A 186754-nucleotide genomic window follows, 5' to 3' on the forward strand; every position below is an offset into this window, starting at 1 on the left:
CGCCCCGCCGGTGCCGACCACGTACCCCGGCACGCCAAACTGCACCGTCGCCACCTGTGCCTCGAGGCCGGCCTTGCAGAGGAGAGTGCGCGTAACCTGACTGGTGATGGCGCCCTTGGCCACGACCGCGTTTGTTCGCTGCCGAAAGCGAGTCAAGTCCACACCCTGCACCACCGCTCCCAACTCGTAGTTGTAATCGCCGATGGGTGGACCTGCCGCGTCGTAGCGCGTGTCGTAGACGTCTTCATAGACGTGGTCACGGTAGTCGAAGTAGTTCTGCCGGAGGCTGAGGTTGTAGAAGGTGTTGCCCGAGAGGGTATGGGTCCAATCGATCCCATGGACCAAAGAGAATGTGCGCTGCGCAGTCATGCCGTCCGGGTTCAGACGAAACGCAAAGTTGTACCGCTTGCTGTGAATCGCATTGTAGATTGCCTGATAGTCCAACTGCACGTCCTTCAGCGAACGGTTGGTCAGCTTCACAACCCCGGACAACTCCTTGCTGTACGCCAACGGCAGCTCCTTGCCGTCGCCTGTGGGCGTAAAGACCTTCTTTTCAAAGTCCGCACGGTCAGTGGGCGCAAAGCGGCGCTCGCCGAAGATGTAGCCATTGTCGATGAAGCGACGCGTGCTGAGCAGAAAGAAGGTCTTTGGCAATCCGGTGGGGCCACTCAGGGAGAACTGGTAGTTCTGGATAGCTAAGGGGCGGAAGCGGTCATCCACGCCGCGCCGCGGGCCAGTGGTGAACATATAGTCGGCCAGGTAAACCTCGCCATTCCAGGAGAAGCGTTCGCTGCCGGACTTGAGCACGACGTTGACCACGCCACTCATGGCCTGGCCGTACTCCGCGTCGAACGTGCCGCTGATCACCTGCACCTCCTGGAGGATCGACCGGTCCAACTGGAGGGAGGAGCTATTGTCGTAGCTATTGTTGACGGTCACTCCATTGATTTGGTACTGCACCTCTCCCAGCCGTCCGCCGCGGAAGTGGCCGTCCACGACCCCGGCCTGCAGGTCCACGATCTCCTGCAGGTTCCGCACCGGCATGATCTGGATATCGGCGCTGCTCAAGGCCGCCATGGAGCTGGTCAGGTTCAGCTCCACTACCGGCTTTTCGGCCACCACCACCACCGTTTCGCCCTCGATAGTGCTCTCCTCCACTGCGACATCGAGCAACGTGGTGCGGTCTGCGGTGATAGCCACATCTTCCACTACTCGGGTCTTGTAGCCGATGTAGGAGATTCTAACCTGATACCGCCCTGGCGGCACGTTGAGCACGTGGTAGTAGCCTTGTGCGTCTGTGGCCGCCCCGAACAGGGTGCCCACGAGGACTACGTTGGCACCTGGGAGTGGCTGGTTGCTGGCATCAAGCACGCGCCCGGCGAGCTTGCCGGTGGTACCTGCCATAGCCCCGTTCCGCCAGGCCGCCACGCCCCACAACAGCGCCAGCATCACCCTGCAAACGGCTGCAACACGACTCACGCGAATGACTGAGCCCATGGTCGCCCTCATCTTCAGGTGGTCAGCGGCAAAGCCGCACCCACCGTCCCGTGTCCACGCCCTACAAGACGAGGAAAGGCACCCTCTCCTTGCGCCCGTCGTGCACAGGGCAAGGTAGAGGGTGCCTTTCGCGCCAGTGTCACTTGACAGCTAACATCTTGCCCGTACGGGTAACGGAGACGTGTCCGCTCCGCGAGGCGAGCTGCAGCTGGTACAGGTACATCCCAGAGCTCAACCCGGTTGCATCAAACGAGACTTCTTTGATGCCCGCCGTCTGCAGACCCAACGGCATTGTCGCCACATTGCGGCCGAGGACGTCAAAGACCTTTAGGGTCACCACGCCGTCCTCCGGCAAGGCGTAACGAATCACCGTTGAGGGGTTGAACGGGTTCGGGTAGTTGCCGATGATGGCAAAGTACCTTGGCACGTTCTCTTCCGGGCGTTGGGCCACACCCACGCGCAGAGGCACGTAGGCATTGGGGTCCATGTAGGCCCAGGCGGGGGCAGCGGGCCAGGTGCTCTCGCGCATCCACCAGGTGCGCGTGCCATAGTTGTCCGCCGGGTTGGCAAAGGCATCCCCGTCAAACAACGTCGCACTGATGAACAAATCCCCATCACCACGACCCACCGGGTACCCCAGCGCCTTCAGGTCAATGGCCAACTCAAAACTGTACCCCTCGTCAATGTCCTGGGGATTGTTCACCGTCGTGTTCGGCTTCAACGCCATCGCCGCCTGCGCCATGTGCAGCGAATCAATCATGTGCGCCAAATAGTCCATCACCTGCAACGACCCCAACGAATCCACCCGCACCGTCAACTGCCGCCGCTCCAGGTTGTGATCATCAGGATTCATCACCGCACGATCGTTGATGATAAAACGAATCCCATCCCACATGTCGTACAAATTCATCCCCGTCACCGCCTGATCCCGCACATCCACCCCAAGGTACAACATGTCCCCCTTGAAAAACCACTTCACCGTCGCATCCCCAGGATCTAACACCGGCGCCCGCACCCCCGCTATCTCCGGCTGAAACTGACCACTCCGCCACGGCCCTATCCCCGGATACGACGCCCGCAATTGCTCATCCCCATAGCGAATCTCCAAACCCGGCGCTTTCGCCCACACCGCCTCCTCCAACCGCCCGTCAATCACCGGATCCGGATAATTTACCCCATTGGGAATCACGACCTCCGGCCCCACCAACGGCACCGGCCCCGAATCCACCGTCACATCCGGCCGCGCATATATCCGCGCCACATCATAGGCCGACGCATTCCCCCACGGCCCACACCACCACGTCCGATTCCCGCTAAACTTGTCCGCATTGTGCGGCCAGTGCCAATCCGCATCGTAAATCGACACGTTGAACTCCACAATGTCCCCCTCCGGCCGCGTCACATCGTACCCCCGCGGCGTCAAGTTAAACTTAAACTCCACCACGTACCCCCTATCCGGCGTCGAATCATCGTTGCTCACCCCATCCACCACCGTCACCGCATCCCATACCCCTCGATCGCCCGACGCCCACCCGAAAAACCCAGGCGACGCCCCCACATTGCCCGTGTTCGGATCCGCCCAACCCTCCGTCACCCACCCGTAAAAATACTCAAACGGCGGCGCCGGACGATCCACCTCCGAATGATCCCGCATGTTCATCAAAAAACCGTCAAACTGATTGAACAACCCTCCCCCCACCGAACTGTCCTTCACCACCGCCGCCATGTACAAGTAATTCCCCGAGACCAAAAACTTCAACGTCGCATCCAACGGATCGCTCGGCTTCACCCCACTCTCATCCTTCCACCCACTGCCAGGTATCAACCCCGAACTCTTCCCATACTGCAACCGCACCGACTCCGCCTTCTGCCACGATACCTCATCCAACCGCCCATCCAACACAATCGGCTCGCTGGTCGCCCGCGCCCAAATCACATTCGGCCGCTCCAGAGCACTGGCAATCTCGCCATCGGGCACGTAGGCATTAGGGTCCATGTAGGCCCAGGCGGGGGCAGCGGGCCAGGTGCTCTCGCGCATCCACCAGGTGCGCGTGCCATAGTTGTCCGCCGGGTTGGCAAAGGCATCCCCGTCAAACAACGTCGCACTGATGAACAAATCCCCATCACCACGACCCACCGGGTACCCCAGCGCCTTCAGGTCAATGGCCAACTCAAAACTGTACCCCTCGTCAATGTCCTGGGGATTGTTCACCGTCGTGTTCGGCTTCAACGCCATCGCCGCCTGCGCCATGTGCAGCGAATCAATCATGTGCGCCAAATAGTCCATCACCTGCAACGACCCCAACGAATCCACCCGCACCGTCAACTGCCGCCGCTCCAGGTTGTGATCATCAGGATTCATCACCGCACGATCGTTGATGATAAAACGAATCCCATCCCACATGTCGTACAAATTCATCCCCGTCACCGCCTGATCCCGCACATCCACCCCAAGGTACAACATGTCCCCCTTGAAAAACCACTTCACCGTCGCATCCCCAGGATCTAACACCGGCGCCCGCACCCCCGCTATCTCCGGCTGAAACTGACCACTCCGCCACGGCCCTATCCCCGGATACGACGCCCGCAATTGCTCATCCCCATAGCGAATCTCCAAACCCGGCGCTTTCGCCCACACCGCCTCCTCCAACCGCCCGTCAATCACCGGATCCGGATAATTTACCCCATTGGGAATCACGACCTCCGGCCCCACCAACGGCACCGGCCCCGAATCCACCGTCACATCCGGCCGCGCATATATCCGCGCCACATCATAGGCCGACGCATTCCCCCACGGCCCACACCACCACGTCCGATTCCCGCTAAACTTGTCCGCATTGTGCGGCCAGTGCCAATCCGCATCGTAAATCGACACGTTGAACTCCACAATGTCCCCCTCCGGCCGCGTCACATCGTACCCCCGCGGCGTCAAGTTAAACTTAAACTCCACCACGTACCCCCTATCCGGCGTCGAATCATCGTTGCTCACCCCATCCACCACCGTCACCGCATCCCATACCCCTCGATCGCCCGACGCCCACCCGAAAAACCCAGGCGACGCCCCCACATTGCCCGTGTTCGGATCCGCCCAACCCTCCGTCACCCACCCGTAAAAATACTCAAACGGCGGCGCCGGACGATCCACCTCCGAATGATCCCGCATGTTCATCAAAAAACCGTCAAACTGATTGAACAACCCTCCCCCCACCGAACTGTCCTTCACCACCGCCGCCATGTACAAGTAATTCCCCGAGACCAAAAACTTCAACGTCGCATCCAACGGATCGCTCGGCTTCACCCCACTCTCATCCTTCCACCCACTGCCAGGTATCAACCCCGAACTCTTCCCATACTGCAACCGCACCGACTCCGCCTTCTGCCACGATACCTCATCCAACCGCCCATCCAACACAATCGGCTCGCTGGTCGCCCGCGCCCAAATCACATTCGGCCGCTCCAGAGCCTGCGCGTAGGCCAAGGTAAAGGACAACACCACCAGACCTACGACTGCCAGTTGCACACGTCCCTTGCTCATGACGCTTCCTCCCATTGATTGTGGGACCCTCGCCTGCACCCAGGAGGGTGCAGCCATACCAACACCCCACGACTCACGCTCCAACAGCCCCCAGCTCTCACCTCCTTTCAGCTCTGTTCACTGCGGTGCCCAATGCAACCGCAAGATTCGCGAATCACCAAACCGGTGGGGAGAACCGTGTTCTGAGTCGGTTGCGTTTCATCCTTGCTCTCGATTGCACGAATCAGGTGGTCGGCTGCTTTGGAACCGAGTTCGGTGATCGGCACGTGGACAGTGGTCAGTGGTGGACGGATGCAGGAGGCCACATCGATGTCGTCGAATCCTGCGATGGCCACATCATCGGGAACGCTCAGCCCGTGGTCACGGATGGCACCATAGGCGCCGATGGCCATCTCGTCATTGGCGGCAAAGACCGCGCGCGGCCGCTTGGCCAAACCCAACAACATGCTCATCGCCAAATAGCCAGAACGACGGTCGAAATCGCCCCGGACCAGATACGCGCCACCCTCCGCCTCGGGGTCCATGCCACGTTCCCGCAAGGCGTCCCGGTACCCCTGCTCGCGCTTTTCTGCGTCGAAGTTGCCGGCCGGGCCACGAATCATGGCCAAGGGCTGGTAGCCATGGTCCAGCAGGTGTTTGGTCGCCAAGTAAGCCCCGCGCTGGTTATCAACCAGGATGCTTTGCACCATGCCGCCATTCCACGGGAAGTTGAGCACCACCACTGGCATGCGAAAGCGCGCAAGCGACGACAGCGCCTTGGTGCCCAGCAGCGGTTCCATGACGATAAGGCCATCAACCCGCCCTTCGCTCATCAACTTGGCCAAGGTGTGGATCTCATTGCGGTGGCTGTGGGAACAGGAGACGAGGATATGGTAGCCCTTGCCATAGGCGACCTCATCGATGCCCCGCAAAAGTTGAGTGAAGAATTCACCAGATAGGTCGGGGAGGATAACACCCAGAAGGAAGGTCTTCTTTACGGTGAGGGCACGCGCGATGAGGTTCGGGGTAAAGTCCAGCTCACGGGCAGCCCTAAGCACTCGCTCGCGGGTCTCGTCGCTCACCGGCGCGCTGTCATTGAGTACCCGTGAGACGGTGGCAGGAGAAACCCCGGCTCGTGCGGCAACAGTCCTGATGGTTGGCCGGTTGCTCATCGTGCCATCTTCCGGCTAATGGACAAACGCTGCATGTAACCGGTTTCTCGACATGCGGCGACCTGGCCTCAGGCAGGCTCCGCGAAGCCATGAAACCGATTTCATGCCGCAATATAACCACCTTTCCCCAAATTGTCAAGCGAAAAATTCTGCCACACGCAAATTTTTTGCCTCCAGCGCGCCCTGTCGCTAAGGGTGCGAACTCCTCCTCTACCAACTCTGAGCTTGATCTGCATAGGTTTGCCTACAGGGGTGGCTCGGACGAAGAGCGGGGACGAAGACTGCCCCGGCAGGGCATTCTGACTAACAGATGCAGATCAAGCGTCACCGCCTGACTGCCTCGTGTGGGGAAGCGACCGCCCTGGACCCGTAACACAGCAACTCGACGAGCCACTGGACGCTCACATGGGGCATTCTGACGGCAGAAGGACCTTCCATGGGCTCAGTGCCCGGCGGATCAAGGGCTGCCCAGAGGCGCGAAAACCGGTAGGCCTTTGCCGTAGGCCAGAATAATGACAAGCCGGGAAATGGGGTTGCGGTGAATCGGCGGGATGCGTCGCAGGGGCAGTTTGGGTCTACTGTCCGAACGGCAGCCAGAAGCAATGGTTCAAAGACCCCATGCACGATATGCTGAGTGTGTAGCAGACCTCCGGCATGTCAGCTCGCAACCTTCGCTTGGTCAGCGGCGCCTCTGCGAGGCCCCAGACGTCCTTCCGGAGGTTGCCACCTCCTGTCCCTACATCTAGGCGCCAGCGGGAAGTACAACGCCCGGAGCCTCCGCCAAGGGAGAAGCACATGCAACGCGTAATCTCCAGGAGGCTTCCTGACAGTATTTGCCTGGCCACGTGCCTCCTTGACAGGCCTGCGACACCCCACAGCGGTTAGCCCGTACCCCACTTTGCCCCTATCGACGAAGGCAAATGGGAAGGAGGTCCACTACCTCCTCCGGGCCTGCAGCGACCGGGCGTGTGCCTCAAGACCTTCGGCTTGCGCCAGCCGCACCCCGTCCTCCAGGGGGCGAGCTGGCGGAGAGCCTTCCACCCTGAGCACGGTCTGCACCTTGAGAAAATCGCGCACGCCGAGTCCCCCAGTGTACCGAGCCGCACCGTTGGAAGGCAAGACGTGGTTGAGACCACTGCTGTAGTCGCCCAAGGCTTCGGCGGCCCCGGCGCCAATGAACAGCGAGCCAAAGTTGCGCAGGCCGGCCAAGTAAGGCTCCACATCTCTCACCTGCAGTTCCAAATGCTCGGGGGCCCAGCGGTTGGCCACGGCAATCGCCTCCTCTGAGGAACGCGCAAGCACAATGAGCCCATTACGTTCCAAGGAGGCTCTTGCCACGGGAGCAGTAGCCAGACTCGCCACTTGGCGCGCCACCGCTGCGCGCACGCGTTCCGCCAAGCGTGCGCTGGTGGTCACCAGCAGTGGGGATGCGTCGGGATCGTGTTCGGCCTGGGCCAAGAGGTCCGCCGCCACGACTTCCGCGTCGGCCTGCTCATCGGCAATGATCAGCACTTCGCTCGGCCCGGCGACAAAGTCGATCCCCACCTGGCCGTATACCTCGCGCTTGGCAGCCGTGACAAAGGCGTTGCCCGGACCCACGATCTTGTGCACAGCGCGCACGCTCTCTGTGCCGTAAGCGAGCGCGGCTATTGCCTGCACGCCGCCAATCCGATACACCTCATCAGCCCCGGCCAAGTCGGCAGCCACCAGCAAGGCCGGATGCACCGAACCCTGGAAGGTCGGCGGCGAGCAGACGACCACCTGTCTGACGCCAGCCACCCGCGCCGGCACAACGCCCATGTACACCGACGAGATCAGTGGGAAGCGTCCACCCGGCGCATAGACCCCCACCCTTTCGACAGGCACCACGCGCTGCCCCACAAACAGCCCCGTTTCGATTTCCATGTCAAAGTCTTTGTAGTCAGCCAGCTGCCGCTCGCAGAACAGGCGCAACCGCTCTATGCACCGCCTTATGGCTTCCACCAGCCCTTCCGGCACTCGCGCAAAAGCTCCCTGGATCTCCTCTTTCTCCACCCAAAAGCTCTCAAGCCGAACGCCGTCGTAGCGCAGCGTCAGGGCACGCACGGCAGCGTCGCCATGGCGCCTCACCTCCTCGAGCAGGGGCCGCACATCTTGGGCCAGCCCCCAGGGGCGCTGATAGAAGCTCTCGCCAAGTTGCTCTGCATGCACGATACGCATCAATTCTCCTTGCTCGTGTTTGCCTGAGGCCGGCTGGAGAGACGCCGCCGGCGGAGCTCGCCGAACACCTCTTCCAGCGGAACCTTTTCCCTGGCCAAGAGCACCGTCAGGAAGTAGAGCACATCTGCTGCTTCCCAGACTATCTCGTCACGGGTTTTTGCGTCGACAACTTCCCCGGCCTCCTCGAGCAGCTTCGCCCGCACCTCGGCGTCAGAGAGACCAGCCGTGTACGAGCCGGGCGTGGGATTCGTCAATCTGCTCAGAATCACCTCCTGGAGCTCCTCCAATGAGAAGTGCCGCCCGCCAAAGCAGCTATAGTTTCCGGTATGACAGGCCGCGCCCTGCTGAGACACGGTGAAGAGTAACGCGTCGCGGTCGCAGTCCATCCGCGCACGCAGCAAGCGCTGCACGTTGCCGGAGCTCTCCCCTTTCATCCAGACCTTCTGCCGGGAACGGGAATAGTAGCAGGCGTTGCCGGTCGCAAAGGTGCGCTCCAGGGATTCGCGAGTGCTGTACGCCGGCATCAGCACCTGCCCGGAGGGGTCGCAGGCAATAGTGGGCACCAGGCCAGAGTCCCAATTCACCGCCGCGCTGAACGCCTCAGGCAGGCTCATGGCACCTGTGTAAATGGCCATGCCCAGTTGCACATGTGCGTTCAAGGCCGAGATGCGGGCCACTTCATCGGACGAGGCGATGCCACCGGCGACGGTAACCGGCATGTGCGCCCTCGCCACGACCTGGCGCACAAGTTCAAGATCAGTGCCCCGCATCAGGCCCTCGCGCTCCACGCAGGTGAACAGGAGCTCCCCTGCGTGGGGTCCCAACAGCTCGACGACCTCTGTCACCCTCAGCCCGGTGCGGTGGCCCCAACCCTTGGTGACCACCTCGCCGTCGTAGGCGTCCACGGCGACGATGACCTTCTCCCTGCCTACCGCCTGGCCAAGCTCCCCCAAGAAGGCCTCATCTACTCCTGTGGAGGTGAAGGCCCTGGTGCCCACGATGACCTTCCGCGCCCCGGCGCCGATGGCCTGGAGCGCCTTCTCCACGGAGCGCACGCCGCCGCCCACGCGACAGTCGGCCACCGCGCAAAGTTGCCGCACCAACGATTCGTTGTCGCCGGTCCCAAAAGCAGCGTCCAGATCGATGACCGCCACCTCCCCGTAGCGGTCAAACTCCCTGGCCAGGGCAATTGGATCATCGCGTTCCAACTCTTTGTCTCGCCCCTGACGGAGCTGCACGGCCTTTCCCTTGCTGAGGTCGATAGAGGGGATGATCATCGGATGGGCACACCTCGTGCTTTCAGATACTGCTTGATATCCGCAACGGTAAACTCCTGATAGTGGAGGAGGGAGGCAACCAGCACGGCGTCCGCATGTCCTTCCGCCACCGCCTGGTAGACTTGCTCCAACGCGCCCGCCCCTCCTGAGGCGATGACAGGTATTGACACCGCATCAGCCACTTGCCGCGTCAGTTCCACATCGTACCCGAGGCGCGTGCCATCCCTGTCGATGGAGTTCAGCAAAATCTCCCCGGCGCCGCGTCTTTCTGCCTCCTGCGCCCAGGCCAGGGCATCGATGCCGGTGTCGATCCTCCCCCCTTTGGCAAAAGCGTGCCAGCCTTGCCCCACCCGCTTGGCGTCGATGGACACAACGATGCACTGGGAGCCGAAGCGCGCCGCGCCCTCAATGATGAGCTCGGGCCTCTCCAAGGCTGCAGTGCAGATGGCTACCTTGTCGCCCCCGGCGTTCAGAATGTCCCGCATGTCTGCAATGGTTCGAATGCCCCCGCCGACGGTGAGCGGCACAAACACCGAGTCGGAGACGCGTTCCACCACCTCGACCATGGTGCGCCGACTCCGGTAGCTGGCGGCGACGTCCAGCAGGACGATTTCGTCGGCGCCCTGTTCGTTGTACATCATTGCCAGCGCCACCGGGTCGCCGGCGCGGCGCAGCTGCGTGAACCTGACTCCCTTCACCACCTGCCCATCTTCCACGTCCAGGCAGGGGATGATGCGCACGGTCAGCATCGTGGTTCTTTCACAGGAACTTGCAGATTCCACATTAGTGAAAAACAGCCAAAGGGCCTCTTGTCCCTCGGAACGCTCTTGCTTTGCCGGTACTGGGAAGCGGCCTGCTTGAGAGCAAAGATAGCAAAGTGCACGGTGGAAAACAAGAATCATTTTGGTGCGGGATCACCGGTCACGCGCCCCCGCCTCGCGCAGGGCTGGGTGCCTGGGCCAAGTGAGAATGCCTTTGCGGGCACGGGGGCATACTGGCAACTTTGGCGGCGCTTCTCCGGGCGCGAGCCGGCCGTTGGTTGGGTGGCTGGAGTCGCGCGCCACCAGGGGTGGAACAAGGCAAAAAATTTTGGCTTTTGCAAAAAAACCTCTTGACAGACAGGGGTTGGTTTTGTATATTAACTTCGCTCGAGACGAAAGGCTTGGAGCTTGTTCTTTGGCAACAGCGTGCATGGCCCTGTCGTTCGTGGGTCTTCAATCATGCGACGAAAAAGGAAAGAACTCTACAACGGAGAGTTTGATCCTGGCTCAGGACGAACGCTGGCGGCGTGCCTAACACATGCAAGTCAAGGGGAAAGGGAATCTTCGGAATCCCGAGTACACTGGCGGACGGGTGAGTAACACGTAGGTAACCTGCCCCGAGGACTGGGATAACCCCTCCAACGGGGGGCTAATACCGGATAATGTCCCTGCGGCGCATGTCGCAGGGAGCAAAGCAGTCTCGATTCGTCGGGATAGCGCCGCGGGATGGACCTGCGCCCCATTAGCTAGTTGGTGAGGTAACGGCTCACCAAGGCGACGATGGGTAGCCGGCCTGAGAGGGTGTCCGGCCACACTGGGACTGAGATACGGCCCAGACTCCTACGGGAGGCAGCAGTGAGGAATATTGCGCAATGGGCGAAAGCCTGACGCAGCAACGCCGCGTGGGTGATGAAGCTCTTCGGAGTGTAAAGCCCTGTTAGGAGGGACGAACAAGCCTGACGCGAACAGTGTCGGGTGCTGACGGTACCTCCAGAGAAAGCCCCGGCCAACTCCGTGCCAGCAGCCGCGGTAATACGGGGGGGGCAAGCGTTGTCCGGAATCATTGGGCGTAAAGGGCGCGTAGGCGGGGTGGCAAGTCGGGGGTGAAAACCAACGGCTCAACTGTTGGCCTGCCTCCGAAACTGCCATTCTTGAGTGCGGAAGAGGGAAGTGGAATTCCTGGTGTAGCGGTGAAATGCGTAGATATCAGGAAGAACACCGGTAGCGAAGGCGGCTTCCTGGTCCGTAACTGACGCTGAGGCGCGAAAGCGTGGGGAGCAAACAGGATTAGATACCCTGGTAGTCCACGCCGTAAACGATGGGCACTAGGTGTTGGTTCGTAATGAATCAGTGCCGCAGCTAACGCATTAAGTGCCCCGCCTGGGGAGTATGGCCGCAAGGTTGAAACTCAAAGGAATTGACGGGGGCCCGCACAAGCGGTGGAGCATGTGGTTTAATTCGATGCAACGCGAAGAACCTTACCTGGGCTTGAACTGCAGACGAAATCCCGAGAAATCGGGCCCTCCCTTCGGGGACGGCTGCAGAGGTGCTGCATGGCTGTCGTCAGCTCGTGCCGTGAGGTGTTGGGTTAAGTCCCGCAACGAGCGCAACCCCTGCCCTTAGTTGCCATCAGGTCATGCTGGGAACTCTAAGGGGACTGCCCCGGATAACGGGGAGGAAGGTGGGGATGACGTCAAGTCCTCATGGCCCTTACGTCCAGGGCTACACACGTGCTACAATGGCCGGTACAACGGGAGGCAATACCGCGAGGTGGAGCAAATCCCTGAAAACCGGTCTCAGTTCAGATTGCAGTCTGCAACTCGACTGCATGAAGGCGGAATCGCTAGTAATCGCGGATCAGCATGCCGCGGTGAATACGTTCCCGGGCCTTGTACACACCGCCCGTCACGCCATGGGAGTCGAGAGCACCCGAAGCCAGTGGCCCAACCCGCCTTCGGCGGGAGGGAGCTGTCCACGGTGAGATCGATGACTGGGGCGAAGTCGTAACAAGGTAGCCGTACCGGAAGGTGCGGCTGGATCACCTCCTTTCTAGGGAGCCATGGGGGTGGCCCTCACGCCACTACCCACTCCGAGGCCTGCGAAGGCAGGCCATGCACGCCTGTTGACCATAGAAGATATCGGGCATCGATGCTCTTCGTTGTCCGATCTTTTTGTGCATCGGGCCTATAGCTCAGTCGGTTAGAGCGCACGCCTGATAAGCGTGAGGTCAGTGGTTCAACTCCACTTAGGCCCACGCTGGAGGGTGGCGACTGACAGACCGGCTCTTCCAGAGACGGGGCTGTAGCTCAGTTGGGAGAGCGCCGCTCTTGCAAGGCGGAGGTCGTCGGTTCGACTCCGATCAGCTCCACACCGTCCCTTCAGGGCACCCTGAAGGCTGTTCTTTGACAATTTGCGATTTGGGTAGCTTCACAAGGCACAACCAAGGGTTCTCTGGCTTCGTCAGACGGAGTCAGTAACCATCTGCTGCAAACCTTAGGCGTTTGGTTAAGCTACTAAGGGCACACGGTGGATGCCTTGGCACGAGAAGGCGATGAAGGACGTGGTAAGCTGCGATAAGCCTCGGATAGGTGCAAACAACCTGAGACCCGGGGATCTCCGAATGGGGCAACCCGTTCCGGGCAATGCCGGAACACTCCCCGCTGAATCCATAGGCGGGTGAGGGCCAACGAGGGGAACTGAAACATCTCAGTACCCTCAGGAAAAGAAAGCAAACGCGATTCCCTCAGTAGCGGCGAGCGAACGGGGAAGAGCCTAAACCTGTCCTATGCCAAGCCTGCGTGCGTTGTAGGACAGGGGTTGGGGGACTCAGGAGGGTTCACGGCGCAGCGTGGCCGGGAAGTGACAAACTCAGCGGTTAGCCGAAGAGCCATGGAAAGGGCTCACCAGAGAAGGTGATAGTCCTGTAGGCGAAAACCAATGAGCTTCCTGTCCTGAGCTCCCAAGTACTGCGGGGCACGTGGAACCCCGTGGGAATCTGGCCCGACCACGGGCCAAGGCTAAATACTCTCTCGTGACCGATAGCGAACTAGTACCGTGAGGGAAAGGTGAAAAGTACCGGGGAACCGGAGTGAAATAGGACCTGAAACCGTGTGCTTACAAGCAGTCGGAGCCCCGCTTCGGCGGGGTGACGGCGTGCCTTTTGCATAATGAGCTGGCGAGTTACTGTACGTTGCAAGGTTAACCCATTCAGTGGGGTAGCCGTAGCGAAAGCGAGTCCGAAATGGGCGCCTCAGTAGCGTGCAGTAGACGCGAAGCCGGGCGATCTATCCATGGCCAGGATGAAGTCTCGGTAACACGAGATGGAGGTCCGAACCAGTGTCGGTTGAAAACGGCTTGGATGAGCTGTGGATAGGAGTGAAAGGCTAATCAAGCTCGGAGATAGCTCGTTTTCCCCGAAATAGCTTTAGGGCTAGCCTCGTATTAGAGTACCGGAGGTAGAGCACTGATTGGGCTAGGGCCCTCACAAGGGTACCAAACCCAGACAAACTCCGAATGCCGGTACCTCGATGTACGGGAGTCAGGCAGCGGGGGATAAGCTTCGTTGCCGAGAGGGAAACAACCCAGACCGCCAGCTAAGGCCCTTAAGTGTAGGCTAAGTGGCAAAGGATGTGGAATTGCACAGACAACCAGGATGTTGGCTTAGAAGCAGCCATCATTTAAAGAGTGCGTAATTGCTCACTGGTCAAGTGACTCCGCGCCGATAATTCACGGGACTCAAGCCTACCGCCGAAGCTACGGTCCCGTCACCGCAAGGTGATGGGAGGTAGGGGAACGTTCCAGTTGCCTGCGAAGGTGCTTCGTGAGAAGCGCTGGAGGTCCTGGAAATGACTATGCCAGCATAAGTAGCGAGAATTCCGGTGAGAAACCGGAACACCGTAAGTCTAAGGTTTCCTGAGTAAAGTTAATCTGCTCAGGGTTAGTCGGACCCTAAGCCGAGGCCGAAAGGCGTAGGCGATGGAAAACAGGTGAATATTCCTGTACCACCAGTGGGTCGACAAAGACACCATGGGGTGACGCAGAAGTGAAAGGTCAGCCGGTCTCTGGATTGCCGGTCTAAGTGCGTAGGAGGACCGGGTAGGCAAATCCGCCTGGTCATAACTCCGAGACACCAACGGGAGGGCTCTGCCCACAAACTGACCCTAAGCATGCTGCCGAGAAAAACCTCTAAGTGAGGCCCACAGGTGACCGTACCGCAAACCGACACAGGTAGACGGGGAGAGAATCCTAAGGTGCTCGAGTGAGCCCTGGTTTAGGAACTAGGCAATCTGACCCCGTAACTTCGGAAGAAGGGGTGCCTCAAGTAGGTGAATCCATCCCACTTCGGTGGGACTGGAAGAGCCCAACGAGGTCGCAGAGAAATGGCCTGGGCGACTGTTTACTAAAAACACAGGTCTCTGCCAAGCCGTAAGGCGCCGTATAGGGACTGACACCTGCCCGGTGCTGGAAGGTTAAGGGGACGTGTCACCCCGACTTGTCGGGGGAAGCACCGAACCGAAGCCCCAGTAAACGGCGGCCGTAACTATAACGGTCCTAAGGTAGCGAAATTCCTTGTCGGGTAAGTTCCGACCTGCACGAATGGTGTAACGACTTGGGCGCTGTCTCAACCAGGGGCTCGGCGAAATTGTAGTGCCGGTGAAGATGCCGGCTACCCGCGACGGGACGGAAAGACCCCGTGAACCTTTACTACAGCTTAGCATTGGATTTTGGTATTGTATGTGTAGGATAGGTGGGAGGCTATGAGCCCCGAACGCCAGTTCGGGGGGAGCCGCCGTTGAAATACCACCCTTACTTTACTGGAATTCTAACCCAGGGCCGTGAAGCCGGTCCGGGGACAATGCTAGGTGGGTAGTTTGACTGGGGCGGTCGCCTCCTAAAGCGTAACGGAGGCTCCCAAAGGTTCCCTCAGCACGGTCGGTAATCGTGCGTAGAGTGCAAAGGCATAAGGGAGCTTGACTGCGAGACACACAGGTCGAGCAGATGCGAAAGCAGGGCTTAGTGATCCGGCGGTTGAAGGTGGAATTACCGTCGCTCAAAGGATAAAAGGTACTCCGGGGATAACAGGCTTATCGGGCCCAAGAGTTCACATCGACGGCCCGGTTTGGCACCTCGATGTCGGCTCATCGCATCCTGGGGCTGGACAAGGTCCCAAGGGTTAGGCTGTTCGCCTATTAAAGCGGTACGTGAGCTGGGTTTAGAACGTCGTGAGACAGTTCGGTCCCTATCTGTCGCGGGCGTAGGATATTTGCGGGAAGCTGCTCCTAGTACGAGAGGACCGGAGTGGACGAACCTCTAGTGTGCCTGTTGTCACTCCAGTGGCAGCGCAGGGTAGCTACGTTCGGTCGGGATAAGCGCTGAAAGCATCTAAGTGCGAAACCCATCCCAAGATCAGATATCCCCTCCGCCGCAAGGCGGGCTAAAGGCCCCTCGTAGACGACGAGGTCGATAGGTCACAGGTGTAAGTACGGCAACGTACTCAGCCGAGTGATACTAATAGGCCGTGCGGCTTAACCAAACATCGTATGTTTGCAGCAGATGGTTAGTGACTTGTCTGCAAGCGAGAGGACAAACCTCACACCTAAATCGCAAATTGGAAAAATTCCGGCGGCTATAGCGGCGGGGAAGCACCTCTTCCCATTCCGAACAGAGAAGTTAAGCCCGCCAGCGCCGATGGTACTGCTCGGGCGACCGTGTGGGAGAGTAGGTCGCCGCCGGGAACTGATAGCGAAAAGGGAAGGACACGCGTCCTTCCCTTTTCGTTTTCCGTCCAGCCTCCATGCCGGACAAGCAACTCTTGCTCACCTCTGGCAACCTGGACAGAAATAGGTGCTCCGCCCGGCGAGCCGCACCCGCACGATGTTCGCCCCACACCGTGGGCAAGGCAGCCCCTCCCGCCCGTACACATCAAGCCGTACCTGAAAATAACCTTTTTCCCCCTCAGGATTGCGAAACCGCTCATCGCCCAGAGTGGTGCCGCCTCGCTTGATGGCAGCGCGCAGCACCTCGCGCACGGTACGGCGCAGGCGCCGCCACTCCAGCGCCGACAGCGAGCCAGCCGCCCGTAACGGATTGATGCCGGCGCGAAATAGCGCCTCGTTTGCGTAAATGTTGCCTACGCCTGCCACAACCCGGCAGTCCATGAGGAAGCTTTTGACCGCGACGCTCCGCCCCTGGGCGCGCCCTCGCAGGTAGGCCGCCGTGAAGGCGCCGCTCAGCGGCTCGGGGCCCAGGTTCGCGAAAGCGCCCCGCTGCTCAATTTCCGCATTCTTCACCACTTGCACGGTGCCAAAGCGGCGTGGGTCATTGTAGCGCAACTGCCAGTCTGCCCCCAACGTGAACAGCACGTGATCGTGCCTCTCAAGCGGTGAGCCAGGGGCGCACAAGCGCAGGTGCCCGCTCATCCCCAGGTGGATGACCACCATCCGCCCGTCGTCAAGCGTCATCAGCAAGTACTTGCCCCGTCTGCCGAGGGCCACGATCCTGCGCCCTACCACACTGCACACTGCCGCCTTGTCCACTGGATGACGCAAGCGTCCGTCCCGCACCTCTACCCCGGTGATCGGACGACCGCAAATCTTTGCCTCGAGAGAGCGGCGAATGGTTTCTACTTCTGGCAGCTCCGGCATTGGTCACCGAATCCGCTTCTCAAAACGCCTCGCGCTCACCAAGAGGATAGCGAGGCCGAACACCGCAAGGATCACTCCTTGCTCCCACAACTCGCTGACGCCAGAGCCCTTGATGAAGATCGCGCGCACCACCAACATGAAGTAGCGCAACGGGTTCAGGTAGCTCAGCGCTTGTATCCACACCGGCATGTTCTCGATGGGAAAGAGAAAACCAGAAGTAATCAGGGCGAATATGAGAATGAACCAGGTCAAGAACATGGCCTGCTGCTGAGTGGTCGAACTGGACGACACAAAGAGGCCAATACCCAGGGTTGTAAAAAGAAATAGCACCACAAACAGGGCCAGGAGCCCGATGTTTCCCAGCAGGGGTATCCGGTACCACAAGCGGGCGACGGCGATGGCCAAGGCGACCTCGCCAAAACCCAGTATCGCAAACGGGATGGTCTTGCCCAAAAGCAATTGGTAGGGCTTGATGGGCGTGACGTTCAGCTGTTCCAGGGTGCCCACTTCCTTTTCCCGGACAAGCCCCATCCCGCTGAGCAGCGCGGTGGTGAGCGTGAGCAGAAAAGCGACAATACCCGGGATCATGTAGTTGCGATCCCTGAGGTCCGGATTGAACCAGACTTGCACGCGGGGCTCTACAACCCGTGGCCTGCGCCCGAGAACACACGCCTGGTGTTGCAGCTGCTCGCTGAGATAGTCCTGCATCAGGCCGCTTGCATAGCCAAGGGCCACATTGGAACTATTCGCGTCCTGTCCGTCCAGCACGACTTGGAGCGCTGGCGTGCGACCGGCTACCACATCGCGGGAAAAGCCCGTGGGTATGACCAGCGCCACAGCGGCACGGCCACGCTCAAAATAGTCTCCCAGCCGCTTAATATCCTTCTCAACCAAGAGCACATCGAAGTACTTCGAACTCTGCAGACGCGCGACGAGCTCGCGGCTGTGCAGGGAGCGATCGCCGTCGCAGACTACCGTCGCCAGATGTCTGACCTCGCTGGAGACCACATACCCCAACACCACGAGCTGCACAATTGGCGCCATGAAAATCAGAAACACCATTGCCCGGTCGCGAAACACTTGCAAGAACTCTTTGCGAATGACACAGAGCACGCGCCGCATCGCGCCTAACCCTCCAGCCTCGTGCGGAACCTCCCCACGCTGATGAGGAGCAGGACTGTACCGAACAGGAAAAGCGCCAACGCGTCGTGCCACAAATGAAGGAAACCAACACCTTTGAGCATGATGCCTCTGATGATCCGCAGGTAGTATCGTGCCGGCACGACATAGGTGATTATCTGGAGCGCCCTTGGCATCGACCCGATCGGGAAAATGAAGCCGGACAGGAGTATTGACGGCAGCAACGTTGCCATCACGGCACCCATGAGCGCGGCGCGTTGCGTCGTCGCCCGAGAGGAGATGAGCACGCCAAGGCTGAGTGAAGCATAGACAAACACCACTGAAAGAAGGAGCAAGAGGGCTGCGCTCCCCCGGAAGGGAATGCCAAACACCAGCACCGAAAAGACCACCACCGAGCTGGCATCCAACAGCGCGACGATCACATAAGGGCCGAGCTTGCCGAGGATGAGTTCCAGCGGATGGATTGGAGAGACAAGGATCTGCTCCACGGTGTTGGTCTCTCGCTCGCGCGCGACGGCTATGGAGGTGAGCAGGGCGCAAATCATCATAATGAGCACGGCCACCAGCCCCGGCACGATGAAGACCATGCTGCGCTGTTCCGGGTTGTACAGGACCACCTGGCGCACCTCAAAGGGGACGGGCATCCCTGGCAGGCGCTCCACGGCCATCTTCGCCATGAGCATGCGCGCGTAGCTGAGGACGATGGTCGCCGTGTTCGCGTTGGCACCGTCGATGAGCAGTTCCACAGCAGCGGTCGGCTTGGTGTACAGCTCCCGCTGGTAGCCGCGGGGAATAATCAGGGCAGCATGCACCTTGCCCCTGCGCATCAGTCCCTCGACCTGACTCATCTCGTTCGGTTGAGCAACCACGCGAAACAAGCCACCCGCCGTGAAGGAACGCGACAACGCCCGCGACGCCGGCGTGTTGTCTCGGTCGATCAGCCCCATTCTGATTTCTTTGATGTCGAAAGTGATGGCGTAGCCGTAGAGCACCATCATGATGAGCGGGAGGAGGAAGATGACGATCAGGCTCCGCTGGTCCCGGAGGATGTGCAGGAACTCCTTGCGGGCTATGGCGAGCAGGCGGCTACGCATCTTGGTGACCCGGCTCGCTGGGCGCATGTGCTGGGTGAGCACCGCCCTCCACAATCTGCACGAAGACCTCTTCCATAGGGCCTGCCCTGAACCGCGCGCGGAGCGCCGCCGGCGAACCGCAGGCGACCAGCCGGCCCTCGTGCATGATGCCCAGCCGGTTGCAGTACTCTGCCTCGTCCATGTAGTGCGTGGTCACAAAGACAGCGCTCCCCTGTTCGGCCACGCCGTAGACGAGCTGCCAAAATGCCCTGCGGGAAAGCGGGTCCACCCCTGCTGTCGGTTCATCCAGAAAGAGCACTCTCGGCTCATGGAGGGTAGCACAGCACAAGGCGAGTCGCTGTTTCCAGCCCAAGGGAAGCGTCCGCGCAAGCTTGCGGCGGTGGGGAGCAAGCTCCAACGACTCCATCATGGCCTCTTTGCGGCTGTGCAGCCTCTGTCCGTGTAGGCCGTAAATGCCGCCGTAAAAGTCGAGGTTTTCTTCGACGGTGAGATCTTCATAGAGGGAGAAACGCTGGGACATGTAGCCGATGGATGCCTTGACGCGTTCGCTGGCGCGCACCACGTCAAAACCCGCCACCCATGCCTGGCCGGAAGTGGGAGCCAAAAGGCCGCACAGCATGCGGATGGTAGTAGTCTTGCCCGCACCATTTGCACCTAAGAAGCCAAACACCTCGCCATAGCGCACATCGATGGAGACGTGGTCCACCGCTACGAAGGAGCCAAAGGTGCGGCAAAGACCCTCCGCGTGAATTGCCACAGCGTTGTCTGCCCATGTCGTCACTTGCCCATCAGCTCCACAAACGCGTCCTCGATGGTGGGAGAAACTTCGGCGAGCGAGTGGACGGGAACACCACTTCCCCGTAGCCTCTTGCCTATCGCTTGCCTGGCCTGCTTGGGTTCTTTTGTGCCCACGCGCAGGTGATCGCCAAAAGCATGCACGCTAAGAACCGAGGGGAGGTCACTCAAGAGCCGCGCCGCTTGCAAAGGACGCGAACAGCGCACCTCGAGCAGGCTCGTTCGCGCCAACTTGGCGAGCTCACTGGGTGGCCCTTGAGCGGTGATGCGCCCCTGATGCACGAAGGCCACTTCGTCGCAGCGGGCAGCCTCGTCCATGTAGGGCGTGGTTACCAAAATCGTGACCCCCTGCCCGGGGAGACGGCCCAGAATGCGCCAAAACTCCCGCCTGGACACGGGGTCGACGCCAGTAGTCGGCTCGTCTAGCAGCAACACTGCCGGCGTGTGGATGAGCGTGCAGCACAGGGCGAGCTTCTGCTTCATGCCGCCCGAGAGGTTCCCTGCGCGCCACTGCCGAAAGGACGCCAGTCGACTGAAGGCCAGAAGTTCCTGCACCTTTGTTTCGCGCTCGGCGCGCGGCACTTCAAAAAGGTCGGCGAAAAAGCGCAGGTTTTCGGAGACCGTGAGGTCGGGGTAGAGGGAGAAACGTTGCGGCATGTAGCCCAGGAGCCTCTTCACCCGCCTGGGATGGACGGCCACGTTGTGCCCTTTGACTAAGCACTCCCCCTTGTCGGCGCGGAGAAGACCACAGAGGATGCGCAGCGTGGTCGTCTTGCCGGCGCCGTCCGGGCCGATCAGGCCGAAGAGGCGGCCCTGGCGCACGGCGAAGGAAAGGCCCTTGACGGCTTCGACTTGCCCGTAGGCCTTCCAGAGGTCACCGACGACAATGTCAGCGGCGCATGCTTCCACTTGGCCTTAGTGCACCAGAGACACTTCCACGGGCATCCCCAAGAGCAACCGCCCTTGCGGATTGGGCACGACCACCTTGACTGCATAGACCAATTCGGCGCGGGCTGCCCTTGTCTGCACATTCTTGGGAGTGAATTCCGCCTTTGGCGACACCCAGCTCACCGTCCCGGCGAACACCTCCGCAGGCAGTGCATCCGCACGCACCGCCACCCTGGTTCCGAGCGAGACCTTGTCCAGGTCCGGCTCCGGCAGGTAGATCTTGACCCACATCTCGCTGAGGTCGGCTATGGTCACCAGCGGTGAGCCGGGCGCCACCATCTCGCCCTGCTCCACGTACTTGGCCACGATGACCCCAGCGAGCGGCGCAGAAACTGCGGCGTCGCGAATCTGGCTCTCCAGCAGTTCTCTTTGGGCTTGGAGCTGCTTGCCGCGCTCTTCGAGAGCAGCCAGGCTGTTTCTGGCGGCTTCCAGTTGTGTGCGGGCAGTTGACAAGGCTACCTGGGCATTGTCCAACTGTTGTTGCGGGGCACTGCCCCGCTCCGCCAGGCTGCGGACGCGCTCGTACTGTTTGCGCGCGTTGCCGTACTGCTCCCCGGCCAGCTCCACCGCTTGCTTGGCGTTAGCGATGTTGTGCCTCAACTCCCGCTGTGCCGCGCTCACCTGTGTCCTCTGCAGCACCAGCTTGCTGGAATCAACCGCGGCCAGGAGCGCCCCGGCACGCACCGTGTCGCCCTCGTCGACATAGAGGGCAACAAGCTGTCCGGCGAGTTTCGCCCCGACCGTCACCTGGCGCGCCTCCAGAGTGCCCGAGCCGAGCCAGTGGTCCTCGCGCGCACGGGAACACCCGAAAAGGAACAGGGCAGTTACCCACAGCAAGCAGCCGTATTTCCAAGTCTGGATCATTTTCTCTCCGCCATGGGCTGGGGTGCACATCACCTGCAGACCCTCAAGCGAGCCGCAACGCGCCATCCGAAACTGACCTCCTGGTGCGGGGGAGCGGACCTTTCTGCCACCTGCATCCCCATCTCAGAGCACCTGCATGCGGCTGAACTCAAGAATAATCTTCTTCTGGCCATAGTCGTCAAAGTCGACGGTGACCTTGGTGCCGCTGGATGCCCGCGCAATGCTCAGCACTGTACCCAGACCGAACTGGGGATGGCGCACCCTGCACCCCGGCATCAGGTAGGTGGGGAGCTGCGACTCTTCCTCGTAGGCCTTGAGACGACGCGTGACGCGCTGGCGCTCCCCTCCTGCCCTGCTCGCCGGCTGGGCCATGCGCTGCGCCCTCTTCCCTACCCTGCCGGCTGTCTCATACTCCACGTGCTCCTGGTCAATTTCGCCCAAGAAGCGCGACGGCATGCAGCTGTAAGTCTGCCCCTGGCGCAAGCGGGTTGTGGCCCAGCATAGGTAGAGCTTCTCCTTAGCGCGGGTGCTGCCGACGTAAAAAAGGCGACGTTCCTCTTCCAGGTCCTCGTTGCTGTCGAACGAGCGGGCGATGGGGAAAAGCCCCTCCTCAAGCCCGGTGATGAACACCACAGGGAACTCCAAACCCTTGGCGCTGTGCACGGTCATCAGGCTTACCGCGTTGGAACGGTCATTCCACGTATCGATGTCGGTCAGCAGCGAAATCTCCTGCAAGTAGTCCTCAAGCGTGGTGCCCGGGTTGTTACGGCAAAAGTCCGCAATGCCGTTCAACAGCTCGCGTACGTTTTCCGCACGGCTGAGGGACTCTTCTGTTCCCTCTTCCTTGTACATGCGCAGGATGCCCAGGTCATCCAAGAGCGCCCCCGCCAGCTCGGCGGCCGGCACTTCGGAGCGAAGGTCGATGTACTTACGAATGAGCCGATGGAAACGCAGCACCCGCTCCTGCATGGCTGGCGACAACCCCTCTACCTGGTCTGCCCTGCCCAGGCCCTCGAACAACGGAATGCCGAGCATGGTGGCAAAGGCGCGCAGCCGCACGATGGTTGCCTCCCCGATGCCACGCGGCGGAGAATTGATGATGCGCAGCAAACTCATCGTGTCGTGAGGATTGCAGATGACGCGCAGATATGCCAGCACATCCTTGATCTCCTTGCGTTCATAGAAGCGCACTCCCCCTACCACGTTGTACGGGATGCCGCTCCTGCGCAGCGCCTCCTCCAACACGCGCGACTGGGCGTTAGTGCGATAAAGCACGACAAAGTCGCGAAAGTTGCGAGGACGACTTTGGAACTCCCGCTCCATCCTGGCAATGATCGCCAACGCCTCGTCAGTGTCCGACTGCGCCTCGAGGATGGTCACCTTCTCGCCCGTTGCCCCGTCGGTCCACAGCTCTTTCGGCTTGCGCGCCCGGTTGTGCGCAATCACCGAGGAGGCAGCGGCCAGGATGCACTTAGTGGAACGGTAGTTCTGTTCCAGCCAATGGACCTTGCAGTCCGGGAAGTCGCGCTCAAAGTCTAAGATGTTGCGGATATCCGCTCCCCGCCAGCGGTAGATGGACTGGTCATCATCCCCCACTACGCACAAGTTGCGGTAGCGAGAGGAAAGCAGCTTAAGTAGCTCATATTGCGCGCGGTTGGTGTCCTGATACTCGTCCACCAAAATGTAGCGGAAACGTTCCTGGTAAGCATTGAGCACCAGCGGGTGACTACGGAAGAGCATAATGGGCAGCAGCAACAGGTCGTCAAAGTCTGCGGCGTTGGCCCCGCGCAGGCGTTGCTGGTAGCGCTGGTAAAGGCGCGCCACGTTCGCCTCGAACTCGTTTTCTGCGGCACTGGCAAAGTCACCTGGGAGCACCACCGCTGACTTGGCGCGGCTGATGAGCGCCGCGACCACTCCGGGGTTGTAGCGCCCATCTGGCAGGCCCAACTCTTCGATGCACTCCTTGATCAGCCGCTTCTGGTCCTCTTCATCGTAGATGGAAAAGTTTCTCGGCAGGCCAATGCGCCCGCCCTCTCGTCGCAGAATGCGCGCAAAGGCGGAGTGGAAGGTGCTCACCCAGATATCCGCCGCAATTCCGGGAACCACCTGGTCGACGCGCTCGCGCATTTCGCCGGCGGCCTTGTTGGTGAAAGTGACGGCCAGAATCTGCTCCGGCTTGGCCCTTCCGGTGGCAATCAGGTAGGCGATGCGATAGGTGAGGACTCTGGTCTTGCCGCTTCCGGCCCCGGCAAGGATCAGGACCGGGCCCTCCACGTCAACGACGGCCGCGCGCTGCACCTCGTTCAACGCCGCAAGAAGTTCTTTGCCCTTTGCCGACCCTGTACGCGCCATGAGTTCTCACCTTTGTCGCTGCGCTGCTTGTACCTGCCGCCGCACCTGGTCAAAGCGCTCCTTGGCACGCAGATGCTCGCGGAGCGTGCGGCTGAACACATGCCCGCCATCCCCGCGGGCCACCAAGTAGAGATAGTCCACCGGCGCCGGATGCAGCGCCGCCACGATGGAGGCCATGCCGGGGTTATTCACCGGACCCGGCGGCAAGCCAGGGTACAAGTACGTGTTGTACGGCGAATCGACCGCCAAGTCCCTCTTGAGCAGACGGCGCCCTCGGCCCGGGACGAGATATTGTATGGTCGGATCGGCCTGCAACGGCATGCGCAGCCGCAAGCGATTATGGTAGACAGCGGAAATGAGCGGACGCTCTGCATCAAGCATTACCTCACCCTCAATGATCGAGGCCAGGGTCACCACCTGGTGGAGCGTCATGCCCATCGCCTGCGCGCCCGCCTGCACACTGTCGCCCATCTGCCGCCAGAACTCCCTCACCATCGTGCGGATTACCACCTCCGGTGCCGCGCCCCAATAGAACTGATACGTGCTTGGATAAAGGTATCCCTCAAGCGACGAGGCGTCTACCGCAAGCTCTCTCAACAGGCTCGTGTCGCGCGTCAATGCAATGAAGGCTGCCGAATCCACCTCCAGCGTACGCGCCAGAATAGAGGCGACTGTCCATGACTCCGCCCCCTCGGGGATACTCACCCACTCTGCGGTGACCCGCCCTTTCCTGAGCAGGTCGACAATGCGAAAATGCGACAGCCGGGGCGAGAGCCGATATCTGCCGGCCTTCAAACGCGCCTCGGCGCGCAGCAGCTTGGTGGCAAGGAGAAAGACTCGGCTGTCGGTGACGATGCCCTCTTCCTTGAGGAGGCGAGCGATTTGGGCAAGGTTCATCCCGCGCGCGATGGTCACCTGCCGCGCCTCCGCCTGCGCGTGCCAGAACTGGGGCACAAAGAGCAGGATGACCGCAGCCGCTACTGCCAGGACTATGCAAGCGCCTGCTACTGAGCCCGCCCAGATGAGGAATCTGCGTCTGTTGGGAAGCCACTGGCTCATGGACGTGCACCGGATTTGGACTGCCCACCTCGCCACCGCGCCAAGTAGTCGGCGACAATGCGACCATGGTCAAAGGCAAGGTCCGAAGGGAGCCTATCCAAGGGAAAGACGGCGGCGCTCGCCGCATCGTCCTGTCCCTCAGGGGAGCCTTCCGCTTCCGCCACGAACACGATGGAGATGGTATGGCCCCGTGGGTCACGGTCCGGGGCGGAATAGACCCCCAGCAACCCTTTCAGGCGGATGCTTAGACCTGTTTCCTCCTTTGCCTCGCGCACTACCGCCTGCTCGACCGTCTCGCCATAGTCCACAAAACCGCCGGGCAGCGCCCAACCCAACGGCGGATTCTTGCGCCGGATGAGCACGATACCCTCTCCCCCTTGCGGGAGGGGGACTTCAATCACCGCGTCCACCGTTGGTACTGGGTTCCGATGGCGTGGAATTGGCTGGCCACAGTGTGGGCACTTCTCAGTTTGCTGCACGTTACCTCACGTGAACAGGACGAACAGATCGTACATGGTGTGCGCATAAGCCGCTACCCCGAACCCCCGCAGGCAGTAAATGATGCCGAAAACGACCCCAGCGAGCTGGCGCAAGATGAACACGTGGCGGTCGAAGGGCGCCCTCCCCATGGAAAAGTAGTGCGCCACGGCGAAAGCAATGGAGGAAATCACCAGCGCCAGCATGTAGGCAGCCCACGGCGGAAATCTCCGCCCTCTGGAAAAGAGGACCACCAAGCCCCCCAGCAGCACGACACGGAAGACAAATTCTTCGTACACGCCAGCGCCGATGGCCGTCGCAAGCTTGGTGGTCACGTTGAAGAGGCCTTCAGGCGGAACAACCATCAGCCGTGGCACCGCGTTCAGCGCCAGAGCCAACAGAATCGCCAGGACCCCTCCTTCAGCGAGCATCACAGGAAGGTAAAGCGGCTGCAGCTTCTGACCGCTCCACCTTATCCCCAACACGCCCACCAGGGCAAACACCCCGATCATGAGGGCATTGAGCAGGAGCACACTCACCCCGCCAGCGCTCTGCAGTCCGTTGCGGAGAAGCTCTTCGACCAGATACCAGACTACCGAGCGGTGCGAATGTGCCCTCCCCAAGGACAGTAATTCATAGACCACAAGCAGAGGGACCACGCCCAGGAAGCCGTAACCAGGGGATCTGCTCAGGCGGAGATAGGCGCGGACCGCGGCACCCCGCCTCCTGGTAGACTTGTGCCTGTGAGCTCTTCTGGCCAATCCGCCTCCGCACTGCGCTCCCCTTCTCTGCCAAGCCCAGGCGCCACCCGCCCCGGCAGGACTCCTACCGTGGCGCGATACGTGACTTGCGCATCATCACGGGCTTCCACCCTTCCTCGGTGAGGATGTACAGCCCTGACGGCAGCATCTCCTCCTCGTGGCCATTGATGTCGATGACCTTTTCTCCCCCGAGTATCGCCCCGTCCGCACGAGGGAGCTTTGCCTCGGGCGGGGGTTCTGGTGCCCCTTCCTTTCTCTTCAGCTTGAGTTCCTTCGCCTTTCTTTGAAGAGCGGCAATCGAGACCCCCAACTCCCCAGCTAACTCATCAGCGGCAACGGTTCCGTATTTCTGTTTGAGCAGTTTGAGTCGTCCCTCAGTCCATACCTTCGCCATACGGAAGCCCTTCGTGTTAGGCCATCCACTCTGAACCGACCCAATCCTTCATGCTCAGCGCGTAACCCACCTGGCCGGGCTGCGTTCCCTCCGCCAAGGCAGTGTGGAGCCGTGAAGCTCCCGACACGGGTCTGCAGCCTCACTTCAGGCGCATCAGTTTCTCCAGGGCGGAATTCTTTCCCACCACGACAAGTATATCGCTATCCTTCACCACATGGTCCGCACCGGGCACGACTTTGACGTTCTCGGGAACCACTTCCTTGACCATGATGACCTGCACGCCGTACTTGTTGGTGAGGTCCAACTCGCGCAGCGTCTTGTGCAGGAAGCTGCTCGGCGGCGCAAGCTCGATGATGCTGTAGCCGGGCGCAAGGGTGAGGTAGTCCAGGATGTTGGGATTGTCCAGGCTCTGCGCGACCTTGTAGGCCACTTCGCGCTCGGGGAGGATGACATCGGTAGCGCCAATAAGGTCCAGAATCCGCTGGTGGTCCTCGGTGATCGCCTTGACGATAATGCGCTTGGTGCCCAGGTCCTTCAGGTACAGGGTGATGAGTATGCTGGCATCGATCTCGTCGCCAACGTTCACCACCACCGCATCCATCTGGTCCAGGCCCAGGCTGCGCAACATCTCTTTGTTGGTCGCATCGCCGACAATCGCCTTGGCCACGAACGGGCGCACCCTGTCCACTTCCTCTTCGTCCTTGTCGATCGCCATAACTTGGAAGCCCCGCTCGCTCAGGAAGCGGGCCACGTACGAGCCAAAGTTGCCCAAGCCAATGACTGCAAAACTCGGCATAGGTCACCTTTCGCAACGTTTCTCAATCAGCCGACAAGCACGCTCTCTTCAACGTAGCGGTACCCGGCTGGCCGTCTCTCGCCTCTTCCCAGCGCAATTGCTAAGGTCAACGGTCCCACCCGCCCGACGAGCATGAGCACGATGAGCAGTATCCTGCCGACGTTCGACAGCTGCGGAGTGATTCCGGTGCTCAGACCTACTGTGCCGAAGGCAGACACCGTCTCAAAGAGCACCGCCAGTACCTGCCCGCGACTGTCAGCGAACGGCACCACACCAAGCTCCGTAATGGACAAAGCCAGGCCGAACACTCCCACGACCACTACCCCGAACACCGCCAGGGCAAAGGCCTTGGCCACGATACCTGCAGGCACGCGACGCTGGCAGCAGTTCACGTCTTCGCTGCCCCGCAGGCGCGCCACCAGCAAAGCGACAAGCAAGGCGAACGTGCTGGTCTTGATGCCGCCCCCAGTTGAGCCTGGGCTGGCCCCGATGAACATCAGTCCCATCAGCACGAGCAAGGTCGCGTGCGCCAATGAGCCGGTATCTACGGTGGAGAAGCCTGCGGTTCGGGCCGTGATCGACTGGAACAGACTCACCGGCACGCGACTCGACCAGGGCATCCCGCGCAAGGAGTTGAAACTTTCGATGGCGAAAAAGGCTACGAAGCCAGTGGCGATAAGTGCCGCGGTGGCAATCAAGACCAGGCGCGTGTGCAGCGAGACTGCCTGCCGCCGCTTGCCCTGACGGAAGCGAAAACCGTTGGCTATGTCGAACAGCACGATGAAGCCCAAACCGCCCAACACGATCAGCGTCATGACCGTGAGGTTCACCAGAGGATCGTCGCCGTAGCGACGAAGGCTGTCCGAGAAGAGGCCAAAGCCCGCATTGCAGAAGGCGGACACCGCATGGAACACGCCTAAGTAGACAGCACGCGGCCCTGGGTAACGTTCCCAGAAACGGAACGTGAGCAAAGCCGCGCCAATCGCCTCCAGCGTGAACGTCCACAGGAAAACGTGTTTGAGCAGGGAGCTCATCTGCTGCAGTGGACGTTGGGAAAAGGTCTCTTCCAACAGCTCGCGCCCTCGGATGGAGAAGCGCCTGGTCAGCAGATACATGAACAGCACCGAGAAGGTCATGATGCCCAATCCACCGAGCTGGATCAAGACCAGCACGATCAGCTGACCGAAGAGCGTGAGGCGCGTGCTGATGTCCACCACCGTCAGCCCCGTCACGCACACTGCCGAAGTAGAAGTGAAGAAGGCGTCCAGAGTCCGCAGCGGCCGCCCTACCGAGGCAGCGGGCAGGCTGAGAAGCACCCCTCCGATGCAGGCGGCGAGGGCAAAGCTGAGTGCGACCAGGCGCGACGGGCGCAGCTTGACCACCAGGAAGCGCTCGGTACTCTCCCGGAGGCTGGTCACGCTTTCTCCTTCTTCGGCCCACGCTTCTCGCTGGCAGCGGCTGAACTTGCCAGACCGGGCGATTTTGCCCCAACAGACCCACTGTACACCTGCACCGGAATACCGGTCTCCTTGCCTGCCCTGGCAGCGATCTCCTGCAGCAAGGAGACCGGCACTCTGGCCAACGTTCCATCCGCAGGGGGGCGGTCCACGGTGTAGATCTGTGCCGCCGCCGGTCGCAGCTCACCAAGGCGACGAATCCACTGCTCAAGCTCTTCGGGCTCGACGTTGGAAATGCTTCCTTGGAAAAGGACTGCCTGCAGCACCCAATCACGAACTGCCTGCAGGCCGGTCAAGAGCCGGGCGAATTGGAGCCCTGTGGCCGGCCTGTTCACGACCCTCCAAGCCTGCTCTGTGCCCACGTCGAGCTTCAAGACGCGCAAGTCCAGCATCTGCAGAGCAGCCACCACGGCAGGCCGGTCGAGGCCAGTGGCATTGGACAGCACACAGGTCTTCGCCTGTGGCGCAAGCCTGTCCCGCAGTCGATCCACCACCTCCACTATCTCGGCAAAGTCTGGGTGCAGAGTCGGTTCGCCGTTGCCGGAAAAGGTGATGTACTCAGGATCAACACCGCTGGCCAAGGCTGTAGCCAGCGCGGCCTCCACCTGTTCCACCGACGGAAGATCCTCGACCAAGCCCTCCATGCGATCGGTCTTCACCTTGGTCGAGCCGTAGTGGCAGTAGACGCAGTTGTAGCTGCATGCTTTGTAGCCAGTGGGCATCAAGTTGATACCCAGAGAGCGGCCCAGTCGCCGCGATGCAACCGGGCCGTAGATGATCCCCTTCTGCAAGGGCAGAACTGTGCTGGGGGGACTCAGTGGACCTCCATTTTGCTCAGAAATTCCCGCAGCCGGCGCGCGTCGTCAAACATGGCCATGTTGTTGAACATGCAGTAGGCCTCTCCCACTTGCTGGAGTGTCTGCGCCAGCTGCGCAAAGTCGGCATGGGAGTAGCGATACCCGGCGCCTGTGATCCCATGCAACCGGAAGTACGCGGGCCGGCCATGCACGGAGCTTGTCCGGAACGGGTCGACCACGTGAATCAGGTCCAGCTCCCTGCACAGCTGGCCGATGAGCTCGGCCGGCCACCCACCGCGCGGTTCCCAGGCGAACACAAAGTCGTGCCGGTCCACCTCACGCATGAAGGCGCGCAAATTGGCCACGTTGGCCTGGCTGCATGTAAAGCTGGCCGGGCACTGGAAAAGCACGACTTTCGCGCCCAAGGCCTTTGCGATCTCCGCCGTCCGCGTCCAGGCAGCCTTCACCTCTGGCGTCAACTGGAACCTGCCGTACGCCGCGTGCCTCTCCGGTGGAACTGCTTCCCTGAGGCGACGGTAGGTGGGGCTGGACGGCTGATGAGTGATCAGCTGCCAGGCCTTCACCACGAACTCGAAGCCTTCCGGCGCTTCTGCCCGCCACTTGGCCGCGGTTGCCACCTGGGGCGGCTGGTAGAAGGTCTGCTGTACCTCAACCACCGCAAAGGTGCGGTAGTAGAGCGCACGCGCCACAGGGAAACCACAACACCCTATCTTTGTCCGCGCCAGGAGTTCTGCCATCTCAATGTACCCGGCTCAGCGGCACGCGCCTGGGCGAGGACAATTCTCGCTGCCCTCCTTGACCTCTCTCTTGCCTCGCTCTGTCCACGGCTACGCCACTGATTCATGTGGCCTCGGCTATGCCCTTGCTTTGCAGCAGGGCGATGGCGCCCTGGATCTCAGTCACAGTGGTCGTTGGGTGCACCTCTATCACTCGCACGGTGTCCGCGCGCAGATATTTCGCCACCAAGTCGAAATCGATCTCGCCAGTTCCAGGGGCCTGGTGGTCCTCGAGTCCACGAGCATCGTGGAGGTGGACGCCCAGCAGATGTGCTCCCTCACGCTCCAGCCAGGCCTCATGGGGCGTCACACGCAAGCACGCCTGGACGTGAGCATGCCCACAGTCGTGCCAGTAGCCGATGTTCCCGCCCCGGAACTCATTGAGAATGATGCCCACCTCCTCCAAATCCGGAATCTGATGAAGGTAGAAACGATTCTCCACGCCCAGGTACACGCCTAAACGAACCGCCTCGGCGTGGATACGATCGAGACTCAGCAAAACTGCGTCCAGATAGGGCTGCCGTTTGGCGAGCCGTTCCGCCTTCTTCTGGGCGCGATATGCCTCCGCCTCCTCAGAGTCCACCAACTTCTCCTCGTAGAACTGGCGCAGCCTCATGTCGTTGTCCGGGTTATCGATAACCACCTCGCCAAGGTGGAACACCACCGCACGCGCTTCCAGGTCGGCGGCCAGGTGCACCGATTTCAGCGACAGCTTCACCGCCTGGGCACGCTCTTCAGCGTCGGTGCTGGAAAGGCGAAACAGATCCCCGCAGGCCTGATGCTGAGGCACGCCCTCTGGCAAGGGACAGTAGTTGTGCACGCTCAGCACCCTGAACTCGTGCGACCGTAGGCGGCGGCGCATTTGCTGCAGCATAGTAGCCGTCACGCGGTAGTCCAGCTCCAACGCAGACAGGCCAGTCTCGCGCAGTGCATCGAGCAGGCGGTCCCCATTGTCAACCTTCGTGGCTATCCAGGCTGTCGATAATCCGAGCATTCCGTTCCGGCGTTGCGTAAGCCCACTTCCTCCCACACCCCCATCTCTTCACAAAGACAAGCGCCTTTGATTATACAAAAGCGCCGCAATAATTTCAAGGGAAAGTTGTCGCGCGTCAGGCTCTTAGAAAATCTCCACCTTGAGATAGCGTCCCGGGTTGAGCTTCAGGTCGGTGACCAGCGAGTCAAGGCTGGCGGCAAGGGTGTTCAGCCGCCGATAGAGGAGGTCGTTGTTCATCATGAGGCCGAGACTGCCCTCTCCCTTCTCCAGTCTTCCCGCAATTGCATTGAGATTCTTCGCGAGCGTCATCAGCTCCTGGTAAAGCGCCGGATCCTGGACGAAGCGCGCCGCCGTGCCCTGCCCGTGCCGCATGCTGTCCACCAACGCCTCACCCGAGGCAAGGAAGGAAGTGATCCGCGTGTAAAGTTGCGGATCTGCCAGCAGGCGGGCGGCAGTGCCCTCGCCAGAGCGGATATAGGCCAGTATGGCACTGGAGACCCTCACCAGCGCCTTGACGTCCACGTACATGCTGGGGTCATTCACCAAGAGCCCTAAGGTACCTTTGCCCGTGTTGATCTTGGTGACGACATCGTCCACCGTGGACAACGACTTTTTCAGCAAGTTGAAGGCAGCCACGCCTTCATCGATGAGCTTCTCCACGTCCAAGGGCTCGGCTGCCAGCAAGTAGTCGCCATCCTCCAAGCGCGGTTGGTCAAGAGAACCCATGGTGATCCCCACGTACTTGTCGCCCAATAAGCCCAAAGTGCCGATGTGGGCGATGGAGTCCTTGCGGATGCGATCTTTGACTTTGGCATCGATCTCCAACTCGATGACGATGCGGTTTTCCGTGACATCCGGCGAGAACTTGACAGAGGTCACCGTGCCCACACGCACACCAGCCACGCGCACCGGCGCGCCAGTCTGCAGCCCCTCGACGCGCGTCATGAGCACGCGCAGGCGGTAGCGGTCGGCAAAGAAGCCCTGCTGACCCCCGACAGTCATAATGGCCACCACGATGATGAGCACGCCGATGAACACGGCAAGCCCCACGCGCACTTCATGACTGAAAAGTGGTTCTCTACTGTTCTTCATCTTGGCCCCGCCAGAAACGTCTGTACAAACTCATCACCGGAGGCTTTGACCTCCTCCTTAGTGCCCACGGCCACAATGACGCCCTCGTTGATGACCGCGAGGCGATGCGCCACGCTGAAGGCGCTCTCCAACTCGTGGGTGACCACAATGGACGTGACGCCCAGCTCCTGCTGCGTCTTGCGGATGAGCGCGTTGATGGTCGTCGCGGTGATGGGGTCAAGTCCCGTGGTCGGCTCGTCGTAGAGCATGACGCGCGGTTCAGAAATCATGGCCCGCGCCAGCGCCACGCGCTTCCGCATCCCACCGGAGAGCTGGGAGGGCATCAATTCCTCTGTCCCTTCCATATCGACGAAGCGCAGACATTGCGCAACCCGGGCAGCAATTTCCTCGTCAGACAGACGCGTGTGTTCACGCAGCCAGTAAGCGACGTTCTCGCCCACCGTCAACGAATCAAAAAGGGCGGAACCCTGGAAGAGCATCCCGATCTGCTTGCGGATGGGAAGCAGCTCCGGCTCCCTGAGGCCGCTAATCTCACTGCCGTCGATCCACACCTCGCCGCTGTCCGGGCGGATAAGACCGAGCAGGATCTTGAGGAGCACGCTCTTGCCACATCCGGAACGCCCGAGGATGACGGTCGTCTCCCCCGGTTTCACCTGAAGCGACAGCCCCCGCAAGACCCAGTTGTCGCCAAAAGACTTGTGGATGGCGCGGAATTCTATGGAAGCGCCCTTGGTTTGATTGGCCTCTGTCGCCATTCAGTGCACCACTGCAAGGAAGAGCTTGGTGAAGAGAAAATCCACCGCGAAGATGAGCACCGAAGTAAGCACCACAGACTTGGTGGTCGCCTCGCCCACGCCCCGCGTGCCGCCGGTTGCCGACATGCCCATGTAGCACCCCACGGTGGCCATGAGCACCCCGAACAGGATCGGCTTGATGATGCCCATGGTCAAGTCATCAAATGTCAAGGCGCGCACCACGGTGACCCAGTAGAAGGAACTGCTGATGCCCAACGCGCTCACCGCAACAATCAATCCGCCGAGGATGCCGACCGCATCCGCAATGGCCGTCAGAATGGGCAGCATCACCGTCGCCGCCACCAGACGGGTGGTCACCAATTTCTTGATAGGGTCAGTTCCCAGGGCGCGCATGGCGTCGATCTGCTCGGTGACGGCCATGGAACCTATCTCGGCGGCCATGGCCGATCCCACGCGGCCAGTGACAATAAGCGCAGTCAGCACCGGCCCCAACTCGCGCACCAGTGAGACGCTCAATAGCGTGCCCACGTACATCTTGGCCCCATAGATGGCCATTTCGTACCCCGATTGCAGTGCGAGGACAAGGCCGGTAAACATCGCCGTCAACACCACGATCACCGTGGAGCGCACGCCAATCACGTCCATCTGCTCAATAATGGCCCGCCCGTAGAACGGCGGCCGGAAAAGGCCCCCCCAGCCCTGGAGAAAGGTCTCGAACAGGCCGTGCAAGTGCACGAAGAAAGACAAGACCGCGCTCAGCACAGGAGCATCCTCACGGGAAAGTTCTGACCGGCGGCTAACCGAACGCCCGTTTGAAGGCTTCGAAGTCTTTGACCACTACGCGGTGGCCTTCACGCTCGAGGTAGCCCATCTCCTCGAACTGTCCCATCGCCCTGGAGATGGTCTCCCGCGCGGTGCCCGCCATGTTCGCCAAGTCCTGCTGGATGGGCAGCTTGGGGATGACCATCTCGCGCCCGCGCGGCCGGCCAGTCTTTTCGGCCACGTGCACAAGCGCCATGGCCACGCGCCCCATGGCGTCTTTGAGGCTGAGGGTGGAGATGTGCGAGTCGCTGCGGCGGATGCGCCCGGCCAACTCCCGCAGCAGGGCGATAGAAATCTGCGGATAGTCCTCAAGCAGGCCGAGAAAGTCGCCGCGCCGCAAGACCAGGAGTTCCGTCTCCACCAGGGCCGTGACGTTTGCCGAGCGCCCCCTCCCATCCAGCAAGGCCATCTCGCCGAAAAAGTCCCCGGCGTTGAGGATGGACAGGATGACCTCCCTGCCCTCGTCGCTGACATGCGACACCTTCACGCTGCCGCGCTTGATGATGAACAGCGACTGCCCGCTCTCTTCTTCCACGAGGATCAGCTGGTTGGCGGCACAGGTCTTGTGGACGCAGAGCTGGGCGATGCGCTCCAGGTCCTGCGCGTCCAGACCAGAAAAGATGGGGATGCTTCGCAAGAGCCTGAGGTCCATGGTCACTCCCTGCGAATCGCTTCTCTGAGACCTCCCGTCCTCTCAAGAGCAAAACCCGCAATCACAGCACCGGGCCGCACCTCCATGGCATGGGCACCTTCGCCAAGGGCCCTGTGCCAAGGCGCCACCCCGCCGGTTGCTCAGCCGGTCCCCCGGCCCCTCGACTGGCAGACAATGCGCCAGGAAAGCTCCACTACGCGCTGCACCATGCGTTCGGCGGTGAAAAGCTCCTCCACCCTGCGACGCGCAGCCGCAGCAACGGAGCGGCGCAGCCTCGGGTCACGCAACAAGCGCAGCACAGCAGAGGCCAAGGCCGCTACGTCCTGTGGGGGCACCAGCAGGCCACTCTCACTATCCACGACGATATCCAACACCCCATCACTGGCGGTGGACACCACCGGCAACCCTGCGGCCATCGCCTCAATCACCACCAGGCCAAATGCTTCCGCGCGTGAGGGGAAGGCAAAGACATCCATTGCCGAAAGCACCGCGGGGATATCCTCGCGAAAGCCAGCGAACACCAGGCGCGGGCCCAAATTGAGCTCCTGCGCCAGTCGGAGGATCGGCTCAGCGCGGAACTCCTCGCCGCGCGTGGCGGCACCGACCACAAGGAAAACGCTTTGCGGCACCTGACTGGCTACCTGCCCTGCCATGCGCAGAAATTCCAGGTGCCCCTTGCTCGGTTCCAATCTACCGACCGTGCCCACCACCAAGGCATCTTCAGCAAAGCCCAATTCGCGGCGTAGGCGTCTTCTCGTCTCCTGCGGCACCCGGAACCTGCTAAGGTCCAGCCCGTGGTGCACCACCTCCACCTTTCCAGGCGGCAGCGGGTGCGTGGCTATCAGATTGTCGCGAATCACGCGCGAGATCGCCCACGCCTGCGCCACATTGCGGTACAGCCAGCGGTGGACAGGGTCGCGCTTGGCGCGCATTGTGCCCACGTGCTTGATGAGCACCACCGGGACGCGTCCCGCCATGCGCGCTGCGGGCACCACTGCCCACAAGTCCCGCGAAAAGTGGCAGTGGATGATATCCACCGACTGCCGCCGGAGCCAGCCTGCCAAACGGGCGATGGCGACCGAATCCACGTAGCCGCGGGGACGAAAGGGGTAAGGGACAAACCCCTTCTTCACCAAGTCGTCATAAAGCGGCGTCTGCGATGCGCAAGCAACCCACACCTGGTGGGTATGGCCACGCAGCAGCGCTGACAGGAAGCCGACGTGCATCTCCATCCCTCCCCACGAGGGCGAGGAGCACACCTGAAACACCCGCAACGACCTGCCAGCAGAGCTATCCACGGCTCTTCCCGCGCATGCGCAACTCCAGCTCATGCAGCATGTCGTACACCTTGTGCATGACCATGTCGGCCTGGCGCTGCAGCGCCTCCTTGCGCCCTTCCCCCGAGGGAAGAGGCGGCAGGATGACCGGCTCCCCCACCATCACCGCCACTGGCACCGACCTGGGGAAACGAGCTCTTGGCGGCAGAGCGCACCCCGTGCCGGAAACCGCCACCGGCACCACGGGACAGCCGGCCAGGTGCGCCAGCAGCACAAAACCGCTTCGCGCCTTGGCAGGCTCCCTCTGCCTAGGCCGCAAACGCGTACCCTCAGGCGCCATGAACAGCGCCTCGCCAGAGCGCAGGAGGTTAAGCGCATGCCTGAAGGCACGATGATCGCTGGTCTCTCTGCGCACCGGGAACATATGTACTGCGCGCAGCCACCATTTGACCAGCGGGATGGAGAAAAGCGAATGCTTGGCCATGGTGTGAAACCGCCGGTTCACAACCATGGTCAGTGCCACCACGTCCATGTGACTCTGGTGGTTTATGATGCCGATGTAGGCGCCTCTCTTAGGCGGTCGCGCCCGGCCAAACACTCGGCCTCGAAAGTAGATGCGCGCGATGACGCGCAGGAGAAACACGGAGATCCAGTAAATCATCCCCTCGTCCGTCAGCGACCGTTTATCCTCCATCCGCCGCACGCCAGCCATGGGCATCTACAGCTTGGCTGCCTACGGCCTGTCTGTGCCACCTGCCACACGATACAAGCCATGTTCTACGATGAACCGCTCCACCCCGGCCGGCACCAGGTAGCGAATGCTTTTGCCTGCTCGCACGCGCTCGCGGATCTGCGAAGAGGAGATCTCAACCAGCGGCGCCTTGCTCAACTTTGCCTTTGCCGCAAACTGAGGAGGAGCCTCAGCCGGGTCAAATCCCGGCCTTCGGACTACCACAACCCGACATTCGGCGAAGATTCTTTCCGGTTCTCGCCAGCTATCCATCTCATGCAGGCTGTCGCTCCCCGCAATCAAGAAGAGCTGGTCGCTGCCGAGCCCGTACAGCTCGCGCACCGCCAGCACCGTGTCGATCGTGTACGAGACCCCGCCGCGACGTATTTCCAGGTCGGGGACTTCGAAGAAGGGGCAGTCGGCCGTAGCCAGGCGCACCATGGCCAGCCTCTGCCAAGGAGGAGAAAGCGTGCGGTGCACCTTGTGGGGCGGAGTGTCTGCAGGTACGAAGAGAACGCGGTCCAGCTTCTCCTCTTCTCGCACCCAGTCGGCAAGAATGAGGTGCGCGAGGTGAATGGGGTCGAAGGTACCTCCGAAGAGTCCTAATCGCATGTCGTAGGCTGATCCTGTCGTTGTGCTCGTCTCTGCCCAGATGCTCCAGCCGGCGCAACGTCACCTGCTGTCGACTCTTGCCGTGCCCTACTTTGGGGCTCGACCAGGGTTAGCGGCCGGCAGACCCTCCTGCCCCAAACGTGAAGATAGCTCCTTGAGGCGCCTGTGCACGCGCCCGACTTGTGCTCCCTTCGGATAGCGCTGGGCATAACTGCTGAACGCCTCCTGCGCCTCCTGGTGCCGCCCCAGCTTCATCAGACACTCCCCCTTCCAGAACAGTGCCTTTTCCCCGTACTGCGTGTCGTAGTAGGTCGCCAGAACGCTGTCGAAATAGATGAGCGCAGAGTCGTAGTAGCCCATCTTGCGATAGAGGGTGCCGGTGTCGTATTCCTTCTTGGCAAGCTTGTTCCGGCACTGCTGGAGGCTGGCCTCAACCTCCTTTTTCAATGGGCTATCCGGATAGTCCTCCAAGAACCGTTGGAAATGCTCCATGGCCTTGCGCGCGTTCTCCTGGTCCAGACCCGCGCTCGGCGAAAGCTTGAAGTGGCTCATGCCAATCTTGAACTCGGCATCATCCACATACTGCGAATTTGGGTAGGACACGAGCAGGCGTTCGTACTCACTGATGGCCAGCACGTACTCCTTGAGCTGATAATGACACTCTGCGAGGTAGAATTGCGCTTCGTCGGCAACGGCGCTACCTTGGAAGCTCAGGGTCAGCACCAACAGCTGCTGCTTGGCATCCAAGTAGTCGCCTTTGGCGAACATCTGTTTGGCCAAGGCCAGGCGCTCTTCGGCGGTAAGGTTAGGCCGGATCTTGCTCTTGCTGCACGAGCTTGCCAGAACCATTGCTGCCACACACGACAAATACACGGCGGTTCGCACGAGTCGCATCTATACTCCGGGTTAGACCGTGTCTACTTGCTTCGATAGGCGTAAAACAGATACGTCACCGTTCCCGTCACCAATAAGATCAACGCCGGCTCCACCAATCCAGCAAAACCTTGCGTGCGGGGGAGCTCCGCATGGGTAAATGCCAGCCTAGGGTCTTCCAGGCGAGCAACCCGCTGCGCCGCGACGCTATCATTAGCCGCGCGTTCGAGGTCGCTGCTCCACAGCACGCGCCCGTCCTGCGTACTGGCCACGAAGTGGGCGCGCAGAAACACCGCCCGGTGAACCAACGCCCTGCGGAACAGCCGACTCTTGCCGGGCTCGTACTTGACACCTGCCGCCAGCACCCTGTAGCCCAGGATAGTGGTGCCCTGGTCCGAACTGCCCAGAGCTGCCGAGGCCGTGTCTGCCGGCAGATAGATGGTCAGCTGCCTTTCCTGCGCCACGCGCACCAGCTCCTGTTCCAGCAGCCAGTCAGCCGCGTGCGCGGGAGGAAGACGCCGCACTCCCAGCTGGGAAGCTCCCACGCCGCCAAGAGCCTCCGCCGCAAGCTCTGCCGCCAGCGTGCGCGCCAGCTCCAAGTTGGAGCGCACTTCCTGGCCCCATGCCCTGCCTTGCATGGCCACGAGACCCGCAAGAAGCACTCCCATGGTGACAATGGAGCCCGACGCCCTGTTGTGGTGCATGCCTATGATACTTGGGGCCTCCGGCAAAGTTCCTCATAGCCGGAACAAGGCCGACAGCAGATGCCAGCGGTCCGGCCCTGTGGCCGTCGCGCGGTAGACAAGCGCATAGTTCACGGCGAAGGTGGCATGCGCAAACTGCTGCTCCGCCGGCACAAACACATTCAGATCCAGGAGCCCAAGGCCGGCGGAGTAAGTGAATCTCTTGCTGTCTTTCTCTCGGTACATACCACTGCGCAGGGCAAAGTGCCTGAGCACCACCTGCTCGGCACCTACATGAAGTTCTCGCGTCAACGGGTCCCCTTCTTCGCCAATGTTGCGCAAGTCGGCGCTCAGCAAAGTCCCGGCAAAGGGCCTCCAGCACAGACCCAAGTTGAGCGACTCGTCACGGATGCGCTCCAACAGCTGCCGCGCATAGACGAAGGAATCAGGAAGCTCCACATAGACCAGCCCCACGCTCACCCGTGGGTCGGGCTGCACCAGGACCCCGTATGAGAAGCCGACCTGCCACAAGCGTCCTCCTCCCGTACGCAACTGCCAGAGGTCGACTCCGGCGCCCAAGGCCACTTGCGGAGCCAGGCGCACGCGTGCAGCCAGCGAGTTGCTGAACGCCTCAAAATAGTCGCGCATCTGAAAAGCTTCTGGCCCGTGCTGGCGAGGTCCGAAGCCCGGTGTTTCTTCGCCCCAACTTAGGAGCACGTCCAGAGCAGAAATTGTCACTCCCACCCCTTTGAGGAGGGTGGCGGCAAAGGCTGCCGGAGCCACATCCGTGTTCCCGGAGGCGTCCTTCAGGTCTTGCCTGCGGCTCAAGCTCACTACCGGAGCAACCGGGTTGACAAAAAAGCTCATGCGAAAGCTCTTCGCCACCGCGTACAGCTGCACGGCGGCGGGGTTCATGGCGAGCGCCCCCAGATCGTCGCGCACCGCGGCGCTCGCCCCTCCCATGGCCAAGGTGCGGCATCTGAGGGTGCTGATGGTGACGAAATGGTTTTGCTGCGCGACCAGCTCCGGGGAGGCTGCCCCCACCAGCGCTATGGCGATTGCCAGCCGCGCCCATGTTCCTCCCGGGGCCGTCACGAAGCCACCTCTTCACTGTGCAGGGAAGTCAACGCCGCAGAGGCTGCCTCCTGGCGCCTGTCCAGGATGCCCCGCACCAAAGGGCTTGCGGCCACCGTAGCTGCGCCGATTGCCGAAACAACCACGGTGAAGATGTTCCCGTGCCGGGAATAGAAGGTCTCTTGCTGCCGCAATGGCACAGACCCTGCTACCACCGCTTCCGTGAAAATGTCCGTGGCGCTGCTCATCCGCCCGTAGGGGTCGATGAACGCGGAGATGCCGGTGTTTGCGCAGCGGGCAATGGCGATACGGTTCTCGATGGCCCGAAACACCGCAATGCGCGCGTGCTGGTACATGCCGCCACAAAGCCAGCGTGGCAAGCTCGGGCGCCCGAACCACGCGTCGTTGGTGATAACCACCAGCAGCTCGGCCCCGCCGACCACGAAGCGACGGACCAGGTCAGGGAAGACCGACTCGTAGCAGATCGGGACCGAGAAGCGCACCTGGCGCGTGTTCTCCAGCGACGCACGGCCTGCGACCGGCATGACGAAAACCAGTGGCTCGCGCCCCCGCGACCAGTTGCCTTCCCCCAGCTCCAACGCATCAAGCAACTTCTTCACCAGAGAAAAGGGGAAGGCATCTTCGTACGGGACCCGTTCACCAAAGGGGACCAACTGCATCTTGGCGTAGTGTTGCATCTCCTCCCTTTGAGGCAGAAACAGAAAGGCTGAGTTGTAGGTAGAAAACCCAGCAGCCGGATCGTAGACATAGTCCGGCGTACCGGTGAGCAGAGGGACCTGCAGGGAGTCGACCAGCCGGCGCACCCGCTGCAAGTCCTCGGGCTCGTGCCTCAGGTAACAGGGCGTGGCCGTCTCTGGCCAGATGATGACATCAGGGCTGTCCGCCATCGCCTGGGCGGTGAGGCGCTCGTAGGTCGCGAAATTCAGCTCCTTGAGCTCGCGGTCCCACTTGAGCGTCGGGTCGATGTTGCCCTGCACCAGCACCACCCGCAGCGAGCGCTCAGGCGCCCTCTCCTTGGACAACACGCGATTGCCGTACCACCACGGAACCACGAACAGCAGAACAACAATGGCCGCATAAGCTGCCACCGCCTTCACATTGTGCCGGCTGAGAATCAGGCGGTAGAGCATCACGTTGATCAACACAACCCAGAAAGATACCCCGTAGACGCTGGTGATACTGGCGAATTGGATGAGCTTCAGGTAATGCGTCTGCGTGTAGGCAAGGACAGTCCAGGGGAAGCCTATCTCGCCTAAGGAGCGCAGGAACTCAACGCCCGTCCACAAGAAGGGGATGGTGACAAAAGCAACCTCGCCCAGGTGGCGATGGACGAGATTGTGGAGCAGGGCATAGATGCACAGATACAGAGGCAGCACCAAGATGGCGGCGATTCCGCCTGGCAGCGTCACCCAGTTGATCCAATAGAGGGTGCCGATGCTGAGGATGAGGCCACACAGGTAACTCCAGCGGAAGGTCTCGGCGACGTTCTTCCCCCTGAGCAAGAAAAAGAAGGGGATGAGCGCCACATAGGCGAGAAACCCCCACTGGAAAGGGGGAAAGGCCAGTGTCAGGCCAAGCCCGGTAAGGAGGCAGAGAATCAGGCTCATCCTCATAGAAACTTCGTCCGTCCTGTTTGGTACTCTTCGGGAAGTGTCAGCACGTCACCGCGCAAGCCCGGCGCGATCTGGTGTGGTAGCGCCGCTGCGCCTCAGCGCCTGCCGCTGTCCAGATAGCCTTGCAGGAGCAAGACCGCAGCCACCTGGTCCACCTTCCCTCGGTTTCGGCTCGGGGAACTGCCCATCTCGTGCATGGCCCTCTCGGCCGCGACACTGGTTAGCCGCTCGTCCCAAGGAACTACCGGCACGGAGACTAAGGTGGCTAGTTTCTGGATGAACTTTTCCACCTGCTTGGTGGCCTCTGTCTTCCTACCGTGCATGCCGAGGGGCAAGCCGACCACAACGGTCTTGGCACCGTATTTGCGAACCAAGTCAGCCACGAGGCTGGCGGCGTGGGCGAGGCCGCCATGGCTGAGCGTGGGCAACCCCTGAGCGATCTGCCCGGTGGGGTCGCTCACCGCCACACCCACGCGGCGCGTGCCATAGTCAATGGCCAAGATGCGGATCTCTTCGCTCACCGTGGGGGCCGCCAGCTCACCGACAAATCACTTGCTGGCCTTCGCCTCGGCCATGAGCTCCGACAAGGGTCTCTTCAACTCCTCTTTGAGTAACTTGCCCGCCTTAAAGTGGGTCTTGCGGCGGGCTGGCACATAGATGATCTCGCCGGTCTTGGGGTTGCGCGCCTTGGGCTTCGGCTTGGTGGTCTTGACCTCAAAGACGCCAAAATCGCGGATTTCGATGCGCACCTCTGGGTCCGCCTCGCGCATGAACTCACGGAGCGCCGTGAACACGCCGTCAACCACTTTCTCGGTCAGATAGATCTTCTCACCCACGATCTTGGCCGTTCTCTTTGCCACATCCTTCTTGGTGATGGTCCTCTTCATCTACAGATCTCCTTGTTGGTGAACTGTCCTACGACCACGCGCCTTGCGAAATTGGTGTCGGTCATCTTAACTGCCCGCATCCACCTTCTGCTGCGAGGAAGGCTCCATGCGGCTGACGCTTAGCACTCCTGGCACCTTGCTGATGCGGCTGATGATGCGGTTCAGATGGTGGAGATTGCGCACCTGGACGATGATGCACCCGTTCGCCAACGCATCCTCCTTTTTCATGTTCACACTCACAATCTCCGTGTCCGAATCGGTGATGGCCTTCGACACGTCGGCCAACAGGCCCTTGCGGTCCTCACTGAGCACATACAGGCTCACCAAGAACATCTTGTCCCGGTCTACGTCCCACTCGACCTGCACATGCCGCTCTGGCTCTTCCATGAGCTTGACCACGTTGTTGCAGTCGGTGCGATGAATGACGATGCCCCTCCCCTTGGTGACAAAGCCCCAGATGTGGTCGCCGGGCACCGGTTGGCAGCATTTTGCAAATTCGACGAGCACATTGTCCACCCCCTGCACGCGCACGCCCTTTGCCGAGCCGCGCGCCCGCTGCAGGAACCTCTGCAGGAGCGACTTGTCCTCTTGGTCCTCCGGCCTGGCTTCGGCAGGGAGCAGCTTGCGCAGAATCCTTTCCACCTGGATCTCGCCGCGCCCGATGGCCGCATAGAGCTTCTGCTCGGTGGAAAAGCCGAAGCTCTGCGCCAGGCCTGGCAGGTCAAGGTGCTCGCGGCTGAGGTGGTGTTTGCTCAGCGCCTCGCGCAGCAAGTCCTCGCCGATGCGCACGCTGCTCTCGAAGAGCGACTCCCTGACCCAGCGCTTGATGCGCTGGCGCGCTTTGGTGGTGCGCACAAACTTGATCCAGTCCGGATTCGGCCGCTGCGTGGGAGAGGTGATAATCTCCACCGTGTCGCCACTGCGCAGCTGGTAGTCCAGGGGCACGATCTTGCCGTTCACCTTGGCGGCGATGCAGTGCAGCCCGATATCGGTGTGCACGTCGAAGGCGAAATCCACGGGCGTCGAGCCAGCAGGCAGCTTGTGCAAGTCGCCCTTAGGCGTGAACACGAACACCTCATCGCGGTAGAGGTCGATCTGCAGGTTCTCGAGGAACTCCGCCGGCTCGTGCGCCTCTCCCTCCCAGTCTAAGAACTGGCGGAGGAACGTGAGGTACTTGTCGAGCTCGTCTTCCTTGGCCTTGCCCTCTTTGTACTTCCAGTGCGCGGCGATCCCCTCCTCGGCGATGCGGTGCATCTCGCGCGTGCGAATCTGAATCTCCACCATGCGCCCGTCCGGGCCGACGACAGTGGTGTGCAGCGACTGGTAGCGATTGCTCTTCGGGGTGGCGATGTAGTCCTTGAAACGCTCGTGCACCGGCGTGAACACGTGGTGCACTATGCCTAAGGCCGCGTAGCATTCTTCGACTTTGTCCACGATAATGCGGATGGCGAAGAGGTCGTAGATCTGCTCGAATGGCACTCCCCGCTTGTGGATCTTGTTGTAGATGCTGTAAAAGTGCTTGGGCCTGCCGGTGATGGTGGCGCGGATGTTGGCATCCTTGAGCGCCTTGCGGATGGGGCGCACCACCCTCTGGATGTACCGTTCCCTTTCGCTCCGTCCTTCACGGACGAGCCTGCTCAGCTCTTCGTAGGCCTGCGGGTCAAGGTACTTGAGGGCCAGGTCTTCAAGCTCCCAGCGAACCTTGGCTAAGCCCAGGCGGTGCGCCAGCGGTGCGTAGATGTCGCGCGTCTCGCGCGCCACACGCTCTTGCGTCCTTTCCGGCAAATACTGCAAGGTGCGCATATTGTGCAAGCGGTCGGCAAACTTGATCAAGATGACCCTCACGTCTTTGATCATCGAGAAGATCATCTTGCGAAAATCTTCCGCCTGCCTCTCCTCAAAAGTGTCGAAGCCCAAGCCGCTCAGCTTGGTCACCCCGTCCACCAGGCCTGCGATGGTGGGACCGAACTCCTGTGCAACTTCTTCAAGGGTCGTGCCCGTGTCTTCGGCCACGTCGTGCAGAAAGCCGGCGGCGATGCTATCCGGGTCAAGCCTCAGGGCGGCCAGAATCTCCGCCGCCGCCAAGGCGTGCTCAAAGTACGGCCGCCCAGACTTGCGCAGCTGATCCTTGTGCGCTTGGTAGCTGAACTGCGCCGCTCGCTCGATGAGCGCCGTGTCGGCCTTGGGGTTATAGCGGCGCACCCGGCGAATGAGCGCATCACAAGCTTTTCGGTACTTCTCTTCCACGACGGGATGAACCTCTTCCCACAAGACGGTTGTCAAAATGCCCCCACCTCCGGTGGCATCAGACCGACCTCGGCTGCGGGATTGGCAAACATCACGTACTCTTTCACGAAGGTAAGATGCACAGTGCCTGTGGGACCGCTGCGCTGTTTCCCGATGATGACCTCGGCAGTTCCCTCCTGCTCACCTGTGCCGTACACCTCCGGGCGATAGATGAAGAGGACCACGTCCGCATCCTGTTCGATGGCGCCCGACTCGCGCAAGTCCGACAGGATGGGGCGACGGTCGCCGCCGCGCGTTTCCACCGCGCGCGACAACTGCGACAGGGCCACGACCGGAATATCCAGTTCCTTGGCCAACGCCTTCAGCGACTGGGTAATCATGGAGATCTCGTGTTGGCGGCTCTCGGCCTGGCCCGGGCCGCGCACCAGCTGCAGATAGTCCACAATGAGCAAGGCCAGGCCGTGCTCAGCCTGGAGGCGCCGCGCCTTGGCCCGAATCTCGAGCACGTTGATGGCCGGCGTATCGTCGATGAAAATCGGCGCCTCTGCCAGATGGCCCACGGCGAGGCTGAGGCGGGGCCAGTCCTCCTCAGCCAGGCGCCCGGTGCGCACCAAGTGCTGGTCCACGCGCGCGGCCGTGCACAACATGCGCAGCGCCAACTGATGCGCGGCCATCTCCAAGCTGAAAATGCCCACAGGCAAGCCTTCGTTGAGGGCCGCATGGTAAGCAATGTTCAGCGCAAAAGCAGTCTTGCCCATGGAAGGCCTGCCGGCGATCACGATCAGTTCCGATTTCTGCAGCCCAGCGGTCAACTCGTCCAGGCGCGTAAAGCCGGTGGCAATGCCGGTGACACCACCTCGGCGCTGGTGGAACTGGTCGATGACCTCGAAGGTCTGATGCATGATCGGGTTGATGCTAACGAAACCCCGGCGCAGACGGCGGTCGGCAAGGCGAAATATCTTCTGCTCTGCCCTGTCGATGAGGTGGTAGACCTCCTCCTCACCCTCATATGCCTCGACGCTGATCTCATTGGCCACCTCGATGAGCTTCCGGCGCAGCGCCTTTTCCAGCACGATCTTGGCGTGGTACTCGACATTGGCAGCCGAAGGAATGCGCTCCACCAGCTCAGTGAGATAATAGGAGCCACCGACCTCCTCGAGCTCCTTCTGTCGCTCCAGCTCATCGCTCAGGGTGACAATGTCCACCGGCTCGTTGCGTTCGTGCAGCGCCAGCGCAGCGCGGAAAATCTTCCGATGAGCAGGCTTGTGGAAGGATTGCTCATCCAGCATCTCGATGGCCTTCAGCACCGCTTCTTCCTGCAGAAGCATGGCGCCGAGCACCGCCATCTCTGCCTCGAGCGACTGTGGGGGCACACGGTCCACGTTGCTCGGCGGTGGCGGAGGAGGAGCTGCTCTTCGTTCACGAGCCATATGCCATCACCTTGCCGAATGCACGGTCATCATTGCACTGCTGCATACTTCTCATCGTACAGCGTCCGCAGGAGCCGCAGATCCTGGCGCGTCGGCTCCTCAAACTGCGGATAGCGGAGAATCGCCGCCGGATGGTAGGTGACGATGAGCCGCGCGCCAGCACAACCATGCGCCACGCCGCGCAACTTGTTCAGTGCCGCAGTAGTGTTGAGCAAGGTGTGCGCGGCGCTGCGCCCCAGGGCCACGATGAAATCCGGCTTGATCAGTTCGATCTGCCTCTGCAAATAGGGCACGCAGAGCGCGATCTCGGTCGGCAGAGGGTCACGGTTGTTGGGCGGCCGACACTTGAGAATGTTGGCAATGTAGACCTCTTCTCGCTCGAATCCGGCCTCTCTGAGCAGACGATTGAGAAGCTGGCCCGCGCGGCCGACGAACGGCTCGCCCAGCCGGTCTTCATCTGCGCCCGGTGCCTCGCCCACCAGTATCACGCGGGCGTGGGGATTGCCCACGCCAAAGACAAAACGCGTCCTGCTGCGGCCTAAGGAGCATTTCACACAGCCGCGGATCTCCTCGCAGTAAGCCTGGAGCGGATCAGGCGCAACCGCCTTTGCGGCCGCGGGCAAGACAATCTCCGCGCCGTACAATTCCGCGTGTTGCCGCAGGAAGCGCCTCACTAACTCCAGGTCGTTGTCAGCGGGATGCGCCATGGTCTGCCCTATGCACCTTCCTTTGCTTGCCCAGTGGGGCGAGCCGCCAGCAGCTCTGCCACCTGCAGCAGAACAAGGCGCGCCACCTCCCGCTTGCTCATCAGGGGGAGCTTCTGCACCGTGCCATCCCTCTTGATCAGCGTGACCTTGTTCGTGTCCGTGCCGAAGCCCGCTCCCGGCTCGGTGGGGTTGTTCAGCACAATCATGTCCAAGTTCTTGGCGGTCAACTTGGCCTTGGCGTTGTCGATCTCGTTCTCAGTCTCCACGGCAAAGCCCACCAGCACGCGCTGACCTTTGTGCCTGCCTGCCGTGGCCAGGATATCCTCTGTGCGCTCCAACTCCAGGGCAACGTTTTCCAGCCCCTTCTTGAGCTTGTGCGGGCTGACGTGTCTCGGGCGAAAGTCGGCCACAGCCGCGGCCATGATGAGCGCGTCCACGTCCAGCAACGCGGAGCGGACCGCCTCGGCCATTTCTGCCGAGGTGCGCACGCGCTGGCAGGTCACTCCGCCAAAAGGTCGCTCGGCACTCGGCCCGGTAATGAGTTGCACTTCTGCACCCATGAGCGCCGCTACCTCGGCCAGGGCAAAACCCATCTTGCCTGAGGAGCGGTTGGTGACAAAGCGAACAGGATCAATGTCCTCCTCGGTGCGCCCGGCCGTGACCAACACGCGACGCCCAGCCAGCTCCTTGGAGCCAAGCAGCACCGTCTTCAGGGCGTCGAGGATGCGCTCCTTTTCCGCCAGGCGCCCCCACCCCTCCTCGCCACAGGCCAGCTCGCCAGCTTCGGCGTCGACGAAAGTGTAGCCCAAGCGCTGCAGTTGTGCCACATTCTCGCGGAAGACCGGCTTGGCATACATCTCCTTGTTCATCGCTGGGCAAAAGATGACCGGCGCGGTGGTGGCGGCGATGAGCGTGGTCAACAGGTCGTCTGCGATACCGGCGGCCACCTTGGCTACGCAGTTGGCGGTCGCCGGGGCGACCACCACCGCGTGCGGCCAGCGGGCAAGCTCGATGTGCACCGTGCCCCCCTTGCCGACGCCAGGAAAGAGCTCGGTCAGCACAGGGTTCTGGCTCAGGGTTTCGAAAGTCAACGGGGTGACGAATTGCCCTGCTGCCCTGGTCATGACCACTCTCACCTCGGCGCCCTCGCTCTTGAGGGCTCGCACCAGCTCACAGCTCTTGTACGCAGCAATGCCGCCGGTCACGCCGAGGACAATTCTCTTGCCCTGGAAAACCATGCGCTGCCTACTCTTCTTCCTTTACAGGAGCGGACTCCTCTGCAGGGGCAGCATCCTCGCGCTCCACATAGGTGTAGCGCAACTTCCCCTCCAAGAACTCCTGGAGGGCCTGGCTGGTCGGCTTTGGCAGCCGCATGTACGGCTTATGAATCGGCTCGCGGGGCTGGTCATCGTCAAGCGGCTCATCCTTGATCTCGGCCAGGGCCTCCCGCATCTCCATCTCGACTAACTGCTTCTGCTCGTCATTGATCTGCCTCGCCCGTTTGGCGATGACCACCACTGCTTCGTACACACTCTCCGCATGCTTCTCGATCTCTTCCCGCGAAATGTTGTACAGCATCAGTCCTCAACCCTCCTTGACATCACGTTAGCTTCTGGCAATTTGCCGTGTCTGTGCACGCCTGGCTGCGGCAATGAGCTTCGCCGCTCTCTCCACCGTTCCATCAAGCTCTCTATTGACAACCACGTGGTCGTAGGTTCGCGCCGCCGACATCTCCATGGCCACGCGCTGCAGGCGTTTGGCGATCTCCTCGGCGCCCTCGGTGCTCCGCTTCATCAACCGCTCCCGCAGCACGCGCAGGGAGGGCGGTTTGATGAACACAAGCAGCGAGCACTCCGGGTAAAGCCTGCGCACCGCCTGTCCCCCTTGCACGTCGATGGCCATGAGCACCACCTTGCCCTGGCGCAACGGCCCTTCGATGGAAGAGCGCGGCGTGCCGTACCAGTAGCCATGTACCTCTGCCCACTCCACCAACTCCCCATCGTCGCGCATGCGCGCGAACTCCTCCGGGCTCACAAAGTAGTAGTCAACTCCCTCGCGTTCGCCTGGCCGAGGAGGTCGGGTGGTGGCGGTCACCGAGTAGACGAAGGTATTTGGATCGCGGCTGAGCAGCCCCTGTACCACCGCCGTCTTGCCGCCGCCCGAGGGGGAGGAGATCACCACCAACATTCCCCGAGGCTCAGGCGAGGCTTGCTTCATCGGCCTGCTGCTCCAGCGCCGGGAGCGGTTGCGTCAGGCGCTGCAGAATGGTGCGCGCCAAGTTCGCTGACAGCACCACCTGGTTACTGGACATGACCAACACCGAGCGCGTCCGCTTGCCTGCAGTGGCGTCAACCAAGCGCCCTTCCTGGCGCGCCTCGCGGATCATCTGCCGAATTGGCTTTGATCCGGCTGCCACTACTGCCACAATCTTGTCGGCCGCCACATAGTTTCCATGGCCAACACCTACCATGACCATCGGGGAGGCTCTCCTCACTCGATATTCTGAACCTGCTCGCGCATCTTCTCCACCTCGTCCTTCACCTCCACCACCAGGTGAGAGATATCGGCGTCGGCGGCCTTGGCGCCGATGGTATTGGCCTCGCGCTGCATCTCCTGCAGCAGAAAGTTGAGGCGGCGCCCCGAGGGCTCCTCTTCATCCATCGATGCCAAAAAGAGCTTATTGTGGCTGTGAAAGCGCACACACTCCTCGGTCACATCCATGCGGTCGGCCAGGATGGCCACCTCTTGCGCCAGCCGCGCCTCGTCCACCGGCACCTCAGCAAGCAGCGCCTGTACCCGCGCCTGCAGGCGACGCATTGTCTCCGGCACGCGTTGCTGCGAGAGCGTTTCGATCCGGTTCACCTTCTCTTCCAGAAGAGCGATCCGCTTCTCCAGGTCTTTGCGCAGCTCTGCCCCCTCCTGGAGCCGCATCTGCACCATCTGCTGCAGCGCCTCGGCCAGGGCGCGTTCCACCACTCCCCAAGCAGCCTCGGCATACTCCTGATCGCCTTCCGGACTGAACAGGTCAGGCAATCCCACAAAGTGGTCGAGCCGCACCTGGTCCTGAAGAGCAAGCTCCTCGTTCAGCCGTTGCAGCAGCTGCTTGTAGGCACGCGCCATCTCCAAATCGACCTTCAGGGCGAAGCAGGAGCTGTTCTCCATCTTGACGCTGATGGAGACGTTCACCCGCCCGCGCGCCACCCGTCTCCGCACAATCTCCTTCACCTGTTGATCGCGGCTCGAAAGGAACCGCGGCAGGTGGACCGAGACTTCCAAGAAGCGATTGTTGAATGATCTGACCTCAGCAGTGGCCTCGATGCCGTTGTCGCGGCAGACGCCGGCGCCAAAGCCGGTCATGCTTGCAATCATCGCGCTCCTTGTCTCGCCAGAATGCTCCTCTGCTCCCGCTGATCACCTCACAACTTCAGGCCGCCTGGCAGAAGTGATTATAGCAATTTTTCGGCTCTTTGTCAACCAGAATCTTCTTTAGTTGCCAATGTTTTCAAGAAATTAAGCATGTCCCCTTTGCCCCTCCCGGTTGTGTGGGCATCCTCGTGGCATCCCCCTGAGCCACCTCTTGGCCTATCGCCGCCCGAGCTTCTCTTTCTGGATGGTCAGCTGAAGGGATATGCGGTGAGTGGTACCGAGTTGATCGTGACTCAAGCAAGCATAGTCGACGTCCAGCTGGGGCAACCGCACTCCCACGCCAAAGGCGAGATGACCCACATCACTGCCGACGCGCAGGGCAACCACTTGGCGAAAGGCGTACTCCAGGCCAAAGTGAAAGTCGGCGCTTGCCCGCCCGGCATGAAGCTGTGCTGCGCTCTTCCGCCCCTCAAACTTGACATCCACGTCGAATGCCGGCACAATCTCACCCCGCAGCCAGCGCAAGGGGAGAGGATAGGCGACTCCCAACCGGAGGGTTGGCAACAACAGCTCGCGGGTGCCTGTGGAGTCCCACACGAGCACCGTCGTGGTGACATCTTGCAGCACTCCGCCCACAAGCAGGCGCTCCACGGCATTCCAGCGCACCCCCGCGTCGAAGCCCACTCCCCACGCGTCAAAATCGCCGATGCTCTTGTGCACGATCTTGGCGCTGACCCCGTACCAGAGGGACTGGCTGCGCGCCCGCGCAACCGAGAGCAGCCACACCCACTCGGCGTCGTTCACATACTTATCTATCAAGGGGGTATTCCGCACGAGCACGCCGTTTTCGCTGTACAACTCCCCCAGCGCCCGCTCGGGGTTCCGTAGCCTGGTGGTGATGGGGATGTCATCCACTGCCGTACGGGTGACGGTGAGCGCCACCGCCAACTTGCGCCCCAGGGGCGCGGCAGCACCGAAGTAGTCATAGTTGACCACGCCCGCAAAGCGCTCCGCGTGCATGGCGGCAAGCTGGGGATTGGCCAAGCCCATAAGCCCGGCGGGATTCCAATAGCCGGCAGTGACGTCACTGGCAACTGCCACGTGAGCACCCCCCATGCCTAAGGCGCGCGCCCCAACCCCAATGCCCATGGACTCGCCCGCGTATTTGGCCCCCCGCCATTGGCCGGCATAGCCCACGCCTGCCCCACCGAGGGCCATCACTAAGGCTATGACTGTGCATCGTCTCACTGCTTTCACCTCGCGCTCACTGGGCTCCGTCTACCCCTGCTGCCGGTCAATCTACAAAAACAGAGGGGCAAAATCAAGGCCTTTTCCGCCGGCGCATGAGAAGAAACAAGACCTTACAAATTCTCCCCGTCCAATTTCTTCTTGAGCTCCGATAGCTTGTTGAGGGCCTGGAGCGGAGTAAGGTTATCCAGGTCAATGCTCCGCAGCTCCTCGGCCAAATACCTTTCTTGGGCAGCGAAGATATCCAGCTGCAGCTGACGCGCCGCATCGTCGCCGGAACTGCTGCGCCTGGCCGCCAATTTGGGCTGCTCCGAGGGGGTGAGCGCCTCCGCCTCCAGGTTGGCGAGTATCTCCTTGGCCCGCTCGATGACCTCCCTTGGCAGCCCTGCTAATTGTGCCACATAGATGCCGTAACTGTGGTCACAGCCCCCTTCGACGATCTTGCGCAGGAACACCACGCGGTCGCCCCACTCCTTCACCGCAACGTTGTAGTTCTTCACCCGCGGCAGGATCAGCGCGAGCTCGGTCAACTCGTGGTAGTGGGTGGCAAACATGGTCTTGGCCGCCAGGCGCGGCGTGTTGTGGAGGAACTCTGCCACCGCCCAGGCGATGGACAGGCCATCGAAGGTGCTGGTGCCGCGGCCGATCTCATCCAGCAGGATCAAACTGCGCGGCGTGGCGTTGTTCAAGATATTGGCCGTCTCGTTCATCTCGGTCAGGAAGGTGCTCTCCCCGCCCGCAAGGTTGTCCGAGGCCCCCACCCTCGTGAAGATTCTGTCGACCAAGCCGATGCGCGCCTCTTTGGCGGGGACGAAGCTCCCCATCTGCGCCATGATGACGATCAGCCCCACCTGGCGCAGGTAGGTGGATTTGCCGGCCATATTCGGCCCGGTGATAATCAGAATCTGGTCGCTGGCGCTATCGATGAACAGGTCGTTGGGGACAAAGGGCTGTCCAGCCGGCAAGAGGCGTTCGATGACCGGGTGGCGACTCTCTTTCAAAACGATCGCGGTCGACTCGTTGATTTTTGGACGCACATAGCGATTGCTCACCGCTACGTCCGCCAAGCTCGCTAAGCAGTCCAGCTGCGCCAGCAGCCGCGCGTTCTTCTGCACGGCCTCCGTCTCCAGCGCCACCCGCTTGCGGAGCTGGTCGAAGAGTTCATACTCCAGCAGCGCCATCTTCTCCTCTGCCCCCAAGACCTTTTCTTCATACTCCTTGAGCTCGGGGGTGATGAAGCGCTCCGCACCCACGGTGGTCTGTTTGCGCACGTAATCGGCTGGCACCTTCGACAGGTGGGGTTTAGTGACCTCGATGTAGTAGCCGAAGACCTTGTTGTAGTTGACCTTGAGAGAGGGGATGCCGGTGCGCTCGCGCTCGCGTGTCTGCAGCTTGGCGATCCAATCCTTGCCAGAGAAAGCGATGGCCCGCAGTTCATCAAGCTCGGCATTGTAGCCGGAGCGGATGATGCCGCCTTCAGTGACCAGCACGGGCGGTTCGTCGACCAGGGCGCGCCTGAGCTCGTCGACCAGGGGGCGGAGCTCCGCCAGCTGCTCGTGAATCTCCCGGAGCAAAGCACTCTCCAGTGACGCGCACGATGCCTTCAGTTCCGGGATGAGCGCCAAGGTGCGCATGAGTGCGTGCAAATCACGGGCATTGGCTCGCCCGGTGTTCACCTTGGCCATAAGTCGCTCCAGGTCGCCAACGCGCCGCAGCTGGTCGCGAATCCTCTGGCGGAACTCCCCTTGGGCGACCAGTTCCTCCACGGCATCGAGACGCCGGTCAATAGCAACCTTGCTGGTCAAAGGGCGAAGCAGCCACTGCACCAGCATTCTCCCGCCCATGGGGGTGAGGGTCCTATCGATGACGGACAACAAGGTGGCGTGTGTGGCGCCCGGATTGAGCGGTGTTACCAGCTCCAGATTGCGCCTTGTCGAGGCGTCCAGGCCGAGATATTCGGCCTCGTTGAGGCGCGACAGGCGATTGAGGTGGCGGAGTTCGTTCTTCTGGTTTTCCTTCAGGTAGTGGACCACCGCGCCCGCTGCCGAAACGCCCACGTCCAGGTCCTCGCAGCCAAACCCGCGCAGCGAGGTGGTGCCAAAGTGTTGGGTCAGGAGCTCGTAGGCGTAGTCGCGATGAAAGACCCACTCCTCGCACTTGGAGACCATAGCCGGTTGCGCCGGGCCGAGCTGTTCCGTGACGTAGGGCAATTGCTCCTCGCTGACCAGCAGTTCGGCGGGTTCGGCGCGCACCACCTGTTCCTTGAGCTGAGCCAGCGGAAACTCGCCCGCGACAAAGTCCCCGGTGGAGACATCCGCGGCCGCCAAGCCGCACTTTTCTCCCTTGAGGTACAGTGCCACCAGAAAGTTGTTGCGCTTCGTGTCCAGCAGGCTATCGCTGAGCACCGTGCCCGGTGTGACCACCTCAAGCACGTCCCGCTTGACCACCACCTTCGCCTTCTTGGGGTCCTCGACCTGCTCGCAGATGGCCACCTTGTAGCCGGCTTTGACCATCTTGGTGAGATAGGCATCCAAGGCATGATGGGGGAAGCCAGCCAAGGGCACATTGGCCGCCTTGCCGTGCGCCCGACTGGTCAGCGCGATGCCGAGCACCTGCGATGCTATCTTGGCGTCGTCGTAGAACATCTCGTAAAAGTCGCCCATGCGGAAGAACAAGATAGCGTCCTTGTACTTCGCCTTGAAGCGCAGGTACTGCCTCATCAAGGGAGTCTGTGCATCCAAGGTGGGCAGCGTTGTCCCAGTCGGCTTGCCAGTGTCACTCATGGGAGAGGTCTTGTTGCAAAAAGGGAACCGGCGACTTCACACCGAGCGCAGGTCTTCCCCCCAGTGGAGTTTCAGCCGCAACACCTCGTAGAAGCGCCGGCGGCGCGTTGCCACCCAGCGCACCGCATAGTCGGCGGCGCGGATCTCCACCTCCTGCCCCTTGCCGAGCACACAGCCGATCTGCCCGTCCGCCGTCAGGTTTGCCTGTTGGTCCTCGGTGGCTACCGTCACCCTCACCACGCTCTCGGGCGGAATGACCACCGGCCGCGCACTCAGAGAGTGTGGGCACAAGGGGGTGATTACCAGCACGCGCATGGTCGGAATGACGATGGGCCCGCCAGCCGCCAAGGAATAGGCGGTGGAACCAGTTGGTGTGGCAACGATGAGCCCATCAGCGATGTAGGTGTTGAAGTAAACATCGTCCACGTGGGTGGTGATCTCGATGATCCGCGGCGAGCCCCCGCGGTCGATGACCACATCATTGAGGGCGTAAAACACCCGGTCCGGCTCCTCGACCACTGCAGCCCGCAGGAGCATCCGCTCGATGACGTCGTATTGCCCGGTCAACAGATCCTCCAGGCAGGGATAAAGCTCTTCGATGCGCACGTCGGCCAAGAACCCCAACCCGCCGAGGTTCACGCCCAGGATCGGTACGCCGAGGTGGCCGACGGCCCGCGCCACAGCCAGAAAGGTGCCGTCGCCGCCAAAGGCGATCACCACGTCGCTGCGTCGCCCCAGCTCCTCGACGTCCACCCAGCAGGAAGGGGCGACTCCAGGGTCCACCACCTCCCGGATGTCCTGGGCCAACACGAAGGCGGTGTGGCGCTTGCCGAGCCACCGCACCAGGCGGGGGATCACCTCCTTGACCATGGGCTTGGTAATGTTGGCAACAATGCCCAACGTCATCGCTTCACCGCACTTTCAGCTCGCCGCTCGCACGGCCCGCCCCTCGGCCGCCTGCATCACCTCTTGCCAGGTGGCCAAGACCGTGCGCGTGATGCCGTCAGTGTCCAGTCCAAGGCGCGCGTAAAGTTCCTCGCGGGTGCCATGGGGCACGAACTGGTCGGGCAGGCCGAGGCGCACCAAGCGCACGTCGCGGAAACCGTGGTCAGCCAGCCACTCGGCCACCGCACTGCCAAAACCGCCGACCACCGTGTTGTCCTCCACCGTGACCACCACGGGGTGATGGCTGGCCACCTGGCGGAGCATCCTCTCGTCCATCGGCTTAATGAAGCGCACGTTGACCACCGTGCAGGAGACCCCCTGCTCGGCCAAGCGCTCGGCTGCTTCCCGGCAGCGATAGACCAGGGGACCGACCCCCAACAGGGCGACATCATGACCGCTGCGCAGCCGCTCACTGCTGCCAATGGGGATGCTCTTGTGCCCTTTGCTCAGCGGCACACCCTCTCCCTCGCCGCGCGGGTAACGCAACGCGAAGGGCCCGTGGTGGTCCACGGCCGTCCAGAGCAGGTCCTTAAGCTCATTTTCGTCCTTTGGCGCTGCCACCACAAGGTTGGGCACGCTGCGCAGGTACGTCAGGTCGAAGGAACCGTGGTGGGTGGGGCCGTCGTCGCCAACCAGGCCACCGCGATCCAAAGCGAAAACGACCGGCAGGTTTTGCAGGGCAATGTCGTGAATGATCTGGTCATAGGCGCGCTGCAGGAAGGTAGAATAAATGGCCACCACCGGCTTCAGTCCCTGCACCGCCAGCCCCCCGGCGAAGGTAACGGCGTGCGCCTCGGCAATACCCACATCGAAGAAGCGCTCAGGAAAGGTCTGGCGGAGGTAACAGAGTCCTGTCCCCAGCTCCATTGCCGCCGTGATCCCCACTACTTCCGGGCGCTTGGCTGCTATTTCCGCCAGAGTTCTGCCGAAAACTTCCGTGTAGGTGGGATTCTTCCCCGGCTTGGCAGCATCGCCAGTGACCTTGTTGAAGGCCCCAAGTCCGTGGAAACGGGAAGCGTCCTTCTCTGCAGGCAGGTAGCCCTTCCCTTTGGTGGTGAGCACGTGCAGAAAGATGGGCCCTTTCAGCTGCCGTACTTCCCGCAGCACCCTCACCAACAGGGCGATGTTGTGCCCATCGATTGGGCCGAAGTAGCGGAATCCCAGCCGTTCGAAGAGCAAGCCGGGCACGATCAGGGCCTTGAGTCCCTCTTCCATGCGCCTGACCGCCGTGCGGATATGTCCGCCCAAGTGGGAAAGCTTGCCGGTGAGCTCCCAAATATCCCGCTTGAGCACATTGTAGGCCGGCGCGGTGATCAGTTGCGTCAGGTACTCGGCCAGTGCGCCGACGTTGCGAGAGATGGACATACGGTTATCGTTGAGGATGACGATGAGGTCGCGCTTCAGGGCACCGGCGTTGTTCAGGCCTTCAAAGGCCAGGCCCCCGCTCATGGAGCCGTCACCGATGACGGCCACCACCGCGTAGTCGTCGCCGGCAAAATCGCGGGCGCAGGCAATCCCCAAGGCGGCGGAGATGGAGGTGCTGGCGTGGCCGGTGCCGAACACATCGTAGGGGCTCTCCTCCCGCCGGGGGAAGCCACTGATGCCACCCCATTGGCGCAAAGTAGCGAACTGGTCCCTCCTGCCGGTGATGACCTTGTGCGGGTAGGCCTGGTGGCCCACGTCCCAGATAATCTTGTCGCGCGGCGTGTCGAAAGCATAGTGGAGGGCGAGCGTCAGCTCGACGACCCCTAAGCTGGGGGCCAAATGGCCGCCGGTGCAGCTCACCGTGGAGACGATGAACTCGCGCAACTCCTTGGCCAGCTGTGACAGCTCCGGGATGTCGAGTTGGCGAAAATCGGCGGGTGAGTTGATCTTGGGCAGGATGCGGTACGCCCCTCTCTCGTCCTGCATGGTCGTGTCGTCTCCCTGGTTAGACAAGCTCGAGTTGGAAGCCGTCGTCCTTCTTGACGAGCATCTTCAGTTTGCTCTCGGCCTCCGCCAGCCGTGCTTCGCAGAACTTGGCCAGCTCGGTCCCCTCCTCGAAAAGCCGGAGCGACTCTTCCAAGGAAGTGTCACCGCGCTCCAAGATCTGGACAATCTCCTCCAGGCGCTGCATCGCGCTTTCGAATGTCTTCTTGCTGGTCATACCCTCCTCAGCGCCGTTCATCTGTGCCCGCCTTGGCGGGGAAAAGGCCTTTAAGCTCTGCCTCTTGCTCCACCTTGGTCACTTGGGCCGCAATCCTCCCGCGGAAGAGCTGCACGCCCACTGCTTCGCCTTCGGCCACCTGCGCGCCAGTGCGCACCACCTCGCCGTTCTCCAGCCGAAAACAGATGGAGTAGCCCCGTGCCAGCACCGCCTGCGGCCCCAAGGACTGCAGCCGCATGGCCAGACTCTGCTGGCGCTGCCTGGACAGAGTCAGCAGGTGAGACATGGTGGTCGAAAGCATGCGGGTCACGTCGTCGAGCCGCTGCTGGTGCTGGTGGACGATGTCCTCAGGCCGGCGGAAGCCGTAGCTGGAGCGGACGGCATTGAGCCGTTCCCGGCCACGACCGAGCTGGCCGGAAAGGGCCTGGTAGGCCCACGCGATGTGGCTGCGCAGGTTCTGCGCCAGCTGCTGCCGGTCTGGGACCACCAGTTCCGCCGCCGCCGATGGCGTAGGGGCGCGGAGGTCGGCCACAAAGTCGGCGATGGTAAAATCCACCTCGTGCCCCACCGCCGAGACCACCGGAATGCGCGAGGCGTAAATGGCCCGGGCGACAATCTCCTCGTTGAAAGCCCAGAGGTCTTCCAGGGAGCCACCCCCCCTGCCGACGATGATCACGTCCACCTGGCCGTACTCGTTGAACTCGGCAATGGCGCGCGCAATGTCCTCGGCAGCGCCCTCCCCCTGCACCAACACCGGGCGCAGAATCAACTCGACACCAGGCAGCCGCCTCCTGCTGATGTTGAGAATATCCTGGAGCGCTGCGCCAGTGGAACTGGTCACTATACCCACCCGCTCGGGAAAACGCGGAATGGGTTTTTTCTGCTCCTCGGCAAACAGCCCCTCCTGCCGGAGACGGTTCTTCAACTGCTCGAAGGCAAGCTGCAGCTCTCCCACCCCGGCGGGCTGCAGCCGCAGCACGTCGAGCTGGTAGTTGCCCCTTTTCTCATATACGGTTACCCGCCCCTGGACGAGCACCTTCATGCCGTCTTCGGGGATGAAGCGCAGCCCCGCGTTGCGGCCACGCCACATGACCGCGGCAATCTGCGCATTCTCATCCTTCAGGGAGAAGTACATGTGCCCGGAGGTGTGCAGCTTGAAGTTGGAGACCTCGCCCTGCACCCACACTACGGGAATTGTGGTCTCCAGCAGCACCTTGATCTCCCGCGTCAGCTCGGATACCGTGTAGATGTACGCCTCGCCGACGCCGATCTCAGGGCTCACTTCCGGGAATTGTTCTTCTTGCACCGCCATTCTCCCCACGCTCCCTCAGGCAACCAGAGACCGGGAACAGCCACTCCCGAGGCCACGACGCCAGCCACAGGCAAATAAGGGCCAAGCGTCTGCCTCAGCCCTTATGCCGAGCGTTGCCAGCGGCCAACGGTGCCGTTCGTACGGCAGCTGCCGCAGCCTGCCTCGTGTGTGGACCACCGCACTCATTCTCTGGGGAGCCCCACGCGGGGCGCTCCTACCGGAGTTTCTTCTTGTGCCTGTTCTTCCGCAGCCGTTTCTTGCGTTTGTGGGTTGCGATCTTGTGTCGTTTCCTCTTCTTGCCGCAGGGCAAACGCGCTCACCTCCTTTGCTTCAGTGCCTGAACTTGTGCTTCGGCTATATGTCGGTTCTCTCGTTCGGCAAAGCCGGTGTGGGGCCATCCGTCCCCGTTGCTGGTGCCTCTTGCTCCGCTTTGGGCCCTTTCGCCACCGACTCGCGCAACTCTTCAGCCGGGCGAAAATAGGGTGCCTTTCGCGGCGGAATCTCCACCAACTTCTTCGTCACCGGATTGCGGGCCCTGCGCGCCTTGCGATCGGCTACCAGAAAGGTGCCAAACCCGCGCAGCGTCACGCTCTGCCCGTGCTGCAAGGCCCAAGCCACCGTGGCGATGAAACCATCTATGACGGCCAGGGTGTCAACCTTGGTCAACCCCGTCCCCTCGGCGACTATGTCCACAATCTCCTGCTTGGTCATCTGCAACCTCACATTCCCCGCTCATCCCCGGTTCTTCTTCGCGCAAGCACCGCACAGACTGGGGCAGGCGCCGCTGTTCCACTTCAGAGGGCGCTCATTTGCACGTGGCGCAGTGCTTTGAGCTGCACCCGCTGCAGGAGGCCGTGCTCGCAGAAGTGACGGGGCGACTGGTCCCGGCAAAGCCAAACACCGAGAAGATCCGCGCCGTGTGTGCACTGCCGCACTGGGGACAGGCCGGCGGCGAGTGGCTGTCGCTGCTCCGGACCAGCTCTTCAAAGGTCACGCCACAGTCGGCGCATTTGTATTCGAAAATCGGCACTGCTTCGCTCCAGGCTCAGAAAGCAACCTTGTAGCTCAGGCGTGGCCAGCGCTCCAAGGCTTCGATGAAGAGACGCGCGTTCTGGAAAAGGAGGTCAACCAGACGAAGGCGTCTCTCCTGCCGCACGATGCGCGGCTCGCCCTTGATGCCCGCCAGGTCAGCGGCCAGGCGCAGCGCGTCCTCAAGAGTGCCCAGGGTGTCCACCAGACCGCTGCGCACCGCCTGCATGCCGGTGAACACCCGCCCGTCGGCCAGATCCCGCACCTGTGCGCGCTCCATTTTGCGGCCCTCGGCCACGGCATCCACGAACTGGGCGAACGCATCATCCACCCACTGTTGCAGGTAGGCGCGCTCGGCGTCAGTGAGCTCGCGGTAGGGAGAACCGGTGTCCTTGAACTTGCCACTCTTGATCACGGTAAAGCCGATGCCCAGCTTGTCCAGCAGGCGTCGGATGTTGGGGATCTCGGCGATCACGCCAATGCTTCCGGTGGTGGTGCCCGGATTGGCCATGATGCGCGTTGCCCCTACCGCCACGTAGTAGCCGCCCGACGCCGCTACCGAGCCCATGGAGGCCACGATGACCTTGCCCGCCTCCCTGGTCTTTTTCACCTCCTGGTAAATTTCCTGCGTGGCGGCAACCCCTCCGCCTGGGCTCTCGATGCGCAGGACGATGGCTTTGATGGAGCCGTCCCGGCGGTACTGCTTGAGCTGGCGCACCACCGGCCGGGGGTCGACAATGGTGCCGGTGAGCTCCACAACGGCAATCTTGGCCCCAAACGAGGGGAGCCCCATGGCCTCGCCGCCAGCGCTGCGCAGGCTGAGCAGCGAAAGACCCAGCACCGACAACCCGCCCAGCACTACCACCGCTACGACGATCAGCCACACAGTTCGCTTTGACATGCCACCCTCACACAAACTGCCGCCTTGCTGGCAGCAGTCGTCGCTCGTCCACCTGCCGATAACGCCTTGCAAAACCGCTGCTAAGTATACGAAAAACGGCGCTAAATGTCAATCGAAAAATGGCCCAAACGAGCCACGCGTCACTTTATCTTCCGCAGCGCCTGGGACAGGTCGTTGATCAAGTCCTCCACTGCCTCAATTCCCACCGAAAGGCGCACCAGACCAGGCGTAATGCCGCAGGCAAGGAGGTCTTCCTCCTTGTAGGTCGAATGGGTCATGCTGGCCGGGTGCTCGATCAAGGTATCGCAATCACCAAGGCTGACCGCCAAGGTCATGAGCTTGACCGAATCCATGAGCTTCTCGCCGGCGGCACGCCCTCCCTTCAGCTCAAAGGACACCATGCCGCCGAAGCCGGTCATCTGCTTGCGCGCTAACTCGTGTTGGGGATGGATGCGCAGACCCGGGTACCAAACGCGAGCTACCTTGGGATGAAAGCTCAAGTACTGCGCAATCCGCATGGCGTTGAACTGGTGGCGCTCCATGCGCACCGGCAAGGTCTTGAGGCCGCGCACAAAGAGCCAGGCGTTGAATGGGCTGAGGCATCCTCCCAGGTCGCGCAGCACTTCGCCCTTGGCTCGTTTTATGAAATCCTTCGGCCCGACAATCACCCCGCCGATGGTGTCGCCATGTCCCCCGATGTACTTGGTGGCGCTGTGGATGACGATATCGGCTCCTAAGGAAAGCGGCCGCTGGAAATAGGGCGTGGCAAAGGTATTGTCCACCATGAGGAGAGCCCCGTGGCGGTGGGCAATCTTCGCTGCGCCGGCGATGTCGATGAGCTTCAGCGTGGGGTTAGAGGGCGTTTCGATAAAGACCACGCGTGTCTTGTCGTCCATGGCGGCCTCGATATTGGCCAGCTGGCTCGCCTCCACCTCGCGCACCTCGATGCCCAGGCGCTTCATCGTCTCGCGAAAGAGCTGGTGGGTGCCGCCGTACAGCGTGTCGGAGGCGACGATGTTTTCCCCGGTGCGCACGACGGTGAGCACCGCCGTGGTGGTCGCAGCCATGCCCGAGGCAGTGGCGCACGCAGCCTCGCCGCCTTCCAAGAAGGCCATCTCCCGCTCGAAGGCATCCACCGTGGGGTTGCCGATGCGCGTGTAGATGTAGCCCTCCCGCTGCCCGGCAAAGATCTCAGCCCCCGCCTTAGCGCTGGGGAAGGCAAAGGTCGAGCTCTGGTAGATGGGGATGGAAACCGCGCCGGTGAGCCGGTCCACGCCTCCTGACCCATGGACACACAGCGTCGCAAAACTCAGCTTGCGCATCTCCTCGGGCTTCATACGTCCTCTCCCTGGTTTGACCTTGCCGGCTTATCTTCTCGGATGCCGTGGCAAATATACGCGAGTGGCCGCAAAAAGTCAACCTCTTTCGGGAGCCGGCGCACTGAGCCAACCAGCCCGCCCGCAACCACGGTGCGTGGGGAAGAGCCATTACGAGGTGATGCCAGTGCCAACCTCGAGCCCGCCGGATGCCGACGAGGCCGCCCGGGCGGGCATGGGGAGCGGGGCGTGCAAAACAGCGCGCGAGGGAAGCAGGGCGTGGCTTGTGCAGCCGGTGTACGCCCTGCGGGAGGCGAAGCGTGAGCCTGGTGGGCGACTCCCTCTTGCTCAGCCAGAAGCGGTGCGGCCAGAACGCCCCACCTCTGAAAAAGCAGAAAGGCCAATGGCGCGCATCGCGCTCTCCATTGGCCCTTCGTGCCCGCCGATTAGGGGACGTCAGCAGGCCAAAATCTTCTCCACCTCTTCCTTGTCCACGTCGGTGATGTAGGTGATGCCGCTGATGCGTGCCGCCTCTGGGGTGAGAGCGGCAATGTCGTCGCGGCTGATGTGCGCCAAGGTGAACTTGCGACTGCCGCACATGAGCTGGCGCAGCCCTTGTGCAAGGCACTCGTAGCAGGTGTACAGGCCCAGCGCATCTGTGGGCACCTTTTCGAACATCTCTTTGCCCGGCTCTTTACGCAGCGAGCTGGCGGTGACAAAGATTTCGTCGATGGTGGTGCCGAAGCGCTCCACGTACACCGGCAACTGTCCTTCACTGATAGCTCTGCCGATGGTCTTGCCCACCGTGGCGGCGGCGATGGGCGCCCTGGCCATGCCAACCAGCTTGAAGTAAGGAGCTCGCAGCGCCAGGGCCTTGAAGATTTGGTCCTCGAAGGTAAAGCCGCCGGCCACGGCCAGCGCCGGCACGTACTTGCCCTGCTCGGCCAGCCGCTTGGTGTAGAAGTACAAGAGCGAATGCAGCTCTACGGGCGGAACGCCCCATTCGTTCATCATGCGCCAGGGGCTCATGCCGGTGCCGCCGCCGGCCGCATCCACTGTGAGCAGGTCGATGCGATACTTGGATGAATAGGCCACGGCACGCGCTAAGTCGGCCGGCCGATAGGCGCCCGTCTTCAGAAAGATGTATTTGGCCCCGGCCTTGCGCAGCTCTTCCACGCGCTGGGCAAAGGCCTCCTCGTCGACCATGCCGATGCGGGAGTGACGCTCGAATTCCTTGAACGCACCGCGCTCGAAGGCACGGATCACGTCCGGGTCGTGGGGATCCGGAAGCACCACCTAGCCCCGGTCACGCAGCGTCTGGGCCTTCTTGAGCTCGCGAATCTTGACCTCGCCCCCGATGTCCTTCGCACCTTGGCCCCACTTCATCCCCACACATTCCACGCCCAGCTTTTCCACGGCGTGTTCGTGCACGCCCAGGCGGGTGTGTTCGACGTTGGCCTGCACGATGATGGCCCCGTAGCCGTCGCGCTGAAACTCCTTGTACAGCTGCACGCGCCTCTTGAGGTCGACCGTGTCCACGACCCGCCCACCTTTGAACGTGGCCTCCATGTCCATGCCCACGACGTTCTCGCCGATGGTCAAGCCGGTGCCCGCCAACGCCGAGCCGATAGCAAGCCCCTCCCAGTTGTTCTTCGCCACGTTGGTGGAGCCGATGCCGGGAATGATCCATGGGTAGCGGAACTTGATGCCTTGGTCGTGGCCGATGGCCACCTCGAGGCTGACGTTGGGAAAGATGGCCTTGTCGCTATCTGCCTCGATGCCGTGGGCGCCCACGGCAGTGCCCATGATGTTGAAGTGGCCATAGTCCACTGGGTAGGTCTTTTCCGCTGCCGTGGTGATCACGCCAAAAGGCTGCGGGTAGATGACCTCGTGACCGCGATAGGCGGACTTGCCGATTTCGCACATGCCGATGCACCCGTCCACACCGGTGACGCACATCCCCGATGAGGGGGTGATGGAATCCTCGGTGCGATTCTTGGTGAGCGTCGCTGCCGATGAGTTTATGCGGGAAAGAGTGGTTGCCATGCCTGCTGCTCCTTGTGTTTTGACCGCCCCAATGCAGAAGTCTACTCGGCCGTCCGGCTACTTGACAATCTCACATGCCACGCACGGGTCCATGTAGCACATCATGTCGTCGAACTGCTCCTTTTCGATACACGGCGGGCTCAGGTTCGCGCAGGCGCCACAGATGGCCTTCTCCGGCTCGGTGTAGGTGCAGCGCAACTGACACGCGGGGCACACGTAGATGCACCCACCGCAGAGCCGGCACTCCTCCGAGCGAATATCGAACGGAGTGCCAATGCTCCGGCGCTCGCCGCGGCCCCGGAAGCCAATGGCCTTGCCCACCATCTGCTCGGCACACATGCGCACACACAGGCCACAGAGGATGCAATCTTCGTACTCCTGCCGGAAGCGCTGCTGGCGCACTTCGAACTTGGAGGCAAGGTCCTGGATGACCTTCGACTGAGGGCATGAGGCCAGCAGGAGCTCGATGATCATCTTGCGCGCACGTACCACGCGCGACGAGGCGGTGCGCACTTTCAGCCCCTCCTGGACCGGATAGGTGCAAGAGGTCACCAACTTTGCTTGCGGCCCTTCGCCAATCTCCACCACACACAGCCGACAGGCGCCATAGGGAGAAAGCCCTTCCACGTGACAGAGCGTGGGGATGGGAAAGCCCATGAACTTGGCCGCTTCCAGCAGCGTGGTGCCCTCTTCAAACTGCACCGGCACCCCATTCATAGTGAAGTTGACCATGTTGCTCTTCCTTCAGCTTCAGGCGCGTGCTTCTGGCCGCTGCACGAACTCGAGGTCGCAGCGCAGGCAGCGGCTCGCCTCGCGCGTTGCCTCTTCTACGGTCAGCGACATCTCCACCTCCGCAAACCCTCGTTTGCGCCACTCTACCGAGGCCCGCGGAGTTTCGACCCGGCGTGCCGAGGCAAGCTCCTCGCTCACCTGCACTGGCGGCACGGAGACGCGCGGCAACCGCACCTCAGGCGGCTGGCGGAGTTCGCCCCGGATGTAGCGGTCGATCATCACCGCGGCCCGCTTGCCATCAGCGATTGCCTCCACCACGGTGCTCGCTCCCCTGACCACGTCGCCACCGGCAAAGACGCCAGGCAGATTGGTGCACAGGGTGTCCGGGTCGACCTTGACCGTCTCTTCCCGAGTGGTTTCGACTCTCTGCTGGCTCGCCACGGCCACCGAGTCGACGTCGGAGCCTTCGCTGATGGCCACAATGACGGAATCTAGTTCGCAGTCGTACTCGGAGCCAGGAACCGGCACCGGGCGCCGCCTGCCGGAGGCGTCAATATCGCCTAGCACATTGCGCACCAGGCGCAGCCCGGTGACCCTCCCTTGCCTGGTGAGGATCTTCACCGGCGAGACCAGCGTCTCCAAGCGGACGCCCTCTTGCAATGCCGCCTCCACCTCCTCGGCAAAAGCCGGCATCTCTTCCCGGGTGCGGCGGTAGAAGATGGCGACGCTGCGGACATCTCTTTGCCGCAGAGCCACGCGCGCCGCATCGACCGCCGAGTTGCCGCCGCCGATGACGCCCACGTGCCTGCTGCCGTTCCTCGAGGTTGAAGGAGCGCAAGTATTGAATCGAGGGGAAAAACCCGGCGGCATCCTCTCCTTCGATCCCGAGACGGCGGCTCTTGTGCGCACCAAGAGCAAGGAAGATGGCCTTGAATCCCTGCTGGAACAGGCCATCGATGGTGATGTCCTGCCCGAGGGACACGCCATAGTTGACGCTGATGTATTTGTCCAGGAGCGAGTCGATCTCCTTCTCCAGCACCTCTCTGGGCAAGCGATAGGCGGGGATGGCGCTCAACATCATGCCGCCAGGGCGCTGTTCGGCTTCGAAGATGCTCACCCGGTATCCCATGAGGGACAGATAGTGGGCAGCAGTCAGACCGGCCGGCCCGGCCCCGACGATGGCCACCGCCGGGCTGGTCTTCAGGACTTTCTTGGTGCGCTTCGGCCTGTAGGCCATGGGGTCCATGCGGTCGGTGATGAAGCGTTTGAGGGCGCGAATGGCGATGGCCTGGCCGCTAATCGCCCCGGCCCGGCAGCGCTCCTCGCATGGATGATGACAGACGCGCGCTCAGACGGAGGGAAATGGATTAGCCTCGCGGATGGCGCGGTAGGCTTCCTCGTACTCGCCACGGGCGATGTGCGCCACGTAACGCCAGGCCTCCGTCCCAAGCGGACAGGCCGACTGACACGGCGCACCCACCAGCTCCTTGCACACGCCTGCCTGGCAGAGGTGTTTCTGGATGTGCTCCTCATATTCGTGGCGGAAGTACCGCAGCGTGGAGAGCACCGGGTTGGAGGCCGTCTGCCCCAGACCGCACATGGTGGTGTCCTTGACCACCTCGGCCAGCTCCTGCAGCAGCGCAAGCTGTCCATCGCTTCCCTTTCCGCGCGAGATGTCGTCGACTATCTCCCACATGCGCTGCGTCCCCTTCCGGCAGGTGAAGCACTTGCCGCAGGACTCGTCGCGCAGGAAGTTCATGAAGTACTTGGCCACATCCACCATGCAGGTGTTCTCGTCCATGACGATGATCCCGCCGGAACCCATGATGGAGCCGGCCTGGGCCAGGCTGTCGTAGTCGATGGGCAGGTCAAAGAGGCTGGCCGGGACGCAGCCGCCCGAGGGCCCCCAGTTTGCACCGCCTTGATCTTTGCCTTGCCAGACGGCCCACCGCCGATGTCGTAGACAATCTCCTTGATGGTGATCCCCATCGGCACCTCCACCAAGCCGGTGTTGCGGATTTTGCCCACCAGGCCGAAAATCTTGGTTCCGGAATTGCCCTTGGTGCCGATGCTGGCAAACTTCTCCGCCCCCATCTCAAAGATCACCGGAATGTTGGCCCAGGTCTCCACGTTGTTGATGGCCGTGGGCCGGCCGTTGATCCCTTTTTGTACGGGGAAAGGCGGCCGCTGCCGGGGCTCGCCCACCTTGCCCTCTATGGAGTGCATGAGGGCGGTCTCTTCGCCGCAGACGAACGCGCCGGCGCCGCGCACTAAGCGGATGTCGAAGGATAAGCCAGTGCGCAGGATGTTCTCGCCCAACAGGCCCAAAACTCGCGTGCCTGGCGCAGGGCAATGATTAGATGCTTGACGGCAAGGGGGTACTCGTCACGCACGTAGATGACGCCTTCCGTGGCGCCCGTGCCGTAGGCCCCGATGAGCATCCCCTCGATGATGCTGTGCGGGTTGCCCTCCAGCACGCTGCGATCCATGTAGGCGCCGGGGTCGCCCTCGTCGGCATTGCACACCAGATACTTGCCGCGACCGTCCGGCTGGGTGGCCAACAATTCCCATTTCTTGCCGGTGGGAAAACCAGCGCCGCCGCGACCACGCAAGCCCGACGCCTTCACCTCCTCGATGACCCAACTCGGACTGCGGCGGGCAAGGACTTTCACAAACCAACTGTACCCTCCGTGCACGATGTAGTTGTAGATCCGGATGGGGTCCAGGCGCTCATTGCGACTGAGGATGGTGCGCACCTGCTTGCGGAAGAAAGGCAAATCGTCCTGCTTGGCGAAGCGCTCGCCTGTCACCGGGTCGACGTACAGCAACTCCTCGATGACCTCGCCTTTGGCCACGGCCTCCACAATCCGCACCATGTCCGGCATGGTCACCTTGGGGTAGAACGTCCGGGCCGCCTCCACCAGCACCGAGGGCTCCATCTCGCAGAAGCCGTGGCAGCCGGTAATGAGCAAGCGGATTTTGTCGGTGAGGCCCTTGTTGAGCAGCTCGCGCTTGGCAATGCGGATGAGGTCATTGGCGCCGCTGGCCTGCCCACACGTGCCTGCGGAGATAACGATGGTCGGCATGGTGGGGTCGTGGTCGGCGAGGAGGATCTGCTGCAGGTGGTAGAACTCGTCAATGAAGTTGAGTCGTCTCATAATCTCGCTTTACTGTTGGCGTTCCGATCCTTTGGCCCCAGGGGTCGACAGTAGCCGGTCAGAAGTTCACCCCGTACAGGTCGAGCATGTGGCTCTTGCAGCCGCGCCGCGAGCAGATCTGCACCATGCCACCTCCGCGCACGACCATGGGGAACATCGGCGCCCCGCACTCGGTGCAATTGGACGCCCCCACTAACTCGGCGTGACAGTGCGGACAGAAGTTGTCGATGATCGTGTCCATGGGGATTTCGTGCTCTGAGGCAATGGTGTAGCTGCCGTAGAGCGACGACAGACGAATCCAACCGTGCTTCTGCCCGAAGGAAATGGTTAGCCAGATGGACGGGTGGCCGTCGATGAGGTAGTCCGGATCCATGAGGCTATGGTTGCAGCGCGGGCAATTGACCTGCACCGAAAAGACACGCTCGTCAGTGGCAACGTCCACCTTGTCGAGTCCTTCCTGCGTACGGTCAAGCACGTGCCGCACCTTGGTCTTGGCCAAGTGGGGGGAAGTAGTGGCCGTCCACAACGACCATTGGGCCTAAGGCGCACGCGCCCAGGCAGTTCACCGTCTCCAGCGTGTATTGCCTGTCGGAAGTGGTCTATCCGGCCGCGATGCCCAGCTGGCGCTGGAACTCCTGCACCACCAGCGGCGAGCCGCGCACATGGCAGGCTGTGCCCATACACACGGAAATCAGGTGCTTGCCGCGCGGCTTGAGGCGAAAAGACCGATAAAACGTCGCCACGCCGTACACATCCACCAGCGGACGGTGCAACTGCTCCGCCACTATGCGCAATGCCTGCTCAGGAAGGAACCCGTACTTGTTCTGAAGGTCGTGCAGAATCGCTATGGTGTCGCCACCGGCGGCACAGTGCTTGTCGACGATTTCGAGGATCTCTTCGGTTCTGATTTGCTCCATTCCGGAATTCTCCAACCAAAAAGCACCTCGCCTGGCCTTCATGGGCCAGGGTGCAAGGTCCGGTCCCTGCGCGCCAGGGTCTGCACCACCAAGGTAAGAATCTCCTCGCGCTTGATAGGCTTATCCAAGAAGGCGAAGGCTCCTGCCTCGCGGGCGCGCTGCCGCACAGAATCGTCGCCGTAGGCGGTCACCAGGATCACCGCCGAATGGGGACTGCGCCGTCTGATCTCCGGCAGCAAGTCGATCCCCAGCACACCTGGAAGGCGATGGTCGGTAATGACCAGGTCAAAGTTGCCTCTCTCCACGGCGCGCAAGGCCTCGACGCCATCGGCGGCCAGCTCCACCTGGTACCCCTGCTTGGCGAGCGCCTTCCCTAACGACACGCGGAATTCATAGTCGTCATCCACGATGAGCACGCGGAATTGCGGCGTCTGCGTGGCCATGGCACGGTCCTGATGTTGCTTTCTGCTCCTAATCCAGACCTCAACAATGGTGAGCGTGTCGGTGATCGGAAGCTTTTCAAGAACTGTGCCATGCGCTCAATGCCGCTGCGCAGCGCAACTTCCCCTTTGTTCACGCACTTAACGGTGGCGGCGCTTCCTTCGCCATGCTCCCCTGTGCGTTGGTTCCCGCAATTGGGAAAGGCATCTGAGGGCCTTCCCAAAACTAAGAATGGGCCGACGTGGTCGGAATCCCCAACTCCGCCATCTTGCGATAGAGAGAAGACTGGCTCACCCCAAGAATCTCCGCAGCACGCTCTTTGTCGTGGCCGGTGTGCCGGAGCACGGCCATGATGTGCTGCCGCTCAAAGTCCTTGACCGCGTCTTTGAGGCGCCGCGATCGTCCAGGTCGCTCGAAAAGATTGGGCTGGAGGTTCACCGGAAGGTGCGCCACGCCGATGAGAGGCCGGTCGCACAGAATCATCGCCCGCTCGATGACATTGTCCAGCTCCCGCACGTTTCCTTTCCAGTCATAAGCCATCAGGGCGGCCATGGCTTCGTCGTCGATCCCCTCCACCTTGGAGTTGAGCTCGGCCGCGTGCAGGGCGATAAAATACTGCACCAGCTCCGGGATGTCCTCCTTGCGCTCGCGTAACGGTGGGATCTCGATGCCCACCACATTCAGGCGATAGTAGAGGTCTTCGCGGAAAGTGCCCCTTTCCACCTCCTTGGCCAAGTCGCGGTTGGAGGCAGCGATAATGCGCACGTCCACAGGGATTGGCGTCGTGCTCCCGACGGGGAGGATCTCCTTTTCTTCTATGGCCCGCAGGAGCTTGATCTGCAACGCCAAGGGGACGCTTCCGATCTCGTCCAGGAACAGGGTGCCACCGGCGGCAACCTTGAACAGGCCGTCTTTGTCGCGAATGGCCCCGGTGAATGCGCCCCGAGTGTGGCCAAAGAGCTCGCTTTCCATGAGGCTTTCCGGGATGGCACCACAGTTGATGGCCACGAAGCGCTTTTCGGCCCGGGGACTGCGCGCGTGAATGGCGCGGGCCACCAGCTCCTTGCCTGTGCCACTCTCGCCGGTAATAAGCACGGTGGAAGAGATGGCGCTCAGGCGCTCCACCCATTCCATGACCCGCCGCATCGCCCCGCTGCGGCCGACCACCAGCTGGTAGCCACGGCGACCCTCCAGTTCCTGGCGAAGGTAGCGGTTCTCCATGGCCAGACTCTGGCGCTCGGCGGCCCGTCGGATGGCCTGGACCAACTCGGCGCGCTTCAGCGGCTTGGTGACAAAGTCATAGGCACCGGCGCGCATCGCCTCCACGGCCCCCTCGATCGTGCCGTAGGCGGTCAGCACCAGAACCTCGATGTCTGGCCACTGCTGTTTAATGCGGCGCAGCAGGTCCATGCCGCTCATCTGCGGCATGCGCAAGTCGGTGAGCACCAAGTCTACGTGCTTGCTGGCCAAAAGTTCCAAGGCGCGCTCGCCGCCTTCGGCCAGGAGCACGACATAGCCCTCCTTGCGCAGCACCTTTCCCAAGGAGTCGCGCAGATCGCTCTCGTCATCAACGACCAGTATTGTCTTTTCCGCAGAATTCACAGCAACTCTTCCCTTTTCACCCCCTGCACCGGGAGCGCGATGACGAACTCGCTCCCCTCGCCCACCCTGCTGCGGCACGTGACCGCGCCCCCGTGCTCTTCCACCAGGTGGCGGGTGATGGTCAACCCCAAGCCGGTGCCAAACTCCTTGGTACTGTGAAAGGGCTCGAAGATTTTGGGCAACTCGCTCTCCTCGATCCCCATGCCTGTATCGGCCACCTTCATCAGCACGCAGTCGCCATTTCGCTCGGTGGCCAACGTCAGGGTGCCGCCGTTGGGCATTGCCTCGACCGCATTGCGCAGCAGGTTCTGCAGCGCGCGGTACATCTGCGCCCGGTCTACCCGCACGGGGGGAAGGTCGTCGCCGAAGCGGGTGGCGACCGCAATCTTCTTGGCCGCCAGTTCTGCCAACGAACGCTTGAGCAGCTCGCCGAACAGCTGGTTTGCGTCGGTGAGTTGAAGTTTCAACTTGGGAATGCGCGCGAATTCCAAGTACTCCTGGCTCATCTGCGCCAGGCGGTCCACTTCCGAGGCAATGGCACTGAGCAGGTCGCGAATCTCCTCGTTGGAGGCTTGGCTGAGGTTGGCAACTTCGTCGCCCAGAAGTTCGACGTTGAGGCTGATGGAGGAAAGGGGATTGCGAATGTCGTGGGCGACCTTGGCAGCCATGCGCCCCACCGTTGCCAAACGTTCCGATTGCAGCACCTTCTCCTCGAGGCGCTTGCGCTCGCTAATGTCACGGATGACCGAAGAAAAGCCGATTATCGTCCCTTCCCTGTCGCGGATGGTGCTGAGCGTGACATCCACCGGCACGTCGCGGCCGCTCTTGGTGGTGAGCATGGTCTCTATGTTGCGAATGTAGCGGTCGCGGCGCACCTGCGCAAGGAGGTGGCGAAGTCGCTTTCGGCGCTCAGAACCTGCGGGGGTCAGCACCGTGATCCGCTTGTTGATGATCTCCACAGCCGGGTATTCGAAGATTGCTTCCGCGCCTTTGTTCCAGAAGATGATGCGACTGTAGGGATCCAGGCCGATAATGGCGTCGGCCGAGTCATTGCTCACCGCCTCCAAGAACTCCTGTTGCCTGCCCACGCGGCGTTCCAGCTCGCGGATGTCGGTCACCTCGCGCACCAGTTCCAGGACTTGGGGGATAGAGCCGTCGGCGCCGTGCAGCGGTGTGGCGACGATCTGGAAGTGGCGGGTCTGACCGTTACCGTTGCGCACCTCCACATTGCTCTGCTCCACCTGGCCACTGCGGAAAGCCCGCTGCGTGGCACAGTCCTGATGTCGCCGCTGCGTGTGCCAGCACAGCACATTGCACTTGGTGCCGAGTTTGATCTCCTCTTGGCTCTCGCCGCGCCACAGGTAGCGGTTGTGCCATACCACGCGCATGTCGCGGCCGATGATGGCGATGTCGGCACCGATTGCCGCCACCAGGCGGTCGAGCTTCTCCCTCTCCGCCTGCACTTGTTCCAAGAGCCGCCGCTCTTCCTCGGCCTTCAGGGCCTCCCGGCTGCGCTTTTCCACCTCCCTGAGCTGCAACTCCTGGTAGATGTCCGAGTATTCCAGCACCGTCTGGTTGAACGGCTCCTCTACCGCACGCAACGCAGTAGGCAAGCTGCCCTGGTCTTCCGCATAGGCCTCTTCAATCAAGTCACAGATGACCCGCTTGCCCACCAAGAACGCCCGCTGAATGTCGGAGAGGCGGAACCCCTGCTGGATGCGCATAGGGGCAATCTCATTCAAGAACCCCCGCAGTTTGTCGTCGCACCCGGTTTCGATGAACTGGATCGTGGCTTCGAGGTGCTTGGCAGTGGTCTGGTACAATTCCGAGAGCGGCCGCGAGCGATAGCTGGGGATGGAGCGCTGGATCTCCATCGCCCACAGGCGGATGATGCGGTTCCAATTGCTTCTGAGGAAAGCAACCAGACGAGAGCTCATGCCTTCTGCTCCCTTGCACCTCTCATTGCGCCCAGGCTGGCAGCACACCCATGTTGATGCCGAATGCGGGCACTGCCACCACGTATACCACCAGTGTAACGAGAATGACCCCTAAGAAGTTCAACAGCACTCCGGCCCGGGCCATCTGCGGGATGGACACATGACCGGAGGCGAACACAATCGCATTGGGCGGGGTCGCCACCGGCAGCATGAACGCGCAGGAAGCCGAAATGGCGCTGGGAATCATCAACAGCAGGGGGTTCATCCCCACGGCCACTGCCGCGGCCGCCAACACCGGCGTGAAGATCGACGCAACAGCCGTGTTGGAGGTCACTTCCGTGAGGAAGGTCGTCACCAGACAGACGAGAACGACCAGCACCAGAGGCGGCAGTGAGCGAAGCAGCGACAGTCTGTGCCCCACCCACGCGGCAAGGCCTGAGCTCTCGAAGGCCCCGGCCAGGGCCATGCCCCCGCCGAACAGAATCAGCACCCCCAGGGAATGCCGCGCGCCGTCTCCCAATCAAGGAAAAACTCCCGTCTCCGGAAATTCACAGGCAGGATAAAGAGGAGCACGGCCGCCACCATGGCCACGCTTGCGTCGTTGACCTTCGCGCCAAGTCCTAAGAGGCTTGCCCACCCCGGGATGCGCACCGCGCCCACCTCCACATCAGAGCGCCACACCCAAGCCAAAGCCGTGATCACAAAAACCAGCCCCACCAGCCATTCCCCGCGCGAAGGTCGGCCCAGCTGTGCTATCTCTTGCCTGATTGCCTGGCGCCCTCCCCCCAGGCTTCCTCTTCCCAAAGGAAGGACCACACGCGTGAGGAGCAGCCCGCTCAGGGGCAGAAAGAGCACCACAAAGGGCAATCCCACCTTCAACCAATCCAGAAAGCCAATGGTGGGGGCCTTCGGGAAAAGGCGCGTCAGCTGGGCAACGAGGATGATGTTGGGCGGGGTGCCAATCAGCGTGCCAATGCCACCGATGCTGGCTGCATAAGCAACTCCCAGCATCAGCGCGGTCTTCAAACGGGCGCGCGCGGGCGCCTCCTCTGCAGCCGAGCCTTCGTCCAGGTGCAGCACCAAGGCCAGGGCGATGGGGTACATCATGAGGGTGGTCGCGGTGTTGGAGATCCACATGGAGAGCGCCGCCGTCGCCACCATGAAGCCGAGCACGAGGGTGCGGGGATTCGAGCCAATCAGACGAATCACGTGCAGGGCCAGGCGCCGGTGCAGTCCCCACCGCTGCATGGTCACCGCCAAGAAGAATCCGCCCATGAAGAGGAAGACGTTGCTGTCGCCATAGGAGGCCGCCACCTCGCGCGCCGGCTGCACGCCGAGCACCGGCAGCAAGGCAAGCGGTAACAGAGCGGTGGCCGGGACAGGTACCGCCTCGGTAATCCACCACCAGGCCATGAGTGCCGCCAGCGCTAAGACCCGGTGTCCGGCCGCGGAGAGATCGGCACCTGCCTCCACGCCCCAGAGAACCCCAAGAAAAAGCAAGGGGCCGGCTGCCAACGCACCCCACCTCAAAGTGGAGCCTTCTACCTGAGAGCTCTTGCTATCCTCTGCACGTTCAGGCACGCGACCCATACAAGAGTGTTCGCCAGTCGTTTCACCTCTGCTCACTTTGCATAGCCGTCGCGCCACGAAGGCTGCGGACTGCCTGGTTGATCAGCAGCCCGGCTAAGCAAAGGAGCACAATGCCGACGGCCACCAGAAGGTAGTTGCCCCGCAAAACGTTCTTGTACACCAAGGAGGCTAACGCCGTCAGCGTCACCAGAAACATGAAGAACATCGGGTAGCGCACAAAAGCGTTGCGCCGGCCCGCTTTCGCTAACCAGACCGAGACCGCTAACAGGGCCAACGCGGCGAGCAACTGGTTGGCCGAACCGAACACCGGCCAAATGGCATCCGAGCCGCCGCTCGTTAAGAACACCCAGGCGGCCACCACGGTGACGGCGGTGCCTATGTAGCGATTCGTGACCCAGGGCAAAGCACGCCCCTGTTTGCGACTTTCGAAGAGTTCTTGGAAGACAAAACGGGCAAGCCTGGTGCTCGTGTCAAGCGAGGTCAAGACGAACGCAGAAACTCCGAGCGCCGCGAAGGTAGTTGCTGCATCAGCCTTCAAGCCAAGCAGAGGGATGCGGGCCATGAAATTGCCCACCCCCTCGGCAAAAATCTGCACAAAGCTCTTGGCCCCGTACAGCTGCTGAAGACGGCCCGAAGCCATGGTGGCCGCGGTGAGCAGCGCGACAATCGCCAGGAAGGACTCGATGAGCATCGCGCCATAGCCTATCAACTTGGCGTCGGTCTCCCTTGCCACCTGTTTGGCAGTCGTGCCCGAGGCCACCAGGGAATGGAAACCCGAGATGGCGCCACAGGCCACCGTCACAAACAGCACGGGGAAGAGGTATCCCAGCTCCGTGTGAAAATGGGTAAGCGCGCTCATGTTGACGTGCGGCCTGGCAAAGAAGATGCCCGCCGCACCGCCGACCAGAAGGGCATAAAGGAGATACGTGTTCAGATAATCACGGGGCTGCAGCAGGAACCACACAGGCAGGACGGCAGCGGCAAAGCAATAGGCCAGAAGCATGTAGCGCCACACCCCAGCCGGCAGTGCAAGCGGCCACTTCTGCCCCAGGTAGACGCAAAGGAACAGGAGCACAACCCCGACAACAGTACCAGCCAACAGCGGCACCCGTGCCCGGTAGATGGCCAAGCCAAAGCCAATGGCGAGCAGCATAAAGAGCAGGGAAGCCGTGGCCACCGACGGCACCTGCTCAAAAGTCTTGGCCACAAGCTGGGTAAAAACCGCGATGACCAGCAGGAGGGTCGACCACGAGAAAAGCAGGAACAGCAGCTTGCCATTTCTGCCGATGTGCTCCTCGATGACTTCGCCGATGGACTTGCCGCGATGGCGCAGGGAGGCCACGACCGCGCTAAAGTCGTGCACCGCACCCACAAAGATGCCACCGACCACAATCCACAGATACACCGGCAGCCACCCGAAGATGGACGCCATCACAGGGCCCACGATGGGGCCCGCACCGGCGATGGAGGCAAAGTGGTGTCCCAGCACCACGGGCGCGGGCGTGGGCACATAGTCGATCCCGTCGTTCATGGTCTGCGCTGGCGTCGCCCGCCCGGCGTCGATCCCCAACCTCTTGGCGACAAAGCCCCCATAGCCAAGGTAAGCAAGCACAAGCAGCACAACCCCGATCAACACGAGCCACAGGGCGCTCATTCTTCTTCCCTCGCGGTTCTCTTGGCAGGCACTGGCCCTCCCGCGCACACGCGACACCCGGGAGGGGAAAACGGCAATGTGGCGGCGAGCTACCGGCCGCCTCTGCCAAAGTCGACGCGAGGGGCTTCTCGCGCTGGGCTTACCGCCTCGAAGGTCTCCCGCACCTTAAAGTTGAACAGCCCGGCGATGATATTGGTGGGGAATCGCCTCACCATCGTGTTGAACTTTTGCACTACCTCGGTGTAGCGTCGCCGTTCCACGGCAATGCGGTTCTCGGTGCCCGCAAGTTCATCCTGCAACCGGATAAAGTTCTCGTTGGCCTTCAACTCCGGATAGCGCTCAACCACCACCAACAGGCGTGCCAAGGCCGAAGACAACTGGTCGTTGGCCTCGATGACCTCTTGCGGCCTTCGTGCCTGGCCGACTTTTGCCCGCGCCTCGGTCACCGCAATCAGTGTCTCCCGCTCATGGGCAGCGTATCCTTTGACGGTCTCCACCAGATTGGGGATGAGGTCATAACGCCTTTGGTACTGATTCTCCACCTGCGCCCACACAGCCTTGACCTCCTCGTCTGTGCTCACGAGCGCATTGTAGGTGGAGCAGCCGCGTAATCCCAGAAAAAGGATAACGACGATGATGACGATCAGGACTAGAGAGCCAGTCTTACGCATTGTCTCCTCCTCTTGCATGGCTACATTGCGTCGACGGTGAGTGCCAGTCTTCTCACTTCCCAGGCAAACTGCTGCGCCAGACGGTCGAGTGTCTGGCGGCTGAGCTTTTCGCCGCTCCAGACGCGCAAGAGCTGGGAAAACACCGCGGCGTCCAGCCCGAATGCTTCCACCCCTTTGGCAATCACCTCCGTTCTGCTCCTCGGCACTTCCATGTCTTTGAGCACCAGCAGCGCCTCGAACAGCGGCACAAATGCGGTCAATGACCGGCGGATGAGCCCGGCCAGGAGATCACGTCGCCCCGCCGTGGCCAAATAGGCCTCGCGCAGATGGAGCAGTTTCCCCTTCACCTCACGCTCGCACTGCAGGCGGAGGAGCTTTCTGTCTATCTCCACCTGCTGCAGCGGATCCTCTCCGAACACGACTCTATGATGTTGCTTCAGCGAGAGAAACTCCATGGGAAAGCTGTCCAGCGAAGAGGCTATATACTCGGGAGTCATGAACAGAGGGGGGCTCACGTTTCTCTTCCGCCACTTGGTGACAACTGGTAGGGCCTTGCCAATCTCTTTCATGCCCTCCTCGCTGAGGACGACGAGGAAGTTGATGTCCGAGCGCTTGCGCACATACTCGCCGCGCGCCCCGCTGCCGTAAAGAACGATAGAGATGAGCTGTTCGCCAAAGAGGGCACGATAATCCGCAACAAAGGCCTCGAATATTTCCTCTGGTGTGTGCGGTACTTTACCCATTCCAAACCTCCACAAAGGTCGGCTTCGCCTGAGGGGTAATGCGGCGCTCGTGCATCGGCGTGCCCGTCATCCTAATAGCCACCTCCTGCTCCTCCCCCGCCGCTTGCGCCACCGCCAAAGCCACCGAAGCCCCCACCAAAGCCACCCCCGAAACCACCGCCGAACCCGCCTCCCCAACCCCCTCCACGCCTGGGCGAACCGAAGAGGGAGCTAAAGACCAGGAAGGGGAACAGACCGCCGCCCATTCTGCTGAACAGCAGCACCATGAACACAACGAAAAGAATGGTGCACAGGGGAATTCCCGTGCGGGCAGCTGGACGCGATCCACCTGCGGTGTTCACCGCCTCATCGAGGTTTAGGGTCACCCCGTATTCCTGAGCAATGAGCTGGGCTGCGGCAACGGTGCCAGCCAGCAGCCCTTTGCCGTACTCCCCGCGCTGCAAGAAGGGCCTAATCTGTTGGCGATAGATGTCGCCGGCACGCGCGTCGTTGATCGCCCCCTCTAAGCCATAGCCGACCTCGATCCAGATCTTGCGCTCGGCCACTGTGTTGAAGATGAGCAGACCGTGGTCCTGCTCCTTGCCGCCGATGCCCCATGCCTCAAACAGGCGATTGGCATAGTCCTGGTAGTTGTAGTCGCCGACGCTGGGCATGGTCACTACGGCAATTTCGGCGCCGGTCTTGCGTTTCACCTCCTCGCACACAGCGGTGATGCGCGCCTCATACTCCGGCTCGATGACATTGGCAAAGTCGTTCACATAACCTCGGGGCTGTGGGAACTGCTGTGCCCCCACACGCTCAGTGCCCGCGCAGAAGAAGAGCGCAAGGAGACCTACGACACCGCCTCGTTTCAACCTCTGGTACAGTTCCACTCACCGCTCCGTGTCGATGCGCACCTTCTTCCAGCGCCAGCCGAACAGCCAGGTGCCCAGTCGCCGTGTCACCCGTGTCTTGCTCATCAGTCGCTTGAGCCCCACCGCCCTCCGTCCTTTGACCACATGTGGGCTTTCTGCCGTGGGCGTGTCGCCCCAGGCAAGGTTTCTGCTTTCCTCATCCAGAAGTTCCTCCACCGTCACCACTCCCTTGCGCAGCAGCAGATTCACCACCGTGCGCAGGGAGATAGTGTCGGCCAGGGGGAAATCGACCTCCTGGCTGGCGGGTCGCCGAGCTTCTGGGTCTACTTCGTGGCTCATGTTTGTCTCTCGCAGGCTCGTAGGCAGGGTTGCCTTAACGGAGGAGCTTCGCCAGGATAATGCCGAGGATCAACCACAGGGGGATGCTGACAATAAGTGCCCAGTTGAGCCCGCGCAACATGGGGATGGCCTTGAGCTGGCTCTTGCGCTCCAGGCCGCGCTCGATTCTGAGTTTGAGCTCTTCCAGGTTCACTGGCTTGACGAGATAGTCGTACGCCCCCTCGCGCATGGCGCGAATTGCCGAGTCCAGAGAAGGGTAGGCCGTCAGCAGGATGACCACCGCGTGCCGGTCGAGACTCATGATCTCCTTGAGCAACTGCAGGCCGTCCATCTCCGGCATCTTCATGTCGGTGACTACCGCGTCGATCGGGTACTCCTGGTACTTCTGCAGCCCTTCGCGCCCGTCCCGTGCCACGATCGGATTGTAGCCCCACCTCTTCATGACCTGGGGCAGAACGTCCAAGATGTCCTGTTCGTCATCAACGATGAGGATGTTGCTCATTGCCGTCGTACCTTTCGCTCTGCTCCACTGGTCCGCTCATGCGGGAGCGTCCGGTAGCTGCCTCCTACTTCTCCTGCCAAAGAGGCACCAATAATTCAGGTCGCTTGCAATATAGCCCTTTTTTGCCAGTTATGCAAGTCAAAAAACGCGGTATATGGCACGAAAAAAGGCGAGCACCCGTTTGCTCGCCTTTACAAATTCCGCATGTGTGCCGGACTATCTGTTCTCCACCCCGAACGTGTAGCGTTGCCGATAGGTGTGCGGTCCTTCGCCGGGGGCACAACGCCCAAAGTCCGTCCAGCGCAGCAGGCAATTGACCAGAGAGCACCCAAGCTCTGGGTCCCCGAGCGTCGACTCCACCACCTCCACGCTCGTCACGTGCCCCTCCGGCGATACCACGAAGCGCAGGTCGATAGACCCCTCGAGGCTCGGGTTGATCTTGACCCGCTGCCGGTAGCAGTCCTGGATTTCCTGATTGTGGCGTGCCAAGACCTCTGCGATGCGCGCCGGAGATCGCACATCCACCGGCACGGACGCGTCGTCGCCCTGTGCACGTCGCATCGGGAACCGCTCAGGGCGCGCCAGGCTTCCGTTGCGTACCTCCGCGATCCAACTGCCATCGCCTTCCTGGGGACCCTCCGTTTTCCCGGTGCCCCCCGTCACCTTTCGCGGTGGTGCCTCCTGGGAAGAAGCAACACCCTCAGCCTCGCGCCCCTTCTGGGGCTGTGCCTCTACAGAGCCGCTGACGGGCTCGGGGTTCCTGTGCGTCGTCGCGACCTCACTGCTGGCGGGGATGGCCGGTTCATCGTACTGCTGGGCCGCAGCCACCTCCGGACCGGGCACTTGCGGAGTCAGTCGCCTTTCATCGCCTTCCCGGCCGCGTCGTGTCTGCCCTGCCAGCAGGACGGCGGCACACCCTATTGCCAGGCACCACTTTGCCACCTTTCGTACCACAGTCCCGACACCTCCCTTCACCTTCCCACCGTGACAGGTTTGTGGCCTTCAGGGACCGCCCCGCGCAGTCCCTCCTGCTTCTGCCCCGAGTTCCACGAAACCGCCCCCCGATATACCCCTGTTCTTTCTCCAAGGTGCATCGGCTTTTCCCTTTCTTGGTGGCGGCTACCTTCCTTCTTCCGGAGCGCTCGCAGGACCGAGCGCATCTCCCCATGGCCAAGCAGGAATTGTGCAAATATTCGACTTGTTCTCAGAACGAGACACACCGCCTCCGCCTTGGGCGTGAGACGGCCTCGCACCCATTTTGGTTGTGCCAATTTACAACAATTCTCGAAGAAGTCAAGGGGAATTTTCGGCAGATTGTGCCGGACTCTCAGGCTGGCTGCTGTTCGCGCTTGCTGTTGTTCACTTCCTGAACAAACGGGTGCCACCGCGCAGCAGGGCCACAGCCGGGCGCATGCCGCTGCGCGGTGGCGAATTGTCTACTTGGCCAGCAGAAGCTTGACCTTCTGCACTTGTCCAGCGTGCGAGAGCGCGGCGACGTAAACGCCGCTTCCCAGCGGCTCTCCACGACCGTCTCGGCCGTCCCACACCACCTTGTGGCGACCGGCCGTCTGCATCTGGTCGCAGAGCTCGGCAATGAGCTGGCCCCTCACGTTGTAAATCGCCAGCCTCACCCAGCCAGCCGCGGGCAGCAGGTACTCCAACACCGTCTCCGGATTGAACGGGTTCGGATAGTTCTGCAGAAGCTCAAGCCGCTGCGGGATGGCGGTGTCGGCTACCTGCACGGCACTCTTCTTGCGTGCCGCGAGGGTGAGATAACACAGCTGTTTTGTTCTGACATACAGCTTGTACTCGCTTGCCGCCACCACGGGCATCCGTGACCACACCCCCTGTCGGCTGGAGTAGCGGTAGCAGGGGATGTCGATGGCCCTTGCTACGCCCGCCTCACTGAGCTGGTAGGCGGAGAACTCGATGGCCACGGTGATCGAATCGGTAAACTCCAGACCTTCCGGGCCGAGGTAGTGGTACAGGTCGATCACCTTGAGGCTCTCCGGCAATGCCGGCGGATGCCAGATGAAGCCCACCTCGATGGGCACCGGCGCGGCCAAGGCACCGGACGGGATATGCAATTCAGTTCCGGTCTGTTCCGAGACGACCTCGCCGCCAAGCTGAGTGACCGTCTTTCTGACCATCACAAAGGCAGTATCCTCGCATGCCAAAAAGCTGAGGGTGGTGTCCAGCCGACCCAGGTGATACCCGAGGTCGGAGCACCTGACGTGGACGGTGACCGGCGCATTTCTGGCGTACGGGACACGCGGGCGGTAGTCCACCGTGTATCTGTCCCCGACCATGAGGGCCGAAACCCTGCCATTGGTCTGGTCAACCCCAGCGCGCAGCACCGCAAGGCCATCCACCTCTACGTCCAAGGAGCTCGCATCAATGCCACCGGTCCGCCCTTGGAGGGCCAAGTACACGGAGGCGTTTCTCGGCACGCCGACGGCCCCCGTCGCGGGGTAGGAGCACACCAGAAGGGGTGGTGCGTACTGGCCGACACCGAAGTTGGCGGTCACCGCCATCGGCCCATCCATGAAGACTATCGCCGGGTTTTGTGCGCCTTGCAAGTCATCCGTCCATCCCCAGAACGCATAGCCTCCTCCCTGGTTCGGCGAAGCGGCGACGGAAACTTGGCTCCCAGCGCCAAACCACTCTCCCGGAGGTGCCGGGGTAACGCTGCCACCCTCAGGCGGATTGCTCCGCGTAGTCAAGTAGTGCTGCAGCAGGAAAGTGGCCACATAGGCAGAGACATCGTTGACCACTACCTCATGACTCTGTTCGCCCCCGTCGCTCCACGATTGGAAAACGTACCGCGTGCCGGAGGCTACGCTCTGCGGCGAGGGCGCGGCGATTGTGTGCCGGCTTCCGGTCGGCCAGGAGAAGCTCTGCGGCGCAACGTACGAGGCACCGTCGACCACAATCTCTCGACCTTCCGGCACGGTGCTGAGGAGAATCTGCCTCAGCACGGCAAAGTTCGCGGTGATATTCAGTGGGCGGTTCACCACCACGGTGGCTGGATTCGTGAGGCCCACGAGGTCACCCGACCAGCCGCCCCAGACGTACCCCTGGTTTGGCGTCGCGGCAAGCACCACGGTGGTACCTTGCGCATACCACCCGCCTGGTGGCGCAGGCACCAGCGTCCCGCCGGCCTCCGGCGATCTGGCCAGGCTCAGGTAGTACTCCGTGGCAAAGCGGGCAGTGTAGAGCGCTTCTCCCGCCACGACCACGTTATGGCTCTGCGCACCACCATCACTCCAACTGGAGAACAGGTAGCGTACACCAGGGGCTCCTGCCTGCGGTGACTGCACCGCAATCGTATGGGTTGAACCGACCGCCCACGCAAAATCCGCGGGCGCGGCGTAAGAGACGCCATCTACCACGACGGTCAGCCCGGTTGGGTCGGTGGTTATCCGCACGTGACCAGGAGGTGTAAAGTTTGCGGTGACGCTCTTGGGAGCGTTCATGGTCAGCGAAGTCGGATTGGCACTGCCAGAGAGCGCACCCGACCAGCTCGCAAAGGTGTAACCGCCGCCGCCGTTGGGTGTGGCACTCACCGTGACCACCGCCATGCTGTCGCACCAGAGGCCCGGTGGCTCAGGCACCATGCTCCCGCCGCCAGCCGGACTGACCGCAGTGGTCAGGCGGTATTGGGTCTTCCACAGGGCGGTCTCGGTGATGGGATTGTTCACCGCCACACTCGCCAGCGTGTCCGTGCCGGTGTAAGAGCCTGCCCCGGTGCCCGTCCACCGCACAAATGCCCGGCGCACGCCGCCGTTAACGATAACCACACCCGGCGCTACTCCGAACTGCGCCGTGCTGCCCTGGGGATACCAGCCCTGGCCGGAAGGCGTGCCATAAGGCGAGGTCACACTCAGATAGTGCTCCGTGGCCCAGGAAGCGACCACGCTCTTTGGCGCGTCCATGCGCAAGGAGTCGGCAGCATTGGCGCCACTGTAGTCTCCTGACCAGCCGGTGAACACATGGCGAGTGGCGCCATGCACCTCAGGCGTGGTGACGCCAAAACGCGCCATCGAGCCTGCATCGTACCACCCCTGCCCTGCGGGCGAACCATGAGGTGAGGCAACCGCCAGGTAGTACTGAGTACGCCAGTTTGCCTGTTCCTGAATGGGGTTGTTCATGACCACGGTGGCGACCGCGTTCGGCCCAGTGTAGGAACCGGCGCCACTCCCCGTCCAACCAAGCAAGAGGCGCCTGGTGCCCGGAGCGCTGGTGTCTGGCGTAGTCACGCCGAATGTAGCTGAACTCCCGGCAGCATACCATCCGGCGCCAAACGGAGCACCGTAGGAGGACACGATGGTCAGCTCATGCTCCGTCACAAACTGGGCAGTCAGCGTCTGGTTCGAAGCGGGCACAGTTATCGCATGAGCCTGCGCCCCTCCGTCGCTCCAGGCGTTGAATACATGCCGTGTACCAACTCCCGCTTGCTGCGGAGACGGGGCCGACAGCGTGTGAGAGGAGCCGCGAATCCAGGTAAACATCTGCGGCGCAACGTACGGCTGGCCGTCCACCACCACTTCCAGCCCTGGCGGCGTAGTGGCCACCGTAATCTGCTGGGTGAAAACCGAAATGACCAGATTCAACGAGTCCACCGCCGCTGTGGAGAAAACCATCGAGCCTCTCCCATAGCCGGCGCCACCATCTCGCACCTCCACGAGAAGGGTCTCACCAGGCGCCCACGTATGCGGAAAGTTCTCGCACTGAATCCAATAGGTCCCTCCGCTATAGCCGCAGCCGGCCGAACTCTGGGTGAGCACCTCACTGGGGTAGTTCGTCTTGAACGCAGCGAACGTGGCGGTCGGCGGAATGCTGCCGTCCGGGTAGCGCACTTTGCCTGCAACCCTGTGCGGCGTGATCGTCGCGGTAAACTCGACGGCAGCCCCTGGCACCGCAGCACAGGTGGCGCGCACCGTTTGCGTCAGGCCCACGCTCCCCATGACGAAGTGAGCCGAGGCAATACCCTCGCGGTCAGTGGAAACGGGCTGCCACTCGAGAAAACGTCCGTTGCCGGTGAGCACCGTGAAGGTAACCTCTGCCCCAGCCACCTTCTTGCCATATTGGTCAGTGACCTTAACTCGGAAAGGCGCAGGCAGCAGGATGTTCCCTGGCCCTTGCTGGCCATTACCATCTACCAACTGGAGCTGCGCCGGCTTGGTGAAGTACAACTTAGTGTTTGCGGGAATACTGCGCGCCCGCAGCGTTGTGCTATCCAGCATCACAATTTTGACATCGACCGTGTCGCGTTGCGCCAGGCCAAAGTGCAGAACGTAGTCGTCCTGGCAGAGGTAGCCGTAGGCGCTGATCATCTGTCGATAGCCGACCAGGTGGCCCATGTCGTCGCAATAGCCCTTGTCAAACACCCACACTTTCGTGCCGATGCCCCCCTTGTCCCCCTTCGGGCCGCGGCCATACACCTTGAGCCAGCGGTTGGTGGTCTGGGTGTCGTTGCGCAGCAGACGATTGGAGTAGTTCGCGTTGGCACCCTTGTTGGCGTCAGCAAAGTAGATGTCAAGGTCGCCGTCGCCATCCACGTCACAGACCGCCCCGCCACGGGGGTCGTAGGCGTAAAGCTCGGCACCGGTGTTTGATAGGGAGACGAAACTACCGCCGTCATTGCGGTAGAAGAGACAGCGATTCGGTGAACTCTCGCTGCCATAGTGCTGCGGGATGTAAAGGTCAAGGTCGCCGTCATTGTCGGCGTCGAAGGCCAAGACGCTGTAGCCCCTCCCAGCGATGTTCAGCGTGTTGGTGACGTCATCAAAATAGCCGTCGCCGCGATTGCGGTACACGAACACCTTACCTAAGTACCGGTTCTGGCCTATGACAAAGAGGTCCAGATCGCCATCGTTGTCATAGTCGACGAAGGTGGCGCCGTCGTTCCAGAAGGAGCCACGCACCCCCCGCTCCCCGGCTTGCTCGGTGAAAGTGTTATCGCCATTGTTGATGAAGAGGAGGTTGCACGCCGCGCCCCAGCGACCACCGTGAGTATCATCGCGCCTGCAGATGTAGACATCGATGTCGCCGTCATTGTCCACGTCGGCTGCCGTCACCCCTTGCTGGCCGAAGCCATCCTGGGTCACATTCTTGAGGCCCCAGTCCACCAGTTGGAAGGTGCCATTCTTCTGATTAGTGTAGAATTCATTGGGTTCGGCCTGGTTATCCGGCAGTCCGGCCCCCACGCAATACAAATCAAGGTAGCCGTCCTTGTTGGCGTCAAAAGCCACCACGCCCCGCGTGCTATAGGGCCAGTCCTTCAAACCTGCCGAAACGGTGATGTCGTCGAAGTAGGCGTTGCCCCTGTTGCGGTAGAGCCGATTCCGGGCGGTCGTGTTGCCGTTGTACACGTCCCAATCGTCATCGTTGTCCAAATCGAAGAAGACGATTCCATGGCTGCCGATGCCGTAGGAGTCATAGAGCCCACGTCGCGAGGCTTCCTCCGTGTAGGCCGACCCGGATTTGCTGATGTACAGCACCTCCGGGTAAGAGGAGCTACCCTCGTCCGCCTGGGAGACATAGATCTCCGGCAGACCATCGCCGTTAATGTCGGCCATGGCCACCCCGTGCCCGTACACGGACACGCCATTGACCAGGTAGCCCTTGACCGCTTTGGCCGCGGTAATGTCGGTAAAGCGGATCTGCTGCGCGCCGGCCCCAGCTACCCAGGCACAGAGCAGAATTGCCCCCGCCTTCAGCAAACGGCTCTTGGAGTCCATCCCTTCCTGCCTTCCGAACCTCATCCAGAAACGTACTTCGCCACGCTCTCGCGGGCGCGCGACAGGGATAGAATCGGGGGAAGCCTGTCAGCTTCCCCTGCCTGCTGTGTTTATACCCGCAGCCGTGGCCGCTGCGGAAACTGTCGCTGGTAGGCAGAGGTGCGATGTACTATGGACGTGGCGGACAAGTCGGGCGTGCCGCTCCGCAGAACGGCACGCCCTCGTGGAATGGCTCAGAGTTCCTGGGCGTTAGCCTTGATCTTCGCGATGGCCTCGACGATATCGTCCATGTCCTGCTGCGTGCCCAACAACATGTTCTGCGTGAACCACACGGCTTCTTCATAGCAGGCGCGATCGGTGACCGGTGTTTTCACCTTGCTGTAGTCGACGGGCAGGGGGATGCTCTTGCCGCGCGGGCCGAATGATTTCCTCAGGAAGACTGGTTGGGCATTGAGCGGCAGCGAATAGCCAGGGCTGCAGGGGATCCCTTCCTTGCGCAGTGCCTCGATGAACCGCCCCTTGGGCGCTCCGCCGAACTCCTCCTTGCGGTAGCGGAAGATGTAGAGATGATGGGACTGGCGCGTTGCCTTGGGCGGGTTGGCCAACGGCTCCACGCCGGGAATCTTGCTCAGCTGCTCGTCAAGGTAGGAAGCGTTCTCGTGGCGAATTGCCTGCAGCTGGTCGAAGCGCCCCAACTGCGCCAAGAGGACGGCGGCCTGGAATTCCGTCATCCGCGAGTTGCCACCGTAGTAGAAATGTTCGTACCACTGGCCGTCGGCGCTGCGCCCGCAGTTGGAGTGGGCGCGGGCCATCTTGTCCACCTCGGGGTCGTTGGTGGTAATCATCCCCCCTTCACCGGCATTGATGTTCTTTGACGATTGGAAGCTAAGGGCCCCGGCATCACCGATGGCACCAACGCGGTGGCCGTCCCACTCCGTGCCCCACGCCTGACAGGCGTCTTCCACCACCTTCAGGCCATGCGTGCGCGCAAAAGCCATGATGCGGTCCATGTCTGCCGGTCGACCGGCAAAGTGCACAGGCATGAGGGCCGCCGTGCGAGGCGTGAGGTGTTCGGCAAGCACCTCCGGGTCCATGTTGTACGTGTCGGGCTCCACGTCGACGAACACCGGCACAGCCCCCGCCTCCAGCACTGCAGTAGCCGAGGCGATGAAAGTGTAGTTGGGCACCAGGACCTCCTGCCCACTTTCCACGCCCACCGCCATCAAGGCCAGACGCAGCGCTGTGGTGCCGCTGTTCACGCAGGTGCCGAAACGCGCCTGCTGGTAGGCGGCAAACTTCTGCTCAAACTCCTTGACCTTGGTACCAGCCAGCGAGCCCCACTTGCCACTCTTGACGACCTCCGTGAGGTTGGCAATCTCTTCGTCCCCCCAAACTGGCCATTTCGGAAAAGGCTTTTCCCGCACCGGGGTCCCACCGTGCAACGCAAGTCTTGCCATAGCCATACTCCTCAGTGTCTTGATGAAACCGCAAGCGTCTCTCGGCAGAAACGTTTGCGCGAAATATAGGGAAAATCGTCCACACCGGCAAGCACTATTTGCTCCCTCCGGTCGCGCCGGAATCGGCTTGCTTTTCAGGCGCCCTTTGGCTACATTTTCAGCAAAGCGATGGCCGGGTGAGTCAAGAGAGCGGGTGCGTGCTCCTCAGTGACCGGCTTATCCGCAGGGCGACCAGTTGGCTGGCGGAGGGAACGATCTGCGGCTGCGGTACACCCCCGGCAAAGGGGGTGGGCGCACAGTGTCCGCACCAAACATGTCGAGTCTGTCCAGCATCGGCGGCGGAATGCCGCCAGCCGCGTGCCTGTGGTGTGGCGGCCAGACGCAGGCCGGACAAACCCATCCCTGCGAAAATCTTTGCAAACCTTTTGCCGCTGGCTGTGTCTAAGAATGCAGAAAGCGAAGGAACTCCATGGACAGCGAAGAGAGCGCACTCATCCGCAAGGCGCAACAGGGCGAGCGCCAGGCGTTCGACCAGATAGTGCGACGCTATGACCAGCGCGTGCTGCGACTGGCGTACGACATATGCGGAAACTTGGAGGACGCCAAAGACATCTACCAGGAGGTCTTCTTGCGGGTGTTCCGCCAGATCGCCGGCTTTCGCTTTCAGAGTGAGTTCACCACCTGGCTCTACCGGGTTACCCTCAACTGCGCCATTAGCTACCGCAGGCGCCGACGGCCGCCCGCTCCTTCGCTTGAGACCTGGGAAGGGGCCAAGTCCCTGGTGCACCGGGGATCGGACCCCCAGCAAGAGGCAGAGGGGGTGGACTTCAGGATGCAACTGGAACATGCCCTCGGCTCTCTTTCACCCAAAGAAAGGTCGGTGTTTGTGCTTCGCCACTATCACGGTCACAAACTGACGGAAATTGCCGAGATTCTGGACACGAAAATAGGGACGGTGAAGAACTACCTGTTTCGTGCGACGCAGAAGATCCGGCAACAGCTGGTCAGTTACCCTCGCGACTGAGGAGAAAAGGACGCGCTGAGCCATGAAACCATGCCGAAAATACCGCCGACTGCTTGCTCTCCATGCCTCAGGCGATCTGTCCCCCAAGGAAGAAAAGCTCCTGCGTCTTCACGTGCAGGCATGTCCGGCGTGTGCAGCCGAAATGGAGGAGTTGCGAGTCCTTGTTGGCCGCTTCCAGGAACGCAATGGCCTGCAAGTCGAGCAAACCTTGCTGGACGAGTGCCGCGCAGAGCTAGGGGATCGACTTCGCATGCAGCGCCTCATGGAGACTCGCCGCCTGGCATGGGGAGCGCCTTGGCGTGGCTGGCGGCCCGCCATGAGAGTGGCAGCTGCCGTTTGCCTCCTGCTGGCAGGCGTATTCGTAGGGCGCTATCTCCTCCCCTCGCAACCGCGCTCCTTGGCCGAGGCGCCCCTGTTGGAGCGAAGTGAGTTAGATGTTCGCGGCTTCTCGTACGATCCCGAATCTGGGCAGGTTGAGGTACAGCTCGGCGACCGGGTGCTGCGGGGAGCCCCTTCTGATCCGCGCATTCGGGCACTCCTGGTGCACACGCTCACGGAGGCGGGGAACCCTGGCCTGCGGCTGCGCACAGTGAAAGCACTCGCCTCGCCCCCTCTTGGCGACGAAGAGGTGGAGGCCGCCTTGATTGTTGCTCTGGAAAAGGACCCAAACACCGGAGTGCGGCTCCAGGCGATCAGGGTGCTCAGAGACTTTCCTTTGAGCAGGCCCATCAAACAGGCGCTTATCCGGGTACTGCTCACCGACCGCAATCCCAGCCTTCGTAAGGAGGCGATTGACGCGTTGAGCAGGCGTGCCTTTGACCCCGACATTGCCCCAACCCTGAGCGGGTTGGCAAAGAGCGATACGAGCGCCTACGTGCGCCGCAAGGCCGGCAAGGCCTTGGAGCGACGGGAGACGTCGCCCACCAGTCGTTAGAACCAGAAAGCACAGGAGAATCGACCATGAAACCACATCCGCAGCGCTTTGTCGTGGCTGCCCTTCTGCTCTGCCTGGCCTTGACGGTCATACCCCGTGCTTCCATGGGCCAGAAGCTGAGTAAGCAAGGGCGACGTTGGGTGGCCGAAATCGAGACTACGTTTGCTGTCCAGCCTGGCGGGCAGCTGAGAATGCACGACATCAGCGGTGACGTCGGCGTCCGCACCTGGGACAAGCCGGAGGTCTACATCCTTGAGCGCCGGCGGATGGACGTCTTCACCAAGGAAGAAGCTGAGGAGGCCCTCAAGCGCGCCAAAGTCGGCTACCGCCACGTGGGAAACACCGTCGAGGTGGACGGCAGCGAGTTCCTGCGCCGCTGGATGGAGAGCAGCTTCGAGGTGCACGTGCCGGTGCGCTTTGACGTCGAGGTCAGAACCAGCGGAGGAGACCTGGCGCTGAGCGACCTCAAGGGGACCATCAAGCTCAGAACTGCCGGCGGTGACATTGCGGTGCGGCAGACCGTCGGCGATGCCGAGCTCAGCACCTCCGGGGGCGACATCACCATTGATGGCAACGACGGCGTACTGAGCGCCTCCACGGCAGGGGGAGATATTCGCGCCCTGCGCATCACGCAACGGGCAAAGCTCACCACCTCAGGCGGCAACATCGAGCTGGGCGAGATCGGCGGCACGGTGGAGGCCTCCACGGCCGGGGGCGACATCGTCGTGCGCGACTGCAAGGGGAGTGCGCGCGTCAAGACCTCCGGTGGGGACATCACCCTGGTCAACGTGGGCGGCGAAGCGGATGCTACCACTTCGGGCGGCGATATTGAAGTTCGTGGCTCCACAGGAGCGGTCAAGGCCTCTACCTCGGGCGGCGATGTGGTCCTCTTCGACATCGGCGGGCCGATCAGCGCCAAGACCGCTGGCGGCGACATCCGCTCTCAAGGGGTCAAAGGCGGAGTCCAGGCGAGCACCTCTGGCGGGGACATCAACCTGCGGGGAGTGCAGGGCTTCATCGAGGCCTCCACCGCAGGCGGCGACATCTACGGCGAAATGACGCTGGCCGACTTTTCCCAGGATCACCATGTGCGCATGAAGACCTCCGGGGGAGAGGTGACGCTGGTCATCCCTGAACGCTTGCCTGCATCTGTGCATGCCGTGCTGAAGATCACCGATCGGGCCACGGACAAATACGAGATTCTCTCCGATTTTGCGCTGACCATCAAAGAGGAACAGGGTACCGAGTGGGGTCGACGGATCGCGAAGGCGATCATCGCCACCGGTGAGCTCAACGGCGGGGGAGACCCCATCGAGATCGAGACTACCAACGGCAACATTCGCCTCAAGAAGCTGCGCAAGCCTTAGGGAATGCCGCTGAGGGCGGGGCACCACCTTGCCCTGCCCTCACCGCCGGGGTTCGCTAACTTGCCGCCGATGCGACCCCAATAGCATTCGCGCTGCCCGGAAGCCGTCGTCCGAGCAAAGATATGGCGCGGAACCCTTCCTCTCCACTGCAGGCGTCGCCGGCAAGAGTGCTGCCACGCAGCAGTACCTGAGCTTTCTACCTCATGGTCAATGCCTCGGAAAAGCCCTGCCCCTCAGCAGTGTCGGCCAAGGGGCAGGGGCAAATCCGAAGAGGGCGATCGCGCCGCTACTTCTCAAACCACGCGGGGTCAACAGGGACGTTTAGCCGCACCTCTTTGAACACGGTCTCTGACTGCTTCTTCCCACCGACGCTGACCACCGACCGGAACGGGATCCAGGCGTAGCCTAATTGCTTGTAGTCAGAGAGAACTTCTTCGTGTTGGGCCGGGCCCTGCTCGCTCACGTCCTGGTAGATGGTCCCCACCGGCCACATAGTCTTGGGGTCGGCCAGGATGTGGAACGGCGCCCGATCGTTCAGCACGAGCAGGTCGATGGCCTTGGCACCGGCGAACTCCCGTTCCCCAAGGTACTGCACCTTGTAGTCCGGCCAGTGCCCCAACACCCAGACGAGGTCACGCGCTAAGCTGGCCTTGTAGCTCTCCACTTGCGCCTGCGGCATCGGCATGGTCCCCTGGGCGGTCTGCATCCACCCTTCATCGCCTTTGACCACCATGGTCACCGGGCCCATGGGAGTGGTCAGCACGACGCGCATGCGGTCAGGATAGACGACGAGCAGCTCACCGGCAAGGGACATCTCACCTCCAGGCGTAGCCATGGTGAGTTCGACAGTGGCCTGGAGGTTAGCGATTTTCTCCAAGACGTCGGGGCTGCCGCAGGCCTCACTGACGAGCTCGATAAGGTTGCGGCCCTGAGCCAAAGTCAGCGGCGTCGGCGGCGGGATCTTCTCCGCCGGAGCCGGGATGGTGATATCGATGACGTTCACCTTCCCTAGCGCTGCCAGCGGCTCGTCGAAATCCTCTTCCTTGCCAACCACCAGGATGCGCACTTTGTCCGGGCGCAAGTACTCCTTTGCCACGCGCACAATGTCGGCCTTGCTCACCTTCTCGACCCCCTGTCTGGTCCTCTCCATAAAGTCCGGAGGGTAGCCGAAATAGGCGTAGGTGAGCAGGCGGTTGACAATTTTCGCCTTGGAATCGAACTCGAACACAAAGCCGTTGAGGAAGCTATCCTTGGCGCGCGCCAGCTCCTCGTCGCTCACCTCGGCGGTGCGCAGCTTTTCGAGCTCTTCCAAGATGAGGCGAATAGCCTTGACCGTGCTCTGCGACTTGGTCTGGCAGCCGCAGCTAAAGATGCCTGGATGGTCATAGCCCGCACCGAACCTTCCCCACACCGAGTAGGCCAGACCCTCTTCGGTGCGCACCCGCTTGAACAATCGCTCCAGCGATAGGATTTCGTTCATCACCAGCCACGCCGGATAATCGGGGTTGCGGAGCTCGCCCCCGATGTGACCGAGCATGATGTTGCTCTGGTTCACGTCCGGCTTGCGCACATAGCTGACGGAAAAGTCGTAGCGGTACTGTACCGCCGGCACAGGTGGCACCTGCTCGCGGCCCGGTTGCCAGGCGGCAAAGGCCTTCTCCAACTTGCGTCGCATCTCCTTGGCGGAAAAGTCGCCCCACACGGCCATCAGCACATTGTTGGGGAAGAAGAAGCGTCGGTGGAAGGCGACGATGTCATCCCGCGAAATCGCGTCGATGGTGGCGTACTCGGGGTGCCGCGCATAGGGACTCTGTGCACCGTAAATGAGCTTCTCAAACTCCCGATTGGTGATTTGCCCCACGTCGTCATTGCGGCGGGCAATGGCGGAGCGCTGCTCGATCTTGGCCAGCTCGATCTTCTCGTCGGGAAAGAGCGGATGCATCAACAACTCGGCCATCACCTCAAGGCCAGTGGCGATGTCCTCCTTGAAGACCGACACGGAGACATAGCCGGAATTCTCGCCGATGGATGACTCGACGCTGGCGCCGAGTTTTTCCAAGAGGCCATCGAGCTCGTCACCGGGGAATTTGGCGGAGCCTCCGGTGCGCAAGACCGTGCCGGTAATGGCCGCCAGTCCCACCTTGTCCGCAGGCTCATACACCGACCCGGTGCGAATCATTGCTCGCAGATCGATGGTGGGGTAGTCGTGGTCTTCCACAAGAAAGACCTTCATGCCGTTTTTCAAAGTCACGCTTTCCACCGGAGGTAAGGTGATCTGGCGAAGGGGCGGGTGCACGAACTGCTCTTTCGGGTTCTTTTGCGCCCAAAGCGCGCTTATCCATACGCCGCTGGCCAGCAGGGCAGCGGCAAAGGTGAACAGGTACTTCCGATTCTTCATTGCTCGTCCCTCGTAGCTATCGTGCAGTGGCTGTTTGCTATTGCGCAACGCTCTTTTCCGGCACGATCTCGCCGATGGTGCGATTGCGTGTCGTCAGATAAGTCTTTGCCACCCGTTGCACATCGGCCGCCGTGACCGCCTCGACACGATTGAGCTGCTCAAAGGTGGCGCGCCAGTCGCCCAACAGCGCCTCGGCGTTGGCCAGCATCTCGGCCATGCCTGCATTGGACTTCATCCTGTCCAGGAGTCCCTTCTTGCTCATGCGTTTGTACTTGGTCAGTTCCTCCTGGCTCACCGCAGTCTCCTTCAGCTTGTCGATTTCGGCATCAATCACCGCTAAGCACTCGACGGAGGTGTGGTCCTTGGCAGGGATGGCGTAGAAGGCAATGAGGTTGGGGTACTTGTCGCCCGGGAAGCCGTTGAAACAACCAGTTTGCACGGCAATCTTGCGCTTCTTGACCATTTCCTCGTATAGCCTGCTGGAGCGGCCTATGCCGACGATGTTGGCCAGAGCGTCAAGAGGATAGTGGTCCGCGTGGCAGATTGACGGACGATGGTAGCCCACAACCAGAACCGGTTCCGACTGCGCCACCACCTCGACGCGGCGCTGCCCCCATTGCTCTGGCTCTTGGGTACGCGGGCCCTCCGGTTTGGGGCCACTGGGGATGCGCCCAAAGTACAGCTCCGCCAGGCGGAAGGCCTCCTCGGCATCGACATCACCGACAATGGCCACCACCATGTTGCTGGGGATGTAAAACTTCCGGAAGTAGGCCTCCACGTCCCTTCGGGTGATGCGCTCCAGGTCGGACATGTGGCCGATAACTTCGTGGTGATACGGATGTGCCTTGAAGGCCGTGGCCAAAAAATCCTCGATGAGCCGCCCTATAGGCCTCGTCTCCAAGCGCAACCGACGTTCCTCCATGACCACGTCGCGCTCTTTGTAGAACTCGCGGAACACCGGGTTGAGGAAGCGATCGGAGGTGAGCGCCATCCAGAATTCCAGCCGGTTGGAAGGCAGAGAGTTGATGTACTGGGTGGCGTCGTTGCTGGTGTAGGCGTTCACGGCGCGATCGCCTTCCCTGCGCAGCAGGTCCACAAACTCATCGGTGACCACGTACTGCTTGGCCTCCGCCTCAAGGGTGGCAAATTGGTGTTGCAGCTTGCCAATTTTCGCCGAGTCGGGACGGGGCGCATGCCGTTCCCGCTGCAGCTCTTCGTAGACGGAGTCGAGGCGGGCCAATAGCACAGACTCCTGCGCATAGTCGGTGGTGCCCACGGTGGTGCTCCCCTTGAAGGCCATGTGTTCCAGCAGGTGGGAGATGCCGGTGATGCCGTAGGATTCGTTGGCGCTGCCCACGTCGGCGTAGACATGGAAGGAGGCCACCGGCGCATCTCGGCGTTCCATGACGATGACCTTCATGCCATTGCTGAGCACCTTGTCTTTGACCTTGCTCTTCATGGCCTCAAGACTCTGGGAGTAGAGGCTCCCAGTCATGAGGCCGAGGAGCAAGCATGCGGCCGCTGCCGCGCCTCCCAGGCGGGAAAGTCGCATTGCACTTCCTCCTGTGTTTGTCCTCACTGCACCTTTTCCAAGAGAATTATCGTGTTCCGGCGATGCACAAAGTCGTCGTACACAGCCTTGTAGAGGCCGTATTTCTCCACCGGGATGGTTTGCCGCCGCAAGAGGACGCTCTTTTTCTCCACCACCACGTAGGGATCACTTGCGACGGTCTGGTAATCGAGGGCCCATGAGCCGAACTCCTTTTCCACGGCGACCTTGGGCGGCAGGTAGGCTACGCGAATGCCCGCCGGCAGCCGGAAGCGCCGCTCGGACTGGAAGCTACAGTTCATCCCGATGTGGAAGGGGTACTTGCGCTCCTGCAGCGTGGGGCGATAGGGAGTCGCCTCCAAGAAGTCAAAACCCACCGGCGGAAGGGGGCAAATCATCATATCTCCCTCCGCCACGGCGTAGTCGGGCGAGTCGAAAGCCCAGGTCAATTGCGATGGAGCGGTGAGGTCCTTCAAGTTGGAAAGCGACCGCGTCGTGATCGCGGTCCCTTCGCCGACTCTGCTTGCCGCCTGATCGAAGAGTTGCTCCAGCTCCTTTGGGGTGAGATCCTTGACGCGGGAGCGCAGCCGGCGGTCAAAAGCGCCATCGAGGCGAAACTCCTCGCTGCCGCGCAGCGCGCCGTCGCCTGCGAAAGTGTACCCGCCGCGCAGCAGGAAGCTATTGACCTCGGCAGAGAATGGCGGCACGGTGACCAGCTCGCCGCCCTTTTCGGTGACGGCCAAGGCCTGCGTGCCGTCGCCGCCTGGGAAGTAGCCGTAACGACAATCTTCCGCAAAGGGGTCAAGCCACAGAACTTGGCCGCTCCGCAGCACAGCGCGCACGTAGATGGCGTCGAGCTGCTTCGGCGTAGGGATGTCGGACAGCAAGGCAGCGCCGTTGCGCTTGACAAAGGCGACGTCGGCGCGCACCCCCACCGCGCCGAGCAGAGCGGTGAGTAGGGTAGCTTTGTCCCGCCAGTCGCCGTACATGTTCTCCAACACCTGGGCGGCTGGATGGGGCGCATAGCCCGTCACCCCCAGGGGCAAGCTCACGTTGCGCACGCTGCTCGCCAGCCAGAGGTAGACCGCCCGCACTTTGTCTTCCTCGCTACCGAGGCCCTTAGTGAGCTCGGCAGCTTTGGCCTGGATGGCCAGGTTCGGCTGCACTTTCTCACGGAACTGCTCCCCGAGCCACATTCCCAAGGCTTCCCATGAGGGGCAGGAGCTGTACAGGAGCCGCGGCTCCATCTCCGGGGGCATGTTGGGCTCGGCAATGATTTGTGGCGCCTTCTCTACACGCCATGTGTAGGCCTTCTTGCCGCCCTTTTCTGAGACCAGCGGCTCTGGCACATCACCGGTAGCCTTGTAGGAAAACGCAAGCCCTTTGGGCACCACGACCGTGTACTCTTTGACCATGATGGGCTCGTCGCCCTGGAAAGTGGCTATGCCCCAGAAGTACTTGCTGCCGGTCTCATCGGCTCTGTGATAGGTTCGCCGCTTGAGCTCAAGGCACATGTTCGGCGCCACTTCCGGGTAGGAAATGACCCTCTGGTGGAAATCGGCATAGACAGCGGCATCCGCAAACTCGGGGGGGGTGATGTCGTTGATTGCGTCCTTCTCCACCGGGATCGGCGCCCCGATGCGTCTGCGCGTCTGCGCCAGGAGCACCTCCATGCTATCGGTCTTCAAGTTGTAGGTCCGCTTTAGGTCGGCAAACTTGGTCTTGCCGCGGTCGCGCAGGATTTTCACCAGGAAATGCTCGCTGGTCACCGCGCTGCCGTCGCTGTTCACCTCATGCACCACCTGCTCCAAGAGGACCACCGCACCGGCCTCCGGAAACTCCGAGAAGCGTGGCGACTCGCGCACCATTCTGCGTATGTCGTCGTCGGTATACTGCGTTTGGGCGGCGGCCATGGCAGCGAGGCACAGCCCAAGGAGCGCCCACAACAAGTGCCGCATCGAATGCCTGGTCATGGTCGTTTTCCTTTCCATTGACAGAGAGCGGTCAGTTCACCCTCTCCAGGATGATTTCGCCACGGGTGGAGCGCTGTGCAGTCTTCATCACCTCTTTGAGTTGCAGATATTCCTCTGGGGAGTAAATCTTGCGCTTCAGCGCCAGTTTGCTGGTGAACTGCACGGCCGCACTGTGCTCTGGCTCCTCAGCGCGTGTCTCGGCAAATCGCATGCTGTAGCCCACAGCAGGCCGTTCTACGCTCACCTCATTCGGCAAGGCTTTCACCCTGAATTTATTGGGGATGACGAGGGTCTCCTCGCACAGCGAGGCAAGGGTTGTCTGCAGATTGAACGGATAGGTGCGCTTGGGCAAGTTGGCAGCGCGCAAAAACTGCTTGCCCAGGATGTCAAAATCCCCACTTGCCAATGGGTTCTTCACCAGGAGGTATCTGCCGGCCTGCAGAGCAAAGTCCTGCGCCGTGAGACGAATATCCAGCGTGAGGGGATGGTACAGGTCCTCAGGGTCGCCAAAAGTTACCTCCTCCACGACCAACCCGGGAAAGGCAGACGCCCCCAATTCTTGGAACACGTTCTTGAGGCGAGCAGGCGGCAGCGCCTTCACCACCTGGCGGAGTGCCAAGTCGTAGATGCCCTTCGCTTCCACGTGGAGAAGGCCGGTCATGGAGCCGTCCTGGTGGAGCCTGGTGGTGGCGGTGAAACGAGCGGCGTTGTCCTCGGCAGGACTGTAGGGCGTGCGCGCCAAGCTGTCTCCGGCTGCCGTCAGCACCAGGGTCACCTGCTCCGCCTCCACCGACATGAGCAGGTCCATGCCGTTCTCCACGGTGGGGTCTATGTAGAGGTAGCCACCCTCCTGAGGCACGGCCACGATGCCATGACTCCATAGCAGGTTGGGAATCTCGGTGTACTGCTCATACCCTGCAGAGGTGTACACGACAAAAGCGGGGATGCCTACCTCGCGGAGCATCGCGGTGAGCAACACCGCCACGTCGCGGCATACGCCATACTTGGTCCCGTAGGTCTTGGTAGCGGGTTTGGGGTCGTACCCCGTCTTCTTGCCCAGGCCGATGCCCATGTAGCGCACCTTCTGCGCCACAAAGTGGTACAGCGCAAGCAGCGTGTCCTGCCTCGTCGCGCAGCCGCGTACCAAGCGGTGGGTTTCGGCGCGCAAGGCCTCGTTCATGTCGATGTACTGCTCGTTGAGCTGATAGCCCCAGCGGGAGATCTGTCGCCACGAGGCGATCGTCGAGGCCCATACCCCTGGCGACACGTTGATCAGCGAAGGCATGGCTGGCTCGAGCACGATGCGCGGCTGGTTGTCTGCCCACCAGCGGTAGGTGATTGCGCCATCCTCCTCGGTACGGGCAAAACGCACGCTCCCATGGGGATCGTTCTGCACCTGGTAGCGCAAAGGTCGTGCGGCCGGACCTCTCACCACCAGTTCATCGCGAACCACGGGGTCGATTTCCTGGAAGAGGTACGTCACATCGAACTCGCCCTGGATTACCGCACGGTGGCAGGTATCGATGACGGTGTACTCGGTAGCATCTCCCACCTCCAGGTTCGGAAAGGTAATGACCAGCTGCCGCATGTCCGGCTCGTAGATGTTCATGGCCGCCACTTCCGGGATGGTCTGGTCTTTGATGTTCTCTGGCGCCACATCAATCACCAAGCCATCGGGCTTGATCACTCTGGCCAAAGTGACGTGCACGTGGTCGTACTTGCGATAGTACTGGACGCGCTCCTGGCCATGCTGCTTCTTTCCCTCAGCGGTGAGAATCTTCCGCAGGCCGTAGAGCGTTGCCACGTAGGTGCCGTCAAGCTGGTACACGTACTCGGTCCTCATGTCCACCAGAATGGTGTTGGCCTCCGGGTGCTTCTCTGGCCCCCCGGCGGCAGCGAGCTTTGCCATGACCTCAGCTGGCGCCATGGCCTGCGCCAACGCTGTTGAGAACCATCCGGCCCCAGCAAGCGCAAGGGCCACGATCAGATGCAGCATGCCACATGCGTGGAGTTTCTTCATCTTCCGACTCCCAAAGGCTGATGCGCTGCCTCTGAAACGACAGTGCGTGTGCGCTACCGACGCACATCCGAAGCGCCCACGAGAACCACTCATATTACACGCAAGGCGATTCCCCTATTCTGCCTACCAGCCACGGTCCATTCATACGAACCCACAAGGTAAATGTTCCTCGCAGCGAGCCAGGAGAGCCTGAGGCCACATGCGGCCTTGACGCCGGCCGGAGGAGCCAGGCCGATTCCCGGCAGAGGTTTGGTGCAAGCAGCGCCATACCATGAGCGGCACCGGCGGGCTTTCCACAGATTAGCGCACGGTTATGTCGCCGGCAACCTGCGAAATCCAGACCGCCAGCTTCGCCTCTGCCTGGGCATAGTCGGGGCTCTGATAGGTAATGCCCGGACCAAGACCCGAACGCTTCTGCCCAAACACATCGACATCGCCCAGCACCGTGGTAGCGCGCACCGCCACCGGCGTTCCTGGCTTGACGCGAAGAGTCACCTCGCCGAAGGTCGATGAGACTTCGAGCTTTTGCTCGCCGGGGGCAATGTCGGCACGCGAGAGGTCCAGCTCCACGTCCCCGAACACTGTGTGCACGCTGCCACCACGGAAAGCCGTGGCCTCGCTGACGAGCTTGATGTCGCCCCACACGGCATGATGCAGAAACGCATCGCCGACGAGGCCCGTGCCTGGCGGCTCAGACGCCGCTTCCACATGCGGCAGAGCTCCCCACGGGCTGAATGCGTGGAGCAGCACGTAGATACCCGCCAGAATGATCACGAGCGGCCAGTAGCGCTCGAGAAGCTCCCAAAAGTCCAACTGCTCACGAGTGTGCAGAAGGAGCAGAACACCAAGGGCAATGAGGATGAGGCCCAAGAACAGGATGTGGAACCTGACCTCGCGCATGCCGCCTCCGCGGCTCCCCGGTTCGTGTACAATTCCCTCAACCTCTCATCTCTTAAAAGGCGAGCGCAACACGAGCCTCCTTGCGGAACAGGAGTGTGTACTTTCCTTGGCGCGCCAGCCTGAAGAGGCCTGTGCCGGTAACGCGCGTTGCGATGGCCTGCGGCCGCATGTGATGGTTCCTCACAGAAAGCGAGCCCTCGGGCTTAGCACTCGCCAGAGCTCGCGCAACACCGCCTCCGGCTCCTTCAAGTCGTGGAGGAAGTCGTACAGGACAGCGACCTCGATTGCCCCATCGGGCAAATATGTGGAACAGGGAGAAAGGACGGTGTGCACGTTGCCGAGGTGCTTATTTGCGGCCCGGCGCCGCACCATCTGCAACGCGCGCGGGTGGACATCGAGGGCATAGACCTTTCCCTCCTCGCCTACGAGCTCGGCCACCACAAGCACGTAACTTCCCGGGCCACACCCGTAATCGACCATCGCAAAGCCCGGCTTGATATCCACCTCACGGAGAATGCGCCTGCGCGGGCGAAGGAAATCGCCGACCCAGTAGGCGATGGCCATCAGCCTGAAGTCAAGGTCCATCATCGCGCCTCTCTGCTGTGATGAGCCCGTGCTGCGCAACAGCCGTCCGCCATCCAAAACGAGGCAGCCCTTCTGGCAGGGGAGAGTCTACCTCGGCTCCCTTCGCCTGGTCGGCCAATGTGTTCGGCCGCTGGGAAGACACCTTTCCGGCATGGTTCGCCGGCGTTTCAGGAAGCGGACTCACCGGAGAAGGACCACCTTCGAGCTGTCGCGCATATTTCCCGCTTCCGCCTGCAGGTAGTAGACGCCACTGGCCACTGGGTTCCCCTGCGCATCGCATCCATCCCAGCGCTCGCGGTAGCGCCCGGGGGCGCGCTGCTCATCCACCAGCACGCGCGTCACCTGGCCGGCCGCGTTCACCACTGTCAATCGCAACCTGGCCTTGGCGGGCAGCTCCACGAGGACGACCACGCTGCTGTTGAACGGGTTCGGATGCGGCGGCAGCAAACGGAAGCTCTCAGGGAGCAGGGCGGAGGGTCGATCGGGATGAACGCCGCTCGGAAGGGCAAACCAGGCGAGAATCTTCTGTAGCAGCTGGGTCGCCGTCGTCTTCGACGGCCCGCCAATGCCTTCGAATCCAAAGGCCAAATAGACCAGCTTGGCGCCCGTGCGTGCATCCTGCCCGTGCACCGCAGCCCCACCTTGGCTGGGCAGGTATTTCAGCATCACCACGCCGGGGGCAAGGGGAGTAACCACGTCCGGAGCAGTCTGGTTGCCCGCACCATACTGCCCCCGCAGGTTGATGACGAGTCCCGGAGCAATCGGATCGCCGGCCACACCCATGGCCAAATAGTCTGAAGTGGACGGCTGCACCAGCCCGATGTGCAGGAGGTCGGCACAAAAGGCCGAGTCGGGAGCCGAGCGTCGCGCCATCAGGTCGGAGGCGATGTTCTGGCCGGTGAGCAAGAGGTTTCTCCCCTTGGCGAGGTAGTCGGCGAGGGCCGCCTGCTCCACAGAAGTGAGGGTGGTGCTGTCGTCGTCGCCGGTAAACCAGATCACCGTGTCGTAGCTGGAGAGATCGGCGACCTTGGGCGGCCCCTGCTGGGCGGAGTTCCAGTAGTCCACGTAGGTGCCCAGTTCCGCCAGGGGGCTCAGGAAATAGCCCTCATAGGAAGCACCGCCGTCATCGTCCACCAGCAGCAGCGGCGCCCGTCCCACTCCAACAGTGAAGGTATCGCACGCGGCGTAGCCGCCGGCTGCGCCCATGCGGGCAACGAATGCCACACGTCGAGCGGTGGCAGTGTCGCTCACCGCGAACTCGAAGGGACCGACCGCTTTCTGCTCGCGGTGTTCCAAGAAACTTACCCTCGCTGTGTCTTGCCGAAGCGCAATCGCAGGATCCGGACAGGAGAGCACGATTTGCACATCCTCTGCGTCCACGCCGCGATTGTCGAGCAACAGGCTGAGCTGCACCATCTCTCCCGGGTCCGCGCGGCCGTCATTGTTGCCGGAATCATGGACAACGGTGGCAGCGACACAACCGATTGCCGGACGCGTCGTGGACTTGGCCTCCTTCAACACCCAGCCGTCTGGATCCAACAAGATGGTATCGGGGCGAACCTCGGTCTCCCATGACAAGGTGAGGTATCTTTCCTCCACTCGCGGCAAGAGAATCCACTCGTAACCTGCCGGGGCGCGCACGTTGATGAGCAGGGGCATGTGAAAGAGCGGGCCGATGGCCTGCTCCTGATCGATGAACATCTTCACCGCGTAACGGGGGGAATACCCCACCCCTTTATCGGTGACTCTGTAGCCGTAGAAGTATTCGGGGTGCCAGCGGTCATAGACCCATTCCTGAAAGAACCAGTCCAAAGACGTGCCAGCGACCTCCTCGCACACCCGGCAAAAGTCTTCGGTGGTGGCGTTGCCATATTCGTGACGTTGGCGGTAAAGGCGCAAGATCTCCTTGAAGGCCGAGTCGCCCACCATGCCGCGCAGCATGTGCAGGATCCAGGCGCCCTTGTTGTAGACGACTGCATCGAAAATGCCCATGGCGTTGCTCAGATCGTGGCGATAGACGGGCTCCTTGTATTGAAGAGCGTTGAGGCTCGTGTTCATGTGCGCATGATATGCCGCTTTGCCAGAATAGTACTCGTGGTACAGGGCTTCGGCATAAGAGGCGAATCCTTCATTCAGCCAGCAGTGGTGCCAATTCTCCACCGTGACGCAGTCTCCCCACCACATGTGGGCAAGCTCGTGCACAAAAACGTCGTCGTAGGTGTGTTGCCCAGTGATGTAATTGGGGTGGATAGTGGTCATTGTCTGGTGTTCCATGCCGCCAAAAATCATCTGGCACTCGGCCATGCCGTACTTCTCGTCGGCAAAAGGGTATTCGCCGAACCAATGTTCGAAGGCGGCCATGGCGCGCGGAACCACCGCAAAGTCCTCCTGGGCCTTCGCCACATCGCTCGGATAGACAAAATACTGGAGCGGCACAACTTTGCCACTGACGCTGGTGTAGGCATCGTTCAGCACCGTGTACTTGCCGGCGGTAAGGCATATGAGGTAGGTGGCAATGGGATAGCTCTCCAGCCAGGTAAAAGTCGTCGTGCCGTCGCCGTGGGGCTCCTGGGCGAGCGGGCGACCGTTGGACGCAACCACCATGGAGCTCGGTACGGTGACGACCATTCGCACGCTATCCGCTTTGTCGCCAGGGTAGTCGCGGCACGGCATCCACAGATAAGCATGGTAGGGGCAGCTGATGGTGTGCACGCTCGGGGCATTAGCCGCCCGCGCAAACACCATCCCAAGACCACCCACATTGCGCGGCTTGCCAGCGTAGTACACCGCCACCGCCGCATGCTCTCCCGGCGCCAGCGCATGGTCTAACTGCACGGTGAGGCGGTCATTTGCATGAACAAAGCCCGCACTGTTACCCACCACACCGCTCACCGTCAGGGCGCTGGAAAGATCCAGCTCAATGCTCTGCAAGGCGGAATCGCGGCTGCAAAAGCGCACGGTAGCGACGCCGCTTATGGTCTCCGTGGACGGGTCGATGCGCAGATGGAGTTCGTAGGAGGTGATGTCGAAGGGGTGTTGGGCCAAGAGTTGCGCCGCAACGGTGGCGACGACTGCAGTTCCCCCCAGGAGCCCAGACAGCAACCTCAGACGCATGGCATTCCTCCTCGTATCTTGCTGCCGCTCCAGCAGAGCAGCGGCCGACAGAAAGGCACAGGCGCTCCGCTACCACCGACTCAGGCGGTCGATCAGGCTGCGGAATTCGCCCGGCTGGATGTCTGGCCTGAGGTAGACCTTCTTCATGTAGTCCAGCGCGCCAGAGAGCCTTTCGAACTCGCGGAACAGGCGGCGGAACAGGGGCGCTGTCTGGCGCTCGGCGATCTCGTCCAGCTCACTCACTCCTAAGTAGGCCAGTTCCCCCTGCTTGAGGTAAAGGTCCAGCACGCCGATGTTGGTGACGTACTCCCGAAAGATACCCGTCGTAAACATGGTATAGTCGCCCACGTGGCGCCGGATTTCCCGTTCGTCGTTGGGATTGAACTGGGGGCTCTCCGGATGTGCACGTGCTTCCGCCTCCAAGAGCATCTCCACTATGGTGAGCACCTCTTTCCCACCCCAGGCCTTGAGGCGGTACAGGTTCTCGGTCCGCGCGAAACGTGTCAAGAGGTCGGTGAGATAGTCGCGCACGCCGTTGCCGCGCAACCCAAGGTCAACAAAAGTGCAGTACAGCCACTTGTCGAAGAAGCGGCGCAGTGCCGGTATGGAAAGCTCTCCCTGCCTCTGCATACGCTCCCTCCGCACGAGTCACCTTGGCTGGAGGCCGTGGGCTTTTCAGGTACGCAGGAATCGCGTAGCCTTCAGGAGCACAGTACGATTGGTGATCTCTTGCCCACCTGGCCCCACCAAGCGCCCATCGTTGACAACCACGTAAAGGTCGCTGCCTGGGCTGTAGATCCAGCGCAGCAGAAAATTGCTGACCAGGCGATGCTTGCCGCCGTAGTTCAAACGGTCGTCATTCCACTGAACGTATGCTTTGAAAAAGAGTTCCGTGGAAAAGAAGTAGAAGAACCGCACTCCCAGCGTATTGGTGTGGAATTGCCCCCCTGCTAAGGACACATAATTGTGGCTGTAGTTGAGTGCAAGTTTCACCTGGGGGATCGCGGTAAGCTCACTCTCCGCACGCAGTCCCACGTTGTGTCCGGTGTAGTAGTCGCCGGCGTGCAGGTCCACGGAGCCGGATAGGGAGCGGCCGCGGTCCGAAGTGAGCTCCACAAACCCCTCGTATCCGGTGTACTCCCCTTGGGGTACTACAAGCCCCGGGCGGATTTCCCAGTCCTCTGGCAGCCATTCGTATTCCCTGCTCACGCCGAGCTCGAAGCGGGCGCTATTCTGGAAACGCACGCCGAAGGAGGCGTCGAGACCGTTGTCTAACATCGTCCCCGCGTGGTCGGTACGCCAATCCGCACCCAGGCGGTAGCTGAACTGCCGAATCACCGTGGCGTTGCGCGGCCGCGGCGAGTACTCGCCGCTCACTTGGGCGCGACGAAAATCTCTGCGGCGCACGAAGCCCATGGCTGGGTCAAATGCCGCGCCCACGTCCTGCACGCCGCCCCCGAAAGACCACAGGTCACTGTGGTAGCGCACGCTCAGGTCGGAGGCCGAGTGCCGGAGCAGGGCCTTGGGCGCCAGCCTCTCATCGCCGGCGCCGAACTCACCCGCTGCCCAGCCGCTCACGGTCAAGTGGTCGGTCAGCGGGAAGAACCCGTCGACACCAAACGAGCGGCCATACGCCGCACTGCTCAGTTGGTCCTTGGACGTGAAGAGCAGTCCCAAGGATGCCCTGCTCATCAGGTCGCGCCGTACCCGCAGCACGCTGAAATTGGCGGCGGGCACCACCTCGCCGTCTTCCAGGGTCTTGCGGCTGGTGACCATGTTCAGGGCGCCCACCTGGTAGTTGCCAATCTTACCCACCAACTTGGCGCCGCCGATAATGGGAATCGCCACCCCGTTGGCCAGGCCAATGCGGCGGCTGTAGAAAAGCTCCATGTTGCCGCGCCCACTTCCGAAGGAAAAAACATCGCCCCCCTCCAAAAAGAATTCCCGCTTTTCCGGGAAGTAGAGGGAAAAACGGGTCAGGTTCACCTGTTCGCGGTCGGCTTCCACCTGGGCAAAGTCCGGGTTCACCGTCAGGTCGACGACGACATTCTGCGTGAGCAACACCTTGGCGTCCAGGCCGAGGTCGCCCTTGCGCAGGGTGGCGAAGGAGGTGTTCGCGTCGCGTTCGATGCCCCCTACCACGTATGGCTTGATGTCCCAGGTGCCGCCGCCATGCAATCCCGCAAGCCCGCGCAAAGTGCCTGCTTCCGACAAGCGGAACAGACCCACCCAGCCGATGTCGCGGGGCACCAGTTGCCAATAGGCGTATTCATTCTTGCGGCGAATGGTGCGCGCGAAATTGATGCCCCACACTTGCGTGTCTTGGCGGGCAAAGCGCAACGTCTTCCACGGGATGGCGATCTCGGCGAACCAGCCGAGGTGGTTCACTTCCGTGCGGCACTTCCAGATGCCATCCCAGGAGGGATTGAAATTGCGCCCCTCGTTGCTGAAGACTGCGTCCCGCATCGCCCCGCGAGGGTTGACGACGAAATAGAAGCCGCTGCGCCGGTCGCGGTAAGAGTCGATCACTATCTCAAAGTTGTCATCGTCGTCAAGCTGTGTGTCGCGGAGCATCTCTCTGGCGACGAGGCGCTCCGACTCTGTGTCATAACACCTAACGCCCAGGTAGAGGTTTTCCGAGTCATAGAGGACGGCCACCTCGGTGCGTTCGCTGCAGGCTGCGCCCTCCTGAGGCTCGCGCTGCACAAAGTCGCCCTGAAAGGCAACCGCCTGCCACGCCAAGTCGAGCAGACAGCCGTCGATCTCCGGCTTGACCTCGGCCCACATGGCCTCAATGCTCCGCCGGGCCTCGTCGTGCCTGGCTGCTCCGCCGCCTGCCGCGGTCAAAGACACAGCACCAGCGAACAGCCAACCAACAATACACCAGAGAGCCACTCTCCTTCGTGTTTTCTTGGGCAAACAGTTCGCTTCTACCACTTGTCTCCTTTTGACGCATCTTCGCGAGACCACAGGCACCACGAAAAATAGCACTTTGCAGTGACGATGTCAAGGGTTAAGATGCGGCTGCGCACCAGCACTGCGAGTTTTTGCCTAACCTCTTCACGTTCGCACAACTTTTGACTTGCTTCTTAGCGTAAAAGTCTTATATTAACAAACGGGCCGTCATCACCGGGTGACTTGCACCGCCTTGGGTCGCCACGGGTTTGGGAGACGAGGGCAAATGGAGGGGTAAGGACTATGAGGTCAGCAGAGCATACGCGGCCAGCCGCCTTTGCCGGTGCATTCTACCCCGCGAACCCTCGACAGCTCGACACATTGGTCACGCGTCTTTTGGCCGAGGCTCCGGAAAGAAACATTCCAGGCCAGATTGTCGGCCTGGTGGCGCCTCACGCCGGGTATCTGTACTCGGGGTCTACTGCGGCAGCCGCGTACAAGCAGGTCATGGGCAAGCCATACGAGAGCGTGGTCATCATGGCCCCCAGCCACCGCGAAGTTTTCCGTGAGGCGGCCGTCTCTCCTTTCTCGGGCTACGCCACGCCTTTGGGGGAGGTGGCTGTGGACAGGGAGCTTGCCGAGCAGATCGTCGCGCAGGGCAAGGGGGTAACCTTTTCCCCGCGCGGCCACGAGGTGCACGGTGAGAACGCGGAGCACTCGTTGGAGGTGCACCTCCCTTTCCTGCAAAAAGCATTGCCGGGAATGCCGATTGTGCCCATCGTCATCTCGGACTATCACGGGGCGAGCAGCCGTCGCTTTGGCGAGGCAATAGCGCAGGCCATCGGCGAGCGCCAGGTGCTGATTGTGGCAAGCACCGACCTCTACCACGGCTACTCCTACGAGGAGTGCAGGCTGGCCGACTCCCGCACGCTTGCCGCGTTAGAAGCCTTCGATCCCGAGGATTTCGCCGCAGGGGCGAGTCAAGGGAAGTACATGGCGTGCGGGGCCGGTCCGGTGAGCGTCATGTTGCATGCCGCCCGCCTGCTCAAGGCTGACACGGTGACGGTGCTTGCGCAAACCAACTCCGCTGATGTGACCGGCGTGCGAGGCGGATACGTGGTGGGCTATGCGGCGGCTGCGGTCTACCGTCGCACTTAGGCATCGACCGGGAAGGCGAACATGGCGGGTGCCAACGGAGGAGCGGAAAGCATCGCCCTGGTGGGCGCAGGACGAGTGGGGGGCAGCTTCGCCATCGCGCTGCACAAGGCCGGCCTAAGAGTGACCGGCATCGTCGACCAAGACTTGGCCAAAGCCAGGCGGTGTGCGACCCTCAGTGCTGCCAGCATCGCTTCCTCTTCAGTCGCGGCGCTCACCAGTCCCACCGACTTTGTCCTCTTGGCCGTGCCCGACGACGCGCTGCCCGAGGTGGTCACCCCATTGAGCTCTTGCAGCGCTATCCGCCCTGGCACGGTCGTGGCGCACACTTCCGGGGTCTTGGATTCCGCGGTTCTGGCTCCCCTGCGGACCATAGGGGGACTGGTGGCCTCAGCGCACCCAGTCATGACCTTCGCAGGGCGGGAGGAGGACTGGCAACTCTGGAACGGCGCGTACGTAACGCTGGAAGGTGATGTTGAAGCCCGTCAGCGTCTGGCACCGCTGTTCTGTCGTGTCGGTGCTGTTCCTGTGGAATTCCCGGGCCCCAAGAACGTGCTCTACCACCTGGCCTGTGTGTTTGCATCAAACTACGTGGTGGCTCTGCAGGCAAGCGCCATGCGCCTGTTAGCAGCGTTGGGCTTCGACGAGGCGACCGCTGCGCGGACGCTTGCTCCGCTCCTGGCGCAGACAGCCGCCAACCTCGTAGCCCAAGGGCCTGTGCGTGCACTCACCGGCCCCATCGCGCGCGGCGACCTCGGCACGGTGGAGAAGCATCTGCGCGCACTCACTGGGCTACCGGATCTTGCCGCCGCGTACGCCGCTCTGGGAAGGGTGTGCGTGGGCTTGGCTCGCCAACAGGACAAGAGCAAGGAGCCACTCCACCAGGCTATCGACGCCCTACTGGCCGCCTCCCTGTCGCCACCACGGAGAGAAAACCCCGGTGGCGACAAATGAAAAAGCCGGCCCCCGCACGGAGACCGGCTCAAGGAAGAGCCACCGCCACTTTCGCTCAAGCGGTGTAGAGATACCGTTTGATTTTCTTGGTGGGGGTCATCTCGAAGGGCTCACGCTGTTCGATGATCTCGTGAATGCGCGAGAAGGTGGAGACCTTCTCGTTCACCTCTTTCTTGATGGCCTGAAGGACCTCCTGAATCTTGCGCGAGGCTTGCTCCCCATCCATCTTGTGCAACCCCATTTCTTGGTCCAAATGGTCATAGTCCAAGTGGACGCGTGCCACCAAGCGGCCGTTGCGCTCGTACACCAGCGATTCCAGCACATAGTTGTTCTCGGCCAGCTTGGCTTCGATCTGCTCGGGGTAGATGTTCTCGCCGCTCGGGCCGACGATGACGTTCTTAGAGCGGCCTTTGATGTACAGGTACCCGTCATCGTCTAAGTAGCCGCGGTCGCCGGTGACCAGCCATCCCCCGTCCAGAAGGGTCTGCTTGGTGGCCTCCGGATTCTTGTAATAGCCGAGCATCACATTGGGCCCGCGCGCGTAGATTTCGCCGATGCCCGTCTGGGGATCAGGGTCCACAATCTCCAGGTCCACGCCCTCAACTGCCTTGCCGCAGGACTGGAACTTGACTTTCCCTTCCGGATTGACCGTGAGAAGAGGCGCCGATTCGGTCAAACCGTAGCCAGAGATGTACGGGAAGCCCGCCTGGCGCAGGAACGTCTCCACCTCCGGGTTCAGTGCGGCGCCACCGAAGCAGATGAAGCGCAGGTTGCCGCCAAAGGCCTTGTAGAGCCGCTTGCCGGCAACCTTGTTGAGTGCCTTGCGCATCGGCGCCAGCTTGTACAGGTCCTTCACCAAGAACTTTTCCCCGATCTCGCCGAGAACCTTCTTCTTGTAGATCTTCTCCATGATCAGCGGCACGGAAAGGACAATGGTCGGCCGGATCTGCTCCAAGGCGGGAAGCAGCGTCTGTGCGGTGGGCAGCCCCTTGATGTAGTAGATCTTGGCCCCACCACACAAGGGGGCAAGGAAACCCATGGTGCACTCGTACGAGTGAGCCATGGGGAGGATGGATAGCAGCGTGTCCTCCGGGCCAATTGGGACCGCCCGCAGACCCTGCAGGGCGTTGTAGGTGATGTTCTTGTGGGACAACATCACCCCCTTGGAGTGGCCGGTCGTACCAGAAGTATAGAGGATCTCGGCGAGGTCACCCTCTTTGATCTTGGCCGCCGGCAGGGTGGTCTCCCTGGCCCCTTCGTCGATCAGCTTGCTGAGGTTTTCCACTTTGTACGGCAAGTCGCGACGCTCGATGGGGTCAAGCCCCACCAGCAGTTTCAAATCCCCGAGTCGCTTCTCTTCGACCTTGTGCACCAGCTTGCTGGCCACAAAGAGCACCTTCGCCCCCGAGTTGCGGATGATGTGGTGCACTTCCGACTTGTGAAAGTCAGGCAGAATGGGCACCACCACCGCGCCCATGGTGACGACCGCCAAGTAGGCGATGCCCCACTGCGGGCTGTTCTCCCCGAGGATCGCCACTCTGTCTCCCTGCTTGACCCCCCTCTTCTTCAACGCGTGGGCGGTAGCCGCCACTGCGCGCTTGAGGTCGTTGAAGGTGAGCGCCGGTTCATCAACGAAAGAAAGGGCGATGTGCGGGCCGTACTTGGCAAAGCTCGTTTCGGCCAGGCATCGAAGCGTCAACTCGTCCAAGGCGTACATGGCGATGTCTCCTCAGTTTGACGGCAACATGCTGACCAGCCGATGCTGGTCAGGCCTATGACCCGGACTTCCCGCAGCGGGAAGTGCCGCCCCGCAGTTTGCCTATTTGCTGACGAATGAATTCCTTGGGAAGCACACCCGTCCTCATCCCGTTGACGAGGTAGACACGGCAGGCAAAGTTGGCTTCTCGCGGCTCTTCCTCCGTGTAGATGTCCACGCCGTCGACCAACACGGTTGGCGACCCGGCAAAGCGCATCCGCCGTGCTGCTTCTGCGTCGTTTACCTCGGTGACGTGCACCTCATCTGGAAGCAGAAAGCCCTCTGCTATCAGCTCCTGGAGGTGCCGCCACGTCTCTGCCGCGTTGGGGCATCCTGCAAAGTACTGGAACTCCACCATCGCCACGCTCCTCGTTGCCTCGTCGGGGGATCGCGCCCATCATGGTCGCTGGGGCGTCCTCACTTCATCGGGTGTACCTCTTTGGCGGTCACGGTAAACGACTCGTACAGGCTCAGGCAGACGCCCAACACAAAGACCGTCCAAAGGAGCGGGATCGCAAAGCCGGCGATTTCGCCGCCCAGGATGGAAGCCACAAAGACATGCACGCGGTTGACCAAGGGCCGGGCCACCACCGAGATGGCCGAAGATAGAATGACTGCCGTGATCATCTTGGCCACATTGAGCCTGAGCCCACCGAAGAAACCCACCACGTACATGAGTACGCCCACAATGAAGGCCACCCACGTGGCGGTGGGACCAAAGTTGAGCGAGTATGTTGCCGGGTCCTGAATCAAGGCCACCTCCCGATCTCCGTCGCAGAACTCCCCGGCCGCCGCTTGGGCCGGAAACTGCAGCTAATTTAGTGAGGAAAAACAAGGAAGTCAAGCACAAATTGGCGCATGCCGGCCCCGGGTTCCACAGTCCTTGCGGCCTCGCGTGGCTGCTTAGCCTGGCCGAAACCATCCTCGCAGAATTGCCACGCCTTGCCTAACAACCAAACCCCGCGCACATGGCGCTCCGGCGGCGCCCTGGAGCTCCGGTCAAGGGGCCGTGCCTGTCTGGTCCTTGGCACAACGGAGTATGGCAATCGTGGCCCCCCAGCCGCCTGCCTCCGGAGGAGCATCGCCAAAGGCCTCCACCAGCGGGTGGCAGCGCAGCACGCCATGGACCGCCCACTTCAACTTGCTGCGCCCCTTGCCGTGGACGATGCGCACCCGGGCAAAGCCCGAGGCGCACGCATGGCGCAAGAATTCCTCCACCACTTCGGGCACTTGTTCCGGGAAGAATCCATGCAGGTCGAGTTCGTCCTTCACCACGAAGAACTCGGGCGCATCTTCGGCAAGGGGAGGCTCATCGCGATCGTTCATTTTGCGGACGAGGAAAATGGGTGAGGCTCATTTGTCCGGAGGGCAAGGTGCGGGTTTCCCATTCCGGGCAACCACCTTGTCCAGCAGGGAGCGCACCATCTCCGTCACTTCATAGCGAGGGAGCTCTGCCAAAGGGACCCACGCGGCGGCTGCTGCGTCGCTTGCCGGGCGGAGGGTTCGGCCGCCATACTGACCTGAGAAGATCACCAACACGAAGTGAAACCGCACCGCACCACAATTGTCGCGCTCGATATGCTCATGGGCATCGAGGAGCTCCTGCACCTCGACGTCGATGCCGCACTCCTCAGCCACCTCCCGGCGGGCGGCTTCCTTGAGGGGCTCGCCAAGCTCCACATGACCGCCGGGCAGAGACCAGCGGCCGGCGTTGGGAGGACAAGCCCGTTTTACCAGCAGCACCGCCCCATGGCGTTCCACCAAAACAGCAACGCCCACGAGCGGCGTGGGCGGATACATGGAGTGCACCTGAGTGTGCTCGACGGATGGTAACTGGTTAGTTGTCTTCCCAGTCGTCAAGATCTCCCCACTCCTCCTCTTCTTCCTCGTCGAGGTATTCTTCGTCCTCCCAGTCCTCTTCCTCATCGAGGTCCTCGTCCCAGTCTTCTTCCTCGTCCCACTCCTCATCCCACTCTTCCCCCTCTTCCTCTTTCTCCTCCCAGCTGTCGTCGTCCCACGGCTCTTCGTCTGGGTCATAGTCCGGGGACCACTCATCGTCGAGCCATCGACGGGAATCGTCGCCGCCACTCATTGCCTATACCCTCTCCCACACTTGGTGTTGCACTTCTTCCAATTCGGCGCAAAGCTATCAAAATAAAAACTGAAAATCAACAACATTTTTGCATGTGCCGCACCTTCTGGAGAAACAACCGTTCCAGTTCGGCCACCATCCTCTGATCGCTAAAGTGCGCGGCGACCCGCGCTCTGCCCGCACGGCCCATCCTCCGGCGCAGGGCAGGATCGGCAAGCAAAGTGCACATCGCCTCTGCCAGGGCCCCGGCGTCGGCCGGAGGAACCAGCAACCCGGTGCCGCCGTCGACCACGATTTCCGGCATGCTGCTCACCGCCGTGGTCACCACCGGCTTGCCGGCCGCCATGGCTTCGATGAGGACTATGCCAAAACCCTCCCACAGGGAGGGCAGCACCAGCAGGTCGATGCTCTGCATCACCGCGGGAACATCATCGCGGAATCCAGCCAGGATGACGGGAAGGTTGACCTGCGCCGCAGCTTCGGCCACCCACCCCTTGAGTGGCCCTTCGCCGACCATGAGCAGCACTGCCTCCGGATGGCGGCGATGGACCTGGCGGAACGCCTTCAGCAGGTAGCAGATGCCCTTGCGCTCGTCGAGCTGGCCGACAAATCCCACCACTTTCGCCCCAGGAGAAATCCGCAGCTCTTCCCGCAGCCGCGGACGCGCCTTCGCAAAGGGAGCAGGGTCAATGCCGTTGTGGATGACCACGATCTCCTCTCTGGCGAGCCATGGCGCATTGCGGAGGAGCGCATTAGCAGTGGCCTGGGAGTTGGCAATGACCGCGCTCGCTATGCGGGTGTAGGCAAAACGATAGCGCCACCGGTTCTTGAGCGGGTAGTCTATGCCCCTTCTCGGGAAAACGGTCTTTACCCCGGCCAGGCGCGCAGCAATGCCGGCGAAGCGCAGCTCTTTGTCCATGTTGGTCAGCACCACCTGCACGCGCAACCGCTTGAGCAGGCGATAGACCTGCCAGATAACCAGCGGGTCAAAGTCGCCGCGCATGCGCATCGTCACCACCGGGATGCCCTGGCGGCTGGCCTCCGCCGCCAGTCGCGTGCCTGGACGGCAGAGCAACCAAGCGCGATGCCCCCGCTCCTTGAGCAACGCCAAGGTGCGCAGCATCCAGACCTCGCCGCCGCCGAACATCTGGATGGAGTTGACAAACAGGATGCGCAGCTTGGCGGCGGTCATGGGAGCCCTGCCAGCTGGTGAATACGCGCTGCCACCTGCCGACTGTCGTGGTGCTCTTTTACCCATCGCCTCCCCGCCATGCCGAGGCGCTGGCGCAAGCCAGGGTCGGTGAGCAGACGAACAAGTTGCTCGCGCAAATTCGTGGCGTCCACTACCACAAAGGGGTGATCCGGGTAGCGCTCGGCAAATCCCGGCGCCAGGCAGGAGCACACCGGGATGCCCATGGCCAGCGCTTCCAAGGAGTTGATGCCATAGCCCAGGTCGCCAAGTTGGTCGACGAAGATGTGGCAGTCGGCTTTGCGCCGGATCGCCTCCTTGTAGGGGAGGTTCTCGATGAGCACCATCTCCAGCCCATATTCCGCAGCCAACGAAGCAATCACCGGGATGATGATGTCGCTCCCCTTCGCCTTGCGGCTGGTCGGCGCATGGCCTATCCGCAGCGGGCCAGGCCTGCGCTCGCTCACCGGGCGGAAGCGCTCCACTTCGAACGGGAAGAAGACATGGTGAATGGAGGGGTGCAGCCGCAGATGGTCAAATTCCACGGTCACCGTCAGGTCAGCCATGCGGTCAATGGCGGAGATCACACCGCGCGTGCGCAGGTCGCTACCGGTGTAGCAGCAGATGACGCGCTTGCCTTCTCGCTTGCGGGCAGCCACAAAGCGGCCGTCCCGGGTGAACTCCAGGCCGCCGTCCAGTTGGTAGACGTCGAAGTTGGTCAAGTCGTGGTCACGGATGGCCCGGCGTATGGCCGGCGCCCACAGGCGTTCGCGCAGTCGAACAAGATAGGCCTCTGCCCGACCCCGCGGACGCCATGTGAGCGGCACGTGCTCCGGAATGCGAGCGACGTTGTCCACGCGCAGCCTGTTCGGATCGGCCACCAGCCGCTTCGCCAGGCGCGTCCCCCACCAGTCCAAGAAAGGAAGCTCGAGGCAGATGTCCTCTTCGAAGGCGCGCGGATCGCGGGCAAGGGTCACCAGGCGACTGTAGTGCCCCATCGCTCGCTCGGCACGCACCAAGGTCATGGGGACATCAGAGGTATTGAACGGGGCAATGTGCAGGATACGCAGCGGCATGGAGGACCCACTCAAGGCGTGTCGGTACCGTTGGGCCCGCCCTCACACGGCGCGGTGAAAAGTGTCCCGGAACACTCCCTGCGCGCCGAACCCTTCCTTGAAATGCCCCAACCCCCAGTTAGGCTCCATGTTCACGGTGAAGATACCGAAATCGAACCAGCGAAATCCCTCACGGATGGAGTCCTGGAAGATCTCGTAGAAGAGGAGGTTGACCGGCCGGTACTGCTGGTACTCCTCGTTGTGACTGATGTAGAAGGCGAGGTTGCTGCGGCTGTTGCAGTAGAACAGCACCACGCCGGCGACCATCCGCTCCATCACGAACGCGGCCACCAGGTGAATGCGCTCCGGAAAGAGGCCCTTGAGTCTGATAAGTTCCTCCACCGTATGCGTCGGGCGCACGTTGTGCCGCATCTTCAGGTTCTTCTGCAGAATCTGGTAAAAGTCTTCGTAGTCATCGCAGCGGCGCACCAGCACCCCCAGCTTGAGGGCACGCCGCACCGCCCGCCGCGACTCCGCGCTAAAGGTCTCTAACACCCGTTCAGGCGGGAAATTCAGAGGAACGACGCTGGAAATCTCCCGCTTCTTGTAGACGAAATTGCGCTGAAACAGGGCAAAGTCAATGTAGTTGCTGGGCTTCTCCCAGTACACCTGCGGCGGGTGGGTCAGCTCCAGCACGTCGAATCTCTGCGACCGGGCGTAGTCCAACAGTGCGTCCACCAGCATGAACGCATCGCGGATGGAGAGGTCAGGCTTCACCACGAACCCGCCGTAGGAGGCCCCGCAATGCGAGGAGAGCACGTTGGAATTCCCGCGATCGATGCGCACCGCCGGCAGCAGCGCCAAGAGCTTCCCGCGCTTGTGAAAGAGCAGGGAATGGTCCTCAAACCTTGCCGGCGGGTGATAGGAAAGGAAACGGCGGGTGTGGAAGATGGTGCCGTTGTTGGCGGCCCACACGAAGCGCTCCCATTCTTCCGCGTGATGCTCTTTGTAGCGGACGATCTCCACGGCGCGCTCCTCGCTTGGTGAATTGCCCTCAGCTGCGCATCAGGGTCACGAGGATGGCCTTCTGCACGTGCAAGCGGTTTTCCGCCTCGCCAAAGACCACCGAATGCGGGCCGTCGATGACCGCATCGGTGATCTCGTCGCCGCGATGTGCCGGCAGACAGTGCATGACGATGCACTCCGGAGCGGCAAGTTTCACCAGCTCGTCATTCACCTGGTAGGGCCGAAAGACCTTCTTGCGCGCCTCCGCCTCGGCCTCCTGCCCCATGCTTGCCCACACATCGGTGTAGATGACGTCAGCGCCCCGCACCGCCTCTTTGGGGTCGCGGAAGATTTTGATGTCGCTCAAACCCGCGGTGCGGGCACGCTCCAAGATGGCCTGGTTGGGATCGTATCCCTCCGGGCAGGCCAGGTGCAGCGTGAAGGGGAGTCGTGAGGCCATGTTGAGCCACGAGTTCGCGACGTTGTTGCCATCGCCTACCCACGCCACCTTGAGCCCCTGCATGCGCCCTTTGTGTTCGATGATAGTCAGCACGTCCCCCATCACCTGGCAGGGGTGGAACAGGTCGGTAAGGCCGTTGACTACCGGCACGGAGGCGTAGCGGGCAAGCTCCTCGATCGTCTCGTGGCCGAACAGGCGGGCCATGATCCCGTCGCAGTAGCGGGAGAGCACGCGCGCCACATCCGCCACCGATTCGCGCTTCCCCAAGCCGATCTCGTTGGGGCCAAGATAGAGGGCGTGACCCCCTAAGTGAAACATGCCCACCTCGAAGGAGACGCGGGTGCGGGCAGACGGCTTCTCGAAAATCATCGCCAAGGTCTTGCCCTTGAGCAGGGGCTGCAACTTGCCCTTCTTTGCCTCGCGCTTCAGCCTCTTGGCAAGCTGCAGTGTGGCTTCTACCTCTTGACAGGAAAAGTCGGTGATGGCAAGAAAGTCGCGCTTCATCAGTTCCACCTCCGGTCACAGAATGTAGTGGCTCAAATCCTCGTCTTCCACAATGTCGCGCAGGGTCTCGCGCACCTGCTTCTGGGTGATGGTCACGGTCTTGATGTTCTCGTCCGGCAGCTGGTAGAGGATGTCCTCCAACAGCGTGGTCAGAATCGTATGGAGACGGCGGGCGCCGATGTTCTCGGTGCGCCCATTGACCTTGGTGGCCGTCTCGCTGATTTCCCACAGTGCCCCACGGGTGAATCTGATATGCACCCCCTCGCTTTCCAAGAGCGCTGTGTACTGCTTGATGAGGGCGTTCTCCGGCTCGGTGAGGATGCGCATAAAGTCCTCGGTGGTCAGGCTGTGGAGTTCCACGCGAATGGGGAAGCGGCCCTGGAGCTCGGGGATCAAGTCCGAAGGCCGGGACACGTGAAATGCTCCTGAGGCGATGAACAGGATGTGGTCGGTGCGCACCAGCCCGTACTTGGTCAGCACGGTGGTGCCTTCGATGACCGGCAGCAGGTCGCGCTGTACTCCTTCGCGGGAGACGTCGGGGCCCACGGCGCTCTTCTCGCCGGCGATCTTGTCGATCTCGTCCAGAAAGACTATCCCGGAGTCTTCCACGCGGGCGATGGCTTCGCGCACCACCTCCTCCATGTCGATGAGCTTTTGCAGCTCTTCCTGCACCAGGTAGCGGCGCGCCTCGGCAACCTTCATCTCGCGCTTCTTGACCTTCTTGGGCACCATGGGGCCGAGCAGCTCCTGGACGTTGACGCCCATCTCCTCGACGCCCAGCGGCGAGATGATCTGCATGAGGGACATGGAGTCCACCGGCACTTCCATTTCCACCGTGCGCTCTTCCAACTGGCCAGCGCGCAGCCGGCGACGCAGCTTCTCTCTGGTGTTGCGCAGACGCTGCCGAGGCCCGGGGTTGTCCTCCTTGCCATCGCCGCTCTCCGGCAAGAGCAGATCGAGCAGGCGCTCTTCGGCCAATTGCTCGGCGCGCGGCTCCAGCTCCTCGGCCTTCTCGTTGCGCGTCATCGCCACCGCCAGGTCCACCAGGTCGCGGATGATGGATTCCACATCGCGGCCCACATAACCCACCTCGGTGAACTTTGAGGCTTCCACTTTGATGAACGGGGCGTTGGCCAGCTTGGCCAGGCGTCGCGCGATCTCGGTCTTGCCCACGCCCGTCGGGCCGATGAGAATGATGTTGTTGGGCATGATCTCTTCGCGCAGCCGCTCGTCCACCTGCAGACGCCGCCAGCGGTTGCGCAAGGCAATTGCCACCGCCTTCTTCGCCTTCTCTTGGCCGATGATGTAGCGGTCCAGCTCCCGCACTATCTCTCGCGGCGTGAGCTCTTTCATCTTGTGCTCCGCGCCCTTGGCTCGCCCTCTCATAGCGCAGCTAAAGCTCGATCATCGTAATCTTGTTGTTGGTGTAGATACAGATGGACGAAGCGACCTGCATGGCCTCCCGGACAATGTCGCGCGCGCTGAGGTCGGTGTGCTTGATCAGGGCACGCGCCGCTGCCAGCGCGTAGCCACCGCCCGAGCCAAGGGCGACCACGTCGTCATCGGGCTCAATGACCTCGCCGGTGCCAGAGATGATGAAAGTCTGCTTCTTGTCCATCACCGCCAAGGTGGCGTCCAGGCGGCGCAGGTAGCGGTCGCTGCGCCAGTCTTTTGCCAGCTCTACCGCGGCGCGGCCCAGGTTGCCATGCGACTCCTCCAACCGCTTCTCGAAGCGGTCAAACAGGGTGAGGGCATCCGCCGCCGCTCCGGCAAAGCCAGCCAGCACCGTGTCGTTGTAGATCTTCCGTACCTTCTTGGCGTTGTTCTTGAGCACGGCGTCGCCGAAGGTCACCTGGCCATCGCCGGCCAGCGCCACTTCGCCTTTGTGGCGCACGCCCAAGATGGTGGTGGCGTGCATGCGGCCGCACCGCCACCAACCGCGGCACTCCCCATGCGTCATGTACACGGTCGGAGCTCCTCCGCTGCTTTCTAAAGACCCCGCCGCAGTCGGGCAATGGGAATCATCATCTGTTCGCGATACTTGGCCACCGTTCGCCTGGCCACATTGTACCCCTGAGCCTTGAGCATCTCCGCGATCTTCTGGTCGTTGAGCGGCTTCTTCGGGTCTTCCTTCTGAATGATCTCCTTGATGAGATTCTTGATCACCTTGTTGGACACATCCTCGCCGTCGTCGCGATGGATCTTCTCACTGAAAAAGTACTTCAGCTCAACGACGCCGAACTCGGTCTGCACGTACTTGCCGTTGGTGACTCGGCTCACGGTGGAAATGTCCATGCCAATGTCGTCGGCGATGTCCTTGAGGATCATCGGCTTGATGTGCTCGGGGCCGTGTTCGAAGAAGTCCCTCTGCCGCCGAACAATAGCCTCCATGGCGCGGATGATGGTCTGTCGCCTTTGCTGGATGGAATTGATCAGCCAACGCGCCGACTCTAATCGCTGCCGGATATAGTCCCTCGCCTCCTTGGGCGTGTTCTTCTTGTCGGCCAACATCTGCCGGTACGATTTGCTGATGCGCAACGAGGGGATGTTCCAGTCGTTGAGCACCACCTTGAATTCGCCATCTTCCTTGACCACCGTTATGTCCGGCACAACGTAATTGTCGTCGTAGGCGACGTACCCCTCCCCTGGCTTGGGATTGAGTTTCTTGATCTCCTCGACCGCCTCTTTCACCTCGTCTAAGCTGACTCCCAAGGTCTTGGCCAGCTTCTCGAAGCGCAAGTTCTTAAAGTCGTCGAAGTGGTCGCGAATGATGGCCACCGCCAAGGGGTGCGGCTCCTCCTGCTCCAGGAGCTGAATGAGCAGACACTCCTGCAGATTGCGGGCACCTATGCCGGGCGGATCGAAATGCTCGATGACCTCGAGCACCTTCTCGACGACCTCTTCGTCCACCTCGAAAGTATCGGCCACGCTGTGCACATCGGTGGCCAGGTAGCCAGCGCTGTTGATATTCCAGATGAGGTGTTCGCCGATGGCCATCTCCTGGTCGGAGAGGTCGGTCAGGTGCAACTGATTGAGCAGGTGGTCGGTGAGCGTCTCCCGATAGACCTCCGGTCGCTCGAATTGCTCGGCGTCCTTCTCCCTGGGGATCCAGTGCTCGTAGGAATCCTGATCGTTGAGCACGGTCTCCCAGTCCATCTCCTGCTCTTCCTTCTGGTCGTGAATGGTATCATAGTCGACTTCCTGCTCATCGGACTCGTCGGGGCTTTCCAGCTCTAAGCTCTGCTCTGGGATTTCCTCCTGCTCCAGCTCTTCTTCCATGTCCGTATCGATTTCCAGAAGGGGATTGGTCTCCAGCTCCAAGTTGATGCGGTGTTCGAGACTGAGGATCGGTAACTGGAGCAAGGAAGAGAGCAGCACTTGCTGCGGTGACTGCCGCAGCTGCATGGACAGTCTTTGCGACAGGTTTACCATGCGCTCTGCACCTCCTTCCTTCTGGGCCGGCAGGAGAGTCTGTCCTCCGCCTCAGCCACCCACATACCAACATTCAACAGCCACTCGCTCCCACAGGTTTCCACAGTTGCTTTCCCTTGGTTCTCACCTCATTCCTTTGCCGCATTCCCGAAGAGTCTCTCGCCTATTTTCTTGCTCTCTCACTGTGCCGGGCAGGCGCTCAACGGTCCAGGCGGAATTTCTCCCCCAGGTAAAGCTTCCGCGCCTCGGGGTCGTTGGCTAAGAACTCTGAGGTCCCTGACTTGAGCACGACCCCCTCGTAGAGCAGATATGCCCGGTCAGTGATTGAAAGCGTCTCATGGACGTTGTGGTCAGTGATGAGCACGCCAATATTCTTCTCCTTCAAGCGCGCGACGATGGCCTGAATGTCCTCCACCGCGATGGGGTCCACCCCTGCAAACGGCTCGTCCAGCAAAATGAACTTTGGTTTGGTGACCAGTGCCCTGGTTATCTCCGCGCGTCGCCTCTCCCCTCCGGACAGGGTATAGGCTTTGTTCTTGGCCAGATGGGCGATGTCCAGCTCGTTGAGCAGTTCCTCGAGGCGTTGCCTCCGCTCCTCGCGGCTGAGCTCCATCGTCTCCAGGATGGCCAGAATGTTTTCCTCCACCGTCAGTTTGCGGAAGATCGACGGCTCTTGCGACAGATAGGCAATTCCCGTCTGCGCCCGCCGGTACATGGGCAAGTGCGTGATCTCGCACTCGTCCAAGAAAATCCTTCCGGCCGTGGGACGAATCATCCCGGTAATCATGTAGAAGGTGGTCGTCTTGCCCGCTCCGTTGGGTCCCAGCAGTCCAACGATCTCGCCCTGTCGCACCTCGATGGAGACCCCGTTGACCACTTTTCTCTTGCTGTAGACCTTGACCAGCTCCTCGGAGCGGAGGAGCATGCGGTGGTCACCACCTCCAGCCTGGGTCATCCTGTTGCTCGTCTGGTCCCTTGCCCATTGCCAGCGGGAATACTTCCCTCCAGGCGCGGCGGGTAGAAGACACCGCTGGTCTTGCCCGGCGCGCTCTCGATGCGCACGCGGCGCAACTTGCCGTCCTCAAGGTAAAGGAGTATCCGGTCGCCGCTGATGAGGTTCACTCCCTTGAATTCGCCCTCTTCCACCACGTGGTAGAGGCTCGTTGCCTGCTCCTCGATGGTCATCTCTCGAACCTGTTCCTCGACCAACTGGATGGTTACCCGCTGCCCGGTGAGGCGATTGACGCGCGCTTCTGGGTTGAGCGAGTCACTGGGCGAGGTGATTAGCGCCTCGCCTTGGACAACGATGGTGCGCACCGCCTGTCCGTTGAGGAACACCTCCATTGTCGTGCCGCGCAGATGGTCCTGGCCGTAGACCCCGTGGGGCGAGGCCGTGAGCACCACCTTCTGCTCGTCGTCGAAGTACTCGGCTCTGCCACAGCTCACGAGCAGGCGCCCCTTGCTGAGCGTGACGCTGTCGGTGACCAGGGCGCGCGCCCCTGCGTCGAAGACCTCCATCTTGTCGCCCAGCAGCACTAGCGAATCGCCCCCGGTGCTGTCCGTCTTAACCAGACGGGGGGAATCTGTGGCCACCCCATAGCCGGTGGCACGAAAGTACTCCAGTCGGCCGCAGGTGAGCGTGGTGAAGCGGGCGGTGTCGGCAAGAATGACCCGCCCCGAGGCCAGCGCCCGCTCCTCTGGCTCGAAGTAGGTCAGCCTCTCGGCTGCCAGCCGCCGCGTGCTATCATAGACCACCGGATGCCCCTCTGCCTCCTCCACGCGGCTGAACTCGTTGTAGGCGACGCGCGCGGCGTACAGCCTGCGTCTTCCGGTATCGATGCGCACGCGGCCGATGAAGACCACGGTGCCTGCTGCTTCGTCGCGGAGCGCCTGCTCGCATGACATGGTGGCGCGCCCCTGACGAAAGAGGACGTCCCCTTCCAGTCTCTGCAGAATCCGCCCCTCCACTGTCTGCCCGCTGAGACGTGCGGCCCTGATAAGTCGCAGCCGCTCATCCTGAGCGCGGGCGCGAAGACAAACGCAGGCGAAGAGCACCACGCCCACGAAGACCGTCAGTCGCGCACCGTCTCTTCCCACCACACCCGTCTTCATCTTCCCTCCCCCCGGCTACTCCGGTGCTCCACCTGAGGGCGGCCGACTTTGCCCCACCGCCGAGTCCGCACGCACGCGCCTGGGCCGAACGTGCCGCTCCAAGTCGAGATCGATCTTGCGCTCTGTTACGCCGCGCGGCTCATAGAAGGTGTAGTTGCGCAAGTTCTTGTCGGACTCGAACCCTTTTCCGTACAGGGTGTCGCCCGGGCCGCGCACGATCGTCACCGGGGCGTCGGAGTAGACCTTGTCGTTCTCCTTTGTGTAGAACAGACGCTGCGTGAGCAGCACCACGCCGCTGTCGGAAACCACGACCACATTGCCATGCGCCTCGACGTCGTAGGAGGCTTCGTGCATCACGCCAGAGTCGGCGGTGACGTGGGACAAATGGTCGCCTTCATCGTTGAACAGGTCTACTTCCACGCCCTGGTCGAAGCGATAGACTCTGTCCCCCTTGTACTTGACCATGTGCCCGTACCTGATGACGGCTGTGGGTCTTCCCTCCTTGGTGCTGACCACGCGCGAGTGCCAGCCCTCCTGCTCCACCGGCCTCCCCTCAGGGGGACGGGCAGTAGTCCGCGGCGTCTCCTTTCGTGCGCAGGCGACAATGAGCGGTGCCAGGCCGACGACCAGAACCCACCGTGTCATGACACTCCAGCTTCCAGGAAGTCGTGGAGGTGAATCATCCCCACCGGGTGGTTTTCCCTGTCCACCACCACGATCTGCATGATGTTGAGGTCCTCCATGATGCGCAGGGCGTCGATAGCCATGGACCCCACCTGCACCGTCTTCGGCTTGTCGTTCATCACGTCGGCGGCAGTGAGCGTGCGCACGTCAATGTCCCGCTCCATCAGGCGGCGCAGGTCACCATCGGTGATGATGCCGCGCAGCACTTCCTGCTCGTCCACGACGCACGTGCCGCCGAAGCGCTTGCGGGTGATCTCGAGGATGGCCTCGCGCAGCGGGGTGCTGAGCTTCACTTTGGCCACCTTCTCGCCGGTGAACATGATGTCGTCCACCTTGAGGCGCAACCTTTTGCCCAGCGAGCCCCCGGGGTGGAGAAACGCGAAATCCTCGGGGCCGAAGCGGCGCCGTTCCAAGAGCGCCACCGCCAACGCATCCCCCATGGCTAAGGCGGCGGTGCTGCTGGCAGTGGGCGCAAGGTCGTTGGGACAGGCCTCTTCCTGCACGCTCACATCCAGCACCACGTCGCTGCGTTCGGCCAATGCGGAGCGGCGGTTGCCAATGAGCGAGATGATGGGCACGCCGATCCGCCGCAAGGCCGGGAAGAGGCGCGTCAATTCGCCGGTGTTGCCGCTCTTGGAGACGCAGATAACCACGTCGTCCTTGCGCACTAAGCCAAGGTCACCGTGCACCCCTTCGGCGGCGTGCATGAAAATCGCGGCCGTGCCGGTGCTGGTCAGCGTGGCAGCAATCTTGGAGGCGACGATCCCCGACTTGCCCATGCCGGTGACGATCACACGACCGCGGCAGTTGTACAACAAGTCCACGGCCTTGACAAATGCCTCGCCCACCCGGTCAACCAAGGCGTAAAGTGCGCGCGCCTCGATCTCCAGGACCCGTCTCCCGGTGGCAATCGCCTGCGCAGCCTCAGCATTCACATTCGATAATGGCGAAATAGTAGCTTCCATGCAGCGTTCACCTTGGAAAAGGGGTCACCCCCTCGATGACCACGTGTACCGAGTCGGCACCCGGAGGCCCTGGCGGGTGCAATCGATACCCTTTCGCAACCACTGTTTTCGGACCGGAAACGCCGTCCAGATTCCAGAGAAAGGCGTACAGGTTGCCTTCGGCAGCGGTGTCCGTGAAGAGCAGCGCGCCATTCACATAGAACTCCACCCGCTCGATGGGACTGGTCGGGTGCGTCACACGCGCCTCCACGCGAAAAGTGCCCAGTCCTGGCAGGGCCTCTCCTTCCCGCGGCCGAAGAATGGTCACCTGTGGCGGCTCTTCGCTCACCACGACCTCGGTCAGCGAACCGGTGGCCTGTGCGCCGTTCTCGTCGCGCACCACGACGGTCAGCTGGTAGGAGCCAGGTTGCGCGGGCGCCTGCCACAGAGCGCGCGGCCCTTGCGCAGAGCCAACGAACGCTCCACCGCTCCTGTTCCATTGATACGACAAAAGGTCCCCATCCGGGTCTTCGGCCTCGACGATGACCGTGGTAGTATCGCCAGGGAAGAGGTCATTGTCCAGGGCATAGACGCGCACGATGACCGGCGGCCGATTGGCCAGCTTCTCCACCAGACTGCACCCGGATAGAAGCACCGCCACGGCGATCATCATTGTCCAGTGGTACTTCAGCGCTGCTCGTTGCATCGCAATCTGCCTCTACAGCCTAATCGCCGCGGCCTGTTCCACCGCGCGATCGGCTCCCTCTCCAGACTCGACAAAGAGAATCAGCGTGTCGCCGCCGTCCAGGGCACTTGCCGGCAGCAGGAAGGTGCTCTCCACCACCTCGCCCGCCTGCAAACCCTCCACCCGCTGGCCCGAAAGGACTGCCCTCACCACGTGCCGGTGCCTATCCACGCCCAGGTCGCTCACCAGCACCGCCCGCACCAAGAGGGCAGGTGCTGGCTGCGCACCAAGCCGGGCCAGGCTCACCTGTACCTTCAGCTCCGCGCTCGTGCGCACCACCTCCCCCTCGATGGTGAACAAGCCCTGAGCGGTGCGGTGCGCGTCATAAAGCCGCCGGTAGCGGTCATAGGCAGTGGCAGCGCTGTGTGCCCCTTGCACACGACCTGCGGCACCGTCAAAGAACACATCGGGGATGCCCAGGGCTGTCTGGGCAAGTTCTTCGTAGCGCAGACGCGCCTCAGGCAGCGCATACTGATCGACCCACTTGCCAGGATTCGGCAGGTGGTACTCGGCAATGAGCAGATGGGCGCTGCCTACTTCCGCTTCGAGCTGAGCAAGAGCGTCGAGCGCATGGCCGCAATAGGCAGCAACAGGATCGTCACTGACAAATGCCTCGGCCAGGATCACGCGCTCCCGCTGGCTGCGCGGGTTCTTGGGGTCCAAGGGATTGTCCCGCGGCAGGTCCCCACATTGGCATGCCACCACCAAGAGGACCACCGCGAGGCGCACTGCACCAGGCATATCTCACCACCTGTAACTGAGCGCCAAGCGCACCCCGGCGCTCTCCCACACAGGGCGGAGAACCAAGCGTCTCGTCCGTGGCTCTTCTGCTGCGGCCCCGACGTAGTTTGACTCTCCCCTGTTGGCCGCAATCAGGGCAAGCGTCGCCGCACCGGCCACGCCGGTCACGCCCAGCAGCACATTGCGCGCCTTCATGTAGCTATTAGCCCGGTCGTAGGTGCGATCGAAATCCGCCAGGCGCGTAGCCTGCTGATACTCGGTGTATGCGTCGCGGTAGTTGAGGTGCGTGATGAGCGTCGCCAGGCCGCACACTCCGGTTACCCCCAGCGCAAACGAGGCCGGGTAGTTCCGCAAACGCACCTGCTGCTGATATTGGCCGTTGCCCGTCAGGTCGTAAACGATGTTCTGCGCCAACAGACCGACCATCTGCGGCAGAGCCTGAGGGCCGCGACCCTCGACCTTCTCGCCGAGCACTCTGCCGCTGCTCACCTCGACCATGTGGGCATCTATGCGCAAAGCGCCAGCTGAGCGACCAATGGCCCCCTGAATCACGTAGCGCGCGCCAGCCATCTGCCCAACTGCCAACGCCTGTTCCTCGTTCAACAGCCCAGCCTGTGCCAGCGCCAGTTCCTGCATCACCCCGTCCAGCGTGCTGCGCTCCAGCACCTGAAGGTAAGGCGAGCGAGAAAGCTCCGTCTTGAGCATCTCCGGCACGATGGCGCACAGCCTGTCCCAGTCTCTCATCCCGCTGACGTTCTGAAACTCCAACACTGCCACCGTGACGGCGGTCTGCCCGCTCGCCTGGGAAAGGCCCACGGTGAGGAGGACCAGGGTGAGCATGAGGAGTTGCGACAGACGGCCGCGCATGACTGTGCTCACGTGATGGGGTGCGCTGCCTCGAGCTCCCGGCGAAGCTCGTCCATGCGCCGCAGGTGGATGAGCAGCCGCTCCAGCCTGTCCAGAGGCCACATGCTGGCTGCGTCGCACAGCGCCTCCCGGCAGTTGGGATGCGTCTCGATGAACACCGCCTCACACCCTGCCGCCATTGCTGCCCGCGCCAGGCCCGGCACAAACTCCGGCCGCCCACCGGCTGGGTCGCTGGAAGGCACCCCATAGACGCGTATGGCGTGGGTCGGGTCAAAGACCACCGGATAGCCGAGACCACGCATGATGGCAAAAGAGCGAAAGTCCACCACAAGGTTGTGGTAGCCGAAGAAAGTGCCCCGCTCGGTGAGGAGGATGTTATGGTTGCCAACGCCCTCCACCTTGCCGATGACGTGCTTCATGTCAGTCGGGTCCAGGAACTGACCCTTCTTGATGTTGAGCGCCTTGCCGGTCCGCGCTGCCGCAAGGGTCAGGCTGGTCTGCATGGAGAGGTAGGCAGGAATCTGGATGACATCCAGCACCTCTGCCGCCGGTTCAGCCTCATGCTGCTCGTGGATGTCCGAAAGAACCGGCACGCCTATCTCTTCCTTGACCCTCTGCAGGATGCGCAGCCCCTTTTCTAAGCCTGGGCCCTGATAGGAATTGGCCGACGAGCGATTGTCCTTCAGGTACGATGACTTGAAAATGAAGGGCATGCCCACGCGACGGGCGATCTTTTGCACCTCTGCGGCTGTGCGCAGCACCAGCTCTTCCGATTCGATGACGCATGGCCCGGCAATCAGCGCCAGCGGTCGCCCGGGCCCAATGCTAATGTCGCCAACGGTCACGGTTCGCACTTTTGCCAGCTCCAGACCTACGCCGTTCTGTTGCCGCTACACCTCTCCTTGTGCTGCAAGGCCGCCTGTACAAACGCGCGGAACAGCGGGTGCGCCTTGAGCACTCGCGACTTGTACTCAGGATGAAACTGACCGGCCACAAACCAGTGGTGCGACGGCAGCTCGATCATCTCCACCAATCCCGTGTCCGGGTTGCGCCCGCTGACCACCAGCCCCTTCTCTTGCAGCAAGGGGACGTACTTGTTGTTCACCTCATAGCGGTGGCGGTGGCGCTCGGAGATGGTGGTGCGACCATAGATTTTCGCTGCCAACGACTTTTTGTCCAGCTCGCACGTGTAGGCACCCAGGCGCATGGTCCCGCCCATTTGGGTGACGTCCACCTGCGTCTCCATCAGGTCGATCACCGGGTACGGCGTGCCCTGGTCGAACTCGCGGCTGCTGGCGCCCTCCAGCCCGCAGACGTTGCGGGCAAACTCGATCACCGCGCACTGCAGCCCCAGGCAGATGCCAAAGAAGGGCAACTTGTGCTCGCGGGCGTAGCGCACCGCCGCCATTTTCCCCTCTATGCCGCGTTCGCCAAAGCCGCCCGGCACCAGCAATCCCGACACATCGTCCAAGCGCCCCTCGGGGCCGGTCTTCTCCAGCTCCTCGGCATCAATCCACTTCAGCTCCACGCGTGCGTCGTTCTCTACGCCGGCGTGCACAAACGCCTCGACGATGCTCTTGTAGGAGTCGCGCAGGCCGGCGTACTTGCCGCAAATGGCCACGCGCACAAAGGCGCTGGGGTTCTTCACCTTGTGCACGAAAGCCTTCCAAGTAGCCAGGTCGGGCTTGTCGCATCTGAGCTTGAGCAGCTCGACAATCTGGTCGGCCAACCCGCCGCTCTCGAAAACCAACGGCACCTCGTAGATGGATTCCACATCCCGTGCTTCGATGACCGCGTTGGGCGGCACGCTGCAAAAGAGGCCAATCTTCTCTCGCTGCTCCCGGCTCAACGGCACCTCGGTACGGCAGAGCAGGATATCCGGTTGAATGCCGATCTCGCGCAGGCGCGTCACCGAATGCTGGGTCGGCTTGGTCTTCAGTTCACCCGCGGCACGGATGTACGGCACCAGCGTCAAGTGCACGTTCAAAGCGTTCTCTCGCCCCACTGCTAGGCAGAACTGGCGGATGGCTTCCAAGAACGGCAGACTCTCGATGTCGCCCACCGTGCCCCCGATCTCGGCGATCACCACGTCAAAGTGCTCCCCTTCGCGGGCCACCTGCAGGATGCGCCGCTGAATCTCATCGGTGATGTGCGGCACCACCTGCACGGTCTTGCCCAAGTAGTCGCCCCGCCGCTCTTTCTTGATGACGGTGAAGTAAATCTGGCCGGTGGTGGCATTGTTGCGCGCGGACATGTCGGTGTCGATGAAGCGCTCATAGTGCCCCAAGTCGAGGTCCGTCTCTGCACCGTCGTCGGTCACAAAGACCTCGCCGTGCTGGTAGGGGCTGAGTGTTCCCGGATCCACATTGATGTAGGGGTCGAACTTGATGATGGTGACCTTGAGGCCGCGCGCCTTGAGCAAGCGGCCAATGGAAGCGGAGGCGATCCCTTTGCCCAGCGACGAGACCACCCCGCCGGTCACAAAGATGTACTTAGTCTGTTTGGCGCCGCTCACCATCCTCTGTTCCTCACTTCCTCCCTCACACGCTCCAAGTCGGCAGGGGTATCCACGCAAAGCGGCACACTGTTGGTGATCCCCACGCGGATGCGGAAGCCATGTTCCAGTATGCGCAGTTGTTCAAGTTTCTCCACCTTCTCAAGCGGCGTCTGGGGCAAGGTAGCGTACTTGAGCAAAAAACTTCGCCTGAACACGTACAGCCCGATGTGGTTGTAAAAGGTGGCATGGTCGAGCCACTCCTCGGGGTTCGGGCAGTCCCGCACAAAGGGGATGGCAGCGCGAGAAAAGTACAGCGCGTACCCCTTGCGGTCCAGCACCACGCGCACGGTATTGGGGTCGGTCAGCTCCTCTGGGTTTCTCACCTCGCGCGCTAAGGTACCGACCACCGCCTCGGGGTCGTCGATGAGCAGCCGCACGGCTTGGTCGATCGAGCCGGGTTCGATCAATGGCTCGTCGCCCTGGATGTTCACGACGATCTCCACTGGCATGTCCCTGGCGACCAGGGCCACACGGTCGGTGCCGGAGGCCACCTTGCGTGGCGTCATGGCCACTTCGCCACCGAATGCCCTCACCGCTTCCTCGATGCGCTCGTCGTCGGTGGCGACGATCACCTGGGAGAGGAGCGCGGCACGTTGCGCCCGCCCATAGACCCATTGGATCATCGGCTTGCCGGCGATGTCCGCCAATGGCTTGCCAGGGAAGCGGCTGGAATCCCAGCGCGCGGGGATTATGCCAACAGCACGCATCGCCACCCCTACCGCAGCACCTTAGGCACGCTGAAGAAGCCGGCCCGAGAGCGCGGCGCCCTGGCCAGGGCTGCCTCGCGCCTGAGGCCTCGTCTGACCACGTCTCGGCGCACACGTTGCACCGTCACTTCGGGCTGCTCCATGGGCTGCACTCCTGTGGTGTCCACCTGCTGCAGCTGAGCCATATAGTCCACAATGCGCGAAAGCTCGGCCGCCATACGCGGCACCTCATCGGGCTGCAGATGAAGTCGTGCCAGCCGTGCGACGTGCTGTACCTCCTCCGGAGTAACCTGCAACAAACGCTCCTCCCGAATAGGGCACTCCTCTTCAACGGAGTCGCCCTAATATAAGAGAATCGCCCCTCATTGTCAAGCTTCTTTTCTTGCCTGTGGCATAGTATTTGTTAGGCGGCCTCGGCGGGAGCCATAGAGAGGAGCAAACGAGAGTGGTTTGAGAGAGACGGCAGGGGGTGGACGCATAGGCAGGCAACGGCCCTGCACCTTCCCTCGCGGTGCAGGGCCGCCGGCATTTGCCTCTACTTGACCAGGCGAAGGGTAGACTTGACCTCCTGGGTCATGGGGATGGCCATATCCACCGGGCCGCTCACTGCCGCTGTGCCCTCCATGAGCCTGTCGCTCTTCACCTCCAGCAGCGTGCCCGTCCTGTAGGCAAACAGGAAATGGCCGTTCTCCTCTCCTTCTCCTTCGAAGCTGATGTTGGCGCCCATCTGGCTCCCCTCACCGCTCACGGTAAAGCTGCCTTGGGTCTTCACCTTCAGGCACTCAACGCCTTCGTGGGTCAATTGCTCGGCGAGCATGTACAGGGTCTTCGAGGAGATGACCACGTCCAGACCACTCTGCTTGACGGTGTCGGTACGCGTCTCTTCCCACGTGTCTCCTAACTTCACCGCCTTTCCGGGAAGCGGAGCCAAAAACTGGCGGAACTGATTGGCCAATTCGACCTCCTGGCCCATGATGTTCATCTTGGGCAACTTGTCGAAACCGACCTTGGCGACCACCCTGCCGTTGGGTGCGGTAACCAGCTCAGCGGACTTGCCGACCAGCTCCTTGCCATCGATGGTGAATTCTCCCTGTGGGCCCTTGCCGGTGGTCAGCATCTGGTCGAAGGTGATCTGCCAGCGCACGTTTCCCTCGGGCGACGGCCCCAAGGAGCGCAGCGTCCACCCTAAGTTCTGCGTGGACGTCACCTCCATCTCCTGGCCCATCATCTCCTGGCTCTGGCGGGTCTCGTTGGTCATCTGATACTTTAGCGTCTGCCCCTTTGCGGCGCGATAGGCCAAGTTGAAACCGGTATCCGCATTCCCGTAGTTGAAGGCTTTTGGCCCAGCACAGGCAGCGATGAGCATGGCAACCGCCACCAACAGCGCCGAGCCCACACACAACACGCATTGTCCTCGCTTCATCATCCTTTCCTCCTTCTGAGTTCAGGGCGGGTTTCTGCCGCCTTAGCGTGTGCGGGAGGGCGCCTGCTCCCCTCCTGGCACTGTATCACTCACCTCCACAAAATCCGGACGCTCCTCCTCATTGGCGACCAGCCAGGCGGTGGCGAAGACGAGCTGTCCTACGCGCGCCATCTTCTGCGGGTTGAGCTTGTTTACATCATCGCTCGGGCGATGCAGGTCGGGGTGGTCGCCGGTGTTGAAGAAAAGCACCGGCACATGTTTGCGGTAGAAGGAATAGTGGTCGCTCTGCCTGAAAAAGCGATCCCAATCGTAGGACAGGTCCATTCCCACCAGCGCATTGGCCTGCCGGTTGGTCTGCGTCAGTCGGGTGCTCGTCTTGCTGCCGATGACCGCCACCATGTTCGAATCGTTGCGGCCAATCATATCCAGATTCAGCATGACCACGGTCTTTTCGAGCGGAAAGAGCGGGTGGTCGGCGTAGGAGCGAGAGCCAAAAAGGCCCTTCTCCTCGCCGGCAAAGGCCAAGAAGAGAATACTTCGGCGCGGGCGCTCGCCGCAGCTGGCAAACGCCTCGGCAATCTCCAGCAGCCCGGCCGTGCCCGAGGCGTTGTCGTCCGCACCGTTGTAGACGGTATCGCCGCGCGCCCCCACATGGTCATAGTGTGCCCCGATGACCACAAGCTCGTCTTTGAGAACCGGGTCGGCCCCGGGCCAATACCCGGCCACGTTATAGGCTGAGTCGAATTCTGCGCTCAGGGACACTTGCAGGCGCACCCGTTTGTCCGGAATGGCAAAGGAATGGGGCTGGCATTTCTCGTCAATGAGGGACTGCCATTCCGCCAGTGTCTTGCCCGAAGAGGCGAGCAGATACTCGGCAAAATCGCGACCGACATAGGCCGCCACCAGGCGCCCCTCTTGTCCGCCCGCTAAGGTGAGCGGAGGCCTGGCATCGGCAGGCGGACGGTTCATAAGTTCCGGCCACACATTGGGTGGCCTTCGGAAGCGGGAGTTGTTCGGATTCCTGACCAGCAGCAGCCCCACGGCCCCATGGTCGATGGCGATCTGTGCCTTGGTCAGTACCTTGCAGTACTCGGTGTCCTTGGCGCCGTCAAATATGCTGGTGCTGTCTTTCTCTTGCGGCTCCTGGCTCATCAGCAGAACAAACTTGCCTGAGGCATCCAGGTCGCGGTAGTCGTCATAGCCGAACTCTGGTGCGGTGATGCCGTAGCCGGCAAAAGCGACTGGCCCCTCCGCTTGCCGACTGCCAGAGAGGTGAATCGGGACAAAGTCCTCCTTGATGCGAAACTCGCGCTCGCCACCGGCTTCAATGACCACCAGCGAGTTGGGCGAAGAAAGGGCAATGCGCTCCATGCGGAAGGGCACAAGGAAGCTGCCATTCGCGCCAACCGGAGAAAGCCCGTACTGAGCGAACTCGGCGGCGATGTACTGGGCCGCGCGCGTGAGCTCAGGGCTCGGCGTATCGCGACCCTTCATCTCATCAGCAGCCAAGAAGGCAGCATGTGCGTATATCTCGGGCGAGGTGATCGAGGATAACCCGGCGGGCGGTACGGTGATTTGAGCCCAGGCGGTGGACAACAGCAAGATTGCTAGACATGCCACTGATTTTCGCGGGAAGTGCATTTGTCATCCTCCACTGGTGGGCCGCTCATCGACAAACCTGCAACGCCGCATCCAAAGGCCCAGGTGGGCGGGCGTTCGCGCCTCTATACGAGCCACGGGGCGTCAGGTTTCAGCAAATCTCTGCGCCGAGGCCTAACAAAGGTATTGCAAATTGGGCAGACTTTCAATAGCTTTTTTCGGCGCGTTGAGCTGGCTGCGCGTCGGCAGCGCTCCCGCGCGCAGATGGCCCTTCTTCCCCGAGCCTGCCGCCGGGCGCGGGGGGACGCGCATGAGGAGGCACGCAGGCACGGTTGGTACGTACCCTTCATCGGAGAGAAGCTCATGCTGAATAGCGAACTCAAGGCCCGTTGTGCCGACTTGCGCCGCGCCGCGCAGGTCGCCCGCAGGCTTGGCGCAGTCCGCCAGTGGCAGCGTCGACAGGTGGACACCTACTTTGCGACCCCTTCCGGCAGGCTCAAGGTGCGCTGCGTGCCAGGAGAGCCTGCCGAGCTCATCGCCTATCATCGTCGCGACACGCCCACGGCGCGCGAAAGCCGTTACCTCGTCTGTGCGGTGCTCGACGGCAAGAAGTTGTGCCAGGCCCTCAGCATGGCCCTGGAGGTGGTGGTCGTCGTCGACAAGCGGAGAACGCTCTACCTGCTGGACAACGTGCGCATCCACCTGGACCGCGTCAAAGGCTTGGGCTCATTCATTGAGTTCGAGGCAATGCTGAGGCGGCCCACCCAGGCAGCTGCTGCTAAGAGGCGACTCGACGAGCTCTGTGCCGCGTTCGCCATAGCCAAGTCGGACAAGGTGGCCTGCTCTTACGCGGACCTCCTGTTGGCCGCCTGCGCCGCACCAGTCAGCAATGGCGATTCGCAACTCACAATCCCTCCTCGGCGATGAGGTAGGCGAGAATGGCCATGGCGGCAGCGCCCAGCTCGAACTCCCTGGGGTGCACCGCAGCAAACACGTCGTTAGCCGAGTGGTGATAGTCGAAGTAGCGCTGCGTGTCCGGCACATAGCCGATAAGCGCCTTGGTGCCTTTGAGCTGAGCGATGTCGGCGCCGCTCCCCCCTTTGCGCACCCACTCCACGAGGGCCTGATTGAGCAACGGAAGCCAGTCTTGCATCCGCGCCACGATGCTGTCGGCGGCATCGACAAAGAAGCCGCGAGGCGTAAAGGCTCCCCGATCGCTCTCGATGGCGGCTAAGTGGCACTCGGCGCTGGCGGCAGCTTGCTCCGCGTAGGCGCGTGCCCCGTCCAGGCCAAATTCCTCATTGACGAAAAAGACCACGCGTACGGTGCGTCGCGGCCGGAGGCCCACTCGTTTGAGCAAGTCGAGCACCTCCAGCGCCTGCACACAGCCGGCTCCATCGTCGTGGGCGCCATCGCCCTGATCCCAGCTATCGAAATGTCCCCCGACGGCCACCACTTCCTCAGGCAGCTCACGGCCGCGCAGCTCGCCGATGACGTTGTACGAGAGGGTCCGGCCCAAATCGCGGCATGAGAGTCGCAGCAACGCCTCCACCTGGCCATAGGTGTGCAGCCAGCCGGCCAGGCGGTCGGCATCCTGCAGGCCGATGGCCACTGCGGGCAGACGCGGCGCCTCGCCGTAGTGCAGGGTGCCGACATGCGGCACATTGTCGGGCTTGGTGGTGACGGAGCGGACGATGACTCCCACGGCGCCTGCTTTGCCGGCTTCGGCAGGCCCTTGCACCCGCTGGTCCACGGCCCGCCCGTAGGCGGCAAAGGTATCCACCAGGTGGACTTCCATGGGTCGATTGAAGAAGACGATCTTGCCACGCACCTCGTCTTGTCGGGCGCGGAGTTCTTCGAGGCCACGCACCTCGATGACCTGGCCGCGGGTGCCGCCGCTGGGCGTGGCCACACTTCCGCCCAAGGCAGCCACGTGCAGGCGCTTCCCTTTCAGCTGCTTCGGGGAGACGACCTCGGCCACTTCCTTTTCTCCACGCTCCCAATGCGGCACGGTCACCTCTTGCAAGCGCACCCCTTCCAGACCAAGCTGCCGCATGGTGCGCTCTGCCCAGCGGATCGCCTGCATGCTTGCTGGCGAACCCACCAGGCGCGGACCTATCGCCGCCAGCTGGCGGAGCAGGTGGTAGCCCACGGTGTCACTGAGCGCCCTTCGCACCATCTCCTGCGCCACCTCCATGTGGCGCGGGTTCACCTCCCCCACCGGCCGCGCAACGGCCTGTCCCATGGCTCCATGGGTGACCAGCAGAATAAGCACTATCACAGCCCTTCTCATCGCCTTCTCCTCGCTGCACCGTGCCGTAGGAACATCAGTGTACCCTCCCGTACCAGCCATCCCCTGTGTCTCTCCGTCAGCAGCATGCCACGGCAGGGAATCGCCACATGGGCGGTTGTCCCAGGTTCCCTCTCCGCAGGTGCCCCGCCCTTGTGGGCTTTACTCCCGCCAGCGGCTCCACGTCGCGAATCCCAACCCTGCCTGAGCAGACCTTGGCCGGTCACCTCCAGAATTGCCGCCACTTCCTGCCTGCGCCCCGGTTCGCTTTGGCGTCCGAGGGTGCCTGGCCGGCAAGGGGGTGATGCGCAGAGTCACCAGCCCGGTTTGCCACCAGTGCGCGGCGTCCTCTGCCGCCACCTCCAAGTCAATGCCCCTCTTCCTTGCGCCCTGCTCGCACATGAGGATTGGAGCAAAGACCCCGGGGAGGGCAAAAATGCTCGCGCCCATTTCGTCCTGGAGGCGTTGCATCTTGAGGCGCGGCTCCTCCTCGATGAGACAGTCCCTGCGGAATTCCACGACCTGTTCGGAGAGGTTGACGTAGCCTTTCCCCCGCGGGAGCACCGCCCCCGCGAGTCCACACGGACAGGCGTCCTCGGAGCAGTACACATGGTCGCGATCGTTCCCGGAAACGTGCAGGCAGCGCATGCTCGGTTCCTCCTTGGTTGGGATCAGAAACAGCCCACCGGACGCACGCCCCGGGGTCCGTGCGCAAATGAGCCTTGCGTCCCACAGGCATTTCGGCGCTCGCCACCTCCCCGAGTCTCCTCCCCTGCATGAACCGAGCTGTGGCGCTCATCCGACGGCCGCATTCCCGCTTTCTTCTACGCTCCGTTCCTTCGCCCACCAGAAGGCGACCCGGCGCCGCACCGTAGCACGCCCCGCTCGGCGAAAATTCATGTTGACTTTTTCAGATTTTTTGCGTAAATATGGGCACTGAACGCCGTTCATGAGTTGCTGGTGAAAGAAACAGAACGTCGACGGAGGCTCTATGATCCTTCACCACGAGTTTATCAAGAACGCAAAGAGGCTCGGCGGGAGGATGGCGATTATCGACCGTACTACCGACAAGCGGGTGACCTATTCCAAAGCCCTCATCGCCTCACTCATCCTCGCGAAAAAGTTCCGGAAGTACCCTGAGGGTTTTGTCGGGGTGATGATCCCGACCTCTGCAGGGGCGTTTCTCGCCACCTTAGGGGTGCTCATGGCTGGCAAGGTGCCGGTCATGATCAACTATTCCACCGGGGCCGCCGACAACTGCGAATATGCGCAGAACAAGTGCGGCTTTCGCACCATTATCACCTCACGGGCGCTGCTGGAACGCATCCGCTGCCCCATCGTTCCGGGCATGGTCTTCTTGGAAGACTTGATGACAACGATCGGCACCGCTGACAAGCTCGCCGCTGCCCTTCGCTCCAAGCTTCCTGGGGGGGCCATCCTCCGCACCCTACCGCCCGCCCAGGAGGACGACGACGTAGTAATCCTCTTCACCAGCGGCAGCGAAAAGGAACCGAAGGCGGTGGAGCTGACCCATCGCAATATCGGCTCCAATGTTCGTGACGCACGGCAAGTCTTCGATCTCCATGAAGAGAACGTGCTCATGGCCATCTTGCCGCTTTTCCATGTGTTTGGCTACACCGTCAACTTTTGGCTGCCATTGATGGTCGGCATGACCGCCGTAACCTGTGCCAACCCCTTGGACTATAAGAACATCCCCGTCTACATCCGCGAAGAAAAGGCGACGATGATTGCCGCCACGCCCATCTTCTTCGCCGGCTACCTACGGGAGTCAAAACCGGGCGACTTTGAGACGCTGCGCCTGCTCGTCGCCGGGGCAGACAAGACGCCAGAATTGCTCCGCGAAGGTTATTGGTCAAAGCACAGGAAAGTACTGCTCGAGGGGTATGGCTGCACCGAAACCAGTCCAGTGGTATCGGTCAACACCCCGGAGTACAACCGTCCAGGCAGCATCGGCCTGCCCCTGCCCAGCGTGCAGGTGAAGATCGTGGACGTGGAGACCGGCAGACAACTCCCCCCCAACAAGGAAGGCAAGATCCTGGTCAAAGGCGACCTGGTCATGAAAGGCTACTTCGACGACCTGGAAGAGACCTCGCTGCGCATCCGCGACGGCTGGTACGACACCGGCGATATGGGGGTGCTGGACGAGGACGGCTACCTCTGGCACCGCGGCCGCCTGAAGCGCTTTGTAAAGATCGGCGGCGAGATGGTCTCCTTGGTGCGCACCGAGGTCCTCTTGGAGAAACTCCTCCCTGAGGGCGTAAGCTGCTGCGTGGTGGACGTGCCCGAGTCTAAGAAGGGGGCCAAGATCGTTGCCGCCGTCACGCGCAAGGTGGACGAGAGGGCCATCCTCAAAGCGCTTGCCAAAGAACTTCCTGCCATTGCCTTGCCAAAGCAGTTTGTGGTGCTCCCCGACATGCCCAAGATGGGAAGCGGCAAGGTGGACTTCCGCACCGTGGCCTGCTTAGTCCGGGAGGAAGTCACTGCCTGAAAGGCGTTTCATCTGCCGCACTGCCAGGCCTCCACTGCGTCATGTGGAGGCCTTTTTTGCGCCACAACCTCGCCGCCGTGGCTCGCTCGGGGGCATAAGGTGCCGGCGGCAGGTGCTTCACTTCAGCTCCAGATAGTCCCGGTCCGGCAGGGGCGGAAACGGCGCGTGCGGCTCCCGCTGGTACCAGAAAGCCACCGAGGAGATGTCATCCTGTAGCGGCCGATAGCGCCCGCCCGACTGCCATCCCAGGGCCTGAATGGTCACCTTGAGGTCCTTCTCGAAGCGCACCGGGTCCATGATGTGCCATCGATACAGCCCAAAGCGCTGCTGAGAATTCCACAGGCCATCGGGGCGCAGCACCTGTGGCATACCGGAATAGGGCGTGGTGTACTCGTGATACTGGTCGTCCACCACGAACCCATAGGAGCCGCAGAAATAGTCCTCTGTGCCCGTGCCGCAGATGGTGGGAAAATCCTTGTCGCCGTCGCTGTAGAACTTGATCTCGCCCTCGCCCCACCAGCCGCTGCTGTGGGAGCCCCAGCACATGTAGGTGCCCACATAGTGCCCCCAGCCTTTCACTCCGTCCAAGATCGTGTACACGGACTTGAAGGGGAGCGGATTCGTGCGCCGGAACTGCGCATGGAAATAGGCCGCATCCTCCGGCACGGGGGTGAGCGTGTAGTCGATCTGGTAGTAGAGGGTCATCTTCTGGTCGTCCAAGTTCTCCATGGTGATCTTGCACGACGTGCGGAAGGGCATTACCCAATAGCAATTGAAAGCGCTGCCCGGATTGACACAGACCGGGAGCGAACTGATCTGGGCGTACTTGCCCAGCCCGCAGGCGAAAAAGTCGCCCACCGGCACCTCCACCGACGGGGTCTTTTCGTCATCCCAGTAGAAGCGCAGAATGCTGAAGCGCCAATTCCCGCTGGGGGTCATCCAGATGTGCTGGATGGCACCTGGCCCCTTGATCTCGGCCAAGACGAATGTCTTCTTCGGCTCGATGATGATGTAGGGCGCCACCTTCCAGCCGACGCCTAAGTCGCGCGCTGCCTGCGCTGCGGTCCCCTGCTCAAGAGTAGCCATCCCGCCCTTGCCCTTTTCCCCGGTAAAGTTCTCCGGGCTGATGGAGCGCGTCTGCGCGCGGGACAGCAGTGGCAACGTGCCCAAGCCCATGGACAGCCCGTCGAACGCCCGTTGCTGTGCAGGCGCGCCGCTCGCCGCTACCAGAACCACTACCGCACACAAAGCCATCGTTCTCGTCTTCATAGTCGACCCTCCTGGATGGTTCGTCACACCGCAACCTTTCTTGAACCCGGCGAAGTCACGCTATGGGCCGCTGGTAGATGGTGTAGGTCTTCGAGGGGATGCCGCCCATCATGTCCACCAGGCGGACCACCATCACGTTGTCCTCGAGAACCCATCCCATGTCGCAATACTGGTAGCCCTTCTTCTGCGCATAGATTTTCTGCTGCCACAACATTACCCCATCCAGTCCCAAGCGGCGAAATTTCTGCTTCACGCCGAGATAGCCGAGCCGGAACCCGGTGGTTTTCCCCTTGGTGAGCAGCATGCGCGCCGCGCGCAACAGTCCGCAGCGACGGCACCAGAGGAGGGGGCGCATGCGCTCGGTGATGTTGGGCACACCGCCAAAGAAGCCTGCCGGCTCGCCCCGCACGTAGACGAAGATGAACAGCCCTTTGTCCATGATAAGCTGCATGTCGTCGATGATCTTGCTGAACTCCTCCTCAGTGAACGGCACGAAGCCGAAATTGTCGTGCCAGGCATCGTTGTAAATCTCCAACATCTCCTTCTTGCGCACCGCCAGCGGCCGCTGGTCCCAGGTCTCTATGGTCACCCCGTAGCGCCTGATGACCCTCTCGGCCACGCGCACGAGCTTCTCTTCCATCGGGTTCATGACCGCCACTTCCCAGGACTTGACCCTCTTGATGGGCGCAAAGCCGGCGGTGGTCAGCAGGCGCTCGTAGAACGGCTTGTTGTAGTGGTAGTACATGACCGGGCGGGAGGCGAAACCTTCGGTGAGCAGCCCCGGGGTGGCCTCGTTGACCGGCAGATTCTGGGGGCCGCGCATGGTGTCCATGCCCTGCTCCTTGAGCCACGCCGCAGCCGCCTCCAGCAGGGCATCGGCAACGGTCTGGTCGTCGAAGCATTCGAATTGCCCGAAAAAGCCGACGCGGTCTTGCCAGCGCTCGTTGTGGCGATGGTTCACAAAGGCGTTGCACCGTCCCACGGTCTGACCGCGACGCACCGCCAGGAAAAAGCGCATGTCGGCGTGTTTGAAAAAAAGGTTCTGCGGCTCGAAAAACCCCTGGATGCCGAGGAGCTTGAACCCCAGGTACTCAAAGTCCAAGAGCGGAACGTACTGCGGGTCGTCCCGATAGTGCTCCCAATGAAAGTCCACAAAGCGTCGGAGCAAGCGGCCCTCCTCCTTGGTGCGGTTGGAGAAGGAGATGAGCTCAACGGCTGGCGTGGAGCCTGTGAGTGCACCCATGGTTCACCTCTTCAGTCTGTCGTCTTCTGGGCAAACGGCCCAGAGTCGTGGGCCACATTTCGCCCTTAAATACCAAGTGCTACCCGCGCCGCCGGTCAGGAAAGACCAGCGCCGCGGCCTGGGGTATGCTCCACGGTACCGTCATCGTGGGCATCCCGCCTCATGGTAGCCAGACGGTGGAGCATATCCCGCGCGTCGCGGAGCCCTCCCAGCCCCAGCCAGACGGTCACCACCATGGCGATCATCGTGCCAATGAGCAGGTAGCTGCGCCAGAAAGTCAACCAGGACGTATCGGGCACCTGGTGCGTGAGGTTGTAGATAGTGCCGGCGACAAAAATGGCCACCCACAGGGCGGTCCAGGTATAAGTGGCAATGTACAGCGCCCGGTCGCCACGGGTGAATTCCCTTCCCATGCCCAGCACCTGCCATCCGCGTTGCGGCTCCACGCCAGCCTCCTGATGCTCTTCCGCCAGCCGATAGCGGCCGCGGTGCAGCAGCCGGTCCATGTCGAACGGCCGGCCGCGGTGGAGCAAAGAGACCACGATGTACACCAGCGTCGAGCTGACCATGGCAATGAACCAGCAGACCTGGCCATTGATGGGAAAATCCGGGATCAGCTGCTGCAAGACGATGCCGGCTACCGCCACCGTGGAGCCGGTGATGAGCGCACTCCAGGCTGCGGCCGTGGTGCCGCGCTTCCAGTACAGACCACCGATGATCACCGCCCCGGATCCACCCGCGTAGATGGCCCCGGTGATGGCGAAAAACAGCAGAATGTACTCACTCTGCTTGAAAAGGAGGCTGAAAAAGAAGCTGAACACGGCGACGCCTAAGATGGACAGGCGCAACCACTTGATGTGCTCGCGCGGCTCTAATCGTTTGCCTCGCCATGGCACCAGCACATCCTGGATGAAGATGCTGCCCCAGGAATGCAGATAGGCTTCATCGGTGCTCACCAGGGCCGCCAGCATCACCGCCACGAATGCGCCCAAAAGACCCTGCGGCATGAAGTGCAGCAGCGCCATGGGCACAGTCAGCTGGCTGCGCACCGCCTTGTTCGCAATGCCGGACAACACCTGCTCCGCCTGCGCCGCCTGTTCAGCAAAGGCAGCATGGTGCAAGACCGTGTACGCGCAGATGGGCAGAAAGAGCAGCATCATGTTCTGGGGAAAGCCGCGCCAGTTGCTCAGCACACCCGCCATCTTGGCCTCGTGCGCGCTCTTGGCAGAGGCATTGTAGCCCTGCGTGCCCTGCCAGGAAAGCGTGCTGTAGACCGCCCCGTACACGCCGATGAGAAAGTACCACAGGTTAAAGTCCTCGACTTTGCTGGTGTGAAACGGGTTGATCAATGAGGCATCGGCAGGGGCTGACTGCAGCGCCTGGGCGATGTGCGACCAGTCGAAGACGCGCATGAAATGAAGGACCAGCGCCACAAAGACGACGTTGGCAAACAACCCCTGCACAAAGTCGGTGATGATTACCGCAATCTGTCCGCCGGCAAAGACGAACGTCAGCGACATCGAGAGCAGCACGCCCATGGTGAGCGGAAAGGTAGGGATGGAGACGCCGGCCATCGACACGCTCTGCGGCAACCCGCAGAAGTAGATGAAAAAGCGGGCACCCACCGCCGGGAATATGCCAAAGTTGATGATGCCGGAAACAAAGGCCAAGGTGCCGGCGAAGATGCGGAAGCGCCTGCTGTAGCGCATCTCGAAGAACTGGGCCATGGTGAGCGCGCGCGTCTGCCGAAAGCGGTAGACCACCCACCCGGTCACCGTGATGATGACCACCACCGGCGTCATCAAGAACCCCCACCAGGTCATAGGCAGGCCAGCGTAGTAGTTCATCTCAAAGGTGGCCACCACGGTGATGGCCCCCAAGGCGGCCATCGCTTGCGACACGCTGATAACATAGCGCCCGGCGGTGCGTCCGGCAGCCAAAAAATCCGCCACGCTGCGCATGTACGATCTGCTGGCCAACACCACCGCCGCCGTGAACAGAAACATACCCGCGACAATGGCCCAGTCAAGAAAGGTGAGGTTCATCACGTCACGCCCTGTTCACTCCTTCCACACGCGTCCGTCCTGTGCAATCCACCACGTTCCTCCATCATCGCCGGCACAGCAGGCGAAAAAGCTCCCGGGTCCGACAAACAGGCGGAGCCGCCGGTGCTGAGACTCAGACAGGGACAGGAGGCACACCTTTTCCGCGAAACTACCGTGACCCGCATGGTGCTGCCACTGCGCATAGTAGAGCTCGCGCAGGCACCATTTTGCCTCCTCGCCTGCAGGCATCAGCAGAGGCGCGAGCAGGTCGGGGCCTGCCACAAAGTGCACGAATCCCCACATCTCGGGATAGTGCATATTGACCACCCCTTGCGCTGACCAGACCCAGTTGTCCTCAGCCAGCGGCCGTCCGGTGGCCGGATCTTTGACTTTCTCGTACCTTCCGGCCACCACCTGCGTTCGCCATTCCACGCGCGAAAAGTTCAGGCGCCAGTACTCGCCGGGCACGGGCGGGCCCTTGTGCGCGGCGCATTCCCCGAGCACCTCCCAGGGCATGGCAATCTCTACGCTCCAGCCGCTGTCCACATCGGCGGGATTGTTGAGGGTGCCCTTCAGCCCCACGCCCAGACGCAGGCCGCGGATGTCCCAGGCGTTCACCGCCGGCCCGCCGTCCCGGTAGGGCTTGACCAGGAGCAGGTCCCAAGCAGTCCCCAAGGCGTTCACTTCCAGCTCGTAGTACAAGTGCGTGTCGCCGTCCGGGTCGATGAACACCTCAAAGTCATTGTCGTAGAAGATCACGGTGTCGCGCTGCCGCAGCGTTGCCCACAGGTGGGGCTCCTGTAGTTCGGCGCCCACGTAGAAGCACGAGTCGTCCCAGAGCATCTTGGCACGCGTGCGGAAACGCGGCGCAGGCTTCCCCTCCCCCTCGATGTCGACAAAGTCCTCCGTCCACGCTGCCGATTGCCAGGCGGGCTCCTGGAGGGCGCCGTCGATGGTCAACCCACTGCCCCGCATGCATTGGTACAGCCTCGGCGCCCACGGGATGGCCGGACGCGGCACCTTCGTGGCCTTCCCCTCGCCGAGGCACGGCCCGCAGGCGCTCCCCAGCACCGCAAGAATCAAAGTTGCGCTCAAGCGCGACAATGGCGTCAACTCTTTTCCTCCCTCCGCGGCCCGACCCTGGGCTGCCGGTGCGCTCAGCCCATCAGCTCAGGTTGGCGAAGAACCTCTCCACCTGGTAGGCAGAAGCCTGCTCTGCTTTGCGCCACTGCTCGACCACCTGCAGATGGGGCCGCAGCCACTTGGCTGCCTGGGCCACGCGCTGGGAATTGTCGGCCAGGGCATCTACCGCCGCAATCACCACAAGCCACTGCACCAACTCCTCAAAACGCTCCTTGTTGAACCACAGCACGTCCTGGTAGCGGTTCACCCCGAGCCGCGGCTGCACCTCCTCATCGGCGAATAGGCGCCGCATGATGCTGTGGGCGCGACCGCGGCGCGGCATTGTGTCGGACCACCAGCGTTGGTGGCTGGTGAGGATTTTGACCATGAGCAGCCCTTCCTCGGCACGGGCAGTCGCAAAACCCATCTGCTGGAAGGTGGCCACAATCTCTTTGCCCAACAGCCAGTCATCGATGAAACTGCGGCTGCGCATGGCCACGTCCCCCTCTCCGCAAAGCCGACCCACTTCGCGGACCGCCAGCCAGGAGAGGAGCACCGCCCAGGCAAACGGCACGTCCTGCAGAGTGGCGGCCAAGGCTGCTGCAGCGTTGCGCGCCTTGGCCGAACGGGAGCGCTGCAGGTGGGCAGCCAATTCGCCCAGGTGCAGCAACGCTTGCAAGTACCCGGCCCTGCGCTCTACGAGAGTCGCATCTTCCCTTTCCAGGCCAAGGACACGCCCGGCCTCCGCGACAAACTCACGATAGCAGGCGACGGCTGCAGCCACCGCCGCTTCCTTCTCGCTTTCGCCCGCCGCGGACGCGGCAACCAGCTGTTGCACCGTGCCGCCGCTGATGCATTTGGCAAAGGCCTCATGCAGGGGGCGCAAGAAGAGCTCGCGCATCGCATCCTCGATGGAAGGCACGCCGCTACCGTTGAGGAAGGCCTCCAACTGCGCATAGCGGCGCAGCGGATCGTCCTTCACCTCGCGAAAGTCCAGAAATACGTGGTACTGGTACCCAGCCAGCTCCACGTACAACCCTTGCTCCCAAAACCTCTTCGCGCTGCGCAGGTACTCCAGGCCACTCACGTGGTCGCGGAAGATGACGTGGAAATCCTCCCCGGCGTGCAGAGCCAAACCTTCGCCCAAGGACTTTTGCAGCAGCTGCCTGGACCCTTTGACATCCAGGAACCTCGTGGAGGTTCTGATCCACCCTCGCGCGGGCGCCAGTGCGTTATTGTAGACCACCAGCGCGCGCTCGTCGTGGTAGCGGTTGGAATAGGCGAAGACGTTCTCGCTCACCTGCCCCTCAGGGTTGAAAAAGTCATAGAAGACAAAGTGCTCGACGTCGGCAAAGAGGTAGCGCTTCGTCAGCAGGGGGAAGATCTCCCGCTCGTGGCGGCGCACCAGGTCCCAATCTGGCTGCTCGTCCCAATAGGCGCGGCGGTACTCCATGCCATACTTTTCGGCAAAGCCCTCCACCTGCCCGTGCCCGAACATGGGCAGCCCGGGCATGGTCACCATCATTACGCACACGCCAAAGTATTTGTCGCCCTTGCCGAACTGCACCACCGCAGTCTGCTCGTCCGGGTTGTTCATAAAGTTCACGTAGCGCTTCAGGATCTCCGGATTGAACTCGATGGTGTTCTTGATGACGCTGCGGTATTTTTGGTTCTCCTCGTTCTTGAGCATGTTCATGAAGGCGGAATTGTACACGCGGTGCATGCCCAGCGTGCGCACAAAGTAGCCCTCCATGAGCCAGAAGGCCTCGGCCAGGAGCAGCGTGTCCGGCGCCTGGGCGGCAATGCGGTCCACCACCTGCCGCCAGAACTCCTCAGGCATGAGCTGGTCGAGCTGTTCCTTGGTCATGCCGTGCTCTGCGCGCGAGGGGATGTCACCCCCAGAGCCGGGCTGCGGAAACCAGAGCCGCTGATAGTGCCGCTTGGTCAACGTCATGGCGGCATCGAAGCGGATGATGGGAAAGAGTCCGGCCACGTGAAGAATGGTCTCCATCACCGCCTCGCGCACCTCCGGCTTGAGGTAGTTCAACTGCGCCGTGTCGTTCCACGGCATGCTGGTACCATCGTTGCCGTGGTAGATGTAGCGCACCTCGCCCGTGGCCGAGTCCACCCGCTTGAAGACCACCGCCGCATCGGTGCGCGTGTAGTAGTGGTCCTCGATGTACACCTGCATGCGGGCATCCGAGGACAGGTCCGGGCCGGAAAAGGTGTACGAGGGAAAGGGAGGGTACGGCAGGGAGATGAACCACTCCGGGTGCTCCACCACCCACCGCGAGTCGATGCCCATGTGGTTGGGCACCATGTCACTTGCCAGGCGGATGCCCCGTTGCCAACAGCGCGCGCGCAACTGGCGCAGCGCCTCCTCGCCCCCCAGCTCGGCCGCCACCTCATAATCATACAGCGCATAGGCCGACGCCTCTGCCTCGGGATTGCCGCACAACCGCTTGATGCTGCGCGAAGCCTTGCTGCGCTCCCAGATGCCGATGAGCCACAAGCCGGTGAAACCCCAGGCGGCCAAGCGATCCAACTCCTCATCGGGGATCTGGTCCAAACGGGTGATGGGCCGCTGATACTTCTTCGACAGCTGGTCCAACCAGACAAAGGTGCTCTTGGCCATGAGCACCAGACGGGGCATCCACTCGCGGTCCGGGCTAAAGCGCTCCGGCTCCCCGACCAGGCGCGAGAACTCAAACACGCGCGTCGGCACCGGGCCGCCGGCCATGCGCAGCTTCTCCTCCTCTTTAATAACGTCCAAGCTGGTCAGGAGGCGGTACAGGTACTTGCCCAAGAGCAGCCCCCAGCGCGCGAGCATGTAGTGGAGCTGACCGCTGAGCGAGTGCGGCACGGCGATGGCCGGACTGCGCAGCATGTCCACCAGGTTCTGGTTGTCCGGGCCGAAACGTGGCTGCCTCTCGAAGAACTCGTGCAGGCTGTGCACCATCTCGCGGTAGGCGGTGGCGCGGGCCAAAGACGAGTCGTCAAAGAGCTCCAAGAACGGCGAGAAGGCGGGGTTGGCGTTGGCCAGCCACAGCAGCAGCATCTCCTCTAAGACGATCTCGCGGTTGGGCACCCCGTAGCTCTGGCCCTGCAGAAACTCCTGGGCAGCCATATCGCCCTTGTACACGGCCAGCGGCGGAAAGTCCTCCACAAAGCGGCGCAGGGTCTGGGCCACGGTCTCGGCGCCAAGCCGCTCGTCAAGCCAGAGGAGCGCCTGGGCAAAGACCTGGCGGTTGACCTGCTCGCGGAACAGCCCGGCCACGTAGTGCAGAATCTCGTCGATGAGACCCATGGCGTTGATCTGCCCGGCGCGCACCGCTCGTTCCGGGAAATTCACCAGGTCGCGCTTGTCGTTCATCTTTTGCGCAAAGACCCTGGTGGCGTGATAGTTGGGGAAAATGACGTTGCCAGAGGCGGAGAACAGGTGCTCGTCAAAGCCGTAGCGCTCCCGCGCCTGGCGGGAGACGTGGAACTCGCACGGCTTGGCGGGCAGCACGGGCTGCGGCCCGTGGCGCAGGCGAACCAGTAGAGCAGGGCGTTCTGACTTATGCATTGGGCTCATATCCATTGCAAAATCCTCACCTGGCGAACACCCGGGTTAACCTTTGCCGCCAGGGGCTGGTGGATGCTGGGGATAATGGTAAGACTATTTGCGGAAAAAGGCAAGAGGTTTTCGTGGGGGCCAAACCGCGCCAGGGGAGCCGTGCTCCCCTATCGCTGGCCTGGCACCAGCCGACAGCCCGAACGCACGGCCAGCGCCGCGGGCCATGGCGGCCCTGGCGAGAAAGCACTCTCGCCAAGAGCGCAAAGGACCCCGAGCGCGCAGCAAACACGACAACAGCCTGCCGACACCGGAATCGTGGGCCCTCTTGGCGCACCGTGGCAACCATTGCGAGGTAGCTCGCCCTAAGGGCGCGAAGGCGAGGAGCTCGACCTGAGATGTTACCCGCCCGGCCACGGGAGCACACAAAATGTATTGACTTTTCCCCACGGATTTCGTGCATTGGCACAGAGCGCCGGGTGCAGGGAAAGGCGCGCCGCCACGGGGAGGACCAGACATGAGTGCCAGCTACGCCCAGGAGGTTGAACTGCGATGTGGGGGATGCTCACGCCTGCTGACGACCCGCCTTTGGCTGATCGTTGACCTGAGCGAACACCCCGAATTGGCAGCAAAGAGCCGCGACGGCTCGCTGCACGCCTTCGAGTGTCCGCACTGCGGGGAGACCACGACGGCGGACGCCCCGCTCCTGCTGTATCTCCCCTCTCCGCTTGGGAGAGGGGTTGGAGGCGAGGGCGGAGTCAGGGTACTTTTCTCCCCCGCCGAAGGCACCAGCCCCGAACAAGACCGGGAACAGGCCGGCGGCTTGCTGGCGCGCCTGAAGGAAAGCCTGGGAGCTGGCTGGCAGGATGAATGGTTGGCCAATGGCCTGCCCGCCGTGCCGCGCCCACTTCTGCCCACCGCGCTCAGCGAAGGGTTGGAAGCAGTGCAAAGGAAGACGCAGGAACAAGTGCCCCCTGCGCTGCGCGAACTCCTGGCAGAGTTGGCCCGCCGCGGCGTGGAAATCCGCTCCGCCGAAGACCTGGGGCGCGCTCTGGAGGCGCACCCGGATTTGCGGGAAACACTGGATCGCGCCGCCCAGGGACGGGACGAAGAGAACCCCCGCCGCGTCTTTGAGCAGCACCGCGCCCTCCTGCGCCGCTGCCGCGAAGTGGGCATCGCGCAGGCCTTCGCCGAAATCACGGGCGGCGGGCAGGGCCCAGGCGGCCTCGAAATCCCCCCTGAATTCCGCCAGGACATCCAGCGAGCAAACGAAAATGAGCAATGCTACCTGCAGACCGGCGACCTGGCAGCCCTGAATCAGGCCGCTGCAGCCTGGGAGCGGATTCTCGACCACCCGGCTTTCGGCGCTGCCCCCGAACGCTTCCGCCTGACCGCCTGGAACAATGCAGGCGGCGTTTTCCTGCGGCGCTACTGGCGCACAGGACAGATCACGGATTTAAACCGCGCCCTGGAACTCTGGCAACAGGCGGTTGCCGCCACGCCGCCCGATTCGCCGGACCGGCCAGCAATTCTCAACAATCTGGGCACCGGGCTCAGCGACCGCTACAGGCGGACGCGCGTGGTCGCGGACTTGGAAGAGGCCATCGGCCATTGGCAGCGCGCTCGGGAACATCTGCACCAAGCCGTCGCCGCCGGACTGGAGGCCGCAACCTGAGTGGGCAACCCGGCCTCTCACCGGCCGAGCACGCGGCCCGCCTGGCAGAGCTGGGCAAAGGGTACGCCGCCATCAGCGAGCATCTGAAGGAACTGGAGACGCGCGACCCAGAGTTTACCGTCAAGTCCCTCGATTGCCCGGCGGTGGCAGACCTGGCCCGGGCCCACAACCTGACCCTGGTCTTCCTGGTGCCCACCAACGAAGCCGACCTGGGCACCGTCGCCTTCGTCGTGTCCCCTGTCGGCGGAGAGCCAGAGGTCCTGCGCCTCACCGGCCTCACCCGCGCCCGGCTGCACGAACTGCTCTTCCAGTTGCCCGAGGGAGGCAAGTGGGGAGTTGAGCTCCTGGAGGCTGGGTCCGAGTACCTCGGCTGGCTCGCTGCCTATTGGCTCACCCACCTGCCGGAAGCGCGCCACTCGAGAGACGTAGCCCAAAAGGCACAGCAGGTGTGGCACACGGCCACACAGCGCCTGCTGGAGGAACTTGACGCCGGACTCATGCAACCCTTGGCCGCTCAGCTGCAGGCGCTCCCCGCCCACCGCGTGGTCATCATCCCTGGCGGCAACCTCGCTCTGGTGCCCTTGCACGCGGCGCCCGTCGCGGAAAAAGGGCGGCCCCGGGGCAAACGCAGGCCTGTGCCGCTGTTCGGCGAGGAATTCGAGGTGTCATACGCGCCTTCGGCCACTGTGCTTGCCGGCTGCCGGCAACGGGTACGCGAGGCGGCCACCCGCCGGTGGCTGGTGGAAAGGGTTCAGAGCGCGGACTACGTGGAGCTGTCCACGCACGGTAGCTTTGCGCCCGGCCGGCCCGAGCGCTCCGCCCTGCTCTTGGCCCACCCCGAAGGTCACACTGCTCCGGCCTGGGTGGCAGGCATCCCTGTGGAACGCCTGCCCTTGGCCGAACTCCAGGCCGGCTGCGAGCGATTGAGCTTGGACGACATCTGGGCTGGCCGCCTGCCCTTGAAGAAAGGGTGCGTGATGGTACTGGATGCCTGCGAGACCGGACAAGTAGAACCCGGCGAGGAGGCCGAAGAGAGCCTCGGCTTTCCGGCGGCGTTCCTGGCCGCAGGGGCCCGGGCGGTCATCGCCTCCCTCTGGGCCGTCGATGACTTTTCCACCAGCCTGCTGATGCAGGAAACCTACCGGCGGATGCTGGCCGGCGCGCCACCCTCCTTGGCGTTGAAGCAGGCGCAGCACTGGCTGCGGACACTGCCCAAGGCGGAGACTCTGGCTCGCCTGGACAAAGGCATCGCCAGCCTGGTGCGCGAGAGGAAAGCAGGAGCCTGGAAGCGCCTTGACCGGGCGCAGCGCGCCCAAGTGCTCTATCGCTTGGCCGGGATGGAGGAGCGCCGCCGTACCCTCGAGGAAGAGGCCGAAGATCTGCCCTTTGCCCACCCCTTCCACTGGGCAGCATTTGCAGTGTACGGGGCCTGAACCGACCCTACCGTTGCTTGGAGGACCCGGGATGACCGACGACATCGACCTGATCAAGACCTTGGAGGAGCGTCTGCCGGACATCCGGCGAGAGCTGGGCCCACAGCAATGGGCCCGCTTCACCGAGCTCCTGGCCGAGGCCGCCCCGCACTTTGCCCACGGCAAAGACGACCCAGACCAGTGGCTGGAAGCGCTCTACCTGCTGAAACGCGCGCTAATAGAGTTTCCGGCAACACGCCGGGTGCTCCCTCTGCCCGGCGGCGCGCTTGCCCCACGCGCACAAGGGCCCACACCCGACACGCTGCCGCCGCTGGCGCACAGGCAGCAGGACGCGGCCGTGCTCGCTCAGCGCCTGTGTGCCGAGCCCGACCGCGTGGCCGACGAGCAAGAAGCCAGACGCAAGAAGTGAAGGCCATGCTGCGGGAAGCCTCCCTCTACCAGTACGTGTTCTTCTGCACGCAACTGGAGGAACCCTCCGGCCGCCAGAAACAAGCGGAGCCGGCCTGGGTTGGAGGAAACCATCTGCAGCGCCGTGCGGCACCTGTATCGCTGGCTCGACAAGGAGTTACCCAACGGGGAGAGCTTCCTCGCCTGGCCCACAGGGCCCTCCCGGCACCGGATCCTGCGGCTCTACCCACCGCCAGGGCAGCGCACCGACTGGGTACAAGCACACGATGGTCGTTGTGCGGCGTTCGCTGAGGTACGCCTGGTGAACGTCGACAGCCTGGTCATGCAGCTTGCCTATGGCAGCAAAGGTGAGGCAGACGTGGAGGCGCGAGCAGAGCTCTCCACGGCAGCATGGCAACCGCCTGAGGATCCCAGTCTCTTCGTCGGACACCTTCGCTGCCTCGCCGGGCGTGTCACTGATTTGGCTACCGCCCGGGCGTTGCCGACCAGATAGCCTTCTTCTACCAGGACGACGACGAGGCTGAGCGGCGCGCTGCAACCTTTCTCAACGAGGTGCTTCCGTGGCTGGGGTTATCGTTCTACAAGGTCCTCCATCAATACGAGCGGGGATACGAAGAGGCGTTGCACCACGTGCTGGCGGAAAGGGAGATGACCCAGGCAAAGGTCGTAGCCGGAGACCTGCCGTCCAGGGACGTGGAAGCGCTGGACACGCGGCTGAAGGACCTGGCCGGCGCTTACCGTGACTTCGCCGGGGAGCTGGCCACCTTCGATGCCCTTGCCCAGGGGGTGCGCGTCAACCTGCTCAACCTGCGGGAATGCTACGCCCGGTACAGCCTGCCCAAGGATGGTCCTCTGGCCGCATGGTTAGCCTCAGCCGAACGGGCGCTGGCCCAATTAGATGCGGACGCAGGCTTTTATGAAGCCCGTGTCCGCCAGGCACAAATGGCGCTGTCAGCGCTCCAGGTCCAGACCGAAATCGAACGGGCCCGTTTCCAGCAGGCCGAGGAGCGCCGCAGTGCCCGGCACAACCTGCTGCTCGCGTTCATTGCCGCGGTGCTCACCCTCGGGCAGGTGATGAGCGACGGAGTGGCCGCGCAGTTCTTGTCCTGGTCTTCCCACCTCGTGGGAAGGGGAGCGCCCGCCGTGTGGCCTCCCGTGGTCGTCTTCTTGACCAAACTCCTCCTCGTCTGGGCCGCGGGTCTGGCAGGCTTGGGCCTCTATGCTGTTGGTGCGCGGCTCCTGCGCAGGAAGGAAAGACCACAAAGGGCCGCCGACTCTCGCCAGCTTTGACCCCTGCAGGCCCCCGTTTTGCAGCGCTGCGCCCTCGCGGCAGGAAGGATGCGGAGACGCCGGGCGCGGCCCCACGCCCCCTCACAGCAGCAGCCAGCGGGCCAGGATGAGCAGGGTAACAATGAGCAGGGCGCGGAGGGAGTTCCGCTCCGAACGCAGCGCCTTGCGTAGCACCGGGTGTGAAGGCTCGGTGTTGGAAAAGCCACGCAGCCGGGGCACACGGCGGCAGTACTCGGCGTACGTGCTGCCGAAACGCTCCGCTAAGAAACGCTCCTCTTCATGCACAATCGTGCCGTACTGCACCGCAAAGAACGCCAGCAGCACCAAGAGCAGCCACGGCATCCACGCCCAGCTCATGATGAGGACGCCGAGGCTGAGAAAGAAGTTGCCGATGTACAGCGGATTGCGCACATGGGCATAGGGGCCGTCGGTCACCAGGCGATCTGCCCCCACGCGGCCGGTGGTGCGGGTGGCGCTGCCTGCATAGAGGACACCCCATAGCCCCAGGCTCTCCCCGACCAGCGCCACAGCAAGCCCGAGCAGCACACTGGCCAGCGAGGGCTTTGCCAAGACCAACGCCACCACAAGCAGCGGCAGCGGGGTGTAGCTGCGGTACTTGAAGAACAGCCTGCCGATAGTCATCTCTTTTTCTCCGGATGGACCCTTGCGTTTGTTATGAGTACCGCAGCGCTCTAAGGTTGCGGACGGCAAACAAGAGTGTGCTGGCTTGCGGGCCGGGTGAGGCTCGGGACACTACTGCCTCCCTCCCGCCCCAGGCTCTTGCGCTTTGACGGGTAAGAACAGGTTGAGTCGGGCGAGGCGCCCGCACACGGAACTGGGCTCATTTGCCCAGCCCTAGCCTTGGGCTGGCGCGGACACACTGGCTACGTGGGCCTTGCCCCGGCGCAGGTACTGTTTGGGTCAGGTCGCTGCTACTGCAACCTCACCACCTTTTGCCTCACTGCAGACGTCTCTGTGCTCAAGCGCAACAGGTAGAGGCCACTGGGAGCAGCCACCCCTTCTGCAGTGCGCCCATCCCAGCGCACCTCGGTCCAGTCGCCTGAGCCCCTTCCTTGCCACGCCACTGCCACCCGTCGCCCTGCCAGGTCGAACACCTCCAGGGTTGCTTCCGTCTCTGCCGGCACTTGCAGCGACACGGTCAGGCCTGCATTGAACGGGTTCGGGTAGGCAAAGCCTAACGCCAGCGAATGAGGCAGCGACGAGCGACGATCCGGCTCCACCGAGGTGGTCGCCCAGCGAGCAGTTGCATACCAGACCACCTCTCGCCCTGAGGGATACACCGCCGAATATGACAGGTGCACCACGTCGCTGACCGGGTCGATCCTGCCTCGAGGAGTCGAGATGTCCCATGCACTATCCGGGGCAAAAACGAATGGGTCAGACCACGAGTGGCCGTCAAATACGCTATACTGGCACCTCATTCCGCCTTGCTGGAAGAAGTTCCCTTCGTGCCAAAACACCAGCAGAAAAGAACGGCTCCCAGTGACCACCTCTGGCTCCAGGATTATCTCCGACGGTTGCGCGGTAGCAAGCGTGACCGTAGGACCCCATGTGCTCCCGTCCTTGCTGGTGGCGGCGACCAAACAATCGGCAAAGAGCGGATGCCTGGAACTCTCCAGCCACACCAGGACCCGCAGACTGCCCAGCAGGGCCACTTTCGGCTTGTACACTCGCGGACGGAACTCCGGCACCTTCTGCATGACCCAGGTGCGACCTTCATCACTGGAGACCAGATAGCCAAGGCTCGTCCCCGTCTGACCAGGCAGGTGCACGGTCTGCTTCCCCTCGCAGGCCATGCCGCCCGTGTCCTCCCAGTACCAGGCCCACCGGAAGGGGAGGGAGACAAACGGGCCTCCCTCCTCCTTCCTGAAGATGCGGAAACCCCAGTTGTAGCCCAACCTATCCTCAAATGCAGCAACGTAGAGGGCCCGCGAAGACCACGCTACCGCCAACGGAACCCCGCCAGCGCTGTCCAGAAGCGTGCTGACGACCGGCGTGCTGCAAGGAAGGCACACAGTGGCCTTGAGAGGAAAATTGCCTTGTGGTGCCTCCTCCCGCCAAAGCACCACAACCTCCCCTCCAGCAACCCCAAGGCGGTGCTTGTCGACGTTCGACGCACAGCTTGTCACTCGGCAAGGATCCGACCAGCCACCCTGAGTCCTCGTCCTATAGACAAGGGCCCAACTCGGCGACTGCTCCTGACCATTGCACCGCTCCAGAAAGGAGGCAAACAGTCGCCCGGATCTATCCCACGCAAGGTCAGTCTCTCTGTACTTACCCCCTCCGGACACGACCTCCAGCCCTTCCACCACAAGCGCCTTTTGGCCCACGCCTGCTTGCCAGCGACCGTACCGCTCTTCCAGGGTTGTCGTGGGCAAGGAGAGCAGGCACCAAGCGCCGATCATAACGGGGACTACGAGCAAACCTGTCGGCCACCCCAGTGGTATTGAGGCCTTCACCGCTCAGACCCTCCAGCGCTTTGCGCCCCCGGTGAGCATTGTTCACTGCCCCTTCACAGCAATGCAGGCCCGGGTACGTGGCTTCCAGACGTGCCGCTCGTCCACCACGAAGTTGTGCTCGCTGGTGTAGCACACCTCCTGCCAGGGTGGACACCAGTTGTAGGCGATATAGGTATATGCCAGGGAAGCGTTCTTCTTGTAGTCCTTCTGTCTCAGCCTAAACCAATCGATGCTCAGCTCCGAGCTAAGCCCTATCTCCGCGATTGCCGTCTCAGCCTCTGACAGGCCCCAGCCGCTCATGTACCAGAACTTGCCAGTCCACACCGGGTCGTTCACGTGCGAAACCGCCTGGCACCACACGCCCCCCACCTCTCGCTCCTGCCTGTCCTCCGCATCGGCCAGGAGCATAGCCGCCGGCACCAGCAGAAGCAGTGTCAGCCACCCCTTCTTGAACCAAGCTCGCACTCTGTCCCTGGCTTCATCCTCCCTAAACGACAACGGTCTACTCCCCACCTCCCACCCCAAACAACCCCGTTATTTCGCCATTCTAATATAAAAAAAAGCGGGCGTTGTCAAGAGGGAATTTTCAAGTGCCGACCATCATCGAGCCGACCGCCAATAGGACAGGGTGGTTGCCTTCCACAACCTGCCATCGAACAGGCGCACTCAACCACCTCGCAGGTGCCTTTCCACCGCCGCCCGCAGCTCCGGTTCAGGAGGGATGACGCTCACAAACTCGGGCACCCCGTTGATGAGCATCGAGGGCAATTTGCTCACCCCGAGCTTCTTCACTCTCTCCAGCCCCTCCCGCGTCTTGATCAGCGTCTCCCGCCACTCAATTTGCCCAGGGAAAAGGGGTACGATCTTCTTCACCGCCTCCACCATGTAGTAGCAGGGGCTACATGCCCTTGAGTCGAGGGTGACAATCTCGATAAAGACCTTCGCGGCCATTGCTTGCTCCCTTCAAGGGCGAAAGTCGCGCACCGCGCGCGTGACCGCCTGCACGTTCGCCGGCGGAGTAGCAAAGGGCAGATCGCAGCCCGGGCACAGGAAAAACCCCTGCCCGCCGGCCACCCGCATGCAGCGCACCGCCTCGCGATAGTTGTCCTCCGGGCTGCCAAAGAGCATGACCGTGGCCAGCGGCAGGTTGCCGGCAAAAGCCACGCCATGCTCCTCCGCCACCTGACGCGCATAGGCCAGCTCGACGTTCTCGTCCACCCCGAAGAAGTGAGCACCCACCTTTCCCATCTCCACGACGTTGCGCGTGGCATCGCCACAGGCGAAGAAACCCGACTTGCGCCCATGCCGGTGGATGACCTCCAAGGCCGGCTGGTGGAAGGGCGTCACGAACTGCCGGAAGTGCTGCGCAGAAATCTGCGACGTTAGCGAATCCACCACAGTGATGACATGCACGCCGGTGTCGGCATAGAAGGCCGCAGTGCGGGCACACACCTGGCTGGCAAAGGAGAGCACACGTTTGGCATAGTCGGGGTTGTCAATCATGTCGGTAAAGATGCGCACGCCCGCCAAATGCAGGGCAAGGGTGAACGGCCCGGTAATCAGCGCAAAGACGGCGGTGCTGTCGCCCAAGGCGGCGACGAGGCGCCTGGCGGCCTCAAGGGCAAGGGGGTAGCGCCCCTGGTCCGGCTCCGGCAAGCGCAGCTCGGCCAGGTCGTGCTCCTCAAGCGGATGGCTGGCCACCGCCGGCGGGTTATCTTCGGCCCAGACCAACGCACAGCCCAGCGCCTCGGCCTCAAGCTGGGCGTCGAAGAGCGTGGGGAGGCCGTCGGGCTGGTAAAGCTCGTAGCCCTTGAGCACCCCTTCCACCAGGGTATCGACCTCGGTGAAAAGCCGCTGGGCGCTGACACCTAAGAGGTAGGCGGCATGCACCCCTACCCACGGAACCCAGGGCACGCGGTCCACTTTGCGCCTTTCTATCGCCGCCAACACGCGTTCTTTTCCGGTCATCGTCCCTCCACTTTGGCGTCGACCCAACTTGCGCCCAACGGCGAGCCAGGAAGCCAGGCCGTAGTGCCCACCACCAGATCCAACTCCCGCACGCCGAAGATGGGCACCCGGACCGCCACCGGCTGAGAGCGGGCAGTCATCAGCTTGCTGACGAACAGCTCCTCCCCGTCGCCGTACATGGCAAACTGCACACGTTCCTGCTGCGCCCGGCCTTGCGCTGTTTGCAGGGACGGCGGCAAGTCCACGCAAAGCCTTGCCGTGAAGTAACGCCATCTGCCGTCAAGACGAAAGCGAATGCGCGAATTGGGGTAGACGCCGATGCCTTTGGTTGCTCCTGCCGGGCCCTGGAGCGGCGTTCCCCAGAAGGTGCGATCACGCTCCGGGGCCCCAATCCATTGCTCCACGCCTTCAGGCACAAGGTCGCTTAGGCAGAAAGCGCCTCTGCATGTGTCTGGCTCCGTCTGCTCCGGGATGGTGCGGGGCACGATCCCCTCGCGCACGCGCTCGTCCGCTGGCCACTGATACTGTTTGTCAAGCTGCCAGTCCTGGTCAAAGAAGCCGCAGAGCAGCGCCGTGCCCTCCACGGTCATTGTGCCCTGGAGGGCGTGGCGTCCCACCGTCCTTGCATCGAACACCACATAGTCGAATTCCGTGCCGATGCGCTTGAGCAGCCCGGTCACGGCGCGCCAACTGACCCCGGCCAGCACAACCACGTACCGCCCCGGGTTGAGCGGGTTGGGATAGACCAAAGCGGCTCCAACATCTTCCCCGGAAAAGCGTCTTTCACCAACCTGCACGCCATTGCGCCGGAACTGAATGGGCAACTCGCCGTGGATTCGCTCCGTGAGCAAGTTGCAGTATGGTCCGCCGATGAGGATGAGGTGAAAGTTCCTGATATCCTCCACGGTGACCTGGCGGTCGGCCTTTACGCGGCAGGAGACATGCTGCCACCGCTGCCACTGCTCGGCAAAGGCCTCTGCCTCCCCTTTGGCCGCCGCATTCTCCTGGCGCCTGCCGACCGTACCATAGACTAAAAGAAACCCGCCGTTGAAAGCATCCGAAATGGGGCCGGCAAGGCCCGGGCGCTTGCCTGCGGCACACCCTTCCTCCGAGGAGCACCGCAGCCACTGCCCGTCTTCTGCCCTCCGGAAACAGAGGAGTCCCCTAGGGGGAATCTCTCCGCTGTCGCAGACGTCGCCATCCACCGCGACCTGGATCGGCAGGTCCGGCTCACAGTGCACTCGCGGCACCTCCAGGCGAAAGCGACTGACGTTGTGCGTGCGCACGGTGATGCGGTTCTGTTCTGCAATCTCGGCCTCGATGGTGGCGAAATCCAACAGATGCTCAAAGCGCTCGATGCGCACCCAGTAAGCTCCGGGATGGTTGAGGTCGGCAGTCTTGTAGATGACCTGGCGCGGCCAGCGAGGGCGGGTCTGCTCCGCAAGCCAGTCGTACCTGCCCTTCTCCATCTGCGCAGGGAAGCCGCCGTGCGCAGCCTCGGGGTACTCGGTGTAGACGAGCGGGTAGCCAAGTTGGCGGAACCGGGCAGCCATCCTCCGGCTCTGCTCGACCGGGACGATGTCGTCCTTGGCGCCGTGCACGCATCTCGCCGCTAAATTGCGGGCGTTTTCTGCGTAAGAGAGCGGGCTGTTTCTCGCCAGCAGGTAGCGCTGCAGCGGGGAGGCGGAGGCGCTGTCGACCCCCAGCCAGAAGCCATAATCCGTCGGGCCCATCACCGGCGCAATGGCAGCGAAGAGGTCAGGATGGCGAAGCCCCAGGTACCAAGCCCCGCCACCGCCCATGGAGCCGCCGGTCAGGTAGACGCGGTCCGGATCGATGACGTAGAGGCGCTGCACCTCGGCCAGCACGCTCAGCACGTCCTGCTCGCCGATGTCCTGATACATGGTGTTGCCGCGACCAAAAGGGTTGACCACAATGAAGCGTCCGCCTTGGGTGGCTTCCGGAATGAAGCCCGGGAGAAACGGGTTGTCCCGCCAGTCAGCGAAGCTGGGGTCGTACCCGTGCAGGTTGACCACTAGGGGAAAAGGCCTCTCTCCGCTGTAGCTATCCGGCACATGAAGAGCATAACCCTGCAGGCTGCCGTCAATCTCGGAATAGTACCCGCGCAGGAAGGTGCCGGTGGCGTTGCGCCACGGATTCCGCCCCGCTTGCAGGGCGGCAAGTGCTGCCTCCGCCTGGGCAAGAGCTGCGGCTGTCTCTGCCTGCCGTCTGCGCAGCCCACCCGGCACATGCGCCTGCTGGAGGGCACGCTCCACCGGCAGGAGCGCGGCCTCCACGTTGGCCCAGTCGTTCTGGTGCACCACCTCCGAGGTTCGTCGCCCCTCTGCGACCCGCCGCTTGACCGCAGCAACCTCCTCTTGCAGCGCCCGAAAAGCACTGCACGCGACTTCAAACTGAGCTGTTGTCTCCTTCCCCCCACCAGAGAGCACAGCCCTGTAAGCACCGTCTGCTATCTTGGTCGGCTCAAAATCCAGCGAAGCGTGGGCAAAGAGCTGCGCGCCCAAAGTCACGGGGCAGCCAGCCCTCCAAACGACCTGCCCGCTGCTGTCCTGGAAGGTCAGGCGCAGAGAATCGCACTTAGGGCCACCAAGCGCGGGCGTGAGCAGCCAGCACCGCACCTGTCCCGGCTCGGCAGCTGCGTACACGGCGCGGTCTGTCTTTACGATCAGCCCGGACTCTTGCTCTGGCGGGGCCTCTTTGAGCAGCCCGTCATGCGCAAGAGCGCTCCAGGCGGCGACGACATTGGCACGCACCACCTCTTGGCCAGGCGCCAGTTTGTAGCCCTTTGCCAGCCACCGCAAGGCGTCGGCAAAGTGGCCCTTTTCCGCGGCGACCAGCCCGAGATTGTTGTACAAGGCCCAGGAGACCTGGCCGCGCGCCAGCAGGCCCTGCAACCCCTGTTCGGCCGCCCACACCCTTCCGTGAGCAAAGTGCCGGTGCGCCCTACCTGCGCCCTTCAACTTGGCCCAGCGCCAAACTGGACTGGCTGCCACGCTCGCGCGCACGCAAAAGTCATCGACTGCGGTGTGCGCTCCACCTTGTCGCACCATGTTCAACGCCAGGCTGAGCTGCGCAGGCGGCAGCGGCACTTCATCCCTCGCCACCACATCGTACAGTGGCGGCTCGTCCTTGTGGGCCCCTTGCCATAGCTTGGCGCGCAACAGGAGAGGCCTGTCCCCCCGCACGTCGAACCTCACCCACTGCCACTGACCGAACTTCGCTGCCCCGGGGGACGAGGCAGCAAGCACCTCAGGCATTTGCCCTATCTTCGCCTTGGCGATGCGCACCACGCCACTGCCGTCCACCTCGAACTTGTAGCAGTCCCAGCCGTGCTGGCGCACGTTGAGGCTGAAGAGATAGTAGGCACCTGCCACCGGCCGATAGTGGAAGACCACGCTGTAGTCGCGATTCACCAGGGCCTGGGCAAAGCGAGGTGCTGCCGCGTAGATGGTCTGCTCAGGGGTCTTGTCGTCCAGGGAGACGAAGGTGCCGTCCTTCACCTGCCAGGCGCCAAATCCCCACACGCGCATGTCCTGCCACTTGTCCGAGGGGCGAGAGAAATCATCCCAGAACAAGTCGCCGTGCAGGCCAGGAGCGTCAGATCTTGCCATTTGGGCAGCGCAAGCTAAGGCACCGAAAAGCGCTGCAGATGTCAGCCAGGTCAGGTTCACTTTGCGCAGCCCTCACACCGTGATGGGATAGGTGCCGTATTCTTCAGCAGCCTCGAGCATGGCCATCAGGTTCTCGACCGGAACCTGGCTGTGGATGCAATTGGACGAGGCGAGGATGAAGCCACCGCCCGGCGCCGCCACCCGGATAACCTGGCGGGTTGCCTCTTTGACCTGGGCGGGTGTGCCGTAGGAAAGCAGCTCAGCACAGTCCACATTGCCGCACAGCGTGACCTGCTGGCCGTACTTCTGCTTGAGCTCACCAATGTCCATGCCGGCCACTGGCTCAATAGAGTGGATGCCGTCGAACCCGCACTCTACCATGACCTGCCGCTCGATGGGTTTGAAATTGCCGTCCAGGTGTTTGATGAACGGCTTGCCGTACCGGTGGCAGGTAGCCGTGATCTTCTGCAAATGGGGTTTGACAAACTGCTTGAAGTGGCGCGGAGAAAACATCGGCCCGTTTTTCCCGCAAAAGTCCATGCGCCCATCGATGCCGTCCACGCCCCGTTCCAGCTGTGCAATGAGGAGCGGGAAGGTGTTCTCGTTGACGATGTCCAGGTACGCTTTCACCAGGCCGGGATCGGTGACCATGGCCTCTAAGAATATCGGCAGCCACGAAGAGAAGGTGGGCAGCATCACGTCGTAGTGGCCGAGCACAAACATGTCAGGGGCGTTCGCAATGGCATAGTCCAAGGCTTCGAACATCGTGTCGTCGGGCGTCACAGGATTGGGCCCCCGCTTTTCCATCTCCCTGACCATGGCGCGGAAGCCGTCCATACCTTGCTGGCGCAGGCTGCAATCGACCTCGTAGTAGAGGTCCTCCTCTGGCAAGTAGCGCATCAGGGCCCAGTGGCCGCCGCCGATTTCATAGCGCCACTCGTTCTCGCCCACCTTTTTCGGCTTGATATCGTGTTCGCTCTCGTAGGGATCGATGACCAGGATGTCGTAGCCGAGCCTGCGGTAGAGCTCGATGGTGTCTTCGATGAACCGCTGGTAGAACTCGCGCCTCTTGCCGGCGAGGATCATGTCGTTGCGTAGCTTGCCCATCACGTAGCCGCCGGTGCCCACCAAGGCGTCGCGGCCCAGCACTTTGCTCCCCACCGGCGAGTTGACACACAGCTCGAATTTGGGTATGCGGTCGGGTTCCTCATGCCGCAAGGCTTTCAGCACTCGCTCCTTCGACGTCACATCTGCCTCCGTGTTGGTCTGACCGTGCAACCAAAGCCCACCTGTGCGCCACATTCACCTGTGGCGCAGTTCGCCAAGAAAAGAAGACTCAACCTGCGCCCTGTGCAGCCCCTGGCCGATGACCACGAGCTCATTCCGGCCATCTGCCGCTCCGGTGGCCATCATGGACATGTTCGTCATCGTTGCGTCCACGTAGGTTCGTTGGCCATCCAAAGAGATGAACCCCTTCATCCGCATGAGACCAGGACCAAGCGAGGCTACGAAGCGCTGCCAGCCACCCCGATCAAACTCCCCCTCCGCTTGCAAGGTGTATGAAAAGACTCGGTCGGGACGTCCTTCCCCCGGAGGGCCACTGGCAGGCGATTGCGGTCTGCGAATATTGTCCAGCACATTTAGAGGAAACTCGGCAAACTGCGTGCGCAGAACCTGCGCGCCAGGGGCCAGCTGGCGCACCGCGGCCACCACCTGCTCCACCTGCTCCGCGCTCACCAGGTCGCACTTGTTCACCAGGATCAAATCGGCGCTCTGCACCTGGGACACGGGCGCTCTAAGCACATCCTTGAGCTTCAGGAAGGTCTGGCAGTCCACCAGACAGACGCAGGCGACAAGCTCCACGGCACTGCGCAATGTGGGCAGGGCGAACATCTTCTCCATCTCAGTGGTGTCGGCAAGGCCAGTGGCTTCGATGAGCAAGAGGTCTGGGCGCAGCTGGTGCGCGATCCTTTCCACCTCAGCAATAAAGTCGGTGCGCACGCATATGCAGAAAAGGCTGCCCCTGTTCAGCTCCACCAGCTCATAGTCGCCCTGGCGCAGCAGCCGCCCGTCGATGCCGATGGCACCGAACTCGTTGACCAGGAGCACCAGCCGCCGGCCCGCATAGTGCTCGACCAGGCGGTTGAGCAAAGTCGTTTTACCCGCGCCCAGAAAGCCGGTGAGCAAAATGGTCGGTATCACTGCAGCTCCTTGAGCCACTCTTTGATGACTTCCACAGAAGGCACCCGTCCGGCGGCCCGCACCTGCTCTTTGACGGTGACGATGGCTGGCGTTGCCGAGACGCCGTAAGAGTAGATCGTTTCGTCGTCGGTGATGCGCTCCACCTCAACTGTGGAGCCGAGCTCCCGGAGGGCCTGCTGCACATGGGCCCATGTCTGCTCGCAGCGTTCGCATCCCCCGCCCAGGACCAGCAGCCGCCCACGCCTCTCGCGCAGCTTCAAATGCAGCTTCTCGTTGATGCGTTCCTGGATGGCGCGGGTCAGCTCCTCCTGGGAGGGGATGATGCTGACGAACTTGATCTGGCCGTCGATGCAGATGGTGGGCACATTGCGCACCATGAGGCCCGTCATGAACTCCACCGACTCCCGCTGCTTGATTTTGTGTTCGCGCCAGATGACCAGGTCACCAAAATGCGGCGCTACGGCTTTCACCGCCTCGACCATGTATTGACAGGGCGCGCATGCCTCCGAATCCAAAGTGATGATGTCCACGATGACCCGGTCGGTGCGGCCATAGTCGGCCAAGTTGATGGAGGGCGTCACCTCGGCCGCCTTGGCCAAGAGCTCCCGCGCCACCTGCCGCTTGTATTCGTCGTGCACCACCTCTGCGACCGCCTTGAGGTTTGCCGGTGGCGTGCCGTAAGGCAGATCGCAGCCCGGGGCGAGAATGTAGCCCGTATCGCCCCCGATGTCCATGCACTGCAGCGCGCTGCGCCGGGCATCGTCTTCGCTGCCCATCAGGAGCACGGTGGTCAGCGGCATGTTCCCGCCAAAAGAGACGCCGTACTGCTGGCAGGTCCTTTTGACAAAGTCCAGGGGGATGTTCTCGTCCACGCAGATGTTGTCCGGGCCGGTCTGGCACATGGCCTCGCCATTCTTCTGCGCATGGCCGCACACAAAGAAGGACGAGAGCAACCCCAGGGCGCGAATGCGGTCAAAGACCTCCCGTGCGCAGGGCGAGACAAAGGCGCGGAAGGTGTCCGGCGAAATCTGGCTGGTCATCGGGTCCACCAAGGCAACCACGTCGCAGCCGGCCGCGGCGTACAGTTCTGCCATGTGCATCGCCACTGCCGTGGTGAACTGCATGAGCTCCTTCACCGCCTCCGGGCGGTCGTACATCTCCATGAAAACGGCCGTCCCCTTGAGGTGAAGGGCGAGGGTAAACGGCCCGGTGACCAGACCGAACAGCGCCACGTCGTGCCCGGCCCGCGCAAGGCGGCGCGTGGCCTCCAACACTATGGGGATGCGCCCTGCGCGCTCATCGGGCACCTTGAGCTCCGACAAGCCCTTCTGCTCCAGCACATGGCTGAGCACCGCAGGGGGGTTCTCCTTTGCCCACTGCAGCTCGCACCCCAAAGCCTCGGCCTCCACCTGCAGGTCAAACGTCACCGGCACACCATCGGGCTGATACTGGCGGATGGCCTCGGTCACCCCCTGCACGATGAGGCCGGCCGATTGCAAGTAAGTCATCGCGTCTCTGCCAATGAGCGCACCTCCATGGCAGCCCACGAACGGGAGCCAAGGGGTGCGTTCTGTCTTTTGCCCGCGTATGGCGTTCAGAATAAGCTCTTTTCCCATGCACCGCTCCGTCTGTTTATTTGAGAAGGATCAGCTTTCTTCGCCGCACCTGGTCCCCGGCAGTCATGCGCACGAAGTACAGACCACTTGCCACGGGTTTGCCGTCGGCATCGTCGCCCCGCCAGTGCACCGCATGCCGGCCAGGAGGTACGGTGGCGTCCACTAAGGTACGCACCATTTGTCCCTTGCTGTTGAACAGGACGATGACCACCCGCGTCTGCTCAGGCACCCGGTAGGAGATGGTGGTCTCCGGGTTAAAGGGGTTGGGATAGTTTTGCTCTAACCCCCACTGCCCCCACGCATCCTCCTCTTCCTGGGGAGCTGCGCTCGAAGAGACGTCGTTAAGGCGCACCGTCACAATCGCGCGCGGGCCGACGGAGATGCGCACGCCCCTGGAATGCAGCGCAGCCGCCGTGCGGTCATGCTCCACACCGTCGGTAACCACCGCCGAGGGGAGGCGAAAGACCTCGGAGCCCAGGGTGATCTCGGCCGGCTGCCCGCTGAGCTCCATGAGGCGGATAATCGTCCCGCCGCCCCAATGGGCCTGCTTGAGGTTCACCACCATGACCTGCGGCTGGTCGCACCAGAGAAAGCTGGCCGCAGCCGCAGAGAGAAGCCCGTTGTCGTTGCGCAGCACCTGGCAGCCGAACAGCGGCGTGCCGAAGCCCCAGGCGAATTGGGCCACTGCCACCGGGTCGAAGCCCCCGCTATCCGCAGCAAACGCGAAGGCCGACACTATCAGCGGGCTGGTTCCTGGCTCCGCATCGATGGGGCCGACGCTGCCCCCTGCGAATCTCCCCTCATCCTCCTTCTTGATAAACCGGCAGAGCAAGGTGGCTTCGCTCGGGTTAAAGGAGGCCTCCACGCCGTGGAAACGCTCAAACTCTACGGCGAAGGTCTCGCGCAAGGCCCAGGCAATGCGATAGCTGCCGTCGGTCACGCACCCGCCGTGCTGGATGGCAAAGCAGCCCCGTGGCGCACCCGGAAGGTGATCGCTGGTCGGGTTCCAGAAGCCATGCGGCCCCTCCAAGTAGGTGCTAAAGTTCTGCATGGCAAAAGGGAACACGTACGCGTACTGCTCCGAGCCCACGCTATTGGGTACCCACTCCATGAGGCGCCGATCCATGAGGTTGACGACTTCCACACGAGGCAGGCCCTGGTAGAGCCAGATCTCGCTCCGCACGAAGGGCGTGCCGCTCCGTTCGATGACCAGGGCGCGGGCCACAGGACCGCGCACCGCGGTGTCCACCCGGGCGCTCCCCAGCGGCATCACCTGGCCGTTGCCCACGGCCTTCAGCCAACCGTTGAACGGGAAGGGGCTGGCTGCGTTCACCAGTTCCCGGCCACGGCGCTTGTCAAACAGACTCACGACGCGTCCGTCGCTTGGGTCCACGCGCACCCGGAAGAACTCATTTTCCACCTCTGCGTGGGAGGACGAACGAAGAACCGCGCCGGGTGCGTTAGCGCTCTTGCTGCTGTCACGCAGGAAGAACAAGCGATAGCCCAGAGGCGGCACGTGCTCGGCCAGAAAGAGGAGCTCCTGCTCCAACCATTGGTGGGGAAGGATGCGGCCGGTCAGTGCATCTTCCACGCGCAGCGGGTGGGAGTGCCAGGTAGCGTCCAATTCTACGCGCACCACGTCGCTCCGTTCCCAGCTGAGCGGGTTAAAGACCAGGATTCCCGGCTCAGGGCTAACAACTTGGGTGGCTATGAGCTGCAGGCCTTGCTGCACTTGCGACTGCGCGCCAGTGAGGGCAGCGCGAGCAAAGCCTACGGCAATCTCGCTCTGACGCTGAGCCTCTTGGGGTGTCATGAGCTCTGGCCACGGCGCCCCACCGCCGCTGTGTTCGTCGAACTGCAGCATGTTGGCATACACCATGTCCAGCGCCTCGCGAGGTGCGCGAGCAATTCCCAGCAGCTCGTTGATGGCGGCCACCTCCTCGGCAGCCATGGCCAAGTCGTGCGCCTGGCGATTCATGCCCATGCTTTGTGGCGCGTTGAGCGAGACCAGGTCCCATCCTCCTGCCCAGTCACCCCGATAGGTCGCAAACTGCTGCCCGTACTTTTCCTCCAAGTGGGCGAAGAACTCATCCGGGCCGGCCACAATGAGTTTCGGATTGGCATAGCGCTGGTTCCAGGCCTGCGCCATGCTGGTGATGAGCGTCGTCGGGTAGGTGTTTTCCAAGCTGCCCACCATGATCAGAATTGCATCGTAGGGATAGCCGGCCGCCTGGTATGCCTGCAGCTCATTCTGCAGGGCCTGGTAGAAAGTGCTCACGTTGCCCATGCTGTAGGTGGACAGCCACTCCATGTAGCTTCCGCGGCTGATCCAGGTGAGGACCTTCTGGCCGTCAGGGCCCTGCCAGTAGAAGGGGTTGTGCTGCCGCGGGATCTGCGCGCTGCCGCCGAAGCTCTGGTTGACGCCGGCGGCAAAGTAGCGGACACCCGCGTTGGCCAGCACGGTGGGCATCCACCAGGAAAACCCCGGCACGTCGTTCTGCAAGAGGGTGTTGGCCTGGAAACCGAACCGCTGCCGGTACGCCTCAGCGGGATAAAGAAAGCGGTTGATCTCCTCGCTGCCCAGCACGGCGGTGTGCATGTTTGCATAGCCGGCACAGAGGTGCATCTTGCCTGCCTCCACCAACCGCTGCAGGCGTGCCACGTCCGCTGGGCTGCTCTGCGCCAACCACTGCTCCAACTGCCAGACGCTCTCGATGGTCCATTTGTACTCCGGTATCGTCTCGGCAAACTGGATGGCGCGGTCGATAATGGCCTTATACTGCGTGGCAACCATATCCTGCGGATCGGTGAAGCCAATGTCCAGATGGGTAAAGTGGATGAGGTAGACGTAGTTGATGCTCGAGGCGATGCCCGGCTGCTGGAAGGGGAAGGCGCCGAGGTCGGCCACCGTGCCATCCGGGTCGCGCGGCCCTGCAGGGTCACCGGCGTCGATGCACGGCGAGTCTGCTGCGAGATGGTAGTCGAATGGGCTACCCCCGACGAAGCGCGGGTCTGCTGCAATGGCGCCCTGACCAGGCGCACAGCCGAAGTAGTCGCCGGCGACGTTTTGCCAAAGGTCGTTGTAACGACAACTGAGCTCGCCTGTCGTCCAGACGCCATAGCCACGACTTCTGACGATGATGTTGTTGAACGCCGTCGCCGCAGAAGCCAGGGCCACAATCCCGTGGCCGCAACTGTCCACGGTGTTGTTCATCACGGTCGTCGTCGGACAGCCGGCCATGAGAACCGCAGCCGAGTCGCAGCCGACGAACAGATTGCGAGCAATGTTGCCCCGACTCTCGGTCAACGCAATGCCCAGGAGCACGTTCTCCACGCGGCTACCAGAAATGGTAAGCTCCGCTCCTTGCGCCCTAACACCTGTGGCACGGCCGCCTGTCGCGCGCAAGATGACACCCTCATTGCTGAGGCCGGTCGCGAAATCGCCCACTACCCCTATGCCCTGGGCAGGGATGACCACCTCCACGTTGCTCACGCACATGTGGTTGGCGCTTGCTGCCTGCACGACAGTGCCACCTGTGGCGTTGTTGACAATGGTCAGCGCGGAGATGCTTGCGCCCTGTGCGCCGCGCACCGTCGGGGCAGGGTCGGCAGCCAGCAGCACGGTCTTTCCTACTCCGTCGCCCTGCAGCGTCACACCCGGCTGCAGGTGCACGTGCTCCACGTACACGCCGCTGTGCACCAGCACCACCACACCTGGCTCTGCCGCTTGGACCGCCGCCTGGACGGTGGGGTAATCCTGCGGAACCTCCAGGTGGGTGACCACGTCGATGGGTACGCCGAATACCACATCGTACACGTCCCCCCAGCTGGTGTCGTAACCCAGCGCGTCCTCGCCAAGAGTGTATGCCAGTTGATAGCCGCCGGTCTTTGCGCCTACCTTCAGCCTGCACGTTACCGTGGCGTCGATGCGTTCCTCGTTGGCCAAGAAGCCGCGCGCTGTCAAGAAGCCGACCCACTTGTAGTCAGGCCCACTGGGGTGCACAACCTCACACGAGTCTGCCCAGTACTGGCTGAGGAGGAACTCGCCACTCCCGTACTTCTGGCTCTGGTAGGAAGCGCCGATGGGCTGCCAATCATTGGGCACCAAGACCGTGACAAAGACGGCGTGGGGATTGGGGTCCGTCCCTTGGCTGTGAATATCCAAAGTCACGGTCAGCGTGTCACCGGGGGCCGCCACGCGCGGCTGGTGGACCTGGTCGATCTCCAAGCAGGAGCTCAGCAGGGCGAGCCCGGCCGACAAGGTGAGGGCAGCACAGAGGCGCCGGCGAGGCATGCTACGCAGGAAGGCCATATTCCTCCCCGGCAAAAAGCTCTCCATAGGTCGCGAACCCGTGTTCCGTCGCCTTGTCTTCGCTATCACAGGCAGCCAGCTCATCTTCGATTCTGCTCAGCCAATCAAGCTCGCGGGGCACAAGTTGCAGGGCGCCGCTGCTTAGTGCTTCGCGGATGACGGCGCACCCGGCCAGCCCGGCCTGCCGCGTCCTCTGAAAGTCGCCATCCTCAGCAACAATCGCGCGGGCAATAGCCACCGCGCTCTCTGGCGCCACCATCAGCGCGTGCACGCTGCGGCCTACATCCGAGTCGACCAGCAGCCTCTGCAGCACCTTCTCCTGCTTGGCCGCCAGCGCCTGGTTGAAAAGACGGCAGTCGTAGAGGAGCACCTCCGTGAACACCTCCGGGGCAGACCCGGAAAGCAGCCTGACGTTTTGCACCGATTCGTTGCTCCACAGGTCACACACGGCCGCAGCCACATTGCCCATGTGGCTAAAGTGAGCACAGGCCGAGCTCTTCCCTTCCATGGAGATGGGCAGCCCCGTGATGGCTTTCATCACTGGCCCCTCGTAGGCACAGTCTTTGGACGGCCCTACCGCACCCTGCTCGAACGCCACCAGCGAGCGCACCGCCGACATGGCACGCACTACCGCGGCCAGTACCGCCGGCAGATAGTGGCGGTCGGCCAGGACCATCGCCGTGTTGGCAAAGCCGCATGCTGTATCTCCCGCCGGGATGGTGCCTGTCTCTCCGGCGATGCGGACAATCTCGCCCCACAAGAAGTGCATGTCCCGCGGTGCCAACACGCCGAGGGCGAAGAGAATCCCGACCACGTCCCCTTCCAGCAGGGCGCGGTCGTGCACCTCCTTGCCCCCTGTCGATTCAATGGACAGCATGTGCGCCCCAGCCCGAGCGTTGTCCGCAAAAGAGCGCAGCATGGTCTCTGTTGCCTGCCCGCTGCGCATGCGCGGCGGGCGGAGCTCATCGCGGATGTCGCACACCGTCGCGCGCAGGGCCGAACGAAGGCCGTGCGTGCGGTAGAACTCTTCCATCAGCTCTCGGGTCTGCTGGGTGATCGCCACGCCAATCTCCACCTGGCCGGTCATCTGGGGAGCATGCTCGAACTCGAGCACCACGCCCGGGGCCCCAAGAATCTGGGCCCGCGAAAGGACGCTGGTCACCATCTCGCGGTACTGCTCCAGAATTGCCGGAAGTTTGTCTGGCGACACCTCCATAGGCGGCAGTGTGTAATTGACCTCCGGGAACACCTCTCCCGCTCCTATGACCAAGTCGAAGCCACAGCGCAGCGGATGCAGCGCCCGCCCAAACATCATCTCCCCAGCTCCATTGTAGCTCAGCTTCTTGTAGCGTCGCATCTTCAATCCTTCCTTGGCTGTCCCACAAACCAAACCCGCAAATGCAGACACCCGTTGCCTGCCTCTTCCTCCCGGGTGGGCAGAGGGAACCGGCGCCACCCGGTTTCTCACCAGAGGTTGAGCTGCCAGGACACCCCAAACCGGTCCTTCACCCAGGCAAACTTGCGGCTGAAGTCATAGTTGTCCAGAGGCATGAGCACGGCGCCGCCAGCAGACAGGGCATCGAAGTACTGCTGCAATTGCTGTTCATCCTCACACTCAACAAACAGGGAGAACGCAGGGGTAAAGCCAAACTCGTGCTTGATGGGCGAGTCGATGCACAGGAAGCGTTGGCCTTGCAAGGTGAACTCCGCCAGCTTCACGGTGCCCTCAGGGCCTCCCTCACCGCGGCCGTATCGCTCGAGGAGCGTGATACGCGACTTCGGGAAAAGCCCGGTGTAAAACTGCATCGCCTCCTCGGCCCGACCCTCGAACATGAGAAACGGCGTCACCCTCTTCGCCATGTCTTCCTCCGGTGCAGTCTTGCTCACTTCTTCTTAAGCCGCTTGCCCACTTGCCAGGCCTTCGCCACTGGCTGTCCCAAGGTCCAGTAACGATTGTCGGGCATGGTAAGAGCAAACGGCTTAATTTCGCGCACGTTCAGTCTGCCGCGCTTCACACAACGCCGCTCCGCATAGCTCGCCACGACCTCGCCAATGTAGAGCACGTCGCCCGGGAGCTCCACCTTTTTCACCAAGCGGCACTCAAGGCAAAGTGGACATTCCTCCACCATGGGCGCCCCTGTGATCTCCCCGTAGAATAGTTCAAACAAAGAGTCTTTGGCAAACTCACGACCGGAGACCAGGCCGCAAAAATCGACCTTGTCGACCAGCTCGACGCTCGGCACATTGACGCTGAATGCGCCGCTTTCTTCGATGCCCGGATTGGTGTAGTGGTCTGCGCCGAGAGCGATGCCAATCATCGGCGGATCGTAGTGGACGCGGCTCACCCAGGCCACGGTGAGAAAATTCGCGCGCCCTCCCACCATGGCGCCTACCAAAACCACCGGCATCGGGTACATGCTGACATCGTTGTTGATGCGCACCTTAGCCATCCTCTTCTCTCCCTTGCGACCCAACAGAGACGCACAGGAAACGCGGGTAGTAGACATCCTCGTCCTGGAAGCAGTCCTCCAACCTCCGCGAGTTGACCGCGTAGCTGACCACCAGCTCCGCGCTGTCACTTGCCAGCTCGGGATGTGCCTTGGCGGCATAGCAGAAGTAGCGGCGATTCTTCAAGGCTTCCGGGCAGACAAACACCGTGACGGCGTCCGAAAAAGGGCCGTAGGGCGTGTCAGCCACACGGAGCTGAATGGGGTTACCACGCTGCCATGAGGCTGCCACGAGCACGAATTTGCCCAGCTCTGGCAGGTAGCTCACCGAGAACTCAGTGGCCCCTTTGCTCAGCACCGCGCGCGCGGCCGCAGGGTCCTTGTGCCACCTGCCACGCTCGCCGTCTAAGTACTCCCAGCGTTCAGGCTTAAGCAGCCGGTGGGCATCCTCAAGGGGGATCCTCGCCACCAGTGTCCACACCTCTTTGAACCAACTGCGGAAATGGCGCAAGAATCCGTAGATGTACAGGTACCCCTGGTGCGCCAAGAGCCAGGAGCCATAGGTCCCTGTCCTCTCCGACCAGGGCAGTTGCTGCAGGGTCATCTGCCAGCGGTGAGGCTCGTCGTCGGGGTTGGACACCCAGTAGACCTCGTGCCCGACGATGCGGAAGCCGGTCACCTGATTTGGATCCACGGTGACCACGCGCACTGCTAACACCGCCAGGGCCTCGCCCAGCCGGATGGCGCTCAACGGCCAGCTTCGCCCTGGCAGTTCAGGCGAAGAGAAAAAGGCAGTTGGCCCCCCTTCGCCTTCCTTCCACCAGAAGCGCAGCTTGTGGCCGCTCTGGATGGCAATCGTATTGGCCACGATGTGTGAGCCGGCGCGCGAGCGCGCCGCAGGATCCGGGCTGACGAACGAATCCCCAAACAGCCACAGGATCCGCCCCTCGCGCAGCGGGGTGCTGAAGGCACAGTCGCCGCCCAGCCAGCCGTTGGTGCCTTCCCGAAAGAGGCGCTCCAACTCTGGCATGGGCGCCGCCGTAGTAGTGAGGGCCAGGCTCCTGCTCACTTGCGCCCTCCGCTGCCTGCGGGCGAGATGGGGTAGTCGCGCACCATGATGGCGGCATCGTAGGCGGCGACCACGTTCTCTGGCGGCACGTTGGCCTGCACGTTGTGCACCTGGGTGAAGACGTACCCCCCTCCCGGCGCAAAGATGCGCATCCTTTCTTCCACCGCTGCGGCAATTTCCTCAGGCCTGCCTTCCGGGAGCAGGTGCTGCGTATCGACACCCCCGCCCCAAAAGGTGATCTGCTCCCCAAACTCCCGCTTCAGGCGCGCCGGCTCCATGTCGGCCGCCGAAGTCTGCACCGGGTTGAGCACCTCCACCCCGGCGTCGATCAAGTCGGGGATCAGCGCGTAGATAGAGCCGCAGCTGTGCAGAAACACGTGCACCTCGGCGTGCTGCTTCACGTACTGGTAGATGGCCTTGTGCCGCGGCTTGATGAGCTCGCGGTACATGTCCGGCGAGAGCTGCGGGCCCTTCTGCGTGCCCAGGTCATCGCCCATCTGAATGAGCTGGATGTAGTCGCCCACCGCCTGCAGGTAAGCCTCCAAGTTCTTCAGGTGAACTTCCACCATTGTGTCCATAAGCTCCTCTGCGAAGGCCCGGTTCCCGGCCAGGTCCATCATGAAGGTATCCCAACCCCGCAGCGATTGTCCCAGCTCCAAGATATTCCCGCCGAACCCGCCCATAATCGCATAGTCAGTTTCGTGGTAGAGGAACTTTGCTTGCTCCTCGAGCACGCGGAGCATCTCGTCGGTGAGCATGGGCCAGGCATAGGCCTTGATGTCACGGCTGGAAGTGGCATGCGCCAGGGGGGGATTGCACGATTCGAAGTAGCGCACCCCCTGGGGCATGCGCGCCGCAACACGCTCGCCGTCCATTAGCACCCACTCGCCGTTCCTCCGCACCGGGTAACAACTGCGGTGCACCTGTCCTGGACTTCCGTCCGGCAGCGGCCAGTCCAGCCAGTCCTCAGGATGCCTGCCCATGGTGTTGGCCAGGTCCACCACATCCACCTGGAAGCGCTGCAGGATGGCCGGTTCCGGCTCGGCCAACTGCTGCGGCACGTCGTACACGCGGGTGTAGCCGCCCGAGAGCCCGAGGTAGGCCTTCAGGCGATTGTAGGCAATGGCCATGATCCCGGTGGAGCGCATCGCACCAAAGTCGATGGGCACCTTGTCCGGTTCCTCGTGGCGTAACGTCTTCAACACCCGCTCCCGCGAGGTCATGCGTCTTCACCTCCTCTGTGTTGATCCCGGCTACCCCTTGATGCCGGTCATCATAAGACCTTGCACGAAGTAGCGCTGAAACAGGAAGAAAATTACCACGACCGGGATGAGAAGCAGAACCGAGGCGGCCATCAGCATCCCGTACTCTGTGGTGTGCTGGCCGACCAACATGGCCAGACCGAGTGCAAGCGTCCCCTTCGACTTGCTCGACAAGAAGATCAACGGCCCAAGAAAGTCGTTCCACTGCATCATGAAGACCAGAATGGCAATAGTCGCCACGGCCGGCTTGGCAAGAGGCAAGATGATGCTCCAGTAGATGCGAAACTCCGAACAGCCGTCGATGCGCGCGGCGTCCGACAGCTCCTGCGGGATGGTGAGGAAGAACTGCCGCACCAGGAAGATGTTGAATGCACCACCGCCGAGGAACAGAGGCACCACCAGCGGCTTGAAGCTATCCAGCCAGCCGATATGCTTGTACAGCACAAACACCGGAACCATCGTCACCTGGGCGGGGAGCATCATGGTGCCGATGATGAACAGAAAAAGTGAGTCGCGCCCCTTCCACCGCAGGCGGGCGAAGGCATACGCCACCAAGGAGCTCGACAGCACCACGCCAATGATGCTCATCACCGTGATGAACGTCGTGTTGAACAGATAACGCAGAAAAGGCATAGTGGTCAACACATCGCGGTAGTTCTGCCAGTGCACCGGCTTGGGAATCCAGCGCGGCGGATAGGTGAAAATCTGCTCACTCCCTTTCAGCGAAGTAGAGAGCATCCAGAAGAACGGCAGCAAGAAGACCATCGCCAGGATGCTCAAGTACAGGTAGACGACCGCCTTTTTGCAGGGGACGCGCAATCTCGATGGCCTCATGTCAGTTACCCCGTGCCTCATGCCTCATAGTACACCCACTTCTTGCTGAGGCGGAACTGGACGATAGTGATGGCCAGGGTCATCAACAGCAGCAACCACGCCAATGCCGATGCGTAGCCCATCTGAAAGTCATCAAAGGCCTTGATGTACAGGTACAGGTTGTAGAACAGGGTGGAGTTGAGCGGCCCGCCCTGGGTCATGACATAGGCTTCCGTGAAAATCTGGAACGAGAACATGATTTCGATGATCAGCCATAAGAAGAGCACCGGCGAGATCAGCGGCAAGGTCACATGGGTGAACTGTCGCCACTTGCCGCCGCCGTCGATGGCCACCGACTCGTACAACTGCGTGGGGATGCCCTGCAGGGCCGCCAAAAAGACCAGCATCCTGCCGCCGCCAATGGACCACAAGCTCATCAGCACCAAGGCAGGCTTTGCCCAGGTGGTACTCCCCAACCAGGACGGGCCCTGGATGCCGACCATTTCCAGTAGCGCGTTGAGAATGCCGTACTGTGGGTTGAAGATCCACATCCAGATTGCGGAAATGGCCACCCCAGAGACCACCGACGGCAAGAAGTACGCGGTGCGAAACAGTCGGATACCGCGCACCGATTGGTTGACCAGCACCGCCAACAGCAACGAACCGGCGATGTTCAGAGGCACGCGCAACACTGTGTAGAAGAGCGTGTTGGAGATCGCCCTCCAGAAGTAAGGGTCGTGACAGAGGAGGTCGCGGTAGTTGCGCAGGCCGATGAACTTGGGCACGCGCAGCACATCGTACTGGCACAGGCTGTAGTAGATGGAGGCGGCAAACGGGTACAGGCCGAACACCAAGAAGCCAATGACCCACGGGCTGACGAAGAGGTAAGCCAGCGCCGCCTGGCTGTGGCGCAGGCGCGACGCCCAGCTCTCGCGGCTGTTCTCAGTCCTGGCCATAGTTCTCCCAAGGCATCTTCTTGCGCACATACTGATCGTACTCGGCAGCCTCATCGAGCTGCTTCTGCACGCGTTGATTTGCCTGGCGCAATGCCTCCTCAGGGGAGAGGCGATGGTTGAGCGCCATCTCCATTGCCAAGAAGTACTCGCGCCAGAAAACGTCGTGCACCAAGGGCAGCAGCGAGCTGCCAAAACCCTGGTACATGAGGCTGTCAAAGATCGCCATCTGCGGCATGCGTTCCAGGAAGGCCTTTTGGTGCGCCACCAGACGGTTGGAGGGCACCAAGGGCTCCTTCTCCGCTAAGAAGCCGTGCAGTTGCGTCTCCATGCGCGCCGTGAACTTGAGAAACTCCCATGCTGCCGCCGCTGACTTGGCGCCACGGGGAATGGCCAGCCAGAAGCTCCCCACCTGCGTTGCCGGCCTGTCCCCTGCGTCGCAGGGAATGAGGCTTATGCCGTAGTCCAGGTGTGGCGCGAACCGCCTGATCTGGTTGACGTGCGAGTTGTCTAAAATCATCATCGCCACCCGCTCAGAGTTGAAGCCATGCTGTTCGTTGATGCCGCAGCTCAGGTGCAGGGCGGTGAGCTCGGCCAAGCCGTAGTGGTCGTAGTAGTCCACGGTCCAGCGCAACGCCTCTACTACCGGCGCCTCGTCCAATCGCACGCTGCACAGGTCGGCGCTGCGGAAGGTGGCTCCCTTTTGAAAGGCCATGACCACTGCTGCCGCCAAAGCGCTGTAGTTGGGGATAAAGCCCGCCTGCACGATACGCCCCCGCTCGTCGCGCAACGTCAGCCGCTCGGCATAGCGCCTGAGCTCCTCCCAGGTGCGCGGCGGTCGGTCCGGATCCAGCCCTGCTTGGCGAAAAAGGCGGCGATTGTAGAAGAGCCCATAGCAACTGCCCGCCGAGGGGATGCCAAAGGCCTTGCCTTCCCACTTCATCTCGGCCCAAAGGGGAGGATAAAAGACCGTGGTGTCGAAGCGGTCGCGGGTTATGAACGCGTCCAGGGGCATGAGCGCGCGTCGCGCCGCCCACCGGCCAATAGGGCTGAACTGCGAGATGACGTCCGGTGGCTTGCCACTCAGAATGGCGGTCAGGATCTTCTTTTCGTTCTCCTTCCAAGGAATGGCCACCGGCACCACCTCGATGCTGTCCTGGCTCTCGTTGAAAAGCCGCACCGAGACAGGGAACTCTTCGTGCGCCCCCGTGGCCATCCAGAATTCCACGCGCACGCGTCCGGAAGAGGTGAGCCGCTGGGGTTCCTCCGGCTTGAACAGGTAGACCATCCCGGCGAGCAGGATGAGGAGCGCCGTGTATTTGACCACACGTGCCACGTCTACTCCAAAGTCACCTCGATGAGCCGCGGGTAGTATTCCTCGAATTCCACAAACGTCAGGTAAATGACTCTCCCCTGCTCACGCGCTAACTCGGGGTGCTCTTTGCCCGCGTACACGAGTGGGCCCCCGTACACCAGGGGATTGCGCAGGGGCACGCGCGCCGTCCACAACAGTTGCGGCTGGCTCCACGGACCCCAGGGGCAAGGAGCCGTGCGCGCCACGAGCTTGCCTGTGGTCTCCCAGGAGTGCACGGCCAGGTAGCAGCGCAAATGTGCGTTGTAGGAGACGCTCATCTCTGTGGGCATGCCGTCCATGATGGGGATGGCGCGCCGCCGTTCGGGGCTCCATTCCGGGGCAGAGCTCACCAAGTACTCGTAAGCCTCCGGCTCCTCAAGCTGTTCGGCATTCACCCGCGCCAGGCTGCAATAGTGATGACCGTCGCGCAGCCACGTTCCGTAGACGTACACCATCCCCTCTGCAAAGAACGAAAGCACTGCTGCCCCGTAGCATGGCTCATCCGCGGCCCACCATAGAGTTGAGTCTTGCCTGACAACTCTCTCAAAGGCCAGTTCTGGATAGCGCGCCACCGCCAAGCCAGTGCCCGCCACCTCGAATTTGTACGGCCAGCATCGCCCTGACAGCAACGCCACGCGCACGTAGAACAGGTAGACGCGCCCATGCATAAAGAGGCCGTGCAGCGGCCATATCCGGCACCTCTCCGGGTCCTCCTCTGACAGCCAGGGGAGCAATTGCCGCGGATACCCGCCCTCATCGGTGAGATAGCAGTAACTGCGCAGGCCCGGGGCGCTGAGCAGTCCGGTGCTCGACGGCATGCGCTCTAGCAGTCGCCTTCCCGATTCGTCAAACGTCCCCAGCAGCGTGTCCCCAAACACCCACAGCGCTTCGCCATCGCCAAGAGGTATGGAATAGGCGCAGTCCTGGCCGATCACCCTGACGGGATTGTCAACGAAGAGAAGGCCGCAGTCCCGCGCCTGTGCGACCTGCAACGGCTTCGGCTCTGCCGTGTGCGTGTCGTTGCTCCGCATGGCCGGCGAGGTGCTCTTCACACCTCCAACTCGACGGTGACAATCTTCTTGTGCGGCACCTCGAGGCGTAAGTCGCCCGAGTCGCCCAGCGGGAGAGGGCGCATGCGCTCCTCGTTCAGGTTCGTGAGGTAAGCCTTTCGGATTGGACGCGCCAGGTGCAGGTGTCCTTCCACGGCTTTCTCGGTCGGGTTGAAGAAGCGCACGATGAGCGAGTCGCGTTCCTCACACTTTTTCACCGCGCTCAGCACCAGGCCATTGGGCTGCAGTCGCAAAAAGCTGAGGCGCGGCGGCAGGTCGCCCGCGGAAATGCCGCACTGGAAGGCCCTCACCGGGGCAAAGTGGCGGTACGTCTGGGCGAATACCTCGCCGTCTTCCCAATTGCCAAAGTGGGGATACAGGGCATAGGCGCATGTGTGCCGGCCAAGGCATTGCGAGCCGACCTGGTCGAGTCGCTCCACGCGCTCCGGGGGCAGGCCCACTTTCGGATAGCGCACGCCCTTGATCAGCGTCAGCAACATGGTGCGCCACTCGTTGTCCTGCACCTCATATTCCACCAGCCCGTGGCTGATGAGCGCCAGACCAACGTTCCCGTCGGAGATACCAACAAAGGACAGGTGAGGCTGAGTCCCTGTCATCGGCTCCACCCAGTCGCGCGTGTCGGGCAGCTCGATGCTCCTGGTCACCACGTCGAAGGCCGTCTCCACGTCCACGCCGGCGGCGGCAATCCCAGTGGGGAAGCAGACGCGCAAGCGGTGGTCCATGGCCTGGTTATCAAAAGTGGTAACGATGTCCAGGCGCGGGCAGCCGTTGCGCAAGGTGATGCGCGAGGAGATGGGCAGCGCCACCAGCTCGTCGCTCCGGCGCTGTTTTCCGGGCGCCAAGCCTTTCGGCACCTGCATGACCATGTCCACCTGCACGGTGGTCTGCAGCTCGCCGTCCTCCACCACCGTCAATTGCGCGGCGCACCCCAAGGAGCTCACCTTTGCGTTGGCCAACGGTGAGATGTGCGTCCACGGGTCGCCCGCTTCCGCTTCATCCTCGAAGAAATGGCAGTTCCGGAAAACGCGGCCACTTGGCTTGTGAGTGAGGTCAAACACCCCGTTTGGCCGGAACTGCACCCGCAGGAACTCGTTCTCCATGGTGTCGTTGGCCACCATCATGGAGCCATAGTTGACCAGCTCCCCCTCTTTGCGCTGCACGATGAAGGTGCGGTAGCCGCAGCCCGGGACCTGCGCCGCCTCGAATAGGAAGCGGAACCGGCGCGTGTAGAACGGCGAAGGGATGTCGTACGGATTCATCACCAGCGCGCCCCACTCCTTGCGCTCAGCAAGCTGGCAGCGTACCGGCTCGCCCGTCTCGGCGTCGACCACAGCCATCGCCTTATGCTTGGGCTCCTCCGGAAAGTCCACCTCCACTTCCACAATTTCCGTCCGGTCAAATTGCAACGGGTTGAAGACCACCACGGCGGTGTGTTCCGGTGCCACGTGTGCTAAGTTAATGCGCTTGGCTACAAATGCACAGGCGCGATTGGTGAGGGCCTCGCCGATTTGGCCCACCTGGTCCCAGCGGTAGAGCATGTCGCGGTGCACCTGGTCGACGCTCACCCCTGTGATGTTGTCGTGGGGATGGTTGGTCAACAGATGTTTCCAGGCCAGCTCCAGCAGCGCCGCAGGATACTCCTCACCCAACAGCAAGGCGAACGCCGACCAGGGTTCGGCCCACTTTTCCAACAGCGTTTGCATGCGCGCGTTGATCTGCTTCTGGTAGAGGCGCGTGGAGATGTTATCCTTCAGCAGCCTGTTGAACCAGTTGTCCACGCTGGGGTGGCGCCGCTCGCCCTTCAGCACGGTCAGCCGCGAGCGATCCACCGCCTTCTTGATCTTCTCCAGGACGGCCGGGAAAGAGCTGTGGATGTACACATCGCCCGTCTGCTTGGCGTTGCAGTACTCGATGACCTTGATGGTGTTGGGATGGGGAAAGACGCTGTCCATGCCGTCCAACACCACGAGGTACGGCGTGGTAGCGTCGGCGGCAACATCGGCGCGGATGTTCTTCATCCCTTCGTCCAGCACGGCAGTGTTAAAGTGCTCCAGCGACGAGGGCTTCAGCAGCCAGTAATCCTGGTCGCCGGCAGCCGCGTCACATCGGCGGAAGGGCATCTGGCCCAGCGACCAGCGGTAGATGCCATCGTGGGAGGCATTTTCGTACATGGTGGGCCGCAGCAGGTGAATCCAGAAGGCGGCCCTGCTGAACAAGGCACTCAGTCGCAGTCCGAGAATCTGCGTGCCGTCCGGCGCCTCCAGGATGTACTCGGTGGCGCACTCGTCTCGGGCGATGCCGCGATAGAACATCATGCCGTCGATGCCAAAGCCGGCGTAGATCTGCGCAATTTGCGAAAGCTGGCCGTAGGAGGTCGGCGTGTACCCGACCTTCATGACCGCGCCGAACTGGCCGGCGACCTTATGGCCCCGCATCAGGTTGCGTACGATGGCCTCGCCGCTGACCGTGTTCATCTCCGGCAGTGTGTACCACGGCCCCACCAGCAGGCGCCCTTCGCTGATGAACTTTTTCAGCTCCTCCCTTTTCTCGGGCCGCACCTCCAGGTAGTCTTCCAACGGAATCGTTTGGGAATCAAGATGGTAGTGTTTGTATTCCGGGTAGCGGGCAAAGAGCTCCAACAGCCAATCCATCAACTCCACAAGATGGAGCCGGGTCTCTTGCGCCGGATAGCGCCATTCGCGATCCCAATGGGTGTTGGAGATGACATGAAACGCATAATGCTTTTCTGTGCCTTCCACGTCTTCCCTTCCTCAGAGAAACACCGTGCCGTGCCAGGGTCAACTCTCAGAAACCAAAGCTGATGGTAAAGCTGCTCACGCCGCCCAGAATGGGGCCGTAGTCGGCGTAGGAGTAGTCGATGGCTCCTTCCACGCCCAGCAACTCCTGGCGGAGGCCGGCGCCAAAGGACCAGGCGCCCAGGTCGGAGTTGGAGCGGTAGCCACCGCGCAGGAACAAGCTGCCGAACAGCCCGTATTCCATGCCAAAGTGTGCGCGCTCGCGATTGTCGGTGGGATGGAGAAGGTCCACTGCCAAGGTGAGCCGGTTGGCGGCGGTGTGAATGAGATCGTCGGCCAGGCCGATCCTGAAGATGAGCGGCATGCGGAACTTGTCGCGCAGGAACCTGATGTCCGGGCCGAAGTGCTGCGCCGCCACGGAGAGGCACAAGTGCCTGAACCCTGTCTCGTAGATGGCGCCAAAATCCACCAGCACATTGGCAAAGGAGTCCCTGTCCAGTTCCTCTCGCACATAGCGCACCTGCCCGCCCATGGAGAGCTTGTTGGTGAAGCGGCGCGCCACGGCCATGCTCACGGCAAGGTCGCCCGCCTGCACCATGCGCCCGGTGCCGTCCTGGGCTAGCACCGTGGTCTCCTGGAACTCCGGCACCCCCATGTGGATGACGCTTACGCCCAACACGCCGACCTTGCCCCAGGCCACTGCCGCCGCTGCCGCGCTCAGCCGAATGTCGAGCAGCCAGTTGCGATAGGAAAACCCGGCCTCAGCCCTTTCCACGTAGGCGATCCCGGCCGGGTTCCAGAAGATGGCGTTCACTCCCCTGGTCGTAGCCAGGGCGGCTTCGCCCATGGCGGTCTCACGGCCACCCACGCCAATCTTCAGGAACTGCACCCCTGCCGAGCCGGCCTTGCTGAACTCGAAGCCATAGTCCCACTGCGCCTGTGCCGCCGCGCAGCACCAGGACAAGACAAGTATGCACAACAGCGCCTTGCGTATCATCGCCAGCTCTCCTGTTGGCTCACTTGATGAGTAACAGCGTCCCTTTGGCATTGCCCACCGCTGACTCCACCGTGTAAAGGTAGATGCCGGCTGCTGTCTTCTGCCGCGAATCGCTGAGCTGATCCCACACGTGCTCGCCGGAGTTGGGGTTATCGTGCTCCAGAGTGCGCACCAGCTCACCGCTCACCGTGTAGATGCGGATGGTACACTTGGCCGGCAGATTGGTGAACACAATGGAGCTCTCCTCGCCTGAGGTGGGCAGTCCGGACACCAACCTGAAAGGATTGGGAAAGACACTCACCTGCAGGGCATTTTCTGCCGGCTGCCGTGCAGTAACCAGGGCCTTGGTATTGCGGTTGGTCATTCCGCTTTCCTGGCCTTTCGTGCTCACCGAGGTGACGGCGTAGTAGTAGCCGACGCCGACCTGGACTGTATTGTCCTTGTACTTCCACTGACCCAGCTCCGCGTCGAAGAAGCGGCTGCGGTCGGTACTGCGACTGATGCGAATGTCGCGTACCTTGGTAAACGGGCCAATGTGAGAGCGGTCGCTGCGGTAGATGCGGAAGATGTCCATCTCTGCCGCGCCGGTGAGCGGATTGACCCAGCTCTCTAAGTCGGGTGGCCAGGTGAGCACGATCTCCTGCGTCGAGGGGAGAACGTAGTAGGTGACCTGCGGAGCCGGAGGCGGTAAGGCCGTCAGGACATAGTTTCGCGAGAAGAGTTGCTTGGCGCGATCCACGGTCTTTTTCAAGGAGTCCAGCCCGGCCGGCAGAAGATTCTGGGCGCTCAGCCCCTTCACCGCTTGGTCCAGGCCAATGCCGTTCACCGCCTCCACCATGACAATGCGCACCGTGTCGCCGATGGCCATGTCGTACGGCCCGAAGCCCTGCAACATGAAGGGCGAGAGTTGCTCGTTCGCGGGAGCCTGCAGGCTCTTGTCCGTGCCGTTGAGGATGGCGTACAGGTCAGAAGCAGTGCGGCTGGTGATGGTGAGGCGATGGGCGTTGTTGATGACCTGGGCCCAAAAGACGGTCGCCGGCTGCTCCGCGCCGTTGCTCGGCGGGTCCCAGTAGAGCGGCGCAAAGCCCGCATAGCCAGTGGTGCGCAGCTCGCCCCGCTTTTCCCAATAGTTGCCCCAATCCCACTTGATGTCCTGCGTGGGATAGTAGTCGTAGGCATAAAGCAGTCGTCGCGCTGCGTCATAGCCCACCATTTCGTCGTCCACGTTCAGGTTGTCGCCCCAGAAGCCGTGCACCAGAATGTCCTGATAGCTGGGCCGGAGCAGATAGGGGAACCCAAAGTAGACCTCGCTCAGCACCTGCCCGGAGGCATTGACAAAGAGGTATTCGATGATGATAAAGTCGGCATAGGCCGGATAGCTCCAGGCCCTGCTGATGCGCGTCACCTGAATGCCATCGCTGGTGCGCCAGCGGGCGGTGATCTTCTCCTCGGCTTCGTGGGGATTGAAGCCACGCGAGCCGTTAAAGTTCTCCACCTCCTCCATCAGGTAAAAGGTCCCCAGGTCGACAAAGTCGAACGGCCCCATCTCGTTGAAAAAGACCGTTCCGCCTGCCTTTTTGCCGCCGATCCAGACTCCACCCCCCTGGCTGTAGGAGCGCTGCTCGTCCTTGTTGGGGAGGACGGCAGGCCCGCCCGGCCAGTCCATGCTGGGATAGTACTCGAAAGGCGAAAAGAGGCCGCCAATTTGGCCGTTGTCCTTCATGGTCTCCCACAGGTCGCCCCGGTCGTGAATCTTGAATAACGGCACCCGCACCTGGGACATGGCCGCTTCAGCCAGCACGAACAGGGCCAAACCGGTGAGGAAACAGATAGCCTTGGTTCTCTCCATGGGCTCTCCTTCCGTTGCACCGCCTTGTGCGTCGCAGCACCTCCGCCTAACGGAAGCTGTAGCGGAGACCCACCCACACGCTGCGCGGCGCGTAGTAAATCATGTAGCTGAGGTCAAAACCGTCCGGGTCGACCAGAGTCGGTTGTCCGGTCTTGACAAAGCGGTCGATGGCCTGCGGATCGAACGCCGCCGGTAGCCCCCACGTCTTGATGCACTTCTGGTTGAACAGGTTGGTGACCCGCGTGTAAAAGGCCAGGGTGTGCTGCCCAATGGTGAAGTAGCGGTTGAACTTCAGGTCCCAGTTCTGCCGCGCAGGCAAGCGATGGTTGTCCAACAAATCAGGCGGGTCATCCGGCTCGAGGTAAGTGAACGCCTGGCCGCTCACATAGCCATACAGAAGGCTCAAATCGCTGTTACCCAGCAGCTGGTAGACAACCGGCACGCGCCATCGCCCCGGGTATTTGAGGAAGAGGTTGGCCCGAAGGATGTGCGGCCGGCTGAAGGAACGCTCCGTGGGCAGGCGATCGCTCGCCTCCACGTACCACTGGTAAGTCACCTTGCCGTCTTTGTCGATGTGAATCTGCCAGGGAGTGGCCGTCCCGTGCGTGCTCTTGGAGAAGCTGTAGTTCATGTCCAAGACCAGGTGGCTGCTAAACAGGGTGCGCAGGCTCACCTCCAAGCCGCGCGCGTCGCCATAGTCGCCACTGTAGCGACTGCTGTAGAAGACGCGCGACTCGTTGCCGGTGTACGGGTCGACGCCGTAGATCCGTTTGTCCAAAAACCGCGCCCGCTCCACCTGGTCGAACACATCTTTGTAGAAGCCGGTGACGTTGAGCACCGCGATGTTTTCAAAGTGGTGCTTGAACCCCAGCTCGAACTGAATGGTCTTCTCCGGCTTCAAGGGTTGCAAGGTAAGGTTGATGACCCGCTCCGGGTCAGTGTCCACCGAGGGCTGCCCCTTGATCACGTAGACCGGCCGGAAGTAGAGGAACTCATACTGCGCATTGATGGGCGGCATCTGGTAGAAATGCCCGTAGCTGAAGTGGAACACACTTCGGTCGGTGATGGGAAACGAGATCCCCAAACGGGGGTTGATTGAGTGAAAGGCAGGCACGCGGTAGCGAGGCTTGGCCAAGACGTTGGCAAAGTCCCACTTCTTGTGACCGAAGGAGTCGATGCCGTCCTTGTCAGGGTCAGCGGACGGATCGTACGCCGGATCTAAGGACGGGTTGAGCACGAAGCTGTCCTTGGTGAACCAATCACGGTTGCCATCGTAGAGGTCGTAGCGGACGCCCACGTTCAGGATCATGCTCTCGAATTCCATCTTATCCTGCACGTACAGGGCCAGTTGCAGCGGGTGGTAGGTCTCGTTGAGGCCGCGGCACCGCCAGTCGCGAAGGTCGGAGCTCCACTCCGCCAGAACCCAACTCTCTTCCTTGTAAGTGTTGTAGTGGAACTCGAACCCCGTCTTGAGCAGATTGGCCTCATTGACCTGCCAGCTCAAGTGGCCCAACGCGGCCAAGTCGCCGGTCACGTTGTGCGACAAGGGGGTGAAGTGGTGGGCGAGAAAGGGCTCATTCTCGAACCCATCATAGCGGTGCCACCCCCAGATGTCCGGGTTCTTAGACTCGCCCAGCACTCGATACGGGCTGGGCGTCTCGTGCTGCTCCAGCGTGTAAGAGCTCAATTTCAACTCATAGAACATGCGCGGGCTGAGCACATGCACCACCCCCAGGCGCATCTGCTTCACATAGTTGTCCAAGAGCGTGCCGTAACCGCGGTAGTACTTGGCGAAGTAGGGAAAGCTCTCCTCCCCGTTGGTGGCATGGGCATCGTGGCTGTACAGGCCGCCGAACTTGATGTTGAGGCCGGGCCGCAGGCCATAGTTGCCGCTCAAGGTGAACTCGGTCAGCTGGCGCGTGTCGCGCGGCCTGGGCAGGTCATAGGCCTCCTGCTGGTATCTGGCCGTGGCAAAGAAGGTCATCTTGGCCAGCTCGTTGCCCACTATGGGCAGGAACTTCCCGGGCACCGGGCCCCCAAAAGAGAGCTGCAGCTGGTGGTCGGCGAAATTGCGATAGTCGTACACCTGCTTCTGGCGCTCCGGCGTCCACCAGGCAGGGTCCAGGTAGGCTTTGCCGGTGACGGAATCCACCAGCGTATGCCGGCGGAATTCGATGTTCTTCTCCCCGTCGTAGAGGTAGGTGCCAAAGTGCCGCTGATGCGGCGGGCCATATTGGTAATCCAGCGACCATGAGTGGTACTGGTCGCCCTCCTTGGTGACCACGTTCACGATGCCTGACTGCGCCTGCCCGTACTCTGCGTTGAAGCCGCCGGTGATGACCTGGATCTCCTTGACCGCGTCGCGATTGATGCGGGTGAAGGAGCCGCCGGCATCGGCCCGCGCCTCAGACCAGGCTGCCGAACGCGTGCCGTCGATGAACCACACCACCTCGTCCTGCTCGCCGCCACGAATGGAGTAACGCGGCTCGCCACGCCCGGTGCCGGACAGGTTGCCCTCCACCGGAATCGGGTCGAAGAAAACGCCGGTCTGCAGATGGACCGCCTCGTGGACCTGCGACACCGGGGCCTGGTACAACCTGTCCACCCCGATGACCTCGATGCTGGTGGTCAAATCCTTCTGGATGATGGGGCGCGCGGCCTCCACCACCACGGAGGCACCCAGGTCCAGCACCGCCTGACGCAGGCCAACATCCACGCGCGTGGTCTGGTCGATGCTCACCTTGACGTTGGTGACCTCGACGCGTGTGTAGCCAATCATCGTGATCACCAACGTGTACGTGCCCGGCGGCACGCTGAGGATGTGATACCTCCCCTTGTCGTCAGAGGCGGCGCCGAGATACGTGCCCTTCACCGTGACGTTGGCCAGCGGCAGCGGCTCGCCAGACTCGGCGTCCTTCACCACCCCGGCTATCTTGCCGGTGGTGCCTGCCCAGGCGACCTGTCCTGCCAGGAGAGCCAGCCCAAGCAGGGCAGCAACGCGCCCGCGCTGCAGTATTGCGTTCACTGCCATCGCCTCCTCCCTGTTATGTCATGTGGGCCTGTCCATCAGGGTGCCCTGTGATCATCCAGAGGCCACTTGCCCGGCAGCTTTCCGCACCGTCCCGTCTGCCAGGAGTCGCGCATCAAGGAAAAGACCGTGTCGGAGCATCGCCTCCGGAAGCCCTCCGTGCAAGATGTGGGCAGCGTGGTCCAGCCGATGGCCGAGTGTGTCCGCAAACGGCACGGCCACACACAGCCCGATGCCGGCCGCCCGGATGGCGGCTACTCCCGATTCACTGTCCTCGAAGCCGAGCACCTTGTCAAAGTCCTCTTTCGCCACGCCAAGCTGGTGCAACGCCAAGCTGTAAAGATCACGATGGGGCTTTAACCGGATCTCGCTCGAATCGGACGCGGTGATGACCGCGTCGAAGACCTGGCGGTACAAAGAAAAACGCTCCTGCAGCTGGCGACGCCGCTCCTCAGAAAGCGGCCAGCTCTGCACCTGCTCGCGAATGACGCGAAACACCTCGCCGAGGACGATCTCCGCCTCGTAAGCGATAGAAGAGGTGACCACGGCGACCTTGAGCGGTTTGCGTTCCACCAAGCGCCCCAAGGCGGCCAGCCTCTTTCTCTGGTCATCCGTCGCCTGGGCCTGGTCGAGGTGGCGGGCCAACTCATCGGCGAAGAGGGCCAGGTCCTGGCCCAACCAGCCTTTCACCGCCGCCAAGAACACGCCAACACCCGGCATGGGCTCGATGAGTCGGCGCGTCGCATCCGGCAGCAAGGAGCGGAGCTGGTCCGCCTTCCCTTGCTGCACCTTAATCAGAATCTCGTGATAGCGCTGGTAGTAGATATCGATGGCTGCGCGCACCTGGTCGGCGAAGCTCGCGAATGCCACTCCTTGCGCCGCCTGAGCAATCGCCCTCTGCACAGGCTCTGGCAATTCCACCTCCTGGCCTTGCCGGCCTTGCGCGAGCCATGCCTGCACGGCCTCTTCGGCAAGCAGCCGGTCACAGCCAAAGTGGCGCAGATTGTTGACAACCTCGGCAGTGCGGCCTTCGTCCGGTCGGACCGCCAACGTCCACAGGGCAGCCTCTAAGTAGGCACGGCGGAACGCCTCCATGTCAATCGCGTCGCCGTAGGACTTGACCAGATACTCCACGTGCTTGGTAGTGCTATTGCCGATGATGTGCGGGTAGTCTTTCGCCCTGTCCAGGCCAGCCCACGTCTCCTTGCTCAGCCGCGCGGTGATGCGTCGCACCATCGTCTCCAGGGAGTGGAGACAGAGGTTCTCCGTGGTGGTGGTGGTGCCGTCCATATCCTGCACGATCGCCACCAGCTCTTGCCGCGGGGCTACGATCTTGGGCGCGAGTGGCACAACTTCGTAGTCGGGGAAAACGTAGGCTGGGTTCTCGATGACCAAAAACTCTTCGCCGAGGCGACTTAGATAGGCAGGCGCTTGTGTCGAGGATAGCGTCGTCAAAGTTCACCTGTGTGGGTCAGTGAGACAAAGGGGCCGAGAGTCATCAGACTCGGCCCCATGCTCAGCCAAAATTGGCGTAGCAAAAATACAACTTCACGCGGACAAAGTCAAGGATGATTTTCGCCTACGCTGTAGGGACCAGGCAAAACCTTTCCACCTTGGTGAGGTGATCAGGGAGAGCTTCGCGTCATTCTGTCCCCGGGCGGTGGCATGGT

149 protein-coding genes, 2 tRNA genes, 3 rRNA genes and 4 pseudogenes (1 of these 158 running past the window's edge) are annotated in these 186754 nt (G+C 62.0%); 17 read left to right on the plus strand and 141 right to left on the minus strand.

Features of this window, described 5'->3' with window-relative positions; genetic code table 11:
• The 6 genes from NUW13_09120 to hisF all read right to left on the minus strand — a co-directional run.
• A protein-coding gene (locus NUW13_09120; GenBank protein ID MCR4439189.1) for a TonB-dependent receptor crosses the window boundary here: on the minus strand, positions 1-1497 show its 5' portion. 1164 nt of this gene lie to the left of the window's left edge; only the first 1497 of its 2661 coding nucleotides appear in the window; it begins with the start codon at positions 1495-1497; its stop codon lies off the left edge, out of view.
• A gap of 139 nt (positions 1498-1636) precedes the next feature.
• Positions 1637-5032, minus strand: a complete 3396-nt coding sequence (locus NUW13_09125) for a T9SS type A sorting domain-containing protein (GenBank protein ID MCR4439190.1) — start codon at positions 5030-5032, stop codon at positions 1637-1639.
• A gap of 107 nt (positions 5033-5139) precedes the next feature.
• On the minus strand, positions 5140-6183 hold the full coding sequence (locus NUW13_09130; protein MCR4439191.1) for a LacI family transcriptional regulator: 1044 nt from the start codon (positions 6181-6183) through the stop codon (positions 5140-5142).
• A 936-nt stretch (positions 6184-7119) separates the two neighbouring features.
• Positions 7120-8382 carry a histidinol dehydrogenase gene (gene hisD / locus NUW13_09135; protein ID MCR4439192.1) on the minus strand — a complete coding sequence of 421 codons (1263 nt, stop codon included), beginning with the start codon at positions 8380-8382 and terminating at the stop codon, positions 7120-7122.
• On the minus strand, positions 8382-9659 hold the full coding sequence (gene hisI, locus NUW13_09140; protein MCR4439193.1) for a phosphoribosyl-AMP cyclohydrolase: 1278 nt from the start codon (positions 9657-9659) through the stop codon (positions 8382-8384). Before hisI ends, hisD begins: the two co-directional genes overlap by 1 nt.
• Positions 9656-10408: an imidazole glycerol phosphate synthase subunit HisF gene (gene hisF, locus NUW13_09145; protein MCR4439194.1), complete on the minus strand. Its 753-nt coding sequence runs from the start codon at positions 10406-10408 to the stop codon at positions 9656-9658. Before hisF ends, hisI begins: the two co-directional genes overlap by 4 nt.
• Positions 10409-10904: 496 nt before the next feature.
• Here hisF and NUW13_09150 point away from each other — a divergent pair.
• The 5 genes from NUW13_09150 (at position 10905) to rrf (ending at position 16155) form a co-directional block, all read left to right on the plus strand.
• Positions 10905-12469, plus strand: a 16S ribosomal RNA gene (locus NUW13_09150).
• A gap of 131 nt (positions 12470-12600) precedes the next feature.
• Positions 12601-12674: transfer RNA gene (locus NUW13_09155), tRNA-Ile, on the plus strand.
• A 41-nt stretch (positions 12675-12715) separates the two neighbouring features.
• Positions 12716-12788 (plus strand) — tRNA-Ala (locus tag NUW13_09160).
• A gap of 135 nt (positions 12789-12923) precedes the next feature.
• Positions 12924-15953, plus strand: a 23S ribosomal RNA gene (locus tag NUW13_09165).
• Positions 15954-16038: 85 nt separating this feature from the next.
• Positions 16039-16155: ribosomal RNA gene (gene rrf, locus NUW13_09170) — 5S ribosomal RNA — on the plus strand.
• Together the 16S, 23S and 5S rRNA genes with 2 tRNA genes alongside form the textbook arrangement of a ribosomal RNA operon.
• An 81-nt stretch (positions 16156-16236) precedes the next feature.
• Here the strand turns inward: rrf and mutM are convergent.
• From mutM to NUW13_09515, 69 genes and pseudogenes are all read right to left on the minus strand, one after another.
• Positions 16237-17064 carry a bifunctional DNA-formamidopyrimidine glycosylase/DNA-(apurinic or apyrimidinic site) lyase gene (gene mutM / locus NUW13_09175; protein MCR4439195.1) on the minus strand — a complete coding sequence of 276 codons (828 nt, stop codon included), beginning with the start codon at positions 17062-17064 and terminating at the stop codon, positions 16237-16239.
• A 3-nt stretch (positions 17065-17067) separates the two neighbouring features.
• Positions 17068-18186: an ABC transporter permease gene (locus NUW13_09180; GenBank protein ID MCR4439196.1), complete on the minus strand. Its 1119-nt coding sequence runs from the start codon at positions 18184-18186 to the stop codon at positions 17068-17070.
• 5 nt (positions 18187-18191) lie between these two features.
• A complete protein-coding gene (locus NUW13_09185; GenBank protein ID MCR4439197.1) occupies positions 18192-19325 on the minus strand; it encodes an ABC transporter permease in 1134 nt (377 codons plus the stop codon).
• Complete coding sequence (locus tag NUW13_09190) at positions 19291-20079, minus strand: ABC transporter ATP-binding protein (protein MCR4439198.1); 789 nt, start codon at positions 20077-20079, stop codon at positions 19291-19293. Before NUW13_09190 ends, NUW13_09185 begins: the two co-directional genes overlap by 35 nt.
• The gene (locus NUW13_09195) at positions 20076-21002 is read right to left on the minus strand and encodes an ABC transporter ATP-binding protein (protein MCR4439199.1); all 927 of its coding nucleotides are present in this window, start codon (positions 21000-21002) and stop codon (positions 20076-20078) included. The genes NUW13_09190 and NUW13_09195 overlap by 4 nt, the downstream gene beginning before the upstream one ends.
• Positions 21003-21008: 6 nt before the next feature.
• Complete coding sequence (locus tag NUW13_09200; protein MCR4439200.1) at positions 21009-21905, minus strand: efflux RND transporter periplasmic adaptor subunit; 897 nt, start codon at positions 21903-21905, stop codon at positions 21009-21011.
• 123 nt (positions 21906-22028) lie between these two features.
• Complete coding sequence (locus NUW13_09205; protein MCR4439201.1) at positions 22029-24257, minus strand: UvrD-helicase domain-containing protein; 2229 nt, start codon at positions 24255-24257, stop codon at positions 22029-22031.
• A gap of 6 nt (positions 24258-24263) precedes the next feature.
• Complete coding sequence (gene mltG / locus NUW13_09210) at positions 24264-25316, minus strand: endolytic transglycosylase MltG (protein ID MCR4439202.1); 1053 nt, start codon at positions 25314-25316, stop codon at positions 24264-24266.
• Positions 25313-25795, minus strand: a complete 483-nt coding sequence (locus NUW13_09215) for an NUDIX hydrolase (protein MCR4439203.1) — start codon at positions 25793-25795, stop codon at positions 25313-25315. Before NUW13_09215 ends, mltG begins: the two co-directional genes overlap by 4 nt.
• A gap of 6 nt (positions 25796-25801) precedes the next feature.
• Positions 25802-26554, minus strand: a complete 753-nt coding sequence (locus NUW13_09220) for a CPBP family intramembrane metalloprotease (protein MCR4439204.1) — start codon at positions 26552-26554, stop codon at positions 25802-25804.
• A 64-nt stretch (positions 26555-26618) separates the two neighbouring features.
• Positions 26619-26948 (minus strand): hypothetical protein, encoded by a 330-nt coding sequence (locus tag NUW13_09225; protein MCR4439205.1) that lies wholly within the window; start codon positions 26946-26948, stop codon positions 26619-26621.
• A 139-nt stretch (positions 26949-27087) separates the two neighbouring features.
• Positions 27088-27744, minus strand: a complete 657-nt coding sequence (locus NUW13_09230) for a TrkA family potassium uptake protein (GenBank protein ID MCR4439206.1) — start codon at positions 27742-27744, stop codon at positions 27088-27090.
• A 26-nt stretch (positions 27745-27770) separates the two neighbouring features.
• A complete protein-coding gene (locus tag NUW13_09235; protein ID MCR4439207.1) occupies positions 27771-29162 on the minus strand; it encodes a TrkH family potassium uptake protein in 1392 nt (463 codons plus the stop codon).
• Positions 29159-29992, minus strand: coding sequence for a radical SAM protein (locus NUW13_09240; GenBank protein MCR4439208.1), 834 nt, complete (start codon positions 29990-29992; stop codon positions 29159-29161). The genes NUW13_09235 and NUW13_09240 overlap by 4 nt, the downstream gene beginning before the upstream one ends.
• Before the next feature lie 23 nt (positions 29993-30015).
• Positions 30016-30756, minus strand: a complete 741-nt coding sequence (locus NUW13_09245) for a DUF72 domain-containing protein (protein ID MCR4439209.1) — start codon at positions 30754-30756, stop codon at positions 30016-30018.
• 103 nt (positions 30757-30859) lie between these two features.
• Positions 30860-31789, minus strand: coding sequence for a sugar phosphate isomerase/epimerase (locus NUW13_09250; GenBank protein MCR4439210.1), 930 nt, complete (start codon positions 31787-31789; stop codon positions 30860-30862).
• A 123-nt stretch (positions 31790-31912) separates the two neighbouring features.
• Positions 31913-32881, minus strand: a complete 969-nt coding sequence (locus NUW13_09255) for an MlaD family protein (protein ID MCR4439211.1) — start codon at positions 32879-32881, stop codon at positions 31913-31915.
• Positions 32878-33636, minus strand: coding sequence for an ABC transporter ATP-binding protein (locus NUW13_09260; protein ID MCR4439212.1), 759 nt, complete (start codon positions 33634-33636; stop codon positions 32878-32880). The genes NUW13_09255 and NUW13_09260 overlap by 4 nt, the downstream gene beginning before the upstream one ends.
• Positions 33637-34398 carry an ABC transporter permease gene (locus tag NUW13_09265; GenBank protein ID MCR4439213.1) on the minus strand — a complete coding sequence of 254 codons (762 nt, stop codon included), beginning with the start codon at positions 34396-34398 and terminating at the stop codon, positions 33637-33639.
• A 34-nt stretch (positions 34399-34432) separates the two neighbouring features.
• Positions 34433-35110 carry a Crp/Fnr family transcriptional regulator gene (locus NUW13_09270; GenBank protein ID MCR4439214.1) on the minus strand — a complete coding sequence of 226 codons (678 nt, stop codon included), beginning with the start codon at positions 35108-35110 and terminating at the stop codon, positions 34433-34435.
• 140 nt (positions 35111-35250) lie between these two features.
• Positions 35251-36342, minus strand: coding sequence for a glycosyltransferase (locus NUW13_09275; GenBank protein MCR4439215.1), 1092 nt, complete (start codon positions 36340-36342; stop codon positions 35251-35253).
• A gap of 58 nt (positions 36343-36400) precedes the next feature.
• Positions 36401-37081 carry a 1-acyl-sn-glycerol-3-phosphate acyltransferase gene (locus NUW13_09280; protein MCR4439216.1) on the minus strand — a complete coding sequence of 227 codons (681 nt, stop codon included), beginning with the start codon at positions 37079-37081 and terminating at the stop codon, positions 36401-36403.
• A gap of 39 nt (positions 37082-37120) precedes the next feature.
• Positions 37121-37729 carry a nicotinate-nucleotide adenylyltransferase gene (gene nadD / locus NUW13_09285; GenBank protein ID MCR4439217.1) on the minus strand — a complete coding sequence of 203 codons (609 nt, stop codon included), beginning with the start codon at positions 37727-37729 and terminating at the stop codon, positions 37121-37123.
• Between the two features lie 87 nt (positions 37730-37816).
• On the minus strand, positions 37817-38623 hold the full coding sequence (gene bamD / locus NUW13_09290; protein ID MCR4439218.1) for an outer membrane protein assembly factor BamD: 807 nt from the start codon (positions 38621-38623) through the stop codon (positions 37817-37819).
• A 23-nt stretch (positions 38624-38646) separates the two neighbouring features.
• Positions 38647-39333: a hypothetical protein gene (locus NUW13_09295; GenBank protein MCR4439219.1), complete on the minus strand. Its 687-nt coding sequence runs from the start codon at positions 39331-39333 to the stop codon at positions 38647-38649.
• Positions 39334-39339: 6 nt separating this feature from the next.
• Positions 39340-40380 (minus strand): hypothetical protein, encoded by a 1041-nt coding sequence (locus NUW13_09300; protein ID MCR4439220.1) that lies wholly within the window; start codon positions 40378-40380, stop codon positions 39340-39342.
• On the minus strand, positions 40377-41993 hold the full coding sequence (gene lnt / locus NUW13_09305) for an apolipoprotein N-acyltransferase (GenBank protein ID MCR4439221.1): 1617 nt from the start codon (positions 41991-41993) through the stop codon (positions 40377-40379). The genes NUW13_09300 and lnt overlap by 4 nt, the downstream gene beginning before the upstream one ends.
• Positions 41994-42088: 95 nt before the next feature.
• Positions 42089-42514, minus strand: coding sequence for a Holliday junction resolvase RuvX (gene ruvX, locus NUW13_09310; protein ID MCR4439222.1), 426 nt, complete (start codon positions 42512-42514; stop codon positions 42089-42091).
• Positions 42515-42541: 27 nt separating this feature from the next.
• Positions 42542-42880, minus strand: coding sequence for an HU family DNA-binding protein (locus NUW13_09315; GenBank protein ID MCR4439223.1), 339 nt, complete (start codon positions 42878-42880; stop codon positions 42542-42544).
• Between the two features lie 66 nt (positions 42881-42946).
• A complete protein-coding gene (locus tag NUW13_09320; GenBank protein ID MCR4439224.1) occupies positions 42947-45163 on the minus strand; it encodes a bifunctional (p)ppGpp synthetase/guanosine-3',5'-bis(diphosphate) 3'-pyrophosphohydrolase in 2217 nt (738 codons plus the stop codon).
• Entirely contained in the window at positions 45160-46557 is a 1398-nt protein-coding gene (gene dnaB / locus NUW13_09325; protein MCR4439225.1) for a replicative DNA helicase, read from the minus strand. Before dnaB ends, NUW13_09320 begins: the two co-directional genes overlap by 4 nt.
• Before the next feature lie 29 nt (positions 46558-46586).
• The gene (locus tag NUW13_09330) at positions 46587-47264 is read right to left on the minus strand and encodes a uracil-DNA glycosylase (GenBank protein MCR4439226.1); all 678 of its coding nucleotides are present in this window, start codon (positions 47262-47264) and stop codon (positions 46587-46589) included.
• Positions 47265-47272: 8 nt separating this feature from the next.
• Positions 47273-48502: a bifunctional phosphopantothenoylcysteine decarboxylase/phosphopantothenate--cysteine ligase CoaBC gene (gene coaBC, locus NUW13_09335; GenBank protein ID MCR4439227.1), complete on the minus strand. Its 1230-nt coding sequence runs from the start codon at positions 48500-48502 to the stop codon at positions 47273-47275.
• Between the two features lie 7 nt (positions 48503-48509).
• Complete coding sequence (rpoZ, locus tag NUW13_09340) at positions 48510-48842, minus strand: DNA-directed RNA polymerase subunit omega (protein MCR4439228.1); 333 nt, start codon at positions 48840-48842, stop codon at positions 48510-48512.
• 27 nt (positions 48843-48869) lie between these two features.
• Positions 48870-49481, minus strand: coding sequence for a guanylate kinase (gene gmk / locus NUW13_09345; protein MCR4439229.1), 612 nt, complete (start codon positions 49479-49481; stop codon positions 48870-48872).
• Entirely contained in the window at positions 49462-49740 is a 279-nt protein-coding gene (locus tag NUW13_09350; GenBank protein MCR4439230.1) for a DUF370 domain-containing protein, read from the minus strand. The genes gmk and NUW13_09350 overlap by 20 nt, the downstream gene beginning before the upstream one ends.
• Positions 49741-49754: 14 nt before the next feature.
• On the minus strand, positions 49755-50633 hold the full coding sequence (locus NUW13_09355; protein MCR4439231.1) for a YicC family protein: 879 nt from the start codon (positions 50631-50633) through the stop codon (positions 49755-49757).
• Between the two features lie 213 nt (positions 50634-50846).
• A complete protein-coding gene (locus NUW13_09360) occupies positions 50847-51878 on the minus strand; it encodes a hypothetical protein (GenBank protein ID MCR4439232.1) in 1032 nt (343 codons plus the stop codon).
• Between the two features lie 113 nt (positions 51879-51991).
• The gene (gene mutS, locus NUW13_09365) at positions 51992-54661 is read right to left on the minus strand and encodes a DNA mismatch repair protein MutS (protein MCR4439233.1); all 2670 of its coding nucleotides are present in this window, start codon (positions 54659-54661) and stop codon (positions 51992-51994) included.
• Positions 54662-54697: 36 nt separating this feature from the next.
• Entirely contained in the window at positions 54698-55567 is an 870-nt protein-coding gene (locus tag NUW13_09370) for an NAD(+)/NADH kinase (protein MCR4439234.1), read from the minus strand.
• Between the two features lie 15 nt (positions 55568-55582).
• Complete coding sequence (dxs, locus tag NUW13_09375; protein MCR4439235.1) at positions 55583-57517, minus strand: 1-deoxy-D-xylulose-5-phosphate synthase; 1935 nt, start codon at positions 57515-57517, stop codon at positions 55583-55585.
• Positions 57518-57536: 19 nt separating this feature from the next.
• Complete coding sequence (gene xseB / locus NUW13_09380; protein MCR4439236.1) at positions 57537-57752, minus strand: exodeoxyribonuclease VII small subunit; 216 nt, start codon at positions 57750-57752, stop codon at positions 57537-57539.
• Between the two features lie 7 nt (positions 57753-57759).
• Positions 57760-59064 (minus strand): exodeoxyribonuclease VII large subunit, encoded by a 1305-nt coding sequence (gene xseA / locus NUW13_09385; protein ID MCR4439237.1) that lies wholly within the window; start codon positions 59062-59064, stop codon positions 57760-57762.
• 354 nt (positions 59065-59418) lie between these two features.
• On the minus strand, positions 59419-59775 hold the full coding sequence (locus NUW13_09390) for an HU family DNA-binding protein (GenBank protein ID MCR4439238.1): 357 nt from the start codon (positions 59773-59775) through the stop codon (positions 59419-59421).
• A gap of 94 nt (positions 59776-59869) precedes the next feature.
• Positions 59870-60094 (minus strand): zinc ribbon domain-containing protein, encoded by a 225-nt coding sequence (locus tag NUW13_09395; protein ID MCR4439239.1) that lies wholly within the window; start codon positions 60092-60094, stop codon positions 59870-59872.
• A gap of 15 nt (positions 60095-60109) precedes the next feature.
• Positions 60110-60994 carry a signal peptide peptidase SppA gene (gene sppA, locus NUW13_09400; GenBank protein ID MCR4439240.1) on the minus strand — a complete coding sequence of 295 codons (885 nt, stop codon included), beginning with the start codon at positions 60992-60994 and terminating at the stop codon, positions 60110-60112.
• A gap of 140 nt (positions 60995-61134) precedes the next feature.
• Entirely contained in the window at positions 61135-62331 is a 1197-nt protein-coding gene (locus NUW13_09405) for an aminotransferase class I/II-fold pyridoxal phosphate-dependent enzyme (GenBank protein ID MCR4439241.1), read from the minus strand.
• Between the two features lie 435 nt (positions 62332-62766).
• Positions 62767-64356: pseudogene (locus NUW13_09410) on the minus strand (glutamate synthase-related protein).
• Positions 64357-64413: 57 nt separating this feature from the next.
• Entirely contained in the window at positions 64414-65088 is a 675-nt protein-coding gene (locus tag NUW13_09415) for a 2Fe-2S iron-sulfur cluster-binding protein (protein ID MCR4439242.1), read from the minus strand.
• A gap of 18 nt (positions 65089-65106) precedes the next feature.
• On the minus strand, positions 65107-65889 hold the full coding sequence (locus NUW13_09420) for an FAD-dependent oxidoreductase (GenBank protein MCR4439243.1): 783 nt from the start codon (positions 65887-65889) through the stop codon (positions 65107-65109).
• Between the two features lie 79 nt (positions 65890-65968).
• Positions 65969-66217 (minus strand): annotated as a pseudogene (locus NUW13_09425) (4Fe-4S ferredoxin).
• Between the two features lie 219 nt (positions 66218-66436).
• Positions 66437-66889 carry a hypothetical protein gene (locus NUW13_09430; GenBank protein MCR4439244.1) on the minus strand — a complete coding sequence of 151 codons (453 nt, stop codon included), beginning with the start codon at positions 66887-66889 and terminating at the stop codon, positions 66437-66439.
• Complete coding sequence (locus NUW13_09435) at positions 66844-67359, minus strand: hypothetical protein (protein ID MCR4439245.1); 516 nt, start codon at positions 67357-67359, stop codon at positions 66844-66846. The genes NUW13_09430 and NUW13_09435 overlap by 46 nt, the downstream gene beginning before the upstream one ends.
• Complete coding sequence (locus NUW13_09440; GenBank protein MCR4439246.1) at positions 67359-68246, minus strand: hypothetical protein; 888 nt, start codon at positions 68244-68246, stop codon at positions 67359-67361. The genes NUW13_09435 and NUW13_09440 overlap by 1 nt, the downstream gene beginning before the upstream one ends.
• Positions 68247-68304: 58 nt before the next feature.
• Positions 68305-68721: a hypothetical protein gene (locus tag NUW13_09445; protein MCR4439247.1), complete on the minus strand. Its 417-nt coding sequence runs from the start codon at positions 68719-68721 to the stop codon at positions 68305-68307.
• Positions 68714-69163: pseudogene (locus NUW13_09450) on the minus strand (NAD(P)H-dependent oxidoreductase subunit E). The gene NUW13_09445 and the pseudogene NUW13_09450 overlap by 8 nt, the downstream one beginning before the upstream one ends.
• Positions 69164-69201: 38 nt before the next feature.
• A complete protein-coding gene (locus NUW13_09455; protein ID MCR4439248.1) occupies positions 69202-69606 on the minus strand; it encodes a response regulator in 405 nt (134 codons plus the stop codon).
• 223 nt (positions 69607-69829) lie between these two features.
• Entirely contained in the window at positions 69830-71206 is a 1377-nt protein-coding gene (locus NUW13_09460) for a sigma-54 dependent transcriptional regulator (protein ID MCR4439249.1), read from the minus strand.
• Positions 71203-73143 (minus strand): PAS domain S-box protein, encoded by a 1941-nt coding sequence (locus NUW13_09465; GenBank protein ID MCR4439250.1) that lies wholly within the window; start codon positions 73141-73143, stop codon positions 71203-71205. Before NUW13_09465 ends, NUW13_09460 begins: the two co-directional genes overlap by 4 nt.
• A gap of 22 nt (positions 73144-73165) precedes the next feature.
• Positions 73166-74733, minus strand: a pseudogene (locus tag NUW13_09470) (SLC13 family permease).
• A 22-nt stretch (positions 74734-74755) separates the two neighbouring features.
• Positions 74756-76387, minus strand: coding sequence for a carbon starvation protein A (locus tag NUW13_09475; protein MCR4439251.1), 1632 nt, complete (start codon positions 76385-76387; stop codon positions 74756-74758).
• An 89-nt stretch (positions 76388-76476) separates the two neighbouring features.
• Positions 76477-77058, minus strand: a complete 582-nt coding sequence (locus NUW13_09480) for a LemA family protein (GenBank protein MCR4439252.1) — start codon at positions 77056-77058, stop codon at positions 76477-76479.
• Between the two features lie 20 nt (positions 77059-77078).
• On the minus strand, positions 77079-77801 hold the full coding sequence (locus NUW13_09485) for a nucleotidyltransferase domain-containing protein (GenBank protein ID MCR4439253.1): 723 nt from the start codon (positions 77799-77801) through the stop codon (positions 77079-77081).
• 71 nt (positions 77802-77872) lie between these two features.
• On the minus strand, positions 77873-78673 hold the full coding sequence (locus NUW13_09490; protein ID MCR4439254.1) for a TPM domain-containing protein: 801 nt from the start codon (positions 78671-78673) through the stop codon (positions 77873-77875).
• Positions 78674-78994 carry a hypothetical protein gene (locus tag NUW13_09495; protein ID MCR4439255.1) on the minus strand — a complete coding sequence of 107 codons (321 nt, stop codon included), beginning with the start codon at positions 78992-78994 and terminating at the stop codon, positions 78674-78676.
• 34 nt (positions 78995-79028) lie between these two features.
• Complete coding sequence (locus NUW13_09500; GenBank protein ID MCR4439256.1) at positions 79029-79496, minus strand: response regulator; 468 nt, start codon at positions 79494-79496, stop codon at positions 79029-79031.
• Positions 79497-79712: 216 nt separating this feature from the next.
• Positions 79713-80450 carry a TonB family protein gene (locus NUW13_09505; GenBank protein ID MCR4439257.1) on the minus strand — a complete coding sequence of 246 codons (738 nt, stop codon included), beginning with the start codon at positions 80448-80450 and terminating at the stop codon, positions 79713-79715.
• A gap of 482 nt (positions 80451-80932) precedes the next feature.
• Positions 80933-86239, minus strand: coding sequence for an FG-GAP-like repeat-containing protein (locus tag NUW13_09510; protein MCR4439258.1), 5307 nt, complete (start codon positions 86237-86239; stop codon positions 80933-80935).
• Between the two features lie 233 nt (positions 86240-86472).
• Positions 86473-87696, minus strand: coding sequence for a DegT/DnrJ/EryC1/StrS family aminotransferase (locus NUW13_09515; GenBank protein ID MCR4439259.1), 1224 nt, complete (start codon positions 87694-87696; stop codon positions 86473-86475).
• A gap of 469 nt (positions 87697-88165) precedes the next feature.
• On the opposite strand from NUW13_09515, the gene NUW13_09520 reads away from it, so the two are divergent.
• The 3 genes from NUW13_09520 (at position 88166) to NUW13_09530 (ending at position 91021) form a co-directional block, all read left to right on the plus strand.
• On the plus strand, positions 88166-88720 hold the full coding sequence (locus tag NUW13_09520; protein MCR4439260.1) for an RNA polymerase sigma factor: 555 nt from the start codon (positions 88166-88168) through the stop codon (positions 88718-88720).
• 316 nt (positions 88721-89036) lie between these two features.
• Entirely contained in the window at positions 89037-89654 is a 618-nt protein-coding gene (locus tag NUW13_09525; protein MCR4439261.1) for a HEAT repeat domain-containing protein, read from the plus strand.
• Positions 89655-89680: 26 nt separating this feature from the next.
• Positions 89681-91021 carry a DUF4097 domain-containing protein gene (locus NUW13_09530; protein ID MCR4439262.1) on the plus strand — a complete coding sequence of 447 codons (1341 nt, stop codon included), beginning with the start codon at positions 89681-89683 and terminating at the stop codon, positions 91019-91021.
• Positions 91022-91307: 286 nt separating this feature from the next.
• Here NUW13_09530 and NUW13_09535 read toward each other — a convergent pair whose 3' ends face one another.
• The 9 genes from NUW13_09535 to NUW13_09575 form a co-directional block, all read right to left on the minus strand.
• Complete coding sequence (locus NUW13_09535; protein ID MCR4439263.1) at positions 91308-93419, minus strand: insulinase family protein; 2112 nt, start codon at positions 93417-93419, stop codon at positions 91308-91310.
• A gap of 37 nt (positions 93420-93456) precedes the next feature.
• A complete protein-coding gene (locus NUW13_09540) occupies positions 93457-94971 on the minus strand; it encodes an insulinase family protein (protein MCR4439264.1) in 1515 nt (504 codons plus the stop codon).
• A gap of 23 nt (positions 94972-94994) precedes the next feature.
• Entirely contained in the window at positions 94995-96941 is a 1947-nt protein-coding gene (locus tag NUW13_09545; protein MCR4439265.1) for a DUF3857 and transglutaminase domain-containing protein, read from the minus strand.
• Positions 96942-96972: 31 nt separating this feature from the next.
• On the minus strand, positions 96973-98961 hold the full coding sequence (locus NUW13_09550) for a DUF3857 domain-containing protein (protein ID MCR4439266.1): 1989 nt from the start codon (positions 98959-98961) through the stop codon (positions 96973-96975).
• A gap of 300 nt (positions 98962-99261) precedes the next feature.
• A complete protein-coding gene (liaF, locus tag NUW13_09555) occupies positions 99262-99861 on the minus strand; it encodes a cell wall-active antibiotics response protein LiaF (protein MCR4439267.1) in 600 nt (199 codons plus the stop codon).
• A gap of 180 nt (positions 99862-100041) precedes the next feature.
• Entirely contained in the window at positions 100042-100449 is a 408-nt protein-coding gene (locus NUW13_09560) for a class I SAM-dependent methyltransferase (GenBank protein MCR4439268.1), read from the minus strand.
• Positions 100450-100626: 177 nt separating this feature from the next.
• On the minus strand, positions 100627-103560 hold the full coding sequence (locus NUW13_09565) for a hypothetical protein (GenBank protein MCR4439269.1): 2934 nt from the start codon (positions 103558-103560) through the stop codon (positions 100627-100629).
• Positions 103561-103629: 69 nt separating this feature from the next.
• Positions 103630-104190 carry a hypothetical protein gene (locus NUW13_09570; GenBank protein ID MCR4439270.1) on the minus strand — a complete coding sequence of 187 codons (561 nt, stop codon included), beginning with the start codon at positions 104188-104190 and terminating at the stop codon, positions 103630-103632.
• 45 nt (positions 104191-104235) lie between these two features.
• On the minus strand, positions 104236-106347 hold the full coding sequence (locus NUW13_09575; protein MCR4439271.1) for a carbohydrate binding family 9 domain-containing protein: 2112 nt from the start codon (positions 106345-106347) through the stop codon (positions 104236-104238).
• A 411-nt stretch (positions 106348-106758) separates the two neighbouring features.
• On the opposite strand from NUW13_09575, the gene amrB reads away from it, so the two are divergent.
• Together amrB and NUW13_09585 are read left to right on the plus strand one after the other, a co-directional pair.
• Positions 106759-107613 (plus strand): AmmeMemoRadiSam system protein B, encoded by an 855-nt coding sequence (gene amrB / locus NUW13_09580; protein MCR4439272.1) that lies wholly within the window; start codon positions 106759-106761, stop codon positions 107611-107613.
• Positions 107614-107634: 21 nt separating this feature from the next.
• Complete coding sequence (locus NUW13_09585; GenBank protein ID MCR4439273.1) at positions 107635-108564, plus strand: DUF2520 domain-containing protein; 930 nt, start codon at positions 107635-107637, stop codon at positions 108562-108564.
• A 55-nt stretch (positions 108565-108619) separates the two neighbouring features.
• Here NUW13_09585 and NUW13_09590 read toward each other — a convergent pair whose 3' ends face one another.
• From NUW13_09590 to NUW13_09715, 26 genes are all read right to left on the minus strand, one after another.
• Complete coding sequence (locus tag NUW13_09590; protein MCR4439274.1) at positions 108620-110281, minus strand: AMP-binding protein; 1662 nt, start codon at positions 110279-110281, stop codon at positions 108620-108622.
• Between the two features lie 55 nt (positions 110282-110336).
• Positions 110337-110678 carry a DUF2703 domain-containing protein gene (locus NUW13_09595; GenBank protein MCR4439275.1) on the minus strand — a complete coding sequence of 114 codons (342 nt, stop codon included), beginning with the start codon at positions 110676-110678 and terminating at the stop codon, positions 110337-110339.
• A gap of 59 nt (positions 110679-110737) precedes the next feature.
• Complete coding sequence (locus NUW13_09600) at positions 110738-111079, minus strand: hypothetical protein (GenBank protein MCR4439276.1); 342 nt, start codon at positions 111077-111079, stop codon at positions 110738-110740.
• Between the two features lie 240 nt (positions 111080-111319).
• Positions 111320-111646, minus strand: coding sequence for a Smr/MutS family protein (locus NUW13_09605; protein MCR4439277.1), 327 nt, complete (start codon positions 111644-111646; stop codon positions 111320-111322).
• 27 nt (positions 111647-111673) lie between these two features.
• Positions 111674-112180 (minus strand): NUDIX hydrolase, encoded by a 507-nt coding sequence (locus NUW13_09610; protein ID MCR4439278.1) that lies wholly within the window; start codon positions 112178-112180, stop codon positions 111674-111676.
• Entirely contained in the window at positions 112158-112412 is a 255-nt protein-coding gene (locus tag NUW13_09615) for a hypothetical protein (protein ID MCR4439279.1), read from the minus strand. Before NUW13_09615 ends, NUW13_09610 begins: the two co-directional genes overlap by 23 nt.
• 76 nt (positions 112413-112488) lie before the next feature.
• Positions 112489-113604: a glycosyltransferase family 4 protein gene (locus NUW13_09620; protein ID MCR4439280.1), complete on the minus strand. Its 1116-nt coding sequence runs from the start codon at positions 113602-113604 to the stop codon at positions 112489-112491.
• A complete protein-coding gene (locus NUW13_09625; GenBank protein MCR4439281.1) occupies positions 113601-114677 on the minus strand; it encodes a glycosyltransferase in 1077 nt (358 codons plus the stop codon). The genes NUW13_09620 and NUW13_09625 overlap by 4 nt, the downstream gene beginning before the upstream one ends.
• A 42-nt stretch (positions 114678-114719) precedes the next feature.
• Entirely contained in the window at positions 114720-115682 is a 963-nt protein-coding gene (locus NUW13_09630; protein MCR4439282.1) for a GNAT family N-acetyltransferase, read from the minus strand.
• A 28-nt stretch (positions 115683-115710) separates the two neighbouring features.
• Positions 115711-116625, minus strand: a complete 915-nt coding sequence (argF, locus tag NUW13_09635) for an ornithine carbamoyltransferase (GenBank protein MCR4439283.1) — start codon at positions 116623-116625, stop codon at positions 115711-115713.
• Between the two features lie 15 nt (positions 116626-116640).
• Entirely contained in the window at positions 116641-117978 is a 1338-nt protein-coding gene (hslU, locus tag NUW13_09640) for an ATP-dependent protease ATPase subunit HslU (GenBank protein ID MCR4439284.1), read from the minus strand.
• Positions 117979-118018: 40 nt separating this feature from the next.
• Positions 118019-118543: an ATP-dependent protease subunit HslV gene (hslV, locus tag NUW13_09645; protein ID MCR4439285.1), complete on the minus strand. Its 525-nt coding sequence runs from the start codon at positions 118541-118543 to the stop codon at positions 118019-118021.
• 71 nt (positions 118544-118614) lie between these two features.
• On the minus strand, positions 118615-120057 hold the full coding sequence (gene rpoN / locus NUW13_09650; GenBank protein ID MCR4439286.1) for an RNA polymerase factor sigma-54: 1443 nt from the start codon (positions 120055-120057) through the stop codon (positions 118615-118617).
• Between the two features lie 199 nt (positions 120058-120256).
• Positions 120257-120982 carry an LPS export ABC transporter ATP-binding protein gene (gene lptB, locus NUW13_09655; GenBank protein ID MCR4439287.1) on the minus strand — a complete coding sequence of 242 codons (726 nt, stop codon included), beginning with the start codon at positions 120980-120982 and terminating at the stop codon, positions 120257-120259.
• A gap of 26 nt (positions 120983-121008) precedes the next feature.
• Positions 121009-122169 (minus strand): hypothetical protein, encoded by a 1161-nt coding sequence (locus NUW13_09660; GenBank protein ID MCR4439288.1) that lies wholly within the window; start codon positions 122167-122169, stop codon positions 121009-121011.
• A 15-nt stretch (positions 122170-122184) separates the two neighbouring features.
• On the minus strand, positions 122185-122814 hold the full coding sequence (gene lptC / locus NUW13_09665; GenBank protein ID MCR4439289.1) for an LPS export ABC transporter periplasmic protein LptC: 630 nt from the start codon (positions 122812-122814) through the stop codon (positions 122185-122187).
• The gene (locus NUW13_09670) at positions 122811-123818 is read right to left on the minus strand and encodes a KpsF/GutQ family sugar-phosphate isomerase (protein MCR4439290.1); all 1008 of its coding nucleotides are present in this window, start codon (positions 123816-123818) and stop codon (positions 122811-122813) included. The genes lptC and NUW13_09670 overlap by 4 nt, the downstream gene beginning before the upstream one ends.
• 7 nt (positions 123819-123825) lie before the next feature.
• Positions 123826-124503, minus strand: a complete 678-nt coding sequence (locus tag NUW13_09675; GenBank protein ID MCR4439291.1) for an Ig-like domain-containing protein — start codon at positions 124501-124503, stop codon at positions 123826-123828.
• 12 nt (positions 124504-124515) lie between these two features.
• Positions 124516-125283 carry a hypothetical protein gene (locus NUW13_09680; GenBank protein ID MCR4439292.1) on the minus strand — a complete coding sequence of 256 codons (768 nt, stop codon included), beginning with the start codon at positions 125281-125283 and terminating at the stop codon, positions 124516-124518.
• Positions 125284-125286: 3 nt separating this feature from the next.
• Entirely contained in the window at positions 125287-126150 is an 864-nt protein-coding gene (locus tag NUW13_09685) for a hypothetical protein (protein MCR4439293.1), read from the minus strand.
• Between the two features lie 8 nt (positions 126151-126158).
• A complete protein-coding gene (kdsA, locus tag NUW13_09690) occupies positions 126159-127004 on the minus strand; it encodes a 3-deoxy-8-phosphooctulonate synthase (protein ID MCR4439294.1) in 846 nt (281 codons plus the stop codon).
• Between the two features lie 17 nt (positions 127005-127021).
• The gene (locus NUW13_09695) at positions 127022-128668 is read right to left on the minus strand and encodes a CTP synthase (GenBank protein ID MCR4439295.1); all 1647 of its coding nucleotides are present in this window, start codon (positions 128666-128668) and stop codon (positions 127022-127024) included.
• Positions 128662-129414, minus strand: coding sequence for a 3-deoxy-manno-octulosonate cytidylyltransferase (gene kdsB / locus NUW13_09700; protein MCR4439296.1), 753 nt, complete (start codon positions 129412-129414; stop codon positions 128662-128664). Before kdsB ends, NUW13_09695 begins: the two co-directional genes overlap by 7 nt.
• Positions 129415-129422: 8 nt before the next feature.
• Positions 129423-129713, minus strand: coding sequence for an Asp-tRNA(Asn)/Glu-tRNA(Gln) amidotransferase subunit GatC (gatC, locus tag NUW13_09705; GenBank protein ID MCR4439297.1), 291 nt, complete (start codon positions 129711-129713; stop codon positions 129423-129425).
• A gap of 236 nt (positions 129714-129949) precedes the next feature.
• On the minus strand, positions 129950-130840 hold the full coding sequence (locus NUW13_09710) for a hypothetical protein (protein MCR4439298.1): 891 nt from the start codon (positions 130838-130840) through the stop codon (positions 129950-129952).
• Between the two features lie 39 nt (positions 130841-130879).
• Positions 130880-132478 (minus strand): M20/M25/M40 family metallo-hydrolase, encoded by a 1599-nt coding sequence (locus NUW13_09715; protein MCR4439299.1) that lies wholly within the window; start codon positions 132476-132478, stop codon positions 130880-130882.
• Positions 132479-132799: 321 nt separating this feature from the next.
• Between NUW13_09715 and NUW13_09720 the strand changes: the two genes are divergently transcribed.
• Positions 132800-133363 (plus strand): class IV adenylate cyclase, encoded by a 564-nt coding sequence (locus NUW13_09720; protein MCR4439300.1) that lies wholly within the window; start codon positions 132800-132802, stop codon positions 133361-133363.
• Here NUW13_09720 and NUW13_09725 read toward each other — a convergent pair.
• Positions 133341-134729, minus strand: a complete 1389-nt coding sequence (locus NUW13_09725) for a M20/M25/M40 family metallo-hydrolase (GenBank protein MCR4439301.1) — start codon at positions 134727-134729, stop codon at positions 133341-133343. The two genes, NUW13_09720 and NUW13_09725, sit on opposite strands and share 23 nt — an antisense overlap.
• Positions 134730-134888: 159 nt before the next feature.
• Positions 134889-135374 carry a hypothetical protein gene (locus tag NUW13_09730; protein MCR4439302.1) on the minus strand — a complete coding sequence of 162 codons (486 nt, stop codon included), beginning with the start codon at positions 135372-135374 and terminating at the stop codon, positions 134889-134891.
• Positions 135375-135717: 343 nt separating this feature from the next.
• Here NUW13_09730 and NUW13_09735 point away from each other — a divergent pair, with 343 nt between their 5' ends.
• A complete protein-coding gene (locus NUW13_09735) occupies positions 135718-137235 on the plus strand; it encodes an AMP-binding protein (protein ID MCR4439303.1) in 1518 nt (505 codons plus the stop codon).
• A gap of 117 nt (positions 137236-137352) precedes the next feature.
• Here the strand turns inward: NUW13_09735 and NUW13_09740 are convergent, their stop codons facing one another.
• From NUW13_09740 to NUW13_09760, 5 genes are all read right to left on the minus strand, one after another.
• Positions 137353-138504: a DUF2961 domain-containing protein gene (locus NUW13_09740; protein MCR4439304.1), complete on the minus strand. Its 1152-nt coding sequence runs from the start codon at positions 138502-138504 to the stop codon at positions 137353-137355.
• 55 nt (positions 138505-138559) lie between these two features.
• Positions 138560-139747, minus strand: a complete 1188-nt coding sequence (locus NUW13_09745; GenBank protein MCR4439305.1) for a hypothetical protein — start codon at positions 139745-139747, stop codon at positions 138560-138562.
• A gap of 95 nt (positions 139748-139842) precedes the next feature.
• Positions 139843-141792, minus strand: coding sequence for a sodium:solute symporter (locus NUW13_09750; GenBank protein ID MCR4439306.1), 1950 nt, complete (start codon positions 141790-141792; stop codon positions 139843-139845).
• Between the two features lie 15 nt (positions 141793-141807).
• On the minus strand, positions 141808-142905 hold the full coding sequence (locus NUW13_09755; GenBank protein ID MCR4439307.1) for a carbohydrate-binding family 9-like protein: 1098 nt from the start codon (positions 142903-142905) through the stop codon (positions 141808-141810).
• A gap of 52 nt (positions 142906-142957) precedes the next feature.
• Entirely contained in the window at positions 142958-146491 is a 3534-nt protein-coding gene (locus NUW13_09760; GenBank protein ID MCR4439308.1) for an alpha-amylase family glycosyl hydrolase, read from the minus strand.
• Between the two features lie 496 nt (positions 146492-146987).
• Between NUW13_09760 and NUW13_09765 the strand changes: the two genes are divergently transcribed.
• From NUW13_09765 to NUW13_09785, 5 genes are all read left to right on the plus strand, one after another.
• Positions 146988-148145 (plus strand): CpXC domain-containing protein, encoded by a 1158-nt coding sequence (locus NUW13_09765; protein ID MCR4439309.1) that lies wholly within the window; start codon positions 146988-146990, stop codon positions 148143-148145.
• The gene (locus NUW13_09770) at positions 148082-149578 is read left to right on the plus strand and encodes a CHAT domain-containing protein (protein MCR4439310.1); all 1497 of its coding nucleotides are present in this window, start codon (positions 148082-148084) and stop codon (positions 149576-149578) included. The genes NUW13_09765 and NUW13_09770 overlap by 64 nt, the downstream gene beginning before the upstream one ends.
• A 31-nt stretch (positions 149579-149609) precedes the next feature.
• Positions 149610-149987, plus strand: coding sequence for a hypothetical protein (locus NUW13_09775; GenBank protein ID MCR4439311.1), 378 nt, complete (start codon positions 149610-149612; stop codon positions 149985-149987).
• A gap of 99 nt (positions 149988-150086) precedes the next feature.
• Positions 150087-150479: a hypothetical protein gene (locus NUW13_09780; protein ID MCR4439312.1), complete on the plus strand. Its 393-nt coding sequence runs from the start codon at positions 150087-150089 to the stop codon at positions 150477-150479.
• 59 nt (positions 150480-150538) lie between these two features.
• A complete protein-coding gene (locus tag NUW13_09785) occupies positions 150539-151276 on the plus strand; it encodes a hypothetical protein (protein MCR4439313.1) in 738 nt (245 codons plus the stop codon).
• A gap of 81 nt (positions 151277-151357) precedes the next feature.
• Here the strand turns inward: NUW13_09785 and NUW13_09790 are convergent, their stop codons facing one another.
• From NUW13_09790 to NUW13_09905, 24 genes are all read right to left on the minus strand, one after another.
• Positions 151358-151918: an isoprenylcysteine carboxylmethyltransferase family protein gene (locus NUW13_09790; protein ID MCR4439314.1), complete on the minus strand. Its 561-nt coding sequence runs from the start codon at positions 151916-151918 to the stop codon at positions 151358-151360.
• Positions 151919-152208: 290 nt separating this feature from the next.
• Positions 152209-153366, minus strand: a complete 1158-nt coding sequence (locus NUW13_09795) for a T9SS type A sorting domain-containing protein (protein MCR4439315.1) — start codon at positions 153364-153366, stop codon at positions 152209-152211.
• 432 nt (positions 153367-153798) lie between these two features.
• The gene (locus tag NUW13_09800) at positions 153799-154221 is read right to left on the minus strand and encodes a hypothetical protein (GenBank protein MCR4439316.1); all 423 of its coding nucleotides are present in this window, start codon (positions 154219-154221) and stop codon (positions 153799-153801) included.
• A gap of 201 nt (positions 154222-154422) precedes the next feature.
• Entirely contained in the window at positions 154423-154707 is a 285-nt protein-coding gene (locus NUW13_09805) for a hypothetical protein (GenBank protein ID MCR4439317.1), read from the minus strand.
• Positions 154708-154719: 12 nt separating this feature from the next.
• Positions 154720-155724, minus strand: a complete 1005-nt coding sequence (locus NUW13_09810) for a uroporphyrinogen decarboxylase family protein (GenBank protein MCR4439318.1) — start codon at positions 155722-155724, stop codon at positions 154720-154722.
• A complete protein-coding gene (locus tag NUW13_09815) occupies positions 155721-159356 on the minus strand; it encodes an NPCBM/NEW2 domain-containing protein (GenBank protein ID MCR4439319.1) in 3636 nt (1211 codons plus the stop codon). The genes NUW13_09810 and NUW13_09815 overlap by 4 nt, the downstream gene beginning before the upstream one ends.
• A 72-nt stretch (positions 159357-159428) precedes the next feature.
• Positions 159429-160604: a hypothetical protein gene (locus NUW13_09820; protein ID MCR4439320.1), complete on the minus strand. Its 1176-nt coding sequence runs from the start codon at positions 160602-160604 to the stop codon at positions 159429-159431.
• Between the two features lie 54 nt (positions 160605-160658).
• The gene (locus NUW13_09825; GenBank protein ID MCR4439321.1) at positions 160659-161558 is read right to left on the minus strand and encodes a GTP-binding protein; all 900 of its coding nucleotides are present in this window, start codon (positions 161556-161558) and stop codon (positions 160659-160661) included.
• A complete protein-coding gene (locus tag NUW13_09830) occupies positions 161555-163174 on the minus strand; it encodes an MTH895/ArsE family thioredoxin-like protein (protein ID MCR4439322.1) in 1620 nt (539 codons plus the stop codon). The genes NUW13_09825 and NUW13_09830 overlap by 4 nt, the downstream gene beginning before the upstream one ends.
• A gap of 16 nt (positions 163175-163190) precedes the next feature.
• Positions 163191-167486, minus strand: coding sequence for a right-handed parallel beta-helix repeat-containing protein (locus NUW13_09835; GenBank protein ID MCR4439323.1), 4296 nt, complete (start codon positions 167484-167486; stop codon positions 163191-163193).
• Entirely contained in the window at positions 167470-168843 is a 1374-nt protein-coding gene (locus NUW13_09840) for a hypothetical protein (protein MCR4439324.1), read from the minus strand. The genes NUW13_09835 and NUW13_09840 overlap by 17 nt, the downstream gene beginning before the upstream one ends.
• Before the next feature lie 107 nt (positions 168844-168950).
• Positions 168951-169346, minus strand: coding sequence for a VOC family protein (locus tag NUW13_09845; GenBank protein MCR4439325.1), 396 nt, complete (start codon positions 169344-169346; stop codon positions 168951-168953).
• A 23-nt stretch (positions 169347-169369) separates the two neighbouring features.
• A complete protein-coding gene (locus tag NUW13_09850) occupies positions 169370-169936 on the minus strand; it encodes a flavin reductase family protein (GenBank protein ID MCR4439326.1) in 567 nt (188 codons plus the stop codon).
• Positions 169929-171002: a DUF4185 domain-containing protein gene (locus NUW13_09855; protein ID MCR4439327.1), complete on the minus strand. Its 1074-nt coding sequence runs from the start codon at positions 171000-171002 to the stop codon at positions 169929-169931. The genes NUW13_09850 and NUW13_09855 overlap by 8 nt, the downstream gene beginning before the upstream one ends.
• Positions 170999-172225 (minus strand): methyltransferase, encoded by a 1227-nt coding sequence (locus tag NUW13_09860; protein MCR4439328.1) that lies wholly within the window; start codon positions 172223-172225, stop codon positions 170999-171001. Before NUW13_09860 ends, NUW13_09855 begins: the two co-directional genes overlap by 4 nt.
• A 30-nt stretch (positions 172226-172255) precedes the next feature.
• The gene (locus NUW13_09865; GenBank protein MCR4439329.1) at positions 172256-173098 is read right to left on the minus strand and encodes a carbohydrate ABC transporter permease; all 843 of its coding nucleotides are present in this window, start codon (positions 173096-173098) and stop codon (positions 172256-172258) included.
• Positions 173099-173115: 17 nt separating this feature from the next.
• Positions 173116-174033, minus strand: coding sequence for a sugar ABC transporter permease (locus NUW13_09870; protein ID MCR4439330.1), 918 nt, complete (start codon positions 174031-174033; stop codon positions 173116-173118).
• A complete protein-coding gene (locus NUW13_09875; protein MCR4439331.1) occupies positions 174020-175366 on the minus strand; it encodes an ABC transporter substrate-binding protein in 1347 nt (448 codons plus the stop codon). Before NUW13_09875 ends, NUW13_09870 begins: the two co-directional genes overlap by 14 nt.
• Positions 175367-175368: 2 nt before the next feature.
• Positions 175369-176436, minus strand: a complete 1068-nt coding sequence (locus NUW13_09880; protein ID MCR4439332.1) for a DUF4185 domain-containing protein — start codon at positions 176434-176436, stop codon at positions 175369-175371.
• A complete protein-coding gene (locus tag NUW13_09885; protein ID MCR4439333.1) occupies positions 176433-179213 on the minus strand; it encodes a glycosyl hydrolase-related protein in 2781 nt (926 codons plus the stop codon). Before NUW13_09885 ends, NUW13_09880 begins: the two co-directional genes overlap by 4 nt.
• A 46-nt stretch (positions 179214-179259) precedes the next feature.
• On the minus strand, positions 179260-180207 hold the full coding sequence (locus NUW13_09890) for a PorV/PorQ family protein (protein ID MCR4439334.1): 948 nt from the start codon (positions 180205-180207) through the stop codon (positions 179260-179262).
• A 19-nt stretch (positions 180208-180226) separates the two neighbouring features.
• Complete coding sequence (locus tag NUW13_09895) at positions 180227-182056, minus strand: hypothetical protein (GenBank protein MCR4439335.1); 1830 nt, start codon at positions 182054-182056, stop codon at positions 180227-180229.
• 46 nt (positions 182057-182102) lie between these two features.
• Positions 182103-185087 carry a TonB-dependent receptor gene (locus tag NUW13_09900; GenBank protein ID MCR4439336.1) on the minus strand — a complete coding sequence of 995 codons (2985 nt, stop codon included), beginning with the start codon at positions 185085-185087 and terminating at the stop codon, positions 182103-182105.
• Positions 185088-185138: 51 nt separating this feature from the next.
• Positions 185139-186539: a hypothetical protein gene (locus tag NUW13_09905; GenBank protein ID MCR4439337.1), complete on the minus strand. Its 1401-nt coding sequence runs from the start codon at positions 186537-186539 to the stop codon at positions 185139-185141.
• Positions 186540-186754 lie beyond the last annotated feature (215 nt).

This window comes from candidate division KSB1 bacterium (assembly GCA_024655945.1).
Classification (GTDB): Bacteria; Zhuqueibacterota; Zhuqueibacteria; order JANLFK01; family Oleimicrobiaceae; genus Oleimicrobium.

Excerpts from the sequence above, each read along its gene's own strand:
- NUW13_09520 (MCR4439260.1), top strand. The coding sequence starts at position 88,166 with ATGGACAGCGAAGAGAGCGCACTCATCCGCAAGGCGCAACAGGGCGAG.
- coaBC (MCR4439227.1), bottom strand. The coding sequence starts at position 48,502 with ATGGTTTTCCAGGGCAAGAGAATTGTCCTCGGCGTGACCGGCGGCATT.
- NUW13_09270 (MCR4439214.1), bottom strand. The coding sequence starts at position 35,110 with ATGGACCTCAGGCTCTTGCGAAGCATCCCCATCTTTTCTGGTCTGGAC.
- NUW13_09730 (MCR4439302.1), bottom strand. The coding sequence starts at position 135,374 with ATGCGCTGCCTGCACGTTTCCGGGAACGATCGCGACCATGTGTACTGC.
- NUW13_09675 (MCR4439291.1), bottom strand. The coding sequence starts at position 124,503 with ATGCAACGAGCAGCGCTGAAGTACCACTGGACAATGATGATCGCCGTG.
- hslV (MCR4439285.1), bottom strand. The coding sequence starts at position 118,543 with ATGCACGCCACCACCATCTTGGGCGTGCGCCACAAAGGCGAAGTGGCG.
- NUW13_09415 (MCR4439242.1), bottom strand. The coding sequence starts at position 65,088 with ATGGTCAACTTCACTATGAATGGGGTGCCGGTGCAGTTTGAAGAGGGC.
- NUW13_09560 (MCR4439268.1), bottom strand. The coding sequence starts at position 100,449 with ATGATGGACCTTGACTTCAGGCTGATGGCCATCGCCTACTGGGTCGGC.
- hslU (MCR4439284.1), bottom strand. The coding sequence starts at position 117,978 with ATGAAAGAGCTCACGCCGCGAGAGATAGTGCGGGAGCTGGACCGCTAC.
- NUW13_09495 (MCR4439255.1), bottom strand. The coding sequence starts at position 78,994 with ATGAGCCACGAAGTAGACCCAGAAGCTCGGCGACCCGCCAGCCAGGAG.
- NUW13_09595 (MCR4439275.1), bottom strand. The coding sequence starts at position 110,678 with ATGGTGGAGTTCCAGTACTTTGCAGGATGCCCCAACGCGGCAGAGACG.
- rpoN (MCR4439286.1), bottom strand. The coding sequence starts at position 120,057 with ATGGTAAACCTGTCGCAAAGACTGTCCATGCAGCTGCGGCAGTCACCG.
- NUW13_09835 (MCR4439323.1), bottom strand. The coding sequence starts at position 167,486 with ATGGCCTTCCTGCGTAGCATGCCTCGCCGGCGCCTCTGTGCTGCCCTC.
- NUW13_09605 (MCR4439277.1), bottom strand. The coding sequence starts at position 111,646 with ATGAACGATCGCGATGAGCCTCCCCTTGCCGAAGATGCGCCCGAGTTC.
- NUW13_09205 (MCR4439201.1), bottom strand. The coding sequence starts at position 24,257 with ATGGCGCGTACAGGGTCGGCAAAGGGCAAAGAACTTCTTGCGGCGTTG.
- NUW13_09355 (MCR4439231.1), bottom strand. The coding sequence starts at position 50,633 with ATGATTGCAAGCATGACCGGCTTTGGCGCCGGCGTCTGCCGCGACAAC.
- xseA (MCR4439237.1), bottom strand. The coding sequence starts at position 59,064 with ATGGCGGTGCAAGAAGAACAATTCCCGGAAGTGAGCCCTGAGATCGGC.
- NUW13_09850 (MCR4439326.1), bottom strand. The coding sequence starts at position 169,936 with ATGGCTAAGGTGCGCATCAACAACGATGTCAGCATGTACCCGATGCCG.
- NUW13_09440 (MCR4439246.1), bottom strand. The coding sequence starts at position 68,246 with ATGAGACGACTCAACTTCATTGACGAGTTCTACCACCTGCAGCAGATC.
- xseB (MCR4439236.1), bottom strand. The coding sequence starts at position 57,752 with ATGACCAGCAAGAAGACATTCGAAAGCGCGATGCAGCGCCTGGAGGAG.
- NUW13_09680 (MCR4439292.1), bottom strand. The coding sequence starts at position 125,283 with ATGCCTGGTGCAGTGCGCCTCGCGGTGGTCCTCTTGGTGGTGGCATGC.
- NUW13_09575 (MCR4439271.1), bottom strand. The coding sequence starts at position 106,347 with ATGTGGGCCGAGGTCAAGCCGGAGATCGACGGCTGTCTGCTCGACTTG.
- NUW13_09530 (MCR4439262.1), top strand. The coding sequence starts at position 89,681 with ATGAAACCACATCCGCAGCGCTTTGTCGTGGCTGCCCTTCTGCTCTGC.
- NUW13_09550 (MCR4439266.1), bottom strand. The coding sequence starts at position 98,961 with ATGAAGAAACTCCACGCATGTGGCATGCTGCATCTGATCGTGGCCCTT.
- gmk (MCR4439229.1), bottom strand. The coding sequence starts at position 49,481 with ATGAAGCAAGCCTCGCCTGAGCCTCGGGGAATGTTGGTGGTGATCTCC.
- NUW13_09515 (MCR4439259.1), bottom strand. The coding sequence starts at position 87,696 with ATGGCAAGACTTGCGTTGCACGGTGGGACCCCGGTGCGGGAAAAGCCT.
- NUW13_09480 (MCR4439252.1), bottom strand. The coding sequence starts at position 77,058 with ATGCGTAAGACTGGCTCTCTAGTCCTGATCGTCATCATCGTCGTTATC.
- NUW13_09540 (MCR4439264.1), bottom strand. The coding sequence starts at position 94,971 with ATGCGACTTTCCCGCCTGGGAGGCGCGGCAGCGGCCGCATGCTTGCTC.
- NUW13_09805 (MCR4439317.1), bottom strand. The coding sequence starts at position 154,707 with ATGGCCGCGAAGGTCTTTATCGAGATTGTCACCCTCGACTCAAGGGCA.
- NUW13_09860 (MCR4439328.1), bottom strand. The coding sequence starts at position 172,225 with ATGACCTCGCGGGAGCGGGTGTTGAAGACGTTACGCCACGAGGAACCG.
- NUW13_09570 (MCR4439270.1), bottom strand. The coding sequence starts at position 104,190 with ATGCAGAGGCAGGGAGAGCTTTCCATACCGGCACTGCGCCGCTTCTTC.
- NUW13_09765 (MCR4439309.1), top strand. The coding sequence starts at position 146,988 with ATGAGTGCCAGCTACGCCCAGGAGGTTGAACTGCGATGTGGGGGATGC.
- NUW13_09870 (MCR4439330.1), bottom strand. The coding sequence starts at position 174,033 with ATGGCCAGGACTGAGAACAGCCGCGAGAGCTGGGCGTCGCGCCTGCGC.
- NUW13_09280 (MCR4439216.1), bottom strand. The coding sequence starts at position 37,081 with ATGGAGGATAAACGGTCGCTGACGGACGAGGGGATGATTTACTGGATC.
- NUW13_09895 (MCR4439335.1), bottom strand. The coding sequence starts at position 182,056 with ATGGAGAGAACCAAGGCTATCTGTTTCCTCACCGGTTTGGCCCTGTTC.
- NUW13_09750 (MCR4439306.1), bottom strand. The coding sequence starts at position 141,792 with ATGAACCTCACCTTTCTTGACTGGGCCATTGTCGCGGGTATGTTTCTG.
- NUW13_09710 (MCR4439298.1), bottom strand. The coding sequence starts at position 130,840 with ATGATGAAGCGAGGACAATGCGTGTTGTGTGTGGGCTCGGCGCTGTTG.
- dxs (MCR4439235.1), bottom strand. The coding sequence starts at position 57,517 with ATGCAGGACGAGAGAGGGGCGTACCGCATCCTGCCCAAGATCAACTCA.
- kdsB (MCR4439296.1), bottom strand. The coding sequence starts at position 129,414 with ATGCGTGCTGTTGGCATAATCCCCGCGCGCTGGGATTCCAGCCGCTTC.
- NUW13_09185 (MCR4439197.1), bottom strand. The coding sequence starts at position 19,325 with ATGCGCCCAGCGAGCCGGGTCACCAAGATGCGTAGCCGCCTGCTCGCC.
- NUW13_09225 (MCR4439205.1), bottom strand. The coding sequence starts at position 26,948 with ATGGCGAAGGTATGGACTGAGGGACGACTCAAACTGCTCAAACAGAAA.
- NUW13_09670 (MCR4439290.1), bottom strand. The coding sequence starts at position 123,818 with ATGGAAGCTACTATTTCGCCATTATCGAATGTGAATGCTGAGGCTGCG.
- NUW13_09745 (MCR4439305.1), bottom strand. The coding sequence starts at position 139,747 with ATGGGTGCACTCACAGGCTCCACGCCAGCCGTTGAGCTCATCTCCTTC.
- NUW13_09735 (MCR4439303.1), top strand. The coding sequence starts at position 135,718 with ATGATCCTTCACCACGAGTTTATCAAGAACGCAAAGAGGCTCGGCGGG.
- NUW13_09890 (MCR4439334.1), bottom strand. The coding sequence starts at position 180,207 with ATGATACGCAAGGCGCTGTTGTGCATACTTGTCTTGTCCTGGTGCTGC.
- NUW13_09845 (MCR4439325.1), bottom strand. The coding sequence starts at position 169,346 with ATGGCGAAGAGGGTGACGCCGTTTCTCATGTTCGAGGGTCGGGCCGAG.
- NUW13_09685 (MCR4439293.1), bottom strand. The coding sequence starts at position 126,150 with ATGCGCGGCCGTCTGTCGCAACTCCTCATGCTCACCCTGGTCCTCCTC.
- NUW13_09250 (MCR4439210.1), bottom strand. The coding sequence starts at position 31,789 with ATGCTCGGATTATCGACAGCCTGGATAGCCACGAAGGTTGACAATGGG.
- bamD (MCR4439218.1), bottom strand. The coding sequence starts at position 38,623 with ATGCGACTCGTGCGAACCGCCGTGTATTTGTCGTGTGTGGCAGCAATG.
- NUW13_09740 (MCR4439304.1), bottom strand. The coding sequence starts at position 138,504 with ATGAAGACGAGAACGATGGCTTTGTGTGCGGTAGTGGTTCTGGTAGCG.
- NUW13_09715 (MCR4439299.1), bottom strand. The coding sequence starts at position 132,478 with ATGCACTTCCCGCGAAAATCAGTGGCATGTCTAGCAATCTTGCTGTTG.
- NUW13_09245 (MCR4439209.1), bottom strand. The coding sequence starts at position 30,756 with ATGGCAGAACTCCTGGCGCGGACAAAGATAGGGTGTTGTGGTTTCCCT.
- dnaB (MCR4439225.1), bottom strand. The coding sequence starts at position 46,557 with ATGGCTCGTGAACGAAGAGCAGCTCCTCCTCCGCCACCGCCGAGCAAC.
- mutS (MCR4439233.1), bottom strand. The coding sequence starts at position 54,661 with ATGAGTGACACTGGCAAGCCGACTGGGACAACGCTGCCCACCTTGGAT.
- NUW13_09775 (MCR4439311.1), top strand. The coding sequence starts at position 149,610 with ATGACCGACGACATCGACCTGATCAAGACCTTGGAGGAGCGTCTGCCG.
- NUW13_09430 (MCR4439244.1), bottom strand. The coding sequence starts at position 66,889 with ATGGACGAGAACACCTGCATGGTGGATGTGGCCAAGTACTTCATGAAC.
- NUW13_09525 (MCR4439261.1), top strand. The coding sequence starts at position 89,037 with ATGAGAGTGGCAGCTGCCGTTTGCCTCCTGCTGGCAGGCGTATTCGTA.
- NUW13_09475 (MCR4439251.1), bottom strand. The coding sequence starts at position 76,387 with ATGAGCGCCCTGTGGCTCGTGTTGATCGGGGTTGTGCTGCTTGTGCTT.
- NUW13_09760 (MCR4439308.1), bottom strand. The coding sequence starts at position 146,491 with ATGAGCCCAATGCATAAGTCAGAACGCCCTGCTCTACTGGTTCGCCTG.
- NUW13_09810 (MCR4439318.1), bottom strand. The coding sequence starts at position 155,724 with ATGACCGGAAAAGAACGCGTGTTGGCGGCGATAGAAAGGCGCAAAGTG.
- NUW13_09485 (MCR4439253.1), bottom strand. The coding sequence starts at position 77,801 with ATGGGTAAAGTACCGCACACACCAGAGGAAATATTCGAGGCCTTTGTT.
- NUW13_09620 (MCR4439280.1), bottom strand. The coding sequence starts at position 113,604 with ATGACCGCCGCCAAGCTGCGCATCCTGTTTGTCAACTCCATCCAGATG.
- mutM (MCR4439195.1), bottom strand. The coding sequence starts at position 17,064 with ATGCCGGAGCTGCCAGAAGTAGAAACCATTCGCCGCTCTCTCGAGGCA.
- nadD (MCR4439217.1), bottom strand. The coding sequence starts at position 37,729 with ATGCGATTAGGACTCTTCGGAGGTACCTTCGACCCCATTCACCTCGCG.
- rpoZ (MCR4439228.1), bottom strand. The coding sequence starts at position 48,842 with ATGCTGTACAACATTTCGCGGGAAGAGATCGAGAAGCATGCGGAGAGT.
- NUW13_09590 (MCR4439274.1), bottom strand. The coding sequence starts at position 110,281 with ATGTACGCCTTGGACGAGTTGACGCTTCGATGCCTGGCCGAAACGAGC.
- NUW13_09465 (MCR4439250.1), bottom strand. The coding sequence starts at position 73,143 with ATGAGCTCTCGTCTGGTTGCTTTCCTCAGAAGCAATTGGAACCGCATC.
- NUW13_09405 (MCR4439241.1), bottom strand. The coding sequence starts at position 62,331 with ATGAAGCCCGAGGAGATGCGCAAGCTGAGTTTTGCGACGCTGTGTGTC.
- NUW13_09390 (MCR4439238.1), bottom strand. The coding sequence starts at position 59,775 with ATGACCAAGCAGGAGATTGTGGACATAGTCGCCGAGGGGACGGGGTTG.
- hisD (MCR4439192.1), bottom strand. The coding sequence starts at position 8,382 with ATGCGTATCGTGCATGCAGAGCAACTTGGCGAGAGCTTCTATCAGCGC.
- NUW13_09815 (MCR4439319.1), bottom strand. The coding sequence starts at position 159,356 with ATGGCAAGATCTGACGCTCCTGGCCTGCACGGCGACTTGTTCTGGGAT.
- sppA (MCR4439240.1), bottom strand. The coding sequence starts at position 60,994 with ATGTCAAAGCGAACTGTGTGGCTGATCGTCGTAGCGGTGGTAGTGCTG.
- NUW13_09510 (MCR4439258.1), bottom strand. The coding sequence starts at position 86,239 with ATGGACTCCAAGAGCCGTTTGCTGAAGGCGGGGGCAATTCTGCTCTGT.
- amrB (MCR4439272.1), top strand. The coding sequence starts at position 106,759 with ATGAGGTCAGCAGAGCATACGCGGCCAGCCGCCTTTGCCGGTGCATTC.
- NUW13_09200 (MCR4439200.1), bottom strand. The coding sequence starts at position 21,905 with ATGATCCAGACTTGGAAATACGGCTGCTTGCTGTGGGTAACTGCCCTG.
- lnt (MCR4439221.1), bottom strand. The coding sequence starts at position 41,993 with ATGAGGATGAGCCTGATTCTCTGCCTCCTTACCGGGCTTGGCCTGACA.
- NUW13_09695 (MCR4439295.1), bottom strand. The coding sequence starts at position 128,668 with ATGGTGAGCGGCGCCAAACAGACTAAGTACATCTTTGTGACCGGCGGG.
- NUW13_09260 (MCR4439212.1), bottom strand. The coding sequence starts at position 33,636 with ATGGCGACAGAGGCCAATCAAACCAAGGGCGCTTCCATAGAATTCCGC.
- NUW13_09130 (MCR4439191.1), bottom strand. The coding sequence starts at position 6,183 with ATGAGCAACCGGCCAACCATCAGGACTGTTGCCGCACGAGCCGGGGTT.
- argF (MCR4439283.1), bottom strand. The coding sequence starts at position 116,625 with ATGAAGCGCGACTTTCTTGCCATCACCGACTTTTCCTGTCAAGAGGTA.
- NUW13_09500 (MCR4439256.1), bottom strand. The coding sequence starts at position 79,496 with ATGAGCAACATCCTCATCGTTGATGACGAACAGGACATCTTGGACGTT.
- hisF (MCR4439194.1), bottom strand. The coding sequence starts at position 10,408 with ATGCTGACCGTGCGCATCATCCCCTGCCTGGACGTGGAAGATGGGCAG.
- NUW13_09230 (MCR4439206.1), bottom strand. The coding sequence starts at position 27,744 with ATGCCGAGTTTTGCAGTCATTGGCTTGGGCAACTTTGGCTCGTACGTG.
- liaF (MCR4439267.1), bottom strand. The coding sequence starts at position 99,861 with ATGCGCGAGGTCAGGTTCCACATCCTGTTCTTGGGCCTCATCCTCATT.
- NUW13_09625 (MCR4439281.1), bottom strand. The coding sequence starts at position 114,677 with ATGCCGCTGCGTATCCTGCACATTGCCCCGTTCAATACCTCTGATGTC.
- NUW13_09615 (MCR4439279.1), bottom strand. The coding sequence starts at position 112,412 with ATGAGTGGCGGCGACGATTCCCGTCGATGGCTCGACGATGAGTGGTCC.
- NUW13_09125 (MCR4439190.1), bottom strand. The coding sequence starts at position 5,032 with ATGAGCAAGGGACGTGTGCAACTGGCAGTCGTAGGTCTGGTGGTGTTG.
- lptC (MCR4439289.1), bottom strand. The coding sequence starts at position 122,814 with ATGACACGGTGGGTTCTGGTCGTCGGCCTGGCACCGCTCATTGTCGCC.
- NUW13_09545 (MCR4439265.1), bottom strand. The coding sequence starts at position 96,941 with ATGACCAGGCATTCGATGCGGCACTTGTTGTGGGCGCTCCTTGGGCTG.
- NUW13_09900 (MCR4439336.1), bottom strand. The coding sequence starts at position 185,087 with ATGGCAGTGAACGCAATACTGCAGCGCGGGCGCGTTGCTGCCCTGCTT.
- NUW13_09660 (MCR4439288.1), bottom strand. The coding sequence starts at position 122,169 with ATGAAGACGGGTGTGGTGGGAAGAGACGGTGCGCGACTGACGGTCTTC.
- mltG (MCR4439202.1), bottom strand. The coding sequence starts at position 25,316 with ATGAGCCAGTGGCTTCCCAACAGACGCAGATTCCTCATCTGGGCGGGC.
- NUW13_09275 (MCR4439215.1), bottom strand. The coding sequence starts at position 36,342 with ATGGAGATGCACGTCGGCTTCCTGTCAGCGCTGCTGCGTGGCCATACC.
- NUW13_09790 (MCR4439314.1), bottom strand. The coding sequence starts at position 151,918 with ATGACTATCGGCAGGCTGTTCTTCAAGTACCGCAGCTACACCCCGCTG.
- NUW13_09725 (MCR4439301.1), bottom strand. The coding sequence starts at position 134,729 with ATGAGAAGGGCTGTGATAGTGCTTATTCTGCTGGTCACCCATGGAGCC.
- NUW13_09535 (MCR4439263.1), bottom strand. The coding sequence starts at position 93,419 with ATGAAGAATCGGAAGTACCTGTTCACCTTTGCCGCTGCCCTGCTGGCC.
- NUW13_09180 (MCR4439196.1), bottom strand. The coding sequence starts at position 18,186 with ATGCGGCGCGTGCTCTGTGTCATTCGCAAAGAGTTCTTGCAAGTGTTT.
- NUW13_09330 (MCR4439226.1), bottom strand. The coding sequence starts at position 47,264 with ATGGCGCATCCCGCTGACAACGACCTGGAGTTAGTGAGGCGCTTCCTG.
- NUW13_09455 (MCR4439248.1), bottom strand. The coding sequence starts at position 69,606 with ATGGCCACGCAGACGCCGCAATTCCGCGTGCTCATCGTGGATGACGAC.
- NUW13_09840 (MCR4439324.1), bottom strand. The coding sequence starts at position 168,843 with ATGCGACGCTACAAGAAGCTGAGCTACAATGGAGCTGGGGAGATGATG.
- NUW13_09255 (MCR4439211.1), bottom strand. The coding sequence starts at position 32,881 with ATGAAGAACAGTAGAGAACCACTTTTCAGTCATGAAGTGCGCGTGGGG.
- lptB (MCR4439287.1), bottom strand. The coding sequence starts at position 120,982 with ATGCTCCTCCGCTCCGAGGAGCTGGTCAAGGTCTACAGCAAGAGAAAA.
- NUW13_09370 (MCR4439234.1), bottom strand. The coding sequence starts at position 55,567 with ATGACGTTGGGCATTGTTGCCAACATTACCAAGCCCATGGTCAAGGAG.
- hisI (MCR4439193.1), bottom strand. The coding sequence starts at position 9,659 with ATGATCATCCCCTCTATCGACCTCAGCAAGGGAAAGGCCGTGCAGCTC.
- NUW13_09865 (MCR4439329.1), bottom strand. The coding sequence starts at position 173,098 with ATGAGGCCATCGAGATTGCGCGTCCCCTGCAAAAAGGCGGTCGTCTAC.
- NUW13_09585 (MCR4439273.1), top strand. The coding sequence starts at position 107,635 with ATGGCGGGTGCCAACGGAGGAGCGGAAAGCATCGCCCTGGTGGGCGCA.
- NUW13_09350 (MCR4439230.1), bottom strand. The coding sequence starts at position 49,740 with ATGGTCATGGTAGGTGTTGGCCATGGAAACTATGTGGCGGCCGACAAG.
- NUW13_09565 (MCR4439269.1), bottom strand. The coding sequence starts at position 103,560 with ATGCGTCTGAGGTTGCTGTCTGGGCTCCTGGGGGGAACTGCAGTCGTC.
- NUW13_09830 (MCR4439322.1), bottom strand. The coding sequence starts at position 163,174 with ATGGGAAAAGAGCTTATTCTGAACGCCATACGCGGGCAAAAGACAGAA.
- NUW13_09720 (MCR4439300.1), top strand. The coding sequence starts at position 132,800 with ATGCTGAATAGCGAACTCAAGGCCCGTTGTGCCGACTTGCGCCGCGCC.
- NUW13_09315 (MCR4439223.1), bottom strand. The coding sequence starts at position 42,880 with ATGAAGAGGACCATCACCAAGAAGGATGTGGCAAAGAGAACGGCCAAG.